Here is a 230686-nt window from a genome sequence, read left to right as displayed (position 1 = left end):
GGTGGAACTGGGGTGCCGGGGCGGCACCGCGCAGGTAATCGATATCGGTCTCGAACAGCGATTCGGTGCTGCCGTCGGCCTTCACCAGCAGCGCTTCCATGGCCGGCGAACGGCCGTGGATCACGAACAGGCGACCGCCCGGACGCAGCCACGAGGCGAACTGTGACGGCACCACGTCCACTGCGCCAGTGACACAGATCACGTCGAAGCGGCGGTCGGTCTGCCAGGTCAGGGCATCGGCCACTTCAACCCGCACGTTGGTGCCCAGGCCGGAAGCGTCCAGGCGCGCGCGTGCAGCGGCGGCCAGTTCTGGGTCGATTTCCAGGCTCAGCACGTCGCGCGCCAGCGCGCCGATGCAGGCCGACAGGAAACCGCTGCCGGTACCGATCTCCAGCACTTCATCACCCGGCTGCAGATCCAGCGCCTGCAGGGTGCGGCCTTCGATCACCGGCTTCATCATCTTCTGGCCGTTGCCGATGGGCAGTTCGACATCGGTGTAGGCCAGCGCACGGCGCGCGTCGGCGACGAAGGCCTCGCGCGGCAGGCGGGCCAGGACGTCGAGCACCTTGATGTCCAGCACGTCCCAGGGACGGATCTGCTGTTCCACCATCAGTTCGCGGGCGTGGGCGTAATCAATCGTCATGAGGTTCAAATCCAGCGCAGTGGGCCGGCCATTTTACCGGTGCCGGAGGCCGGCGGCGCGCCCAGAGCATCAGCTGCCGGGTGGCCGGGGTCGCAGTGCCGGAAGTCATCGCGACCTCCGGTTCGTTCAGGTTGGTGCGTTTCAGTCGTTTCCGGCCCCTCGCGGGGCATAGGCGCGCAGGAAGAAATCGACGCTGGCGGCCACATGGGTCGTGGCGTCGGTCTCGGCCGGGGACAATGGCATGCCGCACATCATATGCATGTGCACCTCGCCCTTCACCAGGGTCAGGAACTGTTGCCCGGCCTGGGCAAAGTCGTCGATCTGCAGTTCGCCGCGCGCCGTGCGCGAGCGCAGGAACTCAGCCAGCGCCTCGCAGGTGCGCAGCGGGCCGGCCTGCCAGAACAGTTCGCGCAGGCGCGCGTCGGTTTCCGGCGCCATCATCACCCGCTGGATCGACAGCGCCGCGTCCGAAGTGATCAGCTCGAAGAAGGCGTGGCCAATGCCCAGCAGCTGGTCGCGCAGCGGGCCCTCGGCGTCGGCCACGAACAGCGCATCGGGCAGCATCTCGATGCACTTGGACTGCACCGCCTGCGAGAACAGGGTCTCTTTGTCGCCGAAATGGCTGTAAACGGTCAGCTTCGACACGCCGGCCTGGGCGGCGATGCTGTCCATGCTCACACCGCTGTAGCCCTGTTCGATGAACAGCACTTTGGCGGCTTCCAGGATGGCAGCGCGCTTGCCCAGGTCCTTCGGACGCCCGGGCCCGGCGGCCTTGGCAGTGGCCTTGGCCGACGGCTTGCGGGAAGTGGGGGAACTCATTGCCGTAATACTAGACCACGCGGTTCGATATTTATACTATACCGGCTGGTTCAATAATGTCCGTGGCGTAACAGAGTGTTGCCGCCGTGGTCCTCCGGATTTCCTTTCAGGTCGTATCGCCATGAAGAACATGCGTTGGTTGGGCGTAGGTGCGCTGGCCGTGGTGCTGGCAGCGTGTGGCAAGCAGGCGGCCGAGCCGGCGCCGGCCCTGCCGGTGCTGGTGGTCCACCCGGTCACCCAGGACGGGCAGGCGCCGGCGGCGTATCCCGGTGAGGTGCGTGCGCGCCAGGAAAGCCCGCTGTCGTTCCGGGTGGGCGGGAACCTGGTCAAGCGCCTCGTCGATGCCGGTGAACGGGTGAAGAAGGGCCAGCTGCTGGCCGAACTGGACGTGGCCGACTACGCCTCGCAGGCGGCGGCATCGCAGGCCCAGTTGGCGGCGGCCGAAGCCGACCTGGTGCGCGCCCGCGATGACCAGAAGCGCTACGCGACGCTGGCCGAAGACCAGTTGGTGAGCCGATCGGCGCTGGACCAGCAGACCGCTGCCTTCAAGGCGGCACAGGGACAGGCCAATGCCGCCCGGGCCAACCTGGCCGTGGCCCGCAACCAGGCCGAGTACGCGCAGCTGCGGGCACCGGCCGATGGCGTGATCGCCAGCCGCCAGGCCGAAGCCGGGCAGGTGGTCAGTGCCGGGCAGACGGTGTTCACCCTGGCCGCCGATGGCGGCCGTGAGGTGCTGATCGCCCTGCCGGAAAGCTCGATCCGCGACTACCAAGTCGGACAGGCCGTGCAGGTGGAACTGTGGAACCGCCCGGGCCAGATGCTGCCCGGCACCCTGCGTGAGATCGCCCCGGCGGCCGACGCGCAGGCCCGCACCTACGCCACCCGCGTCAGCCTCGCGCCGGAAGCACTGAGCGAAGTGGAACTGGGCCAGAGCGCACGGGTGTTCGCCACGGCCGGCCGCAGCGGCACGCTGCAGTTGCCGCTGGCCGCCGTGCAGCGCGGCGCCGATGGCCAGGCCAGCGTGTGGGTGGTCAATCCTGCCACCGGCGCGCTGAAGGCGACGCAGGTGAAGGTCGGCGCCTACGGTGCGCAGGCCGTACCGGTGCTGTCCGGCGTAGCGACGAGCGATTGGGTGGTGGCCGCCGGCGGTCATCTGCTGCGCGAAGGCCAGGTGGTGGCGCCGGTGGACCGGCAGAACCGCCCGGTGCTGGCACCGACTGCGCCCGCCGCCAAGGAACACTGAGCCATGCGCCGCTTCAATCTTTCCGAGTGGGCGCTGGGCAACCGCCCGCTGGTGCTGTTTGCCATGCTCGCCTTCGCCGTCATCGGCGCATGGTCGTACAAGCATCTGGGCCAGTCCGAAGATCCGCCGTTCACCTTCAAGGCGATGGTGGTGCGCACGATGTGGCCCGGTGCCACCGCCGAGCAGGTCTCGCGGCAGGTGACCGAGCCGATTGAAAAGGCACTGATGAACACCGGCGAATACGAGTTCATCCGTTCGTACTCGCGCCCGGGCGAATCGCAGGTGATCTTCATGGCCCGCGACAGCCTGCGCTCCAAGCAGATTCCCGATCTCTGGTACCAGGTGCGCAAGCGCGTGGGCGATATCCGCGCCACCTTGCCGCGCGAGATCGTCGGCCCGTTCTATAACGATGAGTTCGGCGATACCTTCGGCAACATCTACGCCTTGACCGGCGAAGGCTTCGATTACGCAGTGATGCGTGACTATGCCGACCGCATCCAGCTGGAACTGCAGCGCGTGCCCGACGTGGGCAAGATCGACCTGGTCGGCCTGCAGGACGAGAAGGTCTGGATCGAGCTGTCCAACACCAAGCTGGCCACGCTGGGCGTATCGCTGCAGCAGGTGCAGCAGGCCCTGGCCGACCAGAACGCGGTGACGGCCACCAGTTTCTTCGAGACCCCGAGCGACCGCGTGCAGCTGCGCGTGACCGGTCAGTTCGATTCCATCGAGGACATCCGCCGCTTCCCGATCCAGGCCGGCGAGCGCACCGTGCACCTGGGCGACATCGCCGAGATCAAGCGCGGCTTCGCCGACCCTGCCTCGCCGAAGATGCGCTTCATGGGCCAGGATGCGATCGGCCTGGCCGTGGCGATGAAGGACGGCGGTGACATCCTGAAGCTGGGCGCCACCCTGGATGCCGAGTTCGAGCGCCTGCAGAAAACCCTGCCGGCGGGCATGCAGCTGCGCAAGGTCTCCGACCAGCCGCATGCGGTGGAAGAGTCGGTGGGCGAGTTCGTGCAGGTGCTGACCGAGGCGGTGGTGATCGTGCTGCTGGTCAGCTTCTTCTCGCTGGGCCTGCGCACCGGCCTGGTGGTGGGCGTGACCATCCCGCTGGTGCTGGCGATGACCTTCTTCGTCATGCACTACTTCGACATCGGCCTGCACAAGATCTCGCTGGGCGCCCTGGTGCTGGCGCTGGGCCTGCTGGTGGACGATGCGATCATCGCGGTGGAAATGATGGCCACCAAGATGGAGCAGGGTTACGACCGCCTGCGTGCAGCCAGTTTCGCCTGGGAATCCACCGCGTTCCCGATGCTGACCGGCACCCTGATCACCGCGGCCGGCTTCCTGCCGATCGCCACCGCCGCGTCCAGTACCGGCGAATACACCCGCTCGCTGTTCCAGGTGGTGACCATCGCGCTGGTGGTGTCGTGGATCGCGGCGGTGCTGTTCATTCCCTATCTGGGCGACAAGATGCTGCCGGACCTGTTCAATCCGCAGCCGCCCAAGCCCGGCAGCCTGGCCGCGCGCTGGCATGCGCGCCGCCTGCAGTGGGCCGACCGCCATCCGGCGCTGGCGCGCTGGATCGTGCCCAAGCAGCACGACCACGACCATGATCCGTACCAGCGGCCGTTCTACACCCGCTTCCGTGCGTTCCTGGACCGTTGCCTGCGCCATCGCTGGTGGGTGATCGCCGCGACCATCGCGCTGTTCGTCGGGTCGCTGCTGCTGTTCCGCTTCGTGCCGCAGCAGTTCTTCCCCGATTCCACCCGCCCCGAGCTGATGGTGGACATCGAACTGGCCGAAGGCGCGTCGCTGGCCGCTACCCAGGCCCAGGCCGACAAGCTGGAAAAACTGCTGAAGGGGCGCGCTGGCATCAGCAACTACGTGGCCTACGTCGGCACCGGTTCGCCGCGCTTCTATCTGCCGCTGGACCAGCAGTTGCCGGCCACCAACTTCGCCCAGTTCGTGGTGCTTACCGACGATGCCAAGGCACGCGAAAGCACCCGCGACTGGATGCTGAAGGATGTGATCAAGCAGTTCCCGGACGTGCAGATGCGCGTGACGCGCCTGGAGAACGGTCCGCCGGTGGGCTATCCGGTGCAGATGCGCGTGTCGGGCGAACACATCGCCCAGGTGCAGGCCATCGCGCGCCAGGTCGAGGCCAAGGTGCGCGAGAACCCGCACGTGATGAACGTCAACCTGGACTGGAGCGAGCCGAGCAAGGTGGTGCGGCTGGTGATCGACCAGGACCGCGCGCGTGCGCTGGGGGTGAGCAGTGCGCAAGTGAGCCAGTTCCTCAGCAGCTCGCTGTCGGGCATGAGCGTGAGCACCTACCGTGAAGGCAACCGCCAGATCGAGATGCTGCTGCGGGGGCCGGACAACGAGCGCGCGCAGCTGGACCTGCTGGGCAGCCTGGCGATTCCGACCAGCGGCGGCACCGCCGTCACCCTGTCGCAGGTCGCGCGGCTGGAGTACGCCTTCGAGGACGGCATCATCTGGCACCGCAACCGCCTGCCGACGGTCACCGTGCGGGCGGACATCAGCGATGGCATGCAGGCGCTGGATGTGGTGCAGCAGATCGTGCCGACCCTGGATGGCATCCGTGCCGTGCTGCCCAGTGGCTACCTGCTGGAAACCGGCGGCTCGGTGGAAGACTCCACCCGCGGCCAGGATTCGATCAAGGCCGGCATGCCGCTGTTCCTGATCGTGGTGGCCACGCTGCTGATGCTGCAGCTGCGCAGCTTCTCGCGCGCGGCCATGGTGCTGGTCACCGCACCGCTGGGCATCATCGGCGCGACGCTGTTCCTGCTGCTGTTCCGTGCACCGTTCGGCTTCGTCGCCCTGCTGGGCACGATCGCGCTGGCTGGCATGATCATGCGCAACTCGGTGATCCTGATCGACCAGATCCAGCAGGACATCGACGCCGGGCACGACCGCTGGCACGCCATCATCGATGCCACCGTGCGCCGCTTCCGCCCGATCGTGCTGACCGCGCTGGCCGCGGTGCTGGCGATGATTCCGCTGTCGCGCAGCGCGTTCTACGGCTCGATGGCGATCTCGATCATGGGCGGCCTGATCGTCGGCACCGTACTGACCCTGGTGTTCCTGCCGGCGCTGTACGCCGCCTGGTTCCGGGTGAAGCCGGACGAATCCGGGGCGTAATGCCCCGGGTTCCCGGGCCCCTGCCCTTGGTAGGTGCCAACCTTGGTTGGCACGGGTTGGGGCATCCACGCATGGCGTGGATCTACCGCATCCACGCATGGCGTGGATCTACTGCATCCACGCATGGCGTGGATCTACCGCATCCACGCATGGCGTGGATCTACTGCATCCACGCATGGCGTGGATCTACTGCATCCACGCATGGCGTGGATCTACTGGGCGGGGCATGGCGTGGTTATGCAGTAGAGCCACCCCATGGGTGGCTGCGCGCAATATCCGAAGAAGGCCGGATCAGGCCAGCTTGGCCAGCACCGCATCGGTGGCGGCCGCCGTGCTCACGGCCTGGCCCTTGGCGGCCAGGTCGGCGGTGAACACGCCGTCGTCCAGCACCGCATGCACGGCCGCTTCCACGGCGGCCGCTTCGGCTTCCAGCCCCAGCGAATGGCGCAGCAGCATCGCTGCGCTGAAGATCGTCGCGTAGGGGTTGGCGATGCCCTTGCCGGCGATGTCCGGCGCCGAGCCGTGGATCGGTTCGTAGATGCCGACCGCGCCCGGCTCACCCAGCGAGGCCGACGGCAGCAGGCCCAGCGAACCGGCCAACATCGAGGCTTCATCGGTGAGGATGTCGCCGAACATGTTCTCGGTCACGATCACGTCGTACTCGCGCGGCTTGGCCAGCAGGTGCATGGCCATTGAATCGACCAGCTGGTGTTCCAGGGCAACGTCCGGGAATTCCTCGCGGCCGATGCGCGCGGCCACGTCGCGCCACAGGCGCGAGGTTTCCAGCACGTTGGCCTTGTCCACCGAGGTGACCTTGCCACGCCGCTGCTGCGCCAGGCGGAAGGCGCTGCGCAGCACGCGCTCGATCTCGGCCACGGTGTAGCGGCACAGGTCGCTGGCACTGTCGGCATCGCGGGTCTTGTCGCCGAAGTAGATGCCGCCGGTCAGCTCGCGCACCACCACGAAGTCCACGCCCTGCAGTAGTTCGGCCTTGATCGGCGAGGCGTGCAGTGCGGCCTCATGGGTGCGCACCGGGCGCAGGTTGGCGTACAGGCCCAGCGCCTTGCGGATCGCCAGCAGGCCCTGTTCCGGGCGCACCTTGGCATTCGGGTCGGACCACTTCGGGCCACCCACGGCCCCCAGCAGCACCGCGTTCGCGGCCTCGCAGGCGGCCAGCGTCGCGGCCGGCAGCGGTTCGCCGTGGCGGTCGATGGCGATGCCACCGATATCGTGCTCGCTGAAGGTGAAGGTGTGGTTGAAGCGTTCGGCGACGGCCTTCAGGACGGCAACCGCGGCGGCGGCCACTTCCGGGCCGATGCCATCACCGGGCAGGACAACAATCTCAGCGTGCATGCTCACTCTCGTAACGTTCGATTTCAGGGACACGGCCCAACAGATACCCCAACTGGTCCACGCCTTCCAGCAGGCAGGTCTGCGAGAAGCCATCCAGCGGGAAGGAATACACCCGGCCATCGGGCGTGCGCAGCTCGCGCGCGGCCACATCGATGGTCAGTTCATCGTCCGGGCGCTGCATCAGCGCCTGCACGTCGGCCTCGTCCAGCACGATCGGCAGCAGGCCGTTCTTCAGCGAATTGCCGCGGAAGATGTCGGCGATCTCGCTGCTGACGATGGCGCGCAGGCCCAGGTCGGTCAGCGCCCACGGCGCATGTTCGCGCGAAGAACCGCAGCCGAAGTTGCGGCCCGCCAGCAGGATGCTGCGGCCGGCGTTGTGCGGCTGGTTGAAGGCGAAGTCGGCCACCGGCGAACCGTCGGCCTGCCAGCGCCAGTCATTGAACGCGTTGCGGCCCAGGCCGGCGCGTTCGGTGGTGGACAGGAACCGCGCCGGAATGATCTGGTCGGTGTCGATGTTGGTCTGCGCCAGCACCACGCTGGACGATGTCAGGGTACGGAAACCGGCCATCACGCCACCTCCTGTGCGAACAGTTCGCGGGTATCGGCTACCTGGCCCTTCACCGCGGCCCAGGCCGCGCTCATCGGCGAAGCCAGCAGGGTGCGCGAACCGGGGCCCTGGCGGCCCTCGAAGTTGCGGTTGCTGGTGCTCACGGCCAGCTGGCCGGGGGCTACCAGGTCACCGTTCATGGCGATGCACATCGAACAGCCCGGCTCGCGCCATTCGGCACCGGCGGCACGCACGATCTCGTGGATGCCTTCGGCCTCGGCCTGGCGCTTGACGATTTCCGAACCCGGCACCACCAGCATGCGCACGCCGTCGGCCACGTGGCGGCCACGCAGCACCTGCGCCACTTCGCGCATGTCGCTCAGGCGGCCGTTGGTGCAGGAGCCGACGAACACCACGTCCACCGGCGTACCGGCCAGGGCATGGCCGGGCTGGAAGTGCATGTAGTCCAGGCCCTTCTGCGCGGCGGCATCGTTGGCGGCCGGAATCGGCGCGTCCACCGCGATGGCGGTACCCGGGTGGGTGCCCCAGGTCAGGGTGGGGCGGATGTCGGCGGCATCGATGCGCACTTCGCTGTCGAAGCGTGCGCCGTCATCGCTGCGCAGCTGCTGCCAGCGCGCCACGGCGGCATCGAAGTCGGCGCCCTTGGGGCCGCGCGGGGTGTTGGCCACGAAGTCGAAGGTGACCTGGTCCGGGGCCACCATGCCGGCGCGCGCGCCGGCTTCGATGGACATGTTGCACAGGGTCATGCGCTGTTCCATGTCCATCGCTTCGATGGTGCTGCCACGGAACTCGATCACATGGCCGGTGCCACCGTTCACGCCGATCACGCCGATGATGTGCAGGACCACGTCCTTGGCACCCACGCCCGGCGCCAGCGCGCCGTCGACGGTGATTGCGAAGGTCTTGGCCTTGCGCTGCAGCAGGCACTGGGTGGCCAGCACGTGGCCCACTTCGCTGGTGCCGATGCCGAAGGCCAGCGAGCCGAACGCACCGTGGGTGGAGGTGTGGCTGTCACCGCAGACGATGGTCATGCCCGGCTGGGTGAAGCCCTGTTCGGGCGCGATGACGTGGACGATGCCGCGGTTGTCCGAGGCCATGTCGAACAGTTCGATGCCGTACTCGGCGCAGTTGCGCGCCAGGGTGGCCACCTGCGCTTCGGAGGCGGCGCTGGCATAGGGCAGCTTGCCGTCGGCACCGGCCGGCAGGGTGGGGGTGGAATGGTCCATCGTCGCCTTGGTGCGGTCCGGGCGGCGCGGCGCCAGGCCGCGCGCGCGCAGCTCGGTGAAGGCCTGCGGCGAGGTGACCTCGTGGATCAGGTGCAGGTCGATGTACAGCACGGCGGGGGCGCTGTCGGATTCGGGAACCACCACGTGGGCGTCCCACAGTTTGTCGTACAGGGTGCGGGGTGCGGAAGTCATGCGTATGCCTGGCAGAAGTACGAGATAGCGAACATCAGTAAAGAGTATGAAACGGTCAAGTCAGCGACGGCGGGCGAGCACGCGCAGGCGCACGTAGTCGGCCAGCGGCTGGCCAGCGGCGTCACGCGGCAGGTCGTTCAGAAGGGCCGCCGCGGCGTCGCGCACGGTGGCGCGGGCGTCGGCCGGCAGGTCGTCCAGCAGCGGTGCGGCGAACACCCGCAGCCAGCCGGCCACGCCGGTCGGCAGTGCGGTGGGGCGTGGCGTGGTTTCGATCAGCTGCACCTGGAAGCCGTGCTGGCGCAGGCGATCGGCGTAGCTGTCAGCGGTCGGGAAGTACCACTGGAACGCGCTGGCGCCGTGGCCGTGGGCCACGCGCGCGGCCTGCACTGCGGCGATGATCGTGGCCACGTTGCCATGGCCGCCGAATTCGGCGACGAAGCGGCCGCCCGGGCGCAACGCCCGGCGGACGCCTTCCAGCACGCGGTCGGGGTTGCCCATCCAATGCAGCGCAGCGTTGCTGAACACCGCATCGAATTCACTGTCGAAGGCCAGCGCGTGGCCGTCCATCACCTGCGCATCGACGCCGCGCGCGCGGGCGGCGATCACCAGCTCGGGCGAGGCATCCACGCCGCGCAGGCGGGCGCCGCTCAGTGCCAGTTCGGTGGTGAGCACGCCATCGCCACAGCCCAGGTCCAGGATGCGCTCGCCGGCGCGCGGGTCGAGCAGGCGCGCAACCGCACCGCCGAGCAGCGGCACGAAGCCGGCGTCGATCGCATAGTCCTGGGCATTCCACTGCTGGCCGGCCGAGGCCGGGGTGGGGGTGTCGAAGGCGCTCATCTCACAGTCCTCAGGCGGTGGCGGGGGTAGCGGTTTCGGCGGTGCTGGCGGCGGCCTGGCGCTGGCGCAGCAGGCGGTTGGCTACATCCAACCAGGCCAGTGCCGAGGCTTCGATGATGTCCTTGCTGGTGCCGGTGCCGTCGTACTCGATGCCTTCGTGGCGCACGCTCAGGTTGGCCTCGCCGCGCGCATCGGCGCCGATGCCCACGCTGTGCACCTGGTAGCTGTCCAGCATCAGCTGCACGCCGGTGGCGGCCGACAGCGCGCCGAACAGGGCGTCGACCGGGCCATCGCCCTGCGCGGTCTCGGCCACGCGGTTGCCTTCCGGATCGGACAGTTCCACCAGGGCGTTGGCGCGGCTGCCGACATCGCTGATGGTCATCGAAGCCAGGCGATAGCCCTGCGCGTTGGACCCGCCCTGCATCAGGGTCTGCAGATCGGCATCGGTTACCACGCGCTGCTGCTCGCACAGGCCCTTGAACTGCTCGAACACCAGCTTCAGCTCGTCTTCTTCCAGCCAGAAGCCCAGCGCACGCAGGCGCGACTCCACGGCGGCGCGGCCGCTGTGGCGGCCCAGCACCATCTGCGAATCTTCCCAGCCCACGTCTTCCGGACGCATGATTTCGTAGGTGCCGCGGTGGCGCAGCATGCCGTGCTGGTGGATGCCCGATTCATGGGCGAAGGCATTGGCGCCCACAATGGCCTTGTTGCGCTGTACCGGCATGCCGACCAGGCGCTGCAGCAGCTGCGAGGTGCCGACGATGCGCGGGGTGTTGATGGCGGTGTCCTGCTCGTAGAACGCCTGGCGCACCTTCAGCGCCATGGTGATCTCTTCCAGCGAGCAGTTGCCGGCGCGCTCGCCGATGCCATTGATCGTGCACTCGACCTGGCGTGCGCCGCCTTCGACGGCGGCCAGCGAGTTGGCCACGGCCAGGCCCAGATCGTTGTGGCAGTGCGCGCTGAAGATCACGTTGGCCGCGTTGGGGACATCGGCCACGCCGGCGATCACCTGCTGGAACATCGCGCGGATTTCTTCCGGGGTGGTGAAGCCCACGGTGTCGGGCAGGTTGATGGTGGTGGCACCGGCGGCGATGGCCACCCGCGAGACCTCGATCAGATAATCCAGCTCGGTACGGGTGGCATCTTCGGCGGAGAACTCCACGTCGTCGATGTACGAGCGCGCCAGGGTCACGTGCTTGCGCACCGATTCCAGCACCTGCTCGCGGGTCATGCGCAGCTTGTGTTCGCGGTGCAGCGGGCTGGTCGACAGGAACACGTGCAGGCGCGGGTTGGCCGCAGCTTCCAGGGCGCGCGCCGAGGTTTCGATGTCGGCCTGCAGGCAGCGCGACAGCACGGCCAGGGTCAGGCTGGGGCGGCGCAGCTCACGGCCGATCAGGGCCATCGCTTCGCGGTCGGACTGCGAGCTGGCCGGGAAGCCGGTCTCGATGATGTCCACGCCCAGTTCGTCCAGCGCACGCGCCATCACCAGCTTCTGCGGCGGGCTCATGCTGCAGCCGGGGGACTGCTCGCCGTCACGCAGGGTGGTGTCGAAGATGCGGATGCGCGGGGTGGTAATTCGTTCGATGGTGGTCACAGGGAAATCTCCTCGACAGCGGGCGTTGCGGCTTGCAGGTGGGAAGGGGAAGGGGAAGCGGTGGAGACGCTGGCCTTGGCGGGCGAGCGCGGTGGCGTTCGGTTGGCGTCGGTGCGGCGCCTGCGCGGTTTGCGCGGCGGCCGCGGGCGGATATCGGTGAGCAGGCCGGCCAGGACACCGGCGTCGATGTTGCCGCCGGACACCACCGCACACTTGCGGCGGCCGGCCACGCGGCGCCCGGCGGCCAGCGCCAGCGCACCGGCGCCTTCGGCGATGATGTGTTCTTCCAGCGCCAGCCGCACCAGCGTCTCGCGCAGTTCGGCTTCGCGCACGATCACCACGTCGTCCAGCAGCGAGCTGCACAGGCGGCGGGTCAGGAAGCCGGGAATCTTCACCCGCACACCGTCGGCCAGCGATGGCACCGGTGCGATCTCGCGCACGTCCCCGCTGATAGCGCGGGCCATGGAATCCACGCCCTCGACCTGCGCGCCGATCACGCGCACGCCCTGCGATTTCAGTGCCAGCGCTACGCCGGACGCCAGGCCACCGCCGCCGATCGGCACGATCACTACATCCATGGCGTGGGGGGCCAGTTCGATGCCGACCGTGCCCTGGCCGGCGATCACGTCGGCATCGTCGAACGCCGACAGGAAACGGTAGCCGTGGCGCTGCGCCAGTTCCACGGCGAACGCATAGGCCTCGTCATAGCTGTTGCCGTGCTGGCGCACGGTGGCGCCCCAGTGGGCGACGCCGGCGATCTTGGTGGCCGGTGCGCCGTGCGGCATCACGGTGATCGCCGGCACGTCCAGGCGGTAGGCGGCCCAGGCCACGCCCTGGGCATGGTTGCCGGCCGAGGCGCAGATGACCGGCCGGGTATCACCGCGTTCGCGGCCGGCCAACAGCGCGTTCAGCGCACCACGCACCTTGTAGGAGCCGGTGCGCTGCAGGTTCTCCAGCTTCAGCCAGGTACCGAAGCGTTCGGCATGGTGCAGCGGGGTAGGCGGCAGGAAGCGGCGCAGGCGGGCCTGCGCAGCCAGAACGTCGGCAACGCTTACGTCGCCGACATCGCTTTCGGTGCTGGCATCAGCGGCCGGCATGGGCCACCTGCGGGCGGCGGCACGGCGCCGCATGCGCGCACGGGCGGCGAAGAAGACGCCCCCGTACCGGCACCGTGGTCTCTACGGTACGGGTGTTCATGATGCGGCTCCTTCCAGTGCGGTGATCTGCACCGATACGCAGTCGTAGATCTTTTCGATCTGCCGGCACAGCGTTTCGGCCGGGCGCTGCCCGTCCACCACCAGCTGCAGGTGCCAGCGGCCTTCGTCGCTGTCCACCGGCGCGCCGCTGATCGCGCGCGGCGCGAAGCCGCGGCGTTCGGCCATGCCGATCACGCGCAGCAGCGCGCCCTCGGCCGGGTGCAGCACCAGGTCAAGCCGGTATTGCATTGGGGGTCTCCTGGCGGGCGTGGGCGGGATTGCTTTCCAGCATGGTGCTGTTGGCGGTGTTGGGCGGCACCAGCGGCCACACGTTGGCGCGGGCGTCGATGGCCACGTGCAGCAGGGCCGGGCCCGGCTCGGCCAGCAGCGCGGCCAGGCCACCTTCCACGTCGTCGCGGGTGTCGATGCGGGTGGCGGCAATGCCGAACACCTTGGCCAGGGCCACGAAGTCCGGGTTGTCGGACAGGTCGATCTCGCTGTAGCGCTCGGCGAAGAACAGTTCCTGCCACTGCCGCACCATGCCCAGCGAACTGTTGTCCAGCAGCACGATCTTCACCGGCAGGCGGCAACGGGCGATGGTGGCCAGTTCCTGCACGTTCATCATGAAGCTGCCATCGCCGGACACCAGCACCACGGTGCGGTCGGGGCAGGCGAACTGCGCACCCATCGCTGCGGGCAGGCCGAAGCCCATGGTGCCCAGTGCGCCACTGGTCAGGTGGTTGCGCGGGTGGTTGAAGCGGCAGTGCTGGGCAACCCACATCTGGTGCTGGCCAACATCGCAGGCGATCACCGCATCGGACGGGGCCAGTTCGCTCAGTCGCTTCAGCAGCGCCGGGGCGTAGATGTGCTGGCCCGGCGCGTCGTAGCGGGCGGCGAAGCGATCGCGGTGCTGCGCACAGCGCTTGCGCCATGCGTCCTGGTGGGCCTTGGGGGAGGGGAAGGCCGCACGCAGGGCGCGGATGGCATGGCCGACATTGCCGGGCACGGCAACATCGGCGCTGCGCAGCTTGGAGATCTCGTACGCGTCGGCGTCGATGTGGACCACGCGGGCGAACGGGGCGAACTCGGCCAGCTTGCCGGTGGCACGGTCATCGAAGCGTGCACCCAGCACCAGCAGCAGATCGCTCTCCTGCACGGCCATGTTCGCCGCACGCGTGCCGTGCATGCCCAGCATGCCCAGCGACTGCGGGTCCTGCGGGGGCAGCGCGCCCAGGCCACGCAGGGTCATCACGGTGGGAATGGCGCTGGCCTCGACGAAGTCGCGCAGATCCTGCACGGCCTCGCCCAGGGCAATGCCACCGCCGGCGTAGACCACCGGCTTTTCGGCCGCGGCCAGCGCGGCGATGGCTTCAGCAATGGCCGCATCGGCGGCGGCCGCCGGCGGTTCAACGCTGGCCGGCACATGGGCCGGCAGATGGCTGGCATCGGCCAGCTGCACGTCCTTGGGCAGGTCGATCAGCACCGGGCCGGGGCGGCCCTCGCGGGCGATGCGGAAGGCATCGGCGACCACGCGCGGCAGGTCATCGACGCTGCGCACCAGCCAGCTGTGCTTGACGATGGGCATGGTCAGGCCAAACACATCCAGTTCCTGGAAGGCGTCGGTGCCCAGCAACGGCGTGCCCACCTGGCCGGTGATGCAGACCATGGGCACCGAATCCAGCATCGCATCGGCGATGCCGGTCACCAGGTTCGACGCGCCCGGGCCGGAGGTGGCCACGCAGACGCCAACCTGGCCGCTGGCGCGGGCAAAGCCGTTGGCTGCCAGCGCCGCGCCCTGCTCATGGCGCACCAGGATGTGCTTCAGCGCCGAATCCACCAGCGCGTCGTAGAACGGCATGATGGTGCCGCCCGGGTAACCGAACAGCGTACGGACACCCTCGGCCTCCAGCGCCTGGGTCAGCCAGCGCGCGCCGTTGGGCGGTGCGCTGCGGTGTGTGGAAGAGTTCATGGGGGAACCTTGCAAAGCGGGTGGGGGAGGGCCGCGTGGTTACGCGGCCTGTCCTTGCAACCAGACCATCTTGGCGCGCAGTTCCTTGCCTACCTTCTCGATCGGGTGCTCCAGGTCGGCCTGCTTGAACTTGTTGTAGTTCGGCAGGCCCGCTTCGTACTCGGCCACCCAGTTCTTGGTGAAGGTGCCGTCCTGGATGTCCTTCAGGACTTCCTTCATGCGCTCCTTGGTGCCGGCGTCGATCACCCGCGGGCCGCTCACGTAGTCACCGTACTGCGCGGTTTCGGAGATGAATTCCAGCATGCGCGAGATGCCGCCTTCGTAGAACAGATCCACGATCAGCTTCAATTCGTGCAGCACTTCGTAGTAGGCGATTTCCGGCTGGTAGCCGGCTTCCACCAGGGTTTCGAAGCCGGCCTGCACCAGCGCCGAGGCACCGCCGCACAGCACCGCCTGTTCGCCGAACAGATCGGTTTCGGTTTCTTCCTTGAAGGTGGTCTGGATCAGGTTGGCGCGTGCGCCGCCCAGGCCGGCTGCATAGGCCTGCGCGTGCTGCGCGGCCTGGCCGCTGGTGTCCTGGTAGACCGCCCAGATGCACGGCACGCCGCGGCCGATCTCGTATTCGCGGCGTACCAGCGCGCCCGGGCCCTTCGGCGCGACCAGCACCACGTCCAGGTCGGCGCGCGGTTCGATCATGCCGTAGTGCACGTTCAGGCCGTGGGCGAACAACAGGCAGGCGCCCTGTTTCATGTTCGGCGCCAGCACCTCGTTGTAGAGCTTCTTCTGCACCATGTCCGGGGTCAGCACGGCCACCAGGTCGGCATCCTTCACCGCTTCAGCCGGGGCCACCACGGTGAAGCCATCGGCCTGGGCCTTGGCTTCGGTGGGGCCACCCGGGCGCAGGCCTACCACCACGTCGAAGCCGGATTCACGCAGGTTCAGCGCGTGGGCGCGGCCCTGGCTGCCGTAACCGATGACGGCGATCTTGGTCTGGGGCAGGGAGTTGGTGCTCATGGGGGAGGTTCCTTGGCTGGGAAGAAAAAAGACGGCCGGCAGTCGAAGCGACGTACCGGCCGGTCAGGGGAAAACGGGGGAGGAGGCGCCGCGCATCGCACGGGCACAGCCACCACGGCAGGGCGTGGTGGTGCAGGTCCGGGTTTTGCGGGAGGCGGTATGCATGGTCGTGGCTGGATGGCTGAGTGGTTGCGTGTGAAACCAGGTCCTGAAATGAAAAAACCCGCACCTGGGTGGGTGCGGGTTTCTGATCGAGTTCCGGTGTGTGTTGTCTGCTTACACGCTGGCTCGTCCCGCACCTGTGGGCTGGCTAATAAGTACGAGCACGAGAAGCGAACGCAGCGATGCGGCGCCGGAATCGGCGGCTTCAGTAGTGGTTCGCAGGGGCGGGTGGCGTTGCAGCATGGGATCGAGAGAAACATAGCCATTTCAGCGGTGTCAACCCTGGCAAACGCTTTTCCATCGGTTTCGCCTGTATCTGGCGAAAAGGCTTGCGGCACAAGGATGGTTGCCGCTGAAAGTGTTTCAGTGAACCGGAATTCACTCCTTTCAGCGGGTTTTTTGCGCGGATTCGCGGGTGATTTCGCCTTGGTAGGTGCGGACCTTGGTCCGCACTGGATTCCCCGAAGCCGGCGGCCGTGCAGGCATCCGGCCCTGGTAGGTGCGGACCTTGGTCCGCACGGAATTCCCCGAAGCCGTTGGCCGTGCGGACCAAGCTCCGCACACACCACGGCACCGCCGCCCATGACCTCTGCCCGATTCCGGCTGCCGCCCGAAGCGGCGAAGATCAGGGCACCACCCTTCCATCGGACCCCAACCGTGTCCCGACGCCTTGCCCGTTCCCTGCTTGCCGCTGCCGTGCTGGCCGCGGTCCCCGCCGTGTCCAGTGCCGCCGACCGCATCACCGGCCAGACCTTTGCCACCCGTTCCGAAGTGATTGCCCCGCACGCAATGGCCGCCACCTCGCAGCCGCTGGCCACCCAGATCGCGCTGGACGTGATGAAGGGCGGCGGTTCGGCCGTCGATGCCGCCATTGCCGCCAACGCCGCGCTGGGGCTGATGGAGCCGACCGGCAACGGCATCGGCGGCGACCTGTTCGCCATCGTCTGGGACCCGAAGACGAAGAAGCTTTACGGTTACAACGGCTCGGGGCGTTCGCCGAAGTCACTCACCCTGGCCGAATTCCAGCGCCGTGGCCTGAAGGAGATCCCCGCCACCGGTCCGCTGCCGGTATCGGTGCCCGGCGCGGTCGACGGCTGGTTCGCCCTGCATGACCGCTTCGGCCGCAAGCCGATGGCCGACAACCTGGCCCCGGCCATCCGCTACGCGCGCGAAGGCCACCCAGTGGCGGAAGTGATTGCCTATTACTGGGATCGTTCGGTGCCGCGCCTGTCCAAGTACCCCGGCTTCACCGAACAGTTCACCATCGACGGCCACGCCCCGCGCAAGGGCCAGATGTGGAAGAACCCGAACCTGGCCGATACCCTGCAGAAAATCGCCGACGGTGGCCGCGATGCGTTCTACAAGGGCGACGTAGCACGCACCATCGGTGATTACTTCAAGGCCAACGGCGGTTATCTCAGTTACCAGGACATGGCCGACCATCACGGTGAATGGGTCGAGCCGGTCAGCAGCAACTACCGCGGCTATGACGTGTGGGAACTGCCGCCCAACAGCCAGGGCATTGCCGCGCTGCAGATCCTCAACGTGCTGGAAGGTTACGACTTCTCGAAGATTCCGTTCGGCTCGCCCGAGCATGTGCACCTGTTCGTGGAAGCCAAGAAGCTGGCCTTCGCCGATCGCGCGCGCTTCTATGCCGACATGGCCTTCCAGCCGGCGCCGGTGCAGAAGCTCATTTCCAAGGATTACGCCGCGCAGCGCCGCGCGCTGATCTCGATGGACAAGGCGCTGAAGGAAGTGCAGCCGGGCACGCCGAAGCAGCTCGAGCAGGGCGACACGATCTACATGACCGTGGCCGACAGCGACGGCATGATGGTCTCGCTCATCCAGTCCAACTACCGTGGCATGGGCAGCGGCATGGCACCGCCGGGGCTGGGCTTCATCCTGCAGGACCGCGGCGAGATGTTCGTGCTGCAGAAGAACCACCCCAACGGCTACGCGCCGGGCAAGCGTCCGTTCCAGACCATCATTCCGGCCTTCATCACCAAGGACGGCAAGCCGTACGCCAGCTTCGGCGTGATGGGCGGTGCGATGCAGCCGCAGGGCCATGCGCAGATCGTGATGAACCTGGTGGACTTCGGCATGAACCTGCAGGAAGCCGGCGATGCGCCGCGCATCCAGCATGAGGGGTCCACCGAGCCGACCGGCCAGGCTACGGCCATGAGCGATGGCGGCGAAGTGAACCTGGAAACCGGCTTCCCCTACGAAACCGTGCGCGCACTGATGCGCAAGGGCCACCGCGTGGTGTTCGCCGATGGCCCCTATGGCGGTTACCAGGCGATCCTGCGTGATCCGGAAACCGGCGTGTACTTCGGTGCTTCGGAAAGCCGCAAGGATGGCCAGGCGGCGGGCTACTGAGCCCGCCTGTGCTCTAATACGCAGCAAGAAGCGGGGGTACCGTGGCCAGTGGCCGCGGTTGAGACAGTCCCTTGGAACCTGATCCGGTTCATACCGGCGTAGGGAAGCTTTGCAGTGCAACCGTGCCCGGAGTCCGCCCAAGGACCGTCCGGGCGCGGTGCGCAGTGCGCCGCCGCTTCGTCCCTGACCTTCCTGGACGATGCCCGATGAACGCACAGCCTTCCGATCTGCAGCAGCAGGCCCAGCAACTTTCCGCCTCCGTGACCCGGCCCATTGCCGGCTCCCGGAAGATCCACGTGCCCGGCTCGCGCCCGGACCTGCGCGTGCCCATGCGCGAGATCGCCCTGACCCGCACACCCACCCTGTTCGGTGGCGAAGCGAATCCACCGTTGACCGTGTACGACACGTCCGGTGCCTATACCGATCCGGACGCGCGCATCGACCTGACCACCGGCCTGCCGGCGCTGCGCCGTGCCTGGATCGAAGAGCGGGCCGATACCGCGCAACTGGACGCACTCAGTTCGCGCTTCGGTCGCGAACGCGAGCACGATCCGAAGCTGGATGCGGTGCGCTTCCCGGCACGCAGCCTGCCGCGGCGCGCACAGGCTGGAGCCAACGTCACCCAGATGCACTACGCACGGCGCGGCATCATCACCCCGGAAATGGAGTTCGTGGCGATCCGCGAAAATCAGCGTCTGCAGGATATCCGTGATGCAACGCTGCTGCAGCAGCACGCAGGTGAATCCTTCGGTGCATCCATCCCGAAGATCATCACGCCTGAGTTCGTACGCGATGAAATCGCCCGCGGGCGTGCCGTGCTGCCCAACAACATCAACCACCCCGAAAGCGAGCCGATGATCATCGGCCGCAATTTCCTGACCAAGATCAACGCCAACATCGGCAACAGCGCGGTGTCCTCCGGCATCGCCGAAGAAGTGGAGAAACTGGTGTGGGCGATCCGCTGGGGCGGCGACACGGTGATGGATCTGTCCACCGGCAAGCACATCCACGAAACGCGTGAGTGGATCATCCGCAATTCGCCGGTGGCCATCGGTACGGTGCCGATCTACCAGGCGCTGGAAAAGGTGGACGGGCGCGCCGAAGCGCTGACCTGGGAAATCTTCCGCGACACGCTCATCGAACAGGCCGAGCAGGGCGTGGATTACTTCACCATCCATGCCGGCGTGCTGCTGCGCTACGTGCCACTGACCGCCAAGCGGGTGACCGGCATCGTCAGTCGTGGCGGTTCGATCATGGCCAAGTGGTGCCTTGCCCACCACAAGGAGAATTTTCTCTACGCGCACTTCGAGGAGATCTGCGAAATCATGAAGGCCTATGACGTGACCTTCTCGTTGGGCGATGGCCTGCGCCCGGGCTGCATTGCCGATGCCAACGATGCCGCCCAGTTCGGTGAACTGGAAACGCTCGGCCAGCTGACGAAGATCGCGTGGAAGCACGACGTGCAGACCATGATCGAAGGGCCCGGCCATGTGCCGATGCAGCTGATCAAGGAAAACATGGACAAGCAGCTGCGCGAGTGTGGCGAAGCGCCGTTCTACACGCTGGGTCCGCTGACCACCGATATCGCGCCTGGCTACGACCACATCACCAGCGCCATCGGCGCAGCCATGATCGGCTGGTTCGGCACCGCCATGCTCTGCTACGTCACGCCCAAGGAACACCTGGGGCTGCCCAACCGGCAGGATGTGCGCGACGGCATCATGGCCTACCGCATCGCCGCCCACGCCGCCGATCTGGCCAAGGGCCACCCGGGTGCACAGGTGCGTGACAACGCGCTCAGCAAGGCGCGTTTCGAGTTCCGTTGGGAAGACCAGTTCCACCTGGGCCTGGATCCGGAAAAGGCCAAGGAATTCCACGACGAGACACTGCCCAAGGACGCACACAAGCTCGCCCACTTCTGTTCGATGTGTGGCCCGCACTTCTGCTCGATGAAGATCACCCAGGACGTGCGCGAGTACGCCGAGGCCGGCATGCAGGAAAAGTCCAGGGAGTTCCGCGACGGCGGTGCCCAGGTCTACCAGCAGGGCTGACACGGTAGCGCCGGTGCCCGGCCCGGCGAGCGCAGCGGTAAACAGGAACCGCTGCGCTCACCCGGCACCGGCTATGCTCGCCGCATCACCCATGGGATGCAGACCATGCCTGTTGCCGTGACCACCCGCTGGCTGGCCATCGCCCGCCGCCATCCTTCCGCCTGGTTGTTGGCGGCGCAGCTGCTGGCGGTGCTGCTGTACCCGGCGCTGGACGAAACCGCCGGTGGTCGCGCCGCGCTGGGGGTGTTCGGCATGGCAGTGCTGGGGCTGGCGTTGTGGGTGGTGCAGCGCAGCCCGCTGGGCACCTGGCTGGCGTTGGTGCTGGCCATTCCGTCGGTGGTGTTTTCCATTGCCGCCGCGCTGCTCGATCACCCCGGCCTGGGCAGTACCGCGCAGCTGCTTGAAAGCCTGCTGTACTTCTACACCGCCGGTGCGCTCACTGCGTACATGCTGCAGGACCACAAGGTGACCCGCGACGAACTGTTCGCCGTTGGTGCTACGTTCACATTACTCGCATGGGGATTCGCGTTCGCATTCGCGGTCTGCCAGCAGTGGTATCCGGGCAGTTTCCAGGGCACCGGCGGGGGGCTGCAGCGCACGTGGATGGAGCTGCTTTATCTGAGCTTCAGCTTGCTGTCCGGGGTCGGTCTGAGTGACGTGGTTCCCCTGCATCCGCAGGCACGCGCACTGGTCATGCTGGAGCAGTTTTCCGGCGTGATGTACGTGGCTTTGGTGGTTTCGCGACTGGTCGGACTGACCATGCTGCGGCGTGCCTGAAAATGAACGCCAGATAAAAATTTCGCGCCCCGAAGGGCGCGAATGGTGCAGCTTATTATCTGAATGCGTCGGCGAGAGAGAGCCTGATGTCCACCACGCGATAGGCGAGGTAACCTGCATAGGCTAGTATTCGCGCGCTTCGTTTTTTTTGCGGTATGCGCCGATGGTTTGTGCGGAATCTGGCTTTTGGAGGTTGCAGGGACGGAAACACAACGCTGCCCAGTGGTATCTGCAACGTGTTTCAAGCGTCTAGCAATCAATGAACAGCAACGAGAGCCAGTCGCAGGAGTGTGACCGCGTTCGCGTGGGCGAATGCGTAGTGACCGTTTCGTCGCGCGAAGTGGACGTGCCCGGTGCGCGTCGTCCGCGCCGTTTGACGCCCAAGGCGCTGGGCGTGCTGCGCGTACTGCTGCGCCAGCCCGGCCGCGTGGTCACTCGCGATGAGCTGTTCGCCGACGTGTGGCCCGATACGCTGCCTACCAACGATGTGCTGACCCAGGCGGTCACGCAGTTGCGCAAGGCCTTTGCCATCGGCGAAGACAGCGGCCAGTCGTACATCGAAACCATTGCCAAGACCGGCTATCGATTGCTGGTGCCGGTGCAGTGGCTGCACGACAGCGAACCGCAGCCGGAGGCGCAGGACAGTGCGCCGCTGGAGACCGCCGTCGACGCGCCCGTGGAAGACCCACAGGATGCGCGCCGCCGCCGTTGGCGCCTGTGGCGCCGCCGACTGCTGCTGGCAGTGGGCGTGGCCATGCTGCTGGCCTTGTTGGTGCTGAGCGTGCTGCTGGCGCAACGTCCTGCGCCGTCCTCGCCGCTGGATGCCGTGGTGGAAGACGGCACGCGGGTCATCGGCAGCCCCGAACGTCCGTATCGGCTGATCACCGCCACCGCTGGTTTCGAGACCTATCCGACCCTGTCGCCTGATGGCTCGCAGGTGGCCTACGAAGGCGCCAACGATGACAGCCAGAACGGGGGCGCCATCCGCGTGCAGACCTCGGGCAACGCACCGGCGCGTCAGCTGGTGCAACCGCCGGCCGGTGCCAGCGACCGTTTTCCCAGCTGGTCGCCGGACGGGCGCGAGATCGCGTTCGCCCGCTTCGCCGCCGATGGCAGTTGCCAGGTGCTGATTGCCAGCGCCACCGGCGGCGCGTTGCGCCAGGCCACGCGCTGCGACGGCACCGAGCTGCTCAGCTTCGACTGGACCCCCGATGGCCGGGGCCTGGTGTTCGGCAGCATGGTGGGCCGCTATGCGCATCGCGGCATCCGCGTGCTGGACCTGCCCAGTGGGCAGTGGCGCGCGCTGCAGTACGGTGCCGGTGAAGATGATTTCGATTACGCACCGCGCTATTCGCCCGACGGGCGCTGGCTGGTGTTCGTGCGCAACCCGCAGCTGGGCGATCTGTGGCGCATGCCGGCCAACGGCGGCACCCCGGAACAGCTGACCAACGAGGCCGCCGAGCTGCGTGGCTGGGCCTGGCTGGGCGACGGCCGACACATTGTGTTCGGTCGCCGCGTGGACAGCGAGGCGCGCCTGTACTACCTGGACGTGGAACGGCGCACGCTGCGCGATGCCGGCCTGGACGATGCACAGTGGCCGGCCGTTTCGCGGCGTGGCGACATGCTGGCCTTCGTCCATCGCCGGGCGCAGTTCGGCATGTTCCGCATGCCCGTGCAGGGCGGCAGCGCACAGCGCCTGTTCGCCTCCAGCGGGCGCGATGGCCAGCCGATGGTGGCCCCGGACGGGCGGCAACTGGTGTTCAGTTCAGACCGCTCGGGCAGCTTTGCGCTGTGGTGGGCCGACATGCAGCGCCCCGATTCGCTGCGGCCGATCGAAGGGCTGCGGCCGGAAGCGCGGCAGGCCCCTGACTGGTCCACCGACAGCCGCCAGCTGCTGGTGGTCGGGCGCGATGCGCACGGGCAGGCCGTGGTCTACGAAATCGCCCCGCGCGACGAGCGCCTGCAGGTGCTGCCGGTGCCGGTGCAGCAGCCGCTGCAGGCGCTGTACGGGGCCACGCCCGAACAGGTGCTGGTACTGGAACGTGATGACCAGCAGCGCGTGCGGCTGAGTCTGTTCGACCGCACAAGCCAGCCGTGGCGCCGCCTGGCCAGCCTGGACGGCGTATCGCAGGCACGCCTGGACCGCAGCAGTGGCCGGGTGCTGTACACCCGCCTGGCCGCCAGCGGGCTGTGGTCGATCAAACCCGACCTGGACGCAGGCAGCGTGCAGCAGGTCAGCGATGGCTGGCCCAGCCGCTGGCGCTATCGCACCTGGGCGGTGGCCGGCAACGGCCGCATCGATTACCTGGGCAGCACCGCCGACTGTTCCACCACGCTCACCCGCGTGCAGGGTGGGGCGACCGAACCGGAGCGTTGCCTGGACGCGCAGCGGCTGAGCGCAGGCAACGGGTTGAGCGCCAGTGCTGACGGAAGCGACCTGTACCTGGCCCTGGCGGTGTCCGATGGTGCCGACATTGGCGTGATGCACTTGCCGGCAGCAGCGCCCACGCTGTTCCCGGCGTTTTCCAAGCTGCTGATTTTCAACGACAAAGGGCCTTCGTAACTCTTTCGTGGCGAAGTCGTAGCGATTTCGTGGCGATCTCGGCGGTTCTTCCTGACCGGCATGCACCTGATTTGGCAAAACGGTGGCCTGTACTTGGCAAATCCGTGGTGCTCCCATGCGTCAACTCTCGCTGGCCGATCGTGGCCAAACCGTCTCGCTGGACAAGGCTGTCGATGACGTGGCCCCGACCTGCCTGGGCGTTGCCCGGCTGGGCAGCCTGCAGACCGCAGGCAGCAGCTTCACCGTATGGATGCAGGTGCGTGGCACCTCGTGGGTGGAGGCAAAGGAAGGGCGCTTCCGCCTGCGCCAGGGCGAGTGGATCGCCTTCGAAAAGGAATCGCGCCCTCTGGTGCAGGCAGGCCGCAACGGGCTGTGCGTTGGCCTGAACCTGAACATCGAAGCGCTGCGCGCGCTGGCCGAGATGGCCGACTGCGGCCTGTATGCCGGTCGTGGCCAGATGAACCGCGGCGACGCCCGCGTGGCCCTGCGCCTGTGGCGCGACGCCCTGGCCAGCGGCCAGCCGGCGCAGTCGCTGCGTCCGCTGCTGCTGCACCTGGCGGGCCTGCAGCGTGGCCTGGCCGACAACGTGCAGCGTTGCCCGGGTCGCTCGCGCAGCCGCAAGCGCCAGGTGTTCGGCCGCATGCAGCGTGCCCGCCTGTACCTGGAAGGCAACAGCCACCGCGTGGTGCGCATTGGCGAACTGGCCGAGCTGACCAACTTCTCCAGCTGGTACCTGTCCAAGACCTTCCAGAGCCTGTATGAAGAAAGCCCGCAGTCGCTTTCGGCACGCCTGCGCCTGGAACGCGCCGCCGACCTGTTGCGCGATACCGACATGATGGTGGGCGAAGTCGCCGCGGCCAGCGGTTTTGACAACTGCTGCAGCTTCGCGCGGGCCTTCCGCGCCCGCTATGGCACGTCTGCTTCGCGGTTCCGTGAAGAGGGCGCGAAGCTCCCGCCAAAATCAGCAAAGTCTCTCGTTGGTTCGCGCAAATACAGCGCTGCAACGCAATCGTAACGTGCTGGGGTGTTTTAACACGCTACTAACACGTACCTTGGAGAGATTGATGAACGTTCGCAACCCCGCCCTGCGGCTGGGCCTGCTGCCGGCCGGCATCGCGATTGCGCTGACCCCGGCCTTCGCTTCCGCCCAGGAAGCAACTGCTGCCACCACCCTCGATCGTCTGGAAGTCACCGGCTCGCGCATCCGCTCGGTGGACGTGGAGACCTCGCAGCCGGTTCTGACCCTGAGCCACGAGGAAATCCAGCGTTCGGGTCTGGTCAGCGTTGGCGACCTGCTGCAGAACCTGTCGGTTGCCGGCACCCAGACCTTCAGCAAGGCGGCCGTGCTGGCCTCCAACCCGGAGCAGGGCGGCCAGTACGTCAGCCTCTACAACCTGGGTGAGCAGCGCACGCTGGTGCTGGTCAACGGCAAGCGCTGGAGCACCAGCCTGGCTGGCTTCACCGACATGTCCACCATCCCGACCTCGCTGATCGATCGCGTGGAAGTGCTGAAGGACGGCGCCTCGGCCATCTACGGTTCCGACGCCATCTCCGGCGTGGTCAACATCATCCTGCGCAAGAACTTCGACGGCGCAGAAGCCAGCGTCTACTACGGCCAGAACAGCCGTGGCGACGGTGCCAAGACCCAGTACAGCCTGACCCTGGGCTCGACCGGCGAGCGTTCCTCGATCGTGTTCGGCGCCAACTACACCAAGGAAGATCCGGTGTGGGCCAAGGACCGTGGCCTGACCCGCTACAGCTACGGCCAGAACCACAAGGAAGACGGCCTGAGCCCGGCCGGTCCGTGGGGCCGCTTCACCGATCCGCGTGCCGCTGGCACCGAAGGTGCAGGCTCGTACAACTCCAAGGGTGTCTGGCAGCCCAACACCTGGGTGGTCAACCACACCGGTTCGTGGGACACCCCGGTTGGCGTCGGCGCTGATTCCAGCGACTGGAACAACTATCACCTGATCGGTGAAGACGACTACTACAACGCCTCCCAGCAGATGATGCTGAACCAGGGTGGCGAGCAGAAGTCGATGTTCACCTCGGCCAGCTACGACATCAACGACAACCTGCGTCTGAAGTCGACCGCGATGTACTCCGAGCGCGATTCCAAGCGCCAGATCGCCGGCTACCCGCTCACCGGCACCTCGCAGCCGACCTTCCCGGTCGTGATCAGCAAGGACAGCCTGTACAACCCGACCGGCCAGGACATCTCCGGCTGGGGCCGTCGTATCTTCGAACTGCCGCGCATCACTGAAAACAACGTCAAGTCGCTGCACTTCGACGCGGCGTTGGAAGGCAACTTCGACTTCAACAACCGTCCGTTCGACTGGGATGTGGGCATCAACTACAACCAGTACGATGTGACCCAGATCAGCTCGGGCAACATCAACCTGCTGGCCCTGCAGAAGGCCCTGGGCCCGTCGTTCATCAACGCCAACGGCGTCGCCCAGTGCGGCACCGCTGCCAACCCGATCGCGCTGGGCACCGGCACCGGCCAGTGCACGCCGTTCAACGTGCTGGGCGGCGCTTCGGGCGCTACCCCGGACGCGCTGGCGTACATCAACACGATCCTGAACTCGACCGGCCAGAGCAAGAGCAAGCAGTACTTCGCCAACATCACCGGTTCGCTGTTCGACATGCCGGGTGACGCAGGCGAGTTCGCCTTCGCTGCCGGTTACGAGCACCGCGAAGTGTCCGGCTTCGACAACCCGGACGCGCTGTCGTCGGCCGGTTACACCACCGACCTGGCCGCACAGGCCACCAGCGGCAAGTACAAGACCAACGAAGTCTACCTGGAGCTGATGGTCCCGCTGCTGCGTGACATGCCGGGTGCCAAGGAACTGTCGCTGGATATCGCCAGCCGTTATTCGGATTACGACAAGTTCGGCAACACCGTCAACAGCAAGTTCAGCGTCACCTGGAAGCCGATCGAAGACCTGCTGGTGCGTGCCACCTACGGTGAAGGCTTCCGTGCACCGACCCTGGACGACACCTTCGGTGGCGGTTCGCAGACCTTCGACACCTTCACCGACCCGTGTGATGCCGTGTTCGGCCAGACCGCCAACGCCGGCGTTGCCGCACGTTGCGCCGGCCAGGGCCTGGCTTCGGACTTCCGCCAGACCGACGCCGCTGGCCGTCCGGTCACCGCACGTGACGTGCAGGGCAACGCTCCGTTCAACTCGGGCGTGGGCAACGAAACGCTGCAGCCGGAAACCAGCAAGACCCGCACCGCGGGCCTGGTCTACAGCCCGAGCTTCGTTGATGGCCTGAACGTTTCGCTGGACTGGTACAAGATCACCGTCGACAACGTGATCACCGCTGTGTCGGCCAACTACGTGCTGAACCAGTGCTACCAGAACAACAACGAAGCGTTCTGCAACCAGTTCAGCCGTGACGCCACCACCGGTCAGGTCACCAGCCTGAGCCGCGGCAACGCCAACCTGGGCTCGCTGGAAACCGAAGGCTACAACTTCGGCGTGCGTTACCGCCTGCCGGAATACGCCTTCGGCACCCTGTCGTTCAACCTGGACACCAACTACCTGGTCAGCTTCCGCCAGCAGGCCACCAAGGGTGCCGAGTGGGATGACTACGCAGGCTACTGGAACTACCCGCGCGTCCGCGGCACCCTGACCACCACGTGGACCAAGGGTGACCTGTCGGCCAACTGGAGCATGCGCTACTACGGTGGCTTCCGTGACTTCTGCTACGACCAGGAAGCCGGTATCGAGTGCAACCAGCCGAACTACCAGACCGACAACGGTGGTTGGGCCGGTGGCCTGGGTGCCAACAAGAAGGGCGCGATCGTCTATCACGACATCTCGGCCACCTGGCAGGCTCCGTGGAACGGCAGCGTGACCGTCGGTGCCCGCAACGTGTTCGGCAAGACCCCGCCGATCACCTACGCGGTGACCAACGCCAGCGCCGTGCAGCTCGATCCGATGCTGGACTACGATCGTTACCTGTTCGTGCAGTACAACCAGCGCTTCTGATCCATCGAAGCCTGGAACACGCAGTACAAGGAGGGCGGACCGCAAGGTCCGCCCTCTTTCTTTGCGCGCGGCTCGGGTCTGCAAACCGGCATGAAAAAAGGGCAGGCCCTGCGGCCTGCCCTCGGTTTGCCTTGTCGTGCGGCGCTCAGGCCTCGCTGGGCACCAGACCCATCAGGCTGTTGGCGTGTTCGCGCCACTGCGGCAGCTTGTTCAGCACGCCTGCACGCTGCAGGTAGTCCTCGTCCACCGGGTCGCCGTTCACCAGCGCCAGCGCCACGTGTACCGCACCGGTCACCCAGAAGCTGCGGGTGGTCGAACGCTGCGGCTGCAGGTGGAAGGCCACGGCCTCGATGATCGGCATCGGCAGGCCCCACAGGCCCAGCAGGTAGGCGCCGGCCTCGGCATGGCCGGGCAGGGGATCGCCGCCCAGCGACGGGTCGGTACGCTCGTTGCGCACCCCCGGCAGCAGCAGGCCGATATCGGCCAGCAGTGCGGCGGTGGCACCCAGCTCGGCGCTGGATTCGGGCAGCAGGCGCGCGGCCAGGCGCGAGGCCATCAGCGCGCGCTGCTGCAGTGAATTGCGCTCGGCCGCAGACAGCGTGGGCGCGGAAAACACCTCGCTGGCCAGCACCAGGTCGCGCAGCGTGGCCAGGCCCAGCCGTGTGACCGCGGTGCGCAGGTCGGCAATGGTGCGGCCCTGGCTGAAGAACGCCGAGTTGGACAGCTGCAGTACCTTGGCGGCAATGGCCGGGTCGGCGGCCACCAGCTTGGCGACATCGGCGCTGTCGGTCTCGTCGTCGTGTTCCAGCGCCTGGGTCAGGCTCAGGTACAAGTGCGGCGGCGAAGGCAGCTTCTCGATGCGGCCGATGGCATCGCGCAGGCGCGGGCTGTCCAGCACTTCGCGCAACTCTTCCAGGCTGGTCAGCGCTTCCAGCAGCACTTCCGGCGCCAGTGGCAGCGGCAGGAAGCGGTGGGCGACGCCGATCAGGCGCGCCGGCGGCGGCCGGTTGCCCTGCTGGGCATCGACCAGCGCGATACGGATGGTTTCCGGGCGCAGCGTACGGATCTGCCCCAGCAACGTGGTGGCATTGAGATCGGGCAGCTGCGGGCAGACGATCACCGCGTCCACGCCCTGCGCGGCCACCACGCTCATCGCGCTGTGGCCATCGGTGGCGGTCAACGGTTGCCAGTCTTCCCCAAGATCGGCAATGAATTCGGACAGCTCAGCCGGCAGGCTGGCTGCATCCCCTACAAGCAGAATACGCACGACACATTCCCCTGGCTGTCTCGACGATGGGCGTCGAAGACGTGTGAAGTGACGCAATTTACCTAATACGGCGCCAACAGTGATGGACCGCCGTCATGAAACGTGACCAGGATCGCTCCTGCGGGCTGCGCCGGAGCGATCCTGTTCAGGATCAGGCCTTGTTGTCCAGATGGCGCTGGTGCGCTTCGATCAGGATCTGCTTGGCCTCGGCCGCGCCACCCCAACCGTCCAGCTTCACCCACTTGCCCTTTTCCAGATCCTTGTAGTGCTCGAAGAAGTGGCCGATGCGCTCCAGCCAGTGGCTGGACACCTGGGCGATGTCTTCCACATGGGCATAGCCACTGAAGATCTTCGACACCGGCACGGCCAGGATCTTTTCGTCGCTGCCCGCTTCATCGCTCATCTTCAGCACGCCCACCGGACGGCAGCGCACCACCGAACCCGGCACCAGCGGCAGCGGCAGCACCACCAGCACGTCGGCCGGGTCGCCATCGCCGCACAGGGTGCTGGGCACGTAGCCGTAGTTGCACGGGTAGCGCATCGGGGTGGACAGGATGCGGTCGACGAAGATCGCGCCGGTTTCCTTGTCCACTTCGTACTTCACCGGCTCCGAGTCCTTCGGGATCTCGATGATGACGTTGATTTCTTCCGGCGGGTTCTTGCCGGGCGAGACGAGTTCCAGACCCATGGTGTGCTCCAGGTGGGGGTGTAGACGGTTAGTCCCCCATTTTATGCCTTTGCCGGGCGCTGTGCAGGGGGGCGGTTCCCACCTGCCGCGGCGTGCATCGCCCACCGGCCGGCGCGGGCTTCCCCGATGGGCGGTCGTAACGGGCGGGCGCAGGCTGGAGCCTCGTTCACCTGGAGTGCTGACATGCGATGGATGATCGGGTGCTGCGGCGCCCTCCTGTTCTCTGCCTCGCTGCCCGGCCTGGCGCGCGGGCTGCATGTGGATCTGATCGACTACCCCCATCCCGAAGCCAACTGGGACCGCGCCTTCGACCTGGAAGCCGCGCTGGCCCGCGAGTTCTCTGCGCTGTGCGCCGATACCCTGTGCGAGGGCGACTACAGCAACTACCGGGTCATGCAGTTCCGCTGCGCGGTGTTGGCCGCGCGCGGCACCGTACAACGCTGCGTCTGGGTGGTTGCCGCCAGCGAACTGGCCGTGCAGGCCGATACCGGCTTGCTGCAGGTGGACAACGGGCGCTGGGCCTGCACGGTGCCGCTGCAGCCGGGCGTGCCTGTGGAAGCCTTCCATGCCGCGCTGGCTGCACCCGGAGGGCTGACCGCGCCGCTGCCCGGCGTTGGACACGGCCTGTTCGAGGGCCTGGTTGCGTGCCTGCAGGGGCGGGGGAGGGTGGGCTGATGCGCATGCTCCTTGCCCTTGCGCTGTGCGCGGGCCCGCTGCTGGCTGGCCCTGTCCAGGCCGCCGGGCCCTACGTTGATGCGCGCCAGTACCCGACGCCTGCGGCCGGTCACGAGCGCTTCCTGGCCGCCGAACGCGCGCTCGAACGCGGCTTCGACGACGTGTGTGGCGATACCTTCTGCGAAGGCCAGTACTACAACATATGGGCCATGCGCCTGCGCTGTTCCGTGGATTCCGGCTCCGGCGTGCTTGCCAGCTGCATCTGGACCTTTGCCGGTAGCGATACCCGCGTGCGCGGCGACGGCCGCTTCGACGTGGACCAGGGCGCATTAGCCTGCGCGTTCCCGATCGCAGCCGGTACGCGGCTGGAGGATGTGCTGCGCGCCTGGGAGGCAGCACCGGCCAGAGAGGCCATCCATGTGCCGGTGCCGGGCATGCCCGGCAGCGTGTACGAGGCACTGACCGACTGCCTGTGATTGATGTGCTTGACAATGCAAACGTGATTTATTCGCATCAACGGAGTAGCATGCGCGCCGCCCCTGTCTGCCCCCACCGCGCATGCCCTCCAATGCCGCCACGCTTACCGAACTGCTGATCCGCGAACGGCCGGCGCTGCTGCGCCGCGTGCAGCGCATCCTGGGCAGCGAAAGCAGCGCCGAGGACGTGATCCAGGCCGTGTGGTTCAAGGCCCGCGGCGTGGACAGCCAGCAGACCATCGACAACCCGCGCGCCTATCTGTACCGGCTGGCCATCAACCTGGCCACCGATCACGGCCGCGAGGCCACCCGTCGCAACCGTCTGCTGGCCGATCACTACCTGTGGCAGGACGAGGACACCGTGTCGACCGAATCGCAGGTGATGGCGCAGGACGAACTGCAGCGCGTGCTGGAAGCGGCCGGCCATCTGCCCGAGCCCACGCGTACCATCTTCCGCCTCAATCGCCTGCAGGGCCTGACCCAGGCCGAGATCGCCCGGCGCCTGGCGGTGTCGGTCACCACCGTCGAGAACCACATACGTTCCGCGTTGCAGCGGCTGGCCTGGGCCCGCGAAGGCCGATGATGGATCGGCTTGGGGCAGGCCCGCCCGCAGACGTCTTCCCTGCAATGGCGTGCCTGCCACCCTGCACCCTGCCACGCGCGTGAACGCGCCCACCCGCCAGCCCATGAGCCCGCACCTGCCGACATCTTCCGCCAACGATGCTGCCCCGGCCGAGCAGGCCCGCGACTGGATTGCCTGGTTGGCGGCCGGCGAGCTGAGTGATGCGCGCATGCAGGCCTTCGAGCACTGGCTGCAGCAGCCGGGCCATCGCCGTGCGTTCGAGCACGAGCGGCGGCTGTGGCGCAGCCTGGGGCCGCCGCCAGCGTGCGCGCCGCTCGCGCTGCCGCGTCGGCGACCGCGCCGTCTGCGCTGGGCGATGGCCGCCGCCGCCGCGGTGGCGCTGCTGGTGGTGTGGCCCGATGCCTGGCTGCGCCTGCAGGCCGACCACCGCAGCCAGCAGTTCGTGCAGGACGTGCGCCTGCCCGATGGCAGTCGCGCCGTACTCGACGCCGACAGCGCCATTGCCGTGCGCTTCGACGCGACGGCACGGCAGATCGAACTATTGCGTGGCCGTGCCTGGTTCGAGGTGGCGGCCGATGCCCAACGACGTTTCAGTGTGTCGGCCGGCAACGGCGTGGTGGAGGACATCTCCACGGCATTCACCGTGGAACGGCAGGGCGATGGTGCGCAGACCGAAGTGGGGCAGGGGCAGGTGCGCGTGGCCAGCCCCACCGATGGTGGCTGGACCTACCTGCGCGCCGGGCAGCGCGCGTCCTATGGCGGGCACAGCGGCGTGCAGCGCCTGGCAGACGCCGATACCGACAGCATTGGCAGTTGGCGCCGCGGCGAACTGCTGCTGCAGCAGACCCCGGTGGCCGAGGCGATTGACCGCCTGGGCCGCTACCGCAGCGGCCCGACCATTGTGCGCGGCGATCTGTCATCGCTGCCGCCGATCAGCGCGGCCCTGCGCATCGACCGCCCCGAGCAGGCATTGGACACGCTGGCGGCCACCGCCGGCCTGCGGGTGACCCGCTGGCCGCTGGGCGTGGCCATCGTCCAGTAGATCCACGCCATGCGTGGATGAATCCGCCGGCAACCCCACAGCCACGCATGGCGTGGCTCTACTCACGCACCGGTAGAACCACGCCATGCGTGGATGAATTCACCTTGGGGTTCCGCTCATCCTATCCGTCTTACTCCACGAACGTACCCGCCGCCGCCACGTACGTCGTTGTGTCCGCGCGCTGTGCGGATGACGCCGCGTCCGCGGTAACGCTCTCCTGACAGGTTTCCCATGTACGACTTCTCAAGCCGTGGCCGTCGGCCGCGTCCGTCCCGCCTGTGCATCGCGCTGCTGGCTGCCGGCCTGGCCGCCACCGCGCCTGCCGTGTTTGCTCAGTCCGCTCCGCGCGGCGCCGACACCGCCGTGCAGCGCTTCGACATTCCTGCCCAATCGCTGGATGAAGCATTGCGCAGCTACATGCGCCAGTCCGGCGTGCAGGTAGCCTATGCCGCAGCGCTCACCGCCGGGCGTACCTCGCAGGCGGTCAGTGGCAACCTGCCGGCCAGCCAGGCGCTGTCACAGCTGCTGCAGGGCACCGGTCTGCTTGCCCGCCCGGTGGGCGCCGATGCGGTCATCCTGGAAGCCGGCGCGCCGCTGCAGGCCGGCGATGATGTGATCGTGACCGACACGCTCAGCGTGGCCGGCGACCCGGTGCAGGGTGGTGCGGTCAGTGACGAAGCACGCCTGCTCGACAGCTACCGCACGGTGGGCTCGACCAGCACGATCAACCGCACCACGCTGGAACGCTTCCGCGGCACCTCCACCGGTGACATCGTGAAGGGCGTGGCCGGCGTGACCGCCGGTGATCCGCGCGTCGGCAACGGCTTCGACGTCAACATCCGCGGCATCCAGGGCCAGAGCCGGGTACCGGTCATCATCGACGGCGGCCAGTCCAGCATGGATACCTATCGCGGTTATGCCGGCCAGTCGCAGCGCACCTACCTCGACCCCGACCTGATCTCGCGCCTGACCATCACCAAGGGCCCCAGCCTGCAGGCCAATGCCTCAGGCGGCATCGGTGGCGTGGTGGAAATGGAAACGCTGAACGTGGACGACGTGCTGCGCGAAGGCCGCGACGTGGGCGTGCGCGTGCGCGGCGGCCTGGCCAACGGCAGCGCCAACAACCTGCCGGGCTACGATGCTGCCCCGCGCAGCGACCGCAGCGCCACCGGCAGCCAGTTCTTCAACGTGGCCGCGGCCGGCCACTGGGATCGCTTCGATCTGGTGGCCGCGTACGCCTACCGCGACAACGGCAATTACTTCTCCGGCAAGCACGGCTATGACGATTTCCCGCAGACCCGGCGCACGCTGGCGCCGCTGAATCCGCCGCGCACCGAAGTCTTCAACACTTCCTCGCGCTCGGAATCGGCGCTGCTGAAGGGGACCTGGCGTATCGATGATGCGCAGACCCTGGAACTGGGCTACCGCCGCTACGAGGGCACCGCCGGCGAGATCATGGCCTCGCAGATCATCCGCGTGGACCGCGACCGCGTGCCGCAGTGGGACCCGGGCCACGTCGACATGGACAGCTACAGCGCGCGCTACCGCTTCAACCCGGACAGCGACAAGGTCGATCTGCGCATCAACGCCTGGTACACCGACGCCGACAGCGTGATGTACAACAGCCTGACCGGCATCACCCCGTGGTACTTCGACCGCCACACCGAGTGGTACGACGCGCCCAGCTTCAGCGGCAACCCCGGTTACAAGGATGCCTACCGCAATCCGCTGCGGCAGAAGCGCTTCGGCCTGGACGCCAGCAACACCTCGATCTTCGAGACCGGCGCGGGCCGTTTCACCCTGGACTACGGCCTGTCCTACAGCGATGAAGACATCGCGCCGGGCAGCTCCGGCCCGATCATGCAGGACGACCTGGTCAACAACCGCTTCCTGCGCAATGCCTGGCGCAAGGAATACAGCGCCGTGGCCGCGCTGAAGTGGGAGCCCAACGAACACTGGGAACTGATGGCCGGCGGCCGCTGGAACCGCGTGGACGTGCATGACCGCAACCGCCTGGCCACCGTCGATGCCTATGAAGTGCAGGGCCAGTACCGCTACACCGAGCTGCTGAACGGCAACCCGGCGCTGCCGTCGTGGCGCGCGCAGCGCATCGCGCTGCTGAACTGGTACCCGGACGCCAACGGCAACTTCACCCAGGCCTCGCTGCTGGCTTCGCCGTACAAGAAGGGCACGGTGGCCGATCTGGGCGGCTGGAACTTCTACGATGCCGACGCCCCGGAAGACTACGAAGTGCCGGTCAGCTGGACCTGGTCGCAGCCGATCCGCCGCCGTGACAGCGCGTTCTCGCCCACCGCCAGCGTGGCGTTCCGCTTCAGCGAAGACGCCAGGATCTACCTGAAGTACGCCGAAGGCACCAAGCTGCCCAGCCTGTTCGAAACCACGCTGGGGCTGTTCACCGCCGCACGGCCGGTGGCGGAACTGAAGCCGGAAACCGCACACAGCTGGGAGCTGGGCGCCAGCACCATCCACCACGACCTGTTCACCGCCGGCGATCGCCTGGCGCTGAAGCTGGCCTACTTCGATACCCGCATCGACGATCTGATCACCCGCGACTACCGCACCTTGTCGGCCGGGCTGATCCGCAACATCGACCGCTTCAAGGTCTCGGGCCTGGAGTTCCAGTCCAGCTATGACAGCGGCACGCTGTTTGCCGATCTGTCCGCGCATTACTACTTCAAGGCCAAGACCTGCGCGCCGGACATTGCCGCCGAACGCCGCGCCTATGGGGTGCAGCGGAAGAACGCCGAACTGGCGGCCACCCCCGATTGCGTCGACGGCGGTTTCGAAGGGTCCTACACCAATACGCAGAACCCGCCGCGCTACATGGTCAACCTGACCCTGGGCTCGCGCCTGTTCGACGAGCGCCTGACGTTCGGCACCCGCGTGGTGCACAACGCCGGCCCGATCAGCAAGCTGGACAAGGAATGGAACGTGGGCCTGTCGGCCATCCAGCAGCTGTACCGTCCCACCACCCTGGTGGACGTGTTCGCCAGCTGGGCGTTCAACGATCAGCTGTCGGTGGAAGCGAACGTGGACAACCTGACCGATCGCTACTACCTGGACCCGCTTGCCCTGGGCGTGATGCCGGCCCCGGGCCGCACCGCACGCCTGGCGGTGACCTGGCGGTATTGATCGGTCATCCACGCACGGCGTGGATCTACCGCAAACGGGTAGCGCCGGGCCACGCCCGGCGTTACCCGGCCTGCGCGCTTACAGACCGCGCGCAGCCTTCACCGCATCTTCGTGCAGCGCCTCGTTCAGCTCGTCAACCACGGTGGTCCAGGCCGCGTCCGCTTCCAGCGATTCGGCCAGGAACTGGCGCTGCGCATCATTCCAGTACGGCGCGTCCACCACCTCCACTTCGGTGGCCAGCTGGTGGCTGTCGATGAACTGGGCGATGCCTTCGGCGCTGGCATCCAGGCCCAGCTGCAGGAACAGGTTGGTCATGCGCGGTTCGGTGGTGATCATGGTCGTTACCTGGCGGATTGGGAACCTGCATTATCGACGCTTGCGCGCTTGGGGAAATCCCCCGTTCAGACGTCTATTGCACGACGCATCCCCGGGTTCCCTGCATGACCGCCTCCGTGACTTCCGAAACCAGCCGCAGCGTGCGGCTCAAGACCGCCACCCGTGACAGCCACGGTGCGCTGGACAAGCGCATCATGGCCGGCGATATCTTCGCCAACCGCAGCAACTTCGCCCGCTTCCTGCGCGTGCAGTACCGCTTCCACCGCAGCATCGACGCGCTGTATGCCAACCCCGCGCTGGATGCGCTGCTGCCGGACCTGCACGAACGCCGCCGCCTGCAGCAGGTGCGGCGCGACCTGCAGGATCTGGAACAGACGCTGCCCGGTGCCGATATCGCCGCGCTGGGCGATGACCTTTCCCTGCCGGCCGCGCTGGGCTGGCTGTACGTGGCCGAGGGCTCCAACCTGGGCGGTACGGTGCTGTACAAGATGGCCGCTGCGCTGGGGCTGGACCGCGACTTCGGCGCGCGCCACCTGGCCGCACACCCCGATGGCGCGGCGCGCCACTGGCGCGAATTCACTGCCGCGCTGGATGCGGTGGTGTTGACCGCCGAGCAGGAACAGCAGGTGATCGACGCTGCCGATACGGCGTTCCGCAGTGTGCATGGCCACGTCGAACGGGAGTTCTGCTGATGCCTGGGCGGCCTCTGCAGGCCAGCGCCTGATGCGCTGGCTGTGGTTCGCACTGGGCTGGCTGATGGTGGGCCTGGGGGTGATCGGCGCGCTGCTGCCGGTGATGCCCACCACCATCTTCCTGATCCTGGCGGTGGGCTGCTTTGCACGCAGTTCGCCGAAGTTCGAGCAGCGCCTGCTGGCCCACCCGCGCTATGGCCCGTCACTGCGCCTGTGGCGTGAACAGGGCGCGGTGTCGCGCAAGGGCAAGGCCTTTGCCAGCGCCGGCATGGCGGTGGGCTTTGCCGTGTTCTGCTGGGGTGCACACCCCTCCTGGCGCCTGCTGCTGGGCGTCGGCCTGTTCTTCGCGGTCAGCGCGGGCTATGTGCTCAGCCGCCCGGCGCCGCGCCCCGATCCCACGCCGCGCCTGCAGATGGACGCGGCCGACCTGCGTGCCGGCCGCCGCCGCGCCGCCCCTGCTGCTGATGGACGTAACGACGATGCTGCCTGCTGACCTGGCCCCGATGGCCCCCACCGCGCTGACTCCCTGGGCCATGTATCTGGCCGCCGATGTGGTGGTCAAAGCGGTGATGATCGCTCTGGCGCTGGCCTCGCTGGCCACCTGGACCGTGCTGCTGGCCAAGGGCTGGGAACTGCAGCGCCAGGCCCGCGCGCTGCGCGCCGCGCGCACTCAGCTGCTGTCTGCGCCGCAGCTGCCTGCAGACCCGCATGACGACGCCACGCTGGGGCAGGGCACGGCCGCCGCCATGCTGCTGGCCGCCCGCACCGAACTGCAGTTGTCCGCCGGGTTGGCGGACCGCGCAGGCATCAAGGAACGCGTGGCCTCGCGCCTGGATCGCATCGAACTGGACACCGCGCGCGTGCAGCGCCGCGGTATCGGCGTGCTGGCCAGCATTGGTGCAGTGGCCCCCTTCGTGGGGCTGTTCGGCACGGTGTGGGGCATCATGAACAGCTTCATCGGCATTGCCCACAGCAACACCACCAACCTGGCCGTGGTGGCACCGGGCATTGCAGAGGCCTTGCTGGCCACCGCGCTCGGCCTGGTGGCCGCGATCCCGGCGGTGCTGGTCTACAACCACTTCAGTCGCGTGCTGGCCGGCCTGCGCGGCCTGCTGGGCGATCTGTCGGCGGGCGTGCAGCAACTGGTCTCGCGTGATCTGGACCGCGCTGCGCAGCGCGGCATCGGTTGAGGCGGGCATGGCGATCAGGACCGCGTCCGAGCGTGACGATACGCCGGAAGAAGCACACGAAATCAACGTCACGCCCTTCATCGACGTGATGCTGGTGCTGCTGATCATCTTCATGGTGGCCGCACCGCTGGCCACCGTGTCGGTGCCGGTGCAGTTGCCGACCAGCAGCGCGCAGGCCGCGCCCAGCGAGCAGGCGCCGGTGTATGTGACCGTGCAGGCCGATCTGTCGCTGCGCGTGGGCGAGCAGGCGGTCACGCGCGAGGGTCTGGCAGCGGCGCTGCAGGCCGCGACCGAGGGTGACACCGGGCAACGCATCCATCTGCGCGCCGACACGAAGGTGGCCTACGGTGAACTGATGGCCACGCTGGATGCGCTGCGCGCTGCCGGCTACCTGAAAGTGGCGCTGGTCGGACTGGAGCACGGCGCGCGATGAGCGGACTGCGGCGCTGGGCGACCAGCCTGGCGATCGTGTTGCTGGTACATGCGCTGTTGATCGGCGTGGCCTGCTGGTGGGCGGCACGCGCATCGGTGCAGCCCAGCGTGGCGGCGCCGGCGGCATTGATGCTGGAACTGGCGCCGATGGCACAGGCCCCGCCCGTGCCGCCGCGCGAGGTGGCCAGCGGGCCGCTGCAGCAGCAACAGCAGCGGCAGGCAACGAAGCCGGTGCAGCACGAACAACCCCAGGTGCCTGTGCAGCCGCAGGGCGATCTGCCGCCGCCGCGCGTGCCGCAGCCGCGCCCGTCGCCGGACACCGCCGATGCCAACGTCGCCCAGACCAGCGCGCCGCCGCAGGTCGCCACCGATGCGGGGGCGCGTTACGCCGCGCCGCAGACCACCGCGGGGCAGCCCAGTACCGCCAACGCGACCTGGCAGGGTCTGCTGCTGGGCCACCTGCAGCAGCACCGGCGCTATCCACGGCAGTCCGAACGGCTGCGCCAGCAGGGTGTTGCGTATGTGCGTTTCGCGGTGTTCCGCGATGGCCAGGTGACCGCGGCGCGTATTGAACGCAGCAGTGGCCACGCGCTGCTGGACCAGGAAACGCTGGACACCGTTGCGCGCGCCAGCCCGGTTCCGGCGCCGCCGGCGGACGTGGCCGGCGACCCGGTGCAGGTGATGGTGCCGGTGTCGTTCTTCCTGCGCGGTCGGTAACCGCATCCACGCATGGCGTGGATCTACTACGGGGTCGGATCCCTTTCCGCAGGAAAGGGCTCCGACCCCATGCGTTGACCGCAGGGCGTTACAGCAGCGGCACCAGCAGCAGCGCCACGATGTTGATGATCTTGATCAGCGGATTGATCGCCGGCCCGGCGGTGTCCTTGTACGGGTCACCCACGGTGTCGCCGGTCACTGCCGCCTTGTGCGCGTCGCTGCCCTTGCCGCCGAAGTGGCCATCTTCGATGTACTTCTTGGCGTTGTCCCAGGCGCCGCCGCCGGTGGTCATGGAAATGGCCACGAACAGGCCGGTCACGATGGTGCCGATCAGCAGGCCGCCCAATGCGCGCGGCCCCAGCAGCAGGCCCACCACCACCGGTACCGCCACTGGCAGCAGCGAGGGCACGATCATTTCGCGGATGGCCGAGCGGGTCAGCATGTCCACCGCCTTGTCGTACTGTGGTTTGCCGGTGCCCTGCATGATGCCGGGGATGTCGCGGAACTGCCGGCGCACTTCCTCCACCACCGCGCCGGCTGCGCGGCCGACCGCCTCCATCGCCATCGCGCCGAACAGGTAGGGAATCAGGCCGCCGATCAGCAGGCCGATGATCACCGTGTGGTCGCTCAGGTCGAAGCGGAATTCCTGGCCGGGATTGGCGGCCTGCAGGTTGTGGGTGTAGTCGGCGAACAGCACCAGCGCGGCCAGTGCCGCCGAGCCGATCGCATAGCCCTTGGTGACGGCCTTGGTGGTATTGCCCACCGCATCCAGCGGATCGGTGATGTCGCGGATCTCCGAGGGCAGCTCGGCCATTTCGGCAATGCCGCCGGCGTTGTCGGTGATCGGACCGTAGGCGTCCAGGGCCACGATCATGCCGGCCATCGACAGCATCGCGGTGGCGGCGATGGCGATGCCGTACAGGCCGGCCAGCGCGTAGGCGCCCCAGATCGCGGCACAGACGGCCACCACGGGCAGGGCGGTGGATTTCATCGAAATGCCGAGGCCGGCGATGATGTTGGTGCCATGGCCAGTGGTCGAGGCCTGCGCCACGTGCTGCACCGGCTTGTACTGGGTGCCGGTGTAATACTCGGTGATCCACACGATCAGGCCGGTCAGCACCAGGCCGATCAGCGCGCAGCCGTACAGGGCGATCGGCCCGTGCACGTTGTCGCTCATCAGCCCGGTGGTGATCGGATAGAACGCGATGGCTGCCAGTACGCCGGACACGATCACGCCCTTGTACAGCGCGCCCATGATCGAGCCGCCGGGCTTTACCTTCACGAACAGCGCACCGATGATCGACGCGATGATCGACACGCCGCCCAGCACCAGCGGATACAGCACCGCGTTGGCGCCGGCTTCGCTCAGCATCAGGCTGCCCAGCAGCATGGTGGCGATGACGGTGACCGCGTAGGTTTCGAACAGGTCGGCGGCCATGCCGGCGCAGTCGCCCACGTTGTCGCCCACGTTGTCGGCGATCACCGCGGGGTTGCGCGGGTCATCCTCGGGAATGCCGGCTTCCACCTTGCCGACCAGATCGGCGCCGACGTCGGCGCCCTTGGTGAAAATGCCGCCGCCCAGCCGCGCGAAGATCGAGATCAGCGACGAGCCGAAGGCCAGGCCCACCAGCGCGTGCAGGGCCTGGTCCATCGGCAGCCCCAGCCGCAGCAGCAGTGCGTAGTAACCGGCCACGCCCAGCAGGCCCAGGCCGACCACCAGCATGCCGGTGATCGCGCCACCACGGAACGCCACGTCCATCGCCGCGCTGATGCCGTGGCGCGCCGCTTCGGCCGTGCGCACGTTGGCCCGCACCGACACATTCATGCCGATGTAGCCGGCCGCACCGGACAGGACCGCACCGACGGCAAAGCCGATGGCCGTGTACCAGCTCAGGAACACGCCCACCAGCACGAACAGCACCACGCCGGCCACGCCGATGGTCAGGTACTGGCGGTTCAGATAGGCGCGCGCGCCTTCCTGGATCGCCGTTGCGATGGCGACCATGCGTTCGTTGCCGGTGGGTTGGCGCAGGATCCAGCGCGCCGAGACGATGCCAAACAGGATGGCGAGGACAGCGCAGCCCAGCGCCAGTGACAGCCCATGACGTTCCAGCATTAGACCCCTCCGCAGATTGGATGATGAGCATCCAGTGGCGATGAACTTCACCACGAAGGGGACGACGGGCTGCAGCCTGGAACCAACCCGTGCCGACCATGGCGGTCGTCCAACGTATGGCGGTGTTCAGCATTCCCTGGTGCCCGCAGTATGCGTCCCTCTGCGCCCGGATGGTAGCGCCGGGCCATGCCCGGCGAGCGCAGCGGCGCTTGTTGTGACCCGCAGGCCCAAGCCCTTTGCACCCCGTTAAGCCACGCTCTGCAAGCCTGCGTACAGTCCCGTAGGAGAACTCCCATGCGCCTTCCCCTGTTGATGATCGCCGTGCTGGCCCCTGCATTGCCGGCGCTGGCGGCCGAAACCCCGGAACTGCAGCGCGCCGTGGGTGCACCGCAGGCCGTGGGCGCCACGCACACGCTGCGGCAGATTCCCGAAGCCTGCGCGCGGCTGGAAGGCGCTTTCACCGGGCAGGCGGCCGAGCCGTATCGCTTCGCCGCCGTGCGCACCAGCGAGCAGTGCCAGCCACGCGCGCGCTTCGTCGATTACGCCAAGGCCCAACCCAGTGCAGACAAGGGCTGGAAGCTCAATGATGTGATCCGCGTGCCCAATGCCGCCTGCCCGGCTCAGCAGGCCGTGGTGCGGGTGTGGCGCCTGCCGGTGAACAACACCCAGGCGCTGGATGGCCAGGGCCAATCGCGCATCTATCTGGAAGAAGCGAAGAAGCAGGCGGCGGCCGGCAAGATCCCGCAGGTGACGATGTTCGCCGCGCAGCTGCAGATGGAAGGCAAGGCCTGCCCGTAGACCGCGCGGTCAGAGCCCGTTGCAGGCAACGGGATCCGACCCCGGTTCGGAATTGGCTTCTAGCCTTCGAACGCGGGCAGCTTCTTCTTCACCGCCACGTTCTTCAGCGTTACGTACTTGGGCAGGCCATCGCTGCCATAGGGCAGCGGCGCTTCGCCCTTGATCAGCGGCGACAGGTAGGCGCGCGCCTTGGCAGTGATGCCGAAGCCATCACGGCGGATGAAGCCGGCCGGCATCTTCTTTTCATGGTTGGCGATCTTCGACAGCGGCGCCGCTTCGATCTTCCAGCGGTAGGGCGCATCGCTGCTGCGCACGATCACCGGCATCACCCCGTTCTGGCCCTTCAGCGCCAGCTGCACGGCCGCCTTGCCCACCGCCTGCGCCTGTTCCCAGTCGGTCTTGCTGGCCAGGTGGCGGGCCGAGCGCTGCAGGTAGTCGGGCAGCGCCCAGTGCACCTTCAGGCCCAGCTGGTCCTTCACCCGGCCCGCCAGGTGCGCGGCCACGCCGCCCAGCTGTGAATGCCCGAACGAATCCTTGCTGCCCCCGGCATCGGCCACGAAGCGGCCGTCGGCGGTGGCGATGCCTTCGGAGGCCACCACCACGCAGTAGCCCACCCGTTCCACCACGGCCTTCACCTTGGCCAGGAATGCGGCCTCGTCGTAGGCGCGCTCGGGCAGCAGGATGATGTGCGGGGCTTCGTCCTCGCCATTGCCGGCCAGGCCGGCAGCGGCGGCCAGCCAACCGGCATGGCGGCCCATCGCCTCGTAGATGAACACCCGGGTGGAGGTCTCGGCCATGGCCGCCACGTCCAGCGCCGCCTCGCGCACCGACACGGCAGTGTATTTGGCCGCCGAACCGAAGCCGGGGCAGGTATCGGTCACCGCCAGGTCGTTGTCGATGGTCTTGGGCACGCCGATGCAGGTCAGGTCATAGCCCGACGCCTTGGCCAGCTGCGAGACCTTCAGCGCGGTGTCGGCCGAATCGTTGCCGCCGTTGTAGAGGAACCAGCGCACGTCATGCGCGCGCAGCACCTCCAGCAGGCGGTCGTAGCGGGCGCGGTCGGCGTCGAGGGATTTCAGCTTGAAACGGCACGAGCCGAAGGCGCCGCCCGGGGTATGGGCCAGCGCGCGGATGGCTGCGGCACTTTCCTTGCTGGTGTCGATCAGCTCTTCGCGCAGGGCACCGAGGATGCCGTTGCGCGCCGCCAGGACCTTGATGCCCTTGGCCCGGGCCTGCTCGATCACGGCCGCCGCCGAGGCGTTGATGACGGCGGTGACGCCGCCAGACTGGGCGTAGAGGAGGGTGCCGTTGCGCATGCTTCTACCTGCTGGTACGAGTGGACATTGCAGGGACATTACCCGGATGCGGTAAAGTGGCGCTATTGCGGTGCAGCGATACCGGCCCGTCCGGTGCGCGAACCTTCTTTGTTTTCAACACGTTGGAGTCAGGTCAATGCGATTGGTTCTGTTGGGACCGCCCGGTTCGGGCAAGGGGACGCAGGCGACGCGCCTGAAGGAAAAGCTGGGCATCGCCCACATTTCGACCGGTGACATGCTGCGCGCGGAGATCGCCGCGGGCTCGGAACTGGGCAAGCAGGCCAAGGCGGTGATGGATGCCGGCAACCTGGTGTCGGACGACATCCTGCTGGGTATGCTCGAATCGCGCCTGACCCAGGCCGATGTCGCCAAGGGCTTCATCCTGGACGGCTACCCGCGCAACGTGGCCCAGGCCAACGCGATGGACGGCCTGCTGGCCAAGATCGGCAAGCCGCTGGATGCGGTGGTGCAGCTGGACGTGGCCACCGAGCTGCTGGTCGAGCGCATTGCCGGCCGTGCCCAGGAGCAGGGCCGTGCCGACGACAACCCCGAATCGGTGCGCCAGCGCCTGCAGGTCTACAACGACCAGACCGCCCCGGTGGTCGACTTCTACGCCGGCCGTGGCACCCTGGCCCGCGTCGATGGCGTGGGCGAGCTGGACGAGATCGAAGCCCGCATCCTGGCAGCGATCCAGCACTGAATCCGTCGGGCCGGCCATGCCGCCGGCTCCTTCGGGTACAAAAACACAGGCCTGATCCTTGCGGATCAGGCCTGTGTCGTTTCATAGGCGCCAGCGGAAGGCTTGCTCAAGGCCCCGCAGCATGAGCTCCCTTGGGGATGGCCTCTTGGGGAGTAGGACCGGTTCGGGTACTGCGGCTGGCGTTCTGAATTGTGTACGGGTTCACATAACATCGCTATCAGGAATTCCCCGACAGACGATTGGACTTTTCTCATAGTGGATGTAGGACTTGTCTGACCCTGATGCTGACAATGGCCCGATACAGCCGTGATCGGTCACAATCCCCGCTCATGAGCAACGTACATATCCTTGCAATCGCCGGCACCTTCATGGGCGGCGTGGCCGCGCTGGCGCGGGAACTGGGCCATGCGGTCAGCGGCAGCGACCAGGCCATCTACCCGCCCATGTCCACCCAGCTGGAACAGCTGGGCATCACCCTGGACCAGGGCTACCGGGCCGACAGCGTGCCCGCGGGCACCGACCAGGTCGTGGTCGGCAACGCCCTGTCGCGTGGCAACCCGGCCGTGGAAGCGGTGCTGGACCGGGGCCAGCGCTACATCTCCGGCGCGCAGTGGCTGGCCGAACAGGTGCTGCCGGGCCGTGACACCCTGGCCGTGGCCGGCACCCACGGCAAGACCACCACCACCACCATCCTCACCTGGCTGCTGGAAAGCGCCGGTCGCGCGCCGGGCTTCCTGATCGGGGGCGTGGCCGAGGATTTCGGTGTATCGGCGCGGGTAGGCCAGGGCCGCGAGTTCGTGGTCGAGGCCGACGAGTACGACACCGCCTTCTTCGACAAGCGCAGCAAGTTCGTGCATTACCGGCCGCTGGTGGCGATCCTCAACAACCTTGAGTACGACCACGCCGACATCTTCCCCGACGTGGCCGCGATCCAGCGCCAGTTCCACCATCTGGTGCGCACCGTGCCCGCGCGCGGTCGCCTGATCGTGAACGGCGAGGACCGCTACCTGGCCGAAGTGCTGGCGATGGGCTGCTGGACCCCGGTCGAGCGCTTCGGCTTCGAACCGTCGCTGGAATGGCATGCCGAACTGCTGGCCGCCGATGGCAGCGCCTTCCGCGTGCACCACCGCGGCCAGCCGCTGGGCGATGTGCAGTGGTCACTGCTGGGCCGCCACAACGTGCTCAACGGGCTGGCCGCGCTGGCCGCCGCGCATGCCGTGGGCGTGGCCCCGGCCGAGGTCATTCCGGCCCTGGCGCGCTTCAGCAGCGTCAAGCGCCGCATGGAAGTGATCGGCAGCCACGACGGCATCACCATCTACGACGACTTCGCCCACCACCCGACCGCGATCGCCACCACCCTGGAAGGCCTGCGCGCCAAGGTCGGCGATGCACGCATCGTGGTGGCCATGGAGCCGCGCAGCAATTCGATGCGGCTGGGCGCCCATGCGCAGGCGCTGGCGCCGTCGCTGGCGCTGGCCGACGAAGTAGTGTTCCTGCACCGCCCGGAACTGGCCTGGGACGCCGCCGCGGTGATCGCTGCGGTGCGTGGCACGGCGCACGCGGTGCCCGATACCGATGCGCTGCTGGCCCGCCTGCAGGCCGACGTGCGCAGCGGCGACCACGTGGTGTTCATGTCCAACGGCGGCTTCGACGCCGCGCCGCGCCGGCTGCTGGCCGCGCTGCAGGGCCGATGAGCGCCGATACCGCGCTGCCGCTGTTCCCGTTGCACACCGCGCTGGTGCCGGGCGCGGTACTGGGCCTGCGCGTGTTCGAACGGCGCTACCTGGACCTGGTGCGCGACTGCGGGCGCAGCGGCGAAGGCTTCGGCGTGTGCCTGATCCTGGACGGCCAGGAAGTGGGTGAGCCGGCCACCCCGGCCGCCTACGGCGTGCAGGTGCGCATCGAGGATTTCGACGTGGGCGCCGATGGCGTGCTGCAGCTGCGGCTGCGTGGCACCCGCCGCTTCCATGTCGAGCGCACGCGGGTGCGTGACAATGGCCTGGTGGTGGCCGACGTGCGCTGGTGCGACGAGGATCCCGATGACGAGCTGCGGCCGCAGCACGCGCTGCTGGCCACCGTGCTGGGGCACATCATCGAGCAGGCCGGCGAGACCTATGCACCGGCCACGCCGGCGCTGCTGGACCAGGCCAGCTGGGTGGGCTGGCGCCTGGCCGAACTGCTGCCGCTGGCCGAACAGCAGCGCCTGCAGCTGCTGCAGCTGGACGATCCGCACCAGCGCCTGCAGCAGTTGCTGGGCTGGATGCCGTAAAGCCCTGCATTTGGTAGGTGCGCACCTTGGTGCGCACGCTCTGCGTGCCATCCACGCATGGCGTGGATCTACCGGATGCCGTAATGCCCTGCATTTGGTAGGTGCGCACCTTGGTGCGCACGCTCGGCCTGCCATCCACGCATGGCGTGGATCTACCGGATGCCGTAAAGCCCTGCGTTCGGTAGGTGCGCACTTGGTGCGCACGCTCGGCGTGCGATCCACGCATGGCGTGGATCTACCGGATGCCGTAAAACCTTGCATTTGGTAGGTGCGCACCTTGGTGCGCACGCTCGGCCTGCCATCCACGCATGGCGTGGATCTACCGGATGCCGTAAAGCCCTGCGTTTGGTAGGTGCGCACCTTGGTGCGCACGCTTGGCCTGCCATCCAGGCAAGGCGTGGATCTACCGGATGCCGTAAGCCCTGTGTTTGGCAGGTGCGCACCTTGGTGCGCACGCTTGGCCTGCCATCCACGCATGGCGTGGATCTACGCCGCCGGGCATGGCCCGGCGCTACCCCGCAGAACCGCGGTAGCGCTGGGCCATGCCCGGCGGATGCATCACGGCTGCGTCTGCAACCTCAACACCGGCAACCCGGTTTCGCTGTGCACGTCTTCGCGCTGCGGCAGGCCCTGCACGGCATCCTTCACCGCGTTGAACGCCGGATCGACGCCGCGCACCGGGTGCCACATGCCGATCCACTCGAAGTGCCGTTCATAGCGCAGCGTCTGCGCACTGCCCAGCCACAGCGGCACCGCGCCAGGCTGCAGCTGCATCGGCGCCGGCCACAGGCGCAGCACGTAGCGCTCTTCCGGGCGCGCGCCCTGGCGCACCATCAACAGCGCTTCCACCCGCGTATCCAGCGTGGCCGGCAGCACCGGCAGCTGCTCGGCGCCGGTGTTCTTGTCCAGCATCAGCAGTGCTTCTTCCCAGCCGGCCTGCGCCTGCACCCGCCAGCCGCGGGCTTCAAGCTGGGCCTGCAGCGGTGCCAGCGGGCCAGCCACCTGCACATCCAGCGGCCAGCGCTGGTCATCGTCGAATTCATTGCGGCGCGCCGGCAGTGTCGCCCAGCCCTGTTGCCACCAGGCCTGCCGATCCATCGCCAGCGGTGCCGGCAGCGCCGGTTCAAAGCGCTGCAGCTTCACCGGAATATTGCGCGGCGCGTACCACATGGCCGCCAGCGCGAACACGCCGTAGAACAGCCAGGCCACCGGCTTCACCCAGAACGAGCGGTTGAAGCGGCGGCGGTAGGCGATGCCCAGCACCAGCAGCCAGAACGTGCCGAACAACATGCCGCCGATCACATCGCTCAGCCAGTGAGCGCCCAGGTACAGGCGGGCAAAGCCGATCAGGCTGACCACGATGCCCGACACCAGGTAGGGCCACACGCGCGTGCGCCCGGGCATTTCGCGTGCGATCAGCACGGCGAAGAAGCCGAAGGTGATGGTGGCCATGGTGACCGACACCGACGGGAAGCCGAAGCCACTGCTGGCATCCAGCGGGCGCACCACGTCCACCGTGGCGCCCAGCAGCATGGTCAGGGCCAGGCCGAAGGCCAGCGCCGCGAGCCAGTGCGCGGCGGCCATCCAGCGCCGGCGCCACACCAGGTAGCCCATGCCGGCGGCCGTGGCCGGCAGCAGCACCTGCCAGGCACCCAGTGAAGCCAGTGCGGCCATCGGGTAGTCGGCCAACGGGTTGCGCAGGGCCAGCATGGCCTGGTGCACCCACAGATCGACGGCCAGCGGTTCGCCGTGCGCCACCACCACCGTCAACAGTGCGAACCAGCCCCAGCCCAGCACCAGCAGCATCAGTGCCAGCATGGCCAAGGGCACCGATTCGCGGCGCTTGGGGTCCAGCACGCCCACGGTGTAGCGGCCCAGGGTGGGATGGCGGTTGGACCAGTCCAGCAACCGGGCCAGCCAATGGTCCATGCGCGCGGCCGACCAGCGGTAGCCATACAGCACCAGCGCCCAGACCACGCCCATCAGCACCACCAGCAAGCCGATGACCACCACCAGCCGGCCGGCGACGGCGGCCACCGCGTCATAGGCTTCACCCAGCACCCAGCCGGGCGCCAGGAACAGCAGTGCCCAGGAAATGCTGGCGATGCCGCTGGCCTGCACGTAGCGGCTGGCCGGCATGTTCATCATGCCGGCGATGGCCGGCACGAATGGCCGGATCGCGCCGACGTAGCGGGCCACCAGGATGCTTTTGAACGCATTGCGGCGGAACAGGTTCTCGCCGCGATCCAGCAACTGTGGGTAACGGCTGAACGGCCACACGCCGCGCAGGCGGTCGCCCCAGCGGCGGCCGATCCAATAGCTGATGCCGTCACCGGCGAAGGCACCCAGTGCCGCCGCCGCCACCGCATACGGTCCTGAGATCTGCCCCAGGCCGATGAACACACCCACCGCGAACAGCAACGGCAGCGCCGGCACGATCGCGCCCAGGATGATCACCGCATCGCAGAAGGCGATCAGAAAAATGACCGCGCCCGCCAGTACGGGGTGAGCGGCAATCCACGCAAGCGTGGCGTCGATCCATGAAGAGTCCATTGCACGATTATAGAGGCGTGAAGGTGACTGGTTCCCAGCCGCTTCGTGACCGTTTGCAACCACCGCCATCGCCTAGAATGGCAGCATGCCGTACACGCCCGACGCTCCATCACACGCTTTGAAGGCCGACAGCTTCGGCCGCATCCTGCTGGTTGAAGGGCCGCAGGGCCGTTTCGTACGCCGCGATCTGCGCGCCACGCCGCTGTGGCTGCGGCTTCCCGCCTGGTGGTTGGCCCGTCGCGAAGCGCGCGCGCTGCAGTACATTCACGGCATGGCCGACGTGCCGCAGCTGCTGGCCTGGAACGGCCACCACCTGGACCGCAGCTTCATGGCCGGCGATGCCATGTACCAGCGCCCGCCACGGGGCGACGTGGCCTGGTTCCATGCCGCGCGGCGCCTGCTGCAGCAGCTGCACCGCCGTGGGGTGGCGCACAATGACCTGGCCAAGGAAGCGAACTGGCTGGTGACCGAGGACGGGCGACCGGCGCTGATCGACTTCCAGCTGGCGGTGATCGGCCACCCGCGCTCGCGCTGGATGCGCCTGCTGGCCCGCGAGGACCTGCGTCACCTGCTCAAGCACAAGCGCATGTACTGCCGCCAGTCGCTGACCCCAGTGGAAAAGCGCGTACTGAAGCGCACCTCGTGGGTCCGCGAGCTGTGGTTCGCCACGGGCAAACCGGTCTATCGCTTTGTGACCCGGCGCATCCTGCATTGGGAAGACAACGAGGGGCAGGGGCCCAAGCCGTGAGCGCGGCGCGTGTACGGACCACCGTGCCCGGTGCAGGCAGCGTGCTCGGTGGGCAGTTGGCCGGCGCCGATTTCGTACATGCCTGCCAGGCGCACACCCGGCGCGACGGGCGCACGGCCCTGCAGGCCTACCGCGACATGGCCGCGACCATTCCCGCCTGGTTCGATGGGCTGATGGCCCTGCGCAACCGCGGCATGGCCCTGCTGGGCATGAAGGACCTGGGCTCGCTGCGTGCGGTGCAGGCCGCCGCAGCCCCGCGGCCGGGCCAGCGCCTGGGCATCTTCACCCTGCAGTCGCTGGATGACGATGCCATCGTGCTGGAAGACGACGACCGCCACCTGCGCGTGCAGCTGGCCCTGCAATGGCAGGGCGATCTGCTGGAAGTGGCCACCGTGGTGCATACCCACAACGCGTTCGGGCGTGTGTACATGCTGCCGGTCGCACCGGTGCACCGCCTGATCGTGCCGTACCTGCTGCGCCGGCAGGTGCAGGCGTACCGCTGACGACGCACTCCGGTAGCGCCGGGCCACGCCCGGCGTCACTGTAGATCCACGCCATGCCCGGCGGTTCGGTAGATCCACGCCATGCGTGGATGCAGCAGTAGATCCACGCCATGCGTGGATGGTTCGGTAGAACCACGCCATGCGTGGATGCTGTGCAGCAGTCGAGCAAGCTCGACTCTACCGCCTGCCACGGCCCGGCGCCGTTATGGGGCGGCAGGTACCAGCTGCTGGCCGATGAAGTTGCGCTGCCCGTCGAAGTCGTAGCCGATCTGCAGATGGCCCACGTCGGGGCAGGCATGGCAGTCGCGCAGTGGCGTGCGGTACAGCAGACGGATGCCGCCGCCGTCCAGCGGCGCGGTGCCGGTGGCCTGTGCCGGCGGGAACGGGGTGGCCTGCGGGTTGGCCTGCAGCACCGCCTGCACGCCTGGGTCGGCACGCAGCGCATCATCCAGCTGCACGGCATCCACATCGATCCGCTTGCCGGACGCATCGACCAGGCGCGTGCCTTCGTTGGTATTGGCGCGGAACGGGTAAGCCACCGTGGCCACGCCCAGGCCATCGTGCTCATGCCAGGCGGTCACGTAGGCCAGCTCGCCGGCGCTGGACAGCTGGCCGGCTGCGGCAACGGCATCGGCACTGGCCCCGCCATCGCGCATGGCCTTGGCCAGGCAGTCGCGGGTGGCCGCGGTGTCGCCCTGGCGGCAGGCATTCAGGTCACCATCCCACACCACCGCTTCGCTCCAGCGCAACGACCCATCGGCGGCCTTGGCGGCAGCAGGCGCGTCGTCGCCGGCCGATGCAGCGCCGGATTCCGGCGGGCGACCCTGGCAGGCGGCAAGCAGGGCCAGGCCCAGGGCAGGCAGCAGCAGACGGGAACGGCGCATGGCGTACACCTCGTGCGTTGACCGGGGGACCAGTATCGTCAACGTGCGGTGAACTCCGCGTCGGCGCGGCATACTAGCGGCTCATTGCATACGCTGGAGTGTGGAACGTGGGCAGTCTGCAGGGCAAAACCCTTTTCATCACCGGCGCCTCGCGTGGCATCGGCCTGGCCATCGCACTGCGCGCGGCGCGTGACGGCGCCAACGTGGCCATCGCCGCGAAGTCGTCGGTACCCAACCCGAAGCTGCCGGGCACCATCCACAGCGCCGCCGAAGCGGTCACCGCCGTCGGTGGCCAGGGCCTGGCGCTGAAGTGCGACATCCGCGAAGAAGACCAGGTGCAGGCCGCCGTGGCCGCGGCCGTGGATACCTTTGGCGGCATCGACATCCTGGTCAACAACGCCAGTGCCATCTGGCTGCGCGGCACCTTGGACACGCCGATGAAGCGCTTCGACCTGATGCAGCAGGTCAATGCACGCGGCAGCTTCCTGTGCGCGCAGGCCTGCCTGCCGTACCTGCTGCAGGCGCCCAATCCGCACATCCTGACCCTGGCGCCGCCGCCCAGCCTGGACCAGAAATGGTGGGCGCCGCACACCGGCTACACCCTGGCCAAGATGGGCATGAGCTTCGTCACCCTGGGCCTGGCCGCCGAGTTCGGCCCGCAGGGCGTGGCGGTGAATGCGCTGTGGCCGCGCACCGTCATCGCCACCGATGCGATCAACATGATTCCCGGCGTGGATGCGGCCGGCTGCCGCACGCCGCAGATCATGGCCGACGCCGCGCACGCGGTGCTGGTGCGGGAAGCGGCTGGTTTCCACGGTCGCTTCCTGCTCGATGACGAGGTGCTGGCCGAAGCGGGCGTGACCGATCTGTCCGGCTATGCGGTCGATCCATCGCGCGCCCTGCTGCCGGACCTGTTCCTGGACTGACCCGCGGCAGCCGATCTGCGGCAGGCGTCAAGGATCGCGCCTGCCACGGATCGCTAGAATGTCGGGCTGGAACCGATTTCAACAAGGATGTGATTGCATGAAGACGCCACTGCGTTCTGCGGCGCTGGTCGCTGCCTTGTCGCTGGCACTGGTCGCCTGCGGCAAGCTGCCCGGTGCGGCGGGCCCTGCCGAACACAACGGCCATGCCGATGCCGCAGACGCGTCGGCCGATGTATCGGACGCTGACGCGGCCGAGCTGGCAATGACCACCAAGCTCAACGCCTATATCGACTGCTACAACGATGTGGACAGTGGCCTGCACCAGGGCATCGACTACTACACCAGCTGGATGGCGGACCCGAAGGCCGGCCCGAGCGGTCGCGAGGATCGCCCGATCGGCCCGCCGGACCTGACCGCCGCCGATCTGAAGAACTGCGACACGAAGATCGCCAGCGCACGGGCTGCGCAGCCGCCGCTGCCGGTGCTGGATGCCGCCGCCCAGCAGTACCTGGACAGCCTGCATGCGCTGCAGCCGCTGGCCCATGCAGGCCACGACTATTATTCGCGCGAGGACTACCAGGACGATGACTTCGCCCGTGGCAAGGACATGCATGCGCCGCTGATGACCGCGCTGATGACCTTCGCCGAACACAGCCAGGCGTTCAGCAACGCGCTGGAAGCGCAGAACATGGCCGAGCAGAACGCAGCGCTGGAGGCAATGAAGCAGCGCGGTGAACTGACCCGCGAGTACTACCGCATGGCGATGATGCGCGACGCCAAGGCGCTGATCGACGTGATGGCCGAAGACCGCTTCGACGTCGCCCAGGCACAGACGTTGCTGGATGCGTTCAACCGCATTTCCGACGAAGCACATGCCGCCGTTGGCGGACAGGAGCCGGGGCGCATGCAGTGGAACAGCTTCGAGCATGAGGCGGAAGTGTTCCGCCGCGATGCGAAGTGGCGCCTGGAGCGCGTGTCCGGCAAACGTCCCTTCACCGACATCGAAAAGAAGTGGCTGGCACAGGGCTCGGACATTCCCAGCGGCTCGCCGGGGAAACTGCTGCAGACCTACAACACGCTGGTGGACGAGAGCAACCGGCAGTAATCGGTTTCCAGTTGACGTATATGGCACAGCCAAATGCGTCAGCCCCATGCGTGATCCCCGCAGCGCCCGCGTTTGCGAGCAATCGGGTGCAATCCAGGTGCAGCGCAGCCCGCGACCGGGCACGCTGGCGCCTCGTTTTTCTGTGTTGCCTGAGGAGTTTCCATGCGTGTTTCCCGTGTTTCCGTCCCCGTGCTGCTGGCTGGCGCGATGATCGGTCTCGCCGCCTGCGGTCCCGGCGGCGGCGCTCTGGTTGCCGACCGGAGCGTGGACAAGATCAATGCCTACATTGCCTGCTACAACGGCGTCGAAGCACCCGTGCGCGAGGGCTTCCAGACCTATACCGGCTGGATGGCCGATGCCGCCGCCGGCCCCACCGGCAAGGAAGCGCAGCCACGTTCGCCGGGCAAGGTGGCTTCGCACCGGGTGGAATACTGCGCGCAGCCGCTGACCGACGCGCTGGCGTTGGCCCCGGCCCTGCCGATGGACGCGGCGGTACGCGATTACCAGCAATCGTTCCAGACGCTGAACGTGCTGGTCGAACAGGCCGATGGCTACTTCACCCGCGAGGAGTACCGGCGTGACGGTGGCGAGGGCCTGCGTACCCAGCACGGGCCGCTGATGCAGGCCTATGCGGGGTTCTTCGAGGCCAGCGACGCGCTGGATGCTGCGCTGGAAAAGAGCGAGCAGGAACGCCGCGCCGTGCAGCTGCAGCAGATCGAGGACAGCGAAGGCCGCTCGTTGTCCTACTACCATCTGCGCATCGTCGGCGATGGCAAGCAGCTGGCGCTGGCCTTCCAGGCCGACGCTCCCGACCTGCCGGCGCTGCGCACACGCCTGGCCGAGTACCAGGGCCTGATCAAGGAAATCGAGGAGGCCGGTGTCGGCAAGGACAACCCGATGTGGGGCCATGTACGGCGTTCGGCGGACAAGCTGGTGCGCAGCGCCGGGCGTGGGGTGGAGCGCCTGAGCGAGGGCAAGCCGATCACCGCCGAAGCGCTGGCCGCCGAGCGCAAGGCCTCCGGCAGCTGGCTCACCTCCGATCCGGAAGGTGCGCAGTCGACCATCATGGACGCTTACAACGACCTGGTCACCACCAGCAACCGCATGCACTGACCAGACCGACGGGCAGCGCCGGGCCATGCCCGGCGGCTGCGATCAGCTGTTGAAGGTATCGGGAATGGCGTGGCCGCAACGGCGGCAATGCCGCGCATCGGGTTCATGGCCTTCCAGCCCGCAGTGCGGGCAGCCGCGGGCGTCGCGGCGCGCGGCCAGTTCGGCTTCGCGCATGCTGCTGGCCAGTTCGGCGGTGTAGATGCCGGTGGGCACGGCGATGATGCTGTAGCCGATCAAGATCAGCACCGAGGTGACGAAACGGCCCAGCACGGTCTGCGGCACGATATCGCCGAAACCGACCGTGGCCATGGTCACCACCGCCCAGTACATGCTGGCCGGGATGTTGCTGAAGCCGTGCTCGGGGCCTTCGATCACGTACATCAGGGTGCCGGCGATGATCGTGATGGTGATGACCGTGAACAGGAACAGCAGGATCTTGCGCCGGCTGCGCCACAGCGACTGCAGCAGGATGCCGCTTTCTTCGATGTAGCGGGTCAGCTTCAGGATGCGGAACACGCGCAGGATGCGCAGCGCGCGCACCACCAGCAGGCTCTGCGCGCCGGGCACGAACAGCGACAGATAGGCGGGCAGGATCGACAGCAGGTCGATGATTCCCCAGATGCTGACCGCATAGCGCAGCGGCCGTTTCACCACCGCCAGGCGCAGCAGGTACTCGATCGTGAACAGGGCGGTGAACACCCATTCGATCACGTACAGCCCGTCGGCCCAGGCCACGTGCAGGTGCTGCACGCTGTCGATCATCACCACCAGGATGCTGGCGATGATCGCCACCACCAGGATCAGGTCGAAATTGCGGGACGGCCGGGTGTCGTGCCGGTAGATGATGTCGAACCAGGTGCGGCGCCAGCCGGACGCGGTGGCGGGGTTCAGTTGGGGGGCGGAAAACGGGCGCATCGGTGCATTGTGCCGCAGGGGCTGGGGGGCGAGAATGGGGGTTCCTGAATCCTGCCCACTGCCATGACCGCCGCTACCGATCCGCTGATCTCCCTTTCGCACTACTACCTGCCGGTCTACAAGCCCCGCCAGGTGGTGTTGGAGCGAGGCCAGGGCGCCCGCGTGTGGGACAGCCAGGGCCGTGAATTCATCGACCTGGCCGCCGGCATTGCCGTGTGCGGCCTGGGCCATAACGACCCGGACCTGACCGCCGCGCTGGTGGAACAGGCCGGCAAGCTCTGGCACACCAGCAACGTGTTCTACAGTGCACCGCCGCTGCACCTGGCCGAAGAACTGGTGAAGGCCAGCCGCTTCGCCGAGCGCGTGTTCCTGTGCAATTCCGGCGCCGAAGCCAATGAAGTGGCGATCAAGATGGTGCGCAAGTGGGCGTCCAGCCAGGGCCGCCCGGCCGACAAGCGCGTCATCATCACCTTCCGCGGCAGCTTCCACGGCCGCACCCTGGGCGCGGTGACCGCCACCGCCCAGCCGAAGTACCAGGAAGGCTACGAGCCGCTGCCCGGTGGCTTCCGCTACATCGATTTCAACGATGAAGTGCAGCTGGAAACCGCGATGGCCGCCGGCGACGTGGCCGCGGTGATGCTGGAGCCGATCCAGGGCGAGGGCGGGGTGATGCCGGCCAAGTCTGGTTTCCTCAAGCGCGTGCGCGAGCTGTGCGACCAGCACAACGCGCTGCTGGTGCTGGACGAGATCCAGGCCGGCATGGGCCGCACCGGTACCCTGTTCGCGCATTGGCAGGACGATGTGGTGCCGGACATGGTCACCCTGGCCAAGGCCCTGGGCGGCGGCTTCCCGATCGGCGCCATGCTGGCCGGCCCGAAGGTGGCCGAAACCATGCAGTTCGGCGCCCACGGCACCACCTTCGGTGGCAACCCGCTGGCCGCTGCGGTGGCGCGGGTGGCGCTGCGCAAGCTGGGGTCGGCCGAGATCGCCGCCAACGTCAGCCGCCAGTCGAAGGCGCTGCGCGATGGGTTCGCCCGCATCAACGAAGAGTTCAACATCTTCAGCGATGTGCGCGGCCGTGGCCTGATGCTGGGCGCGGTGCTGAACAAGGATTTCGCCGGCCAGGCCGGTGCCATCCTGGACCACGCCGCCGACCAGGGCCTGCTGACCCTGCAGGCCGGTCCGGACGTGCTGCGCTTCGTGCCGTCGCTGAACATCACCGATGAAGAAGTGGCCGAAGGCCTGAAGCGACTGCGTGCGGCCATCGCCGCGTTCGTTGCCACGCGCTGATCGGGTAGCGCTTCAACACCTTCCCCAGCCCGCGACCGTCGCGCACGGTTTCGGCATGCAGCCCGGCCGCGCGCGCGCCGCGCACGTTGACGAACAGGTCATCCACGAACAGCGTGTGGCCTGGATCGGCATCCAGCCGCTGCAATGCGCGCTTGAACACCGCCGGGTCCGGCTTGCGGCCGCCCAGCATGCCGCTGCACAGCACCCGCGGCTGCAGGCGCGGGTGCAGGTCCGGCAGCAGTTGCGGCAGCACCTGCGCCATCAGGGGTCCGTTATTGGTCAGCACCGCCAGCGGCAGGGCGTCATCCAGGGCCAGCAAGCGCTGCACCACCGCCACCTGCGGCCGGCACGCGGCCCGGCGTGCGGCGATCCAGGTCGGCACATCCACGCTGACATCCAATGCGTGGCCCAGCTGTGCCAGATAGTCCTCGGTGCTGACCTGCCCGGCGTCGTAGGCGGTTTCCAGCCCACTGTCGAACAACGCGGCCTGCACCTGCGCGGTGCTGCGCTGCAGGGTCTGCGCCAGGTACAGCACGCGGCGCGCGCGCTGGTACTGCAGCAGCACGCCATCCACATCCAGCAGCAACAGTCGAATCTCCATGCCTGCAGCATGCCTCAGCGTGTGCACGGCATGCGACACCCTGTCGCAGCTCGTGCGCGCGGTCACTGCCTAGAATGAAGGTGAACCTGCAGGAGACGTGTTGATGAAAGCTTGGGGCGTGGCAATCGGACTGGGTGCGCTGCTGTTCGCACCGGCGGCAATGGCGCGGGTGTGTGCGGTGAGCATCGACAGCACCGACCAGATGACCTTCAGCAGCCGGCAGATCAAGGTGGCAGCCGACTGCAGCGAAGTGGACCTGACCCTGCGCCACACCGGCAAGCTGGCGGCCACCGCCATGGGCCACAACTGGGTGCTGACCCGCACGGCCGACTACCAGCCGGTGGCCCTGGCCGGCATGCGCATGAGCCTGGCCGACAGCTACCTGCCCAAGGCCGACAAGCGGGTGCTGGCGCATACCAAGGTGATCGGTGGCGGCGAGACGACGCGCGTGCGGTTTTCCACCAAGGGCCTGCAGAAGGGCGGTGATTACACCTTCTTCTGCTCGTTCCCGGGGCACTTCGCGATGATGAAGGGCAGCTTCGTCTTCGGTTGATATTCTTCGTGCCAACCAAGGTTGGCACCTACCAGGCCCAGGTAGAACCACGCCATGCGTGGATGGGTGCCCAAGGGTGCCAACCAAGGTCGGCACCCACCCGAGACCGCTTACCCCTTCGCGGCCTTGAACGCCACGCGTGCGGCGGCCAGCGTGGCCTCGATCACCGCATCGTCGTGCGCGCTGGACATGAACCCGGCTTCGTACGCCGACGGCGCCAGGAACACGCCCTGTTCCAGCATGGCGTGGAAGAAGCGGTTGAACGCCGGAATATCGCAGGCCGTGGCCTGGGCATAGGTCTCCACCTTTTCGCTGGTGAAGAACAGACCGAACATCGCGCCCACCTGGGTGGTGGTCACCGCCACGCCGGCTTCGGCGGCCGCCGCTTCCAGGCCGGCACACAGGCGCGCGGTGCGCTCGGCCAGGTCGGCATGGAAGCCCGGCTGCGATACCAGGTCGAGCATGGCGAGGCCGGCGGCCATCGCCACCGGATTGCCGCTGAGCGTGCCGGCCTGGTAGATCGGGCCGGCCGGTGCAATCTGCTGCATCAGGTCGCGGCGGCCACCATAGGCACCCACCGGCATGCCGCCGCCGATGATCTTGCCGAAGGTGGTCAGGTCCGGGGTGATGCCGTAGTGCGCCTGCGCGCCGCCCAGGGCCACGCGGAAACCGGTCATCACTTCATCGAAGATCAGCAGCGCACCGTGCTGCGTGCACAGCGCACGCAGGTGCTGCAGGTAACCCTCGCGCGGCGGAATGCAGTTGGCGTTGCCCACCACCGGTTCGATGATGAGCCCGGCAATCTCGCTGCCCTGCGCCTCGAACAGCGCGGTGGCCGCTTCGAAATCGTTGTAGGGCAGGGTCAGGGTCAGTTCGCTCAGGCCCGCCGGTACGCCCGGCGAGGTCGGCACGCCCAGGGTCAGCATGCCGCTGCCGGCCTTGACCAGGAACGAATCGCCGTGGCCGTGGTAGCAGCCTTCGAACTTCACGATACGGTTGCGGCCGGTGGCGCCGCGCGCCAGGCGGATGGCCGACAGCGTGGCTTCGGTGCCCGAATTGACCATGCGCACCATTTCGCACGACGGCACCAGCCGGGTGATGGTCTCGGCCATGGTCACTTCTGCCGCGCACGGCGCACCGAAGGACAGGCCGTTGTCGATCGCCCGCTTCACCGCCTGGCGCACGGCCGGGTGGTTGTGGCCGACGATCATCGGGCCCCACGAGCCCACGTAGTCGATGTAGCGGTTGCCGTCCACGTCGTACAGGTAGGCGCCGTCGGCGCGTTCGACGAAGAACGGTTCGCCGCCCACCGACTTGAACGCGCGCACCGGCGAATTGACGCCGCCCGGCAGCAGCTGCTGGGCGCGGGAGAACAGGGCGTGGGACTGGTCGTGGTTCATGGGGCTTTCCTGGGCATTACGCGAACTGGGCGAGGAAGGCGCGCTGGATCGCGACCGGGTCCGGTGCGGCATAGATGCCGCTGACCACGGCCACCAGGTCGGCGCCGGCGTCGATGATGGGACCCACATTGTCCGGGGTCAGGCCACCAATGGCCACCCGCGGCACGCCCAGTGCGGCGGTTTGCCGCAGCAGGTCGGTGTGGGCGCGGCTGCTGGTGATCTTCGTGGTGGTGGGGAAGAAGGCGCCGAAGGCCACGTAGCTGGCGCCCGCGGCCACGGCCTTTTCGGCGTTGGCCACCTGGTCGTAGCAGGACGCACCGATGATGGCGGCCGGGCCGAGCAGGGCACGCGCGCTGGGAATGTCACCGTCGGTGCCGCCCAGGTGCACGCCGGCCGCGCCCACGGCCTGCGCCAGCGCCGGGTCGTCGTTGATGATCAGCGGCACGCCGTGTCCGGCGCACAGCGCCTGCAGGGCGGTGGCCTGTTCCAGCCGCAGCGCATCGCTGGCGGTCTTGTTGCGGTACTGCAGCCAGGTGGCGCCGGCGGCCAGCAGCGGCGCGGTGCGTGCCAGCAGGCGCGCGGTATCGGCCTCGTCCGGGGTGATCAGGTAGACGCCGCGGGGCGCCGGGGAAGCTGCGTTCATGGATGGCTACCGGTAGAAGGGCCGCGGTGGGACAATGACGGCCAGTGAATCCAGCCTTGATTATCCGATGAGCGATGCCACCCCCACCACCTTGCGCACCTGGATGTGCGTGGTCTGCGGCTTCATCTACCGTGAGGCGGACGGGCTGCCGGAAGAGGGCATCGCCCCGGGCACGCGCTGGGAGGACATTCCCGAGACCTGGACCTGCCCCGATTGCGGGGTGACCAAGGACGATTTCGAGATGGTCGAGATCGATTGATTGGGGCGCCGCCGGGCATGGCCCGGCGCTACCGGTCAATGCAACCGCGGCATCGGCCCGCCCAGGTCGATCAGCTTCTCGCGCAGCCACTGCGCATCGCTGGCGTCCGGGTTGCGCTTCAGGTACTGCCCCAGGTCATGCCGGGCGCCGGCCAGGTATTCCAGCTGCAGATAGGCCAGGCCACGGTCGCGCAGGGCATCGTCCTGTTCCGGGGCCAGTTTCAGCAGTCGGTCGGCGCTGCGCGCGGCACGGTCCCATTCGCCGGCTTCGGCATAGACGCCATGCAGGTTGCGCAGCATGCGGATCAGGATCGCCCGGCTCGGCGCCGGATCCAGGATCTGCGCCAGCACCTGGTCATCCGGCGCCTGCCCGCCCAGGTGTGACTTGGCGCGTTCGCGCAGCTCGTCCACGTCCAGCGGGCGACCGCCATTGAACGGGTCCATCACCAGCACCCCGTCGTCCACGGGCAGGCGCACCAGGAAATGGCCGGGGAAGGACACCCCGTCCAGCGGAATGCCCAGCCGCCGGGCCACTTCCATCTGCACCAGGGCCAGCGAAATGGGATTGCCCAGGCGCCGTTCGAACACCTGGTTGAGGTAGCTGTTGCGCGGGTCGTAGTACTGCTGGTGGTCACCGCTGTAACCCAGCTCGTCGAACAGGTGGCGGTTCACCGCGGCCATCTTCATCGGCCAGCGCTCGATCGTGTCCACTTCGGCGCGCAGGTGATCGACATGGCTCTGCACCAGCGCCTCGTACACGCCGGGTTGAAGATCGGGGTATTCATCGCGCGCGATCAGCAGCGCGGTCGGCAACAGTGGCAGCGCCTCGTCATCGAGGTCGGCCAGTGCATCCCAGTCGGGGAGTGTGATCCGGTCCTGCATGGCGACAGACTGGCGGCAATCGCAGGCGGTTTCAAGCGGTGCGGCGTGAATTCCGCATGTCGTTGTTCCCCATCCACGCATGGCGTGGATCTACCGTCAGATATCGAAATCAATCTGGGGTCGGAGCCCGTTGCGCAGCAACGGGGTCCGACCCCGTGCCGTTCCAACAGATCGCGGGAACCTGTAGAAGGCGGGGTGGGTCCGGTGGCGGGGGTGTCCGCGGCATGGATGCCGCGGCCAAGGCTACAGGGACGTACTTGCGCCGTCCCCCGCCACCGGACCCACCGCGCATCCCTCGAAATGCACGAATTTGACGTTGCCGTTGATGTTGATTCGGCGGGTGCCGGGCGCAGCCCGGCGGTCCGTCAGTTCTCGATGCCCGGGCCGAAGGTCAGTGCGGTGCCGTCCTTCAGCTTCAGCTTTTCCGCCTGGCCCGCATTGAGCTCCAGCACGTAGCGGGCCGGGCCGCTGCTGGGGTAGGGCGGGCAGCGGTCGCCGGCCGAGCAGGGCGGCACATCGCGCTGCTGGCTGACCAGCCGGCGCTGGCTGTCGAAGTACAGGATGTCCAGCGCGATCCGGGTGTTCTTCATCCAGTACGCCTGCATCTCCTCCTGCTCGTGCACGAACAGCATGCCGTGGTCGGCCGGCATCTGGTCGCGGAACATCAGGCCGCGGGCGCGGGTGTCATCGTTGGTGGCCAGCTCGACTTTGTAACGGGCGCCGTCCAGCTCCACCCAGTGGCGGGCGGCATCGGTGGCACAGCCGGTCAGGGCCAGCAGCGGAAGCATCAGCAGCGAACGCAACAGCGACATCATCAGAGTCCTTCGCAGGGGTCAGAGCACGACCGGCGGTTCACCGCCGACAATCACCACATCGGCGCGGCGGCGCGCGAACAGGCCCACGCAGACCACGCCCGGCAGCTGGTTCAGCTCGCGCTCCAGCTTTTCCGGATCGGTGATCTGCAGGTTGTGGATGTCCAGGATCTGGTTGCCGTTGTCGGTCACCACGCCCTCGCGCCAGGTCGGCTGGCCGCCGGTCATGTCGCGGATCTGTCGGGCCACCAGGCTGCGCGCCATCGGAATCACTTCCACCGGCAGCGGGAAATTGCCCAGCACCGGCACCTGCTTGCTGGGATCGACGATGCAGACGAAACGCTCGCTGGCCTCGGCGATGATCTTTTCGCGGGTCAGCGCCGCGCCACCGCCCTTGATCAGGCACTTGCCCGGATCGCACTCATCGGCGCCGTCCACGTACAGCGACAGGTTGCCGGTGTGGTTCAGCTCGATCACCTCGATGCCGTGCTGCTTCAGGCGCGCGGTGCTCTGTTCCGAACTGGACACCGCGCCCTTGATGCGGTGCTGGATGCGGGCCAGCGCATCGATGAAGTAGGCCACGGTGGAACCGGTGCCGACCCCGACGATCATGCCGTCTTCGACGTATTCGATGGCTTTTTCAGCGGCCAGGCGCTTGGCTTCGGACATGGGAAAACTCTCAGGCAGGGAATCAGGATTTCTTTTCCAGCGACAGCAGCAGCTTCCACTGCGGGGCCGTCACCGGGAACACCGACAGGCGGTTGCCCTTGGCAACCAGCGGGAAACCTTCGCCAAGTTCGTCGGCGTGCAGCTTGATCTCGTCCAGCGCGATCACCTGCGGCAGCTTGCGGTCGAAGGCCACGTCCACCAGCATCCAGCGCGGGTTCTCGCGCGTGCTCTTGGGGTCGTGGTAGTCGGATTCCGGGTCGAACTGGGTGTCGTCCGGGTAGGCCGGGCTGGCCACGGTGGCCAGGCCGACGATGCCGGGCACCTTGGTATTGGAGTGGTAGAACAGGATGCCGTCGCCCACCTGCATGCCGTCGCGCATGAAGTTGCGCGCCTGGTAGTTGCGCACGCCGTTCCAGGGCTCGACCTTCACCTTGGCCAGGTCATCGATGGAAAAAGCGTCCGGTTCGGACTTCATCAGCCAATAGCGCTTGCGGGCGGTCATGCGTTCACGGGGGCAGCGGAGGGGAACAGGGTGCCGTCTTCGGTGCAGATCGCATCCACCGGCACGTCCCACGACGCCACCGGCAAGGACTCGACCTGCTGCGCGGCGAACGCGGCACCCACCAGCCAGGGCGGTGCCGGCCGGTCGTGGCGGAAGGCGAAGCTGCGATCATACCAGCCGCCCCCCATGCCCAGCCGCCGGCACTGCGCGTCGAAGCCCACCAGCGGGGTGACCACCAGCGCCATCTGGCTGGCGTCCAGGGTGTCGGCCACGGCCACATCGGGCTCGGGAATGCCGTAGCGGTTGCTGGTCAGGGGCTGGCCCGGCCGCCACGGCGCAAAGCGCAGCACATCGCCGGCCAGCACCGGCAGGCAATAGGCCACGGTGTCAGGCAGCTGCAGTTGCCAGCGGTGCAGGGCGATCTCGCCATCCAGCGCCCAGTAGCCGGCCACGGCGCCTTCGCGCGGGGCGAAGGGCAGGGCCAGCAGGGCGTCGGCCAGCGATTCGGCAGCCGCAATGCGGATGGGCGCGGAAAGTGCGCGGCGGCGTTGCCGCAGGTCGTGGCGCAGGGCCTGGCGCGGGTCGGTCATGGCAGGTGGCGGCAGGAAACAGCGGCCATTGTGCCGGAAAGAACAAGGGCGACGCCCGAAGACGCCGCCCTTGCTGGAATATTGCATTCTCCGCAATGTCGATGCATGCGAAACGACCTTGAACCCGGGGGCTCAAGTGGGAACGCTGGAGAACCATCGGGCTTCCCGCTACAAGGCGGACCTGCACTCCCGGCGCTGTCGCGCTCCCGGTGTCGTTCTTAAGGGACAAGGCGAATGTTTGCACATGCCGTCGAGTACCGCAGAGAACGCGTGGCCATTATAGCCAGCGTGCACGATCTGGATAGGCCGTTCGTCGGCAACAGTCCGTGCCAATTCAGATATGAGAAGACGCGTTGTGCGCGTTGCTCACACGCTGCTATCGATCGCGCGGTCCAGGCGCCGGTTCAGATCGGCCAGCGTCTGCTGCAGAGCCACGGCCTGGCGCGCGTTCTCGTCGCGCAGCAGTTGCAGCTCGTGGGCCAGATTCAGTGCGGCCAGCACCGCCACCCGATCGACGGCGGCCATGCGGTTGCTGCCGCGGATCTCGCGCATGCGTGCATCCAGCAGGCGCGCGGCGGCCATCAGGCTGTCGCGTTCATCGCCGCCCACGCCCACGGTGTATTCACGATCGAGGATGCGGACACTGACCGGTTCTGCGCTCATGTGTGCTGCTCCAGGGATTTGAGCCGGCTGATCATCGCTTCCACCCGCGAGCGGGCCTGTTCGTTCTTGGCCAGCAGGGTGGACCGCTCGGCCACCAGCTGTTCCTGCTGGTGGCGCAGGCTGCGGTTCTCCTCGGCCAGGCGCTGGTTGCGCTCCAGCAGCGCTTCCACGCGGGCGGCAAAAGCCTGCAGCTGGGCAAGGGGGTCGGCGGGTTCCATGCCGCACGATAGGCAAGCCGGGTAAGGCCGGTCAAGCGTTGTCGCAGCAGGGCCGGACTGCCACGAGGACGACCCGGTTGGGTTGCTACACTACAGGGCTCACGGGCGCGCGCGTGCGCGCCCCGGGTTTCCCTTACGAACGAGCCGCACGATGACTGAACTTCCCTCCGTCGACGACGTTTCCCGCGCCAGCCAGGAACTGGGCCTGGGTGCCACCGCTGCCGAGCTGCATGGCGGCCTGTGCGGCTGGCTGGCGGCCGGCGGCGCCCCCGGCAACGACTGGCCGGCCCGGGTGCTGGCCGACGACAACCTGGCCCCGGTCGCCCCCGGCAGCGCGCTGGCGCAGCTGCTGGAAGCCACCATCAAGCAGCTGGAAGACCGCGATTTCGCCTTCGAACTGCTGCTGACCGACAACGACGATGTGGCCGCGCAGGCCGATGCCATGTTCAGCTGGACCCGTTCGTTCCTGGGCGGCTTCGGCCTGGGCAGCGGCGGCCGCCGTCCCACCCTGTCCGAAGAGGGCGAGGAAGCGCTGACCGACATGGCCAGCTTGGCGCGTGCCTCCAGCGAGGATTTCGAAGCCGGCGGCGAGGACGATGACGAGGCGCTGTCGGAAATCGAGGAATTCATCCGCGTGGCAGTGCTGCTGCTGCACGGCGATGTGGTGCTGGCCGCGCGCCACCGCCAGCGCCTGAACTGATGGATATCAAGCAGCGCACCGGCATTGCCGCCGGCGAGTACAAGCGCCGCCGCCGCCAGCTGATGGACATGGCCGGCGACGATGCGATCCTGGTCCTGCCGGCGGCCTCGGAGAAGGTGCGCAGCCTGGATACCCATTTCCCGTTCCGCCAGGATTCGGATTTCCAGTACCTGAGCGGCTTCCCGGAACCGGAGGCCGTGCTGGTGCTGATTCCCGGCCGCCGCCACGGCGAGGCCATCCTGTTCTGCCGTGAGCGCGATGCCGAGCGCGAGGCGTGGGATGGCAGCCGCGCGGGCCAGGACGGGGCGGTGGCGCACTACGGCATGGACGATGCCTACCCGATCGATGATCTGGACGACATCCTGCCGGGGCTGCTGGAAGGGCGCTCGCGCGTCTATTACCACTTCGGCCGCGAAGCGGATTTCGACCTGAAGCTGATTGGCTGGGTGAACCGCGTGCGCTCGCAGGTGCGCCACGGCGCGCAGCCGCCGCACGAGTTCCTGGAACTGGGGCACCTGCTGCACGAGCAGCGCCTGTTCAAATCCGGTGCCGAAGTGGCGTTGATGCAGCATGCGGCGCAGATCAGCGTGCGTGCGCACCTGGCGGCAATGCACGCGGCCAAGGCGGGCATCCACGAGTACGAACTGCAGGCCGAACTGGAGCGGGTGTTCCGCGCCAGCGATGCCGTTCCCGCGTACTGCAGCATTGTCGGTGCCGGTCGCAACGGCTGCATCCTGCATTACCGCGACAACAATGCGCGCTCGCGCGACGGCGAACTGGTGCTGATCGATGCGGGCGCCGAATACCGCGGCTACGCCAGCGACATCACCCGCACCTTCCCGGTGAACGGCCGCTTCACTGCCGAACAGCGTGCACTGCACGATCTGGTCGGCCAGGCGCAGGCCGCCGCCATGGCGCAGGCGCGCCCGGGCGTGGCCTACGAGACCGGCCACCTGGCCGCCGTGCAGACCCTGACCGAGGGCCTGCTGCGGCTGGGCCTGCTGAAGGGCACGCTGGAAAAGAACCTGGCCGAAGGGCTGTACCAGCGTTTCTACCGGCACAAGACCGGGCACTGGATCGGCCTGGACGTACACGATGTGGGCGACTACCGGCTGGCCGGCGAATCGCGCCTGCTGGAGCCGGGCATGGCCTTCACCATCGAGCCGGGCCTGTACATCGGCGTGGACGACACCACGGTGGAACCGCGCTGGCGCGGTATCGGCATCCGCACCGAGGATGACGTGCTGATCACCGACGACGGCCATCGCGTGCTGACCGAAGGCCTGGCGCGCAGCGCCGACGAGATCGAAGCGGTGATGGCCGGTTGAGCCGGACTGCGTAGAGTCGAGCTTGCTCGACTGAAGCAACGGCACCGGCCAAAGCAAGAGCGGCATTCGGTGGGATGGCGGGGCACTGCGGGTTTGCGGGGACGCCGCAAACCCGCAATGCCCCGCCTTCGACGGGTTCACGCGGCTGTTGGTGGGTGCCGACCGTTGGTCGGCACATTTGTCAGGTATCGAATGAATCATCCACGCATGGCGTGGATCTACTGGCGACGGCAGTTGTTGGTAGGTGTCGACCTTGGTCGACACAGAGCGAGCGCAGCGAGCGACCCGCTCTTGATTTTCTTTTTTCTTTTCCGTGGCTGGACGCGCACGGAAATTGTCAGAGGTGGGGCGGGGTGGGTTCGCGGGGGTGTCCGCGGCATGGATGCCGCGGACAAGCCTCCAGGGACGGATTCACGGCGTCCCCCGCGAACCCACCCCGCCCCGCCAAGCGCGGTTTTTGATCCCAGCGCCCAGCCACGAGGGGCTCAGCCGTTGGCTGCCGCAAACGCCGGGCGGGTCAGGTTGTCCGCGTCGCCTTCGGTGCACAGCACTTCGTCTTCGATGCGGATGCCACCGTAGGGGCGGAAGAAATCCACGCGGTCCCAGTTGATCGCATCGCCATGGCCGGCCGCCTTCACTTCGTTCAACAGCATGTCGATGAAGTACAGGCCCGGTTCGATGGTCACCACCATGCCCGGTTCCAGCACGCGGGTCAGGCGCAGGTAGGGGTGGCCGGCCGGGCGCTCGATGCGGCCGCCGTCTTCGCCGGCCGCGAAACCGGCCACGTCGTGTACCTGCAGGCCGATCAGGTGGCCGATGCCGTGCGGGAAGAACGCGGCGCTGACGCCGGTTTCCAGCGCGGTCTGCGGCGAAACCTTGATCACGCCGAAGTCCTTCAGCACGCCCATCAGCGACAGGTGCGCGTCCACGTGCAGCTGCTTGTAGTCGAAGCCGGCACGCACGGCCGCGCACATCTGCTGCTGGGCCGCGTCCACCGCATCGATCATCGCGGCGAACTCGTCGTGGCCGTGCGCGGCGTAGGTGCGGGTGATGTCGCTGGCGTAGCCGAGGGCGCTGGCACCGGCATCGATCAGGAAGCTGCGCAGCGGCTGCGGTGCCTTGCGGCCCAGCTCGGTGTAATGCAGCACGGCCGCGTGTTCGTTCAGGGCCACGATGTTGCCGTAGGGCAGCTCGTTGGCATCCTGGCCGACGGCCTGGCAGTACGCCATGTGGATGTTGAATTCGTCGGCACCGTTGCGGAAGGCGGCCTCGGCCGCGCGGTGGCCGCGCACGCCCAGCACCTGCGCCTGGCGCATCAGGGCCACTTCATACGGCGTCTTGTAGGCGCGGTGCCATTCCAGGTAGTTCACCACCGGCGCCGGGTTGTTCGGCACGTAGGCGCCCAGCGCGCTCTGCGGCTCACCCAGTATCGCGCAGCGGGCCGGGTTGGCCGGCAGCAGGGCCAGCGCCTCGTCCGGCGTGCGGATGATGTGGATGTCGAAGTGCTCCACCCACCAGCCGCTGGGGGCATCGGGCACCACGTGCCAGTAGTCGAAGGGCTGGTGGAAGATCACCGCCGGGCGCTTGCCCGGGGTGAACACCACCCAGCTGTTGGGCACGCGGGTGAGCGGCAGCCAGGCCTTGAACTGCGGGTTCACCGCATAGGGGTAATCACGATCGTCGAACACCTGGTAATGCAGGGTGCCGCTGGGCACCACCAGATGGTCGAAGCCGCCGCGCGCCAGCGCCTGTTCGGCGCGTCGGCACAGCACGGCCAGGTGGTCGGAATACAGGGCGCCGGGGTCTTGCTGGATCATTGCGGTGGCTCGACACGGAAAACGGCCTTAGATTCTGCCGCATACGGCGAAAAACCGCTGTGCCGGAACCGGCACTCAGCCTGTCGAAACCGGCGCCTGATCGTTGTCCTCGCCGATCCAGCCGCGCAGCAGCTGGCGGTGCTCGCGCGACAGGGTCAGGAAACGGAAGCCGGCCCAGTGCTGGCCCGGTACGTGCGCCGGTTCGCTCCACAGCAGGTGCACGCCCACGTCGATCGTTTCATTGCGGCCGTCGCCCAGCGCCAACGGGAAGCGCAGCTGGTACAGCGCATCCTCGCGCAGGCCGGTGCTGGCCAGCATCAGCATGCCGGTTTCGGAAACATTGCCCAGCCGGCCGATCACGGCGTCGCGCATCTGGTCGGTGACCGGCACCAGGTCGGCTACCTGCCGGCGCGGGGCGCGGCGGGTATCCACGGGCGGTTGCGTGCTCATGCCTTGGGCTCCGGGTTCAGGCGGCTGGCCAGCGAACGCAGCGCCGACAGGCTGGCCTGCCAGGCGCGGTCCACCAGACGGCCCTTTTCTTCGGTGACCAGCTGGGCCTGGCCGCCGGCCATCTGTCGCGCCAGCGTATCCAGCGTGGTTTCGCCGATCTTCTGGCCACGGGCGTTCACCAGCAGTACGTGCCCGGTCAGCAGGCTGTACCAGGACAGGCGCTGGCGCCGTTGCGCACCGTCGCCCACGTCGATGTCGAACCAGCTGCCGAAGGGCAGGGTGACCAGCTGCTGGTAGCAGGCCTCCTCGCTGTCGCTGCGCGCGCTGCGCCCGGCGTCGGCCTGGCTGTCGGCGCTGCCGTCGTTCTGTTCGCCCAAGCGAGCACGTGCCTTCAGGCGCGCGCTCAGTTCCGTGCGCGAGGTGCTTTCGTCTTCGCCGCCCGGGGTTGCCAGGCGACGGGCCACGGCGGCGGCTTCGTCGGCGTGGTAGCCCACCTGCAGCAGCGCCGCTTCCACATCGGCGGCCAGCGGTGCGTCGGTGATGCCGGCCGCGCTGGCCGGTGCGGCGGTGACCGTGGCGATGCGCTCGGTCTGCTGCAGGCGCTCGTGCCATTGCGGCGAATCTTCGCCGTGGCGCAGCCGGGTAAGGGTGAGGGCATCGGCCCAGGCCTGGCGCAGCAGGGTCTGCACGAAGCGCGGCGGCTGCGTGGCCTGGCACCACTGGTCGATCTGGGTGGTGGCTTCGCGCCGGGCCAGTTCCAGCCGTTCCTTGCCGCGTGCGGCTTCCACGTGGCGGCGTTCGGCCAGTTCGGCGCGGTGTGCGGCGGCGCGCTGGTGCTGCTGGATTTCTTCGTTGGCGGCGGCAAACGCTTCCGGCGTGCGCGCATCCTGGCCCAGCAGGCCCTGCACGCTCTGCGCCAGCCGCTGCAGCAGCTGCGGGTCCACGTCGTCGTCGCCCAGCCAGCGTGCGCCGGCTTCGGCCACGGTGTTCAGCAGTTCGCGCGCCGGGTGTTCGTCGCGCACGAAGAAGGCCGGGTCGGCCATGGCGGCGCGGGCAAGCGGTACCTGCAGGCGCGCCAGCAGGGCCGCCGGTACCGGGTCGGGCCGTTGTTGCTGCTGCACCTGCTGCAACAGCAGCCGCAGCAGGTCCAGGTTGTCGCGGTCGTGCCCGGCCAGTTGCGCCTGCGCGCCATGTTCGCTGCGCAGTTGGGCCAGCAGGGCGCCCTGCAGGTCGGTCACGCTGGTGGCGGCGCTGGCCTGGCCCTGCAGGCGTGCCAGCACGGCATCCACCGCGGCGGTGGGCAGCGCGGCAGGTTCCAGTGCCAGCGGCTGCGCCGGCAGGCGGCGGGCCTGCTGCAGCAGTTCGTGCAGAACGGTGTTGGCCGGCACGGTCAGCCCGGCGGCCGCCGCATCGGCGCCGGCAAAGGCGTCCTGCATCAGGTTCGACCACGAACCGGCCGGTGCCGACCCACCCCAGCCGGTCATCGGGGTCACCGTGCGCGGGGCAGGGCGCCCACTGCGTTCGTGACCGACCGAACGGGTGATCACCCGACGGGTGGCCGACGAACGCGCCAGGTAGGGGGTGTAGACCAGGCCGGGCAGCACGCCGTGCTGGGCCAGCAGCGCGTTGGCGCGGTCCAGGGTATCGCCCAGTCGTTCCAGGCACTGCCGCTCGAAACTGCGGTACAGCGCCAGCTGCACCTCCATGCTCAGGCCATCACGTTCAGCCAGGCGGCGCACCATCGCGCACAGCGCCTGCGGTGCCAGCGGCAGCGTTTCCGCATCGAAGGCCGGCGCGGCGGCCAGCACGCCCATGCGCTGGCCCAGCAGGTTCAGCGCATTGGCCGAGCGCAGGGTTTCCCTGCGCACCATTTCAACCAGCAGCAGGTCGCGGTCCACCTCGTGTTCGGCAACCAGCGACAGGCCCATCATGGTCGGCAGCGGTGGCGGCGTTGCCGCCGACGCGGGCGCGGCGGCCGGTTCGCGCAAGCGCACCAGCGCATCGGTCAGGGCATCGAGCATGCGCTCGCTGAAGTGCCCGGCGAAGGCGTGCAGTTGCCCGCGCTGGGCCAGCAGGTCGGCCTGCTGCTGCGGATTGCGCGCGTGGTCGGCGTCGTGCAGCAGGGTCTGTTCCAGCGCCTCCACCGTCAGGATCAACGGCGCGGTGAGGGTGTGGTGGCACAGGCCGATCAACGCGCCCAGCACCTCGCGTACCCGCGGTGGCAGGTCGGCGGCGGCCAGGCGCGCGGTGTCCGCGCTGGACAATGAAAAAACGGCAGACATCGACGAGGGGTTCCGGATTCCCGCGGATCGTTGCAGCAATCTACCGTGTCGGCAGGGCAGGGCGCCAGCCGCCGGGCATGGCCCGGCGCCATCCAGGGTCCCCGGTCAATCTTCCAGGAACAGACTCACCACATCGTTGGTGAAGCGCCGGCCCAGCTCGGTGGGCTGCACATGGCCGTCGGCCACCTGAAGCCAGCCGCGCTGGCGGGCCTGCGCCAGCGGCGCGTCCAACACGCTGCGTGGCAGGCCGGTACGCGATTCGAAATCGCGCAGGCTGAAGCCTTCGTGCAGGCGCAGCAGGTTCAGCATGTACTCGAATGGCAGGCGCTCGGCAGCGATCACTTCGTCACCGCCGAACGAGGCCGGGGTGCCAGCACTGTCCAGGTAGGCCTGCGGGTGCTTGACCTTCCAGCGCCGCAGCACGTGTTCTTCGGCGCCGGAACTGATCTTGCCGTGCGCGCCGGCGCCGATACCCAGGTAATCGCCGAAGCGCCAGTAGTTCAGGTTGTGCGCGCTCTGCCGGCCGGGGCGGGCATAGGCGCTGACCTCGTACTGGCCGTAACCGGCCTGGGCCAGCAAGGCCTGGCAGTGCTCCTGCATGTCCCAGGCATTGTCTTCATCGGGAATGCCCTGCGGCGGCCGCGCGAAGAACACCGTGTTCGGTTCCAGGGTCAGCTGGTAGTGCGAGATGTGCGCCGGCTGCAGGGCGAACGCGCGTTCCAGGTCGGCCTCGGCACCGGCCAGGGTCTGTTCCGGCAGCGCGTACATCAGGTCGATGTTGAAGTTGTCGTAGCCCGCGTCCTGGGCCATCTTCACCGCGCGCTCGGCCTCGCCACTGTCGTGGATGCGGCCCAGCCGCTTCAGCGCGGCATCGTCGAAACTCTGGATGCCGAAGCTGAGGCGGTTCACGCCTGCCGCGCGGTAGCGGTCGAAGCGCCCGTGTTCGGCGGTGCCCGGGTTGGTTTCCAGGGTGATTTCGGCATTGGGCGCGAAGCGCAGGCGCGCGCTGGCCTGCTGCAGGAAGCGGTCGATGGCCTCGGGCGGGAACAGGCTGGGCGTACCGCCGCCGAAGAACACGCTGTGCACCACCCGGCCCCAGACCAGCGGCAGATCCTGGTCCAGGTCGCGCAGCAGGGCGTCGATGTAGGCCTCGAACGGCAGCTCACCCTTGGCCTGGTGCGAGTTGAAATCGCAGTACGGGCATTTGCGCACGCACCAGGGCAGGTGCATGTACAGCGACAGCGGCGGCGGCACCAGCCGCACCGGTGCGGGGTGGCCGTGGTCGCCGTCGCAGGCTTCGCCGGGCAGGTGGTTGCAGTGATCGTGGGCGTGGGACATGACGGCAGAACTACGTGCGGGTGTGGGTCAGAGAGCGGCAGCCAGCTGCAGCTTCAGCTGCTGCAGGGCCAGTGCGCGGTGGCTGATCGCGTTCTTCAGCGCCGGCTCCATTTCCGCGGCGGTCAGGCCGTGGGTGGTGTCCAGGAACACCGGGTTGTAGCCAAAACCATTCGTGCCGCGCAGTTCACGGATGATCTGCCCTTCCCAGCGGCCTTCGCAGATCAGCGGCTGCGGGTCGGTGGCGTGGCGCAGCAGCACGATCACCGCATAGAAACGCGCGCTGCGCTGGCCATCGGGCACCTCGGCCATGGCCTGCAGCAGCTTGGCGTTGTTGGCCGCCGCGTTGGTCGGGTGGCCGGCATAGCGCGCGCTGTACAGGCCGGGCGCGCCGCCCAGGGCATCGACGATCAGGCCCGAATCATCGGCCAGCGCCGGCAGGCCGGTGGCCTCGCAGGCGGCGCGTGCCTTCAGCAGCGCGTTCTCGACGAAGGTCAGGCCGGTTTCGTCCACATCGCCCAGGCCCAGCTCGGCCGCCGAGGTGATCTGCAGCGGCAGGTCGGCCAGGATCTCCTGCATTTCCACCAGTTTGCCGGCGTTGTGGCTGGCAAGCACGAGCGTCTTCATGCGCGGGGCTCCAGCAGGTCCCAGGTGTTGCCGTACAGGTCGCGGAACACCGCAACGGTGGCATAGGGTTCTTCGCGCGGGGCTTCCAGGAATTCCACCCCGGCGGCCAGCATGGCGGCGTGGTCGCGGCGGAAATCATCGGTGTTCAGGAAGAAGCCGACGCGGCCGCCGGTCTGGTTGCCGATGCGGCTGCGCTGCTCCTCGTTGCTGGCGCGGGCCAGCAGCAGGGCGGCGGCGCTGCCGTCGGTCGGGCCGACCACCACCCAGCGCTTGCTGCCCTGGTCGATGTCCTCAAGCAGGGCAAAGCCCAGCTTGCCAGTGTACCAGGCAATGGCTTCGTCGTAGTCGGCCACCACCAGGGTGGTCAGGGCGATGCGACGGTTCATGCCGACAGCGCCGCCTGCTGCGCGGCCAGCAGTTCGCCCACGCCCTTTTCGGCCAGGCCCAGCAGCGCATCCAGTTCATCGCGGCGGAAGGCATGGCCTTCGGCGGTGCCCTGCAGTTCGATGAAGCCGCCGCCATCGTTCATGACCACGTTCATGTCGGTGTCGCAGTCGCTGTCTTCGGCGTAATCCAGGTCCAGCACCGGGGTGCCGCGGTACACGCCCACCGACACGGCAGCCACCGCGCCCAGGATCGGGTTGCGCTTGATGTCGCCGCGCTTCATCAGCACGTTCACCGCGTCGACCAGGGCCACGTAGGCGCCGGTGATGGCCGCGGTGCGGGTGCCACCGTCGGCCTGCAGCACGTCACAGTCCAGGGTGATGGTGCGTTCGCCCAGCGCGTTGCGGTCCACGCAGGCACGCAGGCTGCGGCCGATCAGGCGCTGGATTTCCAGCGTGCGGCCGCCCTGCTTGCCGCGCGCGGCTTCACGGTCGCTGCGGGTGTGGGTGGCGCGCGGCAGCATGCCGTATTCGGCGGTCACCCAGCCTTCGCCCTTGCCGCGCAGGAAGCCGGGCACGCGGTTTTCCACGCTGGCGGTGCACAGCACGCGGGTTTCACCGAAGCAGACCAGCACCGAGCCTTCGGCGTGGCGGGTGAAACCGCGTTGGATGACGACCGGGCGAAGCTGGTCGGGCTGGCGGCCACTGGGGCGGGCATCGGACATGGTGCGAATTCCCTGAAGGGTAAGACAGGCAGGTACGCCGCCATGCCCGCACCCGTCAGGGGCAGGCAGGGAGGCTCGAATAGGGCCGCTAGGGTACCATTCCCCCTTTGAGAGCATCGGAAACGCTGATGATTCGAAGCATGACGGCCTATGCCGGTGGCGAGCGCGCCACGGCCTGGGGCACGCTGGGCTGCGAGCTGCGCTCGGTCAACCACCGCTTCCTGGAAGTGGGCACCCGCCTGCCCGAGGAACTGCGTGCGCTGGAACCGCAGCTGCGCGAACGCATCGCCGCGCGCCTGAGCCGCGGCAAGCTGGACCTGGTGATGCGCCTGCGCGCGCCCGAAGCCGCTGCCAGCCTGCAGGTGAATGAAGCGCTGCTGGGCCAGCTGGGCCAGCTGGCGCACCGCCTCACCTCGGATTTCCCCAACCTGCAGGTCAGCTTCACCGAGCTGCTGCAGCTGCCGGGCGTGACCCAGGGCGAGGCCACCGATGCCGCCGCCCTGCAGGTGGAAGCGCTGGCCCTGCTGGAGCAGGTGCTGGACGGCTTCGTGGCCGCCCGTGAGCGCGAAGGCGACAAGCTGGCCACCGCCATTGCCGAACGCGTGGATGCGATCGAACGCATCGCCGCCGAGGTGCGCACGCTCATTCCGGCCATTCGCGACGGGCAGCGCGCCAAGCTCGCCGCCCGCCTGGCCGACCTGCCGCACCCGGTCGACCCCGGCCGCGCCGAGCAGGAACTGGTCATGTGGCTGCAGAAGCTGGACGTGGATGAAGAGCTGGACCGGTTGGGCAGCCATATCGTGGAAATCCGCCGCGTGCTGAAGCAGCGCGAGCCGGTCGGCCGCCGCCTGGATTTCCTGTTGCAGGAATTCAACCGCGAAGCCAACACCCTGGGTTCCAAGTCGGTGGACAGCCGCACCTCCAACGCGGCGGTGGAACTGAAGGTGCTGATCGACCAGATCCGCGAACAGGTGCAGAACATCGAATGAGCAGCCAGCCCACCCCGATCGGCGCGCCCGCGCGCGGCACCCTGTACATCGTGGCCGCGCCGTCCGGCGCCGGTAAGAGCAGCATCGTCAACGCCACTCTGGCGCGCGACCCGCAGATCGCGCTGTCGATCTCCTTCACCTCGCGCGCCATGCGCCCGGGCGAAGTGAACGGTGAGCACTACCACTTCGTCAGCGCGGAGAAGTTCGAGGAAATGATCGCCGCCGGCGATTTCTTCGAACACGCCTGGGTGCACGGCGACTGGAAGGGCACTGCCCGGCAGTCGGTGGAGCCGCAGCTGGCCGCTGGCCAGGACGTGCTGCTGGAAATCGACTGGCAGGGCGCCCAGCAGGTGCGCCAGCTGGTGCCCGGCACGGTGACGGTGTTCATCCTGCCGCCGTCCAAGCAGGCCCTGCAGGACCGCATGCGCAAGCGCGGCCAGGACAGCGAGGCGGTAATCGCCCAGCGGCTGGGCGCGGCGCGCGAGGAAATGCTGCACTTCAACGACTTCGACTACGTGATCGTGAACGAAGTCTTCGATACCGCAGTGAACGAGCTGTGCGCCATCTTCACCGCCAGCCGCCTGCGCCGGGAAGCCCAGAAGGTCCGCCATGCCGGCCTGATCCAGGCCCTGCTGACCCCGGATTCGGGCGCAACTGACTGATTCCAAAAGGCTCCGCCAGGGGTTGGCTTGATTTTGTCCAGCCCCTGGCCGTACACTCCGTCCCCTTTCCCTCATTCGACTGAGCGGCCGACCGGTCGCCGGGAGCCCGTATGGCCCGCATTACCGTAGAAGATTGCCTGGAAGTCGTTAACAACCGTTTCGACCTGGTCATGATGGCCTCCAAGCGCGCCCGCCAGCTCGCCAATGGCGTGCAGGCCACGCTGGACAACAGCGAAACCGAAGACAAGCCGACCGTGCTGGCGCTGCGCGAAATCGCTGCCCGCAAGATCGACAACGCGCTGATCGACGAAGTCGAGAAGGCCGAGCGCGAGCGTGCCGAGCGCGAAGCGCTGGAATGGGCCGCCGCCGAAGTGGTTGCCGACGAAGACATGTCCAAGAACGACGATTGATCGCATCGATCAAGGTCATTGCTGGACAGCCGAACAGCCCGCCCCGTGCGGGCTGTTTCGCATTCAGGGTTTGCCGTAAACGTCGCGCTGGAATAGGCTTCGGGCATGAACCCAGGCCCCACTGCCAAGGTAGCCGCGCCCACCGCCGCGGCCGTACCTGATTACGTCCTCCAGCTTGAACGCGCCGCCCACTACCTGCCCCCCGAGCAGCTGCCGCTGCTGCGCCGGGCCTGGGAAGTCGGTGCGTCGGCACATGCTGGGCAGACGCGCAAGTCGGGCGAACCCTACATCACCCACCCGGTGGCCGTGGCCCAGGTGCTGGCCGAGCTGGGCCTGGATGTGGAAGCGCTGATCGCTGCGATCCTGCACGACACCATCGAAGACACCCCGCTGACCCGCGAGGAACTGGCCGCCGAGTTCGGCGAAGCCGTGGCCGAGCTGGTCGATGGCGTGACCAAGCTGGACAAGCTGAAGTTCCGCGACCGCCAGGAAGCGGCCGCCGAAAGCTTCCGCAAGATGCTGCTGGCGATGTCGCGCGACCTGCGCGTGATCATGATCAAGCTGGCCGACCGCCTGCACAACATGCGCACGCTGGGCGCGCAGAGCCGCGAAGCGCGCGGCCGCATCGCCCGCGAAACGCTGGAAATCTACGCGCCCATCGCCCAGCGCCTGGGCATGAGCCTGGTCAAGAGCGAGCTGCAGAACCTGGGCTTCAAGGCGCTGTACCCGTGGCGCCACGCGATCATCGAAAAACACATCCGCAGCCAGCCGGTGGTGCGCCGCGAGGCCATGGCGCAGGTGGAAGTGCAGCTGTCGCAGCGGCTGGCCAAAGAAGGCCTGGAACACCGCCTGGTCAGCCGCATCAAGACTCCGTGGAGCATCTACAACAAGATGCGCGACGAGAACAAATCCTTCGACCAGGTGATGGACGTGTTCGGCTTCCGCCTGGTCGTGCGCAGCGTGCCCAGCTGCTACCACTCGCTGGGCGCGGTGCACGCCACCTTCAAGCCGCTGGACGGGCGCTTCCGCGATTTCATCGCCATTCCCAAGGCCAACGGCTACCAGTCGCTGCACACCGTGCTGTTCGGGCCGTACGGTTCGCCCATCGAAGTGCAGATCCGCACCGAGGAAATGGACCTGATCGCCGAACGCGGCGTGGCCGCGCACTGGACCTACAAGTTCGGCGGCGACACCCCCAACAGCGCGCAGAGCCGGGCCCATGCCTGGATCGTGGAACTGATCGATTCGCAGCGCGCCGCCGGTTCGTCGCTGGAATTCCTCGACAACGTGAAGGTCGACCTGTTCCCGGACGAGGTCTACCTGTTCACCCCGAAGGGCAAGATCCTGGCCCTGCCGCGCAACGCCACCGCACTCGATTTCGCCTACGCCGTGCACACCGACGTGGGCAACATGGCCGTGGCCTCGCGCGTGGACAAGAAGCTGGTGCCGCTGCGCACCAAGCTGGTGTCGGGGCAGTCGGTGGAAATCATCACCGCGCGTTCGGCCACGCCCAAGCCGCAGTGGCTGGAATTCGTGGTGACCAGCAAGGCACGCACCGCCATCCGCCACCAGCTGAAGCAGCTGGAACACGAAGACGCCGTGCAGCTGGGCCATCGCATGCTGGACCGCGCGCTGGAAGCGATGGATTCGTCGCTGGAACGCCTGCCCAAGGGCCGCCTGGACGCCTTCCTGGCCGAGCACCGCTACCCGCGCCTGGAAGCGCTGCTGGCCGAAGTGGCGCTGGGCAACTGGATGCCGACCCAGGCCGCGCAGGCGCTGATGTCCTACGCCGAACTGCGTGGCGGCCCGCGCCACCATTCGCAGGAAAAGATCCTGATCAACGGCAGCGAACGCGGCGTGGTCACCTTCGCCGGCTGCTGCCAGCCGATTCCCGGCGACGAGATCATGGGTTACCACACCGCCGGCAAGGGCATCGTGGTGCACCGCATGGATTGCCCGAACCTGGCCGAGCTGCGCAAGTCGCCCGAACGCTGGGTGCCGATCGGCTGGGACACGACCGTGTCCGGCGATTACGACACCGCCCTGGTGGTGGAAGTGGAGAACGGCACCGGCGTGCTGGCGCAATTGGCCGCCGCGATTGCCCAGAGCCACTCCAACATCGAACGGGTGGACTACCTGGACCGCGACTTCAACGCCGCCGTGCTGGCGTTCAACATCCAGGTACGCGACCGCAACCACCTGGCCGAAGTGATGCGCCGCCTGCGCCGCCTGTCGGTGGTGCAGTCGGTACGCCGGCAGTAGATCCACGCCACGCGTGGATGCTGGCGCGGTAGCGCCGGGCCACGCCCGGCGAGCGCGCAGCGCGGCATGCATCAACGCTCGCCGGGCATGGCCCGGCGCTACCGGGTTGCTACAATCACCGCTCTGTTTTCCCAAAGCACCGGAGCGACCATGTCCCGCCAGATCATCAACACCGAAAAGGCACCCGCCGCCATCGGCCCGTACTCGCAGGCCGTGCGCGCCGGCAACACCGTGTACTTCTCCGGCCAGATTCCGCTGGACCCGGCCACCGGTGACATCGTCGGTGCCGGCGATATCGAAGCGCAGGCCCGCCGCGCCTTCGACAACCTGAAGGCCGTGGCCGAAGCCGCCGGTGGTTCGCTGGACAAGGTCGTGCGCCTGGGCCTGTACCTGACCGACCTGGGTGAGTTCGCCAAGGTCAACGCGGTCATGCAGGACTACTTCCAGGCCCCGTTCCCGGCCCGTTCCACCATCGAAGTCTCGGGCCTGCCGAAGGGCGCCAACTTCGAGGTCGACGCGGTGATGGTCATCGACTGACCGCCACGTGGCACGCAAGGCGGCGGTCACCCCGGCACTGTCACCGTCCGGCGAAGCATCCTTGGCGATGCTGGCCGGCGTGGGCCCGGCCGTGGCCGCCAAACTTCAGGCGCGTGGCCTGGCCACCCTGCAGGATCTGTGGCTGCACCTGCCACTGCGCTATGAAGACCGTACCCGCCTGACCCTGATCGAAGACCTGCGCAACGGCGTGCCGGCGCAGGTGGACGTGCGCGTAGTGGCGGTCGAACGCGGCATGCGCCACCGGCCCATGCTGAAGGTGGCGGTGGAAGACGAAGGCCGCGGCACGCTGGTGCTGCGCTTCTTCCACTTCCGCCAGCAGCAGGTGGGCCAGTTCGCGGTGGGCAACCGGCTGCGCTGCTTCGGCACGCCGAAACCGGGCCACCTGGGCCTGGAAATCGTCCACCCCAGCTACCAGGTGCTGGGCCGCCACGACGACCCCGACCTCGGCGATCGCCTGGACCCGGTCTATCCCACCGTGGAAGGCGTGGGGCCGATGACGATGCGCAAGCTGATCGGCCAGGCGCTGGACCGCCTTCCCGAAGAAGACACGCTGGAGCTGCTGCCCACTGGCTGGCTCGATGGCCTGGGCCTGCCGTCGTTGCGCAGCGCGCTGCTGACCGTGCACCGGCCGCCGCCGGATGCCGATCTGGCCGCGCTGGCCGCTGGCACCCACCCGGCGCAACGGCGGCTGGCGATGGAAGAGCTGCTGGCCCACCACCTCAGCCTGCGCCGCCAGCGCATTGCCTTGCAGGCGCACCATGCGCCGCCGCTGGCGGGCCCGGGCAAGCTGGCCAAGGCCCTGCTGAAGCAGTTGCCGTTCGCCCTGACCGGCGCGCAGGCACGGGTGTTCAAGCAGATCCGCGAAGACTTGGCGCGGCCCAGTCCGATGCTGCGGCTGGTGCAGGGCGACGTCGGCTCGGGCAAGACCGTGGTGGCCGCGCTGGCCGCCATGCTGGCGGTGGAGCAGGGCAAGCAGGTCGCGCTGGCCGCGCCCACCGAGCTGCTGGCCGAACAGCACCTCAACAATCTGCGCGGCTGGCTGGAACCGCTGGGCGTGCGCATTGCCTGGCTGGCCGGCAAGGTGACCGGCAAGGCCCGCGCCAAGGTGATCGAGCAGGTGGCCAACGGCGAGGCGCAGGTGGTAGTCGGCACCCACGCTTTGATGCAGGAGGCGGTGGTGTTCCAGGACCTGGCATTGGCCATCGTGGACGAACAGCACCGCTTCGGCGTGCACCAGCGCCTGGCGCTGCGTGACAAGGGGGCCGGCGCGCACAGCGTGCCGCACCAGTTGGTGATGACCGCCACGCCCATTCCGCGCACGCTGGCCATGTCCGAGTATGCCGATCTGGATGTCTCGGCCATCGACGAACTGCCGCCCGGCCGCACCCCGGTGCAGACCGTGGCGCTGAACAACGACCGCCGCCCGGAACTGATCGAGCGCATCGCTCTGGCCTGCCAGGAAGGCAGGCAGGTGTACTGGGTGTGCACCCTCATCGAGGAAAGCGAGGAGCTGGATGCCACGCCGGCGCAGGCCACCTACGAGTCGCTGCAGGCGCTGCTGCCGGGCGTGCGCGTGGGGCTGGTGCATGGCCGGCTGAAGGCCGCGGAAAAGCTGGCGACGATGGTCGCGTTCAAGGCCGGCGAGATCGATCTGCTGGTGGCCACCACGGTGATTGAAGTGGGCGTGGACGTGCCCAACGCTTCGCTGATGGTGATCGAGAACGCCGAGCGACTTGGCCTGGCCCAGCTGCACCAGCTGCGCGGGCGGGTAGGGCGTGGCTCGGCCGTGTCGCGCTGCGTGCTGCTGTACCAGGCACCGCTTTCGCAGATGGCGCGCGAGCGCCTGCAGACCATGCGCGAAACCAACGATGGCTTCGTCATTGCCGAAAAGGATCTGGAACTGCGTGGCCCCGGCGAACTGCTGGGCACCCGGCAGACCGGCCTGGCCGGGTTCCGCATTGCCGACCTGGCCCGCGACGCCGGCCTGCTGCCGGGCGTACACGACCTGGCCGAGCGCCTGCTGGCCCAGCAGCCCGCGCTGGCCGACCGCGTGGTGCAGCGCTGGATCGGCACCGCCGTACGCTACGCCTCGGCATAAGCCTCGGGGTCAGATCCCTTTGCACAGCAAAGGGCTCTGACCCCATGGCTCGCAATACCCATCCACGCATGGCGTGGATCTACCAGGTAGCGCCGGGCCGCGCCCGGCGGCGCGGCGCGCAGGATTCTGCCGCATGCCCTGTAGAGCCAAGCCATGCTTGGCTGCTGTTCGCGTGGCGGGCGTCAGTCGAGCAGGGTTCGCGATGCCCATTCACGCATGGCGTGGATCTACCGGGTAGCGCCGGGCCACGCCCGGCGGCGCGGCGCGCAGGATTCTGCCGCATGCACAGTAGAGCCAAGCCATGCTTGGCTGCTGTTCGCGTGGCGGGCGTCAGTCGAGCAGGGTTCGCGATGCCCATCCACGCATGGCGTGGATCTACCGGGTAGCGCCGGGCCATGCCCGGCGTGGATCAACCTACAGGGCGAGCCGTTCTGACAGCCCTGGCAGCACGAAATACTCCGATGCTTTGCCGACGCGTTCCTTGCTGACCAGCTCCGCTGCCACCAAGCCATTCAAATCCTTCAATGCGGTGGGGTAGGTAATGGTGTGCGCCGCCTGGTGGCTGGCGACCGTGTAGGTCCGGTCGGGGTCTTTCAGTGCATTGGCCAGAAGTGCGCGCTGTCGATGATTGAGCAGCACGCCGCCCAGCCGTGCAGTACGCAGCATGCGTCGCGAGGCTTGATCCTCTGCATGCTTCCTGGCGATGTAGGCATGCAGTCCTTGGATCGACTGCTCGATTGCCTCCAGTTGCTGGGAGACGAAGTAACCCAGATCCTGGTTGTCACTTTCGGTGTACAGGTAGGCGCGCATGTACTTGCCGGGTGACTTTTTCAACACGCTGGAAATGGAGAAGTACTCGGTCATCCAGTAGCCAGCGTTCATCATCGCCCAGTAGAACAATGCGCGCGCGGTGCGGCCGTTGCCGTCCACGAAAGGATGGTCGTAGCCGATCTGGAAGTGCACGGCGATGGCTTTGGCGACCGGGTGAATGAAGGGCGTGCTTTCTTCGTTGATGAACTGGCAAAGCCGCTCGATCCGCGCCGGCACTTCTTCGGCCGGGGGAGGAATGTGCAGCAGCGTGGGGGGAGAGCCACGGTCGAAGACTGCAACGTTGTCTTCTGCAGTCCTGAAGCGTCCACTGTCGCTTGTCAGCTCCAGCGTGCCGTCCGTGAGGATGCTATGCAGCTCCAGAATCTCGGCTGCCGTGATGGGGCGTACGCCGCGTTCGCGGATGACGTTCATCGCGACGTAGTTGTTGTAGATCATCCGCTCGGATGGGTCGCGCGGGGCGCGACCGGTGCTCAACATCTCCTTCGCCACGGCCCGCGTGGTTGAAGCACCTTCCAGCTGCGACGAGGTCATCGCTTCTTCGATCAGTGAGCGCATCAGGAAACGCCCTTGGCCACTGGCTGCGTCCACCCCCTGCACGGAGCCTGCAGCCTCGCGGTCAATGAAGTGCAGTCGGCGCTGCATCGAATCGGTCAGCGCAAGCTTGAAGGGTTGTTGCGTCTTGTCCAGCAACAGCGGCAGGGGCTTGAGCAAAGCCGCGCGCGTCCAGGCGATGCCCAGCCACCATTGCTCGGCGCTAAGACCCGGCGGGGGAGCCCTGTGACGCAGCTTGTCCCAGTGCTCGTAGGCGCCATTCACCTCAGGTCCGATGCGCGCATCAAGAATGCGGCCGAGGCTCTCGCCGTACTTGCGGGTCAGGGTGGCCAGATCCGGCGCCGGGGCGGGCAGCTTCATGGCGGTTTTCTATAAAATGTGTATTGGTTTTTATAGCAAATGATGTCGAGCGCTCCAAGGGTGTGCCCGGCGACGATGAATTCATGTTTGTGATGGTTGCGGCCAGGGCATGCCCATCCACGCACGGCGTGGATCTACCGGGTTGGTAGCGCCGGGCCATGCCCGGCGGCGTTTCCCGCGGCGCGCGTTGTTCCAGATCCGTATCCGCGTGGCGGGGGTTTACCCGGTTGGCAGTTGCGTGCCCATGTACTCGCACAGACCGCGGCAGGCCAGCAACAAGCCTTCGCGCACGTCATCCCCCACCTGCTGGTCCGGCTCGCCGTCCACACGCACGCGCTCTGCGGCATGCAGCACTTCCAGCAGAACACTCATGCCGGCCGTAGCGCGGTCCAACCGGGCCAGCGCCGCATGCTGGCTGGCAGAACGGCCCCGGCCCGGCACGGGCTGGCCATCGGCGCCGTCGCCTTGGCGAATGTGGCGCAGGCACGCGAGCAGGGTAGGCCCGTCGCTGGTGTTGGCAGATTGCGTAGCGGCCAATGTGGATTCCAGCGTACGCGCCAGATCATCCGGCAACCGACCCGCCGCCTCACCCAGCGTGGCGACAAGAAACGGATAGTGGGTAGTGCTCATCGTGGTGTCCTCAATGGATGACCACCGACGCGGCAGCGCAGGTGGCAGGCGGTGCGTGGCTCCAATACCGGTGATCTGAAGAAAGCCGGTGGGCATGACGCCCTCCACGCACCGCCCGCCGTAGCGCACAGACGGATTGCCTGCCGACGCCGTCCGGACCAGAACGAACGACGCCGACAGGCAAGCGTAAACAACCCTCAGATCAATCGGGATTGGAGTCCCGTGCCATCCGTTGTCGATGGCCCCTCATGTTTTGCACGAAGACCCTGCCACCTCAATGAGGAAAGTTTGAAACCTCGAATTCCGTGCAAGCGCATGACATTCATTTCAAAGCAGGCATTCGCGACACATCGAATGGCTCCAGAACGGGGTCGGAGCCCGTTGCAACGCAACGGGATCCGACCCCATCGCCGTACCGACAGTTCGCGAATAACTGTCGAAGGCGGGGTGGGTCCGGTTGCGGGGGCGTGAGCGCCATGGATGGCGCGACCGAGGCTACATGGACGTACTTGCGCCGTCCCCCGCAACCGGACCCACCCCGCCATCCCACGGATAGCCCGCTCTTGCCGTTGCCGTTGCCGTTGCCCGTAGCAGGTGCAGGTGCAGGGCGCAGCCCTGCCAGACACCCGCACCCCCATACTTGCAACGGTCATCAACCCGGTCCACACTTCGTTGCCGATCTGAAGACGGCAACGATGACCCACAAGATCCCGCTGTTGATCGACACCGACCCCGGTGTGGACGACGCCCTGGCCCTGCTGATGGCCTTCGCCGACGAACGGCATGACGTGGTCGCCCTGACCATCGCCGCCGGCAATGTCGGCCTCGACTACACCGTCCGCAACGCCCTCAAGCTCTGCGACATCGTCGGCCGCACCGACGTGCCGGTGTTCGCCGGCAGTCCCGATCCGCTGCTGCACCCCTCGGTGGATGCCGCCCACGTGCACGGCCGCGACGGCTACGGCGACGTGGACCTGCCGCCGCCCAGCCGCCAGGCCGAAACCGAGCACGCCGCGCTGGCCATCCTGCGCCTGTCGCACCAGTACGCCGGCGAGCTGATGCTGGTCATGCTGGGCCCGCTGACCAACCTGGCCCTGGCACTGAAGCTGGACCCGACCCTGCCCCAGCGCATCAAGCGCATCGTGGTGATGGGCGGGGCGGTCACCTGCCACGGCAACATCACCCCGGCAGCCGAATTCAACATCGCCTTCGATCCGGAAGCGGCGCACGTGGTGTTCACCTCGTTCAAGCACCTGCTGGTGTCGGACTGGGAAGCCACCGTCGCCCACGGCCTGCCGCTGGAGCAGGCCGAGCAGTGGCTGCAGGCCGATTCCGACCGCGCGCGCTTCTACGAACTGATCTCGCGCAAGACCCGCGCGCTGTCCGAAGACGCCAAGGGCGGCCGCTGGTACACCGCCGACGCGGTGGCCATGGCCTGGGCGCTGAACCCGGAAGGGCAGCTGCAGGTGGAATCGCGTCCGCTGAACGTGGAGCTGAACGGAACGTTCAGCCGCGGCGCCACCATCGTCGACTGGAACCGCCAGACCGGCCAGCCCGACAACTGCGATCTGCTGATGGCCTACGACCAGGCCCGTTTCGAGGCCCTGGTACGCCAGGCCCTGGGCGCGGTCTGAGGCCAATGCCCACGCACCGGTTGCCCCGCGCGGCAAGCGGTGCTTATAATGCCGCTCTTGACCACCAGCCCATTTACGGTGTGAGCCCATGAAGGCCGATATCCATCCGAACTACCGCGACGTCGTCTTCGAAGACGTCACCTCCGATTTCAAGATCCTGACCCGCTCGACCATGGCGACCAAGGAAACCACCACCTGGACCGACGGTAACGAATACCCGCTGGTCAAGGTCGAAATTTCCTCGGCTTCGCACCCGTTCTACACGGGCAAGCACAAGGTCATCGACACCTCGGGCCGTATCGACAAGTTCCAGAAGCGCTACGCGCGCTGATACGTCGTTACTGCTTGGAACCGACGGCCGCGCATTGCGCGGCCGTTTGTTTTTGTCCGGCGCCTGCCCAACGGGCGTTTGGATGGACGGAACAGTGCGTTCAGCCCCTGGCCGCTTTGCCCATCCGGGCCGCTTGTCGGCAGGCCTGCGGCTGCCTGCTGTCTACGACTTCTGTCTAGCACCCGGCAAATGCTGCTGTGCGATAATGGCGTGATCCCCGGCACAGGCCGAGGACGTCATTCACGTGCCTGACCAATGCGCTTGGGCAGGCGCCTTCCCATGAAGGAGCGCACACAGTGTCCGATCTTGATCAGGTCACGCTCAACGCCGGCGACAAGTCGGTCGTTCTGCCCGTCATCAAACCCACCCTTGGCAACGACTGCGTCGACATCGCGAAGCTGACCAAGGAAACGGGGTTCTTCACCTACGATTCCGGCTTCACCGCCACCGCCAGCTGCAAGTCGGCCATCACCTACATCGATGGCGACAAGGGCGTGCTGCTGTACCGCGGCTACCCGATCGAACAGCTGTCGGAAAAGTCGAGCTACGTCGAAGTGGCCTACCTGCTGATCAACGGCGAGCGTCCCAGCGCCGAGCAGCTGAAGGCCTTCACCGATGAGCTGACCGCCGAAGCCAACGTCGACGATTCGGTCAACGCGCTGATCGCCAGCTTCGCCAAGGATGCCCACCCGATGGCCATCCTGGCAGCCGCCATTGCGCAGCTGTCGGCCATCTACCACGACTCGCTGGACCTGTCCGACGCCGAACAGCGCCGCCAGGCCGCCGTGCGCCTGATCGCCAAGGTGCCGACCCTGTCGGCGCTGATCTACCGCCACGGCAAGGGTCTGCCGGCCAACAAGCCGGACACCTCGCTGGATTACGTCAGCCGCTTCCTGAAGCAGACCTTCGAGTCGGCTGACGGCCAGTACGATCTGAACCCGGACGTGGTGAAGGCGCTGGATCTGCTGTTCATCCTGCACGCCGACCACGAGCAGAACGCCTCGACCTCGACCGTGCGCCTGGTCGGTTCGACCGGTGCCAACCCGTATGCGTCGGTCGCCGCTGGCGTGACCGCGCTGTGGGGTCCGGCCCACGGCGGCGCCAACGAAGCCGTGCTGAAGATGCTGGAAGAAATCGGTTCGGCCGACAACGTCGAATCGGCCGTGGTGAAGGCCAAGGACAAGACCTCCGGCTTCCGCCTGATGGGCTTCGGCCACCGCGTGTACAAGAACTTCGACCCGCGCGCCAAGGTCATCGGTGAAATGACCAGCAAGGTGCTCAAGCAGCTGGGCGTGCAGGATCCGCTGCTGGACGTGGCCGTGAAGCTGGAACAGGCCGCGCTGCAGGACGAGTACTTCGTGGCCCGCAAGCTGTACCCGAACGTCGATTTCTACAGCGGCATCATCTACAAGGCGCTGCAGATCCCGACCGAAATGTTCACCGTCATGTTCGCCCTGGGCCGTACCTCCGGCTGGGTGGCGCATTGGTTGGAACAGCAGGTTGACCCGGAAATGAAGATCGGCCGTCCGCGCCAGGTCTACACCGGCAGCGACGTGCGCGACTACCAGGGCTGATCGCCCCGGCAGGTTGCAATGAAGACGCCCCGCCATTGTGCGGGGCGTTTTTTTTTTCGGATTGGTAGGTGCCAACCTTGGTTGGCACGATGCGCTTGGTAGGTGCCAACCTTGGTTGGCACGATCCTGGTGTCAGCGATCACCATCCACGCCTCGCATGGACTTACCGCCACGCGCCAAGACCGTGTGATTCCAGAGTCTCGCCAGCTTCACGCCTGCACGCGCAGCCTCAGGACGCCAGCTGCACCCGCAGCACTGCATACGGAGCGTCCATTCCATGAATACCCGTTTTGATCCACCCGAGCGCGGACCGCTCGGGCCCGATGTAGCCACCGTCGTCACCGCGCCCATCGTGGCACCGCCCAGCGAAAGTGCCGTTTCCTGGGGCGCCATCTTTGCCGGCGCTGCAGCCGCTGCGGCGCTGTCACTCATCCTGCTGATCCTGGGCGTTGGCCTCGGCCTGTCGTCAGTTTCACCGTGGTCGTTCGAAGGCGTCAGCAAGGAGACCTTCGGCTGGTCCAGCATCCTCTGGCTGACATTCACGGCGCTGGCTGCTTCTGGCCTGGGCGGTTATCTGGCAGGGCGCCTGCGCATCAAGTGGACACAGATCCACGGCGATGAAACCTACTTCCGCGATACCGCACACGGCTTTGTTTCGTGGGCGGTGGCTACGCTTCTCACTGCCGGCCTGCTGACCTCGGCCATCGGCGGCGTGCTGGGCGCCGGTGCAAAGGTGGCGGGCGCGACCGCAGGGGCGGCGGCGTCCACGGCGGGTGTTGCGGCTGCCGGTGCTGGCAGCGCCGCCGCAGCTGCACCGGAAGGCGACCTCAACTACTGGGTGGATTCACTGTTCCGCAGCGCCACCAACGCCGGTGCAGCCGATCCCTCGGCGCCGCCACCGCCGGGTGCACCCATGGATCCGAACGCTGCTCCGCCGCCGGCAGCGAATGCGGGCCCGCGCGAGGCCGGTGTGGCGCCGCCGCGCCCGATGCCGGGCCGTGGCCCGATGGGCGACCGCCGCGAAGTGCGCGCCGAAGTGAACCGCATCATCGTCAACAGCCTGCAGGGCGATGGGCTGGACCCTGCCGACACGCAGTATCTGTCGCAGCTGATCGCGCGTGAGACCGGCATGAGCCCGGCGGAAGCGCAGGCCCGCGTGACCGATGTGCAGACCCGCATGCGTGCTGCGCTGGAAAAGGCCAAGAACACGGCCAAGCAAGCGGCTGACGATGCCCGCAAGGCCACTGCCTACGCCGCACTGTGGCTGTTCATCACCCTGCTGATCGGCGCGTTCTTCGCCAGCCTCAGCGCCACCTGGGGCGGTCGTCGCCGCGACCTCTGAACAAGGAGACCTGACATGAAAATGATCCTGCTCTGGCTGCTGGGCGTACCGATTCCGTTGCTCATCCTGTACGCGATTTTCTTCTGAAACCGCGGGTTCAATCCCCACCCAGCGCCCCGCACCTGCGGGGCGTTTTTTTGCGCGCCCTTTGCGGTTGTACAGCCGATCCATGCTCGATTGCGCGATCTTTGCAATGAGGATTCTTGCAAACCCAACCTGAGGAAACTTGCATAACTCTCGAACATTGAGCGAGTTCAAAAATTCCACTTAACGTTCAACGTTTTAGGAATGCTTGAATAGCCGCACGGGGGTAGGGATTCCTACCATTCTCTCCGTCGCCCACCCCCACCCAGGCGGGCGGCGCTCCCCTCCCTTATCTCCGTTCGGGAGGGGAGCTTTCCCTATTTCATTGTCCGAGAGAGACACCCATGCACATCTTCAAGAAGGCCGCGCTGGCTGCAGCGCTGGTCACGGCTTCGCTGTCGGCGAATGCCGCCGAAACCCACATCACCATCCTGGCCGACGTCGACCCGACCCTGGCCCTGTTGCAGGCCGACGGCAGCCCGCTGCCGGATGCCGTCAAGCTGGACCACGCGCCGGGCCGTGGCCTGATTCCGTGGTCGCAGCAGGTGCGCATCTATTCCAACGACATCGATAAGGACATCGAAGTGCGCCTGATCAATGAGCCGGTGCTGGTTGGCGATGCCGCCGGTACGCCGTCGGTGCCGCTGTCGGTCAGCCTGAACAGCCGTGAGCTGGGCCTGGCCGCCACCGACTATCTGGCCGTCGATCTGTTCGACGGCGCGCTGCCGGGCGCGTCGGTCGCCATGCCGCTGCAGATCGCGCAGAAGACCCCGGGCGCCATCACCGTGGCCGACCGCTTCCAGGGCATGGTCAGCATCGCCATGAAGCAGAAGACCGCCAGCCCGTAAGTTCCGCCCCGCGCCGGCCCGCTTGCCGGGCCGGCCGCTTCTGGTTGCTCCCCCCATGAACGTTCCCGCCCCCGCCGTTACCCGGCTGGCGTTCGCGCTTGCCTTGTCGCTGGCTGCGCCCATGGTCGCCGCGCGCGGCGTTCCCGCCGGCTTCGAGGATCTGGTTGAAGGCCAGACCGAGCAGCTGGACGTGCGCCTGTTCGGCCGCTCCAGCGGCCTGCTGCCCGTGCGCGTCACCCTGGACCACGTGCAGCTGGAAGCGCCCGCCGAGGCACTGCAGGCGTTGCAGCTGCCCGCCGAAGCGCAGGCCGCGCTGCTGCCGGCGCTGTCGCAGCCGCTGCCACGCAACAGCCACCTGGCCTGCCGCTACGGCGGTGCCGCCGCCGGTTGCGGCTATCTCGATCCCCCGGAGGACCCCACCGCCGTGCGCGCACTGTATGACGAGGGCGAGGGCGCGGTGCGCCTGTTTGTCGCCCGCCAATGGATTCCCGGCGAACCCGCCGCGCAGCGCCACCACCAGGTCAGCGCGAATGCCGAGAACGCCTTCCTGCACCAGCAGACGGTGAACCTGAGTGGCGGCCGCGATCATCAGTCGCTGGCCGCACAGGGCACCGGGGTGCTGGGCCTGTTCGAGCGCGGCCACGTCTCGGCCAACTGGACCTTCAGCCACCAGCGCTACCGCAACCAGCGCACCCGGCAGGATTTCCAGCTGGACAACGCCTACTACCGGCATGACATCGGCCCGGAGCACTACCTGCAGGCCGGGCGCATGGACCGCCGCAACCTGTCCAGCCCGCAGGGCGGCACCTTTAGTTTCAGCATGCTGCCGCTGGACCGCTTCCAGGGCCTGCGCATCGGCACCACCCAGGCCTACGTGGACAGCGAAGCGGCGGTGCAGGCCACGCCGCTGACCGTGCTGCTGGCACGCGATGCACGCGTGGATGCCTTCGATGGCCAGCGCCTGCTGCAGACCTACTACCTGCAGGCCGGCATCAATCAGATCGATACGCGCCGTTTCCCGTTCGGCAATTACACCGTCACCCTGCGCATCTACGAAGACGGCGTGCTGGTGCGCAGCGAAGACGCGCCCTTCGACAAGGGCGGCGACTGGGCCGACAGCAGCGTGCAGTGGTTCCTGCAGGGCGGCCGCCGCAGCGAGCGCCGCAGCGACCAGTTCGACGGCGAGATGTCCGCAATGGGCGGCGTGCGCGTACCGCTGGGGCGCAGCGCCACCGTCACCGCCGGCGTGGCCGACCTGGGCGGCTTCAGCTATGGCGAACTGCGCGTGGACCTGCGCCGGGTGTTCGCCACGCAGGAGATCCGCGCCAGCTTCAGCGGCATGCAGGGCAGTGATGGCAGCCGCGGGCAGCAGCACCAGCTGTCCTACCGCCGCCATGCGTCCTGGAACCTGTACCAGCAGCGCATGCGGGGCAAGGCATGCGAATTCCGCGATGCCGCGCGCGACCAGTTGGGCTGCGTCGATTCACTCAGTGCCTCGGTAGCGCTGCCGGTGGCCGGGGGTAACGCCTACCTGGCCTATACCCGGCGTCAGACCTGGCGGCAGGGCGTGGGCGTGCCCGGCGATATCGACGATCCGCTGTATGGCCTGGACCCGCTGCTGCCGCCGTGGGCGCCGCAGCCCAGCCGCGAACCGCAGCTCAGCCGCACCTGGCAGGCCAGCTACAACCGCAGCGAACGCTGGGGCGATTTCAGCGCGTCCACCCGCGTGGGCGTGTGGCAGCAGCACAACGACGGCAGCCTGCGCAGCAGCCGCGATCGCGGCGTGTTCCTCACCCTTACCCTGACCCGGCTGCAGCAGGGCGAGCGCGGCAACGCGCAGCGCCGCTACGGGCTGGACCTGCGCCAACCGCAGCACCAGCGCCCGGACCTGACCTACAGCGTGGCGCAGAGCCTGCGCCAGGACCACGACGACCAGTTCCGCGAGCTGTCCGCTGAGCTGCGCGGCAACAACAACGATCGCTACAGCGCCACGCTGAGCGCACAGGTGCAGAACCGCATCGGCCACACCGGCGCGACGGTGTCGCGCTACCAGCAGCGCGGCCGCGACGAGATGGCCTACAGCGCCACCCACAGTTCCGGCGTCGCGCTGGGCTCGCGCGGGCTGTACTGGGGCGGTGGCCTGGGCGCGGACGCGGGCCTGGCCGTACAAGTCGATGGCACCGACGATCTGGAGCTGACCGGCGTGGCCGCCGAGCTGCAGGTGGGAGGCCTGCGCCGCCAGCGCCTGCAGCTGGGCGAGCGCCGCCTGCTGCCGCTGCCGGCCTACCAATCGCACCGCGCCGAAGTGCAGGACGCCAGCGCGCTGGACAGCATCGCCTCCATCCGCGTAAGCGGCTTGGGCGGCGCGCGCCCGCTGTTCCTGCCGCCCGGCAAGCTGATGCGCATGCCGGTGCCGATTGAAGTGACCTACACCTTCATCGGCAACGCGCAGGACCTGGCCGGCACGCCGCTGCGCGGCGCCCGCATCCTCAACGCACCGGTGCCGGGCACCGGCAGCAACGGTGGCTTCGTTGCCGACTTCCCGCGCCGCGAAACCGTGCTGTACCTGCTGCAGGACGACCGCCTGCTGCAATGCCCGCTGCAGATACGCGAGCGCCGCCAGGTGGTGCTGCTGGTCGGCGCCGTGCAGTGCGAACCGCTGAACGTGGCACAGCTGCCCGCAGAGATCCGCCAGCAGGCACGGGTGACGCGGCTACTGCAGGAGAAGGCCTTGATGGCCAGCAGCCAGCAGGCGGCAGCGGGAGGTGCGCGATGAGCCGGCGGCTGTGGTGGTGGCTGGTGCTGTTCTGCGCGCTGGTGGTGATGGTGCCGCGCGCGATGGCGCAACGGCCGCCGGAGACGCACCCGACTGATGAGCATCGCGACATCGTGATGACGTGGGATCGGTCTGCGATGCCGGGGGACATCGTGTTGATGCCGCCGCGCACGCTGCTGGCGTATGACCACGTTGATCTGGGCAAGCGCTACGGCGAGCTGCATCTGACGTGTGTTTCGGATAGCAGCGCGGAGAGGGGGCGGTGCCCGGTGGAGGGGATCGAGGATGGTGTCGTCGGGTTGCGCGAGATACCGCTGCAGTTCGTTGAGCAGCGGTCCGGAATGAGAGCTGAGCTCAGCCTTCGCGGTGGGCTGGAGAGGGCACTCAATAACCGTGCCTGCATGGGGGACTTCTGGCAACTAGGGATCATGGCGCCGTGGTCGACCCACCTAACTGGCTGCCCCGGCGCAAACGCTGCGGGAATTGGCGCTCAACTTGCACTTGAGATGCCGGAACTAGGGAAGCTTGTCGCAGGTATCTGGTTGGCAACGCTCGAACTGCGTGCAAGCACCCCCGACACCAGAAATCTCGCGACCTACACCTACCGCTTCGAACTCACCATCACCGACTACGACGCGGTCTCCATCTACCTGCCCGAGTTCCAGGAAGCCACACCCACCGTAGGCCTCAATCTCAGCTACGACCCCATCGCCCGAACCGTCGGTGGCCGCGCGCATCTGGACATGTGTCTGTACGACGGCCTCGGCTCGCAGAGTGAGTACCTGGGCGTCACCGTACGCGACAGCGGCACGCGCCCACCCGGGCCCACCGGCTATTCGGTCTGGCACACCAACGGCGGTAGCGACGACGGCCAGCGTGTGGACTACACCGTCACCCTCGACCACAACGGGGCGCGCATTCCCATGCGCAATGGCGTGGAAGAGCAGCTGCGCAACATTGATACCGCACGCCTGCGCCTGGTGATGTTGCCGGGCATGACCCAGCCGGTGTTCTGCGTGCCCACGCCGCTCACCCTCGATACCCCGCGCGTCCCTATCGATGAAAAGCGCTCTGGTGCCTACCAGGGCGATCTGAAGGTTGAACTGCGCCTGCCTACCTCCCGCCCTTGATGTTGATGGAGCTTCACATGAATGCCGCTTTGCCCTGCCTGTTCGCCTGCGCGTTGCTGCTTGCAGCAGTGCCCGCCCACGCCAACCTGACCGTGCATCCCATGCGCACCTCGGTGGAGGCCCGCAAGGGCGCGCAGATCCGCGTGTACTCGCAGTCCACCACCGCGCAGTACGTGCAGGCTTCGATCCGTCGCATTGACGATCCAGCCAGTGCTGACGAGCAGGAAATCGAGATCGAGCCGGCCGATGCGGCGATCACGATCACCCCCGCCAAGTTCGCCTTGGCGGGTGGCGCCAATCGGCTGATCCGGGTCATTCCACTGCAGCCGGTGGAGAAAGAGACCGCCTACCGGGTGTACTTCGAAGGTGTACGCGGTCCCGATGATGCCGAGCCGGACGACCCGGCCACCCGCGCCGCGGTGGGCATGAGCCTGGTCTGGGGCGCGCTGGTGAACGTGGTTCCCGCCAATGGACGCGTGGACGTGCGCGTACAGGGCGACAGCCTGGTCAACGCCGGAACGCTGCGGGTGGGCCTGACCAGCGTGGCCGACTGCGATGCAAGCGGTGCCTGCACCGCCCATGACGTCTCGCGCAGCCTTTATCCGGGCGCCTCGTTGCAACTTCCCTTTACCCCGAAGCCCGGCAACCGCCTGCAGCTGCGCTATCGGTTGACCCGCGATGGCTATCGCGAACACGTGCAGGCCCTGTCTCTCTGAAGTGTTCGACCCGTCGCGGCAGATCGGTCGCGACGGGCATCTTTTCCCTTCCTTGTTAAGGAATGACCATGAACAAGATCTACCGTCGTATCTGGTGCACTGCGCGGCAGTGCTGGGTCGTGGCCAGTGAGTTGGCCGCGGCGCGTGGCAAGCGTGCTGCTGGCCCGCGCGGACTGGCCAGCGTGCTGCTGATGTTGCTTGGCACACCCCTGCTGTCTGTTGCATCGGAGCTTGGCAGCGAGAATGAAGATGGTGATGTACCACTGGAAATCTTGGGCAATGACCTGGGGGCACCCGCCACCCAGCTTGCCATGCAGGAAGCGATGCGCTCGGCGGCACATGCAGGGTATGGATTCAGGGCTGGTGTAATGGGCCAGATGCCGATGGCCGATGGATCCACGCTCGGCAGCGGCTATGCCATGTTCAACGAATCCTGTAGCGGGGAACTGGGCGGGACCTACTACCGTTGTACACCGTCATTCGGGAGCGTTGACGACTATGTGCACTCCGTTGTCGCTCCCAGTTCAAGAAACGTGCTGTTCACGGGTGTCGGTATGAATGCGAGTGGGCAGTTTTCTACTGCATTCGGTCACTCGATCCGGACCAGTGGCGATTTCAATACGGTGTTCGGATATGGCGCCAGGGCGCAGCAAGGCTACAGCACCATCATTGGTGCAACCGCGCTAGGGAATGGCGTAGGAACTACTGTGCTAGGCAATGACGCGCGCGCCTACGGGGAGAACTCGATAGCGGTGGGCAGTGGCTCGCGCACGGTCGATACCTCGACAGGAAACTCTCGCATCGCCATTGGTGGCAATGCGTTCGCAGGAACTGCGGGGCACTCTGGAGCAGTCGCTCTAGGAGGAAGCGCGCGGGCGGAGTTCAATGCAGTTTCTATCGGTCAATATTCAAAGGCTCAGGCAACAAACTCGGTTGCACTGGGTACGAGTTCTGAGGCGACCGAAACAAGAACCGTCTCTGTGGGAAACAACTCGCTCAAACGACGGATTGTGAATGTAGAGAACGGAACGCTTTCGGCCGCCAGTACCGATGCGGTGACCGGGAGGCAGCTTTACGCCACAAACCAGAACGTGACCACCGCCACCAATACCGCCAATGCCGCCAAGACGGCTGCCGATCAGGCACTGGTCAACACGCGACTGGTCACCCAGACCTCGGCCAGCAGCGCCGTACGCTTGGGTGGTGACAACACCGGCACCCAGCTGGACATCCGCAACAAAGCCAATGCGAATCGCAAGTTGATCGGCGTGGCCGATGCCACGCTCAGCACCACCAGCACCGAAGCCGTAACCGGCAAGCAGCTGCATGCCACCAACACGGCGGTGGCGACGGCGCAGACAACGGCGACTGCAGCGAAGAGCGCGGCGGACTCGGTATCGGCTCGCGTGGATGCGCAGGCGCTGTCGCTCGGGCGTTTGGCTGTGGCCGGCGGCAGTGGCGATTCGGCTGCAGTTGCCTTGGGAACCAACGCCGCTGCTTACAGCCGCGATAGCGTCGCGCTGGGGCCAAAGGCGCGCGCCGGCGTAGGTGAGGATGGCGAGAACAACAATGGTGTGGGTGCCACGTCGATTGGCTCCGGCAGCTGGAGCGCGAATGCCGCCACGGCCATCGGCTATCGCGCCAAAGCACTGGGTAATCGTTCCATCGCCATGGGCATGGATGCCGTAGCGTCCACATCCAATGCGGTTGCACTGGGTGACGACGCAGTGTCCAGCTTCGCCGGCAGCGTTGCGCTTGGAAGCAACTCGCGAACTACCGGTGTGAATCAGATTTCGGTCGGCAACGACACGGTCAAGCGCCGGATCGTCAACGTCAACGATGGCACGCTCAGCGCAACCAGCAGCGATGCGGTCACCGGCAAGCAGTTGCACGCCACCAACACCACGCTGGCCAGTGTGAGCAGCACGGCCACAGCCGCCAAGACGGCCGCCGATAGCGCTCTTGGGCAAGTGACCACTGTGGCCGGTCTGGTCGGGCAGGTCTCCGCCACCGGCAATGTGCGCCTGGGCGCGCAGAACACCGGTACCGTGCTGGATGTGGCCAACAAGAACGGCGCTGCCCGCCGTATCAGCAACGTGGCCAATGCCACGGTCAGTGCATCGAGCACCGATGCCGTAACCGGACAGCAGTTGCATGCCACCAATACGGCGGTGACCACCGCGCAGTCCACCGCAACGGCCGCGAAGGCGGCGGCCGACAGCGCTGTCGGCCAGGTGGGTACCGTGGCGGGCCTGATCGGGCAGGTGTCGGCCAGCGGGCAGGTCCGGCTGGGCGCCGAGAACACCGGCACCGTACTGGACGTGTCAAACAAGAGTGGCTCGCGCCGTCGCATCCAGAATATCGCCAACGGCAATCTGGGGGCGGGAAGTACCGATGCAGTGACGGGGCAGCAGCTGTTTGCTACTAACGAGCGTGTGGGTACGGCCGAGGTGCGCAACGAGGCGCAGGATCTGCAGCTGGTGGATCACGCTGATCGCTTGGCTGATCACCGTGTGGACCTGGATCGTCTGCGCGCCGACTTCGATGGTTTCGAACCGGATCTGGAGGGCGTGGTGAAGTTCAACGCCGAGCGGACCCTGGTGGATCTTGAGGGTGCGGTGGTGAAGGGGGTTGGTCCGGGGGATATCAGCTCTGCGACGAGTACTGATGCGGTGAATGGTGGGCAGTTGTTTGCCACCAACGCACGGATCGACCAGATGGAGCAAGGCGGCCGGTTCCTGCAGGTGGGCTACGACGAGTTCAGTGAGGACGCTTCGGCCGGGTGGCTGGGCGTCGCCATCGGTGATTCCGCGGAGTCGTCACCGACTGGTGAAGGTGGCACCGCCGTTGGAAGCTTCTCGAAAGCACTTGGTGTCAACTCGGTGGCACTGGGGCGCGCGTCTTGGGTAGTTGAAGGCGCTACAGAAGGATTTGCGCTAGGTGCAAGTTCACATGTCCAAGCGAGTGGGGGCGTCGCAGTTGGCGCTCGATCTGTGGTTCACGAGGATGCGACCAACAGCATCGCGCTCGGATACTCCTCGTATGCTGATGAAGCGAACACCGTTTCCATTGGTCGAGCAGGCTACGAGCGGCGAATTGTCAACGTTGCGCGTGGCGCGGGGAGTAATGACGCGGTGAGCGTGATGCAGTTGCAGGAATCGCTCGCCACCCTTGGCGGCGGTGCCAGCCTCGACGCCAACGGCAACATCATCGCGCCCATCTACGCGATTCAGGGGAGCAGCCACAACACCGTCGGCGATTCGCTGGCCGCGCTGGATGGTGCGGTGGTTGTGACCGATGCACGCGTCGGCTCGCTGGAAGGCAAGCTGCGCTCCGCACTCCAGGACACCACGATCCGTGCTGATGGCTTGAACCAAGTCACGCTGTCCGGCGCACAGGGTGCGGTGCTGACCAATCTGGCAGATGGCCGAATCGCGGCCGGCAGTCGCGATGCAGTGACGGGTAGCCAGTTGCACGACGCCAAGCAGGAGATCGCCCGCAATCGCAGCGATCTGGATGCACTGCGCGACTCTCAGGTGACAGACAACGATCTTGCACGCCTGTCTGCGGCTGAGACAGGGAGCGTAATTGACTACGGCGGCGCGACACTGACCGGCGTGGCGGATGGCGAATTGTCCCCAGGAAGCAAGGATGTTGTGAACGGTGGGCAATTGCATTTGACAAACAGCAGGCTGGATGAAATTCAGGAGCAGAGCCGGTTCCTTGCCATTGGTTCGTACGAGAATAGTGCCAGGGCTTCGTCGGGCTTGCTTGGAGTTGCGGTTGGTGATTCTGCGGAGGCCGCGCCATCAGGTGGACAGGAGGGGGCAACTGCTATCGGCAGTTACGCGAAAGCCATGGCGACAAACTCCGTTGCACTAGGGCGCGGCTCTTGGGTGCTGGAGGATGCGATAGAAGGCTTCGCTTTGGGAACCGGCTCGCAAGTTCAAGCCAGCGGGGGCATCGCACTCGGCGCCCGATCCGTCGTGCACGAAAGCGCAACCAACAGCGTGGCGCTCGGCTACAACTCGTACGCCGGTGAGGCCGACACAATCTCCATCGGCCGTTCAGGCTACGAACGCCGCATCGTAAACGTAGCCAACGGCCGCAACGCCCAGGACGCCACCACCGTCGCCCAACTCAACGCCACTCTCGCCACCCTAGGCGGCGGCGCCCACATCGACAGCAACGGCAACATCGTCGGCCCACACTTCACCGTCCAGGGCCAGCAGCAGTCCACCCTCAACGATGCCCTGCAGTCGCTCGATGGTGCGGTCACCACCCAGGGCTCTCGCGTGGACCAGGTGGAAACCCAGCTCCGCTCGGTCTTCCAGGACACCACCACGCGCGGCGATGGCCTGAACCAGCTCACCCTGGCCGGTGCGCAGGGCATGGTCATTTCCAACGTGGCCAACGGTCTGGTGGCTGCCGGTAGCCGGGATGCGGTCAATGGCGGGCAGCTGCACGACGTGCAGCAGCAGCTCAACGGGCGCATGGATGGCTTGGAGCAGCGCATCGACGGGCAGCCGCAGGCACGCGTTGCCAGTACGCCGGAAGCCCTGCAGCCGCCAGCCGAAACGCCGACCGTGGCCGACACCGGAAAGGCCCCCAACGCCACCCCGGAAACGCCGAAGGAGCCCACCCCGCAGGTCGACACCGCGGAACTGGAGAAGATGCTGGCCCGCGCCAACGAGTACAGCGATGGCATCTCCCGCGAGGTGGATGCGCGCCTGGACAAGATGGACAAGCGCTTCAACCGCATGGCGGCGATGAGCAGCGCGCAGAGCGCGATGGCGATGAACACCGCGGGCCTGAACACCTACAACCGCCTGGGCGCGGGCGTGGGCTACAGCGATGGCGAATCGGCCATGGCGGTGGGCTACCAGCGTGTCCTCAACGAAAAGGGCTCGGCCACCTTCAGCCTCAATGGTGCCTTCACCAACAGCGGTGAACGCACCATGGGCGTGGGCCTGGGCATTGGCTGGTGAACCATGAGCACTGACAAGCAGAACCCCGAACCGGGACGGCGTTCCAGCAGGCTGGAACAGGAAATGCGCAGCTATCGCTACGTGAGCCGCTTCATGAGCTACCGGCGCTATTACACGCTGCGCGCGAAGTTCCACTATTACCGGCGTTACCTCAATTCGGTCACGCTCGTGGTGGTCTTCATGGGCGTGTGTCTGGCCACGACTGTGTGGGTGGGCTGGCGCGCGATGAACCCCTCGGTGCCGCGCGTGCACCCGCAGGCGGCGCAGGTGCGCATGGAGATGCTGTCCTACGAGGCACATCGGCGGATGGGGGCCGTGCGCCATGCCGATGGCCGCGGGCTGACGCCGTTCACTACCCATGCGCGCATCGTGGCCGGTGCGCAGCGGGCCATGCAGGTGCGGCAGGCCCTGCAGGTGCCGGTGTCGCTGCAACTGCAGTCGGACATGCTGGCCGACATTGCCGATTACATCGGCATGGCCGGTGTGTGCGCACCGTACCCCTGCGAGAAGGTGAGCGAGTACATCCAGACCCTGCACGAGGCGAGCGAACGCAGCATGCAGGTGCACCAGGCACTGCAGCCGGTACTGGAGGTGCCGGAGGACGTGGTGCCGGAACTGGAGGGGGAGCGCAGTCGCCTGGCCCATGGCTGGGCGGACGACTTCGGCGATGTGCACGCACACCTGTGGATACTGCATGACCTGCGGCGCATGCACGCCAACATGATGTACCAGGCCAGTTATCGGGAGCCGTGGCCGCTGATGGGGCGGGTGATGTATCGCGACCAGCTGCCGTACAGCCAGTGGTAGGTGGGCGAGGGGGGCGCCGGTCGCGGCCGGCGCTGCCTCATGTGCCGAAATAGCTGCTGGCTTCGTCTTCGGCCAGCAGCTGCCGCACCTGCGCCGCCGAAGCGCGCCGCATCGGCTTTTCATCAACCGGTGACAGCGGCGCCTGGCGCAGGGCGTCGTAGGGCAGTACGGCCAGGTCGAAGGTCAGTTCCTCGGCGCTGAACACCCAGACCGGAACGTCCAGGCTGCGCTCGCGGTCCAGCCGCAGGCGGCGCGTGCGCGATTCGGCGGGGATGCGGTGTTCGTCCAGGAAGCGGTGCACGGCCTCGGCATCGTCGCTGTGCAGGTGCAGCTGCACGGGGCTGTTGGCATCGGCGGTGCCGTCCAGCACGGGGCCGACCAGGCGCGGGGCGAAGCCGTGCAGGAAATCCAGCGCGTTGACCGCAGCCTCGCGGCGGCGCTGCAGCTGGCTGCTGTGCTGGGGGCCGGCGAACAGCCGCTGGTGCTCGCGCAGGGCGTCTTCGATCTCGGAATTGCGGGGCAGGGAGGCATCGTCGTGGATGCCGAGCCGGCTGGCGGCCTTCAACTTGGCCTGGTGGTAGTCGCGGATACCGCCTTCGGCCATCAGGCGGGCGGCTTCGTGGGCGAGGCGATGGCGTCGCTCGCGGGTCTGGCTGGCAGCATGCTGGCGTGCGCGATGCATGCGATGACTCCTGTTGCGACCTGGGTACAGAGTAGCGCAGGGATGTGACATGCGCGTGCTCGGTCGGCACTTGCTCTGGCGGGTGCCGATCAAGGTCGGCACTTGCTCTGGTAGGTGCCGACCTTGGTCGGCACGAAGGGCCAACCAAGGTTGGCCCGCTACCGGGCTGCATGGGGCCAACCAAGGTTGGCCCGCTACCGGGCTGCATGGGGCCAACCAAGGTTGGCCCGCTACCGGGCTGCATGGGGCCAACCAAGGTTGGCCCGCTACCGGGCTGCATGGGGCCAACCAAGGTTGGCCCGCTACCGGACTGTGTGGGGCCAACCGAGGTTGGCCCGCTACCTTGCTCTGGTAGGTGCCGACCTTGGTCGGCACGCAGAGCCAACCAACGGTTGGCTCCCACCCATGCCTTCCTTAGAAGATATCGAACGCGGCGGCGTCGGCCTGCGGGGTGCTCTGCAGGTCCAGGTCGTAGTCGGTCAGGCGGTCCATGTCTTCCACCTTCACCCACTCGGTGGCGCCGTTCAACGTGGTCTGCACCATGCCCGCCGGCGGCTCGTTCTGGGCGATCGGGGTGTCCTTCAGCGCAACGCGCATGTAGTCGATCCAGATCGGCAGGGCGGCCTTGCCGCCGTACTCGCGGTAGCCCAGCGAACGGAAGTCGTCGCGGCCCACCCAGACGGTGGTGGCGTAGGGACCGCCGAAGCCGGAGAACCAGGCGTCGCGGTGGTCGTTGGTGGAACCGGTCTTGCCACCCACGTCCTCACGGCCCAGCACCTTGGCGGCGGTGCCGGTGCCGCGCTGCACGACGTCGCGCATCATCGACACCAGCTGGTAGGCGGTGCGGGCATCGATCGCACGCGGGGCGGTGCGGGCATCCGGGTTGGCCGGCGCGGCCGGGGTTTCGGTGGCCGGCTTGGCGGCAGCGGTCGGGTCCACCTTCGGCGCCGGGGCACCGAAGTTGAAGCCGTCCACCACCTGGTTCACCGGCTGGTCGCTGCTGCCGGCGCACTCGCGGCAGGCCAGCGCCGGGTTTTCCTTGAACACCAGGTTGCCGTCGCGGTCGTTCACCTGGTCGATCAGCCAGGTGTCCACGCGCGAGCCGCCGTTGGCGAACACGGCATAGCCACGGGCCACCGACAGCGGGGTGAGCGAGGCGGTACCCAGCGACATCGACAGGTTCGGCGGCAGCTCCGATTCGGCGAAGCCAAACTCGCTGATGTACTTGCGCGCATAGTCCACGCCCATGCCGTCGAGCAGGCGCACCGACACCAGGTTGCGCGACTGCACCAGCGCTTCACGCAGGCGCATCGGGCCGCGGAAACCGCCACCGTCGTTCTGCGGCGCCCAGGTCTTGCCGCGGCGGTCGCGGAACACCACCGGGGCGTCCAGCACGATCGAGGCCGGGTTGTAGCCCTTGTCGAAGGCGGCTGCGTAGACGAACGGCTTGAAGCTGGAACCGGGCTGGCGACGGGCCTGGGTGGCACGGTTGAACTTGTTGCCCGAGAAGCTGAAGCCACCCACCAGCGCCTTCAATGCGCCGCTGTGGGCGTCCAGCGAGACCAGGGCGGACTGGCCGCGCGGAATCTGGTCCAGCAGCCACTCGCCTTCCTTGGCGCCGGCACGCACGCGCACGATGTCACCGCGCTGCACCAGCTTGCCGGGGGTCTTGTTGGTCCACTTGGCGGCACCGGCCGGCAGCACGATCTCGCTGCGGTTGGCCAGCACCACCGTGGCGCTGCCATCGGCGCCGGTGCTGGCCACGATGGCCGGCAGCAGGCCGGCCTGGCCGTACATGCCGCGCAGGTGCTCGGCCAGGGCCGCGGCATCGTCGCCGGCGCCCAGCGTCACCTGCTTTTCCACGCCGTGCCAGCCGTGGCGGTGGTCGTACAGCAGCAGGCCGTCACGCACGGCCAGGTTGGCCGCGGTCTGCAGGGTGGCATCGATGGTGGTGGTGACGTGGTAACCCTTGTTGACCACATCGCCGCCGAAGCGGGCGATCATTTCCTGGCGCACCAGTTCGGCCACGTAGGGCGCTTCCACCTGCACCGGCGGTTCGTGCGCGGTGGCGTGCATCGGCACGGCCTTGGCCGCGTCGGCCTCGGCCTGGGTGACGAACTTCAGGTCGGCCATGCGCTGCAGCACGTAGTTGTCGCGGCGCTGGCGGGCACGTTCCGGGTTGGAGATCGGGTTGCCCGAGGAGGGGAACTTGGGGATGCCGGCCAGCGAGGCCATTTCATCCAGGTCCAGCTCGTTCAGCTTCTTGCCGTAGTAGAACTCGGCCGCGGCGGCCACGCCGTAGGCGCGGTTGCCGAAGAAGCTCTTGTTCAGGTACAGCTCGAAGATCTCGTCCTTGCTCAGCTCCGACTCGATCTTGCGGGCCAGCAGGATCTCGGCCAGCTTGCGGGTGTAGCTGTATTCGGAACTGAGGAAGAACTGGCGGGCCACCTGCTGGGTGATGGTGGAACCACCGGGCACGCGCTTGTCGTTGGTGGTGGCCAGCAGCCACACCGCACGGCCGATGCCCTTGTAGTCCACGCCGCCGTGTTCATAGAAGCGGGCGTCTTCGGTGGCCAGGAAGGCCTTCTTCAGCTTGTCCGGCACGTCCTTCATGGTGATGGGGGTGCGCCGGGTCTCGCCGAACACCGCCATCAGCTTGCCGTCGGCAGCGTAGACGTACATCGGCTCCTGCATTTCCACGTCGCGCAGGGTCTGCACGTCGGGAAGCTTGGAGGACACAGCGTAGTACAGGCCGCCCACGGCGGCCGCTCCGACCAGCGCCAGGACCAGTACAACAAGGAAGATCCAGCGCAGCCAGCGGCGGAGTCGAGTCATCGGGTTCAGATTCCGATTGCGAATTTCGTGGTCGCAGAGTATAGATTACGCACGGTGGCGGCTGGGGTCGCTACCAGGGGACGCAACGACAAACGCCAGGGGCTGCATCGTGAACCTGTGAGGGACTTCACAGCAGGGTGGTTGCCATTTGCTAAGAATACGTTATTAATGCGCGGACACAGTTCTTGTGTCCAAGTGCCCGTCGGCAGGGGAGAAACCGTGGGGCTTATCCCAAAAAGTCAGTCGCCACTCATAGGCGTCGACATCAGTTCGACTGCGGTGAAGCTCTTGCAGCTTTCCCGCAGCGGTAGCCGTTTCCGCGTGGAACATTACGCCGTGGAACCTCTTCCGCCGAATGCGGTGGTGGAGAAGAACATCGTGGAAGTGGAGGCCGTGGGTGAGGCCATCCGCCGCGCGATGAACCGCTCCGGCAGCAAGGCCAAGCTGGCCGCCGCTGCCGTGGCCGGATCGGCAGTGATCACCAAGGTGATCCCGATGCCCGCCGATCTGGACGAAAACGACATGGAAGCCCAGATCGAGCTGGAAGCGGTCAACTACATTCCGTACCCGATCGAGGAAGTGAACCTGGACTTCGAGGTGATCGGGGCGATCCCGAACAACCCGGAAATGGTCCAGGTGCTGCTGGCCGCGTCGCGATCCGAGAACGTGGAACTGCGCCAGTCGGCGCTGGAACTGGGCGGCCTGCAGGCCAAGGTGATGGACGTGGAGGCCTTCGCGGTCGAGAACGCCTTCGCCCTGGTGGCCAGCGAACTGCCGGTGTCCAGCGATGGCGTGGTGGCCCTGGTGGACATCGGCGCCACCATGACCACCCTGAACGTCCTGCGCGGTGGCCGCAGCCTGTACAGCCGCGAACAGGTGTTCGGCGGCAAGCAGCTGACCGACGAGATCATGCGCCGCTACGGCCTGAGCTACGAGGAAGCCGGTCTGGCCAAGCGCCAGGGCGGGCTGCCGGAAAGCTACGAAATGGAAGTGCTGGAACCGTTCAAGGAAGCCACGGTGCAGCAGATCAGCCGCCTGCTGCAGTTCTTCTACGCGGGCAGCGAATTCAACCGGGTTGATCACATCGTGCTGGCCGGCGGCTGCGCTGCACTGGCAGGCCTGCCGGAAATGGTCGAAGAACAGCTGGGCGTGCCGACCGTGGTCGCCAACCCGCTGGCACAGATGACCCTGGGCCCGAAGGTACAGGCCCAGGCGCTGGCCCAGGATGCCCCGGCGCTGATGATCGCCACCGGTCTGGCACTGAGGAGCTTCGACTGATGGCACGCATCAATCTATTGCCCTGGCGCGCCGAGCGGCGCAAGCAACGCCAGCGCGAGTTCGGGGTCATGCTGGGCATGGCCGCACTCGGCGGCGTGCTGCTGTCGCTGCTGGTGTGGTTCTACTACGACATGCAGGTGAGCGGCCAGATGGACCGCAATGCCTACCTGCAGGCCGAGATCACCAAGGTGAAGGCGCAGAACGCCGAGATCGACCGCTTGGACGAGCAGAAGAACCGTCTGCTGGCCCGCAAGGCCGTGATCGAACAGCTGCAGGCCAAGCGCTCGCAGATGGTTCACCTGTTCGACGCCCTGGTCCGCACTATTCCCGATGGCGTGGTGCTGACCGCCCTGCAGCAGGATGGCGACACCCTTACCCTGGAAGGCCGCACGCAGTCCAACGCACGCGTGTCCGCCTACATGCGCAACCTGGAAGTGTCCGGCTGGATGACCAACCCGGAACTGTCGATCATCAAGGCCAGCGAGCCTGAGAAAGACAAGGACGCCGCACCGGTGGGTCCGGTGGCTGACATCAAGGCCCTGCCGTATGTGTTCAAGGTGACGGTGAAGCTGCCGGCACAGAGCGAGGAGTCGACCACTCCGGGCCTGAACGCCGACGGCAGCGTGGCAACCGGCGCACCGGCTGCGCCCACCGTGGCCCCGCTCACTGCGGGCCCGGATGCCGCGGCACCGGTTGCTCCGGCCGCACCGGGCGCAGCCCCGGCGCCGGCCAATGCACCGGCTCCGGGCAGCGCACCGGCACCTGCACCGCAGGCACCGGCCGCGCCGGCCCCCCCCGCAGCGCAACCGGCACCGCCGGCCGCCGCACCGAAGACCGAGGGTAGCCGCCTGGCCCAGCCGCCGCAGGCCTTCCATGCCCTGCCGCAGGGGGACCGCGCATGAGCAAGAAAGTCGAACTGAAGAACCTGGATTTCAACGACATCGGCAACTGGCCGCGCAACGCCAAGATTGTCTTCTGCTCGCTGATCGCCCTGGTCATCATCTTCGTGCTGTGGATGCTGCTGATCAGCGGCAAGCGTGAAGAGCTGCAGACCCTGGAAAGCCAGGAAACCACCCTGCGCCAGGAATTCACCAAGGAACAGGAACGCGCGGTCAACCTGGAACCGCTGAAGCAGCAGCTGGCACAGATGGAGCAGGTGCTGCAGCAGATGCTGCGCCAGCTGCCCAGCAAGACCGAGATGCCCGATCTGATCATCGACATCTCGCAGACCGCGCTGTCCAGCGGCCTGGCCAATCAGCTGTTCGAGCCGGAAGAAGAGCAGGTCAAGGAGTTCTACGCCGAAAAGCCGATCAAGCTGAGCATGGTGGGCAGCTACCACCAGTTCGGTGCGTTCGTCAGCGGCGTGGCCTCGCTGCCGCGCGTGGTCATCCTGACCATGCACGACATCAACCTGAAGCCGGCCGACAAGACCAACGGCAACATCCGCGCCGGTGCGCTGGTGCTGTCCGGTACGGTCAAGACCTACCGTTACCTGGATGAAACCGAGGTGGCGGAACAGCAGAAGGCTGAGGCAGGCGAAGCAGGCAAGGAGGCGCAGAAGTGATCCGTTCCTTCATTGCACGCGGTGGCATGGCGATGGCGGTACTGCTGCTGGCCGCCTGCGGCCGCGGTGTGACCAGCACGCCGGGCGATGCCCCCAACCTTGAGAAGTGGGTCGAGAGCGAACGCGCCCGACCGGCGCAGCCGCTGGAGCCGCTGCCCGTCATGCAGCAGTTCGAGACCTTCGAGTATTCCGCGCAGGGCATGCGCGATCCGTTCACCGATGCCTGGACCAATCCGCAGCAGGGGACTGGCGGATTGCGCCCGGATCCGAACCGGCGCAAGGAACCCCTGGAAGGGTTCCCGCTGGATGCACTGGACATGGTCGGCACCATCGGCACCGGCGGCGGTACCGTCGCGCTGGTGATGGGGCCGGACAAGGTGACCTACCGGGTACGCCCGGGCGGTTACCTGGGGCAGAGCGACGGGCGGGTCACCGCGGTCTTCGAAGACCGCGTGGAGCTGATCGAACTGGTGCCGGATGGCGCGGGTGGCTGGCTGGAACGTCCGGCTACGCTCGCGCTGGAAGATCAATGATCGTTTACTGGGGATAGCACGATGACTTTTCACCAAGCCAAGGGGCTGCGACCCATCCGGCGCTCTACCTTGAACCGCATCAGCGCGCTGGGAGTCGCGTTGATGCTGGCCTGCGCTCCGGCGCTGGCTGCCGCACCGGCTGCAAAGCCGGCCAGCACCACCGTTGCTGCGCCGGCCACCGCGCCGGCCAGCCTTGCGGTGTCGCGCATCGACTTCAAGCGCGGTGACGACGGCAGCGGCCGCCTGATCGTGCAGTTCGACGGCCAGGGCGCCATCCCGGATCTGCGCACGCAGGACAACAGCGTGATCGTGGATGTGGGCAACGCGCGCCTGCCGGCGAACCTGCAGAAGCCGATGAACGTGACCGACTTCGCCACGCCGGTGCAGCGCATCGACGCCAAGCCGTCCGGTGCCGGCACCCAGCTGGTGCTCAGCACCGGTGGTGCGGTCGAATCGCTGGCCTACCAGAGCGGCAACGAATACGTGGTCGAGATCACCCCGCGCAAGGCCCCGGCCGCGGTGGGTGCGGTCACCGCCGGCAGCGTCAGCCAGGCCGCCAAGGGCGTGCCGCAGCGCGGCTACAGCGGCAAGCCGGTCACCTTCAACTTCCAGGACATTCCGGTTCGTACCGTCCTGCAGTTGATCAGCGACGAATCGAACCTGAATATCGTGGCGTCCGATTCGGTGCAGGGCAACGTGACCCTGCGCCTGGTCAACGTGCCGTGGGACCAGGCACTGGACATCGTGCTGCGTGCCAAGGGCCTGGACAAGCGTCGCGACGGCAGCGTGATCTGGGTTGCGCCGCAGGCTGAACTGGCCAAGTTCGAGCAGGAAAAGGAAGACGCGCGCATTGCGATCGAGAACCGCGAAGACTTGGTGACCGATTACGTGCAGATCAACTACCACAGCGCCACGCAGATATTCAAAGCGCTGACCGAAGCCAAGGGCATCGGCGGCAACAGCGGCGGCGGGCAGGGGGGCGGCAGCGGTGGTTCGGCGTCGCAGGAAGAAAGTGGTTTCCTGTCCTCGCGCGGCCGCATCGTGGCCGACGAGCGCACCAACACGCTGATGATCAGCGACATTCCGAAGAAGATCGCGCGCATGCGTGAGCTGATCGGGGTGATCGACCGCCCGGTCGACCAGGTGCTGATCGAAAGCCGCATCGTGATCGCCACCGATACCTTCGCCCGCGAACTGGGTGCGAAGTTCGGCATCAGCGGCAGCCGCGACAACGTGTACTTCAGTGGTGATCTGGATGCCAATGCCGCGACCCGCAAGTCGCAGGTTGACGCAGCGGAAACCAATGCCAAGGCCGTTCGTGACTGGGTTGCGGGCGGAAGCGTGGGCCCCCGTCCTGTCGCGGTCGGTTCGTCCATCACCCGCGGCCTGAACTGGAACCTGCCGGTGGCCTCTACCAGTAACCCCGGTTCGCTGGCACTGTCGATCCTCAACGCCGGCTACCTGCTGGACGTGGAACTGTCGGCCATGCAGGAAGAGTCGCGTGGTGAAGTCATTTCCAACCCGCGCGTGGTCACCACCAACCAGCGCGAAGCCCTGATCAAGCAGGGTAAGGAAATCGGCTACGTCACCATCAGCGGTGGTGGTGTCGGTGCTGCAGCCACGCCGAATGTGCAGTTCAAGGAAGTGGTGCTGGAACTGAAGGTCACCCCGACCATCACCGACGACAACCGCGTGTTCCTGAACATGGCGGTGAAAAAGGACGAGGTCGAAAGCTACATCGTGCTGGAAGGCTACGGCCAGGTGCCGAACATCAACCGTCGCGAGGTCAACACCGCCGTGCTGGTGGAAGACGGCCAGACCGTGGTGATCGGCGGCGTGTACGAGTTCACCGACCGCAACAGCGTCAGCAAGGTGCCGTTCCTGGGCGACGTGCCGTTCCTGGGCAATCTCTTCAAGAAGCGCGGCCGCAACAAGGACAAGGCGGAACTGCTGGTGTTCGTGACCCCGAAGGTGCTGCGCGTGGCCAAGCGCAGCTGATCGGTGCCACCGGATGTAGGAGAAGGGGCCGCCATGTGCGGCCCCTTTTCGTTGTGGATGCACGCCCTGCGTGCAGGGCCGTTCATCCATCCTTGATCCAATCCCCGGACCAGCCTGCGATGATGTGGGGAACCCGTGCCGTCCTGCGCCGGTCAAAGGCCCCCATGAACCTGCCACCGCCGATGCCCGAATCCATCTCCCCGCCGCCTGCGCCGGCCACCTCGCGGCTGCATGCCGCCTTCACCGCCCTGCGCGACGCGCTGTCGGCGGAGATCGTCGGCCAGGCCGCACTGGTCGAGCGGCTGTTGATCGCGCTGCTGGCCGACGGCCATCTGCTGGTGGAAGGCGCGCCCGGCCTGGCCAAGACCACCGCCATCCGCGCGCTGGCCGCCCGCCTGGAAACCGAATTCGCGCGCGTGCAGTTCACCCCGGACCTGCTGCCGGCCGATCTGACCGGCACCGAGATCTGGCGCCCGCAGGAAGGCCGTTTCGAATTCGTGCCCGGCCCGATCTTCCATCCGATCCTGCTGGCCGACGAAATCAACCGTGCCCCGGCCAAGGTGCAGTCGGCGCTGCTGGAAGCGATGGGCGAACGCCAGGTGACCGTCGGCCGGCACACCTACGCCCTGCCGTCGCTGTTCCTGGTGATGGCCACGCAGAACCCGATCGAGCAGGAAGGCACCTTCCCGCTGCCGGAAGCGCAGCTGGACCGTTTCCTGATGCACGTGCGCATCGGCTACCCCGACCAGGCCGCCGAGGCAGAGATCCTGCGACTGGCGCGCGAACGTGCGCGCGGCGCGCTGGGTGAAGCGCCGCCGGCGCCGGACAAGCTGCCGATGCAGGATGTCTTCGATGCGCGCCGCCAGGTGCTGGACCTGCACATGGCGCCGGCGCTGGAGCGCTACCTGGTGGAACTGGTGCTGGCCTCGCGCGATCCCGGCCGCTACGACCCGGCATTGGGCCGTCGCATCGCCTGGGGCGCCAGCCCGCGCGGGTCCATCGCTCTGGAACGCTGCGCGCGTGCGCGCGCCTGGCTGGCCGGTCGCGATTTCGTCACCCCCGACGACGTGCGGGCGGTGGCTGCCGACGTACTGCGGCACCGGGTGCTGCCCAGCTATGAAGCCACCGCCGAAGGCTGGGACGGCGAGCGCCTGGTGCAGGAACTGCTGGCCCGCGTGCCCGCGCCCTGAGCCTGCGCATGACCGATCATTCCACGCCCAGCGCCGGTGACGGCCTGCGACCGCAGTTGGCCGAACTGGTGGCCCTGCGTGGCCTGGCGCAGCGCCCGCCGGCACCGCGTCGCGGTCGCACCGGCCTTGCCGGTCAGGCACCGTCGCCGCTGCGCGGCCGAGGCATGGAATACGCCGAATCGCGCGAGTACGTGGCCGGTGATGACGCGCGCCATATCGACTGGCGGGTGACCGCGCGTAGCGGGCGAGCGCATACCAAGCTGTTCCAGGCCGAGCGCGAACGGGTCACGCTGATCGTGGCCGATACCGCGCCGGCCCTGTACTTCGGCACCCGCGTGCGCTTCAAGTCGGTGCAGGCCGCGCGTGCCGGCGCCATTGCGGCGTGGTCGGCGCAGCGCCGTGGCGACCGCATCGGGGCGTTGCGCGGCAGCGACCGCGAACCGCCGGTAGCCCCTGCTGGCGGGCCGCGCGGCGTGCTGCGCGTGCTCGACGCGCTTACCCGCTGGTACGCGCAGCCGCCCGCCGACGATCTGGGCCTGGAGCGCGCGCTGGACCACGCCAGCCGCGTGCTACGCCCCGGTGCGCGGCTGCTGGTGCTGGCCGATCCGCAGCAAGCCCTGCGCATCGCCCCTGCGCGCTGGGGCGCGTTGGCGCAACACCACGACGTGACGCTGCTGCTGCTGGTGGATCCGCTGGAAATGCAGCCGCCATCGGCCGCGCTGCAGTTCCTGTCGCCACAGCAGCGGGTCAGTCTGGACCTGCGCCGCAGCGATGTGCAGGCGCACTGGCATGCCCATTTCGTCGCGCCGGTGGACGCGCTGCGACGGCACCTGGTGGCGCGCCGCGTCGATGTGCAGTTGCTCTCGACCGATGCCGCCAGCGATGCCTGGTTGGCCCCGGCGGCCACCGAGGTGCCGGCATGAGCGCCGCGCTGCCGCTGCGCGACGTCGCGCTGCCGCCTGCACCGGCCTGGTGGCCGCCTGCGCCGGGTTGGCTGATGGTGATCGCCGCCGTGGTGCTGGTGCTGGCGGTCATCGTGGTGATCGTGGTCCGGCGTCGCCGTCGCCGCCAGCGCTGGTTGCACGCCTTCGACCAGGAGCTGCGGGCCGCCGGCACCGGTCCGGCCGAGCTGGCGGTGATTGCCGGTCTGTTGCGGCGTGCGGCACGCCAGGCGCAACCGGGCAGCGAAGCGCTGCAGGATGCGGCCTGGTGGGCGCGCATCGATCCGCAGGACGCGTTGCCTGATGCGCAGCGCACCCTGCTGACCGAAGGCCCGTACCGCCCGCAGATGGAAACCTCGCAGCTGGACGACATTCGCACCTGGGCGCGGCAGCGCTATCTGCAGCTGCTGCAGGAGCGCCGCCGATGAACCTGCTGGCCTCCTACTGGCCCTGGCCGGATCTGCAGCTGGCGTGGCCGCTGGCGTTGCTGGCACTGCCGCTGCCGCTGCTGATGCATTTCTGGCCGCGCCGCGCATTGCCGGGCGCGGCGCTGCGCGTGCCGTATGCCGCCGCCGAACTGCAGGCTCTGGCCGGCGGAGGGCGGGTGGATGCGTCGTGGCTGCGCACCCTGCTGTTGTGGCTGGGCTGGGCCGCGTTGTGCGTGGCGATGGCCCGCCCGCAGCAGCTGGGCGAAGCCATCACCCCGCCGCAGCAAGGCCGGCAGATGATGCTGGCCATGGACGTATCCGGCAGCATGAGCGAACCGGACATGGTGCTGGGCCCGCAGGCGGTGGAACGCCTGACCGCTGCCAAGGCGGTGCTGGCCGACTTCCTGGACCGCCGTGCCGGCGACCGCGTCGGCCTGCTGGTGTTCGGCGACCGCGCGTACACGCTTACCCCCATCACGGCCGATCTGGCCAGCGTGCGCGACCAGCTGCGCGACAGCGTGGTCGGCCTGGCCGGCCGCGAGACGGCCATCGGCGATGCCATCGCACTGGCCGTCAAACGCCTGCGCGCGCAGCCGGAAGGGCAGCGGGTGCTGATTCTGCTCACCGACGGTGTCAGCAATGCCGGCGTGCTGGAACCGCTGCGCGCGGCCGAGCTGGCCAAGGCCGAAGGCGTGCGGGTGCACACCGTGGCCTTCGGTGGCGACGGCAGCATGCGCCTGTTCGGCATTCCCATCGCCGCCGATCGCGACCCGGTGGACGAGGCGACGCTGCGGCGGATCGCCGAGCAGACCGGCGGCCGCTTCTTCCGTGCGCGCGATACCGACGAACTGGTGGGCATCTATGCCGAACTGGACCGGCTGGAGCCGATCGCCGGCAAGGGCCCGAGCACGCGCCCGCGCGACGAACGCTACGCCTGGCCGCTGGCACTGGCGCTGTTGCTGGGCTCGCTGGCCTGGCTGTGGTCGGAGCGCCGCCGATGATCGCCCTGTCGCTGGCCCTGCCGGACTGGAACGCGCTGCATTTCATGCGGCCTGATTGGCTGTGGGCGTTGCTGGCGCTGCCGGTGATCATCGCCTTCGCCCTGTGGCGGCAGCGCCGCAGCGAAGGCTGGCGGCAGGCGGTGGATGCGCATCTGCTGCCGCACCTGCTGGCGGCCGAGGGGCGCCGACGGCTGCGGTTGCCGTGGGCCATCGTGCTGGGCTGGGCGCTGGCCGTGCTGGCCCTGGCCGGGCCCAGCTGGCGGCAACAGGCACAGCCCTTGTTCCAGTCCAGCGCGCCTCTGGTGGTGGTGCTGGATCTGTCCAGCCGCATCACCGCGACCGACCTGCCGCCGTCGCGCCTGCTGCAGGCACGGGCCAAGATCGGCGGTCTGCTGCGGGCGCGTCAGGGCGGGCAGGTGGGCCTGGTGGTCTACGCCGACGATGCCTATACGGTGGCGCCGTTGACCGACGATGTGGCCAACGTGGCGCTGTACCTGGACGCGCTGGCGCCGGATGTGATGCCGCGTGATGGCCAGCGTGCCGACCGCGGCATCGATTGGGCCACGCAGTTGCTGCGGCAGACCGGTGCGCTGCGCGGGCGCATCCTGCTGATCAGTGACCAGGCCAACGGCGAAGCAGCACTGGCTGCGGCGCAGGCGCGCGCACTCGGCCTGCAGGTGTCGGTGCTGGGCCTGGGCACGCCCGCCGGTGCCGCTTACCGCGACAGCAGCGGCCAGATCGCGCAGGCCGCGTTGGACGAAACCGGGCTGCGCGCAGTGGCCACGGCCGGCGGCGGTCGCTACCAGCGCATTGCCGCCGATGATCGCGACCTGCAGGCGCTGGATGTGTTGGACGGCAGTGGCGCGCAGGCACAGGCGCGTCCCGGCCAGAGCCGGCAGTGGCAGGACGAAGGCTACTGGCTGCTGCCGCCGGTGATGCTGCTGGCGCTGCTGGCGTTCCGTCGCCGCGCGCTGCTGGCCGCCGTGCTGGCCGTGGGCCTGTTGCCGCTGAGCGGGCAGGTGCAGGCCGCGCCGCCAGCCGCGGCCACCAGCCCAGCGCACGGTACGCTGTGGCAACGCGGTGACCAGCGCGAACACGAGCGCCTGGCCGAAGGCGTGCAGGCGTACCACAACGGCGATTTCGCGGCGGCCCGACAGAAGTTCGAAGGCATCGACAGCGATGCCGGCTGGTACAACCTGGGTAACGCGCTGGCACGCCAGGGCGACTATGACGGCGCCATCGCCGCCTATGACAAGGCGCTGGCCAGGCACCCGGGCATGGCCGATGCCGTGGCCAACCGCGCGGTGGTCGATGCCGCGCGCAAGCGCAAGCCGCCACCGGGCAAGAACGAAGGGCAGGGCAAACAGCCGCCGAAGTCGCAGAACCCATCGCAGCAGCCCAAGCCGTCGCAGGGCCAGCAGGGTCAGGGTCAACAGGGGCAGCAGGGTCAACAAGGCCAGCAGGGCCAACCGCAACGTCCGCAGGACGGCAAGCCGGGTGAGCAGCAGGACGGTTCGGGCGCGGGTGATTCGCAGCAACCACCACAGTCCGCAGACGCCAAGGCGCAGGCGCAGGCCGATGCCCAGCAGCGCCAGCGCATGCAGCAGTCCCTGCAGCAGGCGCAGCGCGCCGACCAGGCCGGCAAGGTGGCCGCGCGCAGCGACGGCCGCACCCCGCAGCAGCGCGAGGAACAACAGGCCGTGGAAGCGTGGATGCGCCGCGTTCCCGATGATCCGGGGGCGCTGCTGCGCACCAAGTTCCAGTTGGAAAACGAACGTAGAAAGAGGGAAGGGCGATGAAGCGCAAGGCACGCGTGCATGAACGTTGGGCGTTGCCTGCGCTGGCCCTGTGGCTGTTGTGGTTGCCGCTGGCCGCGATGGCTCAGACCCGTGCGTGGCTGGAACCGGACACCATCGCCGCCGGCGACTCGGTCACCCTGAATGTGGAAACCGACCAGGGCGCGCCCGACTACACGCCGCTGAACGTCGATTTCGCGCTGGGCGCACAGAGCAGCAGCCGTCAGGTGCAGTGGAGCAATGGCGGCATGCAGCGCCGCGATGTGTACACGGTGCTGCTGACGCCGCGCCGCACCGGCGTGCTGCAGGTGCCTTCCCTGCAGGTCGGCGCCGCACGCACGGTGCCGCTCACCCTGCAGGTGAACGCCGCGGCGGTGGCGACGGCGCAGACCCATGCCGCCGCCTTCGTCGAAACCGAGGTGGACGATGACACGCCTTACGTACAGCAGAGCGTAGGCGTGGTGGTGCGGCTGTACTTCGCCTCGCAGCTGGCCTCGGGCGAGCTGGTGCTCGATACGCCGCAGGGCGCATCGCTGCAGCGGGTGGGCGAGGACCGCACCGATGTGCGGCAGATCAATGGCCGTCGCTACAACGTGGTTGAACGGCGCTTCCTGCTGATTCCCGAACGCAGCGGTGCGCTGCGCCTGCCGGGCGCACGCTTCAGTGGCCGCAGTGCCGGCGGCTTCTTCGACGATTTCTTCGGCAACGGCGGCGATGGCCGCATGAATGCCGTCGCGCCCGAGCGCACCCTGCAGGTGCGCGAGCAACCGGCGCAGGCGCCACAGCCGTGGCTGCCGTTGCACGGCCTGCAGCTGCGCTATACCAGTGCGCCGAACACCGCGCGTACCGGCGAGGCCGCCACCGTGGTGGTCGAAGCGGTGGCCAACGGGGCCACGCGCGCGCAGTTCACCGACCTGCCGGTGCCCGATCTGGGCGATGCGGCGCAGGTGTTCGCCGAGCCGGCGCAATACGATGAAACCTTCACCGGCAGCACGCCGCGGCTGAAGATCACCCGGCGCTATTCGATCGTGCCGCGCACGCCGGGCGACCTGGTGGTGCCCGGGCCCAGCGTGGCCTGGTGGAACGTGGACAATGGCACGGCGCAGCAGGCGCGCCTGCCCGAACTGCGCCTGGCGGTCAGCGCCGGGCGTGGCGGGGTGCCTGCACCGCAGCCGATCGACACGCAATCGGCCTTGCCCGGCCAGGATGCGACCCCGGCAGCGCAGACGGCACTGGCCGCGACGGCGCGCGCGGTACCGGCATGGCCGTGGGTGGCCGCCGTGGTGGGGCTGGTCGTGCTGTGGCTGCTGACCCTGCTGTGGGGCTGGCGGCGTGGCCGCAGGGCAGCGGCGCCGGCCGGTGCCGCGGCGGGCACGGCAGCACCGGTCCGCCGCGGTGGCGGCAGCACCGCCGACCTGCGCCGCGCGCTGGATGCCGACGGCTTTGACCAGGTGGAGGCACAGCTGTGCGCGATGGCCGGTGTGGACCGCTTGGAGCAGGTGATCGAACGCCTGGCCGACGCCGAACAGCGCCAGGTGCTGCGCGACCTGCAGCAGGCGCGCTGGGGCGTGCAGGGCGAACTGGGCGCGCTGCGGGCGCGCCTGCGGGTGGCCTTCCGTGACGGACCGCACTGGTCGGCCCCGCAGGCGGCCGGCGACACTGGGCTGGCGCCGCTGTACCCCACGCGGCAACCCTGAACCAGCGCGGCCTGCGCGCTTTGTTAGAGTAGATTCATTTTTCGAGGAACCCCGCATATGACAGCAGCTGCTGCCGGCAAGAAGAAGTTGCCCCTGCACTGGAAGATGGGCATCGGCTTCGCGATCGGCCTGGTCCTGGGACTGATCGTGCACGCCCTGGGTGGCAGCGTGGAAGGCCTGCAGACCGGCGCCAAGTGGGTGATGGACTACATCACCACGCCCGCCTCGGGCCTGTTCCTCAACCTGATCTTCATGCTGATCGTGCCGCTGATCTTCTCGGCACTCATCATGGGTGTGTCGGAAATGGGCGATATCCGCGCCCTCGGCCGCATCGGCTGGAAGACCCTGGCCTACACCGTGCTGCTGTCCGGCATTGCCGTGGGCATCGGCCTGGTGCTGGTGAATGTGCTCAAGCCCGGCGCCGGCGTGGACCCGCAGACGGCCGCGCTGATGCTTTCGGAAAACGCCGAGCGCAGCAAGGAAATCGTGGCCGGCATCCATGGCACGCCCAAGGGCATGGACATGCTGCTGTCGATCGTGCCCAGCAACGTGCTGCAGGCCGCTTCGGACAACGGCGCCATCCTGTCGCTGATGTTCTTCGCCCTGATGTTCGGCATCGGTATGGTGCTGACCGACGATGAGAAGGTTGCGCCGCTGCGCCGCGCCATCGAGGGCGTGTTCGAAATCTCGATGACCCTAATCAACCTGGTCATCCGCCTGGCCCCGTATGCGGTGGCCTGCTTCATGTTCAACCTGGCCGCACTGTTCGGCTTCGAGCTGATCATCCGCCTGGGCGCCTACGTGGGCGTGGTGGTGCTGGCCCTGGGCCTGCACATGGTGGTGACCTACGGCACCGCCGTGTGGCTGTCGGGCCGTTCGCCGCTGTCGTTCTTCCGCGATACCCAGGAAGCGACGGTGATGGCCTTCTCCACCGCATCCAGCAACGCGACCCTGCCCACCGCCCTGCGCGTGGCCGACCAGATGGGCCTGCCGCAGCGCGTGTCGCGCTTCGTGCTGACCGTGGGCGCGACCGCCAACCAGAACGGCACTGCGCTGTTCGAGGGCGTGACGGTCATCTTCCTGGCCCAGTTCTTCGGCGTGGACCTGAGCATCGGCCAGCAGATCATGGTCATGGCCGTGTGCATCCTGGGCGGCATCGGTACGGCCGGCGTGCCGTCCGGCTCGCTGCCGGTGGTGGCCATGATCTGTGCCATGGTCGGGGTGAACCCGCTGGGCATCGGCCTGATCCTGGGCGTGAACCACTTCCTGGACATGTGCCGCACCGCCCTGAACGTGACCGGCGACCTGGCCCTGACTACCCTGGTGGCCAAGGGCGAAGCGCACGATGGCCCGGAGCCGGCTGCGCCACGCGATTGAACGCGCCCTGAATGCCATGGATACTATCCCGACGCATGGAAGGCGTCGGGATTGGCGCCGTGCGAACGGGAGCAGAAATGAGGATTTCGTACGTGATGGTCGCCGCCCTGGGCCTGCTGGCCTTCGACGCCAATGCCCAGAAGGCCTGTGAAACCAACTACACCAAGACCGGCAGCTTCTTCGCCGGGCGCACCTTCACCACCTGGGACGTAGTGCCCAACGCGACCCCGGCTGACGCGCTCAAGCGCATCCAGATCGAAGGCGTGAAGTCGGGCCTGAAGGTCGCCACCGTGGACAAGGACCTGGGCATGCTCACCATGGAGCAGAACGTCCAGTTCAACGGCGGCCAGACCACCCTGCCGTGGAACGTGCTGATCGAGGCCGAGGGCAAGGGCTCGAAGATCACCGTGACCAAGACCACTCCGGCCACCTACGCCACCGGCGAGGACTTCCAGAAGAAGTCGATGTGCGCCGTGATCGAGGCCGCCGCCCCGAAGTAAGCGGCGGGCGGGGCCAGATCCCTTTCTCTGGCAAGGGATCTGGCCCTACGCCTGAACCCGGCCCCGGGTCTGTGGGACAATGGGGGGCCCGCACGTCCGCGGCCGCCTCCCGATTCCGACAGAACCATGACGCAGCCTACCCGTCGCCAGTTGGCCAACGCCATCCGCTTCCTTGCCGCCGATGCGGTTGAAACCGCAAAGTCCGGCCACCCCGGCATGCCCATGGGCATGGCCGATATCGCCGAAGTCCTCTGGAACGACTATCTCCGGCACAACCCGAACAACCCGCAGTGGTTCAACCGCGACCGCTTCGTGCTGTCCAACGGCCACGGCTCGATGCTGCAGTACGCCCTGCTGCACCTGAGCGGCTACGACCTGCCGATCGAACAGCTCAAGCAGTTCCGCCAGCTGGGCAGCCACACCGCCGGCCACCCGGAACGCCACGAGACCCCGGGCGTGGAAACCACCACCGGCCCGCTGGGCCAGGGTTTTGCCAACGCCGTGGGCTTCGCTCTGGCCGAGAAGCTGCTGGCACAGCGCTTCAACCGCCCGGAGCTGGAAATCGTCGACCACCGCACCTGGGTGTTCATGGGCGATGGCTGCCTGATGGAAGGCGTTTCGCATGAAGCCGCTTCGCTGGCCGGCACCTGGGGCCTGCACAAGCTGGTCTGCTTCTGGGACAACAACCACATCTCCATCGACGGCAACGTCGAAGGCTGGTTCACCGACAACACCCCCGAGCGTTTCGAGGCCTACGGCTGGAACGTGGTGCGCGATGTCGATGGCCACGATCCGGAAAGCATCAAGGCTGGCATCGAAGCGGCCCTGTCGCAGGACGACAAGCCGACCCTGATCTGCTGCCGCACCACGATTGGTTTCGGTTCGCCGAACAAGGCCGGCAAGGAATCCAGCCACGGCGCGCCGCTGGGCAAGGACGAACTGGAAGCCACCCGCAAGCAGCTGGGCTGGAACTACGGTCCGTTCGAGATTCCCGAAGAGATCTACGCCGGCTGGCGTGCCGGCGGTACCGGCACCCTGCGCCAGGCCGAATGGGAACAGCAGTTCGACAAGTACGCCGCGCAGTTCCCTGCCGAAGCCGCCGAACTGACCCGTCGCTCGCACGGCGAACTGCCGGCCGACTTCGTCGCCAAGGCCGATGCCTACATCGCCCAGGTGGCCGCTGAAGGCCCGACGATCGCTTCGCGCAAGGCCTCGCAGCTGGCCATCGAAGCCTTCGCCCCGCTGCTGCCGGAAATCGTCGGCGGTTCGGCTGACCTGGCGCACTCCAACCTGACCCTGTGGAAGGGCAGCAAGTCGGTCGCCAGCGACGACGCCAACGCCAACTACGTGTACTACGGCGTGCGCGAGTTCGGCATGACCGCCATTGCCAATGGTCTGGCCCTGCACGGTGGCTTCATTCCGTTCGATGCCACCTTCCTGGTGTTCAGCGACTACGCCCGCAACGGCGTGCGCATGAGCGCGCTGATCCCGGCCCATGCCATCCACGTCTACACCCACGACTCGATCGGCCTGGGCGAAGACGGCCCGACCCACCAGCCGGTGGAACACCTGGCCTCGCTGCGCTACATCCCGAACAACGATGTGTGGCGCCCCTGCGATGCGGTGGAATCGGCGGTGAGCTGGAAGGCAGCGATCACCCGTCAGGACGGTCCGAGCTGCCTGGTGTTCAGCCGCCAGAACCTGCCGCACCAGCCGCGCGATGCCGGGCAGATCGCGCAGATCGAACGCGGCGGCTACGTGCTGGCCGATGCGGTCGGCACCCCGGACGTGATCCTGATCGCCACCGGTTCGGAAGTGTCTCTGGCCACCGAAGCCAAGGCGCAGCTGGATGCCGCCGGCCTGAAGACCCGCGTGGTGTCCATGCCGTCCACCGACGTGTTCCTGCGCCAGGATGCGGCCTACCGTGAATCGGTGCTGCCCAACGCCGTGCGCAAGCGCGTGGCGGTGGAAGCCGGCGTGACCGGCTTCTGGCGCCAGTTCGTTGGCCTGGACGGTGCCGTGATCGGCATCGACACCTTCGGCGCTTCGGCCCCGGCCGACAAGCTGTACCAGCACTTCGGCATCACCGCCACGCACGTGGTGGAAGCAGCCAAGGCGCTGTAAGCCGCGTCGCGAAGCAGAAAGGGAAAGGCCGGCGCAAGCCGGCCTTTCTTGTTTTCCGATCGGCACTGACCGCCGTGTCGATGTCGATGACGCTATGGCCTCTTCCGCCGGTACGGCATTCCCTGCGACAACAGGATCCTCGGGTGGCCGCAGCAAGAGCCAGCCAGCTTCTGGGCCTGGAGGCGCGTGTGCACAATGATTGCGCAATTGCAGGGTGTAAGGTGATGCCTTACAGTGTGCTGGGGTGATCGTCAGCTTCCAGCACAAAGGACTGAGGACACTTTATGAGCGTGGGGACGCATCGGGTGTCCGCGCCGATCATGTTGCACGCTTGCGGCGCCTGCTTCACCAGTTGGACCAGGCCCATACGCCTGGAGACATGGGGCTGCCAGGCAATCGCCTGCACCCCTTGCGTGGCAGCTACAAGGGATACTGGTCGGTAAGCGTGTCAGCGCATTGGCGACTGGTTTTTCGCTTCCGCGGTCTCGATGTTGAACTGGTCGACTACCTTGATTATCACTAGGAAGCTATCCGATGCCGCTGCATGATCCGCCCCATCCTGGGGAAGCGCTACGCGAAGACATCCTGCCGACGATCAAGATGTCCATCAGTGCGCTCGCGCACCACCTCGGGTACTCACGTGGGCAATTGTCGACGGTCATCAACGGCCATGCAGGCATTTCTGCCGAGCTGGCGTACCGCTTGGAACTGGCCGGTCTGGGAAATGCCCGGATGTGGTTGGCGATGCAAGCGGCCTACGATCTCTGGCAGGCAGAACATCGCGAGCATCCTGCGATCGCGCGTCTCGATCTCCCCGAAGCCTTGAACCGCCCGCAGTAGATCCACGCCATGCGTGGATGAGCGCTACATCGCCTCGCGCACATCCATCAATGCAAAGCCCAGCAGGTTCAGCCCGCGCCATTGCGCCGGGTTGTGCGCGTCGGCGTGGTCCTTGGCCAGGCCGATGCCCCAGATGAAATCCACCGGGCTGGCTTCCACCAGCACCCAACCCGCCGTGGCGCGCAGGAAGGCGCCCAGTTCCGGGTTCTGGCTGAACTTGGCGCGGTTGCCGGCCACCACCAGGTCGTAGCGCGCCTGCACCCAGCGCGCTTCATCGAAGCCTTCGATCTGGCGGCCCAGCGCCTTGGCCTTGTCCGGCGTGGCGCTGGCGATGATCTTGTCGAGCAGGACGGTTGCGCCGAACAGCCGCGCCTTGCCGGCCATCATGTAGTGCTCGGCGGTGCGGTAGTGCACGCCCTCAATGTCGAAGCCGGCGTCGTACCACTGGCTGAAGCAGGACGCAGACACACCGCTGCGCGGCTAGTGGCCCCAGAAACACAGATAGCGCAGGTCATCGCCTGCGGCCTGGCGTTGCTGCAGGTCGTGCAGGAAACGGGAATCGTCGTTCATCGGCACAGCATAGCGTGCCGCCGCAGCCTGGTAGGTGCCAACCTTGGTTGGCACAGAAGCTTTTCCGCCGGGCATGGCCCGGCGCTACCGTTCCGCCGGGCATGGCCCGGCGCTACCATCGCTGCGATTACGCGGTGCGCGCCAACGCCAGCCGCAGCAGCCGCGCGTTCAAGCGCTCGCCAAAATCCTTCGGCGCCTGCAGCCCCATGCGCTGCAGGTACACCGCATCGCCATCGCCGGCCGGCTGGCGCAGCGCGGCCCACGCCGTGCGCAGCGTCGCGCCGCGCGTCTGCGTATTCGCCTTCAGCCAGCCCAGTGCCTTCACCAAGACCTGTTCGATCTCGTTGAAGTCACTGCCCAGCGGGTAGTCGGGCAGGGTGCCATCACTGCGGAAGGGCGCCAGCGCCGCCGCCAACGCGGCCGGCGTGTTGCGCTGCAGTCGCTGCGGATCCGGCTGCTGCGCGGCACGCAGTTTGCGCGCCGCGTGCGCCTGCTCCAGCAGTGCGGTCTGGAACGGCGCTTCCGTGATCGCGGTCATCGCCTGCGCGCAGTCCTCGTCGGTCAAGCCGCGCAGATCGGCAATGCCGTACTCGTTCAGATAGATATCGCGCAGGTGCCGCGGAATGGTGGTGTGGCCGTAGTTCCAGCGCACGTTCGAGGCGCGCTGTCCTTTGTCGTCGCGTGCGGCGCGGAACATCAGCACGCTGCGTGCTTCCGGCAGGGCATGGGCCATGGCCACGAAGTTGTACTGGCCACCCACGCCCGAGACCACGCGCCCATCGTCCAGCGCGTCCGACACTGCCGCGCCCAGCGCGGTGGCCATCATGCAGGAATTGAAGAAGCGCGCATGGCGGCGCTGCAGGCGCTCCAGCGTCTCGTTGCCACCATAGAGCTGGTTGATCTCGCTGATGCGGCGCATGCCGATCGCGCGGCATTCGTCTTCAGGCAGGGTGCGCAGCCATTCGTAGAATTCCGGCGAACCCAGGTAGAACGCGCCGTGCAGGTATTCACCCTCGGCGGCCAGCGTGGCATGGTCGATCGACAGCGTGCTGCCGTTTTCGATGCGCTGCATCAGGGCCAGGTCGTCGTGCACCTTGCGCTTGATCACCCCGGTCTGCACCAGCCGGCGGAAGCCCTCGTTGAGCATTTCGCTGCAGCCGTACAAGCCCACGTCGAAGGGCTCCAGCCCGCCGATTTCCTGCACCAGCGGATGGCTGGCCAGCTGCGGGTCCAGCGCATGCAGCACGCGCCGGTAACGCGCGTTGTCGGTATGGCGCAGCACCAGCGCGTGGCTGAGCGCGTCGGCCAGGGTGCCGATGCCGATCTGCAGCGTGCCGCCATCGCGCACCAGGGTGCTGGCGTACAGGCCGATGGCGTAGTCGGCGTCGGCCACCGGCTGCCGCGGCAGGCCGAACAGCGCGGGGTAGGGCGGCGGCGGGGTGATCACCAGGTCGAAGAAGGACACATCCACCGTGGCCGAACCGCCCAGGTAGGGCAGCTGCGGATCGATCTCGGCCACCAGCAACGGGCGCGGCAGGCCGCGTGCGGCAATCGCATCCAGCGTGTCCTGGGTGATGTCGTTGTTGCAGGACAACGACAGCCGGCGATCATCCGGGCGCATGGCCACCTTCTGCACGATCACCTGCGGCGCGCGCTGGGCCACCGCATCGGCCGCGTGCGTGTAGTTCAGGCTGGTGTAGCTGGACTGCGCCTGCCGCGACCCCAGCAGCGCGCCGGACTGCATGTAGAACTCTTCCACCTGCACATGCGCCGGCAGTGCATCGCGGGCGATGGCATCGGCATAGGCCAGGCGCGGGAAATCCTCGCCGAAATGGCGCTGCACGAACGGCGCCATGAAGCGCGCCTCCAGGCCATCGCCGCGCGCCTTGGGCGGGTTCAGCGACAGCGCGGTGTACAGCTGCAGCGGTCGCGACGGATCTGTTTCCACCCGCGTATACAAGGCGTTCAACAGCCGGTGCGGCTTGCCCAGCGCCAGCGGCGCACCCACCCGCAGCGGCCCGTCCACGCGCGCGAACAGCCAGTCAACGGCGGCGTCCAGGTCGGTCAGGTGTTCGGTCATGCGGCAAGGTCCTGCGTACGGGGGAGTGCGGGCATTACAGCATGTCGGGCTTGAACCGCCGTCGACGCGAGACTTCGGCGCCGGACAGCATGAACTGGCCATCGCCGCGGTAGTGGAACGTGCGCGGCAGTTTCGGCCGCGGCGCCACGTGTGCGCGCACGATTTCCCAGATGAAAAGATTGCTCGACTGCACCTGGCTGTCGTCGTACAGGCGGCACTCGAAGCAGGAATGGCACTGGCCCACCAGCGGCGCGGCCACGTCGCGCGCCGGCAGCGCGTCCAGGCCGAAGTGGGCGAACTTGTCGAGGTCGCGGCCGCTGCAGTTGCCGATGTCCACCACCGTGTCCAGCAGCTCCACGCCGGGCACATTGATCACGCATTCGCCGCTGTCCCGGGCCAGTGCGAAGCTGTGGTTCTCGTTCCACAGATAAGTGGCCACCAGCGACGGCGAGAAGCCCATCACCATGTGCCAGCCCATCGTCATCAGGTTGCGCTGGCCCTGCGCCGCCGTGCTGACCAGCACGATCGGGCCCGGTTCCAGGAACCGGCGTGCGTCCTCGACGGGGTAGTCCTTCTTGCGCAGCGGCTTCATGCAGGCTCCGTGGGCGGTGGCTTCGATGCTGGTCCGGGGCAGATGAACCGCATGTCGAGGGGCTTGACAGCGCGTTCGATTACGCGCGTAATCGAACTGTCGATTACGGATGTAAACAATGAGCGCGATCAGTGAAGCCGAAGCCATCGTGATGGAGGTGCTGTGGCAGCAGTCGCCGCGCAGCGCAGACGACGTGGTCGCCGCGCTGGCCCACCGCAACTGGGCCGAGCCGACCATCAAGACCCTGCTCAACCGCCTGCTGACCAAGGGCGCCATTGCCGCCGAACGCGACGGCCGTCGCTACCTGTACCTGCCGCTGCTGCAACGCCAGGCATGGGTGGACATGCAGAGCCAGGACTTCATCGGCCGCGTGTTCGATGGCCGGGTGGCGCCGCTGGTGGCCCACTTCAGCGAGCGCGGGCAGCTGACGGCACAGGACATTGCCGAACTGAAGAAGCTGATCCAGGAGATGGACGATGAATGAGCTGCTCGATGGACTGTGGCAGGCCAGCCTGGGGCTGGCGTTGGGTGTGCTGCTGCTGGCGGCCGTGCGGCCCGTGCTGGTAACGCTGGGCGGTGCGGAACTGGCCTATCGCAGCTGGTGGCTGTTGCCGCTGCTGCTGCTGGCCCTGCTGCTGCCCGTGCCGGCATTGCCGGTGCTGCAGCACGTGCCCACGCTGCCATTCAAAGTGGTGCCAGGCACCGTGGAAGGGCCTGCCGCGCAGTTGCCGCTGTGGCCGTGGTTGCTGGCCGTGGCCTGGGCGCTGGGGGCCGGCCTGCAGCTGCTGCGCGCGCTGCGTGCGCAACGCCGTTTCGAGCAGACGCTGGGCCCCCTGCAGGCGCGTGCCGATGGCAGCTGGCAGGCCAGCGCCGACCCTGGCCTGCCCGCGCTGGTGGGGCTGTGGCGGCCGCGCATCGTGGTTGGCCCGCACTTCGACCAGCAGTTCGATGCCCATGAGCAGGCGCTGATCCTGCTGCACGAACGCAGCCATCGCCGCAACGGCGATCACTGGGCCAATGGCGGCCTGCTGCTGGCGCGCACGGTGTTCTGGTTCCACCCGTTGCTGCCCTGGGCCGCGCGCCGTTTCCTGCGCGACCAGGAACTGGCCTGCGATGCACGCACCGTCGCCACCCAGCCCTCGCAGCGCCGTCTCTACGCCAGCACGCTGCTGAAGGCGCAGCTGGTCCACCCGGTTGCGCCGATGGCCTGCCATTGGCGCAGCCAACCCGAGTTGAAGGAGCGTATCGCCATGTTGAAGCAGTCGAAGCGGAAGGCATTGTCGAAGGTGTCGGGCCAGCTGTTGCTGGTGGGTCTGTGCATGGGTGGGGCGGCGTTGGCGTGGGCCAGCCAGGGGGCGGTGACGGGCACGCCGTCGGTCAGCGCCGAACCGTTCCAGCACGCCGCGGCGGATGCTGCCAAGGCCGGCCTGGACAGGCCGATCCAGACCCAGAAGATGTCACCGCCGAGCTATCCGGCCGACGCCATCGAGAAGCGCCAGACCGGTGTGGTGAACCTGATCGTGGCCGTCGATGCCAAGGGCATCGTCACCGACGTGAAGGTGGAAAGTGCGACCAACCCCGGCGTGTTTGAAGCGGCCTCGATCGCAGCGGCGCGCAAATGGACCTACACGCCGGCGATGAAGAATGGCAAGGCGGTGGCGGGCAAGCTGCGCATCCCGATCACCTACGCCATGGACAACACCGAAGCTGCCGGCGGACAGGCGCAGTGAGGGGAGCGATGAAGGGCGCACCGCTCTGCATCGCAGCCGCGCTGCTGGCCGGGTGCGCCAGCCATGAACGCCTGACCACGGTCGATACCCGCAATGAGAGCGTCGGCCACCAGCGCCTGCAGCCCGATGCGGCCGGTGGTGCGGGGCAGGTCCAGCCGTACGCGCTGGCCGCCAGCGAGGGCTACCGGATGCCGCAGTTGTATGCGGCACCGGACCCGGTGGTGGGCGAGCGCGATCCACGCACCGCGTTGCCGCCAACCACGGTCTGCCTGCAGGTGGTGGTGGACGCGCAGGGCGGGGTTGAACGCAGCACGCCGCTGACCGACCGCACGGAATGCAGCGCGGGCGCAGCGACGGAGAATGCCCCGCTGCTGCAGGCCGCGCAGGACGCGGTCGCGCAGTGGAAGTATTCCCCGGCGGCGGTCTGTCGTTTCGCCGCCGGCAAGACGCCCGAAGACCGCAGCGACTGCAAGGGCGCCGACAGCATCGAACCGGTGGCGGTCACCCTGCAGTACGCCTTCACCTTCGAAATCGTGAAGGGCCAGCACGTGGTGCGCACGCAGGGCCGATAGCGCCTGACAGGAACACGGTAGCGCCGGGCCATGCCCGGCCGACCCTGGCCGCTGCTCTCAGGCCCCGCCCTGGATATTGGCCTTCACCGCCGGCTGCATCAGCTTCGGTTCGGCCAGGGTGGCATCGCGTGCCTGCCGCACGCTGACAAACGCGGCTTCATCCACGCCGTCATGCACGTGGATGTTGTGCGCACGCTGCGCGCCGATGGTGGTTTCATTGGCAATCGCACGGCCACCCGGGCCGTAGTCGTGGCAGACGAACACGCGGGTGGCATCGGGCAGCGCCAGCAGGCGCTGGATGGAGCGGTACAGCTGCGCCGCGTCGCCGCCCGGGAAATCACAGCGGGCGGTGCCGCCATCGGGCATGAACAGCGAGTCGCCGGTGAACAGTGCATCGTCGATCAGATAAGCGATGCTGTCGCTGGTGTGGCCCGGCACCGCGATGATGCGGCCCTGCAGCGTACCCAGCGCGAAGGTTTCGCCATCGCTGAACAGATGGTCGAAGTGCGCGTGCTGCGCCGGCATGTCCAGGCCGTAGCGCGGCGCGAAGGTGGCCTGTACGGCGCGGATGCCTTCGCCGATGGCCAGCGTGGCCTGCGGGAACCGCGCCTTCAACTGGCGCCCTGCCGACACGTGGTCGGCGTGGGCGTGGGTTTCCAGCAGCCATCGCAGCTGCATGCCCTGCTGTTCGATGGCCTGCAGCAGCGGGCGCACGGGCGCGTCGCTGCTGGCGTCGGTGTCCGGGTCGTAATCCAGGACCGGATCGATCAACGCCGCCTCGCCACTGGCCGGATCACTGACCAGATAGCTGAAGGTATTGCTGTCGCGGTGGAAGAAGGATTGGACCTGGACCGACATGGAACCTCCTCAGCGTGTGCCCAGCACGCGGTTCAGCAGCTGGGCAAGGTTTTCACCGGCCAGCCGCAGCTGCGCCTCGGCCACCGGGCGGTAGCGCGCGGTGTATTCATCGCCGATCTTGCGCGAAGCCGGGTAAACGCCGGGTTGCACCGAAATGCGGCAGCTGGCTTCGGCCCAGCGCTGCGGATCCTGCTGCGGGTTGGACTGGCGCGCCAGCTTCGGCGCCGGCAGTGCGCGCAGCACCGGCAGGTAGCCGCTGTCATCCAGCTTGCGGGTGTTGAGCATGCCGCTGTCCCACAGCGAATGCAGGTTGGTACCGCGGTTGCCGAACTGCAGCTGGAAATCGTTGCCGCCCTTGTCGTGGCCATAACCGGCGTGCATCGGCTGGTGTACGTCACCCACCAGGTGCACCACGAACTTCAGCGCCTGCAGGCGCTCGCCATCGGTCAGCTGGCGGTCGCCCAGGATCGCGCTCTGCGCCTTCAGGGCTTCCACGATGCAGTTGCCGTTTTTGCAGTGCTTGGGGGCTTCGTAATGGCAGCCGTCTTCGGCGATGTTCACGTAGTGCCAGCCGGCCGAGCGGCGGCCCAGGCCGGGGTCCTTGGCGCGCAGCTGGTCGGCCCAGGGCGCGATGCTGGCCAGGGTGGCGCCGGGTTCGGTGGCCAGCAGGCGGTCCACTTCGGCACGGGCCGTGGGGTTCAGGCGGGTTTCGGCCACCTCGGCCACCAGACGGTGGCCTTGTGCGCCCCAGGCATGGGCGGGCGCGGACAGGGTCAGCAGGGCCGGGGCGAGCGCGGCGGCGAGGAACAGGGAGTGCAGGGCTTTCATCCGCCCATTCTAGCGGCGCCGCCGGACAGGGAATTGACGCAACGCGGCGCGTCGTCGGCGGCCCGCTGCCGACGCCGCGTTGATCCGGTTGCCGATAGGCTGGCGCGGCCACGCATGGGGACGGCGATGACCAGCACCGACAGGCGCGTTACCGCAGTACCGATCGACGAATCCGGGTTTGCCGCCGCGTTTGATGCACAGGTGCTGTGGCGCATGCGCTGGGCCTGCGCCGTGGCCGCCTGTTTCTCGCTGCTGTTCATCGCGCTGGACCAGCAGTGGTTGCCGCCCGACATCGGCGCCGTGGTGCTGCGCTGGCGCTTGGGCGTGCTGCTGCCGGCATTGCTGGTGGGCGTGGTGATGACCTATCTGCCGGCGTGGCGCCGCTACCAGCAGTACATCGGCGGGGCCATGGTGCTGTGCAGCGGGCTGGCCCTGGTGGCCATGGTGTGGACCGCGCACCACGCCGAAACCGGCTATCCCTATGAAGGGGTGAGCCTGTTCCTGCTGTTCAACTACTTCCTGTGCGGGTTGCGCTTCAAGGTCGCCACGTTCAATGGCACGGTCATCAGCGCCGCCTTCGTGCTGGCCGAAGTGAACGTATTGCCGGCCGGGCCGGCCCTGGCCGAGGCGCTGATGTTCGTGCTGGCCACGCACGTGGCGGGCATGGTGGGCTGTTACATCTCCGAACGCCAGGCACGTGCCACCTTCATTGCCGAACAGCGGCTGGACGCACTGGCCAACCACGATGGCCTGACCGGCCTGCTGAACCGCCGGGCCTTCGACCGCCGTGCCCGGCAGATCTTCCAGCACTACCTGCGCACGCCACACCCGCGCGGTGCGCTGCGCATCGCGATGATCGATATCGATTACTTCAAGCGCTACAACGACCACCACGGCCACCCCGCCGGCGACACCGTGCTGCATGCCGTGGCCGCGGCATTGTCTGCACAGCTGCGCGACGTGGATTCGGTGGTGGCGCGCTATGGTGGCGAAGAGTTCGTGGCGCTGGGCCATTGGCAGCCGGGCCAACCGCAGTCGGCACCGTTCGAACAGCTGCGCCAGCAGGTGCAGGCACTGGCGATCGCCCATGCCGATTCCGATGCGGCGCCAGTGGTCAGCGTCAGCATCGGCGTGGCGCGCTGGCATGACGACGGCGGCGACACCCTGGAACAGGCGCTGGCCAGGGCCGACCAGGCGCTCTACCGCGCCAAGGCCGCCGGCCGCAACCGGGTGGAAGTGGCCGCAGACCAATGAAACCCAATGCCCACTCAACTCATGCGCGCGGATTTTGACTTCGCTTGCACGCGCGCGGAAATGGGAAGGGCGGGGCGGGTGGATTGCTCGGGACCGCAGGCGCCATGGATGGCGCCTACGAGCCTACACGGACGTACTTGCGGCGGGTCCTGAGCAATCCACCCGCCCCGCCCAATCAAAAAAGCCCCGGCACACACACCGGGGCAACATGCTGCGAGCGTTTTTGCTTGGTCGGTTGCTGCTCGAGACGGGGGAGCGGGGGCGTAGCCCCCGCACTCAGAACATTCCTCAGAACTTGAAGACGTACGACACGCCGTACACCAGCGGATCGATGTTCACCGTGCCGATCTTCTCGCCGTCCAGCTTCACCTTGCTGTCGATGTCGATCCAGCGCATGTCCACGCGCAGGGCGCCCTTTTCGCCAATGGCGAAGTCCACGCCGGCATGCGCGGCCAGGCCCCAGGAGTCTTCCAGCTTCAGCTTGCTGCCGGCCAGCGCGCCGGTGGTGTCTTCGCTGAAGAAGGTGGTGTAGTTCAGGCCGGCACCCACGAACGGGGATACCTTGCCCTTGCTGTTGAAGTGGTACTGCAGGGTGACCACGGGCGGCAGCTGCTTGCTGCTGCCCACCCGGCCCAGGCCGTTGATGTTGATGTCGTGCTTGAACGGCAGGGCGGCCAGCACTTCGATGCCCAGGTTGTCGGCAATGAAGTATTCGCCGGTAATGGTCGGCTTCACGTCATTGTCCACGTCCACCTTCAGGGTGCCGCCGGCCAGCGAGCCGTTGTTGGACTTCGGTGCGACCTGGTGGACGCCGGCCGAAACCGTCCAGTCGCCCTTGGACTGGGCCATGGCCGGAGCGGCAGCCAGCGACAGGGCGGCGGCCAGGCTGGCCAGGATCAGGGGGGAATGCGTGCGCATGGGGGTGTTCTCGTTGCGGGGTTGATGGGACCAGTGTCGGTCTCACGCCGCGCTAACGCTTTGATCCGGATCAAATCCCCCCGGCGGCCCCTGCCAGCAGGGGGTCTGGCCCACGGTGGTCAGGCCCGGTTTGCTAGACTTGGGGGCCCTATCCATCCCGCCGCACCCGTCGCGGCCGCAGGAGCTTGAGAACATGGCAATCAAGGTTGGTATCAACGGTTTCGGTCGCATCGGTCGCAACGTCCTGCGCTCGGCGGTGCTGAACTTCGGCGACGACATCGAAATCGTGGCCATCAACGATCTGCTGGAGCCGGACTATCTGGCGTACATGCTCAAGTACGACTCCGTGCACGGCCGCTTCAAGGCCGACGTGGCCGTGCAGGGCAACGACCTGCTGGTGAACGGCAAGAAGATCCGCCTGACCCAGGAACGCGATCCGGCCAACCTGAAGTGGGACGAAGTCGGCGCCGACGTGGTGCTGGAAGCCACCGGCCTGTTCCTGACCAAGGAAACCGCGCAGAAGCACATCGATGCGGGCGCGAAGAAGGTGATCATGTCGGCCCCGTCCAAGGACGACACGCCGATGTTCGTGTTCGGCGTGAACGACAAGACCTACGCCGGCCAGGCCATCATTTCCAACGCGTCGTGCACCACCAACTGCCTGGCCCCGCTGGCCAAGGTCATCAACGACAAGTGGGGCATCAAGCGTGGCCTGATGACCACCGTGCACGCGGCAACCGCCACCCAGAAGACCGTTGACGGCCCGTCCAACAAGGACTGGCGCGGCGGCCGTGGCATCCTGGAAAACATCATTCCCTCGTCCACCGGTGCGGCCAAGGCCGTGGGCGTGGTCATTCCGGAACTGAACAAGAAGCTGACCGGCATGAGCTTCCGCGTGCCGACCTCGGACGTGTCGGTGGTCGACCTGACCGTCGAGCTGGAAAAGGAAGCCACCTACGCCGAGATCTGCGCCGAAGTGAAGGCACAGAGCGAAGGCGCGCTGAAGGGCATCCTGGGCTACACCGAAGACAAGGTGGTGGCCACCGATTTCGTTGGTGAAACCCACACCTCGGTGTTCGATGCCGACGCCGGTATCGCCCTGGACGGCACCTTCGTCAAGCTCGTGTCGTGGTACGACAACGAGTGGGGCTATTCCAACAAGTGCCTGGAAATGGCCAAGGTCGTCGCGGCCAAGTAAGGCCTGCGAAGATCGCCGCACGAACCCCGGCCTGGCCGGGGTTCGTCGTTTATGGGGTCCGGGCATGCCGTAGCATGGGCGGGGTCGACCGCTGCCGTTGGGGCGCGGGTGCGGAGGAAAGACACGCAATGGAAGCCTTGATTGTTCTGGCGGTACTGGCCCTGCTGGCCGTTCCGCTGCTGCTGGTGGTGGCCCTGGTGATGATTGCCGGGCTGCGCCGCCGCGTGGCGGCACTGGAACAGGCCGTGGCCGCGGCGCCCGCCGTGTCGCCTGCGGCCCCGCCGGCGGTCGCGCCCGTCGCTGCGCCGCTGCGCGCACCTGCGGCCGATCTGACCGAGCCGGTGCCCGAGGCGGCGGCTGAAGTCGCTGCCACGGCCGCACCCGCGCCGGCGCCCGCGCCGCCGCCGCGCAGGCCCGCACCGCCGCCGCCGCTGCCCCCTGAACCCGTGCTGCCGCCACTGCCGGCCGAGCCTGCGCTGCCGAACGTCATCGAGCGCGCTGCCGCCGCCGTCAAACGCTGGTTCACCGAAGGCAACGTACCGGTCAAGATCGGCATGCTGGTGCTGCTGGCCGGCGTTGCCGCGCTGCTGAAGTACGTCAGCGACCAGGGCTGGCTGGTGGTGCCGATCGAACTGCGCCTGGCCGGCATTACCGTGGCCGCGCTGGGCCTGCTGGGCTTTGGCTGGCAGCAGCGCGAACGGCGGCGCATGTTCGCGCTGGCACTGCAGGGCGGGGCGATCGGCGTACTGCTGCTGACCGTGTTCGCCGCATTCAAGCGCTATGAACTGCTCAACGCAGGGTTTGCCTTCGGCAGCTCCATCGCCCTGGTGGCCGGGCTGTGCGTGCTGGCCGTGCTGCAGAATTCGCGCACGCTGGCGGTACTGGGCATCCTGGCCGGCTTCATGGCGCCGCTGTGGCTGTCCACCGGCAGCGGCAACCACGTGGGCTTGTTCAGCTACTACGCGGTACTCAATGCCGGCATCTTTGCCATTGCCTGGTTCCGTCCCTGGCGCGCACTGAACCTGCTCGGCTTCGCTTTCACCTTCGGCATCGGCACGTTCTGGGGCGTGCTGCAGTACCGGCCGGAGCAGTTCGCCAGTACTGAACCGTTCCTGCTGCTGTTCTTCGCCTTCTACCTGCTGATTCCGCTGCTGTACGCGCGGCGCCAGCCGGCGGCGCGGCGTGACCTGGTCGATGGCAGCCTGGTGTTCGGCACGCCGCTGGTAGCGTTCTCGCTGCAGGCCGGCATGCTGCACACCCAGCCGATGACCCTGGCCCTGTGTGCGCTGGGCCTGGCGGCGATCTATGCGGTGCTGGCCCGCGCGTTGCTGGCGCGGGCGTCGTACACGGTGCTGGCGCAGTCGCACGCGGTGTTGGCGGTGGGCTTTGCCACGCTGGCGGTGCCGCTGGCGCTGTCGGCGCGTGCCACCGGCGCGGTGTTCGCGCTGGAAGGGGCGGGCCTGGCCTGGCTGGGCCTGCGCCAGCAGCGTTGGTTGCCGCAGGTGGCCGGCGCGCTGCTGCAGCTGGGCGCGGCCTTCGCCTTCGTGGTGGGCGCCGATTACTGGCACGGCGATGGCCGCTTCCTGTTGAACCCCACGGCCATTGGCGCGCTGCTGCTGGCGCTGGCCGGGTTTGCCTCGGCATGGAGCTACCAGCAGCGCAGCCGCCATGACATGGCCCTGGTCTATTACCTGTGGGGCCTGCTGTGGTGGTTTGGTGGGTTCGCCCATGACATCGCGCGCTTCCTGCCGCTGCTGTCGCAGGCCGATGCGTTGCTGGTGCTGGTGGCGGTGACCGGCTGGCTGGCCGCCGAACTGCAGCACCGTCGCCCCGCGCGCGCGCTGGGGCTGACCGCGCTGGGCATGCTGGCGTTGGCCTTCCCGGTGGCGCTGTGGCAGAACGAGGCCCATCCGCAGCCGTTTGCCGGTTACGGTGCGCTGGCCTGGGCGGTGTTTGCGGTGCTGGGCGTGCGTACCCTGCTGTGCCTGCGCCGCAGCAACGGCTGGGTGGCCAGCATCGCGCAGTTCCTGTGGCTGCTGCTGTGGCCCTGCCTGTTGTCACTGCTGGCCCTGTGGGGCGGCGATGCCGCCGCGCTGGCGCAGGGCTGGACCACCTTGCTGGTCACCCTGCCGTGGCTGCTGCTGGCGGCGCTGTCGCTGTGGCGCTGGAACGCGGTGAGCTGGCCGCTGGGCGAGCGCTTTGCGGCCGCACGCGCGCCGTTGCAGACCACGCTGTTCGCAGCACTGGCCCTGGCTTGGTTGGCCGCACTGCTGCAACCGGGCGACGCGGCGCCGTTGGCCTGGCTGCCCGTGCTGAACCCGGCCGAGCTGACCCAATGGCTGGCACTGCTGCTGGGGGCTTACTGGCTGTACAGCGCCGAAGGGCCGATGGAACTGCGCAGACTGCGGGTTCCGCTGCTGGCCGTGGTCGGCTTCGTCACGCTTACCAGCACCGTGCTGCACGCCGTGCATCACTGGGGCGGCCTGCCGTGGAACGCCGGCATGGCCCGTTCCAGCCTGGCCCAGACCAGCCTGACCGTGCTGTGGAGCGTGCTGGGCGTGATCGCCTGGGTGTGGGGCTCCAAGCGCGGCCAGCGCGTGCTGTGGATGGTGGGCGCGGTGCTGATGGGCGTGGTGCTGGCCAAGCTGGTGCTGATCGACCGCCAGCACCTGGGCAACCTGCTGGGCATCGCATCGTTCATTGCCTACGGCCTGCTGTGCACGGTCGTGGGCTATCTGGCGCCGGCCCCGCCGGCGGCGCCAACCGTGGAGAAAAACGCATGAAAACCTGGAGCGCGGTGGTCCTGCCGCTGCTGATGGCCGTCACCGGCAGCGTTGCCGCACAGGCAACCGATTACCGCCAGCACTACGCCGAACAATGGCCGTTGAGCCTGTCCAGCGCGCAGTCCGGTGCGTATCGGGTGGTGCTGGAACCGGCCATCTACCGCCGCGCAGGAACGGCCGACCTGGCCGACCTGCAGGTGTTCAACGCGGCCGGGCAGGCCCTGCCGTCGGCGCTGCTGGCGCCAGACCAGCCACTGGCGCAGGCACCGGTGCAGCGCGAACTGCCCTGGTTCACGCTGCCGCCGCTGGCCGATGCACAGCGCAACGATCTGCAGCTGCTGACCGAGCGCGACACCGATGGCCGCGTGCGTCGGGTGGAAGCGCGCGTGGGCGCCGGCGCAGTCGCAAGCGGGCAGGGCGGCTGGCTGGTCGATGCCAGCGTGCTGGGCCAGCAGCCGCTGGCGGCGCTGGTGCTGGACTGGGCCGACAGCGGGCAGCCGCTGCAGGCGCAGGTGCAGGTCGATGCCAGCGACGATCTGCAGCACTGGCGCGCGGTCGCCCGTGACGTGCCGCTGGTGGACCTGCAACGCGCCGGCAAGCGTCTGTTGCAGCGTCGCCTGCAGATCGATGGCACCACCCGCTACCTGCGCATCCTGCCGCAGGGCAGTGCCGCACTGCCGGCGCTGCGCAGCGTCCTAGCCGAACTGCCGCCGGCACCGGCCACCGTGCCCTGGGAATGGGTGCCGCTGCAGCCGCGCACGCAGGGCAAGGGCGAATTCACCTTTGAACTGGATGGACGTTTCCCGGTGTCGCGCGCCGATGTGGCCAGCACCGGCAACAGCCTGGTGCAGTGGACCCTGTACAGCCGCGATGATGCCGATGCCGAGTGGCAGAGGCGCAGCGCGCCGTGGATCGCCTACCAGTTGCAGCAGGGCGCGGCGGGGCAGCGCCAGCAGTCGGCCTCGCAGCCGCTGGCGGGCACCTGGCGCGATCGCTACTGGAAGCTGGTAGCCGACCCCGCGCAGACCGGCGGCACGCCGACGCTGCGCCTGGGTTACCAGCCCGAAGTGATGGTGTTCCTGAGCCAGGGGGCTGCGCCGTATGCGCTGGCGGTGGGCAGCGCCACGGCGCGTCGTGCCGAAGCGCCGATCACCGTGTTGATCGAAGAACTGCGGCAGCGCAACGACCCGGCATGGCAGCCCACGCTGGCGCGTTTCGAAGGCAGCCCGGAAGTGTTGGCCGGTGATGCGGCACTGCAGCCGCAGCGCGACTGGAAGGCATGGTTGTTGTGGGCATTGCTGGGGCTGGGCGTGCTGGTGGTCGGTGGTCTGGCGATCAGCCTGCTGAAGCAGAAGCCCGCGCCTTCGGCGTAGTGTCCTGCGAACGGCGCAGCCCCTCGTGGGTGGTCGGTTGGTCGGGTAAAAGCCGCGCATGGCCGGGCGCGGTGGGGCCGCGGGGGACGCCGTGAATCCGTCCGTGGAGGCTTGGCCGCCGCATCCATGCGGCGGACACCCCCGCGGCCCCACCCCGCCCGGCCTCTGACAGTTTCCGGGGGCGGCCACCCACGGAAAAGAAAAAAGAAGAGCAAAAGCCGGTCGCGCGCTGCGCGCGCTCGCTGCGGGGTCGGATCCGTTTTCCGCAGGAAAACGGATCCGACCCCTTCTTCCCAACCGACATCACAGACCGCTCTTGCTTCGGCCGTTGCCGTCCGCTCCGCCCCTGAACCTGTCGAGGCCGGGGCGGTGTGGGCTGGCAGGGGTGTCCGCGGCATGGATGCCGCGGCCAAGCCTACAAGGACGTACTTGCGGCGTCCCCTGCCAGCCCACACCACCCCGGCCCACCCACAGCACCAGGAAGCGCCATCGTTTCGGCTCTGGCTGTGGCTCTGGCTCTGGCCGTTGCTGTTGCCGTGCGCTTCTGCCTGCCGCAGGCATCGGCCCCCCACCACCCGATACAATGGCCGTCTGCCGTACACCGGCATCCCGTCCCTGAGCCAAAGAGTTGCCCATGTCCATCGTCCGCATGACCGACCTCGACCTCTCCGGCAAGCGCGTGCTGATCCGCCAGGATCTGAACGTGCCGATCGAGAATGGCCGCATCACCTCCGAACAGCGCATCACCGCCTCGCTGCCGACGCTCAAGCGCGCGCTGGAACAGGGCGCCGCCGTGATGGTCACCTCGCACCTGGGCCGTCCGAAGGAAGGCGTGTGGAGCGAAGCCGATTCGCTGGCACCGGTTGCTGCGCGCCTGTCCGAACTGCTGGGCCGTGAAGTGCCGCTGGTGCGCGACTGGGTGGACGGCGTGGACGTGCAGCCGGGCCAGCTGGTGCTGCTGGAAAACTGCCGCATGAACGTCGGCGAGGGCAAGGATGACGAAACCCTGTCCAAGCAGTATGCCGCCCTGTGCGATGTGTTCGTGATGGATGCCTTTGGTACCGCGCACCGCGCGCAGGCCTCCACCCACGGCGTGATCCGCTTCGCCCCGGTGGCCGCCGGCGGTCCGCTGCTGATGGCCGAACTGGACGCACTGGCCAAGGCGCTGGATGCCCCGGCCAAGCCGCTGCTGGCCATCGTGGCTGGCAGCAAGGTCAGCACCAAGCTGGAACTGCTGGCCAACCTGGTCAACAAGGTGGACCAGCTGATCGTGGGCGGCGGCATCGCCAACACCTTCATCGCCGCGGCCGGCCACAAGGTCGGCAAGTCGCTGTACGAACCGGACCTGCTGGATACCGCCAGGAAGATCGTGGCCGACGCGCAGGCCCGTGGCGCAGCCATTCCGCTGCCGGTGGACGTGGTCACCGCCAAGCAGTTCCTGCCCGACGCCGCGGCGGAAGTGAAGGCCGTCGATGCCGTGGCCGAAGACGATCTGATCCTGGACATCGGCCCGCAGACGGCCGCGCAGTACGCGCAGCTGATCGAGCAGGCCGGCACCGTGGTCTGGAACGGCCCGGTGGGTGTGTTCGAATTCGAAGCCTTCAGCAAGGGCACCGAAGCACTGGCCCGCGCCATCGCCCGCTCCAAGGCGTTCTCCATCGCCGGTGGTGGTGACACCCTGGCGGCAGTGGACAAGTTCGATATCGCCGGCGATGTCAGCTACATCTCGACCGGCGGCGGTGCGTTCCTGGAATTCCTGGAAGGCAAGACCCTGCCTGCCGTGGCCGCCCTGGCTGCGCGCGGCAACTGATGTCGGTCCAGCCGCAACAGATCGAGGAAGGGCGTGCCACGCTCTTCTTCGACATGGATGGCACGCTCATCGATTCGGAAGTGGGCATCACCACCTGTATTGCCTATGCGCTGCAGAAGATGGACCAGCCGGTACCGCCGCAGGAAACCCTGCTGGGATGGATTGGCCCATCGCTGCGCACCACCTTCACCCCGCTGTTCGGCGACGCGCAGCGGGTGGAGCAGGCGGTGGCGCTGTACCGCGAGCGCTTCGATGTGCAGGGCTGGCGTGAGCACACGGTCTATCCGGACATCGAAGACACCGTGCGTGCGCTGCATGCGCGGGGCCATCGCCTGGCCGTGGTGACCGCCAAGAACGAGGTACATGCCCGCCGTATCGCCGAACATCTGCCGTTTGGCCACCTGTTCGACGATGTGATCGGCTCTACCCCCGATGGCTCGCGCAGCAGCAAGCCGCAACTGGTGGGCGAGGCGCTGCAGCGGCTGCAGCTGGACCCGGCACAGTGCTGGATGATCGGCGACCGCCGCATGGATATCGAAGGCGCGCGCTTCCATGGCGTGCGCAACGTGGGCGTGCTGTGGGGGTTTGGCGGCGAAGCCGAGCTGACCGAGGCCGGCGCCGGCCATCTGGCCCGCGAACCGGCGCAGCTGCTCACCCTGCTGGCCTGACCCACCCAGGGGTCGGATCCCTCTCCAGCGGAGAGGGCTCTGACCCCGATGACCGCGAGGGGTCTGACCCCTCTCCAAGGGAGAGGGCTCTGACCCCGCTGGCCGGGCGAGTACAAGCGCGGGAACCGATTACATCCGCCCCCCTGTCCGGAGCATGTCCGCTCCATGTCCCGAAGAGTCAGGCGCCACAAGGGTGTAACCGTATACATGGGGCGTGAAGGATGTGCTAATTTCCCCCCTTTCACGGGAGAGGCCCATTCACCATGTTCGAGCGTCAGCGTCGCACCAAGATCCTTGCCACCCTCGGTCCGGCGACCGACCCGCCGGGCGTGCTGGAGGATCTGTTCCGCGCCGGCGTGAACGTGGTGCGCCTCAACTTCAGCCACGGTGACCCGTCCGGCCAGGCCAAGCGCGCCGCCGACGTGCGCGCCGCCGCCGCCCGCGTGGGCGTGGAAGTAGGCATCCTGGCCGACCTGCCGGGCCCGAAGATCCGTATCGAGCGTTTCGCCGAAGGCAAGGTCTTCCTGAAGGCCGGTGACCGTTTCGACCTGATCGCCAATGAAAACGCCGGCCCCGGCGATGCCAGCCAGGTGGGCGTGAGCTACCTGGGCCTGCCGCAGGACGTGGGCCCCGGCGACGTGCTGCTGCTCGATGACGGCCTGATGCAGCTGCAGGTGGTGGAAGTGCAGGGCGAGCGCATCATCAACACCGTGCTCAACGACGGCGCCCTGTCCGACCGCAAGGGTCTGAACAAGCAGGGCGGTGGCCTGTCGCTGGGCGCGCTGACCGAGCGCGACAAGGAACTGATCGGCATCGTTGCCAAGATCGGCGTGGATTTCATCGCGGTCTCGTTCTGCCGCAACGCGCAGGACATGAACGACGCGCGTGACATCGCCCGTTCGCACGGCTGCGATGCTGCCCTGGTGTCGAAGATCGAGCGCACCGAAGCCATCGAGAACCTGGAAGAAATCGTCGAGGCCAGCGATGTGGTGATGGTGGCCCGTGGCGACCTGGGCGTGGAAATCGGCGATGCCGAACTGCCGGGCCTGCAGAAGAAGATCATCAAGGCCTCGCTGGCGCAGAACAAGGTGGTGATCACCGCCACGCAGATGCTGCAGTCGATGGTGGAAAGCCCCATTCCGACCCGCGCCGAAGTGCTGGACGTGGCCAACTCGGTCATCGACGGTACCGATGCGGTAATGCTGTCGGCCGAAACCGCCGCCGGTGCCTACCCGGTGAAGGCCGTGGAGGCCATGGCGCGCATCTGCCTGGGTGCCGAACGCCAGTTCCAGACCGAAACCGACTTCAATGCCTCGCCGCGCAACCTGGAACGTGCCGACCAGGCCATCGCCATGGCCACCATGTTCCTGTCCCAGCACGTGGGCGTGCGCGCCATCGTGGCGATGACCGAATCCGGTGGTACCGCCCGTTACCTGTCGCGTTTCCGCGCCAAGGCGCCGGTGTTCGCGGTCACCCGCCACGACGGCGCCCGCCGCCAGATGGCGCTGATGCGCGATGTCTACCCGATCAACTTCGACAGCCGCGGCCTGACCCCGCGCGAAGCTGCACGTGGCAGCATCCGCCTGCTGGTGGAATCGGAACTGCTGCAGGCCGGTGATCGTGTCGTGTTCACCAGTGGCGAGCACATGGAAACCCTGGGTGCCACCAACACCCTGCGTCTGCTGGAAGTGGGCGAAGACGGCCGCGCCAGCGGTCTGGGCGATCTGTAAGCGCAGCCGCCGGGCCACGCCACACAGGGTCAGATCCCCGCAGGGGCTCTGACCCCGCTCTGCCCCGAGGTCGCAGGACAGAAATTGTCCTGCGCACATCTGGAATCGTTTCCAACCTGTCCTCCACGTCGGGGCAACGGGTGGCGGGGCTATAATTGCGTTTTTCCCGCACCCGCCACAGGAAATACATGAGCATCGAACAGCTGGCCGAAACCGCCCAGGCCATGGTCGCCCCGGGCAAGGGCATCATCGCGATCGACGAATCCACCGCTACCATCGCCAAGCGTTTCGCCGGCGTCGGTATCGAGAACACCGAGGAAAACCGTCGCGCCTACCGCGAGCTGCTGCTGACCACGCCGAAGCTCAACGAGCACATTTCCGGCGCCATCCTGTACGACGAAACCATCCGCCAGGCCACCAAGGACGGCGTGCCGTTCGCCAAGTACATGGCCGACCACGGCATGATTCCGGGCATCAAGGTGGACAAGGGTGCGCACCCGCTGGCCGGCTGCCCGGGCGAGCTGGTCACCGAAGGCCTGGACGGCCTGCGCGAGCGCCTGCAGGAGTACTACAAGCTGGGTGCCCGCTTCGCCAAGTGGCGCGCGGTCATCAACATCGGTGACAACACCCCGTCGGGCACCTGCATCGAATCCAACGCCCACGCGCTGGCCCGTTACGCAGCCCTGTGCCAGGAATGCGGCCTGGTGCCGATGGTCGAGCCGGAAGTGATCATGGACGGCGACCATGACATCGAAACCTGCTACGAAGTGACCGAAGCCACCCTGCGTTCGCTGTTCGATGCGCTGTACCAGCAGAACGTGCTGCTGGAAGGCACCATCCTGAAGGCGTCGATGGTCATCTCGGGCAAGGGCTGCGACGAGCAGGCCGACGTGGAAGAAGTGGCCGAATCGACCGTGATGTGCCTGAAGAGCACCGTGCCGGCCATCCTGCCGGGCGTGGTGTTCCTGTCCGGTGGCCAGAGCGACGAGCAGTCCACCGAGCATCTGAACGCGATGAACCAGCTGGGCAACCTGCCGTGGCCGCTCAGCTTCTCCTACGGCCGTGCCATGCAGCAGGCCGCGCTGAAGCTGTGGGCCAAGGACATGAAGGGCAACTACGCCGCTGCACAGAAGACCGTGTACGAGCGCGCCAAGGACAACGGCCTGGCCGCCCTGGGCAAGTGGAACGGCTGAGCCGTGCCACCGCCTGAGCAGTAATGGACGCCGGCCCTGTGCCGGCGTCTTCATTTGCGGGTATCGTTGCGCTGCAGCGGGTGCCGTGCCGGTACCCCGGTTTCCAGGGAAAGGAGCAGCAGCACATGCGCAAGGCCGCCATCGTGATCGCCATTGCCACCGTCGTGGCCGTGGCCGGTTGCAATCGTCTTCCCGGCAGCAGTGCAGAGGCCGGCAAAGCCCCGCCGCTGGCGCTGGACAAGCCGCTGTCCGGTGAAATCACCGCACGCAGCGCACTCAACTACAACGATGGCAGCCACTACCAGGTCTACGCGCTGGCCCTGCAGGACAAGCAGCGGGTCGGCATCAAGCTGACCGGCACGCTCAACGGCTCCATCAGCGTGTTCGACAACGGCACCCTGGTGGCCAGCAGCCGCAGCGGCTATGAAAGTGGCGACGAAGTCTCGGTGGCGTTCCGCGCCGACGGCAGCGGCACCTACCAGGTGGCGGTGAACGCCGAAGGTCCCGATGCGTTCGGGCCGTTCCGGCTGCGCGCCGAAACCCTGCAGCCCTATGACGGCACGCCGATCGTCGGCGCCGGCCGCATCAACGACCTGCTGCTGGACGAAACACAGGACTACACGCTGAAGGTGGACAGCCCGGGCCTGTACGAGATCCAGCTGCGTTCGGACGCCTTCGATACCCTGTTGTCGCTGAAGGGCAATGGCCAGGAAAGCGAAAACGATGACGGCGGCGAAGGCACCGATTCGCGCATCACCCTGCCGCTGCAGCCCGGCGAGTACACGCTTACCGTGCGCGGGCTGGGCGACGGCGACCAGGGCGCCTTCAGCCTGGAGGCCGCGCGCAGCGCCATGCCGGACAACCTGGTCGATACCGATGGCACTGCGCTGCCCCGCAACGGCAGCGTCTACACGCTGCTGGAAGGCGAAGGCCGCCGCCGTTTCCTGCTGACCCTGGACGAACCGGCCGAGGTGCAGCTCGATGCGCTGTCCAGCCAGGTCGACACCGTGCTGCGCCTGGTCGGTGGCGAGATCGAGCGCAGCGATGACGACGGTGGCAATGGAACCGACGCGCACCTGCAGGAAACCCTGCCGGCCGGCCACTACACGGTGGACGTGAGCAACCTGAGCGAAACCAGCGGCCTGGTGGAAATCAAAGTGCGCTGATCGCGCTCAGTGCGCGGCCGCGAAACCGGCATCACCCACCGGCGGTAGCGGCAGGATACGCTCGGCCTCCACCGCCTGGCCCGCGGCGGCCAGCGCCTGCTGGTAGGCCTTGGCGGTGGCCGTGTTGAAGGCCACCAGCACGATGCGCATCGGCTGCGCGTGGCTGCGCTGCCACGCCAGCGTTTCAGTCACGGCCACCTGCGCGGCCTGGTATAGCGGGTAGCCGTACACGCCGCAGCTGATGGCGGGAAATGCAATGGACTGTACGCCCAGCGCTTCGGCCATCTGCAGCGATTTCCAATAGCAGTTGGCCAGCAGCGCCGGTTCGTCGCGCTGGCCGTCGTGCCAGACCGGGCCCACGGTGTGCAGCACATGCTTGGCCGGTAGTGCATGGCCGGCGGTGGCGCGCACTTCGCCGGTGGGGCAGCGCACGCCGGGTCGCAGCTGCGGCAGCTGCTCGCATTCCTGCAGCAGGCCAGGGCCTGCCGCGCGGTGGATCGCACCATCCACGCCACCGCCGCCCAGCAACGATTCATTGGCCGCGTTGACGATCGCATCCACCGCCAGGGTCGTGATGTCGCCCTGCCACACTTCGATCTTCATGCGTCCGTCTCCTGCCTGTCGGTTGTTCCGCGCATCCTCCGCGCTGGCTGTACCCACGGTAGGGCACAGGGCATGGATGCTGCGTCATGACCGTCTCACAACCTGCGATCCGGTCTTCACGCACGATGGCGGCAATTACCTTCACGCAGGCTGAAGCAGAAAGGGGTCAGATCCTTTTCCGCATGGAAAAGGCGCTGCCCCCCATCATTGCGCCACGTCGGTGGGGTCAGAGCCCTTTCCCTGCGGGAAAGGGATCCGACCCCGTGCGTGGTTACTGAAGCAGAAAGGGGTCAGATCCTTTTCCGCATGGAAAAGGCTCGGACCCCCGTCATTGCGCCACGCCGGTGGGGTCAGAGCCCTTTCCCTGCGGGAAAGGGATCCGACCCCGTGCGTGGTTACTGAAGCAGAAAGGGGTCAGATCCTTTTCCGCATGGAAAAGGCTCTGACCCCTGTCATTGCGCCACACCGGTGGGGTCAGAGCCCTTTCCCTGCGGGAAAGGGATCCGACCCCGTGCGTGGTTACGGCAGTAGAAAGGGGTCGGATCCTTTTCCGCATGGAAAAGGCTCTGACCCCCGTCATTGCGCCACGTCGGTGGGGTCAGAGCCCTTTCCCTGCGGGAAAGGGATCCGACCCCGTGTGTGGTTACGGCAGTAGAAAGGGGTCAGATCCTTTTCCGCATGGAAAAGGCTCGGCCCCCCGTCATTGCGCCACGCCGGTGGGGTCAGAGCCCTTTCCCTGCGGGAAAGGGATCCGACCCCGTGTGTGGTTACGGCAGTAGAAAGGGGTCAGATCCTTTTCCGCATGGAAAAGGCTCTGACCCCCGTCATTGCGCCACGTCGGTGGGGTCAGAGCCCTTTCCCTGCGGGAAAGAGATCCGACCCCGCACCGCTTACGGCAGGCCGGCCAGCCAGTCGTCGTCGGAGCCTTCGTTCACATCGGCAAACAGCGGCGTGGAGAAGTAGCGTTCACCGGTATCGGGCAGCATCGCCAGGATGACCGAGCCCGCCTCGGCACGGCTGGCCACATCCAGCGCGCTGGCCACGGTGGCGCCGGCCGAGATGCCCACGAACAGACCTTCCTCGGCGGCCAGGCGGCGCGCGGTGGCAATGGCGCGTTCGTCTTCCACGGTCAGCAGTTCATCCACCACGTCGCGGTTCAACACATCGGGCACGAAATCCGGGGTCCAGCCCTGGATCTTGTGCGGCTTCCAGTCATCGCCCTTCAGCAACGCGGCGCCGGCCGGTTCGGTGGCCACGATGCGCGTCTGCGGGCGTGCCACCTTCAGCACTTCGCCCACACCGGTGAGCGTGCCGCCGGTGCCCCAGCCGCTCACGAAGTAATCCAGGCGCTTGCCAGCGAAGTCGCGCAGGATCTCGGCCGCAGTGGTGTTGCGGTGGTAGGCCGGGTTGGCCGGGTTGGCGAACTGGCTGGCCAGGAACCAGCCATGCTGTTCGGCCAGCTCGCGCGCCTTGCGCACCATGCCGCTGCCGCGTTCGGCGGCCGGGGTCAGGATCACCTTGGCACCGTAGGCACGCATCAGCTTGCGGCGCTCGATGGAGAAGGTTTCCACCATGGTGGCCACGAACTTGTAGCCGCGGGCGGCGGCGACCATGGCCAGGGCCACGCCGGTATTGCCCGATGTGGCCTCCACGATGGTGTCGCCGGGCTTGAGCAGGCCGCGCGCTTCGGCGTCCAGGATGATGGCCAGGGCCAGGCGGTCCTTCACCGAACCGCCCGGATTGAATGATTCGACCTTGGCGTACAGGGTCACGCCCTGCGGCGCCAGGCGCTGCAGCTTGACGATGGGGGTATTGCCGATGGTGTCCAGGATGGAGTCGTACAGGGCCATGGAAGCGCTCCAGAAGCAGGCCGCGCCGGGCTGCGGCGGGCGGAAGAGGGGAGGGCTGGCCGTCCAGGCCAGCGGCTGCCGGCTGACCGTAGCGCCGGCATATGACACCCGGAAATGACCAGATACCTTTCTTAAACAACCTTTGGTTATAAGCTGGTGACGGGAATTGACCCTAGAGTGGACCTCCGCCCCCGCCGCCTGCCCGCCATGACGCTCACCCAGCTGCGCTACCTGGTCGCCATCGCCGATGCCGAGCTGAACATCACGCTCGCCGCCTCGCGCGTGCACGCCACCCAGCCCGGTCTGTCCAAGCAGCTCAAGCAGCTGGAGGACGAGCTGGGTTTCCTGTTGTTCGTGCGCAAGGGGCGTAGCCTGGAATCGGTCACCCCGGCCGGAACCGAGGTCATCACCCGCGCCCGCGCGGTGCTGGCCGAGGCCAACAACATCCGCACCTATGCCGCCAACCAGCGCCGCGAAAGCCAGGGCCAGCTGATCCTGACCACCACCCACACCCAGGCGCGCTTCGTGCTGCCGCCGGCGGTGGCGGCGATCAAACAGGCGTACCCGCAGGTAAGCGTGCATCTGCAGCAGGCCGGCGAGGCGGACGCGCTGGACCGGCTCAACCAGGGCGATGCCGATATCGCCATCATCAGTACCGCCGGCAGCGAACCAACCGACGGCATTGCCGTGCCGTTGTTCCGCTGGCGCCGGCTGGTGGTGGTGCCCAAGGGCCACCCGCTGGATCGCGCCGGCCGCGCGCCGGACCTGGCCGCGTTGGCGCGCCAGCCGTTGATCAGCTACGAATCGTCCACGCGCCCGAATTCGTCGCTGCAGCGTGCGTTCGCCGCGCAGGGGCTGGTGCCCGATCTGGCACTGACGGCGCTGGATGCGGACCTGATCAAGACCTATGTGCGCACCGGTCTGGGCGTGGGCTTGCTGGCGGAGATGGCGGTCAGTGCCTACGACGAAGATCTGAAGTCGTGGCCGGCGCCGGAGCCGATCACCGAATGCATTGCGTGGGCGGTGCTGCCGCGCGATCGCGTGCTGCGCGATTACGCGTTGGAACTGGTACACGTGCTGGCCCCGCAGATCGATCCGCGCGACCTGCGCCGGGTGCTGGACGGCAACCAGGCCGCCGCGTGGCCGCAGCCGCCCACCTGGGAATCGCTGACCCAGACCATCACGGTCTAAGGGGAGGGGCGTTGCAGGGCTGCGCCCTGCACCCGCTCAACGTCAACGTCAACTTCAACGTCAAAAGCGGCATTCCGTGGGATGGCGGGGCGGTGTGGGTGGTCAGGACACGCCGCAAGTACGTCCCTGTAGGCTCGTAGGCGCCATCCATGGCGCCTGCGGTCCCGCCCACCCACACCGCCCCACCTCTGACAGTCCCCCACGATCTGCCGGAACCGCATCTTGCTCTGGTAGGTGTCGACCTTGGTCGACACATCTGTCAGATATCGAATGGATTCATCCGTGTCGACCAAGGTCGACACCTACCGGGGCAGAGCGCCGTGCCGTTCCGCCAGATCGCGGCCAACTGTCGAAGGCGGGGTGGGTCCGGTTGCGGGGGTATCCGCGCCATGGATGGCGCGGCTAAGCCCCCATGGGTGAGGGCGCTTTGCTTGCGAAGCACTGCTTCGCAAGCGCCCGAACGCACAGCCGCCAGCGGCTGGGCCGGACTGGGGGTTTACGGCGTCCCCCGCAACCGGACCCACCCCGCCATCCCACGGAATGCACGCTTTTGACGTTGACGTTGACGTTGACGTTGCATTGAGCGGGTGCAGGGCGCAGCCCTGCCGAAAAACCCCCAACACCTGCGACGGTTCGTCGCACGGCCAACCCTGGACCGGGCTCTACACTAGCGCGGTGAACCGCTTGTCGCGCCCGCAACGCCTCCTGCTGCAGCTTGCCTTCGTGGCAACGCTGCTGATGGTGCTTGCGCCGCTGGTCAGCCGCGCGCTGCAGGCGCCTGAGCATCATGCGCCTGCGCATGCGCAGATGGATCAGATGTCGCCGGCCATGCATGCCCATATGCATCACGGCAGCCTGGCTGAAGAACACGGCGCGCTGCATGCGCAACCGGATTCAACCCCGCCTGCCGATCCGCATGCCATGCACGGCGAGGCCTGCGAGTACTGCGTGCTGGCCATGCGCCTGCTGCCGTGGCTGGCCGTGGCGCTGCTGCTGGTGCCACTGCTGTGGCGGCCGCGCGTGCTGTTCGCGCCGCTGCTGCCCCTGCTGCCCCCCCAACACTGGCCCGCGCATGCCGCGCGTGGCCCACCGCTGCGTTCCATCGTCCGCTGAGTTCCCATTCAATCCGCCGCACGACGCCTGACCGGGCGCCGTGCGCGCGTGCGTACCCTGGAGTTGTCTGCATGAAAAACCTGTCCCGCCCCGCGGGCGCGTCCGCGCGCCTGCCGGTTGCCCTCGGCCTCGCCGTGGCCGCTTCGCTGGCCCATGCCGCGCCCGCTGATGAAGCGCGCACCCTCGATACCTTGGTGGTGACTGCCGCCGCCCCGTCTTCGCCACTGCACTGGGTGACCGATCCGCGGCTGCCGCGGCAGCCGGTGCCGGCCAGTGATGGCGCCGATTACCTGAAGACCGTTCCTGGTTTCTCCGCCATCCGCAACGGCGGCACCAATGGCGACCCGGTGCTGCGCGGCATGTTCGGGTCGCGCCTGAACATCCTCAGCAACGATGGCAACCTGATCGGCGCGTGCCCCTCGCGCATGGACAATCCGCTGTCCTACATCGCGCCGGAAAGCTTCGACCGGCTGACCATCATCAAGGGCCCGCAGAGCGTGCGCTGGGGCGCGGGTGCCTCGGCCGGCACCATCCGTTTCGAACGTGATACGCCGCGCTTCGAGGCGCCGGGCCTGCGCGCCGATGCCAGTGCGCTGGTCGGCTCGCGCAACCGCAACGACCAGGTGCTGGACCTGACCGTGGGCAATCCCAGCGGCTATGTGCGCGCCAGCGGCAACCGTTCAGAAGCGGACGACTACAAGGACGGTCATGGCGATGTCGTGCCCTCGAAATGGCGCAAGTGGAACGGCGATGTGGCGCTGGGCTGGACGCCCGATGCCGATACGCTGCTGGAAGTGTCCGCCGGTGCCGGCGATGCCATCGCGCGCTATGCCGGTCGTGGCATGGACGGTGCTGCCTTCGAACGCACCACCTTCGGTGCGCGCTTCGAGAAGCGCAACCTGCCCGGCGCGTGGGACACGTTGCAGGCCAACGTGTACTACAACGAAGCCGACCACGTGATGGACAACTACACGCTGCGCACGCCCAATCCGCACAGCAGCATGCCCATGCCGATGGCCTCCAATGTCGACCGGCGTACCCAGGGTGGGCGCATCAGTTCCGAATGGCGCTGGCAGGACGTGCAGCTGGTGGCCGGCGTGGATGCCGAAGACAGCCGCCACCGCGGCCGCGTGGGCATGGGCCGCAACACCTACCAGAACGCGGCCTGGAGCCGTGATGCCGACTTCGAGCGGCAGGGCGTGTTCACCGAACTGACCCTGGGCGCCGACACCGCGCAGCGCTGGATCAGCGGCCTGCGCATCGACCGTGCGCGCGTGCGCGATACGCGCGCGCAGATCAGCGGCATGATGATGGACATGCCCAACCCCACGGCCGGGCAGCAACGCCGGCAGTGGCTGGGCAGCGGCTTCCTGCGCTACGAACAGGACCTGGCCCAGGGCCTGACCGCCTACGCGGGCCTCGGCCACAGCGAGCGCATGCCGGACTACTGGGAGCTGTTCTCGCCCGATGCCGGGCCGGCCGGCAGCGTGAATGCCTTCGCTGGCATCCAGCCCGAACGCACCACTCAGCTCGACGTGGGCCTGCAGTACAACGGGCCGCGGGTGCAGGCCTGGGTGTCGGCCTACGCCGGGCAGATCCAGGACTACATCCTGTTCACCTACCGCAGTGGCGGCATGATGGGCAGCAGCAGCCAGGCCGACAACATCGACGCACGCATTGCCGGTGCCGAAGCCGGGCTGAAACTGCAGTTGGACGAGCAGTGGTCGTTGGGTAGTACCCTGGCGTATGCCTGGGGCGAGAACCGCGATGCACACCGCCCGCTGCCGCAGATGCCGCCGCTGGAAGCGCGCCTGAGCGCCGACTGGCAGGGCCAGCGCTGGAGCGCGGGCGCCCTGCTGCGTGCGGTCACCGCCCAGCACCGGGTGGCGACAGGGCAGGGCAATGTGGTGGCGCAGGATCTGGGCCCCAGCGCGGGCTTTGCCACCTTCGCGCTCAATGCGGCCTATCGCTTCAGCACGCAACTGCAGCTCAGTGCCGGCGTGGACAATCTGTTTGATCGCGCCTACAGCGAACACCTGAACCTGGCCGGCAGCGCCGACTTCGGTTTCCCGGCCGATCCGGTACGCATCAACGAGCCCGGGCGCAGCCTGTGGATGAAGGTGAACTACCGGTATTGATCCGCCGGTCATGGCCCGGCGCTACCCATGCCCCGGGCAAAAAAACGGGGTCGGACCCCGCCAGGGCCGACCCCCGCCTGGCGCCCTCAGCCAGGCAGGTTTGACTGTACGATGGCACCGGCACGTGCGGGCGCGCTGGATACATCCCGACATACGCCGACACCACGGCGGCAACCCTTGCATGGAACGGGTTCCCGGCGCTATCGCGCGGCAGGTTTCACGCCGGTAAACGCTTGGCACATACCGATTTCATGGGGCGGTGCCTACACTCGGCGGCCGTGGATCAATCAGGACTGTGCATGTTGGCTCGTATCGCTTCCCCCCTGGCCCTTGGCCTCGGCCTGGCCCTTCTGGCCGGCTGTGCAGGCAAGCCGGAGGCTGCCGCACGCCGGCAGGGTGAAGCCGTACCGGTCACCGCGCAGGTGGTGCAGCCCACGCAGTGGAACGACACGCTGCAGGCACTGGGCACGGCCAAGGCGCGCGAATCGATCAGCGTGACCGCCAAGGTCAGCGAGATCGTGGACCGCGTGCATTTCGAAAGCGGCCAGCAGGTGGCCGCCGGTGCGCCCATCGTCACCCTGCGCGGCCAGGCCCAGCAGGCTGCGCTCAGCCAGGCCCAGGCCACGTTTGCCGAAGCCGACCAGCTGTACAAGCGCCAGCGTGAACTGGCCACCCAGCGCCTGGTGTCCAGTGCCACGCTGGATACGCAGAAAGCGATCCGCGATGCGGCCGAAGCGCGCGTGGCGGAAATGCAGTCGGAAATCGGTGACCGCCGCGTGCGCGCACCGTTTGCCGGCGTGCTCGGCATCCGCCAGGTCAGCCCCGGCTCGCTGGTCACGCCCACCACGGTCATCGCCACGCTGGATGACATCGAGCGCATGCACGTCGATTTCCAGGTGCCGGAAGTGGAGCTGGCCGCGCTGTCCACGGGTGACAAGGTCAGCGCCACCAGCGTGGCCTGGCCGGGCCGCACCTTCGAAGGCGAGGTGAGCACCATCGATGCGCGCATCGATCCGGCTACCCGTGCGGTGACCGTGCGCGCCGATTTCGCCAATGCCGACCACGCGCTGCGTCCCGGCATGCTGCTGGATGTGCGCCTGTTCCGCCCCGAGCGCCCCGCACTGGTGGTACCGGAAATCGCCGTGGTGCAGGTCGGGCGCGATTCGTATGTGTACCGCCTGAAGAGCGACGACACGGTGGAACGTGCCGACGTGGTGATCGGTGCGCGCCGCTCGGGCGTGGTGGAAATCCGCCAGGGCCTGCAGGCCGGGCAGCGTATCGTGGTCGATGGCACCGGCAAGCTGCGCCCGGGTCTGAAGGTGGCGGCATCCAACGCGGCCGCCGCCAACGATGCGCAGGCGCCGGCTGAAACCACCCCGGCCGCCGCCGAGGGCCAGGGCGGATGAAGCTTTCCGACATCTCCATCCAGCGGCCGGTGTTTGCCGTGGTGATGAGCCTGCTGCTGCTGGTGCTGGGCATCATGTCCTTCACCCGCCTGACCCTGCGCGAACTGCCGGCCATCGATCCGCCCATCGTCTCGGTGTCGGTGGATTACACCGGCGCCTCGGCGGCGGTCATCGAAAGCCGCATCACCCAGGTGCTGGAAGACGCGCTGGCCGGTATCGAAGGTATCGACACCATCAACGCGCGCAGCACCAACGGCCGCTCGCAGGTCAGCATCGAATTCACCTCCAACCGCGATATCGAAGCGGCCGCCAACGACGTGCGCGACGCGGTCAGCCGCGTGGCCGACCGCATGCCCGAAGAGGCGCGCCCGCCGGAAATCGCCAAGGTGGAAAGCGATGCCGACCCGATCATCTGGTTCAACATGTCCTCCACCACCATGGACACGCTGGAACTGAGCGATTACGCCGACCGCTACGTGGTCGATCGCTTTTCCAGCCTGGACGGCGTGGCCCAGGTGCGTATTGGTGGCCGCCAGCGCTATGCCATGCGCATCTGGCTGGACCGCGACCAGCTGGCCGCGCGCGGGCTGACCACGGGCGATGTGGAAACCGCCCTGCGCAACGAGAACGTGGAACTGCCTGCTGGCCGCATCGAATCGGCCGACCGCGATTTCACCCTGCGCGTGGAGCGCAACTACGTCAAACCCGAGGACTTCGCCACCATTCCGCTGGGCAAGGGCGCCGACGGCTACGTGGTGCGCATGGGCGACGTGGCCAAGATTGAACTGGCCTCGGCCGAACGCCGCGCCTATTTCCGCAGCAACGGCGAACCGGGCGTGGGCCTGGGCATCGTCAAGACCTCCACCGCCAACTCGCTGGACGTGGCCCGCGCCGCGCGCGCGGAAGCAGAAAAGGTCGCCGCCACGCTGCCCGAAGGCACGCAGATCGTGGTCACCTTCGACAACACCACCTTCATCGAAGCGGCGGTGGACCGCGTGTACGCCACGCTGGTGGAAGCGATGCTGCTGGTGCTGGCGGTCATCTGGCTGTTCCTGGGCAGCTTCCGTGCCGCCTTGATTCCGGCGGTGACGGTGCCGGTGTGTCTGGTGGCTGCGTTCATCGCGCTGTACGCCTTCGATTTCTCCATCAACCTGCTCACCCTGCTGGCGCTGGTGCTGTGTATCGGCCTGGTGGTGGACGATGCGATCGTGGTGGTGGAAAACGTGCAGCGCCGCATCGACCTGGGCGAACCACCGCTGGTGGCGTCCAAGCGCGGCACCACCCAGGTCGCCTTCGCGGTCATCGCCACCACCGCCGTGCTGGTGGCCGTGTTCCTGCCGGTGGGCTTCCTGGAAGGCAATACCGGGCGCCTGTTCCGCGAACTGGCGGTGGCGCTGGCCGCGGCGGTGGCGCTGTCGGCGTTCGTGGCCCTCACGCTTACCCCGATGATGGCGTCCAAACTGCTGAAGCCGCATACCGGGCAGGCACCGCGCGGCCTGCATGGCTACATCAACCGCAACCTGGACCGCTTGGCCGCCGGCTATGGCCGCGTGCTGGACCACCACGTCGATCGCACCTGGATCTACCTGGCGGTGATGGCCGCGGCGCTGCTGGCCACCTGGGGGCTGATGAAGATCCTGCCCTCGGAACTGGCGCCGGCCGAAGACCGCGGTTCGTTCCAGATCATGATCGACGGCCCCGAAGGCGCCGGCTACGACTACACCGTGCAGCAGGTGCAGCAGGTGGAAGCGCTGCTGGCCCCGCACGTGGGCGCCGACAAGTCCATCGCCCGTGCCAACCCGCGCGTGCCCGGCGGCTTCGGTGCCAGCGAGGAAATGCACACCGGCCGCGTAAGCGTGTTCCTGCAGCCGTGGCGCCAGCGCAGCGAAAACACCGTGGACGTGGCCAACGAACTGCAGAAGGAACTGGACACCCTGCGTGGCGTGCGCGTGCGTACCCAGGTCGGTGGCGGCCTGGTGCGCAGTGGCGGGCAGCCGTTCCAGATCGTGCTGGGCGGGCCGGAATACGCGGAAATCGCCCAGTGGCGCGACCGCATCCTGCTGCGCATGGCCGACAACCCCGGTCTGGTCGGCCCCGATTCGGACTACAAGGAAACCCGCCCGCAGATGCGGGTGAACATCGACCGCCAGCGTGCGGCCGACCTGGGCGTGCCGGTCACCGCCATTGGTTCGGCGCTGGAAACCATGATGGGTTCGCGCCGCGTCACCACTTTCGTCGACAACGGCGAAGAGTACGACGTGCTGGTGCAGGCCGGCCGCGAGGGCCGCGCCAGCCCGGCCGACCTGGCCGCGATCCGCGTGCGCGCCAACTCCGGCGAACTGGTGCCGCTGTCCAACCTGGTCACGCTGAGCGAAGTGGCCGAAGCGGGCACGCTGAACCGCTTCAACCGCCTGCGCTCGATCACCATCAGCGCCGGTCTGGCGCCCGGCTACCCGCTGGGTGAAGCCATCGCCTGGGCGCAGCAGGTCAGCCGCGAAGAACTGCCGCAGTACGCGCAGATCAACTGGAAGGGCGAATCGCGCGAGTACCAGAGCGCCGGTGGCGCGGTGCTGCTCACCTTCGCCATGGCCCTGCTGGTGGTGTACCTGGTGCTGGCCGCGCAGTTTGAAAGCTTCATCCATCCGCTCACCATCATGCTGACCGTGCCGCTGGGCGTGCTCGGCGCGCTGGTCGGCCTGTGGGTGAGCGGCGGCACGGTGAACCTGTTCAGTCAGATCGGCATCGTCATGCTGGTCGGCCTGGCCGCGAAGAACGGCATCCTGATCGTGGAATTCGCCAACCAGCTGCGCGATGACGGGCGCACCGTGCGGCAGGCGATCATTGAATCGGCCATGGTGCGCCTGCGCCCGATCCTGATGACCTCGATCGCCACCGTGGTCGGCGCCGTTCCACTGGTGGTGGCCGGTGGCCCCGGCTCGGCCAGCCGTGGCACCATCGGCATCGTGATCATCTTCGGCGTCACCCTGTCCACCTTCCTGTCGCTGTTCGTGGTACCGGCGTTCTACGCGCGCCTGGCCCCGTACACCCGTTCGCCCGAAGCGGTGAAGCGCGAACTGGAAAAGCAGGAAGCCGAATCGCCCTCGGTCGGCGGCCATGCCTGACCGGCACAGCGGCGGGGTGCCGGACGGGGTCGGATCCCTTTCCCAACGGGAAAGGGCGCTGACCCCGCACCTCGAAGGCCCAGGCTTCCGACTGCGTCCCTGGCACCCCAACGACCTGGAATCGCTGCTGCAGCACGCCAACGACCCCGAGGTTTCGCGTGGCCTGCGCGATCGCTTCCCGTACCCCTACACCCGCGACGACGGCCTGGCCTTCCTGGCCGGCCGCGTGCTGGCGGCCAGCACGCTGAACCTGGCCATTGAAATCGACGGCCAGGCCTGCGGCAGCGTGGGCGCCCAGCCGGGCAGCGCAGAACGCGGGCACAGTGCCGAGTTGGGGTATTGGCTGGGAAGGGCGCATTGGGGGCAGGGCGTGATGACCCGCGTGGTGGCCCTGTTCGTGCCCTGGGTGATGGACGAGCTGCGCCTGTTCAGGCTGCAGGCCGAGGTCCTCGATTTCAACGAAGGCTCGGCCCGCGTGCTGCTGGCCAACGGCTTCAGCGAAGAGGGCACGGCCCGTTGCGCGGTGTACAAGCGCGGCCAGCTGCACGACCTGCGCCGCTTCGCCCGGGTGCGCACCCAGCTGCCCTGAACGGCCAGGGGTCAGATCCCTTTTCGCCAGAAAAGGGCTCTGACCCCATTCCACGGCCGCGAACCGGGGTCAGAGCCCTCGCGCCCTGCGCAAGGGATCCGACCCCCTGCTTCTGCCGCTATCGCCCCGGTCCGCGATCAGGGAGAATCGGTGCTGTCCCTTCCAGCCGACGGGACGTCCCCCAACCCGCCGACTGGAGAGAGCGCGCGTGGAAGCAACCGTACATTTCATCAACAGCATCATCTGGAGCAAGGCACTGATCGTGGTGTGCCTGGGCGCCGGCCTGTTCTTCAGCCTGCGCACGCGCTTCATGCAGCTGCGCGGCTTCTTCGAGATGTGCCGCCTGACCGTGAAGGGTGAGAAATCCGACGCCGGCGTGTCGTCCTTCCAGGCCTTGGCCATGTCCATGGCCGGCCGCATGGGCATCGGCAACATCGCCGGCGTGGCCACCGCCATCGCCTTCGGCGGCCCCGGTGCGATCTTCTGGATGTGGGTGATGGGCTTCCTCGGCGCGTCCACCTCGTACGTGGAATGCACCCTGGCGCAGATCTACAAGACCAAGGATGCCGAAGGCCGCTACCGCGGTGGCCCGGCCTATTACATCGAAAAGGCGATGGGCCTGAAGTGGTACGCCCTGGCCTTCGCCGGTGCCACGATCATCGCGGCCGGCTTCCTGATGCCGGGCGTGCAGGCCAATGCCATCGCTGACAGCGTCATCAACGCCTGCCGCGGCACCGCGCTGTGCGGTCCGCTGGATGGCCAGGCCTTCGGCATGGACCAGGTGCAGGCGCTGAAGCTGGGCATCGGCATCGTGGTGGCCCTGCTGCTGGGCGTGGTCATCTTCGGTGGCGTCAAGCGCATCGCCAACTTCGCCGAAGTGGTGGTGCCGTTCATGGCCGCCGGCTTCATCCTGATGGCCATCGTCATCATGATCATCAACGCCGACCGCGTGCCGGAAATGTTCGGCATCATCTTCGACAGCGCCTTCGGTACCCATGCGGCGTTCGGCGCCATGATGGGCCTGGCCATCGAATGGGGCATCAAGCGCGGCATCTACGCCAACGAAGCCGGCCAGGGTTCGGGCCCGCACGCCGCAGCAGCCTCGGAAGTCTCGCACCCGGCCAAGCAGGGCTACGTGCAGGCCTTCGCCATCTACTTCGACACCATGATGGTGTGCACCGCCACCGCCTTCCTGATCCTGGCCAGCGGCACCTACAACGTCTATTCGCCGGTGGAAGGCGCCGCGCCGATCTTCCAGGGTCTGGCCGGCATTCCCGAAGGCGCCGGCTATGCGCAGGCGGGCGTGGAAGCGGTGCTGCCGGGCTGGGGTTCGGCCTTCGTGTCCATCGCCATCTTCTTCTTCGCCTTCACCACCATCATGGCCTATTACTACATGGCCGAAACCAACCTGACCTACGTCAACCACAACAAGAAGCGCCCGCTCACCGTGCTGCTGCTGCGCCTGGGCATCATCGGCATGGTGGTGTTCGGCGCCTTCCACAACGCCACCCTGGCCTGGGCGCTGGGTGACATCGGCGTGGGCCTGATGGCCTGGCTGAATATCATCGCCATCCTCATCGTGCAGAAGCCGGCCATGCTGGCCCTGCGTGACTACGAACGACAGAAGAAGCTGGGCCTGGACCCGACGTTCGACCCCGATGCACTGGGGATCAAGAACGCCGATTTCTGGCGCCAGCGCAAGCAGGAGACCGTGTAAGTGAACAACCCCTGGAACAACCGCCGCCCGTCCGCCCGTCCGCCGCGTGCCACACCGTTGCCGCGCCCGGAAGGGCAGGGCAGTGGCGGTGGTGCAGGCGCCGGTGGGCGTGGCAATGACGAACTGCGCCTGTACGGCCTGAATGCCGTGCTGGCGGCGTTCGAAGCCCGCCCGCAGGCACTGCGCAAGCTGTACCTGCTGGAGGCGCGCATTCCGCGCCTGCAGCCGCTGTTGAAGTGGTGCGTGGCCAACCGCGTGGGCTACCGCGTGGTGGAAGACGGCGATCTGAACAAGCTGGCCGGCACCACCCACCACGAAGGCGTGGTGGCCGACGTGCTGCGCGCACCCGCGCTGGAACTGGCGCAGTGGCTGCAGCAGGTGGGTGATGGCCCGGCGCTGGCGCTGTGGCTGGATGGCGTGGGCAACCCGCACAACCTGGGCGCGATCCTGCGTTCGGCCGCGCACTTCGGGGTGAAGGCGCTGCTGCTGCCGGCCGGCAGCACGCTGGCCCTGTCCGGCGCCGCCGCGCGCGTGGCCGAAGGCGGTGCCGAAGCCGTGCCGCTGGTGCAGTTGCCCGACGATGCGCAGGCCATGGCGCAGCTGCGTGCGGCCGGTTTCGGCCTGGCCGCCACCCTGGTGGACGGCGGCGAAGACGTGTTCCATGCGAGCCTGCCGTCGCGCCTGGTGTACGTGATGGGCGCCGAAGGCGAGGGCATGGACCGCGAGCTGGCCGGTCTGTGCGACCAGCAGGTGTCGATTCCGGGCAGCGGCGCAGTGGAAAGCCTGAATGTCGCATCTGCCACGGCAGTGCTGCTGGCGCAGTGGGCCAGCCGTCGCGGTTGACCGCTGATGGGGGCGGAGCCCGCGCCTGCGATGCGGGATCCGACCCCGCGCATCCGGGTCGGATCCCTTGCCACAGGCAAGGGCTCTGACCCAAGACCGCAGACTTGCCCCACACGCCAATGCGTCAAGCACGCATGACGTTTTGAAAATTTCCTTATTGGTCCGCTGTTCCTGGCGACGCAGGGTGGAAGTCCATCCCACGTTGTCCAGGAGTGGCTGTCATGCATCACCCGCGTTCTACCCTTGCCGTTGCCCTGCTGCTGGCCTGCACGCTGCACAGTGCCAGTGCGCTGGCCCAGCAACACAGCCTGGAAGGCGTCAACTTCACCGGCCCGCTGATCACCCCCAATCCCGCCGGCATGGCGGCCGGGCACTGGTACATCGAACCCTATCTGGTGCGCGTGGACAGCACCGCGTACTTCGATGACAGCGGCGATCGCCACCGCAGCGATGAACGCAGCGGCGCCTGGGCGGTGGTGGTGCCCATTGCCTACGGCTTCAGCGAACGGGTCACCGGCCAGGTCAACCTGAGCGCCTCGCGCGCCGAATCGGGCAGCACCCACAGCAGCGGCTTCCGTGCCGGCGATACCACCGCGCGCCTGCAGTACCTGCTGCAGGCCCCCAGTGCCGATGGCACCACCCCGGCCGTTTCGCTGGCGCTGGTGCAGCGCTTCAGCACCGGCAGCCACGACCGCATCACAGGCAATGCACTGGATGCGCAGGGCGATGGCGTGCAGCGCACCACGCTGGCGCTGGGCATGCAGAAGGTGGAATGGATGGGCAACGACAGGCCGCTGCGCTGGCGTGCGCAGTTCAGTGCGGGACCTGCACCGTCGCGCACGGCCATTTCCGGCGCCAGCGTGTATGGCACTGAACGTGGCTTCCAGGGCCACATCGCGCGCGGCTCGGTGCTGGGCCTGTCGGTCGGTGCCGAGTACAGCTTCAATTCGCGCTGGGTCGGGGTCATGGAGTTTGCGGCCAGCCGCGAATCGGGCCAGCGCCTGACCGGCTTTGCACCCGGCGCCGATGGTCAGGTGCGGCGCATCGACGAGCGTCGCCCGGCCAGCCGCAACCTCACCCTGGCGCCGGCGGTGGAATACCACTTCAGCCCCTCGCTGGGGTTGATCGCCGGCGTGGAAATGACCGTGGCCGGGCGCAACAGCGGCCGCATCATCAGCCCCCAGGTCGCCCTGGGCATGTTCTTCTAAGAGGGCACGCCATGACTGTCGAATCCATCGTCAACAGCGTGCTGGGCGTGGTCTGGAGCCCGCTGCTGGTGGTGCTGTGCCTGCTGGCCGGGCTGTACTTCAGCATCCGCACCCGATTCATCCAGCTGCGCGCGCTGCCGGACATGCTGCGCCTGATGTTCCGCCATGAACGTTCCGACGCAGGCGTGTCGCCGTTCCAGGCCTTGTCGCTGTCACTGTCCAGCCGGGTGGGCGTGGGCAACATCGCCGGCGTGGCCATGGCCATCGCGTTCGGCGGCCCGGGGGCCATCTTCTGGATGTGGATCGTGGCGTTCCTGGGCGCCTCCAGCGCCTTCATCGAATCCACCCTGGCGCAGATCTACAAGGACCGCGACGGCAAGGGCCAGTACCGCGGCGGGCCGGCGTACTACATCGAAAAGGGCCTGGGCCAGCGCTGGTATGCGGTGCTGTTCGCGGTGGTCACGGTGATGGCCGGGGCGATGCTGGCCGGTACCCAGTCCAACGCCATCACCAGCGCGGTGAACGAAGCCTGGAACGTGCCGGTGGCCGCGACCACGGGTGTACTGCTGGTGGTGCTGGCCGTGGTGCTGTTCGGCGGCGTGCGCCGCATTGCGCGCGTGGCCGAATGGGTGGTGCCGATCATGGCCGTGGCCTATCTGGGCGTGACCGCCGTGGTCATGGTCATCAATGCGGACAAGCTGCCCGAGGTCATCCTGCTGGTGGTGCGCAGCGCCTTCTGCGTGGATGCGGCCTTCGGCGCGATGATCGGCACGGCCATCCAGTGGGGCGTGCGCCGTGGCGTGCTGTCCAACGAAGCGGGCATGGGCAGTGGCGCGCATCCGGCCGCTGCCGCAGAGGTGTCGCATCCGGTGAAGCAAGGCCTGGTGCAGTCGTTCTCGGTCTACATCGACACCCTGGTGGTGTGCAGCGCCACCGCGTTCCTGATCCTGTCCACCGGCCTTTACAACGTGTACGACCCAGCGGTGAACGGCATTCCCGATGAGGCGCGGCTGCTGCTGGGCAATCTGCCGGGCGTGGAGGCCGGGCCGCGCTTCGTACAGCACGCGGTGGAATCGGCATTGCCGGGCTTCGGCCGCTCGTTCGTGGCGCTGGCGATCCTGCCGTTCGCGTTCACCACCATCCTGGCGCTGTACTACATGGCCGAAACCAACGTCAGCTACCTGTGCCGCGACCGCCCCAGCCCGTGGGTGATGGGGGTGTTCCAACTGTTGTTCCTGGCCGCCACCGGCTATTCGGCCATGAACAGCGCCACCGTGGCCTGGTCGCTGGGCGACATCGGCGTGGGCATGATGAGCTGGTTGAACATCATCGCCATCGTGCTGCTGCAGAAACCCGCGCTGGCCGCGCTGCGCGATTACGAGCAGCAGAAGCGCAACAAGCGCGATCCGTTGTTCAACCCGCAGAAGGTCGGCGTCCGCAATACACGGGTGTGGGAAGGCTGACGCGATCGGGGTCAGAGCCCTCGCCATGGGCGAGGGATCTGACCCCACGCAATCGCCTGGTAGGTGCGAACCTTGGTTCGCACCGCTGTTGCCGCGGCGCTACCGCATCACTCGTTCGGCGGAACCGTCGCCTTGGCCTCACTGCCAAAGCTGCCATCGGCTTCCGCGGCCAGATACGCAAACACGGTGTACGCGGCCACGTTCTGCGCGAGCGCCTTCGGGTCGATCTTGTCCAGGGTGTCGTCGGCGGTGTGGTGCAGGTGGAAATAGTCCGACCCATCCTGTGCCAGCCACGCCCACGCGCCGCCCTTGGCCGCCAGCGGGCCCACGTCCGGGCCCGGGCCGCCCTTGTCGGCCTGGTACTCGATGCCCAGCGGCTTCATCACTTCGGCAATCTGCTTGGTCGCTTCGCGCGACCCTTCCGGGTTCGGCGAACCGGTGTTGAACGCATAGATGCGCCCGGCACCGAAGTCGCTCTCGGCAGCCAGCTGGTGCAGGGCCACGTCCTTGGCGTGTGCTTCGGCATAGGCCTTGCCGCCGTACAGACCCTGTTCCTCGTTGGCGAAGGCGATCACCCGGATCGTGCGCTTGGGTGCCTGCTTCAGCTGGCCGATCAGATGGCCGGCGGCCATGGTGATGCCCACGCCGGCGCCATCATCCACCGCACCGGTACCCAGGTCCCACGAATCCAGGTGGCCGCCAATCACCACCACTTCCTTGGGCAGGCTGCGCCCGGTGATCTCACCGATCACGTTGTACGAGGTGGCAGTGCCATCCCAGCCACAGTCCAGCGCCACCTTCACCGTGGTGCTGCCACGGGCCAGCAGGCGGGCCAGCTGGTCGGCATCGGGCACCGACAGCGCGGCCGACGGCACCGGGGTCAGGCCATCGTCGAAGCGGGTGATGCCGGTGTGCGGCACACGGTGCGAATCGGTACCGGCCGAGCGCATCAGGAAGCCGACCGCACCCTTGCGGATGGCCTCGGACGGGCCCTTGCTGCGGATCGCGCCGCCACGGCCGTAGTCGCGGCCATCGCGGAAGGGCAGCATCTGGTAATCGACGAAGGCGATCTTGCCCTTCAGCGAACCGGCAGGCGCAGCCTGCAGGGCGGCCAGGTCGGCAAAGCGCACCACCTCGGCTTCCACGGTGCCGCCGGGGCTGCCGCCCAGCGCGGTGATCTGCAGCGGCTGCGGGTTCTTGCCGGTCACCGCGGCGTGTTCACTGCGGCGTTCCCACTTGGGGAAGGTCACCGGTTCCTTCCAGACCTTGTCAAAGCCCAGCGCCTTGAACTTGGCTTCGGCCCAGGCCACGGCGCGGGCATCGGCCTCGCTGCCAGCAATACGCGGGCCGATTTCGGTGGTCAGCGATTCGACCACCTTCCAGCCGGTGTCGTCGGCCAGTGCCTGGTCGCGCAGCTGCGCGGCCGTGGCCAGCGAGGCCGGGGGCAGGGTGGTGGTGCGGGGCGCCGCAAACGCAGGCGCGGCCAACAGGGCGAGGGACGATGCGATGGCAAGAATGCGGCGACGCATGGACAGCTCCGGGAAGGGTGTAAGCCTTGGAGCTTAACAGTCGTTCAGCGCCGCGCATGGGTGGGAGGTCACGGTGGCGGCGAACGCTGTTTTCCGGCCATGACCGGCAAAGCGGTAACGCCGGGCCATGCCCGGCGGAGGTCCACGATCCGCTTCGCTCGCCGGGCATGGCCCGGCGCTACCTTGATTATCGTCCCGCCCAGTCGAGCAAGCTCGACTCTACGGGTGGGCGGGGCGCGCGATGGCGCCCGGCGCCTTATTTCTTCAGGCTGTCGCGGATCTCGCGCAGCAGCAGCACGTCTTCCGGCGTGGCGGCCGGGGCGGCTTCCTTCTTGCGCGACAGGCGGTTGATCACCTTGATCACCAGGAAGATGGCGAAGGCCACGATGACGAACTGCACCAGGGTGTTGAGGAAATCGCCGTAGCCGATCACCACCGCCGGAATCTCCTTGCCATCCGGGCCGATGCTGGCCGGTGACAGCACCCACGCCAGGTCAGAGAAATCCACCTTGCCGATCAGCATGCCCAGCGGCGGCATGATGATTTTTTCCACCAGCGCGGTGACGATCTTGCCGAAGGCGGCGCCAATCACCACGCCCACGGCGAGGTCGATGACGTTGCCGCGCATGGCAAATTCCTTGAACTCGGTAAGCATTCCCATTGTTGTTCTTCTCCAGAGGGCGAGGGGACAGGCGCAGGGTAACGCAGCAGATGTCAGCCAGCGATGACGCCGTGGCGCTCGGCCACGTTTTCCAGGCGTGCGCTGAAACGGTCGCCCGGCTTCAGTGCGGCCACGCCCGACGGCGTGCCCATGAACACCAGATCGCCGGCGCGCAGCTGCCACAGCTTGGACAGTTCGTGCAGGATTTCCGGCACGTTCCAGATCATCTGGTCCAGCAGCGATTGCTGGCGCACTTCGCCGTTCACTTCCAGCGAAAGATTCAGGGCGGCCAGATCACCCACTTCGCCGGCATGCACGATTTCGCTGATCGGCGCGGAGGCGTCAAAGCCCTTGGCCGAATCCCACGGGTGGCCCTTTTCCTTGGCGGCGGCCTGCAGGTCGCGGCGGGTCAGGTCCAGGCCCACGGCATAGCCGTACACCAGTGCGTCGGCATCGGCCACGGCCAGCTCACCGGCCGGCGCGTCGCGGCCGATCGCCACCACCAGCTCCACCTCGTGGTGCAGGTTGGCAGTGGCCGACGGGTAAGGAATCACATCGTCGTGGCCGACCACGATGGCATCGGCCGGCTTGGTGAAGAACATCGGCCGGCCGCGATCATCGGCGGCCGGCACCGCGGCACCCATTTCGCGCGCGTGGTCGGCGAAGTTGCGGCCCACGCAGTACACGCGGTGCACGGGGAAGCTGCCACCGCCCACCACGGGAACGCGGGGCACGGCGGGGGCGGCAATCACATCGGAAACATCGGACATGCGGACATCCAGGAAGGGCGTGCCCGCAGTCTAGAACTTAACGATACCCGCCGTCAGCGGGTGCGCGCCTTCAACGCGGCGAGGACAGCGCCGATTTGCGCACCACGCGGTACTCACCTTCCACCACGTTGGGGTCGGCGGCACGGCCGACGCTGGCCGGCTTGCGCGAGGCCAGCAGCTTCCACGCCAGGCCGATCAGGATCATCGCTGCGCCCACGAACACGCCCACGAACACCATGGCGGCCAGGATGGCCAGGCCCAGCAGGCCCACGGCAATGCGCACCAGCGGGTTACGCGGCTTGCGCGGCGCGAACAGGGTACGGAAGTGGTGGACGGCGGATGCGCGAGTAAACATGGCGGCTCGATAGGCTGAAATCAGCGAACCGCCAGTATCCGGAGGCGCCACTGTCATTGAGTGAAAAAGTCGTTAAATATAGCCCTGGCTTATTACCAATCAATGACTTGTGTTCATGTGAGAGCCAGTGAGCTGAGCGCGCGTGCGACAATGCCGCTTTACGTTCGAGCCTTCGCCATGACGACCCCTGCTGCCGCCCTCATTGTTCTGGAAGCCCTTGCCGATGGGGCCTTTGTCGAGGTTGAGGCGCTGGTGGACGGCGATGCCGAATCGGTGGTGCTGTACCGCGACGGCAGCCAGGTGCGTGCCTTCCTGAACATCTGCCCGCATGCCGGCCGTCGCCTGGACTGGGCGCCGGGGCAGTTCCTGAAAAGCCGCGAAGGCCACCTGGTGTGCGCGGCGCATGGCGCCTCGTTCGCGCTGGACAGCGGCGATTGCGTGGCGGGCCCGTGCAAGGGCGATCGCCTGCGCGCAGTGCAGGTGGATGTGCGCGACGGGCAGGTCTACCTGGCCTGAGGCCAGGTCCGGGGTCGGATCCGTTTTCCGCAGGAAAACGGCTCTGACCCCATCGGGCGGGCAACGGCATCCACGCATGGCGTGGATCTACTGCGGGCGTGGCCCTCAGTGGACCCATCAAGTAGATCCACGCCATGCGTGGATGCGCGCCCCTTCAAAACATCAGGTTGATCATCAGCACCACTACACAGGTGTAGATCAGTGACAGCGGTCCGCCCACGCGCCACATTTCGCGCGGGGTGTAGTTGGCCGGACCGGTGATCATCGAAATGACCGGGTTGGACGCGGTCATCAGGTTGTTGGACGCCGACAGCGCCACGATCAGCGCGAACGCGGTCGGGTTGCCACCCGCTGCCAGTGCCAGGTTCACCGCAATGGGCACCATCACGATGGTCGCGCCCACATGGCTGATCACCAGCGAGAACGCGGTCGTCAGCAGTGCCAGTGCCACTTCCAGCACCCACAGCGGAATGCCGGTGGGCAGCTTGTCGATGGTGTGCCCGGCCACCCACGCGGCCGCACCACTGGAATCCATCGCCCAGCCGAGCGGAATCAGCCCAGCCATCATGAACACCGTCTTCCAGTTGATCGAGGCATAGGCCTCGTCCATGCGCAGCACGCCGGTCAGCAGCATGCCGGCCACGCCGGTCATCAGGGTCAGTGCCACCGGCAGCTTGCTGGTCAGCGCGATCAGGATGGTCAGCGCGAAGATCGCCATGGCGATCTTGAACTTGTGCGGGCGCTGTTCGCCGGTGGGGTAGTCGGTCACCACCACGAAGTCGCGGCTGCGCGCGGCCTGCGCCAGGTCGGTCCAGATGCTGTGGAAGACCAGCATGTCGCCGGCACGCAACTGCACATCGCGCACGTCCTCGCGGATCACCTGCTTGTCGCGGTTGATCGCCAGCAGGCTGATGCCGCGTTCCTTGCGCAGGCGCAGATCGGCCGCGCTTTTGCCGATCACGTTGGAGGTGGGCGGCACCACCGCCTCGGAAATACCGGCGCGGCTGGGGTTGAACAGGTCGCCCAGGTGCTTCAGCCGCGAGGACATGCGCAGGAACTGGTTCTGCGCGAAATCGCTGATCTGCTCGCGCGGGCCCATCGCGCCCAGCACGCTGCCCACCCAGATGCGCATTTCCGCCGGCGGCGCCAGGCGGGTGTCATTGCCGGTCTTCAGCGCCAGCAAAAGCGGCGCGTCGTGCAGGTTCTCGGCCTCGCCCAGGGTCATGCCCACCAGCGGGCTCTCGGCGGTCACCACCAGTTCGAAGACATCGCCTTCAATGCCATAGGTCTTGGCGAAGTAGCTTTCGGTGCGCGCCGGGGTCACCCCGTCGTTCACCAGGTTCTCTTCCTCGATCAGCTTGCGGTCGCCGTAATAGCGGAAGTACAGCAACGACGCGACCAGCAGGGCCACGCCGATCGGCAGCGGCGCGAACATGCGCAGCGGCTCGATGGTGGCCAGGCCGGACGGCAGGTTGTTGTTGGCCGAGGCCAGCAGATCGTTCAGCAGGATCAGCGGCGAATTGCCGACCATGGTCAGCGCGCCGCCCATCACGATCGCCGCGGAAATGGGCAGCAGCAGGCGCTGCAGGGTCAGCCCGGTGCGCGCGGCCAGACGTGAGGCCACCGGCAGGTACAGGGCCATCACCGAGGGGTTCTGCATGAACGAGGAGTTCAAGCCGGCAATGGCGGTGGTCATCATCAACAGCCGCTGCTCCACACCGTGGCCGCGCCGCAGCAGCCACGCCGCCAGCCGGTTCAGTGCGCCGGTGCGGTCCAGGCCCGCGCCCAGGATGGTGGTGGCGATGATGCTCATCACCGCGTTACCGGAAAAGCCCCCGAAGATTTCTTCAGGGGCGATCAGGCCGGTCACGCCCAGCACCACCAGCACCACCAGCGCCACCACGTCGGCGCGGATGCGCTCGAACAGGAACATCGCCATCGTGAAACCAACCAGCCCGAGCACGAGCTTCATGTCGTTGGTCAGCGTCAGCGCGGTATCCATGTGGGGCGCAGGTTCCTCGGTGGGCGGTCAGGTGCGGTCGTACAGCAGATCCCAGACGCCGTGGCCCAGCTTCTGGCCGCGGGTCTCGAAATGGGTCTGCGGGCGCCAGTCCGGTCGCGGCACGCTGCCACGCGGGCCGGCACGGTTCACCAGCCCGGCGGTGGCGTCCAGAACGTCCCACATCTGCTCGGCGTAGTCTTCCCAGTCGGTGGCGCAGTGCAGGCGGCCACCGGGGCGCAGCTTGCGCACGATCAGCTCGGCGAACGCCGGCTGCAGCAGGCGGCGCTTGTTGTGGCGCTTCTTGTGCCACGGGTCGGGGAAGTAGATGCGCACTTCGTCCAGCGCACCGTCGGCAATCTCGTTCTGCAGCACTTCCACCGCGTCGTGGTGGTACAGGCGCACGTGGTCGGCGTTGTCATCGGCCAGCGCGTTCAGCAGGCGGCCCACACCGGGGGCGTGCACTTCAATGCCGATGTAATCGCGCGACGGATCGTGCTGGGCGGCGAAGCGCATGGCCGCACCGTTGCCGAAGCCGATTTCCAGCACCTTGTGCGCCGGGCGGCCGAAGGTGGCGTCCAGGTCGCGCGGCTGGCCGTTGTAGTCGATGCCGAAGCGCGGCCAGCGTTCGTCGAACGCGCGCTGCTGGGCGGGGGTGAAGCGGCCCTGGCGCAGCACGAAGCTGCGCACCTCGCGGCGGCCTTCGCTCACCGTGAAGGGCTTGGGCGGGGCCTTGGAACCGGCACTGTCGAAGGGATTGGTCATCAGCCGATCACCCCTTCCACCGGCGAAGACGCACTGGCATAGCGCTTGCGCGGAATGCGCCCGGCCAGGAAGGCCTCGCGGCCAGCTTCCACGGCCTTGCGCATGGCGCTGGCCATCAGCACCGGGTTGCGCGCACCGGCAATGGCGGTGTTCATCAGCACGCCGTCGCAGCCCAGTTCCATGGCAATGGCCGCATCAGAGGCGGTGCCCACGCCGGCGTCAACGATGATCGGCACCTTGGCGTCTTCGATGATCTGCAGCAGGTTGTACTTGTTCTGGATGCCCAGGCCTGAGCCGATCGGCGCGGCCAGCGGCATCACCGCCGCGCAGCCGATCTCTTCCAGGCGCTTGGCCAGGATCGGGTCGTCGGAGGTATAGACCATCACCTCGAAGCCATCCTTCACCAGCTGCTCGGCCGCCTTCAGGGTCTGCACCACGTCCGGGTACAGGGTCTTCTGGTCGCCCAGCACTTCCAGTTTGGTCAGGTTGTGGCCGTCCAGCAGCTCGCGCGCCAGGCGGCAGGTGCGCACGGCGTCTTCGGCGGTGTAGCAGCCGGCGGTGTTGGGCAGGATGGTGAAGCGGTCCGGCGGCAGCACGTCCAGCAGGTTCGGTTCACCGGGGTTCTGGCCGATGTTGGTACGGCGGATGGCCACGGTGACGATCTGGGCGCCAGCGGCCTCGGTGGCCAGGCGGGTTTCCTGCAGATCCTTGAACTTGCCGGTGCCGGTGAGCAGCCGCGAGCCGTAGGTCTTGCCGGCGATCACCAGCGAATCGGGGGAGACATGAACGTTCATGCCGCGATTATCGCCTATCCGCCTGAAGATGGGGTCACGCCGGGAGCAGGGTCGGATCCCTTTGCCTGCGGCAAAGGGCTCTGACCCGTGGCGCGATGCGTGGGGTCAGAGCCCTTCGCGGTGCGAAGGGATCCGACCCCTTGGCCTCAACCACCGCCCAGAGCGTGCACGATCTCCACCACGTCGCCTTCGGCCAGGGCGTGTTCGCCGTGGCGGCTGCGGCTGACGATCTGGCCGTTTACTTCCACCGCCACCCGGCGCTGCAGCAGCTGCTCGGCGGCAAGCAGATCGTGGACGGTGGCCGGGGCGGGCAGGGTGCGGGGTTCGCCGTTGAGCTGGATGTTCATGCCCGGCATTGTCGCTTATGGCCAGGTTGGATCGGAACCGTTGCAAATCCAGCGCAACGCCACCTCCGGCACAGTTGTTCCGGGGTGGTCCGGGCGACAATTCATGCGGCGGCGCAGCGTGAGCAATCGGCGGTACGGTGAAACCATTCACCGTGCGCCGGCGTACGTGTGCCGGGTCCCCAACATCTTCCCCCAGGAGTTTTTACATGCTGCTCAGCAAACGCCCGATCCGCTCCCTCATGGCGGCCGCGATCGCGCTGGCCGCGCTGCCGGCCATGGCAGGCGAATCCGCATTCAACAGCACCGTCTTCTTCGGTGACAGCCTGACCGACAGCGGCTACTACCGTCCGCTGCTGCCGGCCGACGCGCGCCCGGTGGCGGGCCAGTTCACCACCAACCCGGGTTGGGTGTGGGCGCAGTTCGTGGCCGATTACTACGGCACCAATGCCACCCCGAATGGTCTGGGCCAGAGCGGCGACAACTACGCGGTGGGCGGCGCCCGCGTGGGCACCGACCTGACCCAGCCGGCCTTCGGCAACGTGCCGGTGCCGTCGCTGAAGACCCAGACCGCCAACTACCTGGCGGCCAACGGCGGCAAGGCCGACCCGAATTCGCTCTATACCGTGTGGGGCGGCGCCAACGATCTGTTCGCCATCACCACCCCGACCCAGGCCCCAGCCGTCATCGGCGCGGCGGTGACCGACCAGATCGGCATCGTGGCCTCGCTGAAGCAGGCCGGCGCCGAGTACGTGATGGTGCCGAACCTGCCCGACGTGGGCATCACCCCGGGGTTCATCGACCGCGGCGCCGCTGCGCGTGCCCAGGGCACGGCCCTGTCCAATGCCTACAACAGCGCCCTGTACGGCGGCCTGAAGCAGGCCGGCATCGACTTCATCCCGCTCGATACCTACACCCTGCTGCACGAAATCATCGCCAACCCGGGCATGTACGGTTTCAGCAACGTCACCGGCCGCGCCTGCACCGTGCCGTCGTCGCTGAGCTGCAGCCCGCTGGCCTACGCGCGCCCGGACGCAGCCAGCACCTACCTGTTCGCCGATGACGTGCACCCGACCAGCGCGGCGCACCAGATGCTGGGCCAGTACGCCATCTCCATCCTGGAAGGCCCGCGCCTGCAGCAGGTGCTGACCCACTCGGCGCAGACCATCGGCCGTTCGCGCGCCGACCAGGTCAGCCTGCACCAGAGCGGTCGTCCGGCTGATGGCCTGTCGTGGTGGGGCGGCCTGCGTGGTGACATGCAGCGCTACGACCACGCCGACGTTTACGACGGCATGGCTCCGGCCGGTCTGGCCGGTATCGACTGGGCGCTTGACGGCATGGTGGTGGGCGGCTTCGCCGGCTTCGGCCGCATGGACGCCGACTTCGGCAACAACCGTGGCGACTTCACCCAGAAGGACACCACCGCCGGTCTGTTCGCTGGCTGGTACGGCGAGCGCGTGTGGGTGAACGGCCAGGTCAGCTACACCTGGTTGTCCTACGACGTGAACCGCAAGGTGCAGCTGGGCCCGGCCACCCGCGAACACGGCGGCTCGCCGGACGGCAGCAACCTGACCGCGGCGCTGAACGCCGGCTACGAATTCGGCACCGAAGGCGGCTTCCGCCATGGCCCGATCGCTTCGGTCATCTGGCAGAAGGTGAAGATCGACGGTTACACCGAAAGCGCCACCGCCAACACCCTGGCCACTGGCTTGGGCTACGGCCAGCAGGATGTCGATTCCACCGTGGGCCGTATCGGCTGGCAGGCCCGCTTCGACGGCGGTGCCGTCAAGCCGTACGCGCAGCTGACCTACGACCACGAGTTCGAAGACACCAAGCAGGCCAGCGCCTGGGTGCAGAGCCTGCCGGACGTGGGCATGTACCGTGTGCCGGGCATGGACTTCGACAAGAACTATGCCACCGCCATCCTGGGCGCGCGCATGGAACTGTTCGGCCTGCAGAGCAACGTGGGCATCAGCGCCACCACGCTGCAGAAGCGTGCAATGGACGCCACGCTGTTTGCCAGCTTCAGCGGCAGCTTCTGATGCAACGCGGGGTCAGAGCCCTTTCCTGGCGGAAAGGGATCTGACCCCATTGCGCCGGGGTCGGCGCCCGGAAACGGCTCTGACCCCATCGCGGCAGCCACCATTGCGCAATACCGGCCGCTGCGCATAAGATTCCCCCCTGCAATGCGGGCGTAGCTCAATGGTAGAGCTGTAGCTTCCCAAGCTACTGACGTGGGTTCGATTCCCATCGCCCGCTCCAGCATTCCAACCCCGGTTGTGGCCCTGCCACTGCCGGGGTTTTTTGTTTGTGTCATGCGCCGTGCCGTCGTCGGCCGCGCACCCACACCAGCATCATCCCGCCGCCACACGCCCGCGCTATGCTGCGCGCCTGCCGCCCGATGCCCCCGCGATGAAGCTCGCCATCCTGTCCCGCAACAGTTCCCTGTACTCCACCCGTCGGCTGGTCGAGGCCGCGCGCGCGCGCGGGCACACCGTGCGCGTGCTGGACCCGCTGCGCTGCTACATGCGCATTGCCGCCGATGGCTTTTCGATGCATTACAAGGGCCGGCCGATGACCGGCGTGGATGCGGTCATTCCGCGCATCGGCGCCTCCATCACCCGCTACGGCACCGCCGTACTGCGCCAGTTCGAACTGATGGGCGCGCGCACGCCCAACCCGTCAGACGCGATCCTGCGCTCGCGCGACAAACTGCGCGCGCACCAGTTGCTGGCGGCCAAGGGCATCGACATGCCGGTCACCGTGTTCGGCGACAACCCCGACGACACCGTGGACCTGCTGTCCATGCTGGGCCCGGCCCCGCATGTGGTGAAGCTCAACGAAGGCACCCAGGGGCGGGGCGTGATCCTGACCGAAAAGGCCAGTGCCTCGCGCGGCATCGTCGAGGCCCTGCGCGGCCTGTACGCCAACTTCCTCATGCAGGAATTCATTGGCGAGGCCAAGGGCGCCGACCTGCGCTGCTTCGTGGTGGGCGACCAGGTGGTGGCGTCCATGCAGCGCCAAGCTGCCGAGGGCGACTTCCGTTCCAACCTGCACGCCGGCGGCACCGCCCAGGCGGCCAAGGCCAGCCGCGCCGAGCAGCAGGTGGCCGTGCGCTCGGCCAAGGCGCTGGGCCTGTCGGTCTGCGGGGTGGACCTGATCCGCTCCCAGCGCGGGCCGCTGGTGCTGGAAGTGAACTCGACCCCGGGCCTGGAGGGCATCGAGGCAGCCTGCGGCGTGGACGTGGCCGAGCGCATCATCGTGCACGTGGAAAAGCTTAAAAAGCCTTGATATTCAATGATATATGCTTTCGTTCAGCTGGCAGGGGCGGGTTTAACACCGCTTTAATCGGCCGGGGCGTAGTCTCCATTTCACCGCAGCTCTGCCTCTCAGCAGGATCGGTAATCGGGATGACACTTCAAGCCCAGGCGGCGCAGCGCCGTCTGGGCTTTTTTCTTGCCGCGCAGCAACTTGCGCACGGCGGGGTCTTGGCTGAACATGCCTTGGCCACTACCGGCACACCTAAGGAGGGGAATGTGATGCGTAAGGTTGCATGTGCTGTCCTGTTCGTCCTGGCCTCCGCCAGCGCTGCGGCAAGCAGTGGCACGGCCGGCCCGCTGGATGTCAGCCGCCCGGCCGATCTGGTCAACACCCAGATTTCCACCATCCGCGCCGATCTGGCCAAGGGTGAACTCTATTCCGAGATTTCTGCCGGCGAGCGGGCCAAGGTGAGCGATGCGCTGACCCGCATCCAGGCGGCCATTGACCGCAGCGGCGGCGCTGAACTTTCCAGTGGCCAGCAGGTCTCTGTCTTCAACGACCAGGAGATCGTCAACACGGTCTTGACCCGCGCCAAGGATGATAGTCGCATGATCTGCAAGCGCACCCGTGCGGTGGGCAGCAACATGGTGACCTCGCAGTGCATGACCGTGGCCCAGCGCCGCGCATTGCGCCGCGACAGCCAGCGCGAAATGAACGACATCCAGCGCAACCGACCGTTGCCGGAACGCTAAAACACCAAACATTCAAGAGGCTACAGTGAGAATTCTGGTAATCGAAGACAACAGTGACATCGCGGCCAATCTGGGGGACTACCTGGAAGACCGTGGCCACACCGTCGATTTCGCCGCCGACGGTGTGACCGGGCTGCACCTGGCCGTGGTGCATGAGTTCGACGCGATCGTGCTGGATCTCAACCTGCCCGGCATGGATGGCATCGAGGTCTGCCGCAAGCTTCGCAATGAAGCGCGCAAGCAGACCCCGGTGCTCATGCTCACCGCCCGCGATTCGCTGGACAACAAGCTGGCCGGCTTCGATTCGGGCGCCGACGACTACCTGATCAAGCCGTTCGCGCTGCAGGAAGTGGAAGTGCGCTTGAACGCGCTGTCGCGCCGCGGCAAGGGCGTGCAGACCCGCGTGCTGGAAACCGGCGATCTGGAATACAACCTGGACACGCTGGAAGTGCGCCGCCAGGGCAAGCTGCTGCAGCTCAACCCGACCGCCCTGAAGATCCTGCAGGCACTGATGGAAGCGGCCCCGGCCGTGGTGACCCGCCAAGAACTGGAAACCCGCGTGTGGGGCGAAGAGCTGCCCGATTCCGATTCGCTGCGCGTGCACATCCACGGCCTGCGTGCAGTGGTGGACAAGCCGTTTGAAGTGCCGCTGATCCAGACCCGCCATGGCATCGGATACCGCATCGCCACACCGGAAGCCTGATTCGGTGGCGGCGAAAGGGGAGCGTCGGCGCACGCCTTATCGGCGGCGCCTGCGCAGCCGCATCATCGTGTCATTCGTGTTGTTGGGCTTCTGCCTGACAACCCTGTTCGCGTTCGCCACCAACTGGGCCCGCATCCGCGTGGAAAACCAGCTGGTGGAAGACGTGATGAACCGCAACATCAACGAGTACGCGCGGCGCTTCTACGAACACCCCGGGCGCAACCCGGAAGTGCCGGTGCAGCAGATCAAGGCGTATGCGTACTCGCGCGACAAGTTCGACCGGGTGCGCGAGAACCAGCCGGATTGGGCCGCGCTGCCCAACGGCAACTACAACCTGAGCGGCACCGACGAGCAGGGACAGCCGTACGCCTACAAACTTGCGGTGCGCAAGGCCGACGACGCCTGGTTCTTCCTGGCTTATGACATGACCGACAGCGTGCGCGGTGGGCAGCAGCTCAGCCGCGCGCTGGTGTTGTCGGTGCTGGTGTTCAGCCTGCTGTCGCTGGTGCTGGGCTGGTGGTCGGCCTCGAAGGTGATGAAGCCGGTGTCCGACCTGGCCGCACGCCTGCGCGCCTATCGCGGTGGCAGCAGCGACCCCGAGCCGCTGGCGCCGCGCTTCCCCGATGACGAAGTGGGGCAGCTGGCGCAGGCGCTGGACGACTATTCATCGCGGCTGACCGAAGTGGTGCAGCGCGACCGCGAGTTCAACGCCGACGTGAGCCACGAGCTGCGCACGCCGCTGGCCGTGATTCGCGGCGCCACCGAACTGCTGCTGACCCGCCCGGGCCTGGACGACAAGGTGCTGCAGCGTCTGCAGCGCATCCAGCGTGCCGAACAGCAGTGCAGCGACCTGATTGGCGCTCTGCTGCTGCTGTCGCGCAACGAGCGCGGGCAGGGCACCAGCAACGTGGCCCGCGTGGCCGAGCAGCTGCTGGATGCACACCGCGCACAGCTGGGCGGCAAGCCGCTGGAGCTGGTGCTGGAAGGTGAGCGCGATCTGGTGATCGACGCGCCCGAGGCCGCGCTGTCGGTGGCGCTGGGCAACCTGATCGGCAATGCGGTGAAGTATTCGCAGGATGGCGACGTGCGCGTGCACGTGGGCGGCAATGCGGTGTCGGTAACCGACAGCGGTCCCGGCTTGAGCGAAGAAGATGCCGCCAAGCTGTTCCAGCGCGGTTATCGCGGCACGCATGCCGGCCATTCGCAGGGCGGTGGTATTGGCCTGTCGATCGTCAGCCGCCTGTGCGATCTGTACGGCTGGCAGGTGAGCGTGCGGCCGGGCGGCCAGCGCGGCGTGATCGCCACGCTGACGTTCTCGCCGAAGCCGCTGTAATCGGGCACACGGAAACCCGGTGGGCGCCGACCTTGGTCGGCGCTGGTGCTGCGCGCGATGTGTCGTGACTGGCGTGTGCGTGGGTGACGTTGCGTCGTTCTCTGCGGCCCTGACACCGTTGTGATGTGATCGATATCGCGCAGCGGCTGTGCGTGGCGGCACGAATGGGCTGCGGCGTAGGGGCGGTGGCGCTTTTGCCTCGTGATTGCCGAGGCGGGCGATGGCCTGATGGCCCGGCCGGGGCAGGTGCCTTGGCCGGGATTGGCGTCCTGAAATCTACCCAACAATCAACAAACCTCTGATGTGCCGCTGGCCATCATGGAATATGCACCGTGTGCCTGCTTCTGGCGGACGGTGCGTGGGGATTCATTGGAATCCGCCGGAGTGTTTCGTTGATTGTTGTGATCCGGTACGCCAACCCGCACCGTCCGCCACCTTGCATCCGCAGGTGGCCCCGCCGTCTGCGGAGGAGCATCGCCATGTCACAGCGCACCGCCTATCCCAACCTGCATCGCCTGGTTGGCGATTCCATCGACCAGCTTCCGGCCGAGATTGCCGAACGCATTGAAGACGTCCTCTCTGAACCCACCGACCTGCTGCCGAACCTGCTGGCCCGCATGGATGGCCGCGACACCGCCGAAGGCCAGCCGCAGAAGGCCACCGGCCTGACGCCGGCCCAGGCCGTCACCCTGGCCAGCCTGAGCCGCACCCTGGCCGGCCTGAACGCCCTGATCCAGATGCTGCACGCCGCCGAAGCCGCCCGCGTGCAAGGCAGCGCCGGCCAACAGCTGCCGCCCGACGTGGTGGAAGGTCTGCTGCTGGCCGCCCGCGAACTGGCCCAGTACGCCCGCCGCCAACTGGGCTGAAGGGCAGGGCACCCGAAGGGGTCGGATCCCTTTCCGCAGGAAAGGGCTCTGACCCCGCCGAGTGCCAGTGCCAGCTACGCCGTGCGGGAATGGGGGAATGCGGCTAGGGGAGGGGGCGTACTCCTCGCGAGGCTGCGCATTTCGTGAGGTCGGCCCGCTTTCCGATACGCGAAGGTTGCAGAAGGTTCAGGACCCAAATAGCCTTTCGAACATCCAAGGATGGAAGTGCTCTCGTGACAGCCCCTTGGCTTGAACTCAATAAGCTCGGGGGAAATGGTGGGCGCCGCAGAAATAATTCGTGCCTCGAAGTGGGCACTTCTCTTCGTATGTATCTTTCTCGCTCCTGTCGCCAGTAGCGCGGCCGATTTGCCGCCAAGCCTTCCTCCAACTGCGGAAAACTACTGCCCTTCCACTGGTGGCTGTTTCAAGAGTCTCCATGAGGCCGAGCAGGCGCTGAATCAGGAATACCCCGAGTATCAGGGGCTGCTCCGTCAGGGGCGTACCCGCCCCTATGGCGCTGGGTCTGATTCTCTGAGGATCGATTACTTCGTGGAAAATCAGCCGCCAAGCGAGCTTTTTCCTGCCGTATACAGAATTGCCGGTTTGCAGAATTCCAGTGATTATTGTTCTGGAAAAGTTGCTGTCGGGGATCCAAATAATCCGTTGCTGTGTCTGGACGAGTCTTTGATGATCGATCAGTACAAGGCAAAGAACTTGGTCGACACTGCGCAATGTACGTACAGCAACATCCGTGTGGTTGGTGAGTACAGTTCGTCGCCGATCTGGCACTTTCCAAGCTATCTCGGGTCCTATGGAATGGTCCATTTCGTTCCGCCGACGTACAAGGAATTTGCGTGGGATTTGTACTGCACGGGATGGGGTAATGAGCCGCCCTCCCCTAGAGCCGTTTCGCTGGCAAAGTTTCAGTCCTACGCATGTCCCGCGGGCTTTAGTGGCGAAGATACGGCTACGCCGGACATGAGTCGAGTATGTGTGCCGGCCCGCTCTATGCCTCATGTTTTCGTCAAGAAGATAACTCAGACGTTTTCCTGCCCAGCCAATCCATATCCTTGCCACCCGGATAATGGAGATAAATCTCGCATTGAGCCTGATTTCGAGTTCGCCGGGCGTCCATTCAATCGCTATTACCATTCCTTGCGCCAATTCAGCCTCGGGCGCGAATTCCCTCTTGGCTGGAGCTATTCGTATAGCTCGCTTCTAGAGTTCGCGTACGGATACATCATTTCTGATGAAGGCTACTACGCCAAGCTAACTGATGTCGGCGGCGGCTTCTTCAGTGTTGGAATGTCAACCAGTACGCTGGAAAAGGTTTCCGACTCGCTCTACGTCCTTCGAAATGGGAATGGCGAGGTGCGGAGCTATGATGGCGAAGGCCGACTGGTAAGGGTGCAGGATGTAATGGATCCTGCCAGGGATGTTGTCGTCAAGAATGAGTCGATTCCGGGCTTTGCGAGTTTGCACCGCATCGCTGCGCTCATTGATCGCTCTGGTCGTTCGGTGCACTTCCATTACAAGAATGGCCGCCTTGAGTCAGTTGAGCTACCCGACGGCCAGAGAATCAACTACATCCAGAATGATCTGGGAAACCTGTTGGCTGTTGACTATGGCACTGGGGGCGTCAAGCGCTATCACTATGGGGAAGTCGGGCTGGCAGCGAACCTCAGTGATTTTCTCCTTACTGGAATTACCAGTGAGGATGGTAGGCGCTACGCCAGTTTCGGCTACGACCTATGGAATCGGGTGATATCGAGCGAGCTGCATGGCGATAGTGGCAAAGTTCAAGGGACGTACCTTTCGTACCAAGGCGATCAGAGTGTACTGGTGAAGACCGCCGACGGAGAGGTGGTCTCCTATCAGTTTGATAGTGGGTTCTATCGTTCGCCTCTTCTTATCCAGAATTCGCAAGGCGGCGAATCGACACAGCATGATGGGCTTGGGCGCTTGGTTCAGCGGATCAATCGTCGTGGATTTGTGGAGAAGTTCTCTTATTCCGGTGCTCAGCGAGTTTCTGCGGATGAGGCTGTGGGCACAGCAGAGCATCGCAGTGAGCGGACCGATTGGCACCCGACTCTAAACCTGCCACTGGAACGTCGCGTCGTGAGTGGGCAGGGTCAGGTGGTCTCGATCTTCCGCTGGACTTACAACTCGCGGGGGCAGGTTCTGACGCAACGTGCCGTCGATCCGGTTTCGGGTGATGAGCGCCGACAGTCGTTCGCCTATTGCGAAGAAGCTGATGTTGGCGCCGGATACTGCCCCGAGTTGGGGCTCCCAAGAAGCATCGATGGTCCACGGACCGATGTGGCAGACACCGTTACTTATGCTTGGTATCACGCCGACGATGCCGGGTGCGCAACAAATGGAGCCTGTGCTTTCCGCAAAGGGGATCTCCGTAGTATCACCAACGCTCTCGGGCAGGGCGTTGAGGTGCTGTCCTACGACGCGTTTGGTCGGCCTCTGTCGGTGCGCGACGCCAATGGCGTGGTCACCGATTACAGCTACCACCCGCGCGGTTGGCCGACATCGATCACGGTGCGCGGCGCGACCACGGCTGACGACCGCTCGACCCAGATCAGCTACTGGCCCACTGGCCAGGTGCAGCAGGTCACCGAGCCTGACGGCAGCAGCGTCACCTACGTGTACGACGCGGCCCAGCGCCTGACCGATATCGCAGACAGTGCCGGGAACACCATCCACTACACGCTGGACGATGCCGGCAACCGCCTCAACGAGGACACCGTCGATGCGGGCGGCACCCTGCGGCGCACGCTGGCGCGGACCTACAACATCCTAGGCCAGTTGACCGCGCTGAAAGATGCGGGCAACCATGCCACCGGCTTCACCTACGACGCCAACGGCAACCCGCAGACGGTGACCGATGCGCTGCAGCGTGTGACCAGCCAGCAGCACGATCCGCTGAACCGGCTGGCCCAGACCCTGCAGGATGTGGGCGGCGTGGCGGCAGAGATCCGCAGCCAGTACAACGCGCTGGATCAGGTTACCCAAGTGACCGACCCCAAGGGGTTGCACACTACCTATGCCTACAATGGATTCGGCGACCTGACCGGCCAGGTCAGCCCCGACAGCGGCACCAGCAGCTTCACCGTGGATGCGGCGGGCAATCGCAAGACCCGCACCGATGCGCGTGGCGTTACGGCCACCTACAGCTACGACGCGCTCAACCGCCTGATCGGTGTTGCGTACCCAGATCCGAATCTGGAAATCGGCTACAGCTACGATGTGGCGCCGGCCGCCTGTGCCGCCGATGAGCGCTTCGCCAAGGGGCGCCTGGGCCAGGTGCTGCACGCCAATGGCAGCACCCAGTACTGCCACGACCGCTTCGGCCAGATCACCCGCAAGGTGCAGACGATCAACGGTGTGGCCAGCACCTTGCGCTATGCGTACAGCAAGGCGGGCCGCCTGACCGCGCTGACCTATCCCGATGGCACTGTGGCCGACTATGTACGCGATCCCTTGGGGCGCATCAGCCAAGTTGGCCTGACCCGCCCGGGGCAGGCGCGGCAGGTGGTGGTCGACAACGTGACCTATGCCGCCTTCGGCCCCGCGACGGGATGGAGCTATGGCAATGGCCGCCAACTGCAGCGTCCGCTGGATCTGGATTACCGCCCGCAGGCAGTACACGACCCGGCCGCCGGCGGCCTGTCGCTGAGCTACGGCTATGACCCGGTGGGCTCAATCACCGAATTGAAGAATGGTGCGGGCTCAACCGTGTTGGCCACGTATGCCTACGACACGCTGGGTCGCCTGACCCAGACCCAGGACGGTACGACGGGCACGCCGATTGAGACCTACGGGTACGATGCCACTGGCAACCGCACCGCATTGACCACCGCGGCCGGTGTGGCCAACTACACCTATCCCGCCAGCAGCCATCGCTTGACCGCGGTGGACGGCGAAGCCCGCGGCCATGATGCGGCGGGCAATACCACCAGCATTGGCAGCAAGGCGTTCACCTACAACGACGCCAACCGCATGAATGCGGTGAAGCAGGGCAGCGCAGTGCTGGAAAGCTATGCCTACAACCATCGTGGTGAACGCGTGCTGCGCACCCCGACGGGCGGCACTGCGCAGATCACCTTGTACGACGAGGCAGGGCAATGGCTGGGCAACTACAGCGCCAGTGGTGACGCGCAGCAGCAGGCCATCTGGCTGGACAACTATCCCGTAGCACTGATCAACGCGCCCGCTGCGGGCGTGCCGGAGCTGGCCTACATCCAGCCCGATCACCTGGGCACACCGCGTGTGGTGATCGACCCAGTGCGTGATGTGGCGATCTGGGAGTGGAGCAACAAGAGCGAAGTGTTTGGGAACCAGATCCCGAGTGCCGACCCGGACGGTGATGGTGTGGCGTTCGAACTGGCGCTGCGCTTCCCGGGGCAGCAGGCGACGGATGCGAGTGGGATGTTCTACAACTACCAGCGGGAGTATGACCCGGCGGTGGGGCGGTACTCGCAAAGTGACCCGATTGGGTTGATGGGGGGTATCTCCACCTACGGGTATGCTGGTGCTTCTCCGGCGAGGCGGGTCGACCCACTGGGGCTCACCGACCTCAACTATATCCCACCTTATGATAATCCAGATTCATATCTGGGTAACAAAATGATTCCGTCTCCCCCGGATATGCTTACCATCAGCATTCACCACAATGGGGAGAAATTCATAGGGCCGGATGGTAACGGTATGTCTGTTGATGAACTGGCGCAATCAATTCGACGCGATGCCGATCTTTCAAAGTATCTGTATATCAGGCTCTATTCCTGTCGAACGGGTAAGTCGATCGATGGTGGGCCGATCCCCGCCCAGCAGCTATCCAAAGCGCTGGGTATGACCATCCAAGCGCCTACCGAGTACACCTGGGCAAAGAACGATCCATTGTATCCGGATCAAGGGAACTACGGAAAAACATCTGAAGGAAAGAAGGATAAGAGCAATCCTGGAGAGTGGGTGAATTTCATGAAAGAGGGTGGGGTCAAATGACGATGTTCAAGAAGACTGGTCTTCTCCTATGTCTGATGGGTGCAGGGTTTGTCGATGCGCAGGTGCCCCCTCAGCCGGAATGGCCGGTAGTTGACCTTGACGGCTCGATCGCTACGGATAGTGGCGCTGTGCTTGATGATGAGCAGCTGCTTGCGTTGACTAGTCGCGCAGATGCGGGCGACGCTGAGGCCGCGTTTCGAATCTCACGCCATTTTGAGGGAAAAGGCACGGCTGGTAGCTCCCGCATGTGGCTTGTCTATGCCGCAGCGCTGGGGCACCCGATTGCACAGTACAACTTGTTCTTCATGTTGAGGGACAAGCAGGACTGTGCGTCATCAAGCGAGGCATACGCATGGCTCAAGAGTGCCGCGTTGAAGGGGAAAGCGGACGTGGATTCTGAACTTGAGCAAGCGGCCCGCATGGCGGCTCAACGATGTCCTAGTAACCGATAGGCAGAAAAATTCGAGCTTGTTCGACCGCCCCCCGATACCCCATCACCAAAACCGATCCCGCTCCACCAACGCCCACAACGTCGTGCGCACGGCACCGTACCAGTCCATCAGCCGGCCGCCAGATGGCACCGCACACCGCTCATCCTTCGGCACCGCAGGCCCGGCCCGCCACCACGGGCGGGCCCGCCCATCGGGAATGCTGACGCCCTCAATCTGGTTGAAGGCCATCAACTGCTGCAGATCCAGATACAGCGCCTCAGTTTCCGGCGCACGCTGCAGGGCGTCCGCCGGCAGACGAAGCGCGACCGTCGGTTTTGTGCGCTCCACCCTCAGCACGGGAAAGCCTTTGCAACGCACCTGGAAAGAGGGCGCAACGGCATCCGCCGGGTAGATCGTGAAGCCCGTTGCTCGGCGCTCGGAAACAAATCCGTGCGCACTGCCATAGAGCTTCTCGAATTCCACGAATCCCATCTTCGGGTAGACCCACGTCTCTTCGGCTGCGCTCTGCGGCCAGGGCAACAAGGCAATAGCGGTCAGCGCACCGATGACCATCAGGCCAGATGCCAGGAACGACCTCACTCACGATCCCGCGCCGAGCGGCCGTACGCGTTCCTGGACGAAGACGTTGAGGGCGAGACAGGCCATGGCCAGGCCTTCCATCACGCGGTCGCCCACGTCCTGGTCAGGGTCTCCATTCTGGCGGGCGCGCTCGGCGGCCAGCAGCAGTTCCTGCACCACGCGCTGGCCAGCCAGTGCGCAATCGGCATCGGCCAGTGCAATCTGTCGGCTGCGTAGCGGGTGGCGTTCCGGCCAGGGCTGGCCGTCGGCGGCGGCACCGGCACCAATGCTGCGCAGCAACTGGGTGAGCGTGTTGGGATCTGGCGCGGGATCGTCTGCCGGCGGTTCCTGGATGGAATTCGGGGCAGGGGAATAGGGTGCGGTCATGACGGGCTCCTTGCGTGCAGGCAGAAGCCGCCACCGATAAAGGTGGCGGACGATGCGTGGTTCGAAACCCGGCGTACGATTAAACCGGCGGGCGCAAGGCCCCCACGCACCGCCCGCCATAGCCGGCAGACGGATTGCCAGCCGACACCACGCGAAGGTGGTGCCGACTGGCAAGCGCAAACATCAATCGTACAACCGGGGTTTCGAATCCCGGCCACCAATGCACGGTGGCATCGAAAGGAATACGCCCGGTCGTACGCGATGCCAAGTCAGTAGGGCCGATGCCGTCACTGCATTCAACATTTTCAGAATCGTTGCAAATTGCGTAAACAGGTAGATGCATTGGTATGCAAGGCTTTCGGCGGTATCGGTGGCTCAGGCGTGTTTGCAATTGCAGAGGTGCCTGAGGCGCAAAGGGCGGGGAATATGCGACATCCCGATGCCCCGCCAGCAGAGGTTGATGTTCTTTCATAGCGACCCTGGTCCGTTCAAGCCGGACGGCATTGCGGCTGCGCGCGTGGCGTGACCAATGATTGGCATCGTCCCGGATGCTGGCGAACAAGCGGCGGCCCTGTTCGCAGTCAGCGGGCTGTGCCATCAGCCTTCCGGCATCGATGCGCTAGGCCTCCAATCTGCAGCGGCCCGCCAAGCAGAGTTCATGCCATGCGTTTTGAGTGGGTATGTGCGCACCGCTGGATTCGTTGGGGTTCGGTCTGGTGCACGATTTGAATGCGCAGCATGATTTCGCACTGGCCGGATGGGACAGTTGGGATAATTTTGGATTGTTGGGTCGTCCCGTGCCCGCGGACAGACTACTCAGTCGAGCAAGCTCGACTCTACGCGGGCTCAGCGTGCTAGCTGCAGGTACCGCTCATGCAGCGCTTCCACCTGCGCCTGCAGGTCATCCGGGTGCCCCTCATTGACCACCACGTCATCGGCCAGCGCCAACCGCTGTGCGCGACTGGCCTGGGCGGCAATCATCTGGTCGGCCAGGGCGGCATCAATGCCGTCGCGCTGCATCAGCCGGGCATGCTGCACGGCCTCGGGGGCGTCCACCACCAGCACGCGGTCCAGCCACGGGTAGGCCGTGCGCCCGCCCACTTCGGTCAGCAGGGGAATGGCGGCAATCGCATAGGGGCTGGGCGCCTGCTCGCACTGCTGCTGCATCAGCCGGCGGATGGCCGGATGGGTGATGGCTTCCAGTGCCGTGCGTTCGGCCGGGTCGGCGAAGATGTGGGCGCGCAACCGCGCCCGGTCCAGGGTGCCGTCGGCCAGCAGCATGTCGGCGCCGAAGCGTTCGGCAATGCGGGCCAGGGCGGGTGCGCCGGGGGCGACCACGGCGCGGGCGGCCAGATCGGCGTCGGCCACCACGATCCCCAGCGCCTCGAAGCGCCGGGTCACTTCGCTCTTGCCGGCGGCAATGCCGCCGGTCAGGCCCACCACGTAGCGGCTCATGGCGGTGCCGTCAGCGCAGCCCGCTCATGACCAGGTACTGGTTCAGCAGCGGCTCGCCCCACATGAAGAACAGCCAGCCGGCCAGCGCCAGGTAGGGGCCGAACGGGATGGGGGTCGCCTTGTCACGGCCCCGGCTGTACAGCCAGATGGAGCCGATGATGGCACCCAGCACCGAGGACATCAGGATGATGGGCAACACGCCCTTCATGCCGCACCAGGCGCCCAGGGCGGCCAACAGCTTGAAATCGCCGTGGCCCATGCCTTCCTTGCCGGTCAGCTGCTTGAACAGCCACCACACCGACCACAGCGACAGGTAGCCCAGCAGCGCGCCCAGCAGGGCGGGCTTGGCGGGCATGTACAGGTTGTCGATGCTGCCTATCAGGCCCAGCCACATCAGCGGCAGGGTCAACTGGTCCGGTAGCAGCTGGGTGCGCAGGTCGATGCCCGAGAGGGCAATCAGGAAGCAGGTCAGCACAATGGCGCCGAAGCCCTGCCAGCCGAAGCCGAACTGCCAGACGCAGGCCAGCACCATCACCGCGGTCAGCGCTTCCACCAGCGGGTACTGGATGGAAATGGGGGCCTTGCAGTGGCGGCACTTGCCGCCCTGGATCAGCCAGCTGAACAGGGGGATGTTTTCGTACCAGGACAGCTTATGCTTGCAGTGCGGGCAGTGCGAGGGCTCCACCACGATGCCCGGCGGGGCCGGTTCGTAGTAGTCCGGTTCTTCCAGAACCTCGCGCGCATCGCGCTTCCACTGCCATTCCAGCCGCTTGGGCAGGCGAAGGATGACGACGTTCAGGAAACTGCCCAGCAGCAGCCCCAGACCGGCCGCGGCGGGGTAGCCGAGGCCGGGATGCTGGTCGAGAAATGCCATAGTTGTTCTTATCCGACGACGGCGCCCAGCTTGAAGATGGGCAGGTACATGCCGATGACCATGCCGCCTACGACGACACCGATGAAGACCATGATCATCGGTTCCAGCAGGCTGCTCAGGGCATCCACGGCATTGTTGACTTCCTGCTCATAATACTCTGCAACCTTGAACAGCATGGCATCCAGTGCGCCGGCCTCTTCGCCGATGCCGGTCATCTGGATGACCATGTGCGGGAACAGGTTCTGCTGCTTCATGGCCATGTTGACCGGATAGCCGACCGACACGTCGTCCCGCATGCGCAGCACGGCTTCTTCGTAGACCTTGTTGCCGGTTGCGCCGGCGACGATGCCCAGTGCCTCCACCAGCGGTACGCCGGCTTTGAAGGTGACGGCAGTGGTGCGGGCAAATCGTGCGATGGCGCTGTTGTTCATGATCTGACCAATCACCGGCACCTTCAGAATGAGCCGATCCATGGTGTGCTGCATTTTTGGCGATCGCTTGTACGCCATGACAAAGCCGACAACGCCGCCGATCAGAACAATAGCCATCAACCACCACCAAGACACCATGAATCGTGACAGGCTGACGATCATCATGGTGAATGCAGGAAGGTCTGCGCCGAAGCCCTTGAACACTTCTTCGAACTGAGGGACCACGAACACCAACATGATCGAACTGACCAGCAAGGCAACCACAACTACCATTGCCGGGTAGAACAAGGCTTTTTTGATCTTGCCCTTAAGTGATTCGATGTTCTCTTTGTAGGTCGCAACGGTGTCCAAAACGGTCTCAAGTACGCCAGCGCCTTCGCCAGCGCGAACCAAGTTGCGGTAAAGCTCATCGAACTGCACCGGATGCTTGCTTACGGCCTCGTAAAGAGACGAGCCGCCTTCGATGTCGGCGCGGATGCCGTCCACCATCTTCTTCATGCGCGGGTTCTTGTGCCCGCTGCCGATGATCTCCAACGCCGAGACAATGGGCACACCGGACTTCATCATGGTCGCCATCTGACGACTGAAGAACGCGATGTCCTTAGGTCCGACGGGCTTGCCGGCGGCGCCGAAGAGCGGCTTGGGCTTGGCCTTCACCTGCCCCGGATTGATGCCCTGTCGGCGCAGCTCGGCACGCAGCAGGTTGGCGTTCTTCGCCAGCTGCTCGCCCTTCATCTTTACGCCGCGCTTGTCTGTCCCCTGCCAGACAAAAGGCTGCAATTCCATGGAGCTACGCGCCACGGGTTCTTTCTTCATCGCACTGCGACTGACAGACATATTGGCTCCCCAAAGACCCGCCATCCCCAGGCGGGTATCAATGGGGCGATGGTAACGGGTTCGGGGGCATCTGGGCAGCCGGAGTTCCGGCCCAAGTGTGATTTCGTGTCGGACACCGGCCAAAGGTGACGCACTGCGTCACATTGCCGCCTCCGTCGCAGAATTCTCACGGGGGGGTTCCCATCCGCGAAATAGCTGCCATCATTGGCCCCGGGGAAATTCAGGGGGAGGCGTGCCGGGGTTGGCACGCAACCTGCGTTGATCGACCCGCAGGGCGCAGGACCCGCTCACCCGGCCACCGGTCGGATCGCTCCTGGGCACTGATATCAACCACCACTATCTTGGGGATGTACGACTATGAAGAACCAGAAGGGCTTCACCCTTATCGAACTGATGATCGTTGTTGCGATCATTGCCATCCTGGCCGCCATCGCTCTGCCGGCTTACCAGGATTACACCGCTCGCGCCAAGGTTTCGGAAGTCATCGTCATGGCTGCTCCGGCAAAGCTGGCGGTTGCAGAGACCGCATCGGCTACCGGCGGCCTCTCCAATGTGACGGCTGCGAACAGCGGGTACACCTTCCCGGGTGCCACCAAGTACGTGTCGGGCATCACTGTCGCTGACGGTACCGGTGTCGTGACGGCTGTCTCGACCGTACCCAACGCCACTGGCGACATTGTGCTGACCCCGACCGCTGTCGGTACCTCCGGTCAGCTGCAGTGGGCTTGCAGCACCACCATCGCCAACAAGGCTGCCGTGCCGACCGATTGCCGCTAACGCAATCCGTAGCTTTGAGACAAGAATGCCCCGCTCAGTTGCGGGGCATTTTTTCTTCTGGCAGTGCCGGAATGTGTTTGTGGGATATGCGGTGAAGAGGGGGGGCTGAATTGTCGGGAGTCTTCTGTCCGACAAAGGTAGTGCTCACGCCCGAAATCGATTCATGGCGCCGATGTAGGCTAGCTGAGCTATAACTGTCTCATTGAGTTTGGTTCTGCATCGCGCTCGAGCCCGTGGCGATTTATGACGATGAACAAGCAGAACGGCTTCACCCTTATCGAGTTGATGATCGTTGTTGCGATCATTGCCATCCTGGCCGCCATCGCGCTGCCGGCTTACCAAGACTATTTGGTCAAGTCGCGTGTGTCTGAAGTTGTGCTGGCAGCTTCCTCGGCTCGTACCACTGTTTCGGAAGCGGCGGCTGCGGATACCACCGCTAATATGCCTGCTGCCGTTTCCATCAAGACTCAGACTTCCAAGTACGTCAGCAGCGTCGTCTACGCCGCTTCTGGTACGACCGCTACGATCACCGCTACCGCTCGGAATCTGGGTGGTTCGACCCCAACGGGTACCATTGTGCTGACCGGTACCAAGGGTGCTAATGGTCAGGTGGGGTGGACCTGCGGCGGTTCCATCGCTGCCAAGTACCGTCCGGCTACCTGTCAGGCTGAGTAATCTACTGATTGGGGCGCCTCAATTGCATGGCCGTCTGGTGCATGCGGCGCGCTTACTGGCCGCTGCGCAGGTTCGAGTTGCTCCTACGGTATCGATGACGAAGTCCCTGTTATCACTGGGGACACTTCTTCACATGCATGGGGGCATGATGAACGGACTTTCGGCTGAGCATAGTAGGATTGTTCACGCGGCCTCATTGGCCGATAGGTCAAAGAGAAGGTTCACATGAACGCAGTCACCACCGCCAACCTCGTCGGCATCACCGGCCTGGCCCGTCGCCTTGTGCAGGACGGCGCCCTGGACGAAGCCGGCGCCCGCGATGCCATGGCCAAGGCGACGGCCGCCAAGCAGCCGCTGCCGACCTGGTTCGCGCAGAACAAGGTGGTGGGGGCCGCCCAGTTGGCGGCGGCCAACTCGGTTGAGTTCGGCATGCCGCTGTTCGACGTATCTACGTTCGACAGCAGCCAGAACGCCATGAGCCTGGTCAGCGAAGAGCTGCTACGCAAGCACAACGTGCTGCCGCTGTTCAAGCGCGGCGGCAAGCTGTTCGTGGGTACCAGCAACCCGACGCATTCGCTGGATGAGATCAAATTCCACACCAACCTGGTGGTGGAACCGATCCTGGTCGATGAAGACCAGATCCGCCGCACCCTGGAGCAGTGGCATTCCAGCCACGACACCTTGGGCGACGCGCTGGGCGGCGACGATGATGCATTGGCCAACCTGGACGTCTCCGGTGGCGACGACGACATGTCGTCCACTGAAAGCGGCGTAGACGCCAAGGGCGATGACACCCCGGTGGTGAAGTTCGTCAACAAGGTGCTGGTCGATGCGATCCGCAAGGGCGCCTCTGACATCCACTTCGAGCCCTACGAAGACGACTACCGCGTGCGCCTGCGCATCGATGGTCTGCTGAAGATGGTGGCGCGCGCGCCGGTGAAGTTGAACCAGCGCATCGCCGCCCGCCTGAAGGTGATGGCGCAGCTGGATATCGCCGAAAAGCGCGTACCGCAGGACGGTCGCATCAAGCTGAACCTGTCCAAGAGCAAGCAGATCGACTTCCGCGTCAGCACCCTGCCGACCCTGTTCGGCGAGAAGGTGGTGCTGCGTATTCTGGACGGCAGCGCGGCCAAGCTGGGTATCGACAAGCTGGGTTACGAACCGGACCAGCAGAAGCTGTTCCTGGAAGCCATCCACAAGCCCTACGGCATGGTGCTGGTGACCGGCCCGACCGGTTCGGGCAAGACGGTTTCGCTGTATACCGCGCTGGGCATCCTGAACGACGAAACGCGCAATATTTCCACCGCTGAAGACCCGGTGGAAATCCGTCTGCCCGGCGTGAACCAGGTGCAGCAGAACAACAAGCGCGGCATGACGTTTGCGGCGGCGCTGCGCTCGTTCCTGCGACAGGATCCGGACATCATCATGGTGGGCGAAATCCGCGATCTGGAAACGGCGGAAATCGCGATCAAGGCAGCGCAGACCGGTCACATGGTGCTGTCCACGCTGCATACCAACGATGCGCCGCAGACCATCGCGCGTCTTATGAACATGGGCATTGCCCCGTACAACATCACCAGCTCGGTCACCCTGGTGATCGCCCAGCGTCTGGCGCGCCGGCTGTGCAACAACTGCAAGCGTCCGGCCGAACTGCCGGCACACGCGCTGCTGGCCGAAGGCTTCACCCAGGCACAGTTGGATGCGGGCATCCAGCTGCACGAAGCGGTGGGCTGCGATGAATGCACCGAGGGCTACAAGGGCCGTACCGGCCTGTACCAGGTGATGCCGATGACCGACGAGATTTCCACCATCGTGCTGGCCGGCGGCAACGCCCTGCAGATTGCCGAAGCCGCGCAGGCGATCGGCGTGAATGATCTGCGCCAGTCGGCGCTGAAGAAGGTGGCGGCGGGTGTGACCAGCCTGGCCGAGATCAATCGCGTTACCAAGGATTGATGCGGTTGGCCCAGTAGATCCACGCCATGCGTGGATTACGCCGGCCCAATGGGGTCAGAGCCCTTTCCTGCGGAAAGGGATCCGACCCCGGTAGATCCACGCCATGCGTGGATAGCGCAGGCCCGAATGGGGTCAGAGCCCTTTCCTGCGGCAAGGGATCCGACCCCGGTAGATCCACGCCATGCGTGGATAACGCCGGCCCAATGGGGTCAGAGCCCTTTCCTGCGGAAAGGGATCCGCCCCCGGTAGATCCACGCCATGCGTGGATAACGCAGACCCGAATGGGGTCAGAGCCCTTTCCTGCGGAAAGGGATCCGACCCCGGTAGATCCACGCCATGCGTGGATAGCGCAGACCCAATGGGGTCAGAGCCCTTTCCTGCGGAAAGGGATCCGACCCCGGGGCCCTCCGGCGCTTATTCCATGCCCAGCTTTTTCAACTTGTAGCGCAGCGCGCGGAAGGTAATGCCCAGCTGCGCGGCGGTGCGCGTCTTGTTCCAGCGGTTCTCTTCCAGTGCACGCTGGATGGCGCTGCGTTCCAGCTGCTCGATGTACGAGGGCAGGGCGGCATTGCCGGGCTGCAGGTCGGCCACGGCTTCGGCCACTACGGCCGGTTGGCCGCCCGCGGCGCTACGCGGGGCGTGCTGCGGCAGGCGCAGGTCGTCGGCACCAATGCGGTCTTCTTCGGCCAGCGCCAGGGCGCGTTCCAGGATGTTTTCCAGTTCGCGCACGTTGCCGGGGAAGCCGTACTGGGCCAGTGCGTCCAGCGCCGACGGCGCCAGCAGCGGGGTGCCACGGCCGTGGCTGCGGGCCAGCCGCGCCAGGATGGAACCGGCCAGGTCGGGCAGGTCCTGGCGGCGCTCGCGCAGCGGCGGCACCTTCAGTTCGATCACGTTGATGCGGTAATACAGGTCGTGGCGGAAGCGGCCGTCTTCGACCAGTTCGGCCAGGTCCTTGTGGGTGGCCGACAGGATGCGCACGTCCACCGGTTCTTCGTTGGATGCACCGACGGCGCGCACCGATTTTTCCTGGATCGCGCGCAGCAGCTTCACCTGCATCTGCAGCGGCAGTTCGGCCACCTCATCCAGGAACAGGGTGCCGCCATGGGCGGCCTGGAACAGGCCCGGCTTGTCGGCGTGGGCGCCACTGAAGCTGCCCTTGCGGTGGCCGAAGAACTCGCTTTCCATCAGCTCGCTGGGAATGGCGCCGCAGTTCACCGGCACGAACGGGCCGGCCGCGCGGGCGCCCTGGGCGTGGATGGTGCGTGCCACCAGTTCCTTGCCCACGCCCGATTCGCCCAGGATGTAGACCGGGGCCTGGCTGCGGGCCACTTTGCCGATGGTGGTGCGCAGCACGTCCATGGCCGGCGAACTGCCCAGCAGGCGCGCGGCCTGTTCGGCGGCCGGGCCGGTGGCGGGGCGCTCGGCGTTGTTCAGTTCCAGCGCGTGCTTCACCAGCCCGCGCAGCACCGAAATATCCACCGGCTTGCTGACGAAATCGAAGGCGCCTGCCTTCAGCGCTTCCACCGCCAGATCCATGCTGCCGAAGGCGGTGATCATCGCCACCGGGGTGCGCGGGTAGTGGTGGGCGATCTCGCTGACCAGCTCAATGCCGTTGCCGTCGGGCAGGCGCATGTCGGTGATGCACAGATCGTAGGGATTGCTGGCCAGCAGCTCGCGCGCTTCGGCAAGGTTGGCGGCGGTGCTGATGCGCAGGCCCATGCGGCCAAGGGTCAGCACCAGCAGTTCGCGGATGTCGCGTTCATCGTCGACGATGAGAGCGCTGCGGGTTTCGTTCATGGGCGGAAAGATAGCCGAGGGGGGCGGAAGCGACAAATACTTGACGCGCTGGATCAGGTCGGAAGCAGGGTGTGCGGGCCCGGCAGGACCAGGCGGAAGCACGAGCCGCCGGCCGGCACCGGGATGTAATCCAGGCGTGCCTGGTTGGCGCGGCACAGCTCACGGGCGATATACAGCCCCAGGCCGGTGCCGTGCTCGGACGTGGTGAAGAACGGGCGGAACAACTGCGCGGCCACCGCTTCGGGAATGCCGGGGCCGCGGTCCATTACGTCGATCACTGCGTTGCGCTCGTGCAGGGCCACGCGCAGGCGCACCCGCGCCGGCTGCTGGCCCACGCGGCCATACTTCAGCGCGTTGTGCACCAGCACGGTCAGCACCTGGTACAGGTGGCGGGTGTCCACCTGCGCCGGCACCGAGGTGTCGGTGATGATCGGTTCGATGCTGTCCGTTTCCAGCGTCTGGCCCTGCTTGTACTCCAGCACGAAGCGGCGCACGAAGGCGGCCAGATCGACGTTTTCCGGGGTGGCACGTTCACGCCGGGCCAGGCCCAGCACGCTTTCCACGATGCTGTTGGTGCGCTGGCACTGCTGGTGGATGATCTGCAGCAGGCGGCGGTCGCTTTCGTTGAAGCCGGTGCCTTCTTCCAGCAGCTGCACCGCGTAGTTGATGGCGGCCAGCGGGTTGCGGATCTCATGGGCCAGGCTGGCCGAGAAGCGGCCCATGGCCGACAGGGTGAGCGATTCGGCGCGGCGCGAGACCACGCTGGAATCGTCCAGGAACACCAGGGCCAGCTCGCTGCCGGCCAGCAGGCGGGCGAAGCGCGGCTGCACTTCCGGCTGGTCGGGGTTGAGCTGCAGCGGCAGTTCTTCCTGGGTCCAGCCGTTGCGCCAGCGGTTGAGGCGGCGCGCCAGTTCCGGGGCGATGCTGGCCAGGTCCAGGCGGCCGGTTTCGCCCACGCCATCGTTGTCGCCCAGCAGCAGCGATGCCGCTTCGTTGGCCAGGGTGATGCGGTTTTCGCCATCGACCACCAGCACGCCGGTGCGCATGCGGCGGATGATCAGTTCGTTGATCTGGAACAGGTTGGCCACTTCGTCGCCGCGCTGGTTGGCCAGCTGCTGGTTGCGACGGGCGCGGTTGCCCACTTGGTAGCTGATGAAGGCCAGCGCCAGGTAGCTGGTGGCGAACATTGCCAGTTCGGCCAGGGTGCGGGTGGGGTCGCCGCCTTCCAGCACCTTCCACAGGTATTCGGCGGCGGTGGCCACGCTGGCGGCCAGCGCCAGGCACAGGCCCCAGCTGAGCGGCAGCAGGGTGGCGGCCGCGGCGATGTTGAACAGCAGCGACATCGAGATGCCGGCGCTGGCGCCGGGCAGGGCGTGCGCAAGCAGGCTGGCAGCGACGATATCCAGCAGCACGCCACCGACCACGGTGGGGCGCAGCCAGCGTTCGCTGCGGCCGATCAGCAGCCACAGCAGCGACAGGCCCAGGTAGGCGCCGCCCACGGCGTAGGCCAGGCGCGGGTGGTGGGCTTCGCCGACCATGGCCGACAACGGGCTGTAGAGCAGGGCGGCGATGACCGACGCGATCAGCACCCGGTACAGGGCGAAGAAGTACAGCTCGCGCCGCGGTATCGATTCGATGCGGTCGATCAATGAAGCACTGGGTGACACGCCGGAACTCCCCTTCTGGCTGCCTGGAACTGGGTTTTGACGGCGGTGGCCTGCAGCGTAGCCGATGTTCCCCCGATCATCGGAACCGCTTTGGCACGGCCGCCCCCAGTATAGGCCTGTGGAAGCGATTTCCTGCGCAATCGGGCCCGGGTGGGCGCCTGGCCGCGCCGGCTCGGCGTCCGCAACTGCCTGAATGACGGCGGAAATCTGCCCGGGTCTGGCCATTTGTCCATACTTCTTTGCGCCCCGGCGCCGGCTCGGCCACAATAGTGGGCCCGCCGCGGTCCATGCCGGCGCCCCGCCGGGGCCCCTGAGGAATTGCGTGCGGTCGTTCCTATTCCCACGGTGACGCATGAATTTCCACGAATACCAGTCAAAACAACTGCTTGCCGAATACGGCATTCCGGTCCCGGCCGGCAAGGTCGCTGCGACCCCGGACGAGGCGGTTGCCGCTGCCAACGCTCTGGGCCAGGGCCCCTGGATGGTCAAGGCGCAGATCCACGCTGGCGGCCGCGGTAAGGCTGGCGGCGTCAAGTTCTGCAAGACCACCGACGATGTGAAGGCCGCTGCGGCCAAGATGCTCGGCACCAAGATGGCCACCTACCAGACCGCTGGCGTTGAACTGCCGGTCAACCTGGTGCTGGTGACCACCGCCGGCGAGATCGTCAAGGAACTGTACCTGTCGGTGCTGGTTGACCGTGGCACCAAGACCATCACCTACATCGCTTCTTCGGAAGGCGGCGTGGAGATCGAGCAGGTTGCCGCTGAAACCCCGGAGCTGATCCACTCGCTGAACGTCGACTTCGTCGAAGGCGTGCAGGGTTACCACGGCCGCGATTTCGGCTTCAAGCTGGGCCTGACCGCCAAGCAGGCCGGCCAGTTCGCCAGCATCATGGTGAACCTGTACCGCCTGTTCAACGAAAAGGACCTGGCCCTGGTTGAAATCAACCCGCTGGCCATCCTGGACGACGGCAACCTGTACGCGCTGGACGGCAAGTTCGACAGCGACGACAACGCCGCGTTCCGCCAGAAGGCCCTGGTCGCCATGCGCGACAAGACCCAGGAAGATCCGACCGAAGTGATCGCTTCGGAACTGGACATCAACTACGTCACCATGGACGGCAACATCGGCTGCATGGTGAACGGCGCCGGCCTGGCCATGGCCACCATGGACGTCATCAAGCTCAACGGCGGCGAGCCGGCGAACTTCCTGGACGTGGGCGGCGGTGCCAACAAGCAGCGCGTCATTGAAGCCTTCAAGCTGATCCTGTCCTCGGACAAGGTCGAAGGCATCTTCGTCAACATCTTCGGCGGCATCGTCCGCTGCGACATGATTGCCGAAGGCATCATCGCCGCCGTGAAGGAAGTGGGCGTCAAGGTTCCGGTCGTGGTGCGCCTGGAAGGCACCAACGTGGAAGAAGGCAAGCAGCTGCTGCGTGACAGCGGCATGGCCATCATCCCGGCTGACAACATCAACGATGGCGCCAAGAAGATCGTTGAAGCTGTCAAGAACGCCGCCTGATACCGACACCAAGGAATTACCATGTCTGTTTTGATCAACAAGAACACCAAGGTGATCGTGCAGGGCTTCACCGGCCAGCAGGGCACCTTCCACGCCACTCAGATGATCGAGTACGGCACCCAGGTTGTGGGCGGCGTGACCCCGGGCAAGGGTGGCACCACCCATATCGACCTGCCGGTCTTCAACACCGTTGCCGACGCCGTGCAGAGCACCGGCGCCAACGCGTCGGTCATCTACGTGCCGCCGCCGTACGCAGCTGACGCGATCCTGGAAGCCGCTGCTGCCGGCATCAAGGTCATCGTCTGCATCACCGAAGGCATTCCGGTGCTGGACATGCTGCGCGTGAAGAACGTGCTGACCCGTTCGCATCCGGACACCGTGCTGATCGGGCCGAACTGCCCGGGCGTCATCACCCCGGGCGAGTGCAAGATCGGCATCATGCCGGGCCACATCCACCAGCCGGGCAAGATCGGCATCGTGTCGCGTTCGGGCACCCTGACCTATGAAGCGGTCAAGCAGACCACCGAAGTCGGCCTGGGCCAGTCCACCTGCATCGGCATCGGTGGTGACCCGATCAACGGCCTGAACTTCGTCGACTGCCTGAAGCTGTTCAACGAAGATCCGCAGACCGAAGGCATCATCATGGTTGGCGAAATCGGCGGTGACGCTGAAGAAGCCGGCGCCGAGTACATCAAGAACCACGTGAAGAAGCCGGTTGTCGGTTTCATCGCCGGTGCGTCGGCTCCGGCCGGCAAGCGCATGGGCCACGCCGGTGCGATCGCCTCGGGCGGCAAGGGCACGGCCGAAGGCAAGTTCGCCGCCATGGAAGCTGCCGGTGTCGTCACCGTCCGCTCGCCGGGCGACCTGGGCGCCGCCATCGCCAAGCTGGTCAAATAAGATTGTTGCCGGCCCCGGCCGGCGCGATCGGTAGAGTCGACTGTCAGTCGACTGCTTGAAACAGAGAGCCGCCTCCGGGCGGCTTTTCTGCATCTGGCGGTGTGCCGGTCGGCCCCATCCACGCATGGCGTGGATCTACTGGGGATGGCCCGGCGCGGGCATGGCCCGGCGTTACAATGGGCGCATTGCAACCACAGGCTGGACCCCCATGGCTTCGATCCGTATCGCGATGGCGCAGTTCGATTTCCCGGTCGGCGATGTTGCCGGCAATACCGAACGCATCATCGAGATGATCGGCCAGGCGCGCGATGAGTACGGCGCCGAGCTGGTGATGTTCCCCGAGCTGGCCGTCAGCGGCTACCCGCCGGAAGACCTGCTGCTGCGCCCGGGCTTCCTGTACGAATGCGAGCAGGCCATGGCCCGCATCGCCGCCGCCTGCCGTGGCATCACCGCCGTGGTGGGCTGGCCGCAGGCCGCCGGCGCGGTGGTCTACAACGCCGCCAGCGTGCTGCGCGATGGCCTGGTGGAACAGACCTACCGCAAGCGCGAGCTGCCCAACTACGCCGTATTCGACGAGCGCCGCTACTTCGATGTCGACCCCGATGGCGGCAGCTGCGTGTTCGAAGTGAACGGCATTCCGGTGGGCCTGCTGATCTGCGAAGACCTGTGGTTTGCCGAGCCGATGGCCGACACCGTGCAGGCCGGCGCGCAGCTGGTGGTGGTGCCCAACGCGTCGCCCTACGAGCGCGGCAAGCATGCCCAGCGCGACGCCGTGCTGGCCGCGCGCACCCGCGAGAGCGGGGCGGCCATTGCCTACCTGAACGTGGTGGGCGGCCAGGACGCCCTGGTGTTCGACGGTGCGTCGGTGGTGGCCGATGGCGATGGCACGGTACACCCGGCCGCGGCGGCCTTCATGGACCAGTGGCTGGTGGTGGACTACGACGGCGCCAGCCGCCGCTTCCTGCCGCATGTGTGGATGGACGATGGCGACGAGAGCATGGATGCGCTGGCCTGGCGCGCGGTGACCCGCGGTATCCAGGATTACTGCCGCAAGAACGGTTTCAAGAAGGTGTGGCTGGGCCTGTCCGGCGGCATCGATTCGGCGCTGGTGCTGGCCCTGGCCGTGGATGCGCTGGGCGCGGACAACGTGACCGCCGTGCGCCTGCCCTCGCGCTACACCGCCGGCATGTCCAACGATCTGGCCGCCGAGCAGTGCCAGGCGCTGGGCGTGAAGCTGGAAGCGGTATCGATCGAGCCGGCCTTCAAGGGCCTGATGGAATCGCTGGCGCCGATGTTCGAAGGCACCACGCCGGATGTGACCGAAGAGAACCTGCAGTCGCGCAGCCGCGGCGTGATCCTGATGGCGCTGGCCAACAAGTTCGGCGGCCTGCTGCTGACCACCGGCAACAAGAGCGAATACGCGGTGGGTTACGCCACGATCTATGGCGACATGTGCGGTGGCTATGCGCCGCTGAAGGACCTGTACAAGACCGAGGTGTTCGGGCTGTCCAAGTGGCGCAACACCGTGGGTGGCGCGCCGGTCATTCCGCCGGCGGTGATCAGCCGCCCGCCGTCGGCCGAGCTGCGCGAGAACCAGCTGGACCAGGATTCGCTGCCGGCCTACGACGTGCTGGACGGCATTCTGTACCGCTACGTGGACCAGGAGCAGTCGCGCGCGGAGATCGTGGCGGCCGGCTACGACGCGGCCGTGGTGGACCGGGTGCTGCGCCTGGTGCGCATCAGCGAGTGGAAGCGCCACCAGGCCGCGCCGGGCCCGAAGGTGTCGCGCCGGGCATTCGGCCGCGAGCGCCGGTACCCGATCAGCAACGGGTTCAAGGGGTAAGGGCGGCCCGCGCCTCCCGGGTAGGTGCGGACCTTGGTCCGCACGATGTTCGACGAGGCTCCCTGGTAGGTGCGGACCTTGGTCCGCACGGTGTTCGACGAGGCGCTCCGGTAGGTGCGGACCTTGGTCCGCACGGTGTTCGACGATCATCCACGCATGGCGTGGACCCACCAACCCATCATCGTGCGGCGTCGAGCTGTTGTTCCAGCCCCGCCAATTCGGCTGCGGGGTCGAAGCGGGCATCCTCCAGCCGTGCGCGCACGAACGCCAGCCCATCGGCTGCGGCCGCATCCAGCGTGCCGCGGTGGTCGACCGGGTACTGCCGGAAGGCCACCGGCTCGCCACGCAGGGCCAGACCGGCGGCGTACAGCAGCGTGGTCAGGTAGGGCACATCCTGGTCGCCGGTGCCGTGGGCCAGCATCAACGGCTGGGTGAAACCACGCCGTGGCACGCCCAGATAGTCATGCAGCAGCGGCCAGATGCCCGGCACCGTGGTCAATGGCGCGCTGAACATCTCACCGGTGCTGGCGCCGTCCAGCTGCGCGGCCAGATCGGTCAGGCAGTGCTGGCGGGCCAGCGCGACGCGGGCCCGGCCCTGCGGGCTCAGCACGCGGTCGATGTGCGGCGCCACCTGCAGCAGGCCATCGAGCAGATAGGCGTGATAGGCGTTCAGTGCCCCGGGGTTGGCGGTGCGGTTGTCAGGCCGCATCACCAGCGCGGTGATCTCCACGGCCGTGGGCGTGCCAGCGGTGAAGCTGCCCTTGAACTGCAGGGCGGGGCCGGCGTATTCGGCCGCCAGGTGGCCGGCGCTCAGCGCGGCCGACGCCCCCTGCGAATAGCCCACCGAGACCCAGCGGGGCGACAGACGCCCGCCGTCCAGGAACTGGTGGCTGGCCTTGACCATGTCGATGCTGTTGCGCGCGGCGGTGCGCACGTGCAGGTAGGTGTGCTGGCCCGCGCTGCCCAGGCCCTGGTAATCGGCAGCGACCACGGCATAGCCCTGGCCGAGGAAGTGGTCCAGGAAGCGCCCGTCGCGCTCGGGATGGGTGGGGCCGGACACCGACGGCGCGCAGTGGTTGGCAATGCCCTGGGTGCCATGCGCCCAGGAAACCACCGGCCAGCCGCCCGCCGGCGCGGTGCCGGCAGGCAGGTAGAGCAGCCCGGTGCCCCTGGCCAGGCGGCCGCTGTGATCGGGGGTGAGATAGCGCAGCAGGTAGGCCTGGGCCGCCTTCGAGGGCACCCACTCGGCGCGGTAGGGGGCGGCGGAGAGCAGATCGCCGGGCTCGGCCGCCTGGGCAGCCACGGGCAGGCCCAGCAGGGTGGCAGCGACGGCGGCCAGCAGCGGGCGGGTGCGGGAAACGATTGAGGTCATGCGGACTCCAGGCAGGCGGGGATGGCCGTGCACGGGAGTGTGGAAGGCGGTGCGGGTTGGGTCTGGGAACGGGATCGCAACAAACGCGGATTCGTAGAATTCCTAATCCCGCCATCCACGCATGGCGTGGATCTACAGTAGATCCACGCCATGCGTGGATGGGGTATTCCCAACGCCCAAAAGGAAAGGGCCCCTTGCGGGGCCCTTCGCTTTCTTACTTCTTTTCCAGCCGTGCGTTGCGCTGGCCGGTGCTGGCGGACTTCTCGCCGGCGAACGGGTTCAGCTTGCGGATCATCCACGGGTACTTGGGCCACTTGCCTTCCAGCCACGGGTGGGTGGGCTGGTTCAGGGTCAGCACGCGGCGGGCATCGTCGGCCAGCGTCTTGTTGCCCAGGTGGGTGTAGGCTTCGCCCAGCACCGCCACGGCGTCGTACTGGTACGCGCTCTGCGGGTAGGTTTCCAGCAGGAAGTTGGCGCGGCCGGCCGCGGAAACATAGGCTTCGCGGCGCAGGTAGTACAGGGCGTTGTCCAGCTCGTGCTGGGCGAACACGTCACGCAGCACGATCATGCGCTGGCGCGCATCGGCGGCGTAGCGGCTGTTCGGGTAACGGTCCACCACGATGTTGAAGTCGGCATAGGCCTGGTGCGGGGTCGACAGATCGCGGCGGCTGGGATCCAGCGACCATACGCGGCGCAGGAAAACCGTATTGCGATTGGAGTTGGCCAGGCCGCGCAGGTAGTACAGGTAGGCGATGTTGCGGTGGGTCGGGTAGGTGCGGATGAAGCGGTCGATGCTGGACACCGCGTCATCGTGCTTGCCGGCCTTGTACTGGGCGTAGGCGGTCTCGATCATCGCCTGTTCGGTGTACGGGCCGTACGGGTACTGGGCCACCAGACGGCGGAAGCTGGCTTCGGCGCCGCTCCAGTTGCCGCCCTTCATGAGCGCATGGCTCTTGTCGTACAGCTGTTCGACAGGCGTGCCTTCATCGGGGCGATCCCCCTTCTTGGCACCGCGGTGGCAACCGGTGGCGGCGATGACCAGCACCAGCAGCAGGGCGGTGAGGCGGACGGGCGCGGAGAGCATGGCGGAGCGTCGGATCATGGGGTCAAGGCGGGACGCGTCTGGAATACGAAGGGTCGATGATAGCCTAGTGTCCTGTCCTGCGACTGAAACCGGCCGCCCGGACCCCAAAATTTCAAAGATCCCCCTTGCCATGTCTGAACAAACTTCCGAATCGGCCCGCCAGGCCATCGTTCCCGATACCGCCGCCGGCCGGCGTTTCGACGCCGTTGTGGCCGAGCTGTTCCCCGAATATTCCCGCTCGCGCCTGACCGAGTGGATCAAATCCGGCGATGTGCTGCTGGACGGCGCCCAGGCCCGCCCGCGCGACCCGCTGCGCGGCGGCGAGGTGGTGAGCCTGACCGTCGTGCTGGACACCCAGACCGACGCCCAGCCCGAAGACATCCCGCTGGACGTGCTGTTCGAGGATGAGCACCTGCTGGTGATCAACAAGCCGGTGGGCCTGGTGGTGCACCCCGGCGCCGGCAACCACAGCGGCACCCTGGTGAACGCCCTGCTGTACCGCGACCCGTCGGTGGCCGTGCTGCCGCGCGCCGGCATCGTGCACCGCCTGGACAAGGACACCAGCGGCGTGATGGTGGTGGCCCGTACCCTGGAAGCGCAGACCGCGCTGGTGGAACAGCTGGCCGCGCGCGATGTGCACCGCCAGTACCTGGCCGTGGTGATGGGCGCGCTGGTGGCCGGCGGTACCGCCGATGCCCCGATCGACCGCCACCCGCGCGACCGCCTGAAGATGGGCGTGCGCGAAGATGGCAAGGAAGCGGTGACCCATTACCGCCTGCGCGAGCGCTTCCGCGCCCACACCGCGCTGGAGTGCCGCCTGGAAACCGGCCGCACCCACCAGATCCGCGTGCACATGGCGCACCTGCGCCACCCGATCGTGGGTGACCCGCTGTACGGCGGCGCGCTGAAGCTGCCCAAGGGCGCCAGCGACGAACTGGTGGCCGCACTGCGCGGCTTCAAGCGCCAGGCGCTGCACGCTGAAACCCTGGAGTTCGTGCACCCGATCACCGGCCAGCCGGTGCGCAACAGTGCGCCGGTGCCGGCCGACATGCTGCACCTGATGAAGGTGCTGCGCGAAGACAGCGAAGCCTTCGCTGCGCGCGAGCGGGACCGCTGGTAATGGCCGCCGCACTGCCGCTGCTGCAGGCTGACTGGCCGGCACCGCCGGGAGTGCGGGCGCTGACCACCCGTCGCCACGGCGCAGGTATTTCGCCGGCGCCGTTCGACCAGTTCAACCTGGGCAACCGGCATGCTGCCGATGGCGATACCCCGGCCAACGTGGAGCACAACCGCCAGCTGCTGCAGCAGGGCCTGGCCCTGCCGTCGGCGCCGCACTGGCTGCGCCAGGTGCACAGCAGCACGGTGCTGCGCTTCAACGCGCCGCCGCAGGCAGGCGCCAGCGAGCCGGTGGCCGATGCGTCGGTCACCTCTGAACGGGGCGTGGTGCTGGCCATCCTGACCGCCGATTGCCTGCCGGTGGTGTTTGCCGCCGCCGATGGCAGCGAAGTGGGCGCTGCCCATGCCGGGTGGCGCGGGCTGGCCGACGGCATGCTGGAACACACGGTGGCGGCGATGACCACCGCCCCGGCGCAGCTGCGCGCCTGGCTGGGCCCGGCGGCCGGGCCGCAGGACTACGAAATCGGCGAAGAGGTGTACCACGCCTTCGTCGGCCACGACCCGGCGGCCGCGGCCGCATTCGTGGCCACCCGTCAGGGGCACTGGAAGGTGGACCTGTTCGCGTTGGCGCGGCAGCGCCTGCAGAGCGCGGGCTTGGATCCGGCCAACATCCATGGTGGCACGGTGTCCACCATGGCCGACCCGGATCTGTATTCGCACCGCCGCGATCGCCGTACCGGGCGCATGGCCACCCTGGTGTGGATGGCATGAGCCGGGGTGAGCCCGTTACGGGGTCAGAGCCCTTCCCTGGCGGGAAGGGATCCGACCCCTTGGTCGCGGCGGGGTCAGATCCCTTTTCGGCAGAAAAAGGCTCTGACCCCATCCCGCCAGCCGTGATCGTGTTCGACGGCGTCTGCGCGCTGTGCAGCCGCTGGGTGCGCTTCCTGCTGCGCTTCGACCGCCACGGCCGCTACCGCTTCGCCGCCATGCAGGGTGCGCACGGCAGTGGCCTGTTGCGCGCGCACGGGCTGGACCCGAACGACCCGCTGTCCTTCCTGCTGGTGGACGCACAGGGCGCCTGGACCGACACCAACGCGATCCTGCGGGTGCTGGCCGGCCTGGGCGGGCCGTGGCGGCTGGCCGGCGCGCTGCGCATGCTGCCGCAGGCATGGCGCGACCGCGCGTACCGCGTGCTGGCGCGCAACCGCTACCGCTGGTTCGGGCGCCACGATGCCTGCTTCCTGCCCAGCGCGGAACAGGCCGCGCGCTTCCTGGATTGACCGCGCATTCCCGTAGAGTCGAGCTTGCTCGACTGCTCTGTATGTAGAGTCGAGCCATGCTCGACTGGCTTGTCCGTAGAGTCGAGCTTGCTCGACTGGTTGTGCAGCAGTCGAGCAAGCTCGACTCTACCAACGGTGCGGTCACCCCTCCAGCGCTTCCAGATAGCTGCGCCGCCAGTGGTTGATGTCGTAGGTGCGCAGGTGCTCCATCATGGCGTGCCAGCGTTCCTTGCGGCGGCGCAGCGACATGGTGGCGGCGGTGGCGATGGCGTCGGCCATGCCATCCAGGTCGTAGGGGTTCACCAGCAGTGCCTGCTTCATTTCGTCGGCGGCGCCGGCCAGCAGTGACAGCACCAGCACGCCGGGATCGTCCGGGTCCTGCGAGGCCACGTATTCCTTGGCCACCAGGTTCATGCCATCGCGCAGCGGCGTGACCAGGCCGACCGCGGCGGCGCGGTAGAAGCCGGTCAGGGTGGCATGGGTGAAGTTCTGGTTGACGTAGCGCAGCGGGGTCCAGTCCGGCGCTGCGTGGCCACCGTTGATGTGGCCGGCAATCTGTTCCAGCGTGCTGCGCAGCTGGCGGTACTCGCTCACATCGCCGCGCGATACCGGCGCGATCTGCAGGTAGGTCAGCGAGCCGCGCTGGTCGGGGTGGCGTTCCAGGTAGCGTTCGAAACCGCGGAAGCGCTCGGGCAGGCCCTTGGAATAATCCAGCCGGTCCACGCCGATGGCCAGCTGGCGGTCGCGCAGGCTGCTGCGCAGGTCCTTCACTGCGGCCTTGCTGGCGGCGGTGCCGGCCTGTCGGGCAATCAGCGCGGTATCGATGCCGATGGGGAAGGCGGCCGCACGGAAGCGTCGGCCGCCGGGCGCTTCAAGCTGGCCATCGCCCAGCACCTTGCCGCCGCCGAACAGGCGCAGGTAGGTCTGGAAACGGTCGGTATCGCGCTGGGTCTGGAAGCCGACCAGATCGTAGGCGTACAGCGCCGAGAACAGGCGCAGGTGGTCGGGCATGGCCTGCAGCAGATCCGCCGATGGCATCGGAATGTGCAGGAAGAAGCCGATGCGGCAGCCAATGCCACGTTCGCGCAGCAGCGCGCCCAGCGGAATCAGATGGTAGTCGTGGATCCAGACGATATCGTCTTCGCGCAGCAGCGGTGCCAGTTTGTCGGCAAACAGGGCGTTGACCTTCTGGTAGGTCTCGCGCGTGCCGCGGTCGTAGTCCACCAGGTCAAGGCGGAAGTGCAGCAGCGGCCACAGCGTGCGGTTGGCGAAGCCGTTGTAGTAGCCATCCACCTCGCGCTTGCTCAGGTCCAGGGTGACGAATTCGATATCGCCGTCTTTCTGCCGGTGCAGGGTGCCGCTGCCTTCGCGCACGCTCTTGCCGCTCCAGCCGAACCACAGGCCACCGCGCTCCTTCAGTGCGGCCAGCAGGCCCACCGCCAGGCCGCCGGCGCGGTTTTCGCCAGGCAGGGCCACGCGGTTGGAAACCACAACCAGACGACTCACGAGGCCTCCTGCCAGGACCGCGACAGGCGCATGGCGGCGGTGATCAGCCCCACGTGCGAGTACGTCTGCGGGAAGTTGCCCCAGGCTTCGCCGCCATCGAAGGCCAGGTCTTCGGACAGCAGGCCCAGGTGGTTGCGCTGCTTCAGCAGCAGCTCGAACATCTCGCGTGCTTCGTCCATGCGGCCGATTGCAGCCAGCGCATCGATGTACCAGAAGGTGCAGATGGTGAAGCTGGTTTCCGGTTCGCCGAAGTCATCCGGCGCCACGTAGCGGTACAACGAATTGCCGTGCTTCAAGTCGCGGCCGATGGCTTCCACGGTGGCGATGAAGCGCGCGTCCATTGCATCGATGAAGCCGATATCGGCCAGCAGCAGCAACGAGGCGTCCAGGCGGTGGCCACCGAAAGTGTCGGTGAAGTGGCCGTGTTCATCACTCCAGGCCTCGGCCATGATGCGCGCGTGGATGGTGTCGGCGCGCTCGCGCCAGTACTGCGCGCGGTCGTCGCGCTTCAGGCGCACGGCGATCTTGCACAGGCGGTCGCAGGCGGCCCAGCACATGGCGCTGGTATAGGTGTGTACTTCGGTGCGGCCGCGGAATTCCCACAGGCCCGCATCGGGCACGTCGTGCAGGGCGAAGGCCTGTTCGCCCAGCGGTTCCAGCCGAGCGAAGGTGTGGGCATCGCCCGGGTCCTGCAGGCGGCGGTCGAAGAACAGCTGTGTGGAGGCCAGCACCACGCTGCCGTAGACATCGTGCTGGCGCTGCACCCAGGCCAGGTTGCCGCGGCGCACCGGGCCCATGCCACGGTAACCGGACAGTGTGGGCACTTCATCTTCGTCCAGCTTGGCCTCGAAACCGATGCCGTACAGCGGCTGCAGCGTGCCGTCGGTGGTGGCCAGGTTGAAGATGTAGCCCAGGAACTGTTCCATGGTGCGGGTGGCGCCCAGGCGGTTCAACGCGCGCACCACGAAGGCCGCATCGCGCAGCCAGCAGTAGCGGTAATCCCAGTTGCGCACGCTGCCGGGCGCTTCGGGAATGGAGGTGGTCATGGCCGCGATGATCGCGCCGCTGTCTTCGTACTGGCACAGCTTCAGGGTGATCGCACTGCGGATCACCGCGTCCTGCCATTCCAGCGGAATGGACAGGTAGCGCACCCATTCGCGCCAGTAGTCGCGCGTGCGCTGGAAGGCTTCCTGCACGTAGCCGCTGATGGAGCGGTTCAGCGATTCGTCCACGCCCAGCACCAGATGGATGGGGTGGTTGAGCACGAACGGCAGGCCATCGCGCACGAAGCGCACCGGCACGTCGGTGGTCAGGCGCAGCACGTGATCGGGCAGGATCCAGCGCACGTGGTTGCTGCCCCAGGTCGATTCGGGCACGCGCGCGCCCCAGTCGGCCAGCGGCCGTGCGCGCACCACGATGCGAGGGCTGCCGGCCAGCGGGCGCACCTGGCGGATCAGGCTGACCGGTCGGTAGAAGCGGTCGTTCTGGCGCCAGCGCGGGGCGAAATCGAGGATTTCCAGCGCGCCACCATGGTGGTCGTGCAGCACGGTGCGCAGGATGGCCGTGTTGGTCAGGTAGCTCTGCTCGCTGCTGGCGAAATCCTCCAGTTCGATGGCGAAATCGCCACCTTCCTGTTGGTTGGGCGACAGCAGTGCACAGAACGTGGGGTCGCCATCGAAGGTGGGCAGGCAGCTCCACACCACGCGGGCATGCTTGTCGACCAGGGCGCCGAAGCTGCCGTTGCCGACCACGCCCAGATCAAGATCGGGTTGGGTCATCACGCAGAAATATCCGGTTATGGCCGTGGGGGCCGGGGGTCAATAGGCATTCTCACGCAGCCAGGCGTGCACGCTGCGTATGTCGGGCAGGGCGAACACCGCGGCACTGGGCTCGCGTTCGCCAATCAGCACGCTCCAGCCGTGTTGGCCGTTGGCGGCTTCGAAGCCGTATTCGTCGGTCAGGTCATCGCCCAGGAACACCGGCAGGCGGCCGCGGAAGGGCAGGTACTGCATCATGCGGCGCAGGGCGCGGCCCTTGTCGGTGCCCACCGGTACGAACTCGACCACATGGTCGCCGGGTTGCAGGCGGTAGCTGGCCCGGCCGCGCACATGGCGTTCGGCGAACGCACGCACGTCGTCGCCGGCATGCGGTGCGCCACGCCAGTGCAGGGCCAGGCCCACGCCTTTTTCCTCCACCAGCACGCCGGGGTAGCCGTGGGCGAAGCGCATGGCCTGCTGGTGCAGGGCATGCAGCCATTCGCCGGTGTCGTCGTCGTGGTCATCGCGCAGCACGCGGCCATCGGCGCCGCGCATCTCATGGCCATGCAGGCCGGCGGCGGGCAGTTGCAGCGGTGCGAACAGCTGGTCCAGCTGTTCCAGCGGGCGCCCGCTGACCAGGGCCACGGCGCCTTCCAGGCGGTCGCTGATGCGGCCGATGGCCTCACGCACGTCGGGTAGCAGGTGCACGGCATCGGGCCGTGCGGCGAATTCGATAAGCGTGCCATCCACGTCGAGGAACAACGCGCAGGCGTCGTCCAGCAACGGCGGTGGCGGACGCAGGGGGAGCGGTTCAGCCATGCCCCGCAGGGTGCCAGCGGCGGCGTGTAGGCCAGGTCGAGGGCAGGCTACGCCCCTGCCATGGTGGGTGCCGACGGTTGTAGCGGGGGACGGGGGGCGGGGGACGATGGGGGCCGATGGGGGCCGATGGGGGTAGAGTCGACTGTCAGTCGACTATCGCGCGTAGCGCGGGATTTTCGCGGGGTGCCAAGAGCAGTCGACTAACAGTCGACTCTACCTGGTCGTTTTTCCCGGTCGATTTGAGCCGGTCGTTTTTCCCAGTCGATTCAAACCGGCCGATTCCGCCGAGGCGGCCCATCACTTCGATGGGCCGCCCTGCGCGGCATCAGAACGTGTAACGCACGCGACCGTAGTAGTACGCGCCGTTGCTGCCGATCGGCGACAGCACGTCGTACGGCAGGTTGCCGTAGTAGTAGATATCGTCGTTGGACTTGTCCGGATAGTTGTCGGTCAGGTTCTGCCCGCCAATGGCCACGCTCCACTGCGTATTGAAGCGGTATTCCACTTCCGCATCCAGCTGCCATTCGGCCTGGTAGGTCTGGCGCGGAATGTAGCCGTCGCCGAAGTTGAATACGCGGGTGGCGCTGCCGTAGCGGTTCACCCGGCTGCTCAGCGACCAGTGGTCGTTGCTCCAGGCGGCCGAGAAGCCGGCGCGGCTGCGCGGGGTGGCATCGGTCAGGGTGTTGGTCTCTTCGATGCCGAACAGCACGTAGTCCGCATCCAGCGCCTGCAGCTGGGCCGGGGTGGCCAGCACGTTCTTCAGCGTGGTCTTGGTGTAGGCGTAGGTGCCGGTCAGCAGCAGCTGGCCATCGCCCAGCGCCTGGCGCCAGTTGGTCACCAGTTCGGCACCACGGGTGCGGGTATCGGCGGCGTTGACGAAGAAGCTGGCACTCTGCAGGCCGGTGACGCCGTAGTTGGCGGCCACGTAATCGGTCAGCGCATCGCCGGTGATGCTTTCAGACAAGGCAATGCGGTCGTCGATGTCGATCTGGAAGAAATCCAGCGACAGGTCGAAGTGCTCGCCGATGCGGCTGGTGAAGCCCAGCGAGGTGTTCAGCGACTTCTCCGGCTTCAGGTCCTGTGCGCCCAGGCCGCGGGCGATGGGATTGTTCACCGACAGCAGGCGGCCCTGCACCAGCTGGCCGGCGGCGTTGTAGCCGGTGGACGTGGATTCATAGCCGATCTGTGCCAGCGACGGCGCACGGAAGTTGATGGAGATGGCGCCACGCAGGGCGAAGGCCGGGGTGAATTCGTAGCGCAGGCCTAGTTTGCCGGTCAGTTCGCCGCCGAAATCATCGTTGTGCTCGTAGCGTGCGGCCAGGTCGGTGGAGAAGTGATCGCCGAACTGGCTGGACAGGCTGGCATAGGCGCTGGCCACATCGCGGGCCAGCGAGGCCGCATCCTGCGGGGTCAGGCCGCCGCCGGCCTGCGAACCGGTCGGGCGGTCGGTGTACGGGCCCGCGGCGTAGCTGGACGGATCACCGGGGCGGGTTTCATAGCGCTCGTGGCGCACTTCCGCACCCAGGCCCAAGGTATGGGTGATGCTGTCGCTCTGGCTGAACACGCGGCTCAGATCCAGGTTGCCCACGGTCTGCGCGTACTGGTAATCGGCGGTCTTGAAGCGGGTCGGGCTGGTCGGGCCCAGCGAAGCGTTGATCGAATCGCGCAGGCGGTAGGTGAAGTCGTTCTGGCCGTAATCCACGCTGCCGTCATAGCTCCACTCGCCCCACTGCCCGCGCACGCCGGCCACGGCCTGCACGTCGCGGTTCTCGCCTTCGGAAATGGGGCGGTAACCGTTCGGGTACACCTCCTTCCAGTTGGCATCGCTGTCGGGGTAGCGGAAGTAGTTGGCGCCTTCGGTGTCGCGCTGGTTGAAGGTGCCGAACGCATAGAACGTGGCGGTCTTGCCCACCGGGATTTCAGTGTTCAGCCACAGGTTGATGTCCTTGCTGGCACCGTCGCCGAGCACGTAATTGCGCTTGCCCTGCAGTGCCAGGTTGGCCTCGGTCTGGTCCCACGGCGGAATCAGGTCGTAGCCGGCGCGGTTGGTGCCGTTGCGCTTCTTGTATTCCAGGCCCACGCGCAGGAAGCCGCCGTCTTCACCCAGCGAGGTGCCGACCTTGGCGCTGATGTTGCCGGTCTGGCCATCGGTGAGGGTGCGGCCGATCGGCTTCAGGTCGGTGTGGTTGGCGCCGTAGCTGGCTTCGATCTCGCCACCGTCGCCGCCGTTGTCCAGGATCACGTTGATCACGCCGGCCACCGCATCGGAGCCGTACAGCGCACCGGCGCCATCGCGCAGCACTTCGATGCGCTTGATGGCGCTGACCGGAATCGAGTTGAAATCGACCGGGGTGGTGCCCTTGCCGATCTTGCTGTCGGTGTTCACCAGCGCGGTGTGGTGGCGGCGCTTGCCGTTCACCAGCACCAGCACCTGGTCCGGCGACAGGCCGCGCAGCTGTGCGGCGCGCACGTGGTCGGCGCCACCGGAATTGGACTGGCGCGGGAAATTGAACGAAGGCAGCAGGGCCTGCAGTGCGCTGCCCAGTTCGCCGTTCACCACGCCGGCCTTGCGGATGTCCTCGGCGGTCAGCACGTCCACCGGCGCGGTGGATTCGAGCACGGTGCGGTCGGCGGCACGGGTGCCGGTCACGATCACCGTGTCCAGGTTGGTGGCGGCATCCTGGGCCAGGGCAAGGGCGGGGGACAGCGCAAGCGCGATGGCGAGGCCAAGCGGCGACGCGGACAGGCGGGGGGACATGCAGACTCCAGCAGCGACAACGTGGGGAAGGGGGAGATGATGGTTTCACTTACATCCATCCGGATGAAGCGATATATTATCTTCGCGTGAGCAGCTGGTGTGATGCAAGCCCCGGTTGTCTTTGCATCAGTTCATGCCTGCAGGGCATGAGTGATTGGTTGCAGTTGCAACCACGGCGCGGGTGTACCCTCCGTGCCCTTTCACCGCGTTTGTTCCCCTTCCCCGGAGTGTTGTTCCCGATGAAACGCCTTGGCCTGATCTTCGCCGTACTGCTGGCCACCAGCGGCTGCGCCAGCCTGTCTTCGCAGGCGCCCAGCGCCTACACCACCACCGCCGCGCTGGAAGGCGATGCGGCCCGCCCGGCCAGCGGCCACGGCTGGGTGCGCAGCGAGCTGTACTTCGGCGTGGGTGAAGAGCAGGGCAGCGGCAACCGCCCGCAGGCCGATACCATCAGCGAGGCGCAGTGGCGCGCGTTCCTGGACAAGGAAGTGACCCCGCGCTTCCCCGATGGCCTGACCGTGTTCGATGCCTACGGGCAGTGGCTGTTCCGTGGCGATGCGGCGCCCAACCGCCTGCGCACCAAGGTGCTGGTGGTGCTGCACGAAGACAGCCCGCAGCGCCGTTCCGACATCGAGGCGATCCGCCTGGCGTGGAAGCAGCAGACCCAGCACCAGTCGGTACTGTGGTCGCGGCAGGCAGTTGACGTATCGTTCTGACCTGAAGGCGCCAAAGCGGCGCCACGGGCGGCAATGATGAAACACAGGGATGCGGTGTGGGGCCTGCTGCTGGCAGGCCTGCTGGTGCCGGCCGCGCAGGCGGCCGGACAGGACGGCGGCCCGCTGCGCTTCGCGCCGGCACCGGGTGTACAGGTGCAGGCGGAGGTGATGGAGGGCGGCAGCATCGACGTGCGCGTTTCGCCGTCGGGCAAGCGCCTGGAACTGGCGGGCGCTGCAGATGCCGATGGCAATTCGCGGCTGTCAGCCGAAGACATCGATTTCGATGGACGCCCCGAACTGGTCGCACGGGCGTCGGTGGGCATGGTCAATGAAGCGGTGGCGGTCTACCGCTTCGATCCGGCCAGCGGCGGATTCCACGCGCTGGAGGCGGACACCCACGGCCGTGACAGCTGCGGCAACCTGATGGGCCTGACCGTCGACGCTGCCACGCGCACGCTGAGCAGCAGCTGCCGCAGCGGCCCGATGTGGTACACAGATCTGTATCGGTTCGCGGGTTCGAAGCTCTATCTGTACCGCGCCGAGGACGTGCTGCAGCTGGGCGATGCCTTCGATGCCGCGCTGGAGGTCGATCACACCGGCGAACAAGGGCCGCTGGCGGTGTGGCGCACCTTTGACGCGCAGGGCCGCGTCCTCGACAGCGCGATCGGCGATGGCTTGGTCGCGCCCACCGGTCCCTCGCCTGTGCCAGGCATCCAGGCCACGGTGCGGCCGGCGCGCCTGTTCCTGTTCGAACGGCCAGGCGCAACCAGCACCCAGCGCTACCTGGTGCCGGGTGATCGGGTGGAACTGCGCGATGCCGCCGACGGCTGGGTGCAGGTGCGCTATCAGAATGCAAAGCGCGGCGCCGTCGTGGGCTGGATCAACGTGAACTGAACACCGCGTGCGCCCTATACCGATGTATGGGGCGCAACGCGCCGATGCCCACGGAAGCGTCACCGTGCGGGGTCTAGCCTCGGGGTCCTCCCCCAAGCAAGGCTTTTCCCATGAGCAAGCGCGTTGCCGAGATCGTTGTTGAAACCCTGCAGCAGGCGGGCGTGCGCCGCTGTTACGGGATCGTGGGCGACACGCTGAACCACGTGACCGATGCCATGCACCGCAGCGAAATCGACTGGGTACACGTGCGCCACGAGGAAGTGGCCGCGTTCGCCGCCGGTGCCGATTCGCTGGTGAGCGGTCAGCTGACCGCCTGCGCCGGCTCCTGCGGCCCCGGGGGCCTGCATTTCATCAACGGCATCTTCGAAAGCAACCGCAACCGCGCGCCGCTGGTGCTGATCGCCAGCCAGATCGTGACCAGCGAACTGGGCATGGAATTTCCGCAGGAAGTGGATTTCAAATCGGTCTATGCCAGCTGCACGGTGTTCTGCGAGCAGGTGCACAGCCCCGAGCAGGCACGCCGCGTGGTGGCGCTGGCGTGCCAGGCGGCGATCAGCCGCCGCGGCGTGGCGGTGGTGATCCTGCCGGCCGATATCAGCGAGGCCGAGGTGAAGCACGATGTGCCGTTCTCGGTGCATTACACCCAGCCGGTGCTGCGCCCGGCCGACGCCGAGCTGCAGCGCATCGCCGAGCTGCTGGGGCAGGGCAAGCGCATCGGCATCTATGCCGGTGCCGGTTGCCAGGGCGCGCATGCGCAGCTGATCGAACTGGCGCGCCGGCTGCAGGCACCGGTGGCGCACACCTCGCGCGCGAAGGATTTCGTCGAACCGGACAACCCCTACAACATGGGCATGACCGGCATCTTCGGCATTGAATCGGGCTTCCACACGCTGATGGCCTGCGACACGCTGCTGCTGCTCGGCGCTGATTTCGCCTGGGGCCAGTTCTACCCGGACAAGGCCACGATCATCCAGGTGGACCGTGATGGCAGCCACCTGGGCCGCCGTCATCCGGTGGATCTGGGCGTGGTGGGCGATATCGCGCCGACGCTGGACGCGCTGCTGCCGCTGTTGCCGCCGCGCGAAGACAGCAGCTTCCTGGACGAATGCATTGCCCGCCGCGACAAGGCACTGCACACGCGCGAACAGGAAGAACAGCCGGGCAAGGGTGAACTGATCCACCCGCAGCACCTGACCGCGCTGCTGTCCCGGCATGCGGCCGATGATGCGCTTTTCACTGCCGATGGCGGTTCACCGATGGTGTGGATCCTGCGCCATATCCGTGTGAACGGCCGCCGCCGCACGCTGACCAGCCTGCTGCACGGCACGATGGCCAATGCCATGCCGCAGGCGCTGGGCCTGCAGAAGGCCTTCCCCGGCCGGCAGGTGATCTCGCTGTCCGGCGATGGTGGCCTGGCCATGCTGCTGGGCGATCTGTTGACCGCGGTGCAGGAGAACCTGCCGATCAAGGTGGTGGTGTTCAACAACGGCTCGCTGAACTTCGTGGAGCTGGAGCAGAAGGTGGAAGGCCTGCTGGACAACTACACCGATCTGAAGAACCCCGATTTCGGCCGACTGGCCGAGGTGATCGGTTTCCACGGCCGCACCGTGACCCGCAGCGAGGATCTGGAAGAGGCGGTGCTGGACTTCCTGTCCCAGCGCGGCCCGGCGCTGCTGGACGTGCATACCAGCCGCGCCGAGCTGGTGATGCCGCCGCAGATCGAAGCCAAGCAGGTGGCCGGCACGGCGCTGTATGCGGCCAAGGCGGTGTTGAATGGCCGCTTTGACGACGTGAAGCATCTGCTGGTGGACAACTTCCTGAAGAAGTGAGGGCAGGGCGATGCAGGGCTGCGCCCTGCACCGGCAGAGGCCAGAGCAAGAGCCGAAGCCGGTTTCCTGAGCGATGGCGGGGTGGGTCCGGTTGCGGGGGACGCCGCAAGTACGTCCGTGTAGGCTCGGTCGCCGCATCCATGCGGCTCACGCCCCCGCAACCGGACCCACCCCGCCTTCGACAGTTGGCCGCGAGCTGTTGGAACGGCACGGGGTCGGATCCCGTTGCTGCGCAACGGGCCCCGACCCCGGAGTGATTTCGATATCTGCGAGATTCATCCACGCATGGCGTGGATCTACCCGATCCCGGTTTCACCAGTAGATCCACGCCATGCGTGGATGACCGAGCGCAGCGACCGGCTCTTGCCTTTGATCTTTTGATTCTCTTCCGTGGCTGGCGCCCGCAGGAAACTGTCAGGGGCCGGGCGGGTGGGTGACGCGGGGGTGTCCGCGGCATGGATGCCGCGGCCAAGCCCCCAAGGACGGGTTTACGGCGTCCCCCGTGACACCCACCCGCCCGGACCATTCCGATACCCAGCAGTTGGCGACCATGCCACGAGGGGCTCCGCCGTTGGCTGGAACCCATCATTCCACCCGGGAATTGGCGCCCGGGCCCCGCTGGGCCTACCATCGGCGCTCCCCACCCCCACCGCCCCTTCCATGTCCGCTCCCGCTTCCGCCGCCCCGCGCCGCTGGTTCGTCGCTGGCGACTTCAATGGCTTCTTCGGCCTGGTCGTCGACAACCTGTCCATCCTCGGCTTCATCGCCATGGCCCTGGTCGGCATGTTCCAGTTCCCCGCCGACGTGGTGTTCGGCCGCATGTTCCCCGGCACCGCCTTCGGCGTGCTGGTCGGCAACCTGCTGTACACCCTGATGGCGCGCCGCCTGGCCGCGCGCACCGGCCGCGACGATGTCACCGCCATGCCGCTGGGCCTGGACGCGCCCACCAGCATCGGCATGGCCCTGCTGGTGCTGGGCCCGGCGTTCCTGGCGTTCAAGCAGCAGGGAATGGATCCGCATGCCGCGGCCATCGCCACCTGGCAGCTGGGCATGGCCTCGCTGGTCATCATGGGCGTGCTGAAGCTGATCCTTTCCTTCTTCGGTGAAGCGGTCACCCGCGCGCTGCCGCGTGCGGCGCTGCTGGGCTCCATCGCCGGCATCGCGCTGGTGCTGATGGGCCTGCTGCCGCTGCTGGAAACCCTGCGTTCGCCGCTGGTCGGCTTCACCACGCTGGGCCTGCTGCTGTACGTGCTGATCGCCAAGGGCAAGCTGCCGGTGCGTGGTCCGGGCGTGCTGCTGGCCTTCGTGTTCGGCACCGTGCTGTATTACGGGCTGGGCCTGGCCGGGCTGGGTGTGCCGGGCTTTGCCATTCCGGCCTGGGTACCGCCGCAGGTGGTGCTGCCGCTGCCCACGCTGGGCTTCATCGACGGCCTGCCGACGGCCATGACCTACCTGCCGCTGCTGCTGCCGTTCGGCCTGCTGATGGTGGTGGGTGGCATCAACGTGTCTGAGAGCGCGCGCGCGGCCGGCGATGACTACCGCACCCGCGACATCCTGCTGGTGGAAGCCTTTGCCACCCTGGTGGCCGGTCTCTGCGGCGGCGTGGCGCAGACCACGCCGTACATCGGCCAGCCAGCGTACAAGCACATGGGCGCGCGCAGCGGCTACACGCTGCTGACCGGCCTGTTCGTCGGCATCGGCGGCATGCTGGGCATCATCTCCGGGCTGGTGCAGTGGCTGCCGCTGGCCGTGCTGGCGCCGATCATCGTGTACGTGTCGATCGACATCACCACCCAGGCCTTCCAGGCCACCCCGCGCCAGCATGCCGGTGCGATGGTGCTCGGCTTCCTGCCGTCGGCGGCCTATCTGCTGGCGATCAAGGCACCGGGTTGGATTCCGGCCGAAACGCTGGGCGCCATGCTCACCACTGTCGATGGCCACGGTCTGCCGGAACTGGCGGTGATCTTCACCCTGGGCAATGGTTTCATCATCACCTCCATGCTGTGGATCGCCACCGTCGCGGCCATGGTCGATGGGCGCCTGCGCCGTGCCTGCGGCTTCCTGCTGGTGGCGGCAGCGCTGACCCTGTTCGGCCTGATCCATTCGGTGGATCCGCGCGGTGGCATCTACCTGCCCTGGAACCTGGAGGGCCTGGCCCGCGTGATCAGCTGGCAGTTCGCCGGGGCCTACGTGGCGCTGGCCGTGCTGCTGGGGCTGTTGTCGCTGCAGAAGCAGCCGGTGAAGCCGCTGCCTGACGCGGCCCATTGATGGGTAGCGCCTGTGGTCACCCCGCAGGCGCCGCCAGCGGCAGGGCGAAGTCGAAATCTTCCCCTGCCTGCGTCTCTGGCAGCTGCGCCGTGGCGCGCAGTTCCAGCCCATAGCCCTGCGGCGGGTGTGGCTGCGGCAGGCCGGTATAGCCGTGAATGCGCACCTCGTAGCGGCCCGCTGCCACCTCCAGGTAATCACTGTTCAACAACCGCTCCTGCAGGCGCTGCCGGTAGTGCAGGAAGAAGTCCGCATCCCATTCCATCACCGCATGCAGGTCTGCGGCGATCAGCACGCCACTGTCTACCTGCAGTGGCAGGCCCGGATGGCTGAAATGCCGCGTAGCACCGCTCGTTGGCACGTTGCCCTCGACAAAGACCGTGTAGTCGTCGTCCTCGATGGGATACATCGGCAGCACGGCGCCCGCGCGCACGGCGGCATCACCCAGTGCAGGATCATCGACAAACCGACTGAGCAGCGCTTCGCCAGGCGCAAGGTGCGCCTGCACGAACGCGTGCAGTACGCACGGATCGAACAGGACGATGCCGGGCTGGAACAAGCGGACGATGGCGATGTGTTTCATTGAATTTTCCGAAGCGACGTAGCGGGCATTCATGCAGCCTGCGCGAAGATGCAGTGTAAACGCGTGGTCGCAGGTGCTTGTGCACGTGCCGCGCGGGAACCGCGGCACCGTAGGCGGGTCATACGGTGTGCAGGCACATGCAGAGCGAGGTTGCGCATCATGCAGAAGAGTGGGAAGGCCGTTTGGCCCTGGGTATTGGGCATAGTAGTGGTGGGTGGCGCGGGCGCGTGGTTGTTCCGCGACCAGTGGCAGGGGCTGGCAGACCAGGTGCACGTGCCTGCGCAGCCAACGCCCGCTGCAACCGCGGCGCCGCCGCCGATGGCGGCCAAGCAAACCGCGCCTTCCACGCCGGAGATCCAGCACCCGCTGGATACCGATGCTGCTGCAGATCCGGCACTGCCGAAGATGGACGACAGCGATACGGCGGCATGGTCAGCGCTGCGCGGGCTGTTCCAGGGCGAAGACACGCTGGCGCTGCTGTTGCGTGATCACGTGATCCAGCGTCTGGTGACCCACGTCGACAATCTGGACAAGGCCAGTGCGCCGCCATCGGCACTGGCCACGCGCCCGCTGGCCGGTGCCCTGCAGGTGGAAGCGGGCGAGGGCGGCGAGCACATCGCGGCCGCCAATGCCGCCCGCTACGCCCCCTACGTGCAGGCCTTTACCGCCGTAGATCCCGCAGCAGCAGCGAAGGCCTACGTGCGCTTCTATCCGCTCATCCAGCAGGCATATGTTGAATCGGGCCATCCGCAGGGGTACTTCAATGACCGCCTGGTGGCGGTGATCGATCACCTGCTGGACACGCCCGAGCCAGCGCGTCCGCTGGCCGTGCAGCGCGACGAGCGTGGCCGGTATCGCTTCGTCGATCCCGCGCTGCAGTCGTGCTCGGTGGGGCAGAAGCTGCTGCTGCGCATGAGTGCCGAACAGGCACAGGCGGTGAAGCAGACGTTGCGGCAGATCCGCGCGGCGATCACCCGCGGTGTGTAGCGCACGCAGTCGCGTGCAACGGCCGACGTGCTAGGGTCAGGCACTGGGTAGACAGGAGTAACCTTGATGCGCATCACCGCGCTGGCGCTCGGCGCCATGCTCGCATCGTTCACGGCAGCGGCTGCCGACGTAGCCAATGGCGATGTGAACGATCCCTATGGCTACACGGCCAACGTGCAGCATGCGCGCCTGGCGGCGCTGCAGGCGATGGGCCAGGCAAAGGGTGCCAAGGGGCGCTTGGGCGCCGCAGGCTACTACCGTGTACGTGGTGAGCTGGATAATTCCAGCCGCGCGGCCCGTCAATGCCTGGAGGGCGTGGCCAGCGAACCTGCCGATTCGGTGAAGGGCGTGGCCTATCTGTGTTCGGCCACCCTGGCCGGCAATGCCCTGGTGCAGGGCGATATTGCCGGTTGGGCCCGGCAGATGCAGGACGTGCGTACCCGCCTGGACAGCGATTTCCTGCCCATGCTGAAAGATGCGCCGCACACGGTGCGCGTGGCCAGCGTGAGCGAACCGACGTTCGACCGCTTCCTGCAGTGGCCGCGCAGCGCCGAACCGATTGCCCTGCCTGCAGCCGACGTGAGCGTGCCGATCCAGCTGCAGAACGAGCTGCCGACGATCACCCTGAAAGTGAAGACCGCTGCCGGCGAACGCGACCTGCGCGTGCACGTGGACACCGGCGCGGCACGCTCGCGCATCGGCCGCACGCTGGCCGCGGAACTGGGGCTGGCCTTGACCGAGGGATTCACCGTGGCCGATAGCACCGGCGATGCGCTGTTTGCGTTGGCCGCGCCGATGGATCTGGACATCGGCGGACTCGCGGTGCGCCAGGTGTCCTTCGCGGTGCTGGGGCAGGACGATCTGCCGCGCATCGGCCTGGACGTACTGCGCGCGCTGGGGCGGGTACGCATCGACAAGGACGCGCTGGTGGTGCAGGCCGCGTCCAGCAAGGTGCCCTGCACGCGGCGCATGGCCACTGTCTCATCGCTCACCGGCGATGATTACCAGCTGCGCTATCCGATCCGCGCCGGCAAGGACAGCATCCTGGTGCAGCTGGATACCGGCTTCAACGGTGCGTTCATGGCAAGCGGCATTCCGCCCACGGCGCCGCCGCCGGCGGCCGTGCAGCGCAGGAACATCATCACCACCAATGGCGCGCGCGATCTGAAGTACGCCGGTGCCACCACGCCGGTGATGATTGGCGATGAAGTACTGAACCTGCCGGTGGACCTGGCCCTGGAGCCGGGGCGCCTGTTCAATCCGGACTGGCAGGCAGGCTTTGCGACCACCCAGCGCTACAGCCTGTATCTGGACGTGGCCGGTACCTTTGGCTGCCCGGTACCGGTGCCGCAGGCGGCGCCGCTGTTGCCGCCGCGCGGTTCCTGAGCTGCCCGTCGTTACAGCGCCTGCAGGAAGGCTTCCAGATCCTGCAGGTCCTGCCGGCTCAGCCCACGCGGGCGCAGCAGCGGGTCCGGCTGCGGAAACGGTGGCGCATCATCGGCCAGATCGGTCGGCGCACGTGGCCAGCCGCCGCCCACGTTGTAGAACGCCAGTACGCCGGAAAGACGCGGGATCAGCCCGTTGTGCATGTACGGCGCGGTCGCGGCCACACCGCGCAGCGACGGCGTGCGGAAGCGGCCACTGTCGGCCGGATCACCGGTGACCTCGTAGCGCCCCAGATCCTGCCGCGGGCGACCGTGGAAGTGCAGGCCCAGATTGTGAAAACCGTTGTCGGTCAGCGCCGCGCCGTTGTGGCAGTTCATGCAGCCTGCCTGGGTGCGGAACAGGTGCAGGCCGCGCAGCTGCGCATCGTCCAGTGCGCGCGCATTGCCGCGCAGGAAGCGATCAAAGCGGCTGTTGCGCGGGGACAGACTGCGCTGGAACGCAGCGATGGCCTGGCCCAGCTGCTGCGCGTCGATGCGCGGCTGTTCGAACACGGTGGAAAATTCGCTGCGATAACGGGCATCGCGGCGCAGGCGGCGCACCGCTCCATTCACGCTGAAGCCCATTTCCACCGGGTCGGCAATGGGGCCCAGCGCCTGCGCTTCCAGCGTGGCGGTGCGCCCATCCCAGAACAACGGCGCCACGTGCGCACTGGCCAGCACGCTGGGGGCGTTGCGGCGTCCGGCCTGGCGGTGGTGGCCGAACGAGACGCGGCGGCCATCGGCCCAGCCCAGGTCGGGGTCGTGGCAACTGGCGCAGGCCAACTGCCGCGAACGTGACAGGATCGGATCGAAGAACAGGCGCCGGCCCAGTGCCACCTTGGCCGGCGTGGACGGGTTGTCTGCCGGGTCCACCGGCACCGGCAACGGCGCCAGTTCCTGCCAGGTGACGCCCGGTTCAATGTCCGGGGCTGGCCATTGCACTGCCGGGCTGCTGTAGAGCGCGCGCAGGCAGGCCGCTTCCGGGCGTGCGGGCAGCGGGTCGGGGCAGGGTGTGTCGCGCGCGGGCGCAGGCCCGCCCGCGCCGCCCAGCAACAGGGCGGCGACGGGCAGGATCACGCGCAGATAGTGCATGCGTTGCATCGGCAGTGGCCCGGCAGCGTGCCGCCGGGCCGTGCGTTCAGAACGAATAGCCCAGTTCCAGCCAGAAGCTGCGGCCGGGTTCGAAGTACATGGTGCCGGCGGCCGCACCGCTGGCCGTGGTCAGGTTGCTGCGGTTGAGCACGTTCTGCACTTCCACCCGCACATAGGCTTCCTGCTCGCGCGGCAGGGCCCGGCGGTATTCCAGGTTGGCATCCCAGGTCCAGCTGCCGGAGAAGCGGCGCGTGGTGAGGTTGCGTACGCTTTCGCCGTCGATGATCTCCAGAGCCCCCTGGGTGGTGCCTTCGAAGCCCGCGCGGTAGCGGAAGAAGTTGTTCCAGCTCAGGCCCCAGGCCGGAATGTCGGTGCGGGTGCTCAGGCGTGCGCTCCACGGCCGCAGGTACTGGGTGGCGGGCAGCTCATAGCGGTACATCAGCTTGCCATCCAGGCGCACGCGTTCGAACAGGTCGAGAGTGTCTTCGTAGCTGTTGTAGTTGCGGTTCACATCGGTGTGGTCGGCCGAAAGCTGGAAGCTGTTGCGGGTGCCGGCAAACTCCCACGGGCGCTGCGGGCTGACCGACAGCGTCCAGGTCTGCGAATCGCTGCGGCCTTCGTTGGTGTACTCGAAGGTATTGAGGTTGTAGAGGTCGCGGTCCGGGCTGTCGACCTTGCGGCGCAGGATGTCCTTGCGGCTGCTACGGTCCACGTACTTCAGGTGGAACTGCAGGCCGAACGCCTGCTGGTCCACGCCCAGGGTCCATTCGTCGGTGTAGGGTGAATCGACATCGCTCAGGCGGTTGGTGGCCACGTTGCGGGTGCTCTTGGCATCTTCCCAGCGGGTGCTCGCGCTGGTGCGGTCCAGCGTGTCGCGCAGGCGCTCGCGGCCATCGCGCAGCAGGTAGCTGTAGAAGCTGCGCCCGTAGTAGCGGTTCACGCCGGCGTTGATGACCGTACGCTGGTCACCCAGCACGTCCCACGACGCGGCCAGTCGTGGTGACACGTTGGTCTGCTTCCACAGGTTGTTGCGGTCCAGGCGCAGGCCGGGGCGGATGTTCCAGTTGCCGATGCGGATCGCGTCCTGCAGCCAGGCTTCGTACTCTTCGCCGCTCACTTCGAACTGGCCGGCATGGAACAGGAACATGCGCTTGAAGTACTGGCCGGTGCCGCCGCTGCGGGTCGGCGACAGTGAGCAGCTGAAATCATCCACGCTGCCGTCGGACAGCGTGCAGCTGCGGGTGGTGGCGGTGTTCAGCAGAACCCGGTGGTCGTTCAGTCGCTGGTAGTCGCCATCGCGGCGCTGCACGCCGGCACCGAACTGCAGGGTGTGTTCACTGCTGCCCAGCTGCAGCGGTTCGCGGTCGGCCACGAAACGGTAGCCGATGCGGCGATCATGCTGGTCGATGTTGCCCCAGCTGCCCTCGGTGCTGATTCCAGACACGCCCCAGTCGAAGTCGTCGGAGATCAGCCAGTTGCGCATGTAGTCCAGGTCGCCACGGCGGCTGGTTTCCACGTCGCTGTAGTTGAGGGTGTTGCGCAGGGTCCAGGCAGCGCCAGTCCAGTTCGCGCGCAGGCTGGCGGTGGGGCCGCCGGACTTGATGCTGAAGTACGAATCGCGCGAGTTGGAAATGAAGTAGACATCGTCGGTGGGCGCGTAGGACAGGTTGGCGCCAAGCTGCAGGCCTTCGCCATTGCTCCAGTCCAGGGCCACCGTGGCACTGGTGTTCTCACGCGTCTGGGTGCGGGTGTTGACGTCCGCGCCGGTGGTTTCGCGGCCGCCGGCGTAAGCACGCAGCGGGATCTCCGAGCGCGTGCGGGTGAAGGTTCCGATGATGCCCAGACCGCCGCGCGTGCGTCCTTCCAGCCGCGCGCCGACGCGGTACTTGTCGTACTGCGGCTGGTATTTGTAGGTGTCCGATTCCTCGAACTCCTCCTGCTGCGCGTCGTTGGCGATGATGCTGTCCCAGGCCGAACGGGCCATGCGGAACCAGACCTTGCCGTGCAGGCCGTCGGTTGCAGAGCGGCTGCGCGCGTCCACGACGCCGCCCAGGAAGTGGCCGAACGAGGCCGGCACGTTGGCGTCGTAGACGGTCAGCGATTCCAGCAGGTCCACATCCACGGCGATGCCCTGCGCGCCGCCGGGCACATCGAAGTTGTGCGCCGGGTTGCCGTTGTCGGGCGTATCGGCCGGATCGATATCGTTGTTGATCGTGGCGCCATCGAGCAGGAACAGGTTCTGGTAGTAGGGCGCGCCATTGATGCTGAAATCATCGGGGCGGATTTCGCCCATGTTGCGGCTGCTGCGGTTGGTATCGCTGAACTGCACCGCCGGGTTGCTGCGCAGGGCCGTGGCGATGTCCCCGTTGCCCTTCACCTGCGCATCCAGCGCATCGGCATCCAGGGTGACGCCCTGGCCGAAAGGCAGCGCCTGCGGCAGCGCGACCTTGCCATCGGACGCCCCCACGCGCAGCGGCTGCGTCTGCCGGGTGGTCTGCGCGCCCTGCAGCGTGTAGCTGCCATCGGCGCGGCGCACCGCACGCAGGCCGGTGCCCTGCAGCAGTGTGCTGAAGCCTGCGTCCACGCCCGCGGCCGGATCGACCGGCGGCGCGGTGCGGCCCTGGGTCAGCGCCGGATCGAAGGACAGGGCGACGCCATGCTGGGCGGCAAAGGCGCTCAGCGCACTGCCCAGCGATGCCGTGGCCGGGGCGTTGGCGGGTTGCCCGGCGGGCGCGGTCTGGGCGAAGGCGGGCGTGGCAGCCAGGGCGATGGCCAGCAGGCTGTAGCGGAAACGGGTCGGGATCACAGGCATGGAGGGAGCCGGCAGAAGAAGGATTCACTTCCTCTGCCACGCAGGAACGAAAAAAGTGTCACCGCGGCGTGGCGGCCGCGCGCACGCGCACCGTCAGACCCTGATCGATGCGCAGCGGATAGGTGGCGGCCAGCATTGACAAGCTGCGCGGCAGGTCGTCCAGCGGGAACGCGCCGGACACCGGCAAGGCCGCCACATCGTCATCCAGCCGCAGCCAGCGCCGGTGGTAGCGGCCCAGTTCCTGCAGCAGCGCCTGCAGCGGCAGGCTGTCGGCCACCAGCATGCCGTGCAGCCACGCGTCGCTGCCGGGCGCAGCGGGCTGCGGTGCGGCCGGGCCGGCGTCCCCCCAGCGCAGCTGCTGGCCGGCGGCAACGCGCTGGCTGGCACCGGCGGCGGTGGTCACCTGCACCGCGCCTTCCTGCACCACCAGCAGAGAGGCATCGTCGAACAGGCGCACGTTGAAGCGGGTGCCCAGCGCCTGCAGCATTCCCTGCGGGGTGGCGACGCGGAACGGCCGCGCGGGGCGGTGTGTGTCGGGTGCGGTGTCGATGTGGATCTCGCCGCGGCGCAGCCGCAGCAGGCGCTGCTGGCCGTCGAAGGCGATATCGACGGCGCTGGCCGTGGCCAGGTGCAGCACGCTGCCGTCGTCCAGCACGCGGCGCAGGCGTTCGCCCACGGCGGTGCGCACGCTGGCATCCCAGGCGGCTTCGTCATACAGCCGCCAGGCCAACCAACCGCCCAGGGGCGCCACCAGCAGCGCGGCCACGCTGCGCAGCACCGCGCGACGGCCAGCCGAAGCCGGGCGCTGCAACGCTTCGTGGGCCAGCGTGGCCGGAACCTGTGCGCTGAGCGCCAGCAGGCGTTCGGCGCGTTGCCAGGCGCGTGCATGCTCGGGGGCGGCATCGTGCCAGCGCTGCCATTGCGCGCGCTGTGCCGGGCTGCCGTCGTCGTGCAGGCGCATCAGCCAGTCGGCCGCCTGTTCCAGCACCCGCGGCGACAGTGCGGCGCCGCCGCCCGGCTCAGGGCGCATGCGCCAGGCAGCCCAGCAGGGCCCGCTTCATATGGCGCTTCACCGTGGACAGCGACAGTCCGAGGCGTTCGGCAATGGCGTCGTAGCGCAGGCCGTCGAACTGGGCCAGCACGAACACCCGCCGCGCCATCGCCGGCAGGCCGTCCAGCATGGCGTCGATCTGCTGCAGTGCTTCGCGTACCAGCGCCTGTTCCTCCAGCGAGGGCAGGGCGGGTTCGGGGAACTGTGCCAGGTACTCCAGATAGGCGCGTTCCAGCGCCTGCCGGCGGAACCAGTTGGCGGCCAGCCCGCGCGCCACCGTGGTGAGGAAGGCGCGCGGTTCGCGCAGTGCGGCCAGGTCGCGATCCAGCAGCAGGCGCGCGAACGTATCCTGGGCCAGATCATCGGCCACATCGCGGTTGCCCACGCGCCCGCTCAGCCAGCCGCGCAGCCACCGGTGGTGGTCGCGGTACAACGTGGCCAGGTGCGGGTGGGAAGCGTGCATGCGTAGGGCGCCGATGCGCACGGATCGAAATGAGAATGATTCGCAAGTATGGCATCGGCAGGCCGGCCGTGCCAGTCCTTGCCCGCCGATTGCGCCGGATCAACGCGGTGCCCACGGGCGCCGGCGCATGCTTGCCACAGCCTGACCGATCCCCGGGTGCAGTCGCAGCCGCCCTTGAAACGCGGTGGCGCAACCGCATCTTCCCTGCATCGCCGGCGCGGGCCGGCTCTGTAACCGATGAGGATTCGCAATGCGGATGGACAAGCTCACCTCGCGTTTCCAGCAGGCGCTGGCAGACGCACAGTCGCTGGCCGTGGGCCGCGACAACAGCATCATCGAACCGGCTCACCTGTTCAGCGCGCTGCTGGACCAGCAGGGCGGCAGCACGCGGCCGTTGCTGGCCCAGGCCGGGGTGAACGTGCCGGTGCTGCGCGAGCGCCTGGCCGAGGCGCTGGATGCACTGCCGAAGGTATCCGGGCAGGCCGGCAACGTGTCGCTGGGCAATGACCTGGGGCGCCTGCTGAACCACACCGACAAGCTGGCCCAGCAGAATGGCGATGCCTTCATCGCCAGCGAATGGTTCGTGCTGGCCGCGCTGGAAGACGGCGGCACGCTGGGCATGGCGCTGCGCGCCGCCGGCGCCGACAAGACCCGCCTGCAGGCGGCCATCGACAAGCTGCGTGGCGGCGAGAACGTGCAGTCGGAAAACGCCGAAGAGCAGCGCCAGGCGCTGGAGAAGTACACCATCGACCTGACCGCGCGCGCCGAGAGCGGCAAGCTGGACCCGGTAATCGGCCGCGATGAAGAAATCCGCCGCACCATCCAGGTGCTGCAGCGCCGGACCAAGAACAACCCGGTGCTGATCGGCGAACCCGGCGTGGGCAAGACCGCGATCGTCGAAGGCCTGGCCCAGCGCATCGTCAACGACGAAGTGCCCGAAGGCCTGCGCGGCAAGCGCGTGCTGTCGCTGGACATGGGCGCGCTGATTGCCGGCGCCAAGTTCCGCGGCGAGTTCGAGGAGCGCCTGAAGGGCGTGCTGAACGACCTGGCCAAGAGCGAAGGGCAGATCATCCTGTTCATCGACGAACTGCACACCATGGTCGGCGCCGGCAAGGCCGACGGTGCGATGGATGCCGGCAACATGCTGAAGCCGGCGCTGGCGCGTGGCGAACTGCATTGCGTGGGTGCCACCACGCTGGACGAGTACCGCAAGTACATTGAAAAGGACGCCGCGCTGGAGCGCCGTTTCCAGAAGGTGTTCGTGGGCGAGCCGTCGGTGGAGGACACCATCGCGATCCTGCGTGGCCTGAAGGAAAAGTACGCCGTGCACCATGGCGTGGAGATCACCGACCCGGCCATCGTCGCCGCTGCGACGCTGTCCAACCGCTACATCACCGACCGCCAGCTGCCCGACAAGGCCATCGACCTGATGGACGAGGCCGCCTCACGCCTGCGCATGGAGATCGACTCCAAGCCGGAAGAACTGGATCGCCTGGAACGCCGCTTGATCCAGCTGAAGATCCAGCGCGAGATGCTGAAGAAGGAAAAGGACGATGCGTCGCGGCAGCGTCTGGCCGATCTGGAAAATGACATTGATGGCCTGGAGCGCGAGTTCTCCGATCTGAACGAAATCTGGAAGTCGGAGAAGGCCGCCCTGCAGGGGGCGACCAAGATCAAGGAACAGGTGGAACAGGCCAAGCTGGACCTGGAAGCTGCCCAGCGCCGCCAGGATTTCGCGCGCATGAGCGAGATCCAGTACGGCCTGCTGCCGCAGCTTGAAAAGCAGCTGGCCGCTGCCCAGGAAGCGGAGAGCAACGACTTCAAGCTGGTGCAGGACCGGGTGACCGACGAGGAAATCGCCGAGGTGGTTTCGCGCTGGACCGGCATTCCGGTGAACAAGATGCTGGAAGGCGAGCGCGACAAGCTGCTGCGCATGGAAGAGGTGTTGCATAACCGCGTGGTCGGCCAGGAAGAAGCGATCAAGGTCGTTTCCGATGCCGTGCGCCGTTCGCGTGCCGGGCTGTCCGACCCGAACCGGCCGGCAGGCTCGTTCCTGTTCCTGGGCCCGACCGGCGTGGGCAAGACCGAGCTGTGCAAGTCGCTGGCCGAGTTCCTGTTCGACAGTGCCGACGCGATGATCCGCATCGACATGAGCGAGTTCATGGAAAAGCACAGCGTCGCCCGTCTGATCGGCGCGCCCCCGGGCTACGTGGGCTATGAAGAGGGCGGCTATCTGACCGAGGCCGTGCGTCGTCGCCCGTACTCGCTGATCCTGCTGGATGAGGTGGAGAAGGCACACACCGATGTCTTCAATATCCTGCTGCAGGTCCTGGACGATGGCCGCCTGACCGACGGCCAGGGCCGCACCGTGGACTTCCGCAACACCGTCATCGTGATGACCTCGAACCTGGGCTCGCACCAGATCCAGGACATGAGCGGCGACGACAGCCCGGAGGCCTACACGCAGATGAAGGCGGCGGTGATGGGTGTGGTGCAGGCGCACTTCCGCCCGGAGTTCATCAACCGCCTGGACGACATCGTGGTGTTCCACCCGCTGGACAAGCAGCAGATCAAGCAGATCGCGCGCATCCAGATGCGCGGCCTGGAAAAGCGCCTGGCCGAGCGCGGGCTGAAGCTGGTGGTGTCCGATGCGGCGTTCGACCTGCTGGGCAACGTGGGCTTCGACCCGGTGTATGGTGCGCGGCCGTTGAAGCGTGCCATCCAGTCGCAGCTGGAGAATCCGCTGGCGCAGAAGATCCTGTCCGGTGCGTTCGCCAACGGCGATACCATCGAGGTAGGCAACGATGGCGGCCAGCTGGTGTTTGCCAAGGCCTGATGCAGTTGTGTGCGTCCCCGCCTACGGGCGGGGGCGTACCGGGCGGTAGCGCCCGTTATCGCCGACACCGCTGCCGCGGGTATCTACGTTGGCGCACAGTCTTTCTTTTCCGCACAGAACCACGTCGGCGCGGTTGTAGGCGCGCAGCAGCTGGGCCTCGACCTGGTTGCGCTTGATCTCGGTGGTATACCGATCGCCCAGCCACACCGCACCGGCCAACAGGGTGGTGCCGCTGGCCAAGGCGATGGTCACGCTTTTCCACAGCACACCGCGCGACGTGAGTTGCAGGCGCTTCACTTCTGCAGCCAGCGCGTCGGTGCTGCGGCCAAGATGCTCTGCTGAGGCGGTCAGTTGCTGCTCGTAAGCGCCCATGGGGGCGAGCAGGGCGTGCTTGACGGCGGCGCTGCCCTCGCGGGTCAATCCAGCAATGGCGTTGTCCGCGCTGCGGCGGAACTGCTGTGGCAACGATTGCGTGAGGCCGTTCAGTGCGGCCGACAGATGTGACTGCTGCTGGGCCATTTCCGTGCAGATCCGCTGGTAGCGCTCCATCAGCAGGGCGGTCTTGCTGATCAGTTCCTCAAGTTCGCGCTCATCCATGGTCCTGTCTCCCCTGGATCAGCGACGCATGGCGGGCGCCTGCGTTTCCTGCTGCAGGCCATGCTGACGTGCCTGTTCCTGGGCGTGCTCGCGCGTCGCGTCTTCTGCGTTCACCTGATTGCGCGCCTGCTGGTTCAGTGCCTGGCCGGCCTCACCGGTGGACATCTGCTGGTTGAGGATCTTGAAACGCTCGGGGTCTGCGTTGAGCAGCTCGTCCAGGCGTTGGCTCAAGGGGGACGCCGTCTGGAACTGGGGACGCTCGCGCTGCGGACCGCCGTGGGAGCCGGGCGCATTGCGGTGTTCAGCGGGGTTGAAAGGATGCGCGGCGCGCTTTGCTGCCTCAGCCTGGCGCTCTGCGTAGGCGCCGGGTTCATCCGGGCCACGGAGCGTGTGCACGACGTCCAGCACCAGGCCGGGTCCGCCACGTCCGATCACCGTCGCGGTCGCGCGCATCTGATGGATGCTTGTGCGATAGGCGTCGACTCTTCGCTGATCCTCAGGATCCGTGATCCGTGCTGACGGGTCATCCAGTACTGATTTGATTTCGACGCCGTCTTCGACCCGATCGACAAAGTGCTTCATCCGGTGCGAATCGGACAGCGCGATGGCAGGCAGCGGAGCTCGGGTTGCGGCGGAGAGTACTCCAGGCAGGCGGGAAGCGAGCTCTGCGCCGCGCAGGGTGGCCAGTTCGCCCGGCAAGGCATACATCTCGACCCTGCCGTAGTGCTTGCCGGCCGCGCTGACGAAGTCGCCGGCGGTGACATGGTTGACGAAGGTCGCCGCATGCGCCGGCTGTCCGCTGGGAATGCGATAGCCCAGGCTGGCCGCGCCATACGGGTTGAATGCGTCGCCGGGAAGATCATGGTGATGGCCGGTGACCTGCGCCATGCCGCCACCGAGCGAGTGGCCAGTGACGGAAAGCTGGGTGCCATCGCGCTCGGCCATGACCTTGGCCTGTCGGGTCAGTTCCAACGCATCCTTGAGCTGCGCATTGAAGCGCGTGGTGACCATGCCGAGGTCGACGAGGCCATCCTTCAGCAGCTCGCGGTCGAACTCGGTGCCGCGGTGGGCTACGACGTAGTCGCCTGTCCTCACGCTTCTGTAGATGGAGCCTTGGTAGCCGCTGGGCCTGTCCAGATGCTGCACTACTTCATATTCTTCATTTCCGCCTGGTCCAGCTTTCAAGGTTCCAGGTGTCCCATCGGCTTTGATGGGAGGCGGGTCGTACACAGCCATTGCCAGATCGGCTCTTACGGATCTGCTCATTGTTCATGCGTCCTTGCGTTGATTGAGATGCTGTAGGAGAAAAATCTGTCGTAATCAGATAATGCAACTTCTCTTTCGAATCGCTCTTGCGACAAGCTGGATGCTGGGTATACGTTTCCGTCGTCCAGTAAAGGCACAAATGCCTTCGCTGCAAAGCGCGTCTGTTCCTTATGTGCTGGGGATGCGCTGATGGAGAAGTATGCAATTGACTTGGTGGATGGCGCTCTAAGATTGGCGCTTATCCGTACAAGGTTCCAACTGCACTCCCCGCGACCGAAGTAGTTTGATGGTTTCATGCCATCGCGATAGAACTCCCCTACGAAGGTAGCGTCGCTGACTTTTCGGAGCTGGATCGGAAGCGAATACCGCTCGATTCCGTATCTGACGCCTTCAAAGTTGTCTATGGGTGGTAGGCATCCTTCGTCGGCAATTTCGTAGTCCGCCGACGTCGCGGAAATGAACATCTCCTCCGGCGCGTCATGCGTAGTAACCACCACCTCATACGCCTCTTTCGGCGAGGGATTGGCTTCATACGGCGGCGCGCGCTCCTTGCTTCCGCAGGCGCCGAGCAGCATCAGCAGGCTCAACAACAGGAGGCGCCCGAATGAAACCCGGCACGTGCCGTCGGGGTGATCTTTGATCTCATCCATGCCACGCTCCATCACCGGGGATTGTCCCAACGATACGGCTGCGCAGGTGCACACTTCCGTTCTGCGAGTCGGCTGTGCCTGTTATGTGGCATTGATCTCAGTTTCATCGCAGGAATTCACCGGCTGCTGGACGATGGCTCTGCCGATTGCGTCACCCGCTGCTGCTGGCCTGCCGAAACGCGTAATGCTATGGATGCCACTGGCGCTCGCCGGTCCCTCGGCTTCCAAACCCCAGGAGAAGGAGTTCCATCCATGACATCCCGACTCATCCTGTTGCGTCTCACCCTTGGCGCACTGCTTGCGCCTGCAGTGGCGCTGGCAGCCAGCACCGAGCAGGCCCGCCTGCCGGCCATGCCCGGTTACGCACAAGCCCACCAGGACACCGATCCGCAGGGCAACCGCCTGATCGAATACGTACCGCAGGGCCAGACCGTGCAGGACTGGACCGACATGATCACCGTCAACACCGCGCCCCACGCTGCCAACGCCACCCCGCGCGAGTTCCTGGGCATCATCGAAGCCGGCTGGAAGCTGGCCTGCCCCGATGCTCAGGCCAACTGGGTAGGCGAGGGCGTGGAGGAGGGCCGCCCCTTCGCGGTGCTGATGCTCGGTTGCCCGCGCAATCCCGGTACCGGCAAGCCGGAGTTCACCTGGATCAAGGGCATCCAGGGGCTGCAGGACTTCCACACCGTGCAGAAGGCATTCCGCGCCGAACCCGAACCGAAGGATGTGGTGACCTGGATGGGCTGGTTGCGCGACGTCGCCCTGTGCGGCAATGGCCAGGCCCCCGCCTGCGTGCCCGACGCGCGCTGATAGCCAGCGGTACGGGCGTTATCACCATGCGCTCTCAGGAAGGTGCGCGCGCTGCCCTATGGTGGCGGTTTCCCGCCTGGAGGGTGTGCAATGAGCGATCCGCAGTGGCAACTGGAAACCCTGGCCGTGCATGGCGGCTACCGTCCCGACCCAACCACGCGTGCGGTGGCGGTGCCGATCTACCAGACCGTGGCCTACGCCTTCGATGACACCCAGCACGGCGCGGACCTGTTCGACCTGAAGGTGCCGGGCAACATCTACACGCGCATCATGAATCCCACCACTGATGTGCTGGAGCAGCGTCTGGCCGCGCTGGAAGGCGGCATCGGGGCGCTGGCCCTGGCCTCGGGCCAGGCGGCGATCACCTATGCAATCCAGACCATTGCCGAGGCAGGCGACAACATCGTGGCGGCCAGTGCGCTGTACGGCGGCAGCCTGAACCTGCTGGCGCACACGCTGCCGCAGTACGGCATCCAGGCGCGGTTCGCCGACCCGGCCGATCCGGCCGCGTTCGCCGCGCTGATCGATGCGCGCACCAAGGCGGTGTTCGTCGAATCCATCGGCAACCCGCGCGGCAATGTCACCGACATAGCGGCCATTGCCGAGGTGGCACACGCCGCTGGCGTGCCGCTGATTGTGGACAACACCGTGGCCACACCCTTCCTGTTGCGCCCGTTCGAGCACGGTGCCGACATCGTGGTGCATTCGCTCACCAAGTACCTGGGCGGCCACGGCAACAGCCTGGGCGGGGCGATCATCGATTCGGGTCGTTTCGACTGGGCCGCGCACGCGCAGCGCTTTCCACGCCTGAACCAGCCCGACCCCAGCTACCACGGCGTGGTGTACACCGAAGCGCTCGGGCCGGCCGCCTATATCGGCCGCGCGCGGGTAGTACCGTTGCGCAACACCGGCGCTGCGCTGTCGCCGTTCAATGCCTTCCTGATCCTGCAGGGCATTGAAACACTGGCACTGCGCATGGAGCGGATCAACGCCAACGCGCTGGCCGTAGCGAACTTGCTGAAGACGCACCCGAAGGTGGCCTGGGTGCGCTATGCCGGCCTGCCTGACGACCCCGAACACGCCGCCGCGCAGCGCTACCTGGGCGGGCACGGTTCCGGCGTCCTGACCTTCGGCCTGCCGGGCGGTCGCGCGGCAGGGGCGCGCTTCCTGGATGCGTTGAAGCTGTTTACCCGGCTGGTGAACCTGGGCGATGCCAAGTCGCTGGCCACCCACCCGGCCTCGACCACGCACCGTCAGCTGGATGCTGCAGGCCTGGCCCGGGCCGGCGTGAGCGAGGATACGGTACGACTGTCGATCGGCATCGAGCATATCGGCGACCTGCAGGCCGATCTGCAGCAGGCGCTGGACAGCGCCTGATAGCCGCACGCTTGGTCGTCATCGCCGAAGGCGATCACCACCGGCCGCGCGATGCGTTACGGTGGAACTGCCTCTCCAAGGCGTGGCAAACATGGCAATGCAGATCCCCGGCGGGTGCGGGCCCGCCGGGGATTTTTTGTTCCGCCGATTTCCGTATCCGCGCATGGCGTGGATCTACCGTGTCGACCAAGGTCGACACCTACCCATAGCCGTTACACCACCGGAATGCTGTTCTGCCCCAGATTCCGGTACGGCGGGGTGGACATGATCATTTCCGCCAGCGAATAGGCCAGCTCGCGCTCGGCCATCACCGTGCCGTCGGCGCCGTGTTCCAGTAGATGCTTCACTTCGGCATCGCTGTGCGCGCGTGCCAGCAGGGTCAGGTCGGGATTGATGGCGCGCAGCTTGGCCAGCGCTTCACCGGCTTCCAGCGGCTGCGGAATGGCCAGCACGGCGATCTTGGCGCGCTCGGGATGGGCCTCGGCCAGCACCCGGTCGGCGGCCGCACTGCCGCGGATGGCGGCCAGGCCCTTGGCATGGGCCTGCTCGACATGTTCCTTGTTGTCGTCGATCACCAGCACCGGCACGCCGCGGTCGCGCAGCACCTGGGCCAGCTCGCTGCCCACCCGGCCGTAGCCGATCACGATGGCGTGGTCATGCAGATCGCGCGAAGGGCCGGTGGCCTCTTCCGGTTCCGGCGCCTGCGGCAGCTGCTCCTGCTTGGCCTGCCAGCGGTCCAGCAGGCCGAACACCAGTGGGTTCAGCATGATCGACACCAGCGCACCGGCCAGCACCAGCGACTGGCCTTCCTTGGGCAGGATCTGCAGCGCCACGCCCAGGCCGGCGATGATGAAGGCGAATTCGCCGATCTGCGCCAGGCTGGCCGAGATGGTCAGCGCGGTGCTGGTGGGGTGGCCGAAGGCGCGCACGATGAAGAACGCAGCGGCCGACTTGCCGAACATGATGATCGCCACCGTCGCCAGCACCTGCCAGGGGTGCTGCACGATGATGTTGGGGTCGAACAGCATGCCCACCGAGACGAAGAACAGCACCGCGAAGGCGTCGCGCAGCGGCAGCGAATCGTGCGCCGCCTTGTGGCTGAGCTCCGATTCGTTCAACAGCATGCCGGCGAAGAAGGCGCCCAGCGCGAAGGACACACCGAACAGCATGGCCGAGCCGAACGCCACGCCCAGCGCGATGGCCAACACCGACAGGGTGAACAGTTCGCGCGAACCGGTGCCGGCAATGCGTTCCAGGATCCACGGAATGACCCGGCGGCCGACCACCAGCATCACCGCCACGAACAGGCCCAGCTGCACGAACGTCCAGCCGATATCGGCCAGCACGCTGCCCAGGGTGTGGGTTTCCTTGGCGGCATCGGGGCCGAACACACCGGCAAGTACCGGCATCATCACCAGTGCCAGCACACAGGCCAGGTCTTCCACGATCAGCCAGCCGACGGCGATCTTGCCGCGCATGGTTTCCAGCAGGCGCCGCTCTTCCATGGCCCGCAGCAGCACCACGGTACTGGCGGTGGCCAGCGAGAAACCGAAGATGACCCCGTGCAGCGCCGGCCAGCCCATCAACCAGGCCACGCCCCAGCCGAGCAGGGTAGCGACGGCGATCTGGCCGATCGCACCGGGAATGGCGATGGCCTTCACCGCCATCAGGTCCTTCAGGGAAAAGTGCAGGCCGACGCCGAACATCAGCAGCATCACGCCCAGCTCGGCCAGCTGGTTGGCCAGCGCCTGGTCGGCCACGAAGCCGGGGGTGAACGGGCCGACGCAGATGCCAGCGACCAGATAGCCGACCAGAGGCGACAAGCGCAGCTTGTTGGCCAGGGCACCGAAGATGAAGGCGAGCCCCAGGCCAACGGCCACGATGTTGATCAGGTCGGTGTCATGGTGCATCGGCACTCGCAGGTAATCGGGGGATGCCCCGATTTTCACCGATGCGGCCACATACGGCAAACCGAAAATGCGAACGGGGTCAAAGCCCTTTTCTGGCGAAAAGGAATCTGACCCCGGGGCAGCACCGCCGGGCGTGGCCCGGCGCTACCGTTATCGCTTACCAGTTGTACTTGATGCGGCCGTAGACATACGCGCCGTTGAAGCCGAAAGGCGAGTAGTTGCTGTAGGGCAGCATGCCGAAGGTCGAGTTCTGCAGGTCTTCGGTGCGGTCCGGGTATTCGTCCAGCAGGTTGTCCGCGCCCAGGGTCAGGGTCCAGTTGCTGCTCGGCTTGTAGCTGACCGAGGCATCGAGCACCCACTTGTCGCCGTAGGTCTGGTCACGCAGGGCGGTGGCGGAGTTGCGCACGGTGAATTCGCCGTAGCGGGTGGCCGCCAGGCCCAGTTCCCAGTGGTCCGAACGCCAAGTGCCGCTGACAATGGTCTTGTCGCGCGGGAAGCTGTCTTCGATGCGGCCGATCTCATCACGGCCGATCAGCGACTGGGTCAGGCCCAGCGTGCTGAATACCGCCGGGGTGCCGCCCACGCGACGCACTTCGGTGTCGTTGTAGCTGTAGGCGGCGGTCAGTTCCAGGCTGCTGGCGCTGAACGGAATGGTGTAGCTGGACACGAAGTCCACGCCGCGGGTGCGGGTATCCAGGCCGTTGGTGAAGTACGAGAACGCGGTGACCTGCGGCAGCCCCAGGCCGGCCAGCAGGTTGCTGGTGGCGGTGTTGGTGGTGATGCTGGAGGACAGCGCGATGCGGTCATCGATGTCGATCTGGTACGCATCCACGGTCACGTACAGGCGGTCCACCGGCTGCAGCACCAGGCCCACGCTGTAGCTGGTGGAGGTTTCAGCCTTCAGCGGCGAAGCGCCCAGTGCCTGTGCGGCGGTGCTGGTGGTCGGGAAGGTGCCGCGTTCGACGAACACGCCGTTGGTGAACTGGCTGGTGACCGCCTGGTAGCCCTGCTGGGCCAGCGACGGTGCGCGGAAGCCG

Annotated in this window: 191 protein-coding genes, 1 tRNA gene, 1 other RNA gene, 1 pseudogene and 1 riboswitch (2 of these 195 running past the window's edge); of the genes and pseudogenes, 114 read left to right on the top strand and 80 right to left on the bottom strand. The window is 67.0% G+C overall.

Annotated features, from left to right (window positions below; all coding sequences use genetic code 11):
- Positions 1-643: the 5' portion of a protein-L-isoaspartate O-methyltransferase gene (locus C1931_RS16530; RefSeq protein WP_108750596.1), read on the bottom strand. It extends 5 nt beyond the left edge of the window; 643 of the gene's 648 nt are visible here — the first part of the coding sequence; the start codon lies at positions 641-643; its stop codon lies off the left edge, out of view.
- Positions 644-784: 141 nt separating this feature from the next.
- Positions 785-1462 (bottom strand): TetR/AcrR family transcriptional regulator, encoded by a 678-nt coding sequence (locus tag C1931_RS16525; protein ID WP_108750597.1) that lies wholly within the window; start codon positions 1460-1462, stop codon positions 785-787.
- Positions 1463-1583: 121 nt separating this feature from the next.
- Between C1931_RS16525 and C1931_RS16520 the strand changes: the two genes are divergently transcribed.
- Positions 1584-2705: an efflux RND transporter periplasmic adaptor subunit gene (locus C1931_RS16520; RefSeq protein WP_108757105.1), complete on the top strand. Its 1122-nt coding sequence runs from the start codon at positions 1584-1586 to the stop codon at positions 2703-2705.
- 3 nt (positions 2706-2708) lie between these two features.
- Positions 2709-5870 (top strand): efflux RND transporter permease subunit, encoded by a 3162-nt coding sequence (locus tag C1931_RS16515; RefSeq protein ID WP_108757104.1) that lies wholly within the window; start codon positions 2709-2711, stop codon positions 5868-5870.
- A gap of 291 nt (positions 5871-6161) precedes the next feature.
- On the opposite strand, the gene leuB is transcribed toward C1931_RS16515, so the two are convergent.
- The 9 genes from leuB to ilvC all read right to left on the bottom strand — a co-directional run bounded on the left by leuB (position 6162) and on the right by ilvC (position 15819).
- Positions 6162-7223: a 3-isopropylmalate dehydrogenase gene (gene leuB, locus C1931_RS16510; protein WP_108757103.1), complete on the bottom strand. Its 1062-nt coding sequence runs from the start codon at positions 7221-7223 to the stop codon at positions 6162-6164.
- Positions 7213-7791, bottom strand: coding sequence for a 3-isopropylmalate dehydratase small subunit (leuD, locus tag C1931_RS16505; RefSeq protein ID WP_006390726.1), 579 nt, complete (start codon positions 7789-7791; stop codon positions 7213-7215). Before leuD ends, leuB begins: the two co-directional genes overlap by 11 nt.
- Positions 7791-9209, bottom strand: coding sequence for a 3-isopropylmalate dehydratase large subunit (leuC, locus tag C1931_RS16500; protein WP_108757102.1), 1419 nt, complete (start codon positions 9207-9209; stop codon positions 7791-7793). Before leuC ends, leuD begins: the two co-directional genes overlap by 1 nt.
- A gap of 60 nt (positions 9210-9269) precedes the next feature.
- Positions 9270-10046 carry a class I SAM-dependent methyltransferase gene (locus C1931_RS16495; protein ID WP_108757101.1) on the bottom strand — a complete coding sequence of 259 codons (777 nt, stop codon included), beginning with the start codon at positions 10044-10046 and terminating at the stop codon, positions 9270-9272.
- A gap of 10 nt (positions 10047-10056) precedes the next feature.
- On the bottom strand, positions 10057-11640 hold the full coding sequence (locus tag C1931_RS16490; RefSeq protein WP_108757100.1) for a 2-isopropylmalate synthase: 1584 nt from the start codon (positions 11638-11640) through the stop codon (positions 10057-10059).
- The gene (locus tag C1931_RS16485; RefSeq protein ID WP_108757099.1) at positions 11637-12737 is read right to left on the bottom strand and encodes a threonine dehydratase; all 1101 of its coding nucleotides are present in this window, start codon (positions 12735-12737) and stop codon (positions 11637-11639) included. The genes C1931_RS16490 and C1931_RS16485 overlap by 4 nt, the downstream gene beginning before the upstream one ends.
- A gap of 96 nt (positions 12738-12833) precedes the next feature.
- Positions 12834-13085 carry an ACT domain-containing protein gene (locus tag C1931_RS16480; RefSeq protein WP_108750606.1) on the bottom strand — a complete coding sequence of 84 codons (252 nt, stop codon included), beginning with the start codon at positions 13083-13085 and terminating at the stop codon, positions 12834-12836.
- Positions 13069-14805, bottom strand: a complete 1737-nt coding sequence (gene ilvG, locus C1931_RS16475; protein ID WP_108757098.1) for an acetolactate synthase 2 catalytic subunit — start codon at positions 14803-14805, stop codon at positions 13069-13071. The genes C1931_RS16480 and ilvG overlap by 17 nt, the downstream gene beginning before the upstream one ends.
- A gap of 39 nt (positions 14806-14844) precedes the next feature.
- Positions 14845-15819 carry a ketol-acid reductoisomerase gene (ilvC, locus tag C1931_RS16470; protein WP_108750608.1) on the bottom strand — a complete coding sequence of 325 codons (975 nt, stop codon included), beginning with the start codon at positions 15817-15819 and terminating at the stop codon, positions 14845-14847.
- An 819-nt stretch (positions 15820-16638) separates the two neighbouring features.
- On the opposite strand from ilvC, the gene ggt reads away from it, so the two are divergent.
- The 6 genes from ggt to C1931_RS16440 all read left to right on the top strand — a co-directional run bounded on the left by ggt (position 16639) and on the right by C1931_RS16440 (position 27746).
- Entirely contained in the window at positions 16639-18357 is a 1719-nt protein-coding gene (ggt, locus tag C1931_RS16465) for a gamma-glutamyltransferase (RefSeq protein ID WP_108754075.1), read from the top strand.
- A 22-nt stretch (positions 18358-18379) separates the two neighbouring features.
- A riboswitch (TPP riboswitch) is annotated at positions 18380-18480 on the top strand.
- A gap of 83 nt (positions 18481-18563) precedes the next feature.
- A complete protein-coding gene (gene thiC, locus C1931_RS16460; RefSeq protein WP_108757097.1) occupies positions 18564-20408 on the top strand; it encodes a phosphomethylpyrimidine synthase ThiC in 1845 nt (614 codons plus the stop codon).
- Between the two features lie 105 nt (positions 20409-20513).
- Positions 20514-21185, top strand: a complete 672-nt coding sequence (locus tag C1931_RS16455; protein WP_108751624.1) for an ion channel — start codon at positions 20514-20516, stop codon at positions 21183-21185.
- A gap of 259 nt (positions 21186-21444) precedes the next feature.
- Positions 21445-23748 carry a winged helix-turn-helix domain-containing protein gene (locus C1931_RS16450; RefSeq protein WP_108757096.1) on the top strand — a complete coding sequence of 768 codons (2304 nt, stop codon included), beginning with the start codon at positions 21445-21447 and terminating at the stop codon, positions 23746-23748.
- A 115-nt stretch (positions 23749-23863) separates the two neighbouring features.
- Complete coding sequence (locus C1931_RS16445) at positions 23864-24763, top strand: helix-turn-helix transcriptional regulator (protein ID WP_108750612.1); 900 nt, start codon at positions 23864-23866, stop codon at positions 24761-24763.
- A gap of 49 nt (positions 24764-24812) precedes the next feature.
- Positions 24813-27746 (top strand): TonB-dependent receptor, encoded by a 2934-nt coding sequence (locus tag C1931_RS16440; RefSeq protein WP_108757095.1) that lies wholly within the window; start codon positions 24813-24815, stop codon positions 27744-27746.
- A 145-nt stretch (positions 27747-27891) separates the two neighbouring features.
- Here C1931_RS16440 and C1931_RS16435 read toward each other — a convergent pair whose 3' ends face one another.
- Both C1931_RS16435 and ppa read right to left on the bottom strand, forming a co-directional pair.
- Entirely contained in the window at positions 27892-29013 is a 1122-nt protein-coding gene (locus C1931_RS16435) for an HDOD domain-containing protein (RefSeq protein ID WP_108757094.1), read from the bottom strand.
- A gap of 151 nt (positions 29014-29164) precedes the next feature.
- Complete coding sequence (ppa, locus tag C1931_RS16430) at positions 29165-29701, bottom strand: inorganic diphosphatase (protein ID WP_108754069.1); 537 nt, start codon at positions 29699-29701, stop codon at positions 29165-29167.
- 183 nt (positions 29702-29884) lie between these two features.
- On the opposite strand from ppa, the gene C1931_RS16425 reads away from it, so the two are divergent.
- From C1931_RS16425 to C1931_RS16405, 5 genes are all read left to right on the top strand, one after another.
- The gene (locus C1931_RS16425) at positions 29885-30376 is read left to right on the top strand and encodes a hypothetical protein (RefSeq protein WP_108757093.1); all 492 of its coding nucleotides are present in this window, start codon (positions 29885-29887) and stop codon (positions 30374-30376) included.
- 5 nt (positions 30377-30381) lie between these two features.
- Entirely contained in the window at positions 30382-30852 is a 471-nt protein-coding gene (locus tag C1931_RS16420) for a hypothetical protein (RefSeq protein ID WP_234412839.1), read from the top strand.
- Between the two features lie 82 nt (positions 30853-30934).
- Entirely contained in the window at positions 30935-31435 is a 501-nt protein-coding gene (locus C1931_RS16415) for an RNA polymerase sigma factor (protein ID WP_108757091.1), read from the top strand.
- Positions 31436-31538: 103 nt separating this feature from the next.
- Positions 31539-32477 (top strand): FecR domain-containing protein, encoded by a 939-nt coding sequence (locus tag C1931_RS16410; protein WP_108757795.1) that lies wholly within the window; start codon positions 31539-31541, stop codon positions 32475-32477.
- A gap of 231 nt (positions 32478-32708) precedes the next feature.
- Positions 32709-35630 (top strand): TonB-dependent receptor, encoded by a 2922-nt coding sequence (locus C1931_RS16405; protein ID WP_108757090.1) that lies wholly within the window; start codon positions 32709-32711, stop codon positions 35628-35630.
- A 78-nt stretch (positions 35631-35708) separates the two neighbouring features.
- Here C1931_RS16405 and C1931_RS16400 read toward each other — a convergent pair whose 3' ends face one another.
- On the bottom strand, positions 35709-35966 hold the full coding sequence (locus C1931_RS16400) for a DUF2789 domain-containing protein (protein WP_108757089.1): 258 nt from the start codon (positions 35964-35966) through the stop codon (positions 35709-35711).
- Between the two features lie 104 nt (positions 35967-36070).
- Between C1931_RS16400 and C1931_RS16395 the strand changes: the two genes are divergently transcribed.
- The 5 genes from C1931_RS16395 to C1931_RS16375 are packed head-to-tail and all read left to right on the top strand — an operon-like array spanning position 36071 to position 38997.
- Complete coding sequence (locus C1931_RS16395) at positions 36071-36658, top strand: biliverdin-producing heme oxygenase (RefSeq protein ID WP_108754063.1); 588 nt, start codon at positions 36071-36073, stop codon at positions 36656-36658.
- A gap of 31 nt (positions 36659-36689) precedes the next feature.
- Entirely contained in the window at positions 36690-37151 is a 462-nt protein-coding gene (locus tag C1931_RS16390; RefSeq protein ID WP_108757088.1) for a YbaN family protein, read from the top strand.
- The gene (exbB, locus tag C1931_RS16385) at positions 37138-37848 is read left to right on the top strand and encodes a tonB-system energizer ExbB (RefSeq protein WP_108757087.1); all 711 of its coding nucleotides are present in this window, start codon (positions 37138-37140) and stop codon (positions 37846-37848) included. Before C1931_RS16390 ends, exbB begins: the two co-directional genes overlap by 14 nt.
- Before the next feature lie 7 nt (positions 37849-37855).
- The gene (exbD, locus tag C1931_RS16380) at positions 37856-38281 is read left to right on the top strand and encodes a TonB system transport protein ExbD (protein ID WP_108757794.1); all 426 of its coding nucleotides are present in this window, start codon (positions 37856-37858) and stop codon (positions 38279-38281) included.
- Positions 38278-38997 (top strand): energy transducer TonB, encoded by a 720-nt coding sequence (locus C1931_RS16375; protein WP_108757086.1) that lies wholly within the window; start codon positions 38278-38280, stop codon positions 38995-38997. Before exbD ends, C1931_RS16375 begins: the two co-directional genes overlap by 4 nt.
- 88 nt (positions 38998-39085) lie before the next feature.
- On the opposite strand, the gene C1931_RS16370 is transcribed toward C1931_RS16375, so the two are convergent.
- A complete protein-coding gene (locus tag C1931_RS16370; protein WP_108757085.1) occupies positions 39086-41113 on the bottom strand; it encodes a sodium-translocating pyrophosphatase in 2028 nt (675 codons plus the stop codon).
- A gap of 294 nt (positions 41114-41407) precedes the next feature.
- Between C1931_RS16370 and C1931_RS16365 the strand changes: the two genes are divergently transcribed.
- Entirely contained in the window at positions 41408-41911 is a 504-nt protein-coding gene (locus tag C1931_RS16365; protein ID WP_108750626.1) for a hypothetical protein, read from the top strand.
- A gap of 59 nt (positions 41912-41970) precedes the next feature.
- Here C1931_RS16365 and C1931_RS16360 read toward each other — a convergent pair whose 3' ends face one another.
- Positions 41971-43227 carry a 6-phosphofructokinase gene (locus C1931_RS16360; RefSeq protein WP_108757084.1) on the bottom strand — a complete coding sequence of 419 codons (1257 nt, stop codon included), beginning with the start codon at positions 43225-43227 and terminating at the stop codon, positions 41971-41973.
- A 136-nt stretch (positions 43228-43363) separates the two neighbouring features.
- Between C1931_RS16360 and C1931_RS16355 the strand changes: the two genes are divergently transcribed.
- The 3 genes from C1931_RS16355 to C1931_RS16345 all read left to right on the top strand — a co-directional run bounded on the left by C1931_RS16355 (position 43364) and on the right by C1931_RS16345 (position 46196).
- Positions 43364-43927 (top strand): adenylate kinase, encoded by a 564-nt coding sequence (locus tag C1931_RS16355; RefSeq protein WP_108750628.1) that lies wholly within the window; start codon positions 43364-43366, stop codon positions 43925-43927.
- A 329-nt stretch (positions 43928-44256) separates the two neighbouring features.
- The gene (mpl, locus tag C1931_RS16350; RefSeq protein ID WP_108757083.1) at positions 44257-45621 is read left to right on the top strand and encodes a UDP-N-acetylmuramate:L-alanyl-gamma-D-glutamyl-meso-diaminopimelate ligase; all 1365 of its coding nucleotides are present in this window, start codon (positions 44257-44259) and stop codon (positions 45619-45621) included.
- Complete coding sequence (locus C1931_RS16345; RefSeq protein WP_108757082.1) at positions 45618-46196, top strand: LON peptidase substrate-binding domain-containing protein; 579 nt, start codon at positions 45618-45620, stop codon at positions 46194-46196. The genes mpl and C1931_RS16345 overlap by 4 nt, the downstream gene beginning before the upstream one ends.
- A 558-nt stretch (positions 46197-46754) precedes the next feature.
- On the opposite strand, the gene C1931_RS16340 is transcribed toward C1931_RS16345, so the two are convergent.
- On the bottom strand, positions 46755-48749 hold the full coding sequence (locus C1931_RS16340; RefSeq protein WP_108757081.1) for a bifunctional DedA family/phosphatase PAP2 family protein: 1995 nt from the start codon (positions 48747-48749) through the stop codon (positions 46755-46757).
- 85 nt (positions 48750-48834) lie between these two features.
- Here C1931_RS16340 and C1931_RS16335 point away from each other — a divergent pair, with 85 nt between their 5' ends.
- Positions 48835-49497, top strand: coding sequence for a serine/threonine-protein kinase (locus C1931_RS16335; protein ID WP_108757080.1), 663 nt, complete (start codon positions 48835-48837; stop codon positions 49495-49497).
- Entirely contained in the window at positions 49494-50000 is a 507-nt protein-coding gene (locus tag C1931_RS16330) for a DUF2867 domain-containing protein (RefSeq protein ID WP_108757079.1), read from the top strand. Before C1931_RS16335 ends, C1931_RS16330 begins: the two co-directional genes overlap by 4 nt.
- Before the next feature lie 203 nt (positions 50001-50203).
- Here the strand turns inward: C1931_RS16330 and C1931_RS16325 are convergent, their stop codons facing one another.
- Entirely contained in the window at positions 50204-50884 is a 681-nt protein-coding gene (locus C1931_RS16325; RefSeq protein ID WP_108757793.1) for a hypothetical protein, read from the bottom strand.
- A gap of 107 nt (positions 50885-50991) precedes the next feature.
- Here C1931_RS16325 and C1931_RS16320 point away from each other — a divergent pair, with 107 nt between their 5' ends.
- The 3 genes from C1931_RS16320 (at position 50992) to C1931_RS16310 (ending at position 54028) form a co-directional block, all read left to right on the top strand.
- Positions 50992-51810, top strand: a complete 819-nt coding sequence (locus C1931_RS16320; RefSeq protein ID WP_108757792.1) for an NAD(P)-dependent oxidoreductase — start codon at positions 50992-50994, stop codon at positions 51808-51810.
- A 97-nt stretch (positions 51811-51907) separates the two neighbouring features.
- Positions 51908-52915, top strand: a complete 1008-nt coding sequence (locus C1931_RS16315; protein ID WP_108757078.1) for a YiiG family protein — start codon at positions 51908-51910, stop codon at positions 52913-52915.
- 162 nt (positions 52916-53077) lie between these two features.
- Positions 53078-54028, top strand: coding sequence for a YiiG family protein (locus tag C1931_RS16310; RefSeq protein ID WP_108757077.1), 951 nt, complete (start codon positions 53078-53080; stop codon positions 54026-54028).
- Positions 54029-54070: 42 nt separating this feature from the next.
- Here C1931_RS16310 and C1931_RS16305 read toward each other — a convergent pair whose 3' ends face one another.
- Complete coding sequence (locus C1931_RS16305) at positions 54071-54943, bottom strand: ion transporter (protein ID WP_108757076.1); 873 nt, start codon at positions 54941-54943, stop codon at positions 54071-54073.
- A gap of 63 nt (positions 54944-55006) precedes the next feature.
- Here C1931_RS16305 and C1931_RS16300 point away from each other — a divergent pair, with 63 nt between their 5' ends.
- A complete protein-coding gene (locus C1931_RS16300; protein WP_108757075.1) occupies positions 55007-56233 on the top strand; it encodes an acetylornithine transaminase in 1227 nt (408 codons plus the stop codon).
- On the opposite strand, the pseudogene C1931_RS16295 reads toward C1931_RS16300, so the two are convergent.
- Positions 56229-56834: pseudogene (locus tag C1931_RS16295) on the bottom strand (HAD-IA family hydrolase); the annotation flags it as partial. The gene C1931_RS16300 and the pseudogene C1931_RS16295 overlap by 5 nt on opposite strands.
- A 103-nt stretch (positions 56835-56937) precedes the next feature.
- Between C1931_RS16295 and azu the strand changes: the two are divergent.
- Positions 56938-57387: an azurin gene (gene azu, locus C1931_RS16290; RefSeq protein ID WP_108750995.1), complete on the top strand. Its 450-nt coding sequence runs from the start codon at positions 56938-56940 to the stop codon at positions 57385-57387.
- A 110-nt stretch (positions 57388-57497) separates the two neighbouring features.
- On the opposite strand, the gene hemL is transcribed toward azu, so the two are convergent.
- Together hemL and thiE are read right to left on the bottom strand one after the other, a co-directional pair.
- Positions 57498-58787 (bottom strand): glutamate-1-semialdehyde 2,1-aminomutase, encoded by a 1290-nt coding sequence (gene hemL / locus C1931_RS16285; RefSeq protein WP_108757073.1) that lies wholly within the window; start codon positions 58785-58787, stop codon positions 57498-57500.
- A 16-nt stretch (positions 58788-58803) separates the two neighbouring features.
- On the bottom strand, positions 58804-59430 hold the full coding sequence (gene thiE, locus C1931_RS16280) for a thiamine phosphate synthase (RefSeq protein WP_108757072.1): 627 nt from the start codon (positions 59428-59430) through the stop codon (positions 58804-58806).
- A gap of 34 nt (positions 59431-59464) precedes the next feature.
- Between thiE and C1931_RS16275 the strand changes: the two genes are divergently transcribed.
- Positions 59465-59689 (top strand): rubredoxin, encoded by a 225-nt coding sequence (locus tag C1931_RS16275; protein WP_108757071.1) that lies wholly within the window; start codon positions 59465-59467, stop codon positions 59687-59689.
- Between the two features lie 35 nt (positions 59690-59724).
- Here the strand turns inward: C1931_RS16275 and C1931_RS16270 are convergent, their stop codons facing one another.
- The 8 genes from C1931_RS16270 to C1931_RS16235 all read right to left on the bottom strand — a co-directional run bounded on the left by C1931_RS16270 (position 59725) and on the right by C1931_RS16235 (position 64024).
- Positions 59725-60570 carry a SirB1 family protein gene (locus C1931_RS16270; protein WP_108757070.1) on the bottom strand — a complete coding sequence of 282 codons (846 nt, stop codon included), beginning with the start codon at positions 60568-60570 and terminating at the stop codon, positions 59725-59727.
- A gap of 365 nt (positions 60571-60935) precedes the next feature.
- Positions 60936-61382 (bottom strand): DUF192 domain-containing protein, encoded by a 447-nt coding sequence (locus tag C1931_RS16265; RefSeq protein ID WP_108750990.1) that lies wholly within the window; start codon positions 61380-61382, stop codon positions 60936-60938.
- A 21-nt stretch (positions 61383-61403) separates the two neighbouring features.
- Positions 61404-62051: a ribose-5-phosphate isomerase RpiA gene (gene rpiA / locus C1931_RS16260; RefSeq protein WP_108754044.1), complete on the bottom strand. Its 648-nt coding sequence runs from the start codon at positions 62049-62051 to the stop codon at positions 61404-61406.
- A 22-nt stretch (positions 62052-62073) separates the two neighbouring features.
- Entirely contained in the window at positions 62074-62553 is a 480-nt protein-coding gene (locus tag C1931_RS16255; RefSeq protein WP_108754043.1) for an EVE domain-containing protein, read from the bottom strand.
- Positions 62550-63143, bottom strand: a complete 594-nt coding sequence (locus C1931_RS16250) for a 5-formyltetrahydrofolate cyclo-ligase (protein ID WP_108754042.1) — start codon at positions 63141-63143, stop codon at positions 62550-62552. The genes C1931_RS16255 and C1931_RS16250 overlap by 4 nt, the downstream gene beginning before the upstream one ends.
- Before the next feature lie 83 nt (positions 63144-63226).
- Positions 63227-63412, bottom strand: a non-coding RNA gene (gene ssrS / locus C1931_RS16245) — 6S RNA.
- A 97-nt stretch (positions 63413-63509) separates the two neighbouring features.
- Positions 63510-63806 carry a cell division protein ZapA gene (locus tag C1931_RS16240; protein WP_108750986.1) on the bottom strand — a complete coding sequence of 99 codons (297 nt, stop codon included), beginning with the start codon at positions 63804-63806 and terminating at the stop codon, positions 63510-63512.
- Positions 63803-64024 (bottom strand): TIGR02449 family protein, encoded by a 222-nt coding sequence (locus C1931_RS16235; RefSeq protein ID WP_079223080.1) that lies wholly within the window; start codon positions 64022-64024, stop codon positions 63803-63805. The genes C1931_RS16240 and C1931_RS16235 overlap by 4 nt, the downstream gene beginning before the upstream one ends.
- 151 nt (positions 64025-64175) lie before the next feature.
- Here C1931_RS16235 and C1931_RS16230 point away from each other — a divergent pair, with 151 nt between their 5' ends.
- Both C1931_RS16230 and C1931_RS16225 read left to right on the top strand, forming a co-directional pair.
- Complete coding sequence (locus C1931_RS16230; RefSeq protein WP_108750985.1) at positions 64176-64724, top strand: UPF0149 family protein; 549 nt, start codon at positions 64176-64178, stop codon at positions 64722-64724.
- Positions 64725-64729: 5 nt separating this feature from the next.
- Complete coding sequence (locus C1931_RS16225; protein WP_108757791.1) at positions 64730-66052, top strand: aminopeptidase P N-terminal domain-containing protein; 1323 nt, start codon at positions 64730-64732, stop codon at positions 66050-66052.
- A 485-nt stretch (positions 66053-66537) separates the two neighbouring features.
- Here the strand turns inward: C1931_RS16225 and pepQ are convergent, their stop codons facing one another.
- From pepQ to rph, 7 genes are all read right to left on the bottom strand, one after another.
- A complete protein-coding gene (pepQ, locus tag C1931_RS16220) occupies positions 66538-67869 on the bottom strand; it encodes a Xaa-Pro dipeptidase (protein ID WP_108757069.1) in 1332 nt (443 codons plus the stop codon).
- A gap of 75 nt (positions 67870-67944) precedes the next feature.
- Positions 67945-68319, bottom strand: coding sequence for a PilZ domain-containing protein (locus tag C1931_RS16215; protein WP_108754040.1), 375 nt, complete (start codon positions 68317-68319; stop codon positions 67945-67947).
- A complete protein-coding gene (locus tag C1931_RS16210; RefSeq protein WP_108757068.1) occupies positions 68316-70601 on the bottom strand; it encodes a DUF1631 family protein in 2286 nt (761 codons plus the stop codon). Before C1931_RS16210 ends, C1931_RS16215 begins: the two co-directional genes overlap by 4 nt.
- Before the next feature lie 105 nt (positions 70602-70706).
- Positions 70707-71831, bottom strand: coding sequence for a radical SAM family heme chaperone HemW (hemW, locus tag C1931_RS16205; protein WP_234412923.1), 1125 nt, complete (start codon positions 71829-71831; stop codon positions 70707-70709).
- A gap of 135 nt (positions 71832-71966) precedes the next feature.
- Complete coding sequence (gene rdgB, locus C1931_RS16200) at positions 71967-72563, bottom strand: RdgB/HAM1 family non-canonical purine NTP pyrophosphatase (RefSeq protein ID WP_108757066.1); 597 nt, start codon at positions 72561-72563, stop codon at positions 71967-71969.
- Positions 72560-72949 carry a VOC family protein gene (locus tag C1931_RS16195; RefSeq protein WP_108754036.1) on the bottom strand — a complete coding sequence of 130 codons (390 nt, stop codon included), beginning with the start codon at positions 72947-72949 and terminating at the stop codon, positions 72560-72562. Before C1931_RS16195 ends, rdgB begins: the two co-directional genes overlap by 4 nt.
- A complete protein-coding gene (gene rph / locus C1931_RS16190) occupies positions 72946-73671 on the bottom strand; it encodes a ribonuclease PH (RefSeq protein ID WP_108750979.1) in 726 nt (241 codons plus the stop codon). Before rph ends, C1931_RS16195 begins: the two co-directional genes overlap by 4 nt.
- Positions 73672-73799: 128 nt before the next feature.
- On the opposite strand from rph, the gene C1931_RS16185 reads away from it, so the two are divergent.
- From C1931_RS16185 to recG, 6 genes are all read left to right on the top strand, one after another.
- A complete protein-coding gene (locus tag C1931_RS16185) occupies positions 73800-74660 on the top strand; it encodes a YicC/YloC family endoribonuclease (RefSeq protein ID WP_108750978.1) in 861 nt (286 codons plus the stop codon).
- A complete protein-coding gene (gmk, locus tag C1931_RS16180) occupies positions 74657-75322 on the top strand; it encodes a guanylate kinase (RefSeq protein ID WP_108754034.1) in 666 nt (221 codons plus the stop codon). The genes C1931_RS16185 and gmk overlap by 4 nt, the downstream gene beginning before the upstream one ends.
- A gap of 110 nt (positions 75323-75432) precedes the next feature.
- A complete protein-coding gene (gene rpoZ, locus C1931_RS16175; RefSeq protein ID WP_108750976.1) occupies positions 75433-75732 on the top strand; it encodes a DNA-directed RNA polymerase subunit omega in 300 nt (99 codons plus the stop codon).
- Between the two features lie 105 nt (positions 75733-75837).
- On the top strand, positions 75838-77994 hold the full coding sequence (locus C1931_RS16170) for a bifunctional (p)ppGpp synthetase/guanosine-3',5'-bis(diphosphate) 3'-pyrophosphohydrolase (protein WP_108750975.1): 2157 nt from the start codon (positions 75838-75840) through the stop codon (positions 77992-77994).
- A 150-nt stretch (positions 77995-78144) separates the two neighbouring features.
- Positions 78145-78531, top strand: a complete 387-nt coding sequence (locus C1931_RS16165) for a RidA family protein (RefSeq protein ID WP_108750974.1) — start codon at positions 78145-78147, stop codon at positions 78529-78531.
- A 7-nt stretch (positions 78532-78538) separates the two neighbouring features.
- Complete coding sequence (recG, locus tag C1931_RS16160; RefSeq protein ID WP_108757065.1) at positions 78539-80650, top strand: ATP-dependent DNA helicase RecG; 2112 nt, start codon at positions 78539-78541, stop codon at positions 80648-80650.
- 414 nt (positions 80651-81064) lie between these two features.
- On the opposite strand, the gene C1931_RS16155 is transcribed toward recG, so the two are convergent.
- Together C1931_RS16155 and C1931_RS16150 are read right to left on the bottom strand one after the other, a co-directional pair.
- On the bottom strand, positions 81065-82393 hold the full coding sequence (locus C1931_RS16155; RefSeq protein WP_108757064.1) for a Fic family protein: 1329 nt from the start codon (positions 82391-82393) through the stop codon (positions 81065-81067).
- Between the two features lie 219 nt (positions 82394-82612).
- Positions 82613-83023: a hypothetical protein gene (locus C1931_RS16150; RefSeq protein ID WP_108757063.1), complete on the bottom strand. Its 411-nt coding sequence runs from the start codon at positions 83021-83023 to the stop codon at positions 82613-82615.
- A 695-nt stretch (positions 83024-83718) separates the two neighbouring features.
- On the opposite strand from C1931_RS16150, the gene C1931_RS16145 reads away from it, so the two are divergent.
- From C1931_RS16145 to C1931_RS16100, 10 genes are all read left to right on the top strand, one after another.
- Positions 83719-84657 (top strand): nucleoside hydrolase, encoded by a 939-nt coding sequence (locus tag C1931_RS16145; RefSeq protein ID WP_108754032.1) that lies wholly within the window; start codon positions 83719-83721, stop codon positions 84655-84657.
- 88 nt (positions 84658-84745) lie between these two features.
- Positions 84746-84988, top strand: coding sequence for a type B 50S ribosomal protein L31 (locus tag C1931_RS16140; protein WP_079223041.1), 243 nt, complete (start codon positions 84746-84748; stop codon positions 84986-84988).
- A 296-nt stretch (positions 84989-85284) separates the two neighbouring features.
- Positions 85285-86562, top strand: coding sequence for a citrate synthase (locus C1931_RS16135; protein ID WP_108754031.1), 1278 nt, complete (start codon positions 85285-85287; stop codon positions 86560-86562).
- 277 nt (positions 86563-86839) lie between these two features.
- Positions 86840-87904 carry a hypothetical protein gene (locus C1931_RS16130; protein WP_108757062.1) on the top strand — a complete coding sequence of 355 codons (1065 nt, stop codon included), beginning with the start codon at positions 86840-86842 and terminating at the stop codon, positions 87902-87904.
- Between the two features lie 428 nt (positions 87905-88332).
- Complete coding sequence (locus tag C1931_RS16125) at positions 88333-88836, top strand: CS1 type fimbrial major subunit (protein ID WP_108757061.1); 504 nt, start codon at positions 88333-88335, stop codon at positions 88834-88836.
- 55 nt (positions 88837-88891) lie between these two features.
- Positions 88892-91612 carry a TcfC E-set like domain-containing protein gene (locus C1931_RS16120; protein WP_108757060.1) on the top strand — a complete coding sequence of 907 codons (2721 nt, stop codon included), beginning with the start codon at positions 88892-88894 and terminating at the stop codon, positions 91610-91612.
- Complete coding sequence (locus C1931_RS16115; RefSeq protein ID WP_108757059.1) at positions 91609-92742, top strand: CfaE/CblD family pilus tip adhesin; 1134 nt, start codon at positions 91609-91611, stop codon at positions 92740-92742. The genes C1931_RS16120 and C1931_RS16115 overlap by 4 nt, the downstream gene beginning before the upstream one ends.
- Before the next feature lie 17 nt (positions 92743-92759).
- Positions 92760-93458, top strand: a complete 699-nt coding sequence (locus tag C1931_RS16110; protein WP_108757058.1) for a pilus assembly protein — start codon at positions 92760-92762, stop codon at positions 93456-93458.
- Between the two features lie 68 nt (positions 93459-93526).
- Positions 93527-98446 (top strand): ESPR-type extended signal peptide-containing protein, encoded by a 4920-nt coding sequence (locus tag C1931_RS16105; RefSeq protein WP_108757790.1) that lies wholly within the window; start codon positions 93527-93529, stop codon positions 98444-98446.
- Positions 98447-98449: 3 nt separating this feature from the next.
- Positions 98450-99253 carry a hypothetical protein gene (locus C1931_RS16100; RefSeq protein WP_108757057.1) on the top strand — a complete coding sequence of 268 codons (804 nt, stop codon included), beginning with the start codon at positions 98450-98452 and terminating at the stop codon, positions 99251-99253.
- A gap of 37 nt (positions 99254-99290) precedes the next feature.
- On the opposite strand, the gene C1931_RS16095 is transcribed toward C1931_RS16100, so the two are convergent.
- Positions 99291-99935: a hypothetical protein gene (locus C1931_RS16095; protein ID WP_108754023.1), complete on the bottom strand. Its 645-nt coding sequence runs from the start codon at positions 99933-99935 to the stop codon at positions 99291-99293.
- 414 nt (positions 99936-100349) lie between these two features.
- Entirely contained in the window at positions 100350-102770 is a 2421-nt protein-coding gene (locus C1931_RS16090; protein WP_108754022.1) for a penicillin-binding protein 1A, read from the bottom strand.
- A 219-nt stretch (positions 102771-102989) separates the two neighbouring features.
- Here C1931_RS16090 and C1931_RS16085 point away from each other — a divergent pair, with 219 nt between their 5' ends.
- The 16 genes from C1931_RS16085 to C1931_RS16010 all read left to right on the top strand — a co-directional run bounded on the left by C1931_RS16085 (position 102990) and on the right by C1931_RS16010 (position 120037).
- On the top strand, positions 102990-104048 hold the full coding sequence (locus C1931_RS16085) for a pilus assembly protein PilM (protein WP_108754021.1): 1059 nt from the start codon (positions 102990-102992) through the stop codon (positions 104046-104048).
- A complete protein-coding gene (locus C1931_RS16080; protein WP_108757056.1) occupies positions 104048-104950 on the top strand; it encodes a PilN domain-containing protein in 903 nt (300 codons plus the stop codon). Before C1931_RS16085 ends, C1931_RS16080 begins: the two co-directional genes overlap by 1 nt.
- Positions 104947-105612, top strand: coding sequence for a type 4a pilus biogenesis protein PilO (gene pilO / locus C1931_RS16075; RefSeq protein ID WP_108757055.1), 666 nt, complete (start codon positions 104947-104949; stop codon positions 105610-105612). Before C1931_RS16080 ends, pilO begins: the two co-directional genes overlap by 4 nt.
- Positions 105609-106145, top strand: a complete 537-nt coding sequence (locus C1931_RS16070; RefSeq protein ID WP_199911376.1) for a pilus assembly protein PilP — start codon at positions 105609-105611, stop codon at positions 106143-106145. The genes pilO and C1931_RS16070 overlap by 4 nt, the downstream gene beginning before the upstream one ends.
- Before the next feature lie 21 nt (positions 106146-106166).
- The gene (locus C1931_RS16065; RefSeq protein ID WP_108757054.1) at positions 106167-108143 is read left to right on the top strand and encodes a type IV pilus secretin PilQ family protein; all 1977 of its coding nucleotides are present in this window, start codon (positions 106167-106169) and stop codon (positions 108141-108143) included.
- A 164-nt stretch (positions 108144-108307) separates the two neighbouring features.
- The gene (locus C1931_RS16060) at positions 108308-109333 is read left to right on the top strand and encodes a MoxR family ATPase (RefSeq protein ID WP_108757053.1); all 1026 of its coding nucleotides are present in this window, start codon (positions 108308-108310) and stop codon (positions 109331-109333) included.
- A gap of 8 nt (positions 109334-109341) precedes the next feature.
- On the top strand, positions 109342-110256 hold the full coding sequence (locus C1931_RS16055; RefSeq protein WP_108757052.1) for a DUF58 domain-containing protein: 915 nt from the start codon (positions 109342-109344) through the stop codon (positions 110254-110256).
- Entirely contained in the window at positions 110253-110702 is a 450-nt protein-coding gene (locus C1931_RS16050; RefSeq protein WP_108757051.1) for a DUF4381 family protein, read from the top strand. Before C1931_RS16055 ends, C1931_RS16050 begins: the two co-directional genes overlap by 4 nt.
- The gene (locus tag C1931_RS16045) at positions 110699-111703 is read left to right on the top strand and encodes a VWA domain-containing protein (RefSeq protein WP_108757050.1); all 1005 of its coding nucleotides are present in this window, start codon (positions 110699-110701) and stop codon (positions 111701-111703) included. The genes C1931_RS16050 and C1931_RS16045 overlap by 4 nt, the downstream gene beginning before the upstream one ends.
- A complete protein-coding gene (locus C1931_RS16040; protein WP_108757049.1) occupies positions 111700-113502 on the top strand; it encodes a VWA domain-containing protein in 1803 nt (600 codons plus the stop codon). The genes C1931_RS16045 and C1931_RS16040 overlap by 4 nt, the downstream gene beginning before the upstream one ends.
- Positions 113499-115196: a BatD family protein gene (locus C1931_RS16035; protein ID WP_108757048.1), complete on the top strand. Its 1698-nt coding sequence runs from the start codon at positions 113499-113501 to the stop codon at positions 115194-115196. Before C1931_RS16040 ends, C1931_RS16035 begins: the two co-directional genes overlap by 4 nt.
- Before the next feature lie 57 nt (positions 115197-115253).
- Positions 115254-116573, top strand: a complete 1320-nt coding sequence (locus C1931_RS16030) for a dicarboxylate/amino acid:cation symporter (protein WP_108750951.1) — start codon at positions 115254-115256, stop codon at positions 116571-116573.
- 77 nt (positions 116574-116650) lie between these two features.
- On the top strand, positions 116651-117073 hold the full coding sequence (locus tag C1931_RS16025) for a hypothetical protein (protein WP_234412838.1): 423 nt from the start codon (positions 116651-116653) through the stop codon (positions 117071-117073).
- Between the two features lie 126 nt (positions 117074-117199).
- Entirely contained in the window at positions 117200-119197 is a 1998-nt protein-coding gene (tkt, locus tag C1931_RS16020) for a transketolase (protein ID WP_108757046.1), read from the top strand.
- Positions 119198-119441: 244 nt separating this feature from the next.
- On the top strand, positions 119442-119720 hold the full coding sequence (locus tag C1931_RS16015) for a type II toxin-antitoxin system RelE/ParE family toxin (protein WP_108757045.1): 279 nt from the start codon (positions 119442-119444) through the stop codon (positions 119718-119720).
- Between the two features lie 11 nt (positions 119721-119731).
- Positions 119732-120037: a HigA family addiction module antitoxin gene (locus C1931_RS16010; protein WP_108750948.1), complete on the top strand. Its 306-nt coding sequence runs from the start codon at positions 119732-119734 to the stop codon at positions 120035-120037.
- 24 nt (positions 120038-120061) lie between these two features.
- On the opposite strand, the gene C1931_RS16005 is transcribed toward C1931_RS16010, so the two are convergent.
- The 3 genes from C1931_RS16005 to C1931_RS15995 all read right to left on the bottom strand — a co-directional run bounded on the left by C1931_RS16005 (position 120062) and on the right by C1931_RS15995 (position 123279).
- Entirely contained in the window at positions 120062-120505 is a 444-nt protein-coding gene (locus C1931_RS16005; protein ID WP_234412837.1) for an NADAR family protein, read from the bottom strand.
- A gap of 229 nt (positions 120506-120734) precedes the next feature.
- Positions 120735-122687 carry an acetyl-CoA hydrolase/transferase C-terminal domain-containing protein gene (locus tag C1931_RS16000; RefSeq protein ID WP_108757044.1) on the bottom strand — a complete coding sequence of 651 codons (1953 nt, stop codon included), beginning with the start codon at positions 122685-122687 and terminating at the stop codon, positions 120735-120737.
- 34 nt (positions 122688-122721) lie between these two features.
- A complete protein-coding gene (locus C1931_RS15995; protein WP_108757043.1) occupies positions 122722-123279 on the bottom strand; it encodes a flavin reductase family protein in 558 nt (185 codons plus the stop codon).
- 118 nt (positions 123280-123397) lie between these two features.
- Between C1931_RS15995 and C1931_RS15990 the strand changes: the two genes are divergently transcribed.
- The 3 genes from C1931_RS15990 to C1931_RS15980 are packed head-to-tail and all read left to right on the top strand — an operon-like array spanning position 123398 to position 125581.
- The gene (locus tag C1931_RS15990) at positions 123398-123763 is read left to right on the top strand and encodes a BlaI/MecI/CopY family transcriptional regulator (RefSeq protein ID WP_108757042.1); all 366 of its coding nucleotides are present in this window, start codon (positions 123398-123400) and stop codon (positions 123761-123763) included.
- Entirely contained in the window at positions 123756-125009 is a 1254-nt protein-coding gene (locus C1931_RS15985; RefSeq protein ID WP_108757041.1) for a TonB family protein, read from the top strand. The genes C1931_RS15990 and C1931_RS15985 overlap by 8 nt, the downstream gene beginning before the upstream one ends.
- 8 nt (positions 125010-125017) lie before the next feature.
- A complete protein-coding gene (locus tag C1931_RS15980) occupies positions 125018-125581 on the top strand; it encodes a hypothetical protein (protein ID WP_108757040.1) in 564 nt (187 codons plus the stop codon).
- Positions 125582-125638: 57 nt separating this feature from the next.
- Here the strand turns inward: C1931_RS15980 and C1931_RS15975 are convergent, their stop codons facing one another.
- Together C1931_RS15975 and C1931_RS15970 are read right to left on the bottom strand one after the other, a co-directional pair.
- Positions 125639-126439: an MBL fold metallo-hydrolase gene (locus C1931_RS15975; RefSeq protein ID WP_108757039.1), complete on the bottom strand. Its 801-nt coding sequence runs from the start codon at positions 126437-126439 to the stop codon at positions 125639-125641.
- Between the two features lie 9 nt (positions 126440-126448).
- A complete protein-coding gene (locus C1931_RS15970) occupies positions 126449-127267 on the bottom strand; it encodes a S1/P1 nuclease (RefSeq protein ID WP_108757789.1) in 819 nt (272 codons plus the stop codon).
- A gap of 126 nt (positions 127268-127393) precedes the next feature.
- On the opposite strand from C1931_RS15970, the gene C1931_RS20345 reads away from it, so the two are divergent.
- Positions 127394-128521, top strand: a complete 1128-nt coding sequence (locus C1931_RS20345; protein WP_159093626.1) for a GGDEF domain-containing protein — start codon at positions 127394-127396, stop codon at positions 128519-128521.
- 288 nt (positions 128522-128809) lie between these two features.
- Here the strand turns inward: C1931_RS20345 and C1931_RS15960 are convergent, their stop codons facing one another.
- Positions 128810-129439 carry an OmpW family outer membrane protein gene (locus tag C1931_RS15960; protein WP_108757037.1) on the bottom strand — a complete coding sequence of 210 codons (630 nt, stop codon included), beginning with the start codon at positions 129437-129439 and terminating at the stop codon, positions 128810-128812.
- 193 nt (positions 129440-129632) lie between these two features.
- Here C1931_RS15960 and gap point away from each other — a divergent pair, with 193 nt between their 5' ends.
- From gap to C1931_RS15920, 8 genes are all read left to right on the top strand, one after another.
- Positions 129633-130637 carry a type I glyceraldehyde-3-phosphate dehydrogenase gene (gene gap / locus C1931_RS15955; protein ID WP_019660012.1) on the top strand — a complete coding sequence of 335 codons (1005 nt, stop codon included), beginning with the start codon at positions 129633-129635 and terminating at the stop codon, positions 130635-130637.
- Between the two features lie 128 nt (positions 130638-130765).
- Complete coding sequence (locus tag C1931_RS15950) at positions 130766-133420, top strand: DUF2339 domain-containing protein (RefSeq protein WP_108757036.1); 2655 nt, start codon at positions 130766-130768, stop codon at positions 133418-133420.
- Complete coding sequence (locus C1931_RS15945; RefSeq protein WP_108757035.1) at positions 133417-134793, top strand: DUF3999 domain-containing protein; 1377 nt, start codon at positions 133417-133419, stop codon at positions 134791-134793. Before C1931_RS15950 ends, C1931_RS15945 begins: the two co-directional genes overlap by 4 nt.
- Before the next feature lie 634 nt (positions 134794-135427).
- Positions 135428-136603, top strand: a complete 1176-nt coding sequence (locus tag C1931_RS15940; protein WP_108757034.1) for a phosphoglycerate kinase — start codon at positions 135428-135430, stop codon at positions 136601-136603.
- Complete coding sequence (locus C1931_RS15935) at positions 136603-137271, top strand: HAD hydrolase-like protein (protein WP_108753996.1); 669 nt, start codon at positions 136603-136605, stop codon at positions 137269-137271. The genes C1931_RS15940 and C1931_RS15935 overlap by 1 nt, the downstream gene beginning before the upstream one ends.
- Before the next feature lie 263 nt (positions 137272-137534).
- Positions 137535-139001, top strand: coding sequence for a pyruvate kinase (gene pyk / locus C1931_RS15930; protein ID WP_108753995.1), 1467 nt, complete (start codon positions 137535-137537; stop codon positions 138999-139001).
- 188 nt (positions 139002-139189) lie between these two features.
- Positions 139190-140194: a class I fructose-bisphosphate aldolase gene (locus C1931_RS15925; protein WP_108753994.1), complete on the top strand. Its 1005-nt coding sequence runs from the start codon at positions 139190-139192 to the stop codon at positions 140192-140194.
- 125 nt (positions 140195-140319) lie between these two features.
- Positions 140320-141360 (top strand): ABC transporter substrate-binding protein, encoded by a 1041-nt coding sequence (locus C1931_RS15920; protein ID WP_108757033.1) that lies wholly within the window; start codon positions 140320-140322, stop codon positions 141358-141360.
- A 6-nt stretch (positions 141361-141366) separates the two neighbouring features.
- On the opposite strand, the gene C1931_RS15915 is transcribed toward C1931_RS15920, so the two are convergent.
- Positions 141367-141963 (bottom strand): O-acetyl-ADP-ribose deacetylase, encoded by a 597-nt coding sequence (locus C1931_RS15915; RefSeq protein ID WP_108757032.1) that lies wholly within the window; start codon positions 141961-141963, stop codon positions 141367-141369.
- Between the two features lie 890 nt (positions 141964-142853).
- Entirely contained in the window at positions 142854-143813 is a 960-nt protein-coding gene (cysK, locus tag C1931_RS15910; protein WP_108757031.1) for a cysteine synthase A, read from the bottom strand.
- A gap of 207 nt (positions 143814-144020) precedes the next feature.
- On the opposite strand from cysK, the gene C1931_RS15905 reads away from it, so the two are divergent.
- The 10 genes from C1931_RS15905 (at position 144021) to C1931_RS15860 (ending at position 158603) form a co-directional block, all read left to right on the top strand.
- Entirely contained in the window at positions 144021-145004 is a 984-nt protein-coding gene (locus C1931_RS15905; protein WP_108751644.1) for a LysR family transcriptional regulator, read from the top strand.
- 675 nt (positions 145005-145679) lie between these two features.
- A complete protein-coding gene (locus C1931_RS15900) occupies positions 145680-146117 on the top strand; it encodes a DUF2946 family protein (protein WP_108757030.1) in 438 nt (145 codons plus the stop codon).
- Positions 146118-146188: 71 nt separating this feature from the next.
- On the top strand, positions 146189-148255 hold the full coding sequence (locus tag C1931_RS15895) for a TonB-dependent copper receptor (protein WP_108757029.1): 2067 nt from the start codon (positions 146189-146191) through the stop codon (positions 148253-148255).
- Positions 148256-148554: 299 nt separating this feature from the next.
- Positions 148555-149661, top strand: a complete 1107-nt coding sequence (locus C1931_RS15890) for an efflux RND transporter periplasmic adaptor subunit (protein ID WP_108757028.1) — start codon at positions 148555-148557, stop codon at positions 149659-149661.
- Positions 149658-152783 (top strand): efflux RND transporter permease subunit, encoded by a 3126-nt coding sequence (locus C1931_RS15885; protein ID WP_108757027.1) that lies wholly within the window; start codon positions 149658-149660, stop codon positions 152781-152783. The genes C1931_RS15890 and C1931_RS15885 overlap by 4 nt, the downstream gene beginning before the upstream one ends.
- Entirely contained in the window at positions 152776-153372 is a 597-nt protein-coding gene (locus tag C1931_RS15880; RefSeq protein WP_108757026.1) for a GNAT family protein, read from the top strand. Before C1931_RS15885 ends, C1931_RS15880 begins: the two co-directional genes overlap by 8 nt.
- 208 nt (positions 153373-153580) lie before the next feature.
- Positions 153581-155089, top strand: a complete 1509-nt coding sequence (locus tag C1931_RS15875; protein WP_108757025.1) for an alanine/glycine:cation symporter family protein — start codon at positions 153581-153583, stop codon at positions 155087-155089.
- Positions 155090-155932 carry a TrmH family RNA methyltransferase gene (locus C1931_RS15870; protein ID WP_108757024.1) on the top strand — a complete coding sequence of 281 codons (843 nt, stop codon included), beginning with the start codon at positions 155090-155092 and terminating at the stop codon, positions 155930-155932. It begins immediately after the preceding gene.
- Positions 155933-156153: 221 nt separating this feature from the next.
- Positions 156154-157140, top strand: coding sequence for a hypothetical protein (locus C1931_RS15865; RefSeq protein ID WP_108757023.1), 987 nt, complete (start codon positions 156154-156156; stop codon positions 157138-157140).
- 11 nt (positions 157141-157151) lie between these two features.
- Positions 157152-158603, top strand: a complete 1452-nt coding sequence (locus tag C1931_RS15860) for an alanine/glycine:cation symporter family protein (protein ID WP_108757022.1) — start codon at positions 157152-157154, stop codon at positions 158601-158603.
- A gap of 107 nt (positions 158604-158710) precedes the next feature.
- Here C1931_RS15860 and C1931_RS15855 read toward each other — a convergent pair whose 3' ends face one another.
- The 4 genes from C1931_RS15855 to C1931_RS15840 form a co-directional block, all read right to left on the bottom strand.
- Positions 158711-160132: a M28 family peptidase gene (locus C1931_RS15855; protein WP_108757021.1), complete on the bottom strand. Its 1422-nt coding sequence runs from the start codon at positions 160130-160132 to the stop codon at positions 158711-158713.
- A 256-nt stretch (positions 160133-160388) separates the two neighbouring features.
- Positions 160389-160793, bottom strand: a complete 405-nt coding sequence (gene mscL / locus C1931_RS15850; protein WP_108753980.1) for a large-conductance mechanosensitive channel protein MscL — start codon at positions 160791-160793, stop codon at positions 160389-160391.
- A 53-nt stretch (positions 160794-160846) separates the two neighbouring features.
- On the bottom strand, positions 160847-161563 hold the full coding sequence (locus tag C1931_RS15845) for a fumarylacetoacetate hydrolase family protein (protein ID WP_108757020.1): 717 nt from the start codon (positions 161561-161563) through the stop codon (positions 160847-160849).
- Positions 161564-161633: 70 nt separating this feature from the next.
- Positions 161634-161918, bottom strand: a complete 285-nt coding sequence (locus tag C1931_RS15840; protein ID WP_108750914.1) for a hypothetical protein — start codon at positions 161916-161918, stop codon at positions 161634-161636.
- 177 nt (positions 161919-162095) lie between these two features.
- Between C1931_RS15840 and C1931_RS15835 the strand changes: the two genes are divergently transcribed.
- The gene (locus C1931_RS15835) at positions 162096-162434 is read left to right on the top strand and encodes a Rieske (2Fe-2S) protein (protein ID WP_108757019.1); all 339 of its coding nucleotides are present in this window, start codon (positions 162096-162098) and stop codon (positions 162432-162434) included.
- A gap of 154 nt (positions 162435-162588) precedes the next feature.
- On the opposite strand, the gene C1931_RS15830 is transcribed toward C1931_RS15835, so the two are convergent.
- The 4 genes from C1931_RS15830 to thiS form a co-directional block, all read right to left on the bottom strand.
- The gene (locus C1931_RS15830) at positions 162589-164436 is read right to left on the bottom strand and encodes an SLC13 family permease (RefSeq protein WP_108757018.1); all 1848 of its coding nucleotides are present in this window, start codon (positions 164434-164436) and stop codon (positions 162589-162591) included.
- A 27-nt stretch (positions 164437-164463) separates the two neighbouring features.
- Positions 164464-165198 (bottom strand): tRNA (guanosine(46)-N7)-methyltransferase TrmB, encoded by a 735-nt coding sequence (gene trmB, locus C1931_RS15825; RefSeq protein ID WP_006387461.1) that lies wholly within the window; start codon positions 165196-165198, stop codon positions 164464-164466.
- Entirely contained in the window at positions 165198-165992 is a 795-nt protein-coding gene (locus C1931_RS15820) for a thiazole synthase (RefSeq protein WP_108750910.1), read from the bottom strand. The genes trmB and C1931_RS15820 overlap by 1 nt, the downstream gene beginning before the upstream one ends.
- 146 nt (positions 165993-166138) lie before the next feature.
- A complete protein-coding gene (gene thiS / locus C1931_RS15815) occupies positions 166139-166339 on the bottom strand; it encodes a sulfur carrier protein ThiS (protein WP_108753977.1) in 201 nt (66 codons plus the stop codon).
- A 206-nt stretch (positions 166340-166545) separates the two neighbouring features.
- On the opposite strand from thiS, the gene C1931_RS15810 reads away from it, so the two are divergent.
- The 9 genes from C1931_RS15810 to C1931_RS15770 all read left to right on the top strand — a co-directional run bounded on the left by C1931_RS15810 (position 166546) and on the right by C1931_RS15770 (position 178719).
- A complete protein-coding gene (locus C1931_RS15810; RefSeq protein ID WP_108757017.1) occupies positions 166546-168378 on the top strand; it encodes an autotransporter domain-containing protein in 1833 nt (610 codons plus the stop codon).
- Positions 168379-168524: 146 nt separating this feature from the next.
- Positions 168525-168598, top strand: a tRNA-Gly gene (locus C1931_RS15805).
- Between the two features lie 150 nt (positions 168599-168748).
- A complete protein-coding gene (gene rimK / locus C1931_RS15800) occupies positions 168749-169627 on the top strand; it encodes a 30S ribosomal protein S6--L-glutamate ligase (protein WP_108757016.1) in 879 nt (292 codons plus the stop codon).
- A 248-nt stretch (positions 169628-169875) separates the two neighbouring features.
- Positions 169876-170349, top strand: a complete 474-nt coding sequence (locus C1931_RS15795) for a hypothetical protein (RefSeq protein WP_108757015.1) — start codon at positions 169876-169878, stop codon at positions 170347-170349.
- Positions 170350-170374: 25 nt separating this feature from the next.
- Positions 170375-171052 (top strand): response regulator transcription factor, encoded by a 678-nt coding sequence (locus C1931_RS15790; protein ID WP_005410804.1) that lies wholly within the window; start codon positions 170375-170377, stop codon positions 171050-171052.
- On the top strand, positions 171015-172385 hold the full coding sequence (locus C1931_RS15785) for a HAMP domain-containing sensor histidine kinase (protein WP_108750905.1): 1371 nt from the start codon (positions 171015-171017) through the stop codon (positions 172383-172385). The genes C1931_RS15790 and C1931_RS15785 overlap by 38 nt, the downstream gene beginning before the upstream one ends.
- A 479-nt stretch (positions 172386-172864) precedes the next feature.
- Positions 172865-173251 (top strand): hypothetical protein, encoded by a 387-nt coding sequence (locus tag C1931_RS15780; RefSeq protein WP_108753968.1) that lies wholly within the window; start codon positions 172865-172867, stop codon positions 173249-173251.
- A gap of 273 nt (positions 173252-173524) precedes the next feature.
- Positions 173525-178267 carry an RHS repeat-associated core domain-containing protein gene (locus C1931_RS15775; protein ID WP_234412836.1) on the top strand — a complete coding sequence of 1581 codons (4743 nt, stop codon included), beginning with the start codon at positions 173525-173527 and terminating at the stop codon, positions 178265-178267.
- On the top strand, positions 178264-178719 hold the full coding sequence (locus C1931_RS15770) for a hypothetical protein (RefSeq protein WP_108757014.1): 456 nt from the start codon (positions 178264-178266) through the stop codon (positions 178717-178719). The genes C1931_RS15775 and C1931_RS15770 overlap by 4 nt, the downstream gene beginning before the upstream one ends.
- Before the next feature lie 42 nt (positions 178720-178761).
- On the opposite strand, the gene C1931_RS15765 is transcribed toward C1931_RS15770, so the two are convergent.
- From C1931_RS15765 to C1931_RS15740, 5 genes are all read right to left on the bottom strand, one after another.
- On the bottom strand, positions 178762-179298 hold the full coding sequence (locus C1931_RS15765; RefSeq protein WP_108772151.1) for a hypothetical protein: 537 nt from the start codon (positions 179296-179298) through the stop codon (positions 178762-178764).
- A complete protein-coding gene (locus tag C1931_RS15760) occupies positions 179299-179664 on the bottom strand; it encodes a hypothetical protein (protein ID WP_108757012.1) in 366 nt (121 codons plus the stop codon).
- Between the two features lie 846 nt (positions 179665-180510).
- A complete protein-coding gene (gene coaE, locus C1931_RS15750; protein ID WP_108757010.1) occupies positions 180511-181119 on the bottom strand; it encodes a dephospho-CoA kinase in 609 nt (202 codons plus the stop codon).
- Between the two features lie 10 nt (positions 181120-181129).
- On the bottom strand, positions 181130-181993 hold the full coding sequence (locus C1931_RS15745) for an A24 family peptidase (RefSeq protein WP_108753966.1): 864 nt from the start codon (positions 181991-181993) through the stop codon (positions 181130-181132).
- An 8-nt stretch (positions 181994-182001) separates the two neighbouring features.
- Complete coding sequence (locus C1931_RS15740) at positions 182002-183261, bottom strand: type II secretion system F family protein (protein ID WP_108757009.1); 1260 nt, start codon at positions 183259-183261, stop codon at positions 182002-182004.
- A 357-nt stretch (positions 183262-183618) separates the two neighbouring features.
- Between C1931_RS15740 and C1931_RS15735 the strand changes: the two genes are divergently transcribed.
- From C1931_RS15735 to pilB, 3 genes are all read left to right on the top strand, one after another.
- The gene (locus C1931_RS15735) at positions 183619-184038 is read left to right on the top strand and encodes a pilin (protein WP_108757008.1); all 420 of its coding nucleotides are present in this window, start codon (positions 183619-183621) and stop codon (positions 184036-184038) included.
- Between the two features lie 249 nt (positions 184039-184287).
- Entirely contained in the window at positions 184288-184713 is a 426-nt protein-coding gene (locus C1931_RS15730; protein WP_108757787.1) for a pilin, read from the top strand.
- A gap of 225 nt (positions 184714-184938) precedes the next feature.
- The gene (gene pilB / locus C1931_RS15725) at positions 184939-186666 is read left to right on the top strand and encodes a type IV-A pilus assembly ATPase PilB (RefSeq protein WP_108757007.1); all 1728 of its coding nucleotides are present in this window, start codon (positions 184939-184941) and stop codon (positions 186664-186666) included.
- Positions 186667-187080: 414 nt separating this feature from the next.
- Here pilB and C1931_RS15720 read toward each other — a convergent pair whose 3' ends face one another.
- Entirely contained in the window at positions 187081-188463 is a 1383-nt protein-coding gene (locus C1931_RS15720) for a sigma-54 dependent transcriptional regulator (RefSeq protein WP_108757006.1), read from the bottom strand.
- Positions 188464-188516: 53 nt separating this feature from the next.
- Positions 188517-190130 carry an ATP-binding protein gene (locus tag C1931_RS15715; protein WP_108757005.1) on the bottom strand — a complete coding sequence of 538 codons (1614 nt, stop codon included), beginning with the start codon at positions 190128-190130 and terminating at the stop codon, positions 188517-188519.
- A gap of 352 nt (positions 190131-190482) precedes the next feature.
- On the opposite strand from C1931_RS15715, the gene sucC reads away from it, so the two are divergent.
- From sucC to C1931_RS15700, 3 genes are all read left to right on the top strand, one after another.
- Positions 190483-191652 carry an ADP-forming succinate--CoA ligase subunit beta gene (gene sucC, locus C1931_RS15710; protein ID WP_108750894.1) on the top strand — a complete coding sequence of 390 codons (1170 nt, stop codon included), beginning with the start codon at positions 190483-190485 and terminating at the stop codon, positions 191650-191652.
- 21 nt (positions 191653-191673) lie between these two features.
- Complete coding sequence (gene sucD, locus C1931_RS15705; protein ID WP_005410793.1) at positions 191674-192549, top strand: succinate--CoA ligase subunit alpha; 876 nt, start codon at positions 191674-191676, stop codon at positions 192547-192549.
- A 208-nt stretch (positions 192550-192757) separates the two neighbouring features.
- Positions 192758-194392, top strand: a complete 1635-nt coding sequence (locus C1931_RS15700) for an NAD+ synthase (RefSeq protein ID WP_108757004.1) — start codon at positions 192758-192760, stop codon at positions 194390-194392.
- Between the two features lie 178 nt (positions 194393-194570).
- Here C1931_RS15700 and C1931_RS15695 read toward each other — a convergent pair whose 3' ends face one another.
- A complete protein-coding gene (locus C1931_RS15695; protein ID WP_108757003.1) occupies positions 194571-195764 on the bottom strand; it encodes a lipase family protein in 1194 nt (397 codons plus the stop codon).
- Positions 195765-195978: 214 nt separating this feature from the next.
- Positions 195979-196866 (bottom strand): outer membrane protein assembly factor BamD, encoded by an 888-nt coding sequence (locus C1931_RS15690; protein ID WP_108750891.1) that lies wholly within the window; start codon positions 196864-196866, stop codon positions 195979-195981.
- A 112-nt stretch (positions 196867-196978) separates the two neighbouring features.
- Between C1931_RS15690 and rluD the strand changes: the two genes are divergently transcribed.
- The 3 genes from rluD (at position 196979) to C1931_RS15675 (ending at position 199244) form a co-directional block, all read left to right on the top strand.
- On the top strand, positions 196979-197968 hold the full coding sequence (gene rluD / locus C1931_RS15685) for a 23S rRNA pseudouridine(1911/1915/1917) synthase RluD (protein ID WP_108753958.1): 990 nt from the start codon (positions 196979-196981) through the stop codon (positions 197966-197968).
- On the top strand, positions 197968-198735 hold the full coding sequence (gene pgeF, locus C1931_RS15680; protein ID WP_108757002.1) for a peptidoglycan editing factor PgeF: 768 nt from the start codon (positions 197968-197970) through the stop codon (positions 198733-198735). Before rluD ends, pgeF begins: the two co-directional genes overlap by 1 nt.
- Before the next feature lie 110 nt (positions 198736-198845).
- Positions 198846-199244: a thiol-disulfide oxidoreductase DCC family protein gene (locus C1931_RS15675; RefSeq protein WP_234412921.1), complete on the top strand. Its 399-nt coding sequence runs from the start codon at positions 198846-198848 to the stop codon at positions 199242-199244.
- 141 nt (positions 199245-199385) lie between these two features.
- Here the strand turns inward: C1931_RS15675 and otsA are convergent, their stop codons facing one another.
- The 4 genes from otsA to C1931_RS15655 form a co-directional block, all read right to left on the bottom strand.
- On the bottom strand, positions 199386-200750 hold the full coding sequence (gene otsA, locus C1931_RS15670; RefSeq protein ID WP_108757000.1) for an alpha,alpha-trehalose-phosphate synthase (UDP-forming): 1365 nt from the start codon (positions 200748-200750) through the stop codon (positions 199386-199388).
- Positions 200747-202528, bottom strand: a complete 1782-nt coding sequence (locus tag C1931_RS15665; RefSeq protein ID WP_108756999.1) for a glycoside hydrolase family 15 protein — start codon at positions 202526-202528, stop codon at positions 200747-200749. Before C1931_RS15665 ends, otsA begins: the two co-directional genes overlap by 4 nt.
- Before the next feature lie 39 nt (positions 202529-202567).
- Entirely contained in the window at positions 202568-203326 is a 759-nt protein-coding gene (gene otsB, locus C1931_RS15660) for a trehalose-phosphatase (protein ID WP_108756998.1), read from the bottom strand.
- A 325-nt stretch (positions 203327-203651) separates the two neighbouring features.
- Positions 203652-206084 carry a TonB-dependent receptor gene (locus C1931_RS15655; RefSeq protein ID WP_108756997.1) on the bottom strand — a complete coding sequence of 811 codons (2433 nt, stop codon included), beginning with the start codon at positions 206082-206084 and terminating at the stop codon, positions 203652-203654.
- A 239-nt stretch (positions 206085-206323) separates the two neighbouring features.
- Here C1931_RS15655 and C1931_RS15650 point away from each other — a divergent pair, with 239 nt between their 5' ends.
- From C1931_RS15650 to C1931_RS15635, 4 genes are all read left to right on the top strand, one after another.
- The gene (locus tag C1931_RS15650) at positions 206324-206800 is read left to right on the top strand and encodes a DUF3574 domain-containing protein (RefSeq protein ID WP_199912368.1); all 477 of its coding nucleotides are present in this window, start codon (positions 206324-206326) and stop codon (positions 206798-206800) included.
- Between the two features lie 36 nt (positions 206801-206836).
- A complete protein-coding gene (locus C1931_RS15645; RefSeq protein WP_108757785.1) occupies positions 206837-207694 on the top strand; it encodes a hypothetical protein in 858 nt (285 codons plus the stop codon).
- A 110-nt stretch (positions 207695-207804) separates the two neighbouring features.
- The gene (locus C1931_RS15640) at positions 207805-209523 is read left to right on the top strand and encodes a thiamine pyrophosphate-dependent enzyme (protein ID WP_108756996.1); all 1719 of its coding nucleotides are present in this window, start codon (positions 207805-207807) and stop codon (positions 209521-209523) included.
- 660 nt (positions 209524-210183) lie between these two features.
- On the top strand, positions 210184-211791 hold the full coding sequence (locus tag C1931_RS15635) for a hypothetical protein (RefSeq protein WP_108756995.1): 1608 nt from the start codon (positions 210184-210186) through the stop codon (positions 211789-211791).
- 16 nt (positions 211792-211807) lie between these two features.
- Here the strand turns inward: C1931_RS15635 and C1931_RS15630 are convergent, their stop codons facing one another.
- Complete coding sequence (locus C1931_RS15630; RefSeq protein ID WP_108756994.1) at positions 211808-212371, bottom strand: hypothetical protein; 564 nt, start codon at positions 212369-212371, stop codon at positions 211808-211810.
- Between the two features lie 159 nt (positions 212372-212530).
- On the opposite strand from C1931_RS15630, the gene C1931_RS15625 reads away from it, so the two are divergent.
- Both C1931_RS15625 and C1931_RS15620 read left to right on the top strand, forming a co-directional pair.
- Entirely contained in the window at positions 212531-213358 is an 828-nt protein-coding gene (locus tag C1931_RS15625; RefSeq protein ID WP_108757784.1) for a DUF3014 domain-containing protein, read from the top strand.
- A 66-nt stretch (positions 213359-213424) separates the two neighbouring features.
- On the top strand, positions 213425-214744 hold the full coding sequence (locus tag C1931_RS15620; protein ID WP_108756993.1) for a retroviral-like aspartic protease family protein: 1320 nt from the start codon (positions 213425-213427) through the stop codon (positions 214742-214744).
- Between the two features lie 11 nt (positions 214745-214755).
- Here the strand turns inward: C1931_RS15620 and C1931_RS15615 are convergent, their stop codons facing one another.
- Genes C1931_RS15615 through C1931_RS15600 form a run of 4 tightly spaced genes read right to left on the bottom strand, consistent with a single transcriptional unit; the run spans position 214756 to position 220200 of the window.
- Positions 214756-215874: a cytochrome c peroxidase gene (locus C1931_RS15615; RefSeq protein ID WP_108756992.1), complete on the bottom strand. Its 1119-nt coding sequence runs from the start codon at positions 215872-215874 to the stop codon at positions 214756-214758.
- Between the two features lie 46 nt (positions 215875-215920).
- Positions 215921-218686, bottom strand: a complete 2766-nt coding sequence (locus tag C1931_RS15610) for a TonB-dependent receptor plug domain-containing protein (RefSeq protein WP_108756991.1) — start codon at positions 218684-218686, stop codon at positions 215921-215923.
- A gap of 58 nt (positions 218687-218744) precedes the next feature.
- Positions 218745-219716: a FecR domain-containing protein gene (locus C1931_RS15605; protein WP_108756990.1), complete on the bottom strand. Its 972-nt coding sequence runs from the start codon at positions 219714-219716 to the stop codon at positions 218745-218747.
- Positions 219706-220200: a sigma-70 family RNA polymerase sigma factor gene (locus C1931_RS15600; RefSeq protein WP_108756989.1), complete on the bottom strand. Its 495-nt coding sequence runs from the start codon at positions 220198-220200 to the stop codon at positions 219706-219708. The genes C1931_RS15605 and C1931_RS15600 overlap by 11 nt, the downstream gene beginning before the upstream one ends.
- Positions 220201-220450: 250 nt before the next feature.
- Here C1931_RS15600 and clpB point away from each other — a divergent pair, with 250 nt between their 5' ends.
- On the top strand, positions 220451-223036 hold the full coding sequence (gene clpB, locus C1931_RS15595) for an ATP-dependent chaperone ClpB (protein WP_108756988.1): 2586 nt from the start codon (positions 220451-220453) through the stop codon (positions 223034-223036).
- A gap of 21 nt (positions 223037-223057) precedes the next feature.
- On the opposite strand, the gene C1931_RS15590 is transcribed toward clpB, so the two are convergent.
- The 3 genes from C1931_RS15590 to C1931_RS15580 form a co-directional block, all read right to left on the bottom strand.
- A complete protein-coding gene (locus C1931_RS15590) occupies positions 223058-223633 on the bottom strand; it encodes a hypothetical protein (RefSeq protein WP_108756987.1) in 576 nt (191 codons plus the stop codon).
- A gap of 18 nt (positions 223634-223651) precedes the next feature.
- Entirely contained in the window at positions 223652-224779 is a 1128-nt protein-coding gene (locus tag C1931_RS15585) for a hypothetical protein (protein ID WP_108756986.1), read from the bottom strand.
- 116 nt (positions 224780-224895) lie between these two features.
- Positions 224896-225549, bottom strand: coding sequence for a hypothetical protein (locus tag C1931_RS15580; RefSeq protein WP_159095509.1), 654 nt, complete (start codon positions 225547-225549; stop codon positions 224896-224898).
- Positions 225550-225801: 252 nt separating this feature from the next.
- Here C1931_RS15580 and C1931_RS15575 point away from each other — a divergent pair, with 252 nt between their 5' ends.
- Both C1931_RS15575 and C1931_RS15570 read left to right on the top strand, forming a co-directional pair.
- Entirely contained in the window at positions 225802-226362 is a 561-nt protein-coding gene (locus C1931_RS15575; RefSeq protein ID WP_234412835.1) for a hypothetical protein, read from the top strand.
- A 90-nt stretch (positions 226363-226452) separates the two neighbouring features.
- Complete coding sequence (locus C1931_RS15570; protein ID WP_108756984.1) at positions 226453-227739, top strand: aminotransferase class V-fold PLP-dependent enzyme; 1287 nt, start codon at positions 226453-226455, stop codon at positions 227737-227739.
- A 212-nt stretch (positions 227740-227951) separates the two neighbouring features.
- Here the strand turns inward: C1931_RS15570 and ybaL are convergent, their stop codons facing one another.
- Both ybaL and C1931_RS15560 read right to left on the bottom strand, forming a co-directional pair.
- Positions 227952-229649: a YbaL family putative K(+) efflux transporter gene (gene ybaL, locus C1931_RS15565; RefSeq protein WP_108753937.1), complete on the bottom strand. Its 1698-nt coding sequence runs from the start codon at positions 229647-229649 to the stop codon at positions 227952-227954.
- A 157-nt stretch (positions 229650-229806) separates the two neighbouring features.
- Positions 229807-230686, bottom strand: partial view of a TonB-dependent receptor gene (locus tag C1931_RS15560; protein ID WP_108756983.1) — the end only. The gene runs 1508 nt beyond the window's last position; only the last 880 of its 2388 coding nucleotides appear in the window; its start codon lies off the right edge, out of view; it ends in the stop codon at positions 229807-229809.

The sequence above is a fragment of the Stenotrophomonas sp. YAU14A_MKIMI4_1 genome (assembly GCF_003086855.1).
Taxonomy (GTDB): domain Bacteria; phylum Pseudomonadota; class Gammaproteobacteria; order Xanthomonadales; family Xanthomonadaceae; genus Stenotrophomonas.
Note: the sequence above shows the minus strand (reverse complement) of the source record. Positions and strands in the feature narration are given on the sequence as shown.

Excerpts from the sequence above, each read along its gene's own strand:
- C1931_RS16525 (WP_108750597.1), bottom strand. The coding sequence starts at position 1,462 with ATGAGTTCCCCCACTTCCCGCAAGCCGTCGGCCAAGGCCACTGCCAAG.
- C1931_RS16520 (WP_108757105.1), top strand. The coding sequence starts at position 1,584 with ATGAAGAACATGCGTTGGTTGGGCGTAGGTGCGCTGGCCGTGGTGCTG.
- C1931_RS16515 (WP_108757104.1), top strand. The coding sequence starts at position 2,709 with ATGCGCCGCTTCAATCTTTCCGAGTGGGCGCTGGGCAACCGCCCGCTG.
- leuB (WP_108757103.1), bottom strand. The coding sequence starts at position 7,223 with ATGCACGCTGAGATTGTTGTCCTGCCCGGTGATGGCATCGGCCCGGAA.
- leuD (WP_006390726.1), bottom strand. The coding sequence starts at position 7,791 with ATGGCCGGTTTCCGTACCCTGACATCGTCCAGCGTGGTGCTGGCGCAG.
- leuC (WP_108757102.1), bottom strand. The coding sequence starts at position 9,209 with ATGACTTCCGCACCCCGCACCCTGTACGACAAACTGTGGGACGCCCAC.
- C1931_RS16495 (WP_108757101.1), bottom strand. The coding sequence starts at position 10,046 with ATGAGCGCCTTCGACACCCCCACCCCGGCCTCGGCCGGCCAGCAGTGG.
- C1931_RS16485 (WP_108757099.1), bottom strand. The coding sequence starts at position 12,737 with ATGCCGGCCGCTGATGCCAGCACCGAAAGCGATGTCGGCGACGTAAGC.
- C1931_RS16480 (WP_108750606.1), bottom strand. The coding sequence starts at position 13,085 with ATGCAATACCGGCTTGACCTGGTGCTGCACCCGGCCGAGGGCGCGCTG.
- ilvG (WP_108757098.1), bottom strand. The coding sequence starts at position 14,805 with ATGAACTCTTCCACACACCGCAGCGCACCGCCCAACGGCGCGCGCTGG.
- ilvC (WP_108750608.1), bottom strand. The coding sequence starts at position 15,819 with ATGAGCACCAACTCCCTGCCCCAGACCAAGATCGCCGTCATCGGTTAC.
- thiC (WP_108757097.1), top strand. The coding sequence starts at position 18,564 with ATGAACGCACAGCCTTCCGATCTGCAGCAGCAGGCCCAGCAACTTTCC.
- C1931_RS16455 (WP_108751624.1), top strand. The coding sequence starts at position 20,514 with ATGCCTGTTGCCGTGACCACCCGCTGGCTGGCCATCGCCCGCCGCCAT.
- C1931_RS16450 (WP_108757096.1), top strand. The coding sequence starts at position 21,445 with ATGAACAGCAACGAGAGCCAGTCGCAGGAGTGTGACCGCGTTCGCGTG.
- C1931_RS16445 (WP_108750612.1), top strand. The coding sequence starts at position 23,864 with ATGCGTCAACTCTCGCTGGCCGATCGTGGCCAAACCGTCTCGCTGGAC.
- C1931_RS16440 (WP_108757095.1), top strand. The coding sequence starts at position 24,813 with ATGAACGTTCGCAACCCCGCCCTGCGGCTGGGCCTGCTGCCGGCCGGC.
- ppa (WP_108754069.1), bottom strand. The coding sequence starts at position 29,701 with ATGGGTCTGGAACTCGTCTCGCCCGGCAAGAACCCGCCGGAAGAAATC.
- C1931_RS16425 (WP_108757093.1), top strand. The coding sequence starts at position 29,885 with ATGCGATGGATGATCGGGTGCTGCGGCGCCCTCCTGTTCTCTGCCTCG.
- C1931_RS16420 (WP_234412839.1), top strand. The coding sequence starts at position 30,382 with ATGCTCCTTGCCCTTGCGCTGTGCGCGGGCCCGCTGCTGGCTGGCCCT.
- C1931_RS16415 (WP_108757091.1), top strand. The coding sequence starts at position 30,935 with ATGCCCTCCAATGCCGCCACGCTTACCGAACTGCTGATCCGCGAACGG.
- C1931_RS16410 (WP_108757795.1), top strand. The coding sequence starts at position 31,539 with ATGAGCCCGCACCTGCCGACATCTTCCGCCAACGATGCTGCCCCGGCC.
- C1931_RS16405 (WP_108757090.1), top strand. The coding sequence starts at position 32,709 with ATGTACGACTTCTCAAGCCGTGGCCGTCGGCCGCGTCCGTCCCGCCTG.
- C1931_RS16400 (WP_108757089.1), bottom strand. The coding sequence starts at position 35,966 with ATGATCACCACCGAACCGCGCATGACCAACCTGTTCCTGCAGCTGGGC.
- C1931_RS16395 (WP_108754063.1), top strand. The coding sequence starts at position 36,071 with ATGACCGCCTCCGTGACTTCCGAAACCAGCCGCAGCGTGCGGCTCAAG.
- C1931_RS16390 (WP_108757088.1), top strand. The coding sequence starts at position 36,690 with ATGCGCTGGCTGTGGTTCGCACTGGGCTGGCTGATGGTGGGCCTGGGG.
- exbB (WP_108757087.1), top strand. The coding sequence starts at position 37,138 with ATGCTGCCTGCTGACCTGGCCCCGATGGCCCCCACCGCGCTGACTCCC.
- exbD (WP_108757794.1), top strand. The coding sequence starts at position 37,856 with ATGGCGATCAGGACCGCGTCCGAGCGTGACGATACGCCGGAAGAAGCA.
- C1931_RS16375 (WP_108757086.1), top strand. The coding sequence starts at position 38,278 with ATGAGCGGACTGCGGCGCTGGGCGACCAGCCTGGCGATCGTGTTGCTG.
- C1931_RS16370 (WP_108757085.1), bottom strand. The coding sequence starts at position 41,113 with ATGCTGGAACGTCATGGGCTGTCACTGGCGCTGGGCTGCGCTGTCCTC.
- C1931_RS16365 (WP_108750626.1), top strand. The coding sequence starts at position 41,408 with ATGCGCCTTCCCCTGTTGATGATCGCCGTGCTGGCCCCTGCATTGCCG.
- C1931_RS16360 (WP_108757084.1), bottom strand. The coding sequence starts at position 43,227 with ATGCGCAACGGCACCCTCCTCTACGCCCAGTCTGGCGGCGTCACCGCC.
- C1931_RS16355 (WP_108750628.1), top strand. The coding sequence starts at position 43,364 with ATGCGATTGGTTCTGTTGGGACCGCCCGGTTCGGGCAAGGGGACGCAG.
- mpl (WP_108757083.1), top strand. The coding sequence starts at position 44,257 with ATGAGCAACGTACATATCCTTGCAATCGCCGGCACCTTCATGGGCGGC.
- C1931_RS16345 (WP_108757082.1), top strand. The coding sequence starts at position 45,618 with ATGAGCGCCGATACCGCGCTGCCGCTGTTCCCGTTGCACACCGCGCTG.
- C1931_RS16340 (WP_108757081.1), bottom strand. The coding sequence starts at position 48,749 with ATGGACTCTTCATGGATCGACGCCACGCTTGCGTGGATTGCCGCTCAC.
- C1931_RS16335 (WP_108757080.1), top strand. The coding sequence starts at position 48,835 with ATGCCGTACACGCCCGACGCTCCATCACACGCTTTGAAGGCCGACAGC.
- C1931_RS16325 (WP_108757793.1), bottom strand. The coding sequence starts at position 50,884 with ATGCGCCGTTCCCGTCTGCTGCTGCCTGCCCTGGGCCTGGCCCTGCTT.
- C1931_RS16315 (WP_108757078.1), top strand. The coding sequence starts at position 51,908 with ATGAAGACGCCACTGCGTTCTGCGGCGCTGGTCGCTGCCTTGTCGCTG.
- C1931_RS16310 (WP_108757077.1), top strand. The coding sequence starts at position 53,078 with ATGCGTGTTTCCCGTGTTTCCGTCCCCGTGCTGCTGGCTGGCGCGATG.
- C1931_RS16305 (WP_108757076.1), bottom strand. The coding sequence starts at position 54,943 with ATGCGCCCGTTTTCCGCCCCCCAACTGAACCCCGCCACCGCGTCCGGC.
- C1931_RS16300 (WP_108757075.1), top strand. The coding sequence starts at position 55,007 with ATGACCGCCGCTACCGATCCGCTGATCTCCCTTTCGCACTACTACCTG.
- azu (WP_108750995.1), top strand. The coding sequence starts at position 56,938 with ATGAAAGCTTGGGGCGTGGCAATCGGACTGGGTGCGCTGCTGTTCGCA.
- hemL (WP_108757073.1), bottom strand. The coding sequence starts at position 58,787 with ATGAACCACGACCAGTCCCACGCCCTGTTCTCCCGCGCCCAGCAGCTG.
- thiE (WP_108757072.1), bottom strand. The coding sequence starts at position 59,430 with ATGAACGCAGCTTCCCCGGCGCCCCGCGGCGTCTACCTGATCACCCCG.
- C1931_RS16275 (WP_108757071.1), top strand. The coding sequence starts at position 59,465 with ATGACGGCCAGTGAATCCAGCCTTGATTATCCGATGAGCGATGCCACC.
- C1931_RS16270 (WP_108757070.1), bottom strand. The coding sequence starts at position 60,570 with ATGCAGGACCGGATCACACTCCCCGACTGGGATGCACTGGCCGACCTC.
- C1931_RS16265 (WP_108750990.1), bottom strand. The coding sequence starts at position 61,382 with ATGTCGCTGTTGCGTTCGCTGCTGATGCTTCCGCTGCTGGCCCTGACC.
- rpiA (WP_108754044.1), bottom strand. The coding sequence starts at position 62,051 with ATGTCCGAAGCCAAGCGCCTGGCCGCTGAAAAAGCCATCGAATACGTC.
- C1931_RS16255 (WP_108754043.1), bottom strand. The coding sequence starts at position 62,553 with ATGACCGCCCGCAAGCGCTATTGGCTGATGAAGTCCGAACCGGACGCT.
- C1931_RS16250 (WP_108754042.1), bottom strand. The coding sequence starts at position 63,143 with ATGACCGACCCGCGCCAGGCCCTGCGCCACGACCTGCGGCAACGCCGC.
- C1931_RS16240 (WP_108750986.1), bottom strand. The coding sequence starts at position 63,806 with ATGAGCGCAGAACCGGTCAGTGTCCGCATCCTCGATCGTGAATACACC.
- C1931_RS16235 (WP_079223080.1), bottom strand. The coding sequence starts at position 64,024 with ATGGAACCCGCCGACCCCCTTGCCCAGCTGCAGGCTTTTGCCGCCCGC.
- C1931_RS16230 (WP_108750985.1), top strand. The coding sequence starts at position 64,176 with ATGACTGAACTTCCCTCCGTCGACGACGTTTCCCGCGCCAGCCAGGAA.
- pepQ (WP_108757069.1), bottom strand. The coding sequence starts at position 67,869 with ATGATCCAGCAAGACCCCGGCGCCCTGTATTCCGACCACCTGGCCGTG.
- C1931_RS16215 (WP_108754040.1), bottom strand. The coding sequence starts at position 68,319 with ATGAGCACGCAACCGCCCGTGGATACCCGCCGCGCCCCGCGCCGGCAG.
- C1931_RS16210 (WP_108757068.1), bottom strand. The coding sequence starts at position 70,601 with ATGTCTGCCGTTTTTTCATTGTCCAGCGCGGACACCGCGCGCCTGGCC.
- hemW (WP_234412923.1), bottom strand. The coding sequence starts at position 71,831 with ATGCACCTGCCCTGGTGCGTGCGCAAATGCCCGTACTGCGATTTCAAC.
- rdgB (WP_108757066.1), bottom strand. The coding sequence starts at position 72,563 with ATGAAGACGCTCGTGCTTGCCAGCCACAACGCCGGCAAACTGGTGGAA.
- C1931_RS16195 (WP_108754036.1), bottom strand. The coding sequence starts at position 72,949 with ATGAACCGTCGCATCGCCCTGACCACCCTGGTGGTGGCCGACTACGAC.
- rph (WP_108750979.1), bottom strand. The coding sequence starts at position 73,671 with ATGTCCGATGCCCGCCCCAGTGGCCGCCAGCCCGACCAGCTTCGCCCG.
- C1931_RS16185 (WP_108750978.1), top strand. The coding sequence starts at position 73,800 with ATGATTCGAAGCATGACGGCCTATGCCGGTGGCGAGCGCGCCACGGCC.
- gmk (WP_108754034.1), top strand. The coding sequence starts at position 74,657 with ATGAGCAGCCAGCCCACCCCGATCGGCGCGCCCGCGCGCGGCACCCTG.
- rpoZ (WP_108750976.1), top strand. The coding sequence starts at position 75,433 with ATGGCCCGCATTACCGTAGAAGATTGCCTGGAAGTCGTTAACAACCGT.
- C1931_RS16170 (WP_108750975.1), top strand. The coding sequence starts at position 75,838 with ATGAACCCAGGCCCCACTGCCAAGGTAGCCGCGCCCACCGCCGCGGCC.
- C1931_RS16165 (WP_108750974.1), top strand. The coding sequence starts at position 78,145 with ATGTCCCGCCAGATCATCAACACCGAAAAGGCACCCGCCGCCATCGGC.
- C1931_RS16155 (WP_108757064.1), bottom strand. The coding sequence starts at position 82,393 with ATGAAGCTGCCCGCCCCGGCGCCGGATCTGGCCACCCTGACCCGCAAG.
- C1931_RS16150 (WP_108757063.1), bottom strand. The coding sequence starts at position 83,023 with ATGAGCACTACCCACTATCCGTTTCTTGTCGCCACGCTGGGTGAGGCG.
- C1931_RS16145 (WP_108754032.1), top strand. The coding sequence starts at position 83,719 with ATGACCCACAAGATCCCGCTGTTGATCGACACCGACCCCGGTGTGGAC.
- C1931_RS16140 (WP_079223041.1), top strand. The coding sequence starts at position 84,746 with ATGAAGGCCGATATCCATCCGAACTACCGCGACGTCGTCTTCGAAGAC.
- C1931_RS16130 (WP_108757062.1), top strand. The coding sequence starts at position 86,840 with ATGAATACCCGTTTTGATCCACCCGAGCGCGGACCGCTCGGGCCCGAT.
- C1931_RS16125 (WP_108757061.1), top strand. The coding sequence starts at position 88,333 with ATGCACATCTTCAAGAAGGCCGCGCTGGCTGCAGCGCTGGTCACGGCT.
- C1931_RS16120 (WP_108757060.1), top strand. The coding sequence starts at position 88,892 with ATGAACGTTCCCGCCCCCGCCGTTACCCGGCTGGCGTTCGCGCTTGCC.
- C1931_RS16115 (WP_108757059.1), top strand. The coding sequence starts at position 91,609 with ATGAGCCGGCGGCTGTGGTGGTGGCTGGTGCTGTTCTGCGCGCTGGTG.
- C1931_RS16110 (WP_108757058.1), top strand. The coding sequence starts at position 92,760 with ATGAATGCCGCTTTGCCCTGCCTGTTCGCCTGCGCGTTGCTGCTTGCA.
- C1931_RS16105 (WP_108757790.1), top strand. The coding sequence starts at position 93,527 with ATGAACAAGATCTACCGTCGTATCTGGTGCACTGCGCGGCAGTGCTGG.
- C1931_RS16100 (WP_108757057.1), top strand. The coding sequence starts at position 98,450 with ATGAGCACTGACAAGCAGAACCCCGAACCGGGACGGCGTTCCAGCAGG.
- C1931_RS16095 (WP_108754023.1), bottom strand. The coding sequence starts at position 99,935 with ATGCATCGCGCACGCCAGCATGCTGCCAGCCAGACCCGCGAGCGACGC.
- C1931_RS16090 (WP_108754022.1), bottom strand. The coding sequence starts at position 102,770 with ATGACTCGACTCCGCCGCTGGCTGCGCTGGATCTTCCTTGTTGTACTG.
- C1931_RS16080 (WP_108757056.1), top strand. The coding sequence starts at position 104,048 with ATGGCACGCATCAATCTATTGCCCTGGCGCGCCGAGCGGCGCAAGCAA.
- pilO (WP_108757055.1), top strand. The coding sequence starts at position 104,947 with ATGAGCAAGAAAGTCGAACTGAAGAACCTGGATTTCAACGACATCGGC.
- C1931_RS16065 (WP_108757054.1), top strand. The coding sequence starts at position 106,167 with ATGACTTTTCACCAAGCCAAGGGGCTGCGACCCATCCGGCGCTCTACC.
- C1931_RS16060 (WP_108757053.1), top strand. The coding sequence starts at position 108,308 with ATGAACCTGCCACCGCCGATGCCCGAATCCATCTCCCCGCCGCCTGCG.
- C1931_RS16055 (WP_108757052.1), top strand. The coding sequence starts at position 109,342 with ATGACCGATCATTCCACGCCCAGCGCCGGTGACGGCCTGCGACCGCAG.
- C1931_RS16050 (WP_108757051.1), top strand. The coding sequence starts at position 110,253 with ATGAGCGCCGCGCTGCCGCTGCGCGACGTCGCGCTGCCGCCTGCACCG.
- C1931_RS16045 (WP_108757050.1), top strand. The coding sequence starts at position 110,699 with ATGAACCTGCTGGCCTCCTACTGGCCCTGGCCGGATCTGCAGCTGGCG.
- C1931_RS16040 (WP_108757049.1), top strand. The coding sequence starts at position 111,700 with ATGATCGCCCTGTCGCTGGCCCTGCCGGACTGGAACGCGCTGCATTTC.
- C1931_RS16035 (WP_108757048.1), top strand. The coding sequence starts at position 113,499 with ATGAAGCGCAAGGCACGCGTGCATGAACGTTGGGCGTTGCCTGCGCTG.
- C1931_RS16030 (WP_108750951.1), top strand. The coding sequence starts at position 115,254 with ATGACAGCAGCTGCTGCCGGCAAGAAGAAGTTGCCCCTGCACTGGAAG.
- C1931_RS16025 (WP_234412838.1), top strand. The coding sequence starts at position 116,651 with ATGAGGATTTCGTACGTGATGGTCGCCGCCCTGGGCCTGCTGGCCTTC.
- tkt (WP_108757046.1), top strand. The coding sequence starts at position 117,200 with ATGACGCAGCCTACCCGTCGCCAGTTGGCCAACGCCATCCGCTTCCTT.
- C1931_RS16010 (WP_108750948.1), top strand. The coding sequence starts at position 119,732 with ATGCCGCTGCATGATCCGCCCCATCCTGGGGAAGCGCTACGCGAAGAC.
- C1931_RS16000 (WP_108757044.1), bottom strand. The coding sequence starts at position 122,687 with ATGACCGAACACCTGACCGACCTGGACGCCGCCGTTGACTGGCTGTTC.
- C1931_RS15995 (WP_108757043.1), bottom strand. The coding sequence starts at position 123,279 with ATGAAGCCGCTGCGCAAGAAGGACTACCCCGTCGAGGACGCACGCCGG.
- C1931_RS15990 (WP_108757042.1), top strand. The coding sequence starts at position 123,398 with ATGAGCGCGATCAGTGAAGCCGAAGCCATCGTGATGGAGGTGCTGTGG.
- C1931_RS15985 (WP_108757041.1), top strand. The coding sequence starts at position 123,756 with ATGAATGAGCTGCTCGATGGACTGTGGCAGGCCAGCCTGGGGCTGGCG.
- C1931_RS15980 (WP_108757040.1), top strand. The coding sequence starts at position 125,018 with ATGAAGGGCGCACCGCTCTGCATCGCAGCCGCGCTGCTGGCCGGGTGC.
- C1931_RS15975 (WP_108757039.1), bottom strand. The coding sequence starts at position 126,439 with ATGTCGGTCCAGGTCCAATCCTTCTTCCACCGCGACAGCAATACCTTC.
- C1931_RS15970 (WP_108757789.1), bottom strand. The coding sequence starts at position 127,267 with ATGAAAGCCCTGCACTCCCTGTTCCTCGCCGCCGCGCTCGCCCCGGCC.
- C1931_RS20345 (WP_159093626.1), top strand. The coding sequence starts at position 127,394 with ATGACCAGCACCGACAGGCGCGTTACCGCAGTACCGATCGACGAATCC.
- C1931_RS15960 (WP_108757037.1), bottom strand. The coding sequence starts at position 129,439 with ATGCGCACGCATTCCCCCCTGATCCTGGCCAGCCTGGCCGCCGCCCTG.
- gap (WP_019660012.1), top strand. The coding sequence starts at position 129,633 with ATGGCAATCAAGGTTGGTATCAACGGTTTCGGTCGCATCGGTCGCAAC.
- C1931_RS15950 (WP_108757036.1), top strand. The coding sequence starts at position 130,766 with ATGGAAGCCTTGATTGTTCTGGCGGTACTGGCCCTGCTGGCCGTTCCG.
- C1931_RS15945 (WP_108757035.1), top strand. The coding sequence starts at position 133,417 with ATGAAAACCTGGAGCGCGGTGGTCCTGCCGCTGCTGATGGCCGTCACC.
- C1931_RS15940 (WP_108757034.1), top strand. The coding sequence starts at position 135,428 with ATGTCCATCGTCCGCATGACCGACCTCGACCTCTCCGGCAAGCGCGTG.
- C1931_RS15935 (WP_108753996.1), top strand. The coding sequence starts at position 136,603 with ATGTCGGTCCAGCCGCAACAGATCGAGGAAGGGCGTGCCACGCTCTTC.
- pyk (WP_108753995.1), top strand. The coding sequence starts at position 137,535 with ATGTTCGAGCGTCAGCGTCGCACCAAGATCCTTGCCACCCTCGGTCCG.
- C1931_RS15925 (WP_108753994.1), top strand. The coding sequence starts at position 139,190 with ATGAGCATCGAACAGCTGGCCGAAACCGCCCAGGCCATGGTCGCCCCG.
- C1931_RS15920 (WP_108757033.1), top strand. The coding sequence starts at position 140,320 with ATGCGCAAGGCCGCCATCGTGATCGCCATTGCCACCGTCGTGGCCGTG.
- C1931_RS15915 (WP_108757032.1), bottom strand. The coding sequence starts at position 141,963 with ATGAAGATCGAAGTGTGGCAGGGCGACATCACGACCCTGGCGGTGGAT.
- cysK (WP_108757031.1), bottom strand. The coding sequence starts at position 143,813 with ATGGCCCTGTACGACTCCATCCTGGACACCATCGGCAATACCCCCATC.
- C1931_RS15905 (WP_108751644.1), top strand. The coding sequence starts at position 144,021 with ATGACGCTCACCCAGCTGCGCTACCTGGTCGCCATCGCCGATGCCGAG.
- C1931_RS15895 (WP_108757029.1), top strand. The coding sequence starts at position 146,189 with ATGAAAAACCTGTCCCGCCCCGCGGGCGCGTCCGCGCGCCTGCCGGTT.
- C1931_RS15890 (WP_108757028.1), top strand. The coding sequence starts at position 148,555 with ATGTTGGCTCGTATCGCTTCCCCCCTGGCCCTTGGCCTCGGCCTGGCC.
- C1931_RS15885 (WP_108757027.1), top strand. The coding sequence starts at position 149,658 with ATGAAGCTTTCCGACATCTCCATCCAGCGGCCGGTGTTTGCCGTGGTG.
- C1931_RS15880 (WP_108757026.1), top strand. The coding sequence starts at position 152,776 with ATGCCTGACCGGCACAGCGGCGGGGTGCCGGACGGGGTCGGATCCCTT.
- C1931_RS15865 (WP_108757023.1), top strand. The coding sequence starts at position 156,154 with ATGCATCACCCGCGTTCTACCCTTGCCGTTGCCCTGCTGCTGGCCTGC.
- C1931_RS15860 (WP_108757022.1), top strand. The coding sequence starts at position 157,152 with ATGACTGTCGAATCCATCGTCAACAGCGTGCTGGGCGTGGTCTGGAGC.
- C1931_RS15855 (WP_108757021.1), bottom strand. The coding sequence starts at position 160,132 with ATGCGTCGCCGCATTCTTGCCATCGCATCGTCCCTCGCCCTGTTGGCC.
- mscL (WP_108753980.1), bottom strand. The coding sequence starts at position 160,793 with ATGGGAATGCTTACCGAGTTCAAGGAATTTGCCATGCGCGGCAACGTC.
- C1931_RS15845 (WP_108757020.1), bottom strand. The coding sequence starts at position 161,563 with ATGTCCGATGTTTCCGATGTGATTGCCGCCCCCGCCGTGCCCCGCGTT.
- C1931_RS15840 (WP_108750914.1), bottom strand. The coding sequence starts at position 161,918 with ATGTTTACTCGCGCATCCGCCGTCCACCACTTCCGTACCCTGTTCGCG.
- C1931_RS15835 (WP_108757019.1), top strand. The coding sequence starts at position 162,096 with ATGACGACCCCTGCTGCCGCCCTCATTGTTCTGGAAGCCCTTGCCGAT.
- C1931_RS15830 (WP_108757018.1), bottom strand. The coding sequence starts at position 164,436 with ATGGATACCGCGCTGACGCTGACCAACGACATGAAGCTCGTGCTCGGG.
- trmB (WP_006387461.1), bottom strand. The coding sequence starts at position 165,198 with ATGACCAATCCCTTCGACAGTGCCGGTTCCAAGGCCCCGCCCAAGCCC.
- C1931_RS15820 (WP_108750910.1), bottom strand. The coding sequence starts at position 165,992 with ATGAACGTTCATGTCTCCCCCGATTCGCTGGTGATCGCCGGCAAGACC.
- thiS (WP_108753977.1), bottom strand. The coding sequence starts at position 166,339 with ATGAACATCCAGCTCAACGGCGAACCCCGCACCCTGCCCGCCCCGGCC.
- C1931_RS15810 (WP_108757017.1), top strand. The coding sequence starts at position 166,546 with ATGCTGCTCAGCAAACGCCCGATCCGCTCCCTCATGGCGGCCGCGATC.
- rimK (WP_108757016.1), top strand. The coding sequence starts at position 168,749 with ATGAAGCTCGCCATCCTGTCCCGCAACAGTTCCCTGTACTCCACCCGT.
- C1931_RS15795 (WP_108757015.1), top strand. The coding sequence starts at position 169,876 with ATGCGTAAGGTTGCATGTGCTGTCCTGTTCGTCCTGGCCTCCGCCAGC.
- C1931_RS15785 (WP_108750905.1), top strand. The coding sequence starts at position 171,015 with ATGGCATCGGATACCGCATCGCCACACCGGAAGCCTGATTCGGTGGCG.
- C1931_RS15780 (WP_108753968.1), top strand. The coding sequence starts at position 172,865 with ATGTCACAGCGCACCGCCTATCCCAACCTGCATCGCCTGGTTGGCGAT.
- C1931_RS15775 (WP_234412836.1), top strand. The coding sequence starts at position 173,525 with ATGGTGGGCGCCGCAGAAATAATTCGTGCCTCGAAGTGGGCACTTCTC.
- C1931_RS15770 (WP_108757014.1), top strand. The coding sequence starts at position 178,264 with ATGACGATGTTCAAGAAGACTGGTCTTCTCCTATGTCTGATGGGTGCA.
- C1931_RS15760 (WP_108757012.1), bottom strand. The coding sequence starts at position 179,664 with ATGACCGCACCCTATTCCCCTGCCCCGAATTCCATCCAGGAACCGCCG.
- coaE (WP_108757010.1), bottom strand. The coding sequence starts at position 181,119 with ATGAGCCGCTACGTGGTGGGCCTGACCGGCGGCATTGCCGCCGGCAAG.
- C1931_RS15745 (WP_108753966.1), bottom strand. The coding sequence starts at position 181,993 with ATGGCATTTCTCGACCAGCATCCCGGCCTCGGCTACCCCGCCGCGGCC.
- C1931_RS15740 (WP_108757009.1), bottom strand. The coding sequence starts at position 183,261 with ATGTCTGTCAGTCGCAGTGCGATGAAGAAAGAACCCGTGGCGCGTAGC.
- C1931_RS15735 (WP_108757008.1), top strand. The coding sequence starts at position 183,619 with ATGAAGAACCAGAAGGGCTTCACCCTTATCGAACTGATGATCGTTGTT.
- C1931_RS15730 (WP_108757787.1), top strand. The coding sequence starts at position 184,288 with ATGAACAAGCAGAACGGCTTCACCCTTATCGAGTTGATGATCGTTGTT.
- pilB (WP_108757007.1), top strand. The coding sequence starts at position 184,939 with ATGAACGCAGTCACCACCGCCAACCTCGTCGGCATCACCGGCCTGGCC.
- C1931_RS15720 (WP_108757006.1), bottom strand. The coding sequence starts at position 188,463 with ATGAACGAAACCCGCAGCGCTCTCATCGTCGACGATGAACGCGACATC.
- sucC (WP_108750894.1), top strand. The coding sequence starts at position 190,483 with ATGAATTTCCACGAATACCAGTCAAAACAACTGCTTGCCGAATACGGC.
- sucD (WP_005410793.1), top strand. The coding sequence starts at position 191,674 with ATGTCTGTTTTGATCAACAAGAACACCAAGGTGATCGTGCAGGGCTTC.
- C1931_RS15700 (WP_108757004.1), top strand. The coding sequence starts at position 192,758 with ATGGCTTCGATCCGTATCGCGATGGCGCAGTTCGATTTCCCGGTCGGC.
- C1931_RS15695 (WP_108757003.1), bottom strand. The coding sequence starts at position 195,764 with ATGACCTCAATCGTTTCCCGCACCCGCCCGCTGCTGGCCGCCGTCGCT.
- C1931_RS15690 (WP_108750891.1), bottom strand. The coding sequence starts at position 196,866 with ATGATCCGACGCTCCGCCATGCTCTCCGCGCCCGTCCGCCTCACCGCC.
- rluD (WP_108753958.1), top strand. The coding sequence starts at position 196,979 with ATGTCTGAACAAACTTCCGAATCGGCCCGCCAGGCCATCGTTCCCGAT.
- pgeF (WP_108757002.1), top strand. The coding sequence starts at position 197,968 with ATGGCCGCCGCACTGCCGCTGCTGCAGGCTGACTGGCCGGCACCGCCG.
- C1931_RS15665 (WP_108756999.1), bottom strand. The coding sequence starts at position 202,528 with ATGACCCAACCCGATCTTGATCTGGGCGTGGTCGGCAACGGCAGCTTC.
- otsB (WP_108756998.1), bottom strand. The coding sequence starts at position 203,326 with ATGGCTGAACCGCTCCCCCTGCGTCCGCCACCGCCGTTGCTGGACGAC.
- C1931_RS15655 (WP_108756997.1), bottom strand. The coding sequence starts at position 206,084 with ATGTCCCCCCGCCTGTCCGCGTCGCCGCTTGGCCTCGCCATCGCGCTT.
- C1931_RS15650 (WP_199912368.1), top strand. The coding sequence starts at position 206,324 with ATGAAACGCCTTGGCCTGATCTTCGCCGTACTGCTGGCCACCAGCGGC.
- C1931_RS15645 (WP_108757785.1), top strand. The coding sequence starts at position 206,837 with ATGAAACACAGGGATGCGGTGTGGGGCCTGCTGCTGGCAGGCCTGCTG.
- C1931_RS15640 (WP_108756996.1), top strand. The coding sequence starts at position 207,805 with ATGAGCAAGCGCGTTGCCGAGATCGTTGTTGAAACCCTGCAGCAGGCG.
- C1931_RS15635 (WP_108756995.1), top strand. The coding sequence starts at position 210,184 with ATGTCCGCTCCCGCTTCCGCCGCCCCGCGCCGCTGGTTCGTCGCTGGC.
- C1931_RS15630 (WP_108756994.1), bottom strand. The coding sequence starts at position 212,371 with ATGAAACACATCGCCATCGTCCGCTTGTTCCAGCCCGGCATCGTCCTG.
- C1931_RS15625 (WP_108757784.1), top strand. The coding sequence starts at position 212,531 with ATGCAGAAGAGTGGGAAGGCCGTTTGGCCCTGGGTATTGGGCATAGTA.
- C1931_RS15620 (WP_108756993.1), top strand. The coding sequence starts at position 213,425 with ATGCGCATCACCGCGCTGGCGCTCGGCGCCATGCTCGCATCGTTCACG.
- C1931_RS15615 (WP_108756992.1), bottom strand. The coding sequence starts at position 215,874 with ATGCACTATCTGCGCGTGATCCTGCCCGTCGCCGCCCTGTTGCTGGGC.
- C1931_RS15610 (WP_108756991.1), bottom strand. The coding sequence starts at position 218,686 with ATGCCTGTGATCCCGACCCGTTTCCGCTACAGCCTGCTGGCCATCGCC.
- C1931_RS15605 (WP_108756990.1), bottom strand. The coding sequence starts at position 219,716 with ATGCGCCCTGAGCCGGGCGGCGGCGCCGCACTGTCGCCGCGGGTGCTG.
- C1931_RS15600 (WP_108756989.1), bottom strand. The coding sequence starts at position 220,200 with ATGCACGCTTCCCACCCGCACCTGGCCACGTTGTACCGCGACCACCAC.
- clpB (WP_108756988.1), top strand. The coding sequence starts at position 220,451 with ATGCGGATGGACAAGCTCACCTCGCGTTTCCAGCAGGCGCTGGCAGAC.
- C1931_RS15590 (WP_108756987.1), bottom strand. The coding sequence starts at position 223,633 with ATGGATGAGCGCGAACTTGAGGAACTGATCAGCAAGACCGCCCTGCTG.
- C1931_RS15580 (WP_159095509.1), bottom strand. The coding sequence starts at position 225,549 with ATGGATGAGATCAAAGATCACCCCGACGGCACGTGCCGGGTTTCATTC.
- C1931_RS15575 (WP_234412835.1), top strand. The coding sequence starts at position 225,802 with ATGACATCCCGACTCATCCTGTTGCGTCTCACCCTTGGCGCACTGCTT.
- C1931_RS15570 (WP_108756984.1), top strand. The coding sequence starts at position 226,453 with ATGAGCGATCCGCAGTGGCAACTGGAAACCCTGGCCGTGCATGGCGGC.
- ybaL (WP_108753937.1), bottom strand. The coding sequence starts at position 229,649 with ATGCACCATGACACCGACCTGATCAACATCGTGGCCGTTGGCCTGGGG.